We start from the raw sequence: 169,608 nt of genomic DNA on the forward strand, positions 1-169,608 counted from the left end.
TCTTTTAATCTATTAATAGACTCTATTTCTATTAACCCCGCACTAGAATTCCCGTAAGTTAATGGCGGGTTACTTGCATAAACATATTGTTTATCTATAAGTTCTGTATTAAACAAACTAAAACTCCCAACACTATTAACTTGACTATTTTTTATAGGATTAGCTACAGGAACGCCATTTAACACCACTAAAGATCTTGAAGCACTGCTTCCTCTTAGTGCTGGACTGGAATTTTCGTTTACGTTTGTTGATGACGGTAATCCAGTAATAGCTTTTAAGGGGTCACCATTAGACAAAGGATCTAAATAGATGTCTAGTTTTTCTAATTTGTTTACCGAAAATTGCTCAGATATTGGTGATTTATAATTTAATAAAACTTCTTCTAATTTACTTTCTGCCGTATTAATTATAATGGTATTAACCTTATCTGTTACTAATGTTTTTATTTTTTTATAAACTGTTTCGTAGCCTATGGAAGAAATGACTAGAGTATCTTCTTTATTCGATAAAATAGACATAGGCAGGTTAAATTTCCCATCAAAATCTGTAGTTGTTCCAATAGTTGTATCGCTCTTTAAATAGACATTAGCTGCGAAAACTGGAATACGCTCTTCATCTAAAACAACCCCATTAATTCTTGTTTGGGCAAACCCTATAGCGCAGTATAATATAAAACAAATTACAACAATACTATTTTTAATCATTCTTACACTTCCAATCACTTCAATCTATTAGTTTTACTGCTAATGATTTTATAGAATAGTTATCTGGATATAATGCTATCGCTTCTTTAAAGTATTTTTTAGCTTCTGCTATATCGCCTTCTTTAATAAATGCTTCAATAAGCATTACATAGCTTGAATCTTTTCCCCAAGAGGGTAAGTATTTATTTTTAACTGGTTGTTCGGGTAATGCTATTGCTTTTAATAAATGTTTTTTAAGCACTTTACCTCCTCCAAATTCTTTTGGTGTATAAAAATCATTACTTGCAGCTACATAATGTGCTCTAACATTCTTGCTATCTAATTTTAATGCTTTTTCTATATTTTTTTTAGTTTTAACAGAATACACGCCTTTCCTTAAATTTGGCACATATTGTATTGCAAAGCCTTGAAGCATTCCTAAAAGGGCATAGTCTTCTGCATTTTTAGGGCTTAATTCTTCCATAATTTTCACCCCAATGTTTATAGCTTTCTCACTATTTGCCCTATCTTTATTTTGCATATAGTAAACTGATTTATAATAAAATAAATAGGCTTGCCAATATTTAATAATATTTTGCGGGTGCTTTTTAACCAATGCTTCCAACTTATCTTCAATACGCTCTATACTTTCTACATTTTTAGAGGTCACAGCAGTTACAAAGGCTTGGTATATTTTTTCTTGTATATTCTCTAGTATAGTATTATTTACATTAAACTGTAATGTGGTTTCTGCATAAGCAATTTCTGCATTTGTTTTAGAGTTTTCACACCCAGTAGTTAACGTAATGAATAGAATGGCTAATATGTATAATGTTTTCATGTTTATTTAATTAAATGTTAGAAATCTTTGAAATCCAAAAGGACTAAAAAAGAGAAAGATTAAAACCACCCAAAAAATAAAATAGAGTTTTCTTTTCCCTTTAACACTAAAGTTGAACTTACCATAATCGTTAGAATCTACATTTACTAAAAAAATATCTGAGTAAAACGGATTTAACTCTATAATAAGTTCTATTGCAAAAGCATAATACAGCATTTTATAAGATAAAAAACCATTAAACAGGCAAATTAATAAAAGGGTAACCGTCATTGCTATTCCTGAATAAAAAAAGATATACCGGTGTAATTTATTCTCTGTATTCTCTACTTTAACATAAGGATGCGGATATGGAAGCATAGTTATGCCTACACTAAAAATACGCAACTTTAAAAATAGTGCACTAATAACATGCCCTAACTCGTGAAGAACAGTTAATGTTAATAGGCCAGCAAATAAATATAAAATACTCATACTCTATGTAATGCTTTTCTTTTAAATAAATACATAAATAGTAATGCGAAAACTGCAAAAAAGGCAAACATCATTAATAATGCATAACCAATATTTTCTTCTCTATAAAAGTTTAATAAATATGTTAGTGGAAAAAACTTGTTAAGGGTTGATATAAAACTATTTAACTCACTAACTGGATAAAAACAATCACAGAGAAAAATCATTAAAAAGTATACGATATTTCCAATTTCTTTTCCTGCATCTTCTGTGTTTCTAAAATTTCCAGAAAAGCTAATAATTAGCCCCATAAAAGAGAATAATATTAAACCAAAAATAGATCCTGAAACAAGTAATATAAGTTGTGTAAGTGTTACTGTATACCCAAAGAATAAAAACGCTATAAGTGTTAGCATTAAAATACTTGCAATAACAACTAAAGCTCTACAAATAACCATACCTAAAAAGTAGTTAAACACATTCATAGGAAGCCCTTTTAGAAACTTAATAATGTTGTCTTGGTAATATTGTTTTATTACTGCACCTGTAGAATAAATGCCTTGACTTACTACATTCATTGCTACAACTCCAGACAGTAAAAAGTATATATATTCTGGATCAGATATGCCCCAAATACTACCAAAAATAACAAATAGTAACGTAGGAAATATAAAGGTAAAAAACAGGGCTACCTTAATACGGTAATACATTAGCAAATTATATTTAATAGAGGTTATAAGTGATTTCATTAGTTGTTTTTTGAAATTAAATAATGATAAATATCTTCTAGTCCTTTTTCTAACAGAGAATATTTATTAATACTTTGTTGTACAATCCCTAAAGTGTTTTTAAAGTCTTCACTAAAGATATGGTGTTGCTCATCGTAGGTTACCACTGTGGCATTGGATAACTTATCTTTAATATCATTAGTAGCGTCTACTACAATTTTTTTAGTTCCAGCTATATATTTGTCAGACAGATAATTTGCAACGGTGTCGCTTTCTAACAGCTGTTTTCCTTCGCTTATAAAAACTACTTTATCTGCGTACTGCTCTGCTTCTTCCCAAATATGGGTGGTAAATAACACTGTTAAATCTTTTCTGTTAAATAAAATCTTCCAGTATTTACTCCGCATGGAAGGGTCTAAAAAAGAAGTGGGTTCGTCTGCAATAAATAGTGATGGCGAATGTATTAAAGACAATATAATACCTACTTTTTTGCGTTCGCCTTTAGACAAAGCATAAAAAAGACTGTTATTAATTTTCTCTATACCTAAACTTTCTTTTAACTGATTTACAACACTGTTTTCTTCTTTTATTTCATGAATATCTGTTGCAAACGAAATAAGTTCTTTAACTTTTAACGCTGGGAAAAAAGGACTATTATCATATAAAACACCAATGTCTTTTTTACGTTTTTTAAACGTGTTATTATAGACTTTTACTTCTCCAGAGGTTGGCGAAAAATTGTCTGCTATAATATCTATAATCGTACTTTTTCCAGAACCGTTGCTACCTAATAAGGCTACTTTTTCGTTTTCTTGTATACTAAAATTTATTCCACTTAGAATCTCTTTTTTTTCAATAGTATAATGTAAATCTGAAATAGTTATTACATCCATATAGTTATAAAGTCTATTTTATTATTTTGTATCTTTTTGTTTTACTTCTTCTACTTTTTCTTTACCAATTACTAGAATATTCTGAATGGTTTCCCCCACGCCGTTAACTTCTAGTAATTCATTTATTTTATCATCGTAATAAAACCCAACCATACAGGAGGCTAAATTGATATGTTCGCAAACAAGATTAATGTTCTGTGCTACAAAACCCGTTTCCATTAATATAAATCTATAGGCACGCTCACCGTATTTAATCATCTGCCTTTCAAATACAGATGTTGTTAATACTACACAAGATGCATTTTCTATATCTACCCAGGGTTTAGATCCTGAATAGTCTGCTAAATAATCTGTAAAATCACCTTCTTTAATTAAGGATAGTGCATTTTTAATTGGGCTATAATGGTATAGTCCTTTGCGTATATCTCCATTTAGTACTACTACATATAATTCTAGAGGATATAATCCTCCAGCTGAAGGTACATGCCTAAACGACCAATTTACTGTTTCGCTAACTTGACTTGTTTTTGAAATACCATAAGAGTAAAACAGTATTTTATGCAACTCGAATAGCGAGATTTTATAGTCTCCATCAAAGTTTCTTCCACTGTGGCGATTTTCTATCGTTTTATAAAAATCTGATTTTTCGCCCTGTATAGCATAGTCTTCTAAATCATGAGTTTCTATTTGATAATAGTTTTTATAGGGCTGACTTGATTTTGCTACCACATAAGGATTCTCGAACATACTTATTTGAGAAATCTGCTTTCTAGCTATTATCTTGTTTACTTTAGAATTCTCATGGTAAAGCATAGCCATGGTATTTCCTAGAGTGTGCACACTCGTCATTTCCATATCTAAGCGGTCGTATTTTCTTTTTATATTTTCAATATTCATCTAATGTCGTTTTTAGTTTATGGAAAAGGATAAGGATAACGTGAAATTTCTTCGTATGTTCTTGCGGGATAACCTAATGCTGGTGGTACTTCGTACAAACGTTTACCTCCCCAAAAATAGAAAGGGTAACCACCTGCCATTTGTACTAACTGAGGAATATATATTTTTATAGAATAAAAACCTGCTTGATTAACATCTACAGTGGTTACATCTTTAAAGAGTACATTATAGCCTTTCTTTTTAAAGACTTTAAGCATACTTTGTATTTCTTCTATATCTGTAGTTTGCCTTACTTCATTAAAATCGATTTCTTTAGTTGGTTCCTTATCTATCCATTTATCGAATACTTTCATTTCTTCTTTATGGACATTATAATAGAGCGAATGGTCTTCAAAATCTCTTAAATCCATTTTTTCTTTATTCCAATCTGGATTTTTATTAAAAGTATGTCGTAAGTACGAAACGGCTTGTCCGCACTCCATGATTACTTTTTTAATAGCTTCTGCATATGTTCCTCTAGTTGAAGAGCCCACAGTTATAAACTTACCATAATCGCTTTCTCCTACACAAAAACCAAATACTGATGGTTTTTCTAAATCTAGTGTGACGTCTAGTAAATGAAATTTAAAGTTTTTAGGATAATATTGGTCTATGTAGTCTTGCATTTCTTGAGTAATCCTAATCTTAGGCACATCTAAATGGTGAGACCATGTAATTACAAATGAGTCTCGCTCTATACATTCGTACATGCCTCCTAAAACCGCTTTATAGAAATTGGAATGCGCTGCTAACCCTGTAGAGGTGTTAAACATAATATAATACGGGTCTTCAAAGAAGGGCATATACACTAATGTTGCAGGAATACATGCTTCTTCACCATCTGTAAGATCGGTACATTTTACCCAATGCAGCTCTAAATCTTCGGTTAGAGGTTTTATTGGTAATTCATTTTTTTGATATAGAATATGCTGGTTTTCGTGGTATATGGCATATTCTGAAGGATGAATCTTCTTTCCTACATTTAAATCGTTATATGTAGTTTTTATAAATTCGTCTTTTTTGTAAAATACAGGTGCGTAACGTTCTGAAATTTCACCCAATGTGGTAAGCATAGCGCCTTCCCAAGAATATGCACAACCACTTCCTCGTCCAGGAAATGAGGTTGTACCTAGCATAGATGTTTCTGATGGTATAACTCCAAAAGCTATTAGTTTAGGATCTCCATTCTGAATTGGTAATCGAGAAACTCTTTTTAATATGCCTGTTTCATCTGAAATTATACAAGAACACTTATCTAAAGTTTGAGGTGTATACATATATAGAAGTGGTTTTTAATTATTTTAAAGCAATATTGGCTATCCATGGCGATAGGTTGTATTCCAATTCTGGTTTACAAGTGCCACACAGAGGATTCTTTAATAATTTATGCTTCTCTGTTGTTAACGACGGTAAAAAATTTACAATGTTATTGTACGTTTCTGGCACGTCCCACTCTGTTAAAAACTTTAGACCATCGAATATTGCTGCCGATGCTATAATTTCATGAAAACCTGTTGGAGCCCAATCTGGTTGTGCAGATTTATCTTCTTCTTTTAAATGCTTCTCGTATGCTAAGAAATATTGTAAATGTTCTATATTACTTTTTACTCTCGCTGACAAACACTCGTAACAGCCCGTTTCTTTACCGTAAAATAGAGGGCCTATACTTCCATAACCTCTCCACATTCCTCGAACTAGCATCCAAGGTTTATTTTGTATTAATGCTATTTGGTTTACTTTTTCTAAAAAATTAGGGTTCCATCGGTTGTTTTCTACAATAACCAAATCCGACCGTTTAAACGCCTTTTCTAGTAGTGCTTCATTATTTTTATTTCCAATTTTAGTAAAATTAAGAGAACCAAAATCACCTTTATTAGTGATTTTTTTAAAGGCGTCAAAGAGTTCTCCAGAGCCTATTACCTCTAACGTTTTCTCTGTTTTTAATCTAGAAAAATCTTGTTTACCTAGTAATCCTAATGCTAAACCTTTAACATCTTTTTTAGGATTAGTGTAGTAGTCATTGAAAATACCACTTTCCTTTAATTCGTTAATTACAGGCATTACTTTAGATTCTTCAAACTTACTTTTTAAAGCTTTCATTAAATCTTTAAACGAGTAGTTTTTCTCTCTAGTGATTTTTATAATATGAAGGAAAATTTCTTTTTTCTCGTCTCCTTCAAAACGAACTAAAAAGACATCTCCCTTAGTTCTTATTTGATAAACATTATTCTCTTTATCTTCGAAAATATCATAATTACTGAGCATATATTTTTCTTAATTTATAGTTTTAGTGAATAAAAAAGTCTGTGTACATAATTATACACAGACTTAACAATACTTTAGAGTGATGCTTCTGCAGAGAAGATACTAAAGTTACAACAGCAACAACAGTTACAGTTACATCCAGCTGCAACCATAAATTTGTCGCTAGCTCCTAATGTCGATGATAATCTTTCAATTTTCATGATAATGAATATTTAATTAATTATGTCTACTCTATTATAGCTTTTCGACTTACGCTATACTACTCTAAACGAGCAATTAAGTCAAAACTACAGATAAAACTTTCTAACCAAATAACCATTAAGCATATTTAAAGTAAGGGAAAACCTTACTTTAAATTAATTGTAATTAACTACTTTTTAAGGAGTTACAAATCAAGCAAATTCTATTTTTATAAATTATTTAATTGGTTATCGTTACCCTTTTCACTAATAGTCCAAAAGAAACCTACAAAGAAAAACTGGTCTAGTGCTGGACGTAAAGCACGCCTAGAGAAGTTATTATTTACATCGGGTGTGGCTGCATATTGGTATCCATTTATATTTTTAATACCTAATACATTATTTACAGAGAAATACAGTATTTTTTGTTGGGTTAATAAATAGGCCCAGTTTACACTTAAACTATTAAAACTTTTAGTTTTTGCATTTAAAAAACCTACTTGGTTAGGGTCTGTATACGTTCTGCCTGACGCATAAGTATAACTTAGTCCTATTTGGCTTTTCCATTGGTCTACCCAATATTTTCCTACTACAGATAAATTATGTGTATTTGCAAAATTGGGCTGTGCTGCTACTGGGTAATTTCTATAGTCGCGTTCTGTGTCTAGATACGAGTAACTTAACCAATAATCTACATTTTTTATACTCTTACTGTCTCTCCAAAATAGGTCTAATCCTTTAGCAAAAGCACTTCCGTTACTGTTAAAATCACTATCTAATTGTGTAAATTCGGTATCGTACTTCACTAGATTATTATAGTTTTTATAATAGGCTTCTGCTCTAAATATTTTACCATCGTTATTTAACTGGTAATTTAAAATATAGTGTTGTGTTTTTTGCGCTGTTAAGTCTTGATTAAATTTTAAAACGTCGGCATTAGGGTTCTGGTAAAAATCGCCATAAGCAAAAGATAATTGTCCTTTTCCACTTGTTTTGTAGGCCAAGGAAAGCCTTGGAGCTAGTGTTGCTTCTTTAAATAATTCGCTATACTCAGTTCTTAATCCTGCTTTTAAGGCTAGTTTTTTAGAGAAAAACACATCGGCTTCTGCAAAGGCCGCTGTAATGTTATTATTATAACCATAATTTAAAGGTGCAATAGCTGCATTAGTAAAATCTTCATTAAATTTTGTTGCGAAATATTCTACTCCAAAATTAAGTTTAAAACGACTATTAAAACGACGTTTAAATTTAGCTTTTGCGTGTATTGAATTTTCAGTATTATTTATATCTGTATCTGTTACACCAACTTTATTATTTGCATACGTATAGCTTAAACCTCCAAATACACGCCACACCTCGTTTAGTTCTCCAGAATAGGAACCGTTAAAATAGAGGTTCTTATTGTTTAATTTAAATCGAACACCTTCTGAGACATTAATGTCTTCTTGAATTAAATCGAAACGAGAGGCATCGAATGCAGAATATAATTTATAGATACCTTGGTCTGTTTTATGTCTATATACAGCTTCTCCCGAAGCGCCTTCGTAGGGTTTCTTCCATTCGTTTCTATCATTAAATATAGCATTATATGGTGCTAGATTAATATAAGATGCGTTAACACTTAATGAATTTTTACCCCATATTTGAGTATTTCCTAATGTAGCTCCCACGCTCATAATACCAATGTCTGTTTTTTCTTGATCTGGCACATCTATAGTGTTTAGTAGTAAAACACTGGATAATGCTTGCCCATATTCGGCAGAGTAACCTCCTGTAGAAAAAGTGATTCCATCAAAAAGAAAGGGAGAGTAGCGCCCTCTTGTTGGACTGTTATTAGGGCTTGGTGTGTAAGGTGTAAATACACGAATACCATCTATAAAAATCTGCGTTTCTTCGGCCTCGCCACCTCGTACAAATAATCGCCCGTCTTCTGATACGGTTGTGGTTCCTGGTAAGGTTTGTAATGCGCCTACAAAATCGCCTAAAGCACTAGCTGTTGTAACAACATCTAGTGGTTTTAACACCGATATTTTACTATTATCGCCTGCTGCAAATGTTCCTGCAGATAATACTACCGTATCTAATGCATTAACATCTTCTCGTAAGGTTATATTTATATTTTGTAATGTAGAAACATCGCTCTGTATTTGTTCAGTTTCAAAAGACACAAAAGATATAATTAGTGTTTGTGTTTTTGTTGCTTCTGTTTTAAAAGAAAATGCTCCTTTTTCATTTGTTGTACCTCCATCGTATGTGCCTTCTAAATATACATTGGCTCCTTCTATTGGTGTGTTTTTTGCATCCACAACACGACCACTTATAGTGGTTTGTGCAAAAGCGTTAATTGTTATAAATATTATTAATAAAAATGTTAGGCGTTTCATACTGTTCGTTTGTTTACTTTGTTTACTTTGTTTAACAGTACAAAAGTGCATACACCTCACGGTTTTTAAAACTTAGTCTTACCGAACTGTATTTTTTTTAAGATGAATTGAGTATTTTTACTTTTTACCCAAATAATAACAAAATGGCATCCAAACAGCGTACTTTATTTTTTGTAGTTTTCTTTATTTTAGTTTTTATTGAAACCATAATTGCAAATTTTGAAGGTCTACAGGGCTTACACTATGTTTCTAAGCCGTTAATTGTTGGGTCTTTAATTGTTTATTTTTACAAATACAGTAGGCACCTTAATACGCATACTAGAACATTTACTGGTCTGGCTTTACTATTTTCTTTAATTGGAGATATTTTATTACTATTTGTCTATAAGTCTGAATATTTCTTTATTGCTGGTTTAATTGCATTTTTAACGGCACATATTATGTATTGCCTAGTCTTTTTAAAACAGCGAAATCCGGCAATAAAACCTTATGGATTTGTTATAATACTCTTGGCTTATGCTTTAGGGTTATTTAGTATTTTAAAATCTGGATTAGGCGATTTATTAATACCTGTTATTGTTTACATGTCTATTATTTTATTAATGGCTGTTTCTGCTTTTTTAAGACGCGGCAAAGTCAACACTCCTAGTTTTAATCTGGTGTTTATTGGTGCTCTTGCTTTTATGTTGTCTGACAGTTTATTGGCTGTAAACAAATTCTATGAGCCTTTAGCTTTAGCCGATTTTAGTATTATGTTTACTTATGCTCTGGCTCAATTATTAATAGTTTTTGGACTTTTAAAACAGCAGCATTAAAATTAATCCTGCTTATTAAACGGGCGTATTATTAATCTAGCAGCTTTATCAAAGTTTATATAATTATAAGTCCAGTTAAAAAACACGATTACTCTATTACGAAAGCCTACTAAAGACATTAAGTGTATAAACATCCATACAAACCAAGCGAAGAAGCCTGCAAATTTGTAATATTTTAAATCAACAACGGCTTTGTTGCGTCCAATGGTAGCCATAGAGCCTTTATCTTTATAAATAAATGCTTTTAAGGGTTGTCCTTTTATTAATCGTATTATATTTTTCCCTAACAACTTACCTTGTTGTATCGCTGGTTGTGCTACTTGCGGATGGCCTTTAGGAAAAGCTTCGGTTTCCATTAAAGCTATATCTCCAATAGCAAATATGGAGTTGTAACCTTCTATTTGGTTGTAACGGTTTACTTTATAACGATTAGCACGCTCTAATAATGCTTCGGCTTTTAATCCATTAACGGGTGCTCCTGTAACTCCTGCTGCCCAAATTAGGGTTTTAGACACTAAAGTTAAATCTGTATTTGTATGTGCTATTTCGCCATCGTAATCTTGTACAAATGTGTTACAATGTACTTTTACGCCTAGTTTAACAAGAAACTCTTCTGCTTTTTTAGAGGCATGTTCACTCATTGGTGGTAATACTCTGCTGTTACCTTCTAAAAGATGTATTTGCATCATACTAGCATCTAAATCTCTGTAATCTCTAGGTAATATGTTGTTTTTTAATTCTGCTATAGCACCAGCTAATTCTACACCTGTTGGGCCCCCACCTACTATTACAAAGTTTAAAGCGGCTTTGCGCTCTGACTGCGAATCGCTTACTGCAGCTTTCTCAAAGTTTTGTAAAATTAAGCTACGTATGTTTAAGGCTTGTGGTACTTTTTTCATTGGCATACTATGTTGCTCTATAGCTTTATTACCAAAGTAATTTGTTTTGGTCCCTGTTGCTAGTACCAAATAATCGTATTTAAGATTCCCAATATTGGTTTGTATTTCTTTTTGTTCTGGGAGAATTTGCTCAACTTCTGCTAAACGGAAAAAAGAGGTTTTATGTTTTTTTAAAATTTTACGTAATGGATAGGCTATAGAATCGGGTTCTAGTCCTGCTGAAGATACTTGGTATAATAAAGGTTGAAATGTATGGTAATTGTGTTTATCTAAAACAACAACTTGCACATTTTTATTGGCTAAAGTTTTGGCAATGCTAACACCTGCAAAACCACCGCCAACAATAACAATTCTTGGGGATTTTGTATCTGGAATGTTCATATAAAAAATGGAATAATAATAGTTTTCCAAAGATACAAAACAGTGATTTTAATCCCTAGTTTTATATGGCTTTTAAGTAACAATAATTAAGTCGTTTTAAAAAATAATAGAAGGTTATTAATTTTACATGTAAAATATAATCTGTATTCATTTTTATGTCTTTTAAATCTTACCTTTAAGTAATAATTTTACGACAGCTTGCGTTAAGGATTGAAAAGGTTTGTTTGAGCTCTTTTCATGCTTTTGCACTGTTTATTTTGTAATTAAAGTTTGTTTTAAGTTATAAGGTTAATATAATCTAAAACTAAAAAAAGTGAGCCTTGAAAGCCTGACAATCTGTAGCTTAAGCGAAAGATTGTAACGCCCATTTAATTATTTTATAAAAATTGTGTAACATCTTCTATTTTTACACTACTTATATGCATAACCAAACCATTGATACCAAATAATTGAATAAAGAACTTGAACATAATTTTGTTGAATTGCTAGAGAAGCATCAGAATATTGTACACAAGGTATGCCGTTTGTATACTAATAATTATGATGCGCACAATGATTTATTCCAAGAAATTACGATACAGCTATGGAAGGCGTTTCCAAAATTTCGTGGGGATTCAAAATTTAGTACTTGGATGTATCGTGTGGGGTTAAATACAGCTATTACTTTGTACCGAAAATCGAAACGTTCTGTACAAACTCAGGAATTTGATAGTATTCAGTTTAAGATTTCTGCTGAAGATTATGATGATACCGAAGAGCAACAGCTAAAATTATTATATAAGGCTGTGCAACAATTAAACGACATAGAAAAAGCTCTTGTTTTCTTGTATTTAGAAGACAAAAGCTATAAAGAAATAAGTGAAACAATGGGTATTAGTGAAGTTAACGCTCGTGTTAAAATGAACCGAGTAAAAACAAAATTAAGAACCATATTAAATCCGTAACATTATGGATGAATTAGAATTATTAAAAAAACATTGGCAGAAGGATGTTGTAGATGATAAGCAATTAACGTCTCAACAGATTTATCCTATGCTGTTAAAAAAATCATCATCTATTGTAAAAACATTATTTTACATTAGTATTGCCGAACTCTTATTTTGGTTAGGTCTTAGTTTTTTGCCTTTACTATCTTCCAGTTATCAAGAGAAATTTGAACACAGCTCTGTAAATGGGCCTTTAATGACTGCTCTTACTATATTTACCTTTATAGTTATTTCCTTTTTTATCTTTTTGCTATTTAAAGCACACCGAAATATTTCGGTTACAGATAATGCAAAAAAGCTAATGGAAAGTATTATTAAAACTAGGAAAATAATTAAGTACTACGTATTATATAATTTAATTATGGTACCTATTTCTATGGTATTAGCATTATATTATGTTACTAAACAGGATACGGAATTGGCCGAAAAAATCTCTCATTTTACAACGCCACAACTTATGGTTGGTCTTGCCATTTTTATAATCTTTACTATTGTATTTATTGTAATTATCTGGTTATTCTACAGGCTTATTTATGGCATTTTAATGAAGCGTTTAAATAGAAACTATGAAGAACTTAAAAAACTTCATGACTAAACCCCTATAACTACTATGAAAAGTGTTTCCTTTTTTATTGATAATAATACCATAACTTTTACAAATGATTGGGCAGGAAATGAAACTGTTATTTTAAATGATACTGTTGTTTCTGAAAAATTCTCATGGTTTGGAACCTCGCATGTCTTTACTTTAAAACTCAATGGAGTTTTAGAAACTATAACTATTAAATCTGGTATAAGTTTTAGGCATGGTATTACTGTTAAGCTTTACAAAGCAGATAACTTGATTGAGAAACAATATTTAGGGCTTTGCATAGGTAATTCTGAAACAGCAAGAAACACATATTTAGTTATTGGGGCTGTCTATATTATTTTATCTTTTACAATGCTAGGTTACGCTTTTTTACCAATTGGTTTTGTCTTTTTAATACTAGGGTTAAATAGTAACTCTAAAGCAAAAGCGTCTTGTAGAACAAAAAGAGATGCTAATTAGTAATAAGAAAATTCATTTTTAAAAAGATTACTAATCTAGCCACTCACGTTGTTTGTTTAATTCTTCTTGTGCTGCTAATTCTTTTTTAGAGATTACTTTTAAAAAGGATGGGTGCTGCTCTATAGCATACTCTATTTTTTCTACAATTTCTGCAATAGACTCATTATCGTAATCAATGTCTAAAGGTTTCTTTATTTCGAATGTTTGATAAACATTCTTCTTTTTAATACGTAATCCTTTCTTATCAAACGAACGCCTAAAACCATCTATAACAATAGGTACTACAATGGGTTTATATCGTTTTATAATGTGTGCTGTTCCTTTACGAATAGGTTTAAATGGTGTTGTTGTACCTTGTGGAAAGGTAATAACCCAACCATCGTCTAACGCCTTACTTATGTTAGAGATGTCACTCATTTTAACCTGTCTATTAATATCTTTTCCTTCGCTCCTCCATGTACGTTCTATACTTATTGAACCTACATAAGCTAAAATTTTAGGCAAAAGTCCAGATTTCATAGTTTCCTTTGCTGCCACATAATACATATTAAGCTTAGGATTCCATAAATACCCAACATTTTTAATATTATCATCTCTACCACTTAAACTAGCATTAAATACATGAAACATAGCCACTACATCTGCAAAGTATGTTTGATGGTTAGATATAAACAGTACATTGGTATCTGGTAAGTTCTTTATAATTTCTGAGCCTTCTATCTGTAAATCATTAAAACCACGAAAACGACGATGAGACAAGGCTCCAAGGATTCTAATAAGCCATTTTTTTATAAAAAGATTATGCCCGAAAGGATTTTTTGTAAATAATCCCATAAATATTTTAAATGTATTAATAATTATTCTGCTATCTACTTACTATTCTTATAATAGTATACTTTTCTCACTTCATTATTTTACTAACATTTTAGCTGTAGCAGTTTTGCAAATGTAAAAAAACAGAACTATTTAGCAGGCAGATTTTAACAAGTCTTTTATTTCACTAAGCATCATTGCTGTAGCGCCCCATACTAAATGATTGTTTAAATGGTATGCAGGGACTTCTACCTTAACACCATTAGCTACTGTAACTGTTTTAGTTACCACATTGTCGCTATTTAAAAAATCGCTTAGCTTAACCTCTAAAAGTGCCTCTACTTCTGTCTCTTGTTTTATAAATGCTGGTGTTATATTAGAGATTCCTAAATAAGGCTGTACAAAGAAATTACTAGGCGGAATATATACTTGTGTCATTTCTTTTAAAACGGTTACTGTATTTATGTCCACGCCTACTTCTTCATTTGCTTCTCTTAATGCAGCCTCCATTAATGTTTCATTAGCTTCAAGTTTCCCTCCAGGGAATCCTACTTGTGCAGAGTGTACGCCTTTATAAGTTTTACGTAATATTAAAATAAGGCGGGTTTCGTTAACTTTATCTGGATAAAACAATGCTAACACAGCAGATTGTTTTGCTGTTTTTATACGCTCTTTCTGCTTAGCTATAAGTTTCTCTCTGTAAGGTGGAGACATTTTAAATTGTGATGCTTCTGCTGGAAGCGGTGCTTTTTCTATGCCTGCTATTGCTGTTTTAAATGTATTAAAATTCATTATTTAAGCGCTAATCGATATCTAACGTTATATAAATATACAGATAAACTATCTATTTATTTTAATTAAACTATTACTGTGCAAAGTAACGGTTTTTAATACGAATATCTTACCTGTTTATTTATCTCTAGTAAATTGTTAACGGCTCTTTTTCCTTTAGCTCTAAATAATAAACCTTTTTTTAAACTTATATTCTATTATTGTCTTTTTTATCTTTGCAAATACAAATTCTATATTATGCGCCTACTATTAACACTTTGTTTAATACTTATTTTTTTTAGTTGTAATGACACGAAAACAACACCTAAAAAAGCTCCTATTGTTAAGGCTAAAGTAAAAAAGAAAGAAGCTCCACAAGCGATTACTATAGACAGTTCTAAACTAACTTTAGAAGAGCGTTTTCTACCGCTAAATGATAAGAATGCAATGGATTTTTTTCTAGAGTACCAGAAAGAACATAAAGAAAATAAAGTACGTATTTATACCAGTTTTGGTAATATAGACCTTTTGTTATATGATAAAATAAAATTTCATCGCGCAAATTTTATTTTTCTTGTTAAAAATAAAATTTTTGATGGCACACAGTTTCATCGTGTGGTTAAAGATTTTGTAATACAAGGCGGAAGCTCAGACAATAAAAAAGTGGTTAGAAAAAGAAAAAAGTTTGGTAGTTATTTATTACCTCCAGATGCTAAGCGAGGTTACAAACACCACCGTGGTGTTATCTCTATACCTAGTAGCGAAATAGAAAATGCATATAAACTAGCATCTCCTTACGAGTTTTTTATTACTGTAACCAACCAATACCATTTAGATGGTGAATACACTGTTTTTGGAGAAGTAACTAAAGGCATGGATGTAGTAGATAAAATCTCGCAACAAGAAACTGATGCTGGAGATTGGCCAAAGCATAATATTTATATTACTAAGGTTGAAGTTATAGAATAATATGCAGTTTCTTAAATCTTGGTTATTAAGGCTTATAATTAGTGTAATTGTTGGGCAAACAATAGCTAACCAATTTGAACATTTTAATGATCTTATTTTTATTGGAGCTATAATAGGCACTTATCTTCTTTTAACAGAAATGGCAAAAAAGATGTAACGCCTACAGGTCTTCATATTATACTTTGCTCATAATCCATAATTTATGATTTTGTTATTATCCCTAAAATCTTAAATTCACTATCTTTCAACCTCTAAAAAACCATATTAATTATGAAATCAAAACTATTAATAAGTACCACCCTACTATGTGCTATTATTACTTTTACAGGGTGTAATAACGATAAAAAAACATCACCAAAAGCAGATTCAAAATTAATGAGTGAGACTATTTTACTAAAAGAATGGACCGGCCCTTACGGTGGCGTTCCTGCTTTCGACAAAATGAAAGTTGAAGATATAAAAGAAGCCATGGAAACAGGTATGGCCTTAAGTTTAAAAGATATTGAAGCTATTGCCAATAACGCAGAAGCACCTACGTTTGAAAATACTATTGAAGCTATGGAGCGTTCTGGTAAGGAACTAAATAGAGTGTTTAGCTACTACGGTATACTTAGTAGTAACATGAGTACTCCAGAATTTAGAGCAATAGAAAGTGAATTAGCGCCTAAATTATCGGAATACCGTTCTAAAATAAACCAAAATCCTAAGCTATTTAAACGTATTAAAGCCGTTTACGATGGGTCTAAAGTAACACCTTTAGACCCCGACCAACAACGTGTTGTAGATTTAATTTACAAACGTTTTGAAATGAATGGTGCCGAGCTTAATGATGAAAAAAAAGCCCGTTATGCTGCCATAAACAAAGAACTATCCTCATTATATAGTACGTTTTCTAACAATGTATTACATGATGAAGAAAATTATATTACTTATTTAACTAAGGAGCAATTAGATGGATTATCTGATGGGTTTATAAAATCTGCCGCAAAAATAGCTACAGATAATGGGCAAGATGGCAAATATGCTATTACAAACACCCGTTCATCAATGGATCCGTTTTTAACCTACTCTACCAATCGCGAATTACGTAAACAGGTTTGGACAAACTATTATTCTCGTGGTGATAATAATGACGAGTATGACAATAAAAAACTAATTGCAAACATTTTAAAATTGCGTAGAGAACGTGTAGCATTATTAGGCTATAAAAATTATGCAGAATGGCGTTTACAAGATAGAATGGCAAAAACACCAGAAAATGCTATGCATTTAATGGAAGCTGTTTGGCCAGCTGCTATTGGTAGAGTTGCAGAAGAAGTTGCAGATATGCAAGCTATTGCTAACAAAAACGGAGATAATATTACCATAGAACCTTGGGATTATCGTTTTTATGCCGAGAAAGTACGTAAAGCAAAATACGATTTAAACAGTGACGAAGTAAAGCAGTACTTACAGCTAGACAAATTAACACAGGCCTTATTTTATACAGCAGGACGTTTATTTAATTATAATTTTAAACCCGTTCCAGAAGGCAGTGTTCCTGTGTTTCATGAAGATGTAAAGGTTTGGGAAGTTACCAATAAAGATTCTGGAGAACATATAGGGTTATGGTACTTAGATCCTTTTGCTAGAACAGGAAAACGTTCTGGTGCTTGGGCTACAACCTATAGAAGTCACACCACTTTTGATGGTAAACAAACGGTATTAGCCTCTAACAATTCAAACTTTGTAAAACCTGCACCTGGCGAAGCTGTTTTAGTGTCATGGGATGATGCAGAAACGTTTTTTCACGAGTTTGGTCATGCACTGCACTTTTTCTCTTCTAATGTAAAATACCCAACATTAAATGGAGGTGTTAGAGATTATACCGAGTTTCAATCGCAATTACTAGAGCGTTGGTTATCTACAGACGAAGTGATTAATCAATTTTTAGTACACTATAAAACTGGAGAAGCCATTCCAGAAGCTTTAGTTGCCAAAATTAAAAAAGCAGCAACCTTTAATCAAGGATTTGGTACTACAGAGTATTTAGCTTCTGCTTTAATGGATATGAAATTACACCTAACAGATCCTGAGAATATTGATATCGCTAAATTTGAGCGTGAAACTTTAGCAGAATTAAAAATGCCTAAAGAATTACCTATGCGACACAGAACACCTCATTTTGGACATGTTTTCTCTGGCGAAGGTTATGCTACAGCATATTATGGCTACATGTGGGCAGATGTATTAACAAGTGATGCTTCGGAAGCTTTTAAGGAAGCTCCAAATGGCTTTTATGACAAAGCGGTTGCCGATAAATTAGTAAAGTATTTATTTGCTCCAAGAAACTCTATGGATCCTGCTGAAGCTTACAGAAAATTTAGAGGGCGTGATGCTAAAATTGAAGCTTTAATGAAAGACCGTGGGTTTATAAAATAATAGCTCTGTAAAATGCTGAAAAAAAGCGTTTTCTAATATCTATTAGAAAACGCTTTTTGTTTTATATTTCCGTTTGAGTAAGTATTCTAAAATCAACAAGCGTTAGTTTGAGCTCTATTCTTCAAAATAACGAATATTTAATCGTGTTGATTTATCTAAATGTTTCCCTTCTGTATCTATTATATAAGACTTGATTTCTATCGGGTTTTCTAGCGCATCATAAGTATACTCGTACTCTAGGTCTAGATGCTGTAGTGTCTCATAATCATAATCCTTATAGTAGGACGTCCTCATTTTAATGGTAAATCCATTACTAGTATAATCCACTGTATAGAATTCTGCTTCTTTATTATTTTTTTCTAATTGATGCTTTACTATTCTGTCTTGCACATCATACGCATAGCTCCCTTTTACTTCTTCAAAAAAGACATCTATTAATCCATCTGTACCAAATTTCCATGTTTCAGGTTTTGAATAGACATCTATAGTTTCGGCATAATAACGATTATATACTAGTGTGTAATTGTCTAATTGTCCTTCGTTATTATAGGTATAACTATTCTCTTGTACTTCTACAATATCGGGGTTTGGTGCATAATGTCTATAAGTTGCCATTAGCCCTAATTTATTATAAGCTATTTTGGTGTAAGATGCTACTTCAAACTCTGGAAATAGCATATAGTTTTCATCGACATTGCCATCCTGGTCTGCTTCATATAACCCCATTGAAGTATAATGTATTTTCTCTGTAAGCTTTCCTTTTTTGTATTTAAAAGCAATACTATCCATAACGCCATCGTCTACATTCTGTATTTCTTTTACTATTAACAGCCCTTTTTTATAGGTGTATTTAGTATTGCCATTAGATATTACAGTATCTCTTTTTTCGATTTTAAATGTTGGATTAACAACAAAACTCTCTATTGTCATGTCGTCGTATTCTAAATCGCTTCTATAATCGATAACTGTATGGTTTTTATCTAAGGTATAGCTGTAATGATTTGTATATTCTTCTTTAGAATAAGGCGATTTATGCTGTGTAAACGTTCGCATAACAGTATTTACATTTCCATTTAAATGTAACGGATTTGTTACTTTTTTAGCATCGTAAAGTGTATTAAACTGATCTTGAGGCAAAACTATAAAAGAAGTTTCAGCATCTTCATTCTGTCCATATAAACATTGGATAGTAATTATGGATGCAAATAATAAATAGGCTTTTAATTTCATAGAATAGTAGTTAGTAGTACTTTAAACGATGTACTTACATGTTTATTATAAGCTTTAATATGCTATTAAAAAAACAACACTCATTCTCTTTGTTTAATTAATGTATTGTTCTCGATACAAATTTCACTCATTTTCAATCGTAAAATTTACTCGAACCTACATCATGATTCTAACTAAAACAAAACGTTACTTAGGTTTAAACTAAAGAAAACTTCTAATACTAAACAATACTCAATTAAATAAACGATTACTCTTTATATAAACTTGGCAAGCTAATTTTAAATTTCACAGCTATTAATCGTACAGCTATAACAACTACTCCAGATAGGATAAAGACGATATCGCCTTCTACGGGTAATTTTCTAATTAAAAAATAAGAAAACCCACCTAAAATACAAGCCGTAGCATAAACTTCTTTTCTAAAAATAACGGGAATTTCATTACATAAAATATCGCGAATAACACCTCCAAAACAAGCAGACATAGTACCCAAAGCAATGCAAATAATAGGATGTAATCCTGCAGACAATCCTTTTTCTACACCAACTACAGTATACAAACCAATACCAATAGTATCGAAAAGAAATAACGACGTTCTTAAATAATCAATTTTACTTTTAAATATAATAGCAAAAACGGTAGCTCCAGAAATAACATATACATACGTCATATCTTGCATCCAACCTACTGGTGTTTGCCCTATAAGTACATCTCTTAAAGTTCCGCCTCCAATAGAGGTAACAAAGGCAATAATAAGAATCCCGAATGGGTCCATTTTTTTATCTAATGCAACCAAAACACCCGAAATAGCAAATGCTATGGTACCTAAAATATCTATTGTATAAAACATTACATGCTCTGTGTATAGTAGTTATAATCTTTTAAAACAGTATCAATAAATTCGATATCTGTTCCTTTTTGGTTTTTAATCTCTGCAACCTCCATAATTTTAGTCCTTAGTTTTATTAAGGTTGTATAATCTTTTGCTGCTCTGGCATTATTAAAGGTTTCTTTTATAATACGCGCGTCGTTATCTGATAATTTAATAACGCTTGGATACGTTGGCTTATAATCTGCCTTTAAATCTTCCAAAATAGTATGGTTAATATTTACTTTATCTTTTAAAGAAATTACGGCTGTTCCTGCTGCCATATCTCCAAAACGCTGTGCTTTTTTACTAAATGCAATACTAAAAAAGCCTAATCCAAAGATATAAATGTCTACAATTCTAAAAAACCAACGCACCAAATAATCAGATAATGAGGCTTGGTAACCATCTATTTTAACCACTCTAATTTTTAATGCCTTTTTACCTAGTGTTTGCCCTTCTAGTAAAGCCTCTAATACTAAAGTGTAAAATATAACGGGTAAACTAATCAATGAATTTAATCCTATTTTAGACCATTCATCCATACCATCAAAAACACCAAAAAAGATATTCATAACTGTTAAATATGCAATTTTAATAAGTGTATCTATAATAAAAGCTAAAAGTCGCTCACCAACTCCGGCAGCTTCGAACTTTATTTTTACATTTTGTGTAGTGTTAATTTGTAACTCTGACATTTTATATTTTATTTTATCAAATATATGAGAGAAGTAGCATTTATCAAGCAAAATAAGGAAAAATGGTTAAGTTTTGAAAACGCTATTTTTAATAATGATTTTAAAAATCCAGATGAATTAGCATCTCAATACATCCATTTAATAAACGATTTGGCTTACGCGCAGACTTACTATCCTAAAAGTAAGGTTATTGTGTATTTAAATCAATTAGCCGCTAAAGCCTTTCAAAAAATTTATAAAACAAAACGAGAAGATACCAACAGAATTATTGGGTTTTGGAAAACCGAAGTTCCATTAATATGTTTTCAGTACCGTAAATACATTTATATTGCTTTTTTTATTTTCTCATTGTTTACAGCTATTGGTGTTATCTCTGCTGCAAACGATGGTGAGTTTGTGCGTTCTATTTTAGGAGACGATTATGTAAACATGACTTTAGAGAATATTGCAGCTGGAGACCCTGTGGCAGTGTACAAAAGCGGGAGTAATTGGGGAAGTTTTATTGGTATTACTGTTAATAATTTAAGAGTAGGAATCATTTCCTTTGTTATGGGTATTTTTGGAGGGGCTGGAACCGTTTGGGTATTATTTCAAAACTGTATCATGCTTGGGTCTTTTCAATACTTTTTTTATGAAAAAGGCGTGCTATGGGAAAGCGTTCGTGGGATTTGGATACATGGCGCTATGGAAATTTTTGCAATTGTTATAGAAGCCGCCGCTGGTTTAATTATGGGGTTAAGTATTTTATTCCCCGGCACACATTCTAGATATACCTCTTTTAAACAAGGTGCAAAAACAGGTATAAAAATTTTAATAAGTACATTTCCTTTTACATTTTCGGCAGGTTTTTTAGAAGGTTTTATTACACGATATTCTAATATTATGCCTAATTGGTTATCGGTAGGTATTATTTTAGCCACTTTAAGTTTAATTAGCTATTACTATTTAATTTATCCTTTTAAGGTTCAGAAAAAAGTAACACAAATACCCTTGCCATCTCACTAATCTATGAAACGACGTTATCACGCCTTAAAACTCCTATACGTCTTTTTGATGCTGTTATGTTATCAAAACCTTTCGGCTACAATAATATTGCAAGATCCAGAAAAACAACGTGTTTTCGAGGATGATTTTAAAGACCGCTATTCTGGAAGAAAATACAATTATGAAGGCAAAAAAATTGTTAATAAAACCCCAGCTCGTACAGAAGATTATGCCGATTACGAAGCCAAACGCCGTGAAGAAAAACTAAAAGAACAAGAAGAAAAACAAAACTCTAACGATACTATTAGTTTCGATTTAGGGCCGTTTTCATACATATTTTATATTATCCTTATAGTAGCCGTAATTTACCTTGCTTATATTTTAGTAAATGAAGGGAGTTCGGGGTTATTTTCTAGAAGACAACACCAAAAACTAGAAGACCCTGAAGAGATAACAGCAGAAAACATAGAACGAACAGATATTGAGTATTTAATAGAGTCGGCAGAACAAAACACAGATTACAGGTTGGCTATTCGTTATTACTATTTATCTATATTAAAAGCATTGAGTTTAAAAAAACTTATTAAAATTGAAGACGATAAAACCAATTCAGAATATTTAAGCGAAATTTTTAATACACCACATAAAGATCAGTTTCAATACACCTCTTACCTATACGATTATATTTGGTATGGAGAGTTCCCTTTAGATGCAGAAAAGTATAATACTGCAAAACTTCATTTTCAAAAACTTATAAAACAAATCAAGTAAAATGAAGAAAATTGCACCTATACTTATCATTATTGTCGCCGTTATTATTGCTATCGTTTTTTCTTTAAAGCCTAGAAATAATAAAGTGGTAGATTGGGAAGAAACTTTTGATGAACGCAGTAACAAACCGTATGGAGTAAGTGTTTTGTATAAAGAACTCCCAAAGCTATTTAAAGGTAAAAAAGTACGTACCGTTTACCACACACCATCTAGCTATTTATTTGCAAATTCCGAAGGTAATTATGGAGACCACATTGCAAAGGGAAGTTATATTATTATTGGTAATTCCGATTATTTATATGACGCTTCTATTAAGCAACTATTAGCTTTTACCGAAAGTGGTAATGCACTCTTTATTTCAGATTATGGCTACTTAAATAAATTAACAGACACTTTAAACATAGATGTAAATTATATTGCAAATACCAAGGATAGTATCTCTCATTTTTCTTTTAAAAATAGAGCGTTACAATCTAAAAACGCTAAAATAGATAAAAACGAAGGTGATTTCTTTTTTAGTAGTTTCGATAGCACTTACATTAACATTCTTGGCTACACAAAAACAGATAAAAAACGTGTTAATTTTATAAATGTTCCTTTTGGAGAAGGCAACATTTACCTACACCTAGATCCAAAAGCATTTACCAATTATAATATTTTAAAAGAAGACCGTTATAAATATGTAGAAGGTGTTTTATCTTACCTTCCAGACGATAATGTCTATTTTGACTCTTACACAAAGTTTTCTAGCTCTTACAGCTCATACAACAATGGCAATGTAGAAGAAGACTCTAACCTAAGTTGGTTTCTAGAACAAACAGCTTTTAAGTGGGCATGGTACTTTGCGTTGCTATTACTACTAATATTTATTGTTTTTAATGCCAAACGTAAACAGCGTATTATACGTATTATAAAACCTTTGCAAAATACCACTGTGGCTTTTGTAAAAACAATTTCTAACTTATATTTTGAAACGCAGGATCATAAAAATTTAATAGATAAAAAAATAACGTACTTTCTTGCCAAAATACGTAATGATTATAATATAGATACCTCTGTTTTAAATGAAGACTTTATTTCTAGGTTAGCTTCTAAAGCAGGTAAAAAAGAAGACGATATAAAAACAACAATAGAGTATATTAATTGGTTACGAAGTAAAAACGTATTTTACGAAGACAATTTAATTACTTTAAATAAGTACATAGAAGCATTTTATTCTAAATAATTATGGAAGATTATATAAACGACAACGACAATTTAGGGCATGTTTCGGGGACACCTGAAGAACAAACCCCTAAAGAAGTTAATACCAATGAAACACCAAATGCTGAAAGCATTGAAAACACTTCTGAAACTAATAACGATTTACAATTTAAAAGTCGTCTAGATTTATCCGAATTGCAGAACAGTGTACACAAAATAAAGCAAGAAGTTGGTAAAGTAATCGTTGGCCAAAAAGATATGGTAGACATGCTTATAGCCTCGTTACTTGCAAAAGGACATTCGCTAATAGAAGGTGTACCAGGTGTTGCCAAAACGGTTACAGCAAAATTATTAGCAAAATCGTTAAGTGTAGAGTTTAGTCGTATCCAATTTACTCCAGATTTAATGCCTAGTGATATTTTAGGAACCTCTATCTTTAATTTAAAAGCTTCGGAATTTGAATTTAAAAAAGGCCCTATTTTCTCTAATATGGTACTTATAGATGAAATTAATAGAGCGCCTGCAAAAACACAAGCCGCTTTGTTTGAAGTTATGGAAGAACAGCAAATTACTATAGATGGTAACCGTTACAAACTAGAGGCTCCATTTATGGTTTTAGCTACACAAAACCCTGTAGAGCAAGAAGGAACCTATAGATTACCTGAAGCACAGTTAGACCGTTTTCTTTTTAAAATAGATGTAGGCTATCCAAATCTTGAAGAAGAAATAGAAATTTTATCTAGAGAACATGAGCTAAAAGAAAAAACAAAAACCGAAACAATAACATCATTTTTAACAGCCAAACAAATTGTAGATTACCAAAACTTAGTCACACAAATTTTGGTAGAGTCGCATTTACTTAAATACATAGCCGAATTAATTATAGCGACTAGAAATAATCAGTTTTTATATTTAGGCGCATCGCCAAGAGCCTCTATTGCCATATTAAAAGCAAGTAAAGCCTTTGCAGCAATGTCTGGACGCGATTTTGTAATGCCAGAAGATATTAAACGTGCCGCAATACCAGTATTACACCATAGAGTTATTGTAACACCAGAACGCGAAATGGAAGGTATAACTAGTAAAGAAATTATTAAACAGATTATTGAAACTGTAGAAATACCTAGGTAGTTATGATTTTCGATTCTTTAAATTCTCGAATTATCTAAAAAAATAAAACTAAATCCATGAATAACGCCAAACATTGTGTGCTTTGCGATAACAAAATTGTAGACTACAAAACAGGAGTTATTTGTAGCTTAACAAATAAAAAGCCTGATTTTCAAGAAAAATGTAATGTTATAAAATTAAACAATACGTTTAAGTCGAAAATCACAGAAACAAATATTGAATACGAAGCTGTATTAAAAACAAGAACAGATGTTTATGGAATGTTTATTTTTTACCTAATCATTGCTTTAGCAATTTTTGTTGGTGGTTATTTATTAGGTAAATATATTTTTGAAGCTGGCGTTATTTCAACAATTCCATTAATAATAATGGGAGTAGGAATTATACCTTTAGGCATGGCTTTTGGTCCATTAAATTATTATAAATCCTCTTTAAAAATAGCATCAAAAAGAAAAAAAGAGTTAGACAAAATAGCAAGATTATATGGATACAGTTATAATATTAAAATAGCACACCTTAAAGACAGTTTAGGAAATAAATCTTACGAAACAGATTTAAATCTTAGAAGAATAGCCAATAGTAAAAATTAAAAACACATGAAATTTCTTAAACCCTTTTATATCCAACATCGCTTTTTTTATGCAGGCACAGGCATTGTTGTATTGTTTGGCTTAAGCTATTTTGCACCTATACTATTTAATATAGCTCAGCTTTCTCTATTAGTACTACTCTTATTCTTTTTCTTAGATTTTTTAATTGTTTTTCTTGGTAGAAATAGAATTGAAGGTAAACGTATTTTACCCGAAAAATTTTCTAATGGAGACCCTAATACTATAACAATAGAATTAAAAAACAACTACCCTATTCTTATTAATATAGATATTATTGATGAAATCCCTGAGCAATTTCAAGTAAGAGACTTTAAAATACATAAAAAACTAGCACCAAAAAAAACAGAAATATTACAGTATAATTTACGTCCAACCGAAAGAGGAGAATATCATTTTGGATCGCTTAATATTTACGCCAGTTCTATTTTAGGCTTAGTTGCCAAACGCTTTACATTTAATAGCAACGCTATGGTACCTACTTACCCTAGTTTTAAACAATTAAAAAAATTCGAACTCCTAAATATTAATAAAAACGCTTTAGAGTACGGCGTAAAAAAAGTGCGCAGATTAGGGCACACAATGGAGTTTGAGCAAATTAAAGACTATGTAACTGGAGACGATTTACGTACTATAAATTGGAAAGCCACAGCTAAGCGAAACCAATTAATGGTAAACCAATACCAAGACGAGAAATCGCAACCCATATACTCTATAATAGACAAAGGGCGTGTTATGAAAATGCCTTTTGGAGGCTTAAGCCTTTTAGATTATGCTATAAACGCAACATTGGTTATAAGTAATGTTGCCCTAAAAAAGCATGACAAAGCTGGCATGCTATCATTTTCTAAAAAGGTTGAAAACATAGTTGTAGCAGAACGTAGAAGCTCGCAAATGCGCTTAATTCTAGAATCGCTTTACAATGTTAAAACCGATTTTTTTGAAAGCGATTATAGCAGATTATACGGTAATATAAAGCGTAATATTACCCACAGAAGCCTTATTCTATTATATACCAACTTTGAAACTATGGATGCTTTAAACAGGCAACTCCCCTATTTAAAAGCCATAGCAAAAAGCCACTTATTAGTGGTCATCTTCTTTAAAAACACAGAACTAGACACCATTATAAAAGACAAAGCAGAAACTGTACAACAAGTTTACGATAAGGTAATTGCGGAAAAGTTTGATTTCGAAAAACGCTTAATCGTTAACGAGCTAAAAAAGTATGGTATATATTCTATATTAACTACGCCAGAAAACCTAACCATAAATACTATTAATACGTATTTAGAGATTAAGGCGAGAGGGTTGTTGTAATAAGTACATGTCTTAACTTACTTTTAAACAACTCATCCACAAAAAACCACAACTCGGTAACAACGATTAGTATACACTTTGCTTTTATGTGATATTTGAACCATCAATAACAAACAACACATAAACACTATACTCATGACAACTGCAAACACAAACAACAGCAACACATTAAAATTAATAACACTTAGCATCGCTTTTGCTTTTTGTACTTTACTAGGATTCTCGCAAGACACAAAAACTGAAGGGCAAACCATTACTGTAACTGTAGATAATATAAAGAATAACAATGGAAATGTCATGGTAGCTTTACATAGCGAAGATACTTTTATGAAAGGGCCAGGCTTACAAAACTTAGAAAGCGACATTAAAGATGGTAAAATAACAGTAACATTTAAAAATGTAGCATCTGGTAGTTATGCTATTATGGTGTTACACGATGAAAATAAAAATAAAAGAATGGATTTCGATAACGGTATGCCTAAAGAAAGTTACGGCATGTCTAACAACCCAATAAGCTACGGGCCTCCACAATTTAGTGAAGCTAAGTTTGAAGTAGCAAAAGAAAACTTAGAGTTAAATATTAGGTTTTAATCTACTATAAATAAAAATCACTATTCTCGATATTTCGGCTAATGCTTCAACTCGAATGGACGTGATTTTTATTAATCAACATCAATCAAAAAAACAACAAGCCCCAGTTAAAACAAGTGTTTTAACTGGGGTTTTATCTGTCATTCCTGCGTAGGCAGGAATCTACTTGCACTAGATGAGATTCCCGTCTTCACGGGAATGACTACTAGACATTAAATACTCTCCTCTAACCAAGCACTCATCATCCAAACGGTTTTTTCTTGTTCGGTAATAAAATCGCTCATCATAGAGTTTGTACCTTCATCATTAGCTTCTCCAGCTTTTTCAAGTATTGCTCGCTCTATTTTTAATAACTCTGTTAAAGAGTCAACAATTAAGCGTACAGCTTTATCATCTTTAGAAATGTTTTTTCCAACAGGTACTTTTGTAATGGCGCTGTAATCTTCAAACGTATGTAAAGGGGTTTCACCTAAGGTTAAAATACGTTCTGCTAGTAAGTCTACCTTCATGTTAGCATCGGTGTACAACTCTTCAAACTTAACGTGTAAATCGAAAAAGTTTTTTCCTTTTATATTCCAATGAATTCCTCTTAAATTTTGGTAATAGGTCTGAAAATTAGCTAGTAAATTATTTAAATCGCTTGCTAATTCTTTTGTTATTTCTGTTCCTAATCCTAGGCTATTATATTTCATGTTTGTTATTATTGTTTGTTTTTAAAATCTTACACAAAATTAATTCATAATTAAATATTAAAAACTATAAGTTTTATCGATGATTTTTATATTTTTATAGTCTAAAACTATAAACCAACAATGACAATTACACAATTATCTTACGTACTTGCTGTGGCAGAGCATCAAAACTTTACAAAAGCAGCTGCCAAATGTTTTGTAACACAGCCTACTTTAAGTATGCAGATTCAAAAATTAGAAGATCAATTAGATATTTTAATTTTCGATAGAAGTAAAAAACCTATAGAACTAACAGAAGTTGGTAAAAAAATAGTAACTCAGGCTAGAAATATTGTTAACGAGTCTAATAGAATACAGGATATTGTAGACCAACAAAAAGGATTTATTGGTGGAGAGTTTAAACTAGGTATTATACCTACTATTATGCCTACTTTACTCCCTATGTTTTTAAAAACCTTTATAAAAAAGCATCCAAAAGTAAAGCTTATTATAGAAGAGTTAACTACCGAAGAAATTATTTCTAGAATTAACGATGGACATTTAGATGCCGCCATTGCTGCTACACCTCTAGAGAATGAAACTATTAAAGAACGCGTATTGTATTTTGAGCCTTTTGTGGCTTACATTCCAGACAGTCATAGATTAGCCGATAAGAAAAAAATTGATATCGCTGATTTAGATATTGAAGATATGTTATTATTAGAAGATGGGCATTGCTTTAGAGATGGTGTTATTAATTTGTGTAAAGTGTTTAAAGACCATACAGACGATTCGTTTCAATTAGAAAGCGGAAGTATAGAAACGCTTATGAAACTGTCTAATGAAGGGTTAGGTATGACTTTATTGCCTTACCTGCACACTTTAGATGTTAACGATAAAACCAAAGCAAACATTCGCCACTTTAATAGTCCTTCTCCAGCTAGAGAAGTAAGTATTATTTACCATAAAAGTGAGCTAAAAATGCAAATTATCGAAGCCATGCAAGATGTTATCTCTGGAATTATAAGAGGTGCCATTGCTTTTCAAAACGTAGAAATTATTAGTCCTTTGGCTAAATAATACCACTTGTTTTATACCTTATAAAAATGCTATGTAAAATATATTTTACATAGCATTTTAGTTAATAATAATTAGGGAGACTATTTTATTTTATTAGTTATTTGGTATTGGGTGTAATAACACAGCTCCTGCTGCTAATATCGCTGCTGGTCCTCCAGGAAGCGCTGCAACTATTGCCGCCCATTGTAACCATGTTATAGGAAAGTGTACACCATTACCTCGGTTAACAATTTTCATTTGTGCAATTTTAATAGCGAAAATAGCAGCTATACCTCCACCAATTACTGTAGCGGCTCCTCCTGTAATAACACCTGCTCCTCCTAAGGCTGTTGCAACAAATCCTGCTACAACACCACTTCCAGTAGTTCCCGCTATTAAGTCTTGTGTAACTTTTTCATTAAGTATAAAATTAACACCCCACCAATTTGTTTCAATTTTTACTGGGTTTGCCGCACGTCTTGCAGACATTGATGCATTCGAATCTTGCGCTAATGTATTGCCAGTAAGAGCAACTCCCATTTTATTAAGTTCTGGAATAGATTGGTCTAATGTTGCTTTTAATTCTTCAAGCGTTTTTTCGAAATTTACTTGTTCTGTAGTACTCATAATGTTAGTTTAATTAATAAAAAGTTAATAGTGCGATAAACTTACCATACATACTTTATATATTTAAGAGTAGAATTACTTTTAGATGAATACAAGTATAAACCCCTAGTATAAAAAACAGGGTGATACAAATTCAACTAATTATAGGATGAGTACTTTATTAACTAAAAAAAGCGACTCGTAAGTCGCTTTTTGTTTATGATTTTAAATAGATTAGACATTGGTCTAAATCTGGATTTTCCTGTATTAAAGATTCTATATAAATCTTTAACTCTTTTATTTCGTAAGGTAATAACCTTTCGAGTGCTTTTTGCACTTCCTTGCAAAATAAGTTAGCATCAAAACTTACTTTGTTAAGTATTGTTTTGGTGTACTCGAACATTGCTCTAGCCATAATTAAATAATAAGGGTTTAGTTAAAAAAAGTAGTATTTTGCTATAGGCGAATGGTTTATTATTTCGATTAAAGGTAATAAAAAAACAAACTCAAAATACATTAGACTTAATTTTTAACAGTTAAATAAAACTTAATTTTTTAATTTAACTGTTAATTATCTCCATCTAATAAATCGCCTAAACCTCCTAAAATACTACCTTCTCCTTTGCTATTACCGCCTCGTGGTAAACTTGCCAAAACACGACCTGCTAACCTACTAAATGGTAACGATTGTATGTACACGACACCTGGGCCTTGTAGTTTAGCAAAAAAGAGTCCTTCGCCTCCAAATACAGTGTTTTTAATACCGCCTACAAATTCTATATCGTAATCTATATCTTGGGTAAAACCAACAATACAGCCTGTATCTACACGTAAAGTTTCTCCAGCTCTTAGTTCTTTTCTTGCCATGGTACCTCCTGCATGTACAAATGCCATACCATCACCTTCTAATTTTTGCATAATAAAGCCTTCGCCTCCAAACAATCCTCTTCCTAATCGTTTACTAAATTCTATGCCTACACTTACACCTTTGGCTGCACATAAAAAAGCATCTTTTTGGCAAATAAATTTACCACGGTATTCCATTAAATCTATAGGTACAATTTTTCCTGGGTATGGAGATGCAAACGATACGTTACGTTTTCCTGTTAAGTTATTATAAAAAGCGGTCATAAATAAACTCTCTCCTGTAAGGATGCGTTTTCCTGCTCCTAATATTTTACCAAGAAATCCAGAATCTTTTTTAGAACCATCTCCAAAAATGGTTTCCATTTTAATACCATCGTCCATCATCATAAAACTTCCAGATTCTGCAACAACACCTTCTTGAGGGTCTAATTCAATCTCTACATATTGCATTTCTTCTCCGTAAATTCTATAGTCTATTTCGTGTGCTGTCATTTTTATTCGTTTTTTAGATTAATATAGCTGTTAGTATATACTCTTATTAATTTGTTACATACTTTATTATGGTATGTACTATCTTTTAAGCCTTACCGACCATTCAAAATTAAAAGTAGAGACTACTACACCTTCTTTATTTGTACCAACAGCTTTCATCCATACTATTTGTCCTTCGCCAGTTTCAATTGTTCTTTCTAAGGCTTCATCTATTAAATGCCCATCGTTACAAACAAACGTAATTTTTCCTGTTGCTTTTTTAGTAAATGTGGCATTGTTAGTAGTTACTAACATAGAAATAGGTTTTCCTGTTTCTCTAATTTTCATTAATACCAAAGCACCAGTTGCTAATTCTGCGGCCATACCTTGTACTGCCCAAAACATAGACTTAAAAGGGTTTTGATTTATCCATCTGTGTTTTACAGCAACAGAACAACTCGCTTTAGTTATAGATTTTACACGTACGCCTGTAAAGAAAACTGCGGGTAACTTAAAGAGGTTGAAAGTATTAATTTTTCTGGGTGTTAGCTTCATTTTGTTTTTCTATTTACATCAAAAATATTGAAAATAATCGACTTCATTAAATGTTAATATTTTGTTAATTTTTAGTACTATGCGTTACATAATACCTTTTTTTAGACATATATTTGCATAAGAAACTATTATATACTTTTACAAATGACCGAAAATAATCACAATACTATTGCAACATTTATACATTTATCTACTTTTTCAAGGTTTGTTATTCCTTTTGGTAATTTTTTAGGCCCACTTGTTTTATGGTCTGTTAATAAGGATAAATCTCAATTTATAGATGAACACGGTAAAGAGGCTATTAATTTTCAAATTAGCATTTTATTGTACGCATTAATTATTGGTATGTTAACCATTCCGTTTTTTCTATTTAGCTTATTTAATAATTTAGATTTTATGGATTTTAATTTTTTCGATAGCATCCATATTAATATAAATAAACCTTCTCCTCTATTTTACATAGGAGGCTCTTTAGGTTTTCTTGCCTTTATAGGTTTCATTTTAGAAATTGTATTTATAATTACCGCAAGTATAAAAGCAAGAGATGGTATTTTTTATAAATATCCATTAACCATAAGATTTTTAAAATAATTTTAATAAACAGTAAAAATTAAAAGATGTCTCAGAACCTTAAAATAAATTTAAAATATGTTAGCATTAGCATACTAGCTGTGTTTTTATCTTTTGTTTTACACGAAGGTGCTCACTTTTTAATGGGCAAAGCTTTAGGTTACGATATGTGGATGAATTTAAATTCTGCTGGTATAGTTGGAGATGGGAAATTTAATACAGGTTGGGAAAAACAATTGGTTAGCGCAGCTGGTCCAATCTTTACAATTATACAGGGTTTAATTATATTTTTTATAATAAAGAAGTCAAAGAATTTAATGTGGTATCCCTTTTTATTCACTTGTTTTCTTATGCGCTTTTTTGCAGCAGTTATTAGTTATATAGGGCAATCTAACGATGAAGCTAGAATTAGTGAATGGTTAGGCATAGGAAAAATGACACTTCCTTTAATTGTTAGTGCTATACTGCTTTATTTTATTGTAAAAACTACAAAAAACAATAATATATCATGGAAATTTAATCTTATAACATTTATACTAATAGTAATCAATATTTCAGCCTTGGTCTATATAAACCAGGTTTATTTTTAATTTTTTCAATCAATCAATCAATCAATCAATCAATCAATCAATCAATCAATCAATCAATCAAAAAATGAACAGTTTAAAATTTAATCTATTTAAAGTATGAAAATAGAAAACACAAAAGCACAAATGCGAAAAGGTGTTTTAGAGTACTGCATATTATCGGTTTTAAAAGATGACGATGCTTATGTTGCCGAAATATTAGGTACTCTAAAAGACGCAAAACTACTTGTTGTAGAGGGAACAATCTATCCTTTATTAACACGGTTAAAAAATGCAGGACTCCTTAACTACCGTTGGGAAGAGTCTACTTCTGGACCGCCAAGAAAGTATTATGGCTTAACAGAAACAGGAAAATTATTTTTAAAAGAACTAACCACTACTTGGGACGAATTACAAAACGCAGTTAACATAGTAACAAGCTCAAAAACAACAAAAAATGAATAAAACAGTCAACATAAATTTAGCAGGTATATTTTTTCATATAGATGAAGATGCGTACTCAAAATTACAACGCTATCTTGAGGCTATAAAACGTTCATTTACAGATTCGCAAGGGCGTTCGGAAATCATTTCGGATATAGAGGCCAGAATTGCAGAATTATTTACTGAGCGCGTTAAGCATGATAAGCAAGTAATAGGAACAAAAGAAGTAGACGAGGTTATTACCATTATGGGACAACCCGAAGACTATATAGTAGATGATGAAATCTTTGAAGATGAGCCTAGCAAAACACAAAGAAGGACGTCGTCGTCTAAATCAAGAAAGTTATTTAGGGATACAGACAATTCTTATGTTGGAGGTGTATCGTCTGGATTAGCACATTACTTTGGTATAGATGCTCTATGGATTCGTTTAGCATGGTTACTTTTGGTATTTGGAGCTGGAACTGGAATTATTTTGTACATATTATTATGGATTTTAATTCCTGAAGCCGTAACCACTGCCGATAAAATTACTATGACGGGAGACCCTGTGAATATTAGTAATATTGAAAAAAAAATTCGTGACGGGTTTCAAAATGCTTCCGAAAATGTAGGAACACATTTAGATAAAGCTGGTACTAAACTTAAGGAAGGTATTGGTAATGCTAGCGATAGTATTTCTGAAGGTGTAAAAAAAGTAGACCTCAATAAGCAAGGCAATAGAATTAAATCTAGTTCTAAAACATTTTTCGATACAATTGCAGATGTCATGATGTTCTTTTTAAAGCTGTTTGCAAAGTTTATTGGTATCATTTTAATTATTACTGGTGCTAGTGCATTAATCGGGTTATTTATAGGGTTTTTATCTTTAGGTATCGTAGACTCTATTCATTTTCCAGGAGTAGACTGGCTTGATGTAGCAAACTCAACTGGTATACCTATTTGGGGGCTATCTATAATATTCTTTTTCTTTTTTGGAATTATGGCCTTTTTTATACTATACCTAGGCTTAAAAATTCTAATTAACAACTTAAAATCTATAGGTGTATTTGCTAAATCTGCTTTATTAGGTGTATGGCTAATTTGTTTAATAAGTATTATTGTTTTAGTAGCTAAACACAGTATGTCTTACAAAGAAGAAGGTGCTTTTATTACTACAGAGAAATTTGATAACATTAAAGCTAACGATACTTTAGTCCTTACCATGAAAGGGAATGATTATTTCTCTGAAAGAAATAGAAGAAGCTATGGTTATAGTACTGGTTTTAATGAAAATGGAGAACGTGTCGTTTATTCTCAAGATATCCGTATTACTGTAAAATCTACAAGAGACAGCGTTGCAAAAATTAAGGTGCTACGTACTGCAAGAGGTATCGATTATGATACTGCTAAAAACAGAGCAGAAGGTATTAGTTACGATTATGCATTAACAAATAATGTGTTAGAATTAAATAATTACTTTTTAATTGCTAATGACGAGTCTTATAAAGATCAAGAAATAGAAATTACGGTATATCTTCCAAATGACGTTACACTATTTCCAGACAAAAGTGTTCACAGCTACCATATATACAGAGGTTTATTATCTAAGGTAGAAGAAGGTTACCATTATACTATAGAAAATGACACATTAAATTGCGTAGATTGCCCTATAGAAGAAACAGAAGATGATGAGTTTAAAGTAAAAGTAGACTTAAATGGTAATAATTCTAAATTAGAAATTAATGATAATGGTTTAGAAGCCAAAACAGAAAACTTAGGCGTTAAAATAGACGATAACGGTGTAAAGGCTGAAGGGAAAAACGTAGATGTTAAAATAGATGACGATGGTATAGAAATAACATCAAAAAAAGGTAAAAAGAGTGACGAATAGTCACTCTTTAATTTAAAATCAATCAAAATGAAACCAACTCAATCCATTATCTTTTTATTATCTATTTTAACTCTAGGTTTTTCTACTATAGCTTACGGGCAAGTTTCTAAAGCTTCAGAATTATTTAAAGCACTAAAAGCTAACGATAGTTTATTATTTAATGTAGGGTTTAATACCTGCGACATTAGTCAATTTAAAACGTTTATTGCAGACGATTTAGAGTTTTATCATGATAATTCGGGAATCTCTAACTCTAAAGAAGCATTTATACTATCCATGAAAAGTGGTATTTGTTCTCCTAACAACACTGTTACTATACGTAGAACATTAGTAGCTGGAAGTTTAAAGGTATTTCCGTTATACGATAACGGTACATTATATGGTGCTATACAAACAGGAGAACACACATTTAATGAACTTGCTAAAGATGGTAGTCAATCGCAAGGTAGTCTTGCCAAATTTACTCATCTTTGGATAAAGGAAAATGAAAACTGGAAAATTAAACGCGTGTTAAGTTACGACCATAAGGCACAGCCTAATACAGAAGAAACAACGGTTATAATAAAAGATTTAAAACACTATACTGGTATCTACAATTCTAATAAAAAACAGCATGTAACTATTCGTTTAAAAGACGATAAATTAGAAATAGATATTGGTAAAAAACAAGCCATATTACATGCCAAATCTAAAACCGAATTTTTTATAAAGGAAGCTCCTGTAACTTTCGAATTTGTTACGAACGCTGCAGGTAGCATAGAAAAGTTTCTAGTTAAAGAAAATGGTAAAGTTGTAGACGAAGCCATAAAACAGTAAAATAATCATCAATTAAAAAACAACTCTAATGATAGTTCTAGCTAAATTTGTTATCGCACTAATTACAATGATTATATTATAAATCAACCAAAAAACTAATAGTTAAAAAACCATTTTAAGCTTTTAATTAAGTTTGGGATGGTTTTTGTTTATATTTGTTTGTAATATAATAAATCCCAAAAATGAATAAAAAAATAATACTTTTCCTACTTATTATTCTAACAACTTTTAGCGGTTTTTCTCAGAAAAAAGGAAAAATAAAAGGCAGTAGAAATGTTAGTAATGTTATTACAGAAATTGATACTTTCGAGCATATAGTTGTTGGAGAATCTTTTAAAATTAAATTAACACAAGGTTTAACACCTTCTGTAGAGATTAATGCCGATGATAATTTACATGATGTTATTGAATTTGCTGTACAAGATGGTAGTTTAAAATTTAGTACAACGAAACGAATTGCTGCCCACAAAAAACTAGAAATTATTGTTACAGCTCCAGAAACGTTAAACACCATAGAGTTAAAAGACGATGGTGAAATTAGCGACCTCAGCACTATAAAAGCAGATAATATGACTTTAATTACTAAAGGATCGTCTAAAGCCTTTTTAACGTTAAGAGCTAACTTATTTAAACTAGTTAGTGGAGACAAAGCCGACTCTAAACTTAATGTTACAGCAGACAATGCCACTTTAGAATTAAGCGAGAATAGTGATGTTGAAGCTTTAATAAATGCCGATAAAATTGAAATAGATATGTATCAAAATACTTTTGCGAAAATTGAAGGAGATACAGATGAGTTAGAATTAAGGTTAGATAATGGCTCTAAATTTAAAGGGAGTAAGCTAACTGCTAAAAATTGTTTATTAACTATAGAAACCAAAGCTTATGCAGAAATAGAAGTTTCAAAAAAATTAACTATAGAGGCTTCAGGATCTACCGAAACCAATATTTACGGTAGTCCAAAAATAGAATTAAAGACATTTCAAGACAAAGCTATTTTAAAGAAGAAATAGTCTTAAAAAATAGACTAACAATACCATTTAAATACTAGTATTTAAATGGTATTACTTTTTACAGCATTTGCTAATGTAGAGTAAAACTTCTCTATTTCTATAGGTTTCCACAAAATACCATCAAACAAATTTAAACCTTCTTCTTTTTCATTTGCCATGACATCTGCGGTAACTGCAAAAACAGGGGTTTCTTTATTAAGGTTTGGCTCTGTTTTAATTAAGTATGTTGCATCTAAACCATTCATTTCTGGCATATGGATATCCATTAAAATAAAATCGTATGTTTTTTTCTTAGTGTATTCAAAAGCTTCTTTACCATTTACTACATGATCTGTTATTACTCCCCAGTTAGATAATAGTTTTTTAATAAGCATTGAGTTTATTGGCGTATCTTCTGCTAATAAAACCTGTTTACCATCTAATTTATAATAATTATTATTTATATTAATCTTTTTACTTACTGCTGCTTTTTTTAATTTAACACTAAAATAAAACTCAGAACCTTCATGTTCTTTACTTTTTACTTTTATTTGACTTCCGTGTAACTTTACTAGACGCTTAACAATAGCAAGGCCTAAACCTGTTCCTCCTTGTTTACGTGTCATTATAGGTTTTACTTGAGAGAAGCTTTCAAAAATCTCGGTAATATCTTTTTCCAAAATTCCTTCGCCAGTATCCTTAACACTTAATTTAATAACATCGTAAGATTCTTGTTCTTCAATTAATTCGGCACTAATGGTTACTCCTCCTTTATCTGTAAACTTAATAGCATTATTTATTAAATTACTTAGTATTTGAGTCATTTTTGTCTCATCTATAAGGTAATTTTGATTTTCAGAAATATTATTTTCTAATACAATGTCTAAGCCTTTACTTTGGGCCACATTTAAATGGAGGTTTGCTATTTTGTTACATAATTTATATAAGTTAGAATTATCTAGTTCTAATTTAGCTTTTCTGGAGTCTAACTTTGTAAAATCTAAAATATCATTAACAATATTAATTAAGTTATTTGAGGCAAATTGAAGACTATCTAGTAATTCTTTATTTTCTCCTTTAACTTTTTTCTCTAGAATAGATACAATAGTTGTAATGGCGTTAAGTGGCGTTCTTATTTCATGACTCATAATAGATAAAAACTGCTGCTTTAATGCAACAGAGCGCTTTTCTGCTCTATTTTTTTTATCTATATTTTTTTGTTTTACCCTTTGTAATTCTGCTTCATTTTCTAGCTTATTCATCTTATTAATTAAGTCGTAATCTTCCATCACTTTAAGTGTCTGGGTATTAATTACGGCTTCTTTTTCCGACAAATAAATCTCTAAGTATTTTAATGCTTTTTCTGTATTTCCATTTTGCTTGTATATTAAATATAGTATATGATAGTTTTTAATTTTTATCATAGATATATTATACTTTAAGCTTAGTTGTAATGATTCTTCTAAAACATCGATAGCTTCTTCTAAACGTCCCAACTTATAGTAAAGTACTCCTAATTTATGGAGTCCCATTGATGCTCCTAAATTTTCAATAGTGTCTTTATGGATATTTATAGCCGTTAAAAAATCTGCCTTTGCTTTTTCATATTCTTGTATAGCAAAAAAGACTTTACCTCTTCCATAAATAGCGAAGCCTAGCCCTCTTATATCATTTGTTAATTTTTTACTTTTAATAGAATGCTCTATAACCTGCATGGCATATTTAGGCCGCTTCTTTTTTAATAATAATCCGGAAAGATTATTACAAACATTTGTTTCTAAATTAAGGTCTGGAATTTTTCTCGCAATTTTTATAGAGCTTTTATAAGATTTAAATGCATTATCATGGTCTCCCATATATTCGTAGATAGTTCCAATGGCCTTTTCTACTTTAGATTGACTGGGAAAATCATTATATTTTCTATAAATTCTTAAGGATTCTAATAGGTACTTAAGGCCTACATGATAGTTATTGGTTTTATAATGTATACTACCAATACTGTAATTAGCATCTGCTATACCTTGTTCATCGTTTATTGGTGAAAAATATGATATAGCTTCTTTAGAGTAGTTTTTAGATTGTTCAAAATCGCTAATAATCATATGGTATAGCGCTAACTGATTTAAGCTTTTACCAATGTATACGTTATTACCAAGAGCCTTACTCATTTTAAGCGCTCTATTTGCAGTTTTTATACTATTTTCGATATTACTGGTTCGTTCGTAATATGCATCTTCAAGAAGTAATTTTATAGTATCTGTACTTTGCAGATTTTTTATAGTCATAGTCATTAGGGGCTAACTAATTTAAAATGTGCAAAATAGTAATTTATAGGTAATATTTATATTTTTTTATTAAAAACAAAAAAACCGAAGTTTATAACTTCGGTTTTTAATAATAGTGTCTATTTTTTTATGCTTCTACTGGCGCCTCTTTAGCTGCTAAGTAACGTTCTGCATCTAACGCGGCCATACACCCTGTTCCAGCTGCTGTTATTGCTTGGCGGTATACATGGTCTGCTGCATCTCCACTTACAAAAACACCTTCTACATTTGTTTTAGATGTTCCTGGAACATTAATAATGTATCCTGTTTCGTCTAAATCTAAAAATCCTTTAAAAATATCTGTGTTTGGTTTATGTCCTATAGCTACAAACATTCCTGTTGCAGGAATGTCGTGTACTTCTTGCGTTTGGTTATTTTTAACTCTAACACCAGTAACAACTTGTCCGTCTCCTAAAACTTCTTCTGTTTCTGTATTAAAAAGTATTTCTATATTCTCAGTATTCTTTACTCTACTAGCCATTATTTTCGATGCTCTAAACTCGTCGCGTCTTACTAACATTGTTACTTTAGTACATAGTTTAGATAAATAATGAGCTTCTTCGCAAGCACTATCTCCAGCACCAACAATAACAACTTCTTGATTTCTATAGAAGAACCCATCACAAACTGCACATGCCGATACACCTCCTCCAAGTTTTAAATATTTTTGTTCAGACTCTAAACCTAAATATTTTGCAGAAGCTCCAGTAGATATAATTACAGTATCGCAATGAATTTCTTTAGTATCATTAACCCATACCTTATGCACATCTCCCGAAAAATCTACTTTAGTTATCCATCCATCACGCACATCTGTTTCAAAACGTTCCGCTTGCGCTTGTAGTTCCATCATCATTTCTGGGCCAGTAATTCCTTTAGGATATCCAGGGAAATTCTCAACATCGTTAGTGGTTGTTAATTGCCCTCCTGGTTGTGTTCCTTGGTATAATACTGGACTCATATTTGCTCTTGCAGCATATATTGCAGCTGTATATCCAGCTGGTCCAGAACCTATTATTAAGCATTTTACTTTTTCTATTGTATCAGACATGTTTAATTCTTTTTGTATTAAGCAAAAGTAGAATTTTTATAAGAAAACTTACAAGTAAACTATTAAAAGTTATTATTTGCAGATAATTTATTTTTATACAACATATTTAGTCCTAATTTATTTAAACTTAAAAAGAGTAAGCGACACCTCTACTCTATCTTTTTAAATAAACAACAATAGCGTATATGGATTTTTCTTTAAATTAATATGCTTAATTTTATGCTAAATATAGTACTATGAGAAAACTAATCCCATTTATAATCTTGTGTTTATTTGTCTTAACTGGAAATGCACAAGGGAATCATGAAGATGAGCGCTATGTTCCTGAAACGGATACTTTAGTATTACAAAAATTAGAAGAATGGCAAGGTAAAAAATTTGGATTATTAATGCATTGGGGAGCATACAGCCAATGGGGTATTGTTGAGTCATGGTCGCTTTCTCCTGAAGAATATGAATGGTGCGAACGAAAAAAAGGTAGTAATCCTCAAAATTATTTTTTATACAAACAAGAGTACGAAGCATTAAAAAATACTTTTAACCCCATTCTCTTTAATCCAGATAAATGGGCTAAAGCTGCAAGAAAAGCAGGAATGAAATATGTTGTTTTTACTACAAAACATCATGATGGGTTTTCTATGTTCGACTCAAAATATACTAATTATAAAATAACAGATTCTGCAACACCTTTTTCTAATCATCCTAAAGCCAATATTACCAAAGAAATATTTAATTCCTTTAGAAAAGAAGGGTTGTGGACAGGGGCATATTTCTCTAAACCAGACTGGCATTCTGAGCATTACTGGGATCCTTATTATCCTCCAAAAGATAGAAATGTAAATTACTCTCCAGAAGAGCACCCAGAGAAATGGGCAAAATTTGTAGCATTTACGCATAATCAAATAATGGAATTAATGACCGATTATGGCAAAGTAGATATTTTATGGCTAGATGGTGGTTGGGTAGCCAAAACACCTAAAAAAGAAGTAAGCAGTTGGTATGAAAAAACTATTAAAAATAGTGATGCTGGGTATTTAAAACATCGTATTGTAAACCAAGACATACGCATGGATGAATTGGTAGAAAAAGCTAGAAAAAAACAACCAGGTCTTATTGTTGTTGACAGAGCTGTTTATGGTAAAAATCAAAATTACCTAACTCCAGAAAATAGAATTCCAGATAAAACATTGCCTTATCCTTGGGAGTCTTGCATTATATCTGGTGGTGGATGGTCGTACACACCAAATGCAAAATACATGAGTGGTAGGAAAGGAATTCAAACTCTAGTAGATATTGTAGCCAAAGGTGGTAATTTATTATTAAATATTGCTCCTGGTCCAGATGGAACATGGCAACAAGGGGCTTATAAGCTTTTAAAAGAATTTGAGGACTGGATGGCTATTAATAATACTGCTATATATAATACCCAACCAATAGCGCCTTTTAAGGAAAAAAATATATGCATGACTCAAAACAAAGAAGGGCATGTTTTTTTATTTTACTTAGCAAAAGAGGGAGAAAACATAATGCCACAAGAAATTACCATTACATCTATTACGCCAAAAATAGGAGCTAAGGTGCAATTACTAGGCTCTAAAAAACACCTAAAATGGAAAAAAAACGAAAAGGGTTTTACGCTCTACATCCCCGAAAAACTAAGAAAAAATCCGCCTTCTAATTATGTCTGGACTTTTAAAATTTCATCAATATAAAAACCAACAGTTATGAAATACCAAAAACAATTATTATGTTTAACTTTATTCTTCTTTAGTTTAAGCCTTTCATCACAAAACAAAGAGCTACCTAAAGACACTAGGTTAGCATGGTTTAAAGATGCTAAATTGGGGGTTTTTATTCATTGGGGAATTTACGCTGTAAATGGTATAGATGAATCTTGGTCTTTTTACAACAATTATATTCCGTATACTGAATACATGAAACAGGTAAATGGTTTTACGGCCAAGAATTACAATCCAGAATATTGGGCAAAACTTATTAAAGAAAGTGGCGCTAAATATTCTGTAATTACAACAAAACATCATGATGGTGTTGCGCTATGGAACACTAAACAAAGTGATTTAAATGTTGTTAAAAAAACAAAGGCAAGAAAAGATTTAATTACGCCTTTTGTTGAAGCAATTAGAAAAGAACACCTAAAGGTTGGTTTATACTATTCTCTACTAGATTGGTCTCACCCAGATTATCCTAATTTTACTAGAAATAAAAAACGCTATGAAACAGACGATAAACGCTGGGAAAAATTTACAAAATTCAACTTTGGCCAATTAAAAGAATTAACAAGGTTTAATCCAGATTTGTATTGGTTTGATGGAGATTGGGAGCAATCTGCAGCAAAATGGAAGGCTAAAGAAATTCGTGAATTATTATTAGATAAAACGCCTACAACTATTATAAATTCTAGATTACAGGGTTATGGTGATTATGCTACTCCAGAGCAAGGTGTACCCATTGCTAAACCTAAAAACAATTATTGGGAGTTATGTATAACTATGAACGATTCTTGGGGCTATCAACCTCATGATAAAAAGTATAAGTCTGTAAATGAAATTATCCGAATCTTTGTAGACTGTATAAGTATGGGAGGAAATTTGCTTCTAGATATTGCTCCAAAAGCAGATGGAACAATCCCTAAAGAACAAGTAAACATTTTAAAAGGTTTAGGCCGTTGGACTAACAAACATAAGGAAGCTATATATAAAACTAGAGCAGGAATTCCTCATGGTCATTTTAATGGGTATACAGCATTATCAAAAGATAAGAACATTATTTATTTGTATGTAGACAACAAGCCTAATGGTTCTTTATTAATAAAAGGGCTTAAAAATAAAGTTAATAGAATTTGGGTTGTTGGGAATGGCACAAAACTATCGCATAGAGTGGTAGGTAAACAGTATTGGAGTAAAGTCCCTGGTTTATTATATATAGATTTACCTGAAGAAGTTCAAGATAAAGACGTTACCGTAATAGCATTATTATTAGATGGAGAAGTTGATTTATATAGAGAAGAAGGACAAAAAATAGAGAGTAATTAATTATAACATGTTTAAATAAATATTTACCTGCTTCTATAAAACAATTAAAATAAGCCCTATATATTTATTATAATATATGGGCTTTTTTTAATTAACCAATGGTTTTAAGTTTATATAATTATAACTTATGTCTCCAATATGTTGAAAAGAGGTATCTTTTTTGTGAAGTTGCCCCCAACCAAAATTATGCTCTAATTCTTCATCTTTGTATTGTTCTAAAATATTTTCGGAAAACAATATATACTCATCAAAAGGGATTTTATTTTTTAGAAGGCGATGAGCTATTATAACATCTTCTCCCATAAGTTTTATATTTTTTCCTATTTGAACCGCACTAATTTGCTTTCCAAAATGTAATACTATTTTTAATCCTAGTACTTCTGGAATATCAATTCCTTTTGATCTGTATTTATATATTTTATCCAGCAAATCTAATTGCTTATAAAATTCGGTATAAAATAACCTACATTGCTCTATTAGCTCTTTAAATGTTGGTAAATTACCTGTTTTATAAAATAAAATAGCGTCTCCTTCTATTTCAGAAACTTTTAGCCCTATTTTATTGGCATAAATAACTTTATTTAAAAGTGCTGGTATAACTTGAGAGCTTAGCTCTATATCTGCAGAGCTCATAAACTCAGTAAAGCCACTAATATCTGGAATACAAATTAGTGTTGGTGTGGGTGTTTGTTCCATGCTTTTAAATAATTGTGTTAATTATCGTTTTAACGAGAAACAAATGCTTCCCATTCTTTAAACCTTTCTTTGCTCATAACACGCTCCATTTTTACTTGCCCTCCTTTTTTCTTTTGAAGACCATTCCAGTCTGAAAAAGCTTTAGGAGATACAGTAGTCACTTTAACGCCTTTTAAAGCTTTACTTCTAGCAATTTTATAATTTTTATTTGCCTTCTGCAAAGTTTCATCAAGTTTTTTAGCAAGTTTTTTATCTTCTAGACTCGTTTCGGTTCCTAGATACCAATGATGGTAAAAATCGTCTTCTATTCTAACAGCCGATAGGGTAAACTCTGGAATTTCAATACTAAATTGATTTTCCATTTCTAACAAAGCTTCATTCATTTTATTTACAGAAAGTTGCGAACCTACTACATTAAGAAAAAACTTAGTTCGTCCTGTAATTTTAATTTCTGCTCTTTCTATATCTGTAAATTCTATGGTATCGCCTATAACATATCGCCATGCTCCAGCAACTGTACTAATTAATAATACGTAGTCTTGATTTAGTTTTACTTCTGTTAACCCTACTGCTGGCGCATTCTGCTTTAAAGAGCCATCTTCGTTAATATATTCTGGTTGAAATGGAACAAACTCAAAATATATACCGCTGTCTGTAACTAAACGCATGGCATCGGTTTCTGGTCGCTCTTGAAAGGCAATAAATCCTTCTGATGCTAAATAGGTGTCTATAACGGTTATAGGGTGCGCTAATAGTTTATTAAAACTTTTTTCGTAAGGTGCAAAAGCAACGCCTCCAGATGTATAAACTTGTAGGTTAGGCCATATCTCATGGATATTGTCTACTTTATTATAGGCTATAACTTTTTCTAACATTAGTTCTATCCATGATGGAATACCACTAAGGGCTCCTATATCGAAATCTTTTGCTCTTTTGGCTATTTCCAGAACTCTTTCATCCCAATCATCTATTTTAGCAATTTCTTTTCCTGGTTTGTAATAACCTTCAAACCAAAAAGGTATTTTACTTGCACTAATACCACTTATTTCGCCTTCTAAATGTCCGTTACGTTCATTAAGGTCTGTTGAGCTTCCTAGCATCATTACTTCTTTTTCAAAAAAAGAAGCTGGCAAATCAAAATTAGAGAGTGCTTCTACTTGCTTTAACCCTGTTTTTCTTATTGCTTCTATCATTTCATTTGTAACGGGTATTCGCTTACTTTTTTTTCCTGTTGTACCAGAGCTTAAAGCAAAATAATCTGGACTACCTGGCCAGGTAACATTTTCTTCTCCAGCAATTACTCTATCCCACCATTCTGTTTTTAACTTATTATAATCAAAATACGGAATGTGTTTAGAAAAAGCTTCTGCTTTATTATTACTAGACAATATGGCTTCAAAATTATACGCCTTTCCAAACTCAGTGTCTTTTGCTTTATTTAATAAATTTTCTAAAACATCCTGTTGTGCTTCTTCATGATTTACGTTTGGTGTTAAACTATCTTTAAGGTGAATTACACCTTTTATAAGTGATCCTTTTATTGACATATTAATTGTTTTTATTACGTTATTTATGTAAATATCGTTCTTAAACTAGCTTGTTTCTTCATTTACGAACTCCAAAACTTCTTTGGGTGATACGTATAAGCGTTTTATTTTTTCTTTATATCTGTCTGACAATTCTGTATGGTTTAGAATATAGTTTTTTGTCTCAAGGATATAGGCTTTCATATTATGCTTAACGGCATATCTATCTGCTGTTAGCTCCGCTTTACGCACAAATGCGTCTGAAAATATATACCCCAATCCAAAACCTATTAAATTTAAACTAGATCGAGTATGGTAATCCATTATATGCCCCAACTCATGTCCTAGCCAACCTATTAAAACTTCTCTAGGTATGTAACTCGTGTGTAGTTCTCTCTTTTTAATATCGAAATGCCTACTTATTAGAATAACATACTCTCGTTTACTCTTTTTTTTAAATAAACTCCAAAGTTTTGGTTGTGCTTTCATTACAGACGAGCTCATTTTTCTAGTGAGTTTAAATTCTATAGGGACTTCTTTTAACTCAGGGTAAAAAGACAACGCTTCTTCTGTTTCATGTTTTATATATTCTGGAATTATTTTATTTATCATCTGTATGTTCAAAAAAAGCCATTTATACTAATCCAACATAATAGTGTTGAAATCTTACTGTATTGCAAGTTATTTTTTTTTACCCTTAAGCTTTAATTCAAATACATTAAAGATGCGCTCAAACACAAAAAATAAACCTCATTATTTTGTTTTATATAATAAAAAAACCGTGAGACTTCACGGTTTTTTTTATGGCTCTTTTCCATTAATCAATCATAAAAACTAGAACCTTTTTATATTTATATATTATTTATTCTTCTTCTTTAATTTTAGTTTCTTCTTTATCTTCTTTAATTTTAACAGTTTTATCTTCCGTTTCCATCTTTATTTTTGTCTCGTCTCCATCTTTTTTAGTTTTAACTTCTGCTCCATCTTCTTTCATTTCTTCTATAAGTTCTTCTTTCTGTGTTTTCTCATTTCTACAAGAAGTTAAAGTTATTGTCATTAAAGCTATTGCAAATGCAACGTATGTTAGTTTTCTCATTTTTATATTATTTATAAGGTTTATATTATTCTTTTTTTTAAAATCTATTGTACGGATTAGTTTTGTGAAACCATTTCTTCTTTCTCTATACCATTTAAGCTAAGTTTATTATCGAACTGTAGCGTTCTAATAGGGAATGGAATATTAAAGCCTTCTCTTTTATATGCTTTTTTAATTTCAATAATACATTTACTTTTTGCTCTTAGTTTTTCTAAGCTGCTTTCTCCATCTACCCAAAATCTTGTTATATAATTTATTGAGCTAGCACCAAATTCTGTATAGTAAAATTCGACTTCTTTACCTATGTCTTTTTGGTTATAAAATTTCGAAATTGTTTCCTTTGTTACTTGTTCTACTTTTTCTAAGTCTGATTCGTACCCTACACCACACTCTATGGTAACTCGCATTTTGCTAGTTAAGCTATAATTTTTAAAAGGGTTTTCGTGTATTGTTTTATTTGGTAGTATAACAGTATTATTATCTGCTTCTCTTAAAACAAAATAGTTTACATTAATATCTATTACTTCTCCAGAGTAACCATTGGTTTCTATCCAATCTCCAATTCTAATATTTTTTCTAAATGATAATACTATACCAGAAATGGTATTAGATAATGTGCCTTGAAGCGCTAAACCAATAACTAAACCAGATATCCCTGCTCCTGTTAATAAACCTGTTAATGCTTGCCCTAAGTTTAAAGCGCCTAATGCTAAAAATAATCCTGCTAAAACAATAACAATAGAGGCTCCTCTAGCTACTATTTTAGAAACAGAGACTTGTTTTATCTGTCTATTTGTTACTTTAAAGGCTAATCTATATATTAATTTAGAGATGAAATAAGACGTTACTAGCACTATTAGTGCCACCAAGATATTTGGCAAATTAGTTATTAATATATCTAGCCAGCTTTCTAGCTTGTCCATTATCTTTTGAAATGATGTAAGTTCTACTTTATCCATGTGTATTTAAATGTTTATAGCAAAGATAAAGGGAAACAAAGCGCTGCTTTTGCTCTTATAAAATTGATGTTAACTCATATGATTGTAGTAGTGTTTTATTAACTTTTCTTAACAAAATATATCTAAAAACAGAATGTAGGCTACTCTTTATTTTAGTGCTATTTTTTAAAGCTATATGTATTTTCAATAAAAAAAGTATAAGCGGTATTTTATAATAGAGGGCTTAAAAAACGAGCTAATCCTTCAAAAAATTTATCTTGAATAGGGCGTTTTACAAATTGGTCTAGCTCCAACTTCACACTTGCTTCACAATCTTCTGTAAAATGTTGGTGGATGCTTTTAGTAAGCTTACTATCGTAAATAAGGGCGTTGGTTTCAAAATTATGATCAAAGCTTCGGTTATCAAAATTTCCAGAGCCTACAGATAGTATTTCTCCATCTATTAACACTAGTTTGCTGTGTAAAAAAGCATCTTTTTTTAAGTAAATTTCTGCACCTGCTTGCATGATTTCTTCAAAATAAGAACGCATGCTGTATCTAGCTGTTGCAGAATCTGATACTTCTGGCAATAGTATTTGTACTTCAACACCACTTAGTGCTGCTATTTTTAAAGCTGTTAAGACTTGAGAACTAGGAATAAAATAAGGGTTAGCTATGCAAATAAAATCATTAGCTAGGTTTATAAGCATAATATATTGTTGCATAATTGCTGCATAGTCAGAATCTGGTCCACTTGCTACAATTTGAACAATACTATCGCCATTGGCTTCTTGTTTAGGTAGGTATTTACTATCAAGTAATATGTCTTCTTTACTAGCAAAATAATAGTCTTTTATAAAAACCTTATGTAAACTTTCTACTGCTGGCCCTTCAATTTTTAAGTGTGTGTCTTCCCAAATTCCCATCTTAGAAACTGGTTTTATATACTTATCTGTTAAATTAAAGCCTCCAGTAAATCCTACTGTTCCATCCACAACAACTATTTTTCTGTGGTTTCTGTAGTTAAAAGAAAATAAAAAGTTTCCAAAACGCAAAGGCATAGAAGAACATATTGTTACTCCAATACTTTTAAAGCGTTTAATAGATTTTCGTTTCCAATCAAAGCTTCCAATAGCATCATACATAACACGTATTTCAACACCTTCTTCAATTTTTTGTTTAAATAAACTAAACATTTCATCCATTAATTCTCCTTCTTCTAAAATATAGTATTGAATGTGTATAAAATTCTTAGCTTTCTTAATGGCTTCAAAAATTGATGTAAAAGTAGTTTCTCCATCTTGAAGGACCTCTACATGGTTTCCATCATAAGGCAGATACTTATTGTTTTTAGAAATTAAGGTAGCTAATTTCTTTTTTTTGGTTGATGTAAATTTCTTAAAAGGTTTATGGCCACTATAGCCTTGATTATGATTATCGTACAACCTTCTTTTATGGGTGTGTTTTAATTGGAAAAACTTTATTTTTCTTCTATTTATTCCAAAAAGTAAATAGATAACAACTCCTAAATAAGGAATAAAAACTATTGTTAAAAGCCAACTTAAAGACCTACTAGGTCTGGCTCCGTAAAAAATAACCCCTAAAAAGGCTAACCCTGAAATGATTATATAACTAATTATTAAAATACTTACCATAGAAACAAAGTAAATAAAAAAAGAGTAGCACGACTAGGCGTTACTACTCTTTTTCATGATTTATAATACTGTATTATTAATCTACTGCATCCTCAACGTCATCTGCTACCTCTTCAACAGCATCTTCTACTTTTTCTTCTGTTGATTTCTCCTCTCTACATCCTGTAAATATTATTGAGGCTGTAAATAATAATAAAAATATATGTGCTAATTTTTTCATCTTGTTTTGCTTTTTATTTAATTGATTGTTTTTTATTTATCGAAATATATTGGTTTACATTTAGCGTTTTAAACCAACCACTTTAACTTAATTATTTTTTTAACACTCCTTTTAAAAGAGATAGAACGAATAATACTAAAAAGATAAAGAATAATATCTTAGCAATTCCTGCAGATGCTCCTGCAATTCCTCCAAATCCTAATACTCCAGCGATTAATGCTATAACGATAAATGTGATTGTCCAACGTAACATAATATATTGTTTTTAATGGTTAATAAATTAAGCAGTAATAAATATTTACTAATGCTTTCAATACAAAGGTCTTTAAATAGTACACAATCTCTTAACCCTTACGGTTTAAATATTTGCTCATATACAATTTCTCTTCTATTACTCATAAAAAAAACTATCTTTACTACCTATATACTTATATAAGTGAGTAAAAAATTAAATATTAGCGACCTAGAAGCCAGCGATGTTATAAAAGACATGGCAGATATTTTAAACATTAACTACGATGTTAATAATAACGAATATTGTTTAAAAATTCCTAAAAAAATAGGGTCTGGTTATATTAAGGCTACCTGTTTTGATAATGGCATAGGTGTTTTAGAGTCTGATTATATTTTAAAAAAAGAATTACATTTTGAGCTTAAAAAGGGCATAGTACACCCACTTAAAATCATGTTTTGCAGAGAGTCTTATTTTGAACATGAGTTTACTGAGGATAATGATACGCACACTATTAGCAGATTAGAAAGTGTCATGCTATCTAGCACACCAACTAATAACCATATTTTTAAAATACCTGCAAATACTCAAATTTGTATTTTTAGTATAGAAATAAATAGAAAATCATTTGAGGAAAAAATTGAAGCATTTATTGCTAATATGAATGATGAACTTGTTAATGTTTTTAGAGATTTAAATGGTATTAATAAGTTTTATTATAAAGGACACTATAGTTTAGAAATTGCCAAATTTATAGAAGAATTTACAGATTGTGACTTGGAAGAAGATTTTATGAAATCTGTTTTTCTTGAAGGTAAATGTTATGAAATACTTATCCATTATTTACAACAATATCTTGATGATTTAAATACTCCTGGAAAACGAAAAATATTACGACAATCTACCATTGAAAGTATTGAAGAAGCTGTACAAATTATAAAAAATGAAATTGCAACTATTGACAGTATTACAGTGCTTTCTAAACGTGTTGGCTTAAACCAAAATACATTACAAAGCGGATTTAGACACCTTTATAACTCCTCTGTAAAAGAATACATTAGAAACCACCGTATTGAAAAAGCCAAAGAACTTCTAGAAAATTCAGACTTAAATGTTACAGAAATAACCTATAAAATTGGTATTAATTCTAGAAGCTACTTTTCTAAAGTATTTAAAAAACGTTATGGCATTACCCCTAAAGCTTATTTAGATAAATCTAGACATAACAAATCTGCATAAATACCTTTATTTATTTTTTTAAAATCATCCATAAGTGTTAAAAATAATGCCTTAAAGTGTTATTTTAAATTTCATAAGTGTTAATCCATTTTTAGCATTCATAAGTTATTTGTATTCCAAACTTTAAAATTAAAAAGGATTACCTAGGAATGCACCTATTACATATAAAAAACACAAGTACTAAAGATACAATACTACAATTACAACAATACTTTAAAGGCAATTTAACAGAGGCTTATGGTGAGTATACTTTAATATTTAATAATGCACTTGGAACAGGTGTTATAAGGGGTATTGATTTTGACTGGGGCTTATCGCTTATAGATTTTAATATAAACCTTGTAGAGGTTGCTAAAATCACTTTTGAAAATAATGACAGAAAATTGGTTGAGTTTATTTTTATTTCTGAAGGTTATTTAGAGTTTAGCGAAGATGAAAATGCTACAACTTTTATGAATTTTGAGCGTTATCAAAACATTATAATCTCTAGTAAAATAAAATCTAAAAAAGTTTTTGTTTTCCCTAAAGAAACTCAAATTAAAGTTAATATTATTCAGTTAGATACTATTAGTTACAAAGAAAAGAAAAACAACAATTTAAGTTATCTAGACAAAGCACTTAAAACTGTGTTTGAAAGTCAAAACGAAGCCCTTTCATATCACCACCTCGGAAATTATAATCTTAAAATAGCAGATAAAATAAAACAGTTGGATAGTACTTATCATGAAGGTATTATAAAAACATTATCTATAGAAGGGCAATTAAATTTAATTATGGCAATGCAATTGCTTGAACATAAAAACTTTCAATCTACAGACCCCTTAACAGATTCCTTATCGAAAGAACACATTAAAAAAATTCAAGAACTATCTACTTATATAACAGATAATATGTCAGAGCCTTTATCGATAGCCGCCCTCTCTAAACGATCTGGATTGGGAGCAAAGAAACTACAATTAGGTTTTAAGGTGCTTTACTCTAAATCTGTAAATGAATATATAAGAGATTTAAAGCTAGAAATATCTAGAGATCAATTGAAAAATTCCGATTTAACAATCTCAGAAATTGTGTACTCTGTAGGCTATAAAAGTAGGAGTTATTTTAGTAAAATATTCTATGAACGCTATGAGATTTTACCAAAAGACTACAGAAACAAAATTAAAAGAAACTAATTTACATAGCTTTAGGGATATTGTTGTAATTTACTGGATGCAAAGCAGAATCAAAATCTACGCCTAGTTTATGAAACTCTTTAGCAATAGGATGCGCTTTAAAAGCCAATTGAGGAGCAGTATTAACTACTGTAGTAACGATTTCTTCTGTAGCATTAAAATCTAACCACTTTTCTCGATTAAACTTATCGAGTACTACTGGCATTAAAATATTAGAATTATGAATCTTTTTAATAAAAGAATTTGCCTTAGAAACAATTAAAGAGCATGTTATAAAACCATCATCTAACTCGTTAAAAATACCTGCAATAGCAAACGGTTCGTTAGATTCTTGATGCACATAATATGGGTATAAATCTCCATCGTGTAAATAATAAGTAAAAAAACCAGTAACGATAACTATACAACGCCGGTGCATTAAAGCTTTAGCATACTTTTCGTCCTCTTTAATAACATCTAAACTTACATTTAATGTATTTTGTACATTCTGAAAATGTTGCCAATCATCTTGGTATGTTTCTGGCAATATTCCCCAAATAGCTAAAGAAATTTGCTGCTTATTTAGCATTGTAATTATAGCTACAGACGACTCTGTTAAACCATCTATTACCGGTGATTTTTTATGTAGTTTTGGATACTTAAAGGACGCATTAAATGTTTTCTCTATTGCTGTTTTATTGGCAGTATTGGATATTCTGTAACACATCTTCTTGTTTTTTGTGTAAAATTCTAAAATAGATAAGGTATTTTTTAACTATAAACAATTAAATGCTAACGCATATGAAATAATAATACAATCCATAAAACCCGATTATGTTATACTAATTCTTTAAAACGGCAAACGCAATAGAATTGGGCACTTACCTTTAACATATTATAAACAAATTTTAGAGATCTATAGTTTAATATATGTTAACTACTAACCAGCATAATGCAGTAATTTCAAACCTTAATACATTTAAAGATTACTTAGGTGGTGATATTGAAACAATTAACGGTATTAACACTCTAAAATTTAATAATTTAAATGGAAAAGGATGCATTCGTCATTTAGGTTTCGAGAATGGATTAGCATCCATTATTATAAACACATCACTTACAAAACACTTAACTTTTTATTTAAATAATTTAAAGGTTAACACTCTAAATTTTATTTTTTGCTTAAAAGGCAGTTGCTCTCATACTTTTAAAAACTCTACTACAATTAAAAAGCTAGATGGATTACAAACCGCTTTAAGTAAAAGCAATACGTACGCAAAAGGCATGATTATTATAGAGCCAAATGTAAAAACAACAATTAATATTATTACTATTAATGAGGCTATCTATTTTAAAAGCAACTCTAATGCTGAGCACCTACAAAAAACAAAACTTTTAAATTTATTAGATAGCTTAAACTCAAAAAAACACCCTTTTTATCATGGTAATTATAGCTTAAAGATTGGAGAACACGTAAGAGCGCTTCTTAATACCAATACAGATTGTGCACTTACCGAATTAATACGGTTTAAAGGAATTAGCTACTTTATACTAGCCAATCAAATCGAATTAATTTATAATGAATCCATAAAAACAGTAAACAAATCGACACTTACCAGTAGAGAGTTAAAGAGGATAGCCTCTATTAATAACGTAATAAAAGTAAACCCTGAAGAACCATACACTATAGGTATGCTATGCAGCATTACAAGATTATCGCCTGCCAAATTACAAGAAGGTTTTAAAATTTTAAATAATCGTACAGTAGCAGACTATATTCGCCATATTAGACTAGCAAAAGCAGAAAACCTAATTAAAACGACAGATTTAAACATCTCAGAAATTGTATATTCCATTGGTTTTACAAGCCGAAGTTATTTCTGTAAAATATTTAAAACAGAATATGGTTGCAGCCCAAAACAATATAAAAAAAAGGTAAATTATGCTAGAGTTTTAAACTTAAAGCACATAAAAAAAGACCATATTTGAGATCTTTTTTTATTTAATTAAGTTAAAAAAAAAGATTTTTGTATTCAGAAAAAAAATATCTTTGACATTATGACTGAAATAAATATAACTGCCGAAAGTACAGAAGGTACTGTTAAGCAAATTCGAGATGTTATTGGTGGGCATATTGAAGAGCGTTGGGGGGAATATGTTTTAACCGTAGATAGTGATTTAGCTAAAGGAAACATTAGGTTTATTACTTTTGATTGGGGTGTAAATCTATTAGAATACGATATTACATTCTTTGACGACATTACGTTAATTATGGATGCTTCAAACTATAACCCCATCCACTTTACGTATTGTTTAAATGGGTATTGCAGTCATAAATTTGGGTTTCAGAAAGAAGCAAAAACGATAGAGCAATTTCAGTCTGTAATTATTACTAGTAGGGATGGCGGCTACAACTATGGTTATTTCTCTAAAGATGTTAAGTTGGAGATTAATGTTATTCAAATTATAAGAAAAGAATACCTTAGAAAACGCCTTAACAATGTATCCCAACTCAATAAAAAATTATACGAAGTATTCTTAGACAAAGATCATGAAAATGTTTTTTCCTATTTTGGAAGTTATAATTTAAAAATGGCAGATGTTATTGGTAAGCTGCGTAGGGTAAAGCAAAAAGGCATGATACGAATACTAAAAATTGAAGGTATGGTGTATCAAATTCTATCTATGCACATACAGCAGCATGATATTGCCGTTAAAGGAAAGAAAGTAGAAACCAACTTACTTAAAAGCGAACTTAAAATAGTTAGAAAAATTTCTAAAAAAATCCTAAAAAATGTGTCTTACGAATATACTTTAGATCAATTATCTGAAGAATCTGGCTTAACACAGGCAAAACTTCAGGAAGGTTTTAAAATTCTATATGCTAGAACTGTTACAGAATATATAAGACACGTAAGGCTCGAAGCAGCCAGAGATTATATTAACACTACAGAGCTTAATGTTTCTCAAATAGTTTATAGTGTAGGCTTTAGTAGTAGAAGCTATTTTTCTAAAATATTTAAAGCAAAATATAATATTAGCCCAAGTGACTATTTAAAGGCAAAAAGAACAAAAACAGAAATTCCTGTAACATAATAGTTTTCCTGTAATTATTCTTTTTACCAAAAAAAGTTAAATCGTTATATTAAATTAGGCTTGCATTTTAAACGAAATTGCAAAAGCAAGTACCGAAATAACAATACCAGCCATAAATATGGTATAAGTGATTCGTAGTATTCTATATTTAGTGTTTAAAACAACCCCTAAAAAATACAGGTCCTTACTAAGACTACTGTAAATATAATCTTTGTCTTTTAGCATTTCTCCCAAGGCCCACTCAAACTCTCCAAGTTTCATTTTATGAAAATTCCCAAAAAATAAAAGGTTAACTTTTTTATTCTCTACATCCTCTTTAGTAAACTCACCTCTTGTAACATTTGGTCTTGTAGCAATAATGGACATTATAACCGACGCTACACTAAAAATAGTAAATATAATCGTTGGAATAATCATATAATCGTTGGAAGGGTTATCTAATTTAGAGATTAAATTAGATAGTACTAAAGAAATAATTATTGCATTTACAGATAATAATATATTAGCCTTTGTATCTGCGATATCACTTAATTTAATATGATTTCTTAAGGCAACTCTAAACAGTGTTTGTACCCCACGCTCAGAACTTTCACTTTTATATTTAACTTTATACTTAGCTTTTAATTCTTCCTTTTGGTCTTTAGACTGTTGTTTAAGTTTAGACTTCATTAATTTGGCTAAGTTCTTTTTTTTCACTTTACCCCATTTTTTCTTAGCATAATCGGTATAATACCTATGCTTTTTACTCAACATTTTTATATTCTCTTTACGCCATGCTTTGGCAGAATATACTTTAATGTCTTGCAATTCTAATTCAGTCCTTAGTAATTCGCTAACTTCTATAAAATACTTTTTCCCAAAATGCGAAGAATCGGCATCTTTTATAATTTCTTCAAGTTTGTTTTTAGGCTCAACACCTAATTTTGTTACCATAATACATGCATTTACAGCATTTATAGTGTCTTGCTTTACCCCCTGTTCTTTAAGAAATTCAGTGGCTAATTTAACACTCTCTTCTTCATGCCCCACTCTAGTATTAATATAACCTATATCGTGTAATAGTGATGCTAAAAGTAAAATTTCTGACTCTATAGCATTAATCTCTGAATTATCTATAATTTCTTTTGTACTTTCACATACACGTTTTGTATGTTCATAATTATGGTAAGTAAATGTGTTTGATAAATTTTCAGAAAATAAATCAAATACAAATTGGTCAGTAATTTCAATTATTTTAGACATATTTGCGCTATAATTAGTGAATTAATAATAATCACAAAGATATAATATGCTTAGAAACAGACTGACTTTAATCATTTTAATATGTGCTTTTTTCACAAATTGTGCTTCGCATAAGCTTCAATATAAGGATGAAACCTATAGTAAAGCGCAATTACCCTCAAAAGAAATTTACACCACATTTTATCTTATTGGAGACGCAGGGAAATCTCCTAAAAATGATTTATCTACTGGATTAAGAATATTTCAGAAACACATTTCTAAAAAAAGTACAAAAAAAGATTATGCTTTATTTTTAGGCGATAACATATACCCATCTGGGCTACCTAATAAGGATGCTAAAGGACGAGATTATGCCGAGAACCATTTAAATGCTCAAATAAAATCTGTTGAAAATTTTAAAGGTAAAACTGTTTTTTTACCAGGAAATCATGACTGGTATGCCGATGGTGTTAAAGGTGTTAAACGCGAAGAAAAGTATATTGAAGATGCTTTAGGAAAAAATACATTCCAACCAGAAAATGGATGCCCTTTAGAAAGTATAGATGTTGGTGATAAAGTTCAACTCATTGTTATAGATACACAGTGGTACCTAGAAAACTGGAATAAAAACCCTACAATTAATGATGATTGCGAAATAAAAACCAGAGAGCGATTTTTAGAAGAGTTAGAAGGCGAACTAAAAAAAGCACAACACAAAAGAGTTGTTTTTGCAATGCATCACCCTATGTATACTAATGGCTTACACGGTGGGTTTTATTCTGCTAAAAAGCACCTCTACCCTACTCAATCTAAAATCCCATTTCCTATTTTAGGTTCATTAATAACACAAATTAGAACTCAAGGAGGAGTATCTATTCAAGATAGATATAATGAGCGCTATAACGAATTAATGAAACGAATAGAAACCCTAGCACTAGAATACGATAATATTGTATTTGCATCTGGGCACGAACACAACCTACAATACATAGAAAACAATTCTATTAAGCAAATTGTATCTGGTTCTGGCGCAAAAGAAGCTGTTGTTGCATTAAGTAACAATGGATTATTTGCTTACGGAAAACAAGGTTTTGCAGAATTAAATATTTATAAAGACGGTAGTGTATGGGTAAGTTTTTATGGTGAAGACAATAACAACCCCAAATTACTATTTAGAAAAGAAGTACTCCCAAAAACCAGAGAAGTTTTTAATACAGATGTACTTCCCGATACGTTCCCCAATACCATTGAGGCCTCAATATACACCAAAGAAGAAACAGAAAAATCTGGCTTCCACGAAGTACTATTAGGTAATCGTTATCGCGATTTATATAGTACAAAAGTAAAAGTACCAGTAGCAACCTTAGATACGTTATATGGTGGGCTAGAAATTGTGCGTGCTGGTGGTGGACATCAAACCCGATCCTTACGATTAAAAATGAAAGATGGTAGAGAGCTAAACATGAGAGCGCTTCGTAAAAGCGCTACCCAATACTTACAATCTGTTTTGTTTAAAGAAACCTATGTAGACGATGCTTTCGACAAAACTTATATAGAAGACCTTATTTTAGATTTTTATACGGCAGCACACCCATACGCATTTTTTGTAGTTCCAGATTTATCAGATGCCGCAGGCGTATACCACACCAATCCACGATTATTTTATATCCCAAAACATAAACACTTAGGAGATTATAATACCGATTATGGAAACGAATTGTATATGATTGAGGAACGTCCAGAAGAAAACTATTCAGACGAAAGAAACTTTGGATATGCAGATGATTTAGAAAGTACTCATGATATCATTGAAAAAATTAGAAAAGACGAAAAATATAAGATTGATGAAAATGCTTATATACGTGCCAGACTTTTTGATATGTTATTAGGCGACTGGGATAGACACCAAGACCAATGGAGGTGGGCACAATTTAACCAAGAAAATGGAGATAAATTATTTAAACCCATTCCTAGAGACCGAGATCAAGTCTTTTCTAATTTTGATGGTGCTTTATTAGACCTTATGAGAACACTTTCTGGCTCTACAAAACAACTACAAGTTTACGATGCAGAATTAAAAGATGTAAAATGGATGAATAAAGCTGGATTAAAACTAGATAAAGTTCTAATACAACAGTCTGGAAAAGATGTTTGGTTAAAACAAGCAAAATACCTTCAAGACCATGTTACAGATGCCATTATAGCAAAAGCTTTTTCTAAAGTTCCTAAAGAAGTAAGAGGGACTACTCTAGCAGAAATTCAAGAACACTTAAAAGGCCGTAGAGCAAACATTGTAGACATAGCAGAACGCTATTATAATTATTTAAATGAATTAGTAATACTTACAGGAACAGATAAAGACGATTTTATTGAAATTACTAGAATTGGAGACAATGAAACGCATGTTAAAATCTCAAGAATTAAAGATGGAGAAAAAGGAGAAGTTATTGTAGATAGAACCTTTAGCAAAAAAATAACAAAAGAACTTTGGATTTATGGCCTAGATGATGAAGATGTTTTTGAAGTAACAGGAAAAGCAAACAACCCTATATATATTAGGCTAATTGGGGGGCAAAACAATGACACTTACCGTATTAAAAATGGTAGACGTATTAGAATTTACGATCATAAATCTAAGAAAAATACTATTGAAGAAAATAAAGGAGCAAAAGAAGATCTATCAGATACTTACAACAATAATATATTCGATTTTAACAAAAACATTATTAAGTCTGGCTCTATAACGCCTAGATTTGGCTACAATCCAGACGATGGTTTTTTACTAGGAATTAGTAAAATTTCAACTAAAAAAGGGTTTCACCGCAATCCATTTACTACACAACATAAAATTAATGCTGGTTATTATTTTGCAACTGGTGGATTCAGTTTTGATTACAAAGGGGAATTTGCCAATTTATTTGGTGATTGGAACCTTCAAACCTCTGGAAGATTAACAACAGAGAATTTTTCTAATAACTTCTTTGGGTATGGTAACGAAACCATCAATAACGATGATGATTTAGACTTAGATTATAACAGAGTTAAAACCAGTATTTATGCAATAAGTGTTGGACTTACCAAAAAAGGAGATTTTGGTAGCGATTATGGTTATAAAATACTTGCCGAAGGCATTAAAATAGCAGATACTCCAGATAGATTTATAGAAACTTTTGCCCCATCTAATACAGATAATGGTTTTTATAAAAGACGCTTTTTTGTAGGGACAGAAGCTAATTTTAGTTATGAGAGTTTTGATGATAGAATTATTCCAACCCGAGCAATGACGTTTAAAACATCTATTGGTTTAAAAACAGAGCCAAGTGAAACTAAAAACACATTTGCACACTTAAATATGGATTTAGGGTTTTATAATGCCATATCTAAAAACAGAAAACTAGTGTTAAAAACAGACTTAAGATCTCAATTTAGATTTGGTAATGAGCTTGTGTTCTATCAAGCAGCAAATATTGGTGGAAAAAACGGATTAAGAGGCTATAGAACCGAGCGATTTACTGGGCAAAATGCTTTTGTAGGAAGTGCCGATTTAAGATACGCTTTTAATTCTTTTAAAACTAGCACGCTACCACTACAATTTGGTTTATTTATTGGTAGTGATACTGGTAGAGTTTGGGTAAAAAATGACACGTCTAAAAAATGGCATAATGACTATGGAGGAGGTTTTTGGGTTTCAGCAGCAGATTCAATTCAGGGGACTTTTAATTTCTTTAATAGTGATGAAGGGCTTAGGTTCTCGTTTGGGTTTGGTCTAAATTTTTAACCTAAGCATTAAAGGTTAAAACTATAAATGTTTCCTCCTTTAGATTTTCTTCGTTCATCAGTTATGTACAATAAACCATTGTTTTTGAAGCAAACACCTTCTTTTTGTGACTTATGTCCAAATTTTAATGCTTCAATTTTACCTGTAAAAAAATGATCGCCTTCAAAATCTGTTAACCTCCATATTTTATTATGATTAAGCAACACCACCGTTTTACCATCATTACTAATATCTGCCGATGTAACCTTATTTCTACCCCCTTTTAATTTAAATTTTGAAACTAATTTTGCTTCATGATTACCAATTTTGTTAGGCACACTTATTACTATAGATTTTTTATTTTCCTTACTAAAAATATAGAACTTATCGTTTAATAAAAAAAAGGCTTCAAAATCTTTAGATTTCATTTTTTTAGGAAGGGTAAAATCAATAACAGAAGCGGTTGTTGTATTGCTTGCCGTATTGACGCTTGATACTTTTAGTATTGAGAATTTTTTTCGCTTTTTAGAATTATTTCCAAAATCGCCAATATAAATATTCCCTTTAGAATCATGGGTTAAATCTTCCCAATCATTATTTTTAACGCCTTCTATTTTAATAGATTTTATAATATGTCCGTCTTTATCTAAGCCATATATTTTACTGGCATTCCCAGCATCTTCTATAGTCCAAAATAAGGAAGAGCCTTCTATCGTTTCAACAGCAGATACTTCTTTTAATTTATGGTCTATACCAGCAGTAACTTTTATTGTGTTGGTTTGACAAGAAATAAATGTAAAAGATAAAATAAGTATGAAGCTGAAAAAGTATTTCATTATGATTTTTTTTTAAATTAAATGTATTTTTAAAATTGAATACGAGTAGACTCTAAGTCAGGACTAAGCCTCTGAAATAATAGAATATTAGCAGCTGCATTATTTGTCTACTGTAATATTAGCTTAGCTATTAACTAGGCTAAATAATATTTAATACAAAATTAATTAAGAGACGCCCTGTTTATTAACGCATTTAAAGCTTTCATTAGCTCATTTAAAAACGCAACAATGGCATACTAAACAAGAATAAACAAATAAAATTATAATCCCTTCTGTTCTTTTAAAACATCTATTTGAGTCCTATTCTTTAAAGAGCAATCTCTGTAATATTTATAATAAAGACAATAAATTAAAAAACGCTTTTCAACCATTTCTCAATTTGTAAAATCTAAACAAAAATCATCTCAATTAAGATATTGAGATGATTTTTGTTATTCTCCTTATTTTACATTCATTGTCATTTCATGATCGTATTTACAGCACCCTGGCAAACCATTGTAGGCACTTAAATCTCCCATTACATTTTCAGTATCATAACCAGATGCTGCAATTGCTTTTTCAACAGTTTGGGCATTTGTTTTTGTAGCATCAAAAGAGATATCTATTTTCTTTTTCTCCTTATCCCAAGTGGCACTTGCAACACCATCAACATTATTCGCGGCTTTTTCGATGGTTTTTTTACACATTCCGCAATTGCCTCTAACTCCAAAACTAGCATTAGTGATTGCCATTTTAGTCTCTGATTGTTCAACGTTTGTAGTTGTTTTGTTATCAGATTTACATGCCGTAAACACCACAGTAGCAACTATTACTACACTAAACATTACTTTTTTCATCTTTTTAAATTTAATTGTTATTATTCTATTATTTGTTTTACCTCCCCGCAGGTTAGCATTGTTCTCCCAAAATAGGGATTGATTACTTTTGCTTCTTTACTTAACCAATACGCACCATTGTTGTTATCTGCCATTGGACAATATTGATGGTATACTTTTTCATTTATTCCAAATATTTCGATGGCTTTTGCTAAGTGTGATGATAAATGTTTGAAATGATTTCTTTGAGTTTTTAAATCTGAAATTTCAGAAATTGAAGTCACTGAAGATTTTATGTCACGTTCTAATAACATCCAGAGTTCATGAGCCTTAGTATCTGATAATAGTTTCATATCTACTTTGCCTAAATTATTTAGTAAACTTATTGCCCTTTTTGATGTGCTTTTTGAATCTTCTTTTACCAAAGCATCTTTTAAGCTAACATAAGCGTTGAAAACAACTTTTAACTGTTGTTTAAATTGCTCAGACACTTCCAAACGCTTATTAATATTAACTTCATTTCTTTCGTTTTTAGATGTACTATTACCCATTCCTAAATGACCTTCATGCCCCGTCATGGTTTTACCGCCTCCTTTATTCATCATAGACTTTTTACCTTGTAATTGTGCTGCGGCATCTACAGTAAATGTGCCGTTAGTTACAATTTCGTTTCCACTAAACAAGCCTTCTAAAACTTCATATTTATTACCTATTTGATTCCCTAAAGTAATTTCACGCATTTCAAAAATAGGCTGGCTTGGGTTTGTTTTTACATACACCACAGAGCGTTCACCTGTCCATAAAACAGCTGAAGCAGGAACTGTAACAGTTTGTTTATTTTTATTTTCTACACCATTTACTTTTGCAGTAACAAACATGCCTGGCTTAAAAACATTATTTTTATTATTGAGTACCACACGTAAGGTTACTGTTCTAGTTTTGGTATTTAAAACAGGGTCTATAAAATCTACTTTGCCATTAAATGCTTTGTTGGAATAAGCATTGGTTGTTACAACAACTTCTTGGCCTTTTTTAAACACATCAATCTTATTTTCATAGACATCGAAATTTGCCCAAACCGTATTTAAATTTGCTATTTTAAGTAAAGGCTGTCCTTGTTTTATAGCTTGCCCTTGTTCAACTAGCTTCTCTGTAACTGTGCCAGCAACGGTTGCATATACTGGAAAATTTTCTTTTATTTTTCCGGTCTTTTCAATTTGATTGATTTGTTTCTCAGAAAGCTTCCATAGTTTCAGTTTATTACGGACTGCTTTGTATAGTGCTGGTTGCGATTCTTTAAAAGAGGCTGCTGTTATTAATTCTTGCTGTGCTGCGTATAACTCTGGCGAGTATATGGTTGCTAACAGTTGGCCTTTTTTAACCTCTTCTCCAGTAAAACTAACATTTAAGTGTTCTATTCTGCCAGAAAAGTAACTAACTTGTACGGCATTTGCTTCTTCGTTTTCTACTATCTTCCCTGACAACTTTATATTATTGTCTCCAATTGTTCCTTTGCCAACAATTGTTGTTTGAATGTTTGCAAGAGCCATAGCATTTTCAGTGAGTTTAAATTGGTCTACTGCCAATCCTTCTGCATCTGCTTCTGCAGGAATTAAATCCATTCCGCATATAGGACAATCGCCTGGTTCTGGTTGCATAATTTGTGGATGCATGGAGCAGGTCCACATTTTATTGGTTTCTGCAACTTCATCATGTTTATGCGTTGCCTCCTTTTGTGATGAATTTCCAAATAATAACCACCCCAATAATAAACCAACAACTAATATTCCTGTGTAACTTATATATTTTTTCATTGTTTTAAACTTTAATTGTTCGTAATCGTAAGGCATTTGCTATAACCGAAACAGAACTAAAACTCATAGCTAATGCCGCTATCATAGGTGATAATAAAACTCCAAAGAATGGGAATAATACACCTGCTGCAATGGGCACTCCTAAGGTGTTGTAAATGAGCGCAAAAAATAAGTTTTGTTTAATATTCTTCATTACGGCATCACTTAAGTTTCTTGCTTTTACAATACCATGTAAATCGCCTTTTACCAAGGTTATCATGGCACTTTCAATAGCGACATCTGTTCCTGTTCCCATAGCAATGCCGACATCGCTTTTAGCCAATGCTGGCGCATCGTTAATACCATCGCCAGCCATAGCAACCACTTTTCCGTTTTCTTGTAGCTTTTCTACCACTTGTAGTTTATCTTCAGGTAGCATACTCGCTTTAAAATCTGCCAGATTTAGTTCGGAAGCTACTGCTTGTGCTGTATCGTGATTATCGCCTGTAAGCATGATAACACTTATACCTTTATCTTGAAGTGCTTTAATAGCTTTGGCACTAGTTTCTTTTATTTTATCGCCAATAACCACATAACCAATAACACTAGTATCTATTGCTAAATAAGACACCGTTTTACCTTGCTTTTGGTAGGTTCTAGCTTCTTCCTTCATTTTAGATGTTATGTCTGCTTTAACATATTCCATCATTTTAGGGTTTCCTAATCCTATTTTCTTACCATCTATTGTAGCTTCAACACCTTTTCCAGTAACTGCACTAAAATCTTTAGACTGTAAAACTTCTACATTCTGTGCTTTTCCATATTTAACAGTAGCTTCTGCCAGAGGATGCTCGCTATTACTATTTAATGAAACGATGTACTGCAACACTTTCTCTTTACTAAAACCATCATTAAAAGTTCCTACGGTTTCTACAGTTGGTTTACCTTCGGTTATAGTCCCTGTTTTGTCTACAATAAGTGTGTTTATCTTATCCATTTTTTCAAGGGCTTCGGCATTTTTAATTAATACTCCGTTTTGCGCACCTTTACCCACGCCAACCATTACAGACATTGGTGTTGCCAACCCTAATGCACACGGGCATGCAATGATTAAAACGGCAATGGCATTGACCAGCGCATACACGTAAGCGGGTTCTGGTCCCCAAATAGACCATACAATAAAGGTGGCTACAGATATGATAACTACCACTGGTACAAAATATCCCGAAACTTTATCTGCTAATTTCTGAATAGGTGCACGGCTTCTACTAGCATCATTGACCATGTGAATAATTTGAGATAGTAAGGTGTCGCTTCCTACTTTCTCTGCTTTCATTAAAAAGGATTGATTTCCGTTGATGGTTCCGCTACTTACTTTATCATCTTTAGTTTTATTTACTGGAATTGGCTCTCCAGTAATCATGGATTCGTCGATGCTTGTATTACCTTCGGTTATTACACCATCTACAGGAATTTTATCGCCTGGTTTTACTTTAAGGATATCGTTGAGTTTTATCTCGTCTATACTAACTTCAATCTCTTTACCATCTACAATTTTCTGTGCTTTATTTGGTGCTAATTTTAATAATTCTTTTACTGCAGAATTTGTTTTACTATGGGCACGAGCTTCTAATAATTGCCCTAAAAGCACTAATGTTAATATTACCGTTGCTGCTTCAAAATAGACATGTACGGCTCCCGATTGGGTTTTAAATTGATTTGGAAATATCTCTGGAAATACCATTCCAAAAACACTAAATAGCCACGCTACTCCTGCTCCAATACCAATAAGTGTAAACATATTAAGGTTCCATGTTTTAATACTTTTATAAGCCCGTTCAAAGAACATCCAAGTGGCATAAAAAACCACAGGAATGGATAGTACAAACTGTACCCAATTCCAGTATTTCTGCTCCATTATATTGTATAACGGGTTATTATTGAGCATTTCGCTCATTGCTATTAAAAAGATTGGTAAGGTGAATACTGAAGCTATCCAAAACTTTTTTACTAATTTTTTATAGGTCTTTTCTTCTGCTGAAAGGTCGGGTTGCAGGGGTATTAAATCCATCCCACAAATAGGGCACGCCCCTGCTTCGTCTTTAACAATTTCTGGATGCATTGGGCATGTCCATTGCGCCTTTGAGATTACCGATAAGTTTTGCTCTTCTACCAAATCCATTCCACAAACTGGGCAATCGCCAGGTTTGTTATAGGTTTTATCGCCTTCGCAGTGCATAGGGCAATAAAATGTGCCTGTTCCTATTCCTTTAGGTTGTTTTTTCTTTTTATCTTCAGAATGTTGATGATGCTCTCTTTGTTTATGGATACTGTATCTATCTCCATCATTTTTTAACGCTTTCTGAAATGTTTCTATGGGTATATGCGATTCCATTTCAATAGTAGCTTCTGCCTTTTCTAAACTAACTATAGCTTTTGTAACACCTTCTACTTTAGAGAGCGTTTCTTCTACGTGACTACGGCAACCATTGCAAGTCATTCCGTGTATATGATAGGTGTGTTTCATTATTGTTGGGTTAAATAATTAATTATCGTGGTTTCTATATAATAGGTCTTTACCGATTTAATTTGGTTTATTTGAAACTTCAATTGCAGTTCTTGAATATCCAATACATCGTTAAAATTAATAGTTCCAGTTTCATAACTTTTAACTAAAATTTGCTCTGCATCTTTGGCTTGCTTTAAGTTTCTGGTTTGTGTTGTATGGCTTATTCTTGCAGCAATGCGTTCATTAATAGCTTTATCTAATAGTGTCTCTAGAGTATTTATACGTTCTTGTTTTTGGTAATAAATTTCTTGTTGTTTCAACTTATTTTGCTTGGTAATGGATTTATATTTTTTGTTGAAAATTGGTATGGATACCGAAACCATTGGCATTACAATATCTTTTCCGTTATCTAAAAACTTCATATTAGGTCTTTCGGAAACATTGATGTAATCTAATCCAAAACCAATCATTGGGCTACTCTCTTTTTGGTTTAACAATTCTGATTGTTCTATGGATTGGTAGAGTTTATCAAATTTCAACAACTCTGGATGTAATGCTAAATTTTCAGTAGCGATTTCAAAGTCTTCTGAAGGTATCATTAAACGATCTACTACAGTAACTGCAATATCATTTTCCCTGTTTAAAAAATTATTAAGATGAGTTTGTTCTGCTAAATACTGTTGCTTTAAAACGTCTTTTAGTTGCTGTATTTCATTTTGACGCATTTGCAATCGTAATACATCTACTGCTGATGCTTTACCGACTTCTACAGAGGTTAACGCCATAGTTTCATACGTTTTTAACAGCTCGATGTTTTCTCCTAATACTTTTTGTTTTGCTTTGTTAGCATATAGTTTATAATAGGATTGAGATACCGAAGCCATTAATTTTCGTTTGGCAATAACAATGTCTTCATATTTTGCATCTGCTAACGAGCTCACATAATTTTTACGTGATGTTATTGTACCAAACCATGGTAACATTTGTTTGGCAGATACTTTAAAACGTTGTGCTCCCGTTCTCGTTTCTGGTTCGCTTATAAAATACCCGACACCAAATTCGGTATTTGGAAGTGTGTTAACTTCTTCTACTTTTTCTGAAACTCTTTTATATTGTAGTTCAAATTTTTGAATTTCAGGATTGTTCATTAATGCTTCATCAATTAGGGTTTGCAATTGTTGTGCATTTCCTTTAAGAAAAAAGAAACAAAGGCCTAGAGTCAAGACTAATTTTATATTCAATTTTAAATATTTCATTTTGTTCTTTTTTTAAGTTGAATTTCTGCTTTCCAGCTATATAAAACAGGGACTACAAATAGGGTAATTAAAGCGATAAGCATTCCGCCAAAACTTGGTATGGCCATAGGTATCATAATATCGCTTCCTCGACCTGTAGATGTCAACACTGGCAGTAATGCCAATATGGTAGTTGCTGTTGTCATTAGGCAGGGTCTAATTCGTTTTTCTCCTGCTTCAACAACCGATGCTTTCACTTCTTTTATGTTTTGTGGTGTGTTTTTGTTAAACGTTTGTGTTAAATAGGTTGCCATTACAACACCATCATCCGTTGCAATACCAAAAAGAGCAATGAAACCAACCCAAACGGCTACACTTAAGTTAATAGGGTGCATTTGGAACAAGTCTCGAAGGTTTTCGCCAAAGAAATTAATGTTTAAAAACCAGTTTTGGCCATATAACCAAATCATGATAAAACCTCCTGAAAATGCCACAGCTATACCTGTAAACACCATTAAAGATGTGCCCACCGAACGAAATTGAAAATACAGGATTAAAAAGATAATAGCCAATGCTAAAGGCACGACAACAGATAAGGTTTTTTCTGCCCTCAGTTGATTTTCGTACGTTCCTGTAAATTGGTAGTTAATACCTTTTGGCACAGTCAATTCGCCAGAATCTATTTTATTTTGAATGAGGTTCTGTGCATTCTCAACTACGTTAACTTCTGCAAAGCCATCTAATTTATCAAACAATACATAGCCTACTAGAAAAGTGTCTTCACTTTTAATAACTTGCGGGCCTTGCTCGTAACGAATGGTTGCCAATTCACTTAAAGGCACAGGGCTTCCTTTTTCTACGGGTACATAAATCTGTTTTAAATCGGTTGGGTTTGCTCTTAATTCTCTTGGGTAACGTACACGAACGCCGTAACGTTCTCGTCCTTCAACGGTTTGAGTTAACACCATTCCGCCAACAGCAACTTTTAAAACGCTTTGCACATCATCAATAGATATACCATAGCGTGCTATTTTCTCTCTATCTATATCAATTAACAGATAGGGTTTACCAACAATTCGGTCTGCAAAAACAGCTTCTTTTTTAACACCTTCTGCTTGCTTGATGATAGTTTCTAATTGCACTCCAAAGGCTTCAATTTGTTTTAAATCTTGTCCTTTTACTTTAATTCCCATTGGTGCACGCATTCCTGTTTGAAGCATTACCAATCGGGTTTCTATAGGTTGTAGCTTGGGTGCAGAAGTAACGCCAGGTAGTTTTGTTACTTTCACGATTTCTTTCCAGATATCGTCTGGAGATTGTATTTTGGGTCGCCAATTACGATAGAATTCACCGTTGTTATCTTCTATTAATTGAGATTTTTCTATTGTTGTTAATACAGTATTTTCAGTAGTATTAGGGTTTGCAACAGTACTTCCTTCTTTCAACTCAAATAATCCTTCATCATTTACTTTGTAACGTTGGCGTTCTCCTTTTTTATTCAGCATATATTCTGGCTTGTACTGAATGATGTTTTCATACATTGATAATGGTGCGGGGTCTAATGCCGACTCTGTACGCCCAGCTTTACCAACTACGGTTTTAATTTCTGGAATACTAGCAACCGCCATATCTAACTGTTGTAGTACACGTTTATTTTCTTCTACTCCAGCATGCGGCATAGAAGTTGGCATTAATAAAAATGAGCCTTCGTTTAACGATGGCATAAATTCCTTGCCTGTATTTTTCATAATGAAAAACCCAACTATAACTATGGTTGTTGGTATGGATAGGAATAATAACTTGTTATTTAAACACCATCTTAAAATACGTGTGTAGAATTTGATGAATAATGAGAAAATTCCTAGCAAACCAAAGCAAACAATTCCTACAAAAATGAGGTTCCAAAAGATGCTTTTATCTACACCTAATGGTCTCCAATATTCGGCTAAAAGGACAACTATAGCTGATGCTGAAATAGTAATATTAATGAGGTTTGTTTGTTTCTGTGTTATTCTTTTTTGAAGATTAAAAAGTGCCGTACCGCCAAAGGCTATTAATATTAATCCTAACCAGTAACTGTAAGCTATAGCAACAATCCCTAATACTATTAAAACACTATTTAAAACATACTTAAACTGTGATTTAATACTTTTCTTTCTGAATAAATAGGCAGCAAATGGCGGAATTAAAAATAATGCTACGATTATTGATGCTGTTAATGCAAAGGTTTTTGTATAGGCTAATGGCCTAAACAATTTACCTTCTGCACCAATCATTGTAAATACAGGAATGAAACTGATAATTGTTGTCATAACGGCAGTAACTATGGCACCAGATACTTCGGCTGTAGCGTTGTAAACTATTGTATTAATGGATAGTGTTCCATCATCTTCGTCCAAATGCCTAATGATGTTTTCTGATAGTATAACACCGACATCTACCATAGTACCAATAGCAATAGCAATACCTGATAATGCAACAATATTAGCATCGACTCCAAAGAGTTTCATAGCAATAAATACCATTAAAACTGCAACAGGTAATAGTCCAGAAATTAATACTGAAGCGCGAAGGTTAAAGACCATAATGATAATAACCAAAATGGTAATTAGTATTTCTAAAGTCAAGGCTTCATTAAGTGTACCTAATGTTTCTTGAATGAGTTCGGTTCTATCGTAAAAAGGAATTATAGTTACTTGCGAGGTGCTTCCGTTCGCCAATACTTTTGAGGGTAACCCTGCACTTAATTCGTTAATTTTAGCTTTAACATTGTTAATTACTTCCATTGGGTTTGCACCATAACGAGCCACTACAACTCCACCAACTACTTCTGCGCCTTCTTTGTCTAAAACACCTCTTCTGGTTGCTGGCCCCAAAGACACTTTACCAATGTCTTTTATTTTTATTGCTGCAAAATCTTTGGAAGTAACGACTGCATTTTCAAGGTCTGCAATAGATTTTACATACCCCAATCCACGCACTAAATATTCGGCTTGGTTAATTTCTAATGTTTGCGCACCTATATCTTTATTGCTTTCTTTTACTGCTTTTACAACATGGTGCAATCCTATATTATATTGACGCATTAATTCTGGATTTACATCGACTTGATATTCCTGAACATATCCTCCAATTGAAGCGACTTCAGACACACCACTTGCTGAGGATAATGCGTATTTAACGTAATAATCTTGAATGCTTCGCAGTTCGTGTAAATCCCAGCCACCTGTAACCTTGCCTTTTTCGTCACGACCTTCTAGTGTGTACCAAAATATTTGCCCTAAGCCTGTAGCATCTGGCCCCAATGCAGGGTTAACGCCTTCGGGTAATAAACTGCTGGGTAAAGAATTGAGTTTTTCTAGAATACGGCTTCTACTCCAATAGAATTCTACATCTTCTTTAAAAATAATATAGATGCTTGAAAAGCCGAACATAGAGGAACTTCGAATCGTTTTTACTCCCGGAATACCCAAAAGTGATGTGGTTAATGGGTAGGTAATTTGGTCTTCTATGTCTTGTGGTGAACGACCATCCCACTTGGTAAATACTATTTGCTGATTTTCGCCAATATCGGGTATAGCATCTACAGCGACTGGGTTACTTGGTAAAAAGCCTGTCTCCCAATTAAAAGGTGCATTGACTGTTCCCCACCCTATAAAAAGGGCTAGTAATAGTACTGCAACAAGTTTGTTTTCTATTAAAAATTTGATGCTTTTGTTTAGCATTGATTCTGATAATTAAATAATTAGACATTGATGTTAAGAAAACACCGAATACGAGGAAATATCCTAATGGAAATAATCCACTGGATAAAAAAGTCTATTATTTAAAAATCAGATTAAATACGTTTCGTCAATCTTGTAGAGTTGTTTAACGACGAGTGGTGGTTTGTATGCTTCATAAAAACTAACGTTTTTATCTAAGCCTTCAAAAAGGTTACTATATGTGTAAACAAAGGAAGCGATAAAAACTTGCTGCTCGAATGAAATTTTGTCTATTTGCAATTGTAGCTCATCTTGTCCGCTAACAACTAATTGCTCATCATTACAACAGTTTTTCTTGGTTATAGAACATCCTTCGGTTGAAGGTTTTTGCATATCCATACCACAGCCTTTGGCTTTATGAAACAATGCCGTTTCTACTAAAATGTCTCCACAATAATGCATATCTAGAGTAAATGACATTGTAGAAAATAATACTACAAAAGCCATTAACAAGGACATTATTTTATGGAATACTTGTTTCATATAGAATACAAAAGTATAAATTTAAATTCAAATGAAATCAATTTTAACTTTGCTTTAAAGAAAACAACCTATTGTAAGCTTAACAATTTGTGTAAAAAGATGTTGTATTGCATTTTATGTTTTATCTAGAAAGTTGTGTTTAGTTTCAATTGTTTTTGGGTTGGTAATTATTGTTATTATAAGAAATAATTAATAAAACTAATTGTTTAAAATTAAATTCTCTTTCACCCAAAATAATTTCTATAGAATATATTATAAAAGTAGCAAAAACATAAGGTAATCTAGCTCTTTCTACATCATCCTATTTGTATAGTTGTATTGATATTCCAAACTAACTAAATGTATACTACATGTATAGCCAAGTCCCTTTAAAATAGAAGTGACTATTTTCGCTATTGAATATCTGATTTCACATTTATTTTTAACCTGTCTGTTATTGTAATCATTTTATTTTTTTTATGAAGTCTAACCTGTGAAACAGTCCTACCATTAATGTATGGTCATTTTCTATTCTAGTCTTATTTATAATAATATATTGATTCATATAGCCCAAGCTTAACGTAAAGGCACTACTAACAGGGATATCAAAACCACCATAAATTCTATTTTGGCTAAAATTGTTCCCTTTGGCATATTTATCAATATCTAAAAATACTTGATTAGAAAGCGAAAAACCTATTAGCATTTTTCCTTCTTTAGAACGCAAAACTGGAGTTTTTGCTGCAAGTATAAGTCGCAATCTATGCCTTGTTTTATCTTTCATAATACGTTGTTCTAGCAGCATCCCGTAATTAACCGAAACTTTTTTAATTTTATTTTTTATAGTAAAATACTCATAGATTCTATGTTCGGTTCTTTTCTCTGGAACAGGATGTGCACCATAGGGGAATAATACTATCCACTCGTAACCAGCACCAAAACTTAGATTTTTTAAATAGTTGTAGCTTGCTCCAAGTTTAAATTTCGATTGTTGCCACTCTTCAATAAAATCATGTCTACTCCAAGAATATAGTGTTTCAATATTAATTTTTTTGGTCAATCGATATTTTCCTGAATAATACCACCATGAATTAAATTGGTCAGCTTTTTGAGCTTTAGCGTTAAAAACAGTAAAGATAAAAAGGCATATAATTAGTACACTTCTCATTTTTAGTGCGATACTTTTTTACCTACAAATCTGATGACGCTCCCTGTTCCTTTATGAAATTCTCCTTCATTTAAGATTACTTCTTTTTCTTCTAATACCTGTATTTTAAATCCTTTGAAATCTGCTTGTATTTTTTCTAAAGAGAATAGCATATTTATATCACTAGGACCTCCAACTTTAGGGTTTGCTTCTTTATATGCTAAATGTTTTTTGCTGTAAGCTTCAAAAATTATCGTTCCATTTTCCTTTAGAAGTTGAATTAGCTTTTTATGAATAGTTGAAATTTTCCATGATGAAAAATGCGCGTAGATTAAAGCAATAGCATCAAAAGACTCATTTAACAATTCAACTTTTTCTATATCACCTACAACATAATTAATATTTACATTTTGTTCTGATGCTAGTTGTAATGCTTTTTTTTGCCCTTCTTTACTTAAATCTATAGCTGTCACTTTCCATCCTAACTTTGCAGCGAATACGCCATTACGACCTTCTCCATCTGCCGGCAATAATATTGTTCCTGGCTTTAATTGTTGTATCTGCTCTTTAAAGAACATATTGGGTGCTTTGCCATAAGCAAAATTGGAATCTTGATATCTTTCATTCCAAAATTCTTTATATTTTAATTCACCTTGTTTTTCCATAATTGTATTCGATTTATTATCGATGTAAAATTATTACCATACTGAAGTTATTTGCTAGGACAAATTTGAAGTAGTATTGGACAAATGCTAAATTATGAACAGCCTAAATAGCTTTTTTCCGTATAACCAACGAAATAATTACAGCTATGGTTATCAAAATTCCAGCAGCGATAAATGTTATATTCATTCCTCTTGAAATATCTTGTGCTTGAGCTAGATTAAAATTGCTTGTACCTACTGCATACGCAAATAATGCACCCATAACAGATGCGCCTGTAATAAGGCCTAAATTACGTGATAAGTTAAGCACCCCAGAGATAACACCACGTTGATCTTTTTTGGCTCCAACCATAACAGACGTATTATTAGCTGCTTGAAAAAGTTGATATCCTGGTGTTAAAATTGCGAGTGCAATTATATAGCCAACAACACCGTATAGATTGGGTAAAATTGATAATGCAAAAGCACCAAGCGTCATAACCAACAAGCCCATAATTACAATTACTGTTGAACTAAAACGGTCTACAATACGACCAGAGGGAATTCCTGTAAGAGCAGAAACTATTGGCCCAACAGACATAACCAACCCAACATAAGTTTCATTAAGGCCTAATGCTAATGATAGGTAAAATGGTCCAACAACTAATGTTGCCATCATTACAGTAGATACAAAAGAATTTATAGTTAAACTCGCTCTTAAGTTTCTGTTTCTAAATGCAGACAATGGTATTAATGGGGGTTTTACTTTAGCTTGGCAATAAACAAATATGCTTACACCAATAGCAGTGAGTAAAAGCAATAGAGCATTTATCCAATTAAAGTTTCCTTTACCAATGGTCATTGCCAATGTATAAGAAACTAGAGTTATTGTTAATAAGAATATTCCTATCCAACCTATTTTTTTACTTTCAAGTTTAACTTTCGTTTTAGTTATTGGCAGGTACTTATATATTAAAAATATATTTAAAATGCCTAATGGAATCATAAACAAAAAAATAGCTCTCCATCCAAAATTCTCTATCAATACTCCTCCTAGTGTTGGGCCCAACGCTGTGCCTATTGCAGACATTGTACCCAATACGCCCATAGCTCTACCTGTTTTTTTATTTGAAACCGCTTCACGAACAAAAGCCAACGAGAGTGCTATTAAAATAGCAGCTCCTAATCCTTGAAAAATGCGTGCTAAAATTAACACCCATAATTTAGAGGCTATACCACATATAAGAGATGCAAAAGTGTATATAGTAACACCAATCATTAACATACGCCGCAAACCAAAAATGTCCCCCAACCTTCCTAAACTAACAATAGTTACTGTAATAATTAAAAGATATGAAATGACAACCCATTGTACAGATTGAAATGCTGTTGAAAAAACCGCTGTCAAGGTTGGTAATGCAATATTAGCAATACTAACTCCTAAAGAAGCCATGAGCGTAGAAAGTGCAAGACTCGCTAATACCCATTTATTTAAATCTGATTTCATTTTTTATTGATTAAAATATTTAATTCGTTGCAAAGCTTTCGTTGTTAAATACAAGCCAACGGCATAAATGAGATGAATTATAAAAACCTTTAGAAGGTATTGCGAAGCGTTTGGTACTTTTGAAAATGCAATTCCGAAACCAAATAGTGGTTGAATTATAAAAATAGGCGGTAAAAGCGAAATTAAACCAACAATAATTGCGCGTAATAATGTAGGGTTAGAAAACCATTTATAACCGTACACTAATGGTAATAAAAAAGCAAATATTACACCAATACTATAGTGCCCAATTAAACCAAAAAACATTTCGTATTCTACACTTGGCGTTTGTATAATAGTATTATGTAAAAATTGCCCTTTTGATGTATAAACGAGCCATCTACCTAAAAACAACACCCCTCTAGATTTCATTTCGAAAAAGCTTGCAATGAGTTTCCAAAAATCAATACAAAGCGTTGCTCCTAAACCCACCAAAATAGTTTTATAAACGATTTTCATTTAATATACTTATGCTAAAAATTACACTGCAAAAGTAATTTTGATAGGTATTTAAGTATTAGGATAAAAATGAAGTAGAATAGGACTTATTTTAGTTTTTGTCTAAATACCTCTGGAGAATAACCGGTATGTTTTTTAAAAAATCTAATAAAATAAGAAACATCCTCGTACCCTAAATAATAGGCTATTTCGTTTACTTGATTGGATGTTGCCAGAAGGTAGCGTTTAGATTCTAATATAATTTGTTCGTTTATAAGTTCTGATGCTGTTTTACCTAATGTTTGCTTTGTTATAGAATTTAGTTGGTAGTTGGACAAATTCAACATATTGGCATATTGAGACACTTGCTTTTCACTAGTAATATTTGTTTCTAACAATTGTAAAAACTCTTCAAGGCGCTCCTGAACATACAAGTCTTTATTAGCAGAACCTTTGGTATTTGTATTTCTTAACCTCATCAATTCTATAAAAAGAATTTGAAGATTAGATTTTATAACTTCCTTATACTCCTCACTTCTACTTTTATATTCATTAGATATTGACATTAATAACATATCCAATCTTAAAAAGCCCTCCTCTTTTAATTGATAAAAGTTTTTTGTGCTTGCTTTTTGTAATAAAACGTTAGGCTTTTTTTCAATTGGAGAATAAAATTCAGAATTAAATTGAATCATATAACCTATGCTATCACTTCTTAACTCTAATTGATGTACTTGACCTGGACGAACAATGAACACTGAATAATCTGAAAGCTCATAGTTAACAAAGTCTATTTCGTGATTACCTAAGCCCTTTTTTACAATTAAAATAAAATAGAAGTCGTGTCTATGAAGCTCATGAAACATATCTTTCCCATCAAGTAAATCTTGAAGAGTTCTAATCGTAAAATTCCCCAGTAAATTTGGTTCTTTTTGAATAACATTTATATGTCTTACTGGGATGATTTCCATGTAGGCTAAATTGAACTAAATTAATTTTAAACACTTCAAATTTAAATAAAAAAGACGAGTTTTAGTTTGCCTACTTTAAGCTAAAGGTCTTTTATCTAGCTTCAATTTAATGCTATTTACATTATCAATTACTTTTCTTTCCAGTCTAATATTTATACGTTTACTATTGGCTTTAAATTGAGTAATTATTAATAGCTTGTATAGTATTCATCTATAAAGATAAACTGAGTTTTTTTTATAATTAGTATCTTTTAATTGAGTATTTATTCAAGACGAAAATTAAATCACCTTATTCCTTTTAAGTACCTTAACTATCTATTCCATTCTCACGATAGTCTAAAAAACCATAAAACCCTGTAAATCTTACGATTTACAGGGTTTAGTTCTTATTGGTATTCATTTTAGTCGGGGTGGCAGGATGATAACTAACTTGCCACTATGCAGTAAAATCAATACTTTACGAAATAGACTAAAACAGTGTGAACCGAACTGTTGACCTATTGGTTAGTTTGAAATAGTGTTTTTTATCTGAACGTCTTACTACAAATTTACGGTTTTAACTTCATTAAAACCAGTCAATTTGCACCAAATATTATGAAGATTACGTTTATTTATCAAATAAAAGTTCAATCATTAGAGTTCCATATTTACTCATTTTAAATTGAAGTTTTTTAGGTGGTGGCGTTTCCTTCTTACTATAAAAAAAAGTTCTGCCATCTATTCCTATTATTTCAAGTAATCCAACATTAAATAATTGATATTTATCAAATTCCGATATACTTCTAGGGTCTGTACTAAATAATTTTAGCTTGGGAAAGTCTGATAAGAAAATATTATCAATAATCGATGAGAGCCTTAAAAAGGTATTGTAATCAATCCTTTTTTGAATTGCATACTGAAACAGTATGCCAACTAATTTTGATTTGTCATAATCATCGAGCCTATCAATAATAACAATCAATTTCTCTCCAACTTTAGAGCTATACTTTGAGCTGTTATTTATTTTATCAATGAACTTCTTTCTTTTGTCTTCTGGAATTGATTTTATCTCAAATAAAAACTTCATAACTTTCTTAAGAAATATCTTGTCTTTTATTCCAACTCCAATATTTTTAATACCAATTATTGATTTAACTATTGGCAACTCCTTCAATAAACCATCTTCCAAAAAACCGTCTATTCCTATTTCAATGATATCTGAAGTTACTTTTGTTATTTCACTTGAGATAATAGACTTTTCTAAAGAGTTTTTCATTAGTAGATATATTGGTTAATAACCTCTATTTTAATACCTGAATACTCTGCGAACTCTTGCGTGGTAACAAATTGATGAGGTGCTTTGTCAAAGTAGTTTCTAACATCATTTAAAAGCTTACGACCATAGCGCTCACTTCTTCCAGTGATACGCTGAATGTCTTTTGGATATATACAAGCTCTTTTAATATTCATGATACTTTATGTATACTTTATGTATACTTTATCTATGGATTTAAACATACTTAATTAATCTATTATGGTGGTGGTGCGTTGTTAAAATGTTGACAACCCGATAGGGTTATCAATATTTTAATGACGTTTTTGGTTGTATCGGAATGTATGACCAAAAACGGAATCTACTTTTTTACTGTAATTCACAAAGTTACGTGATTTGAAATATTAATCAAAAACGAATTATTATGGCAAAACAAACTGGAATTATTAAACTAAAAGGAACTATTGGTGGTATTTCCTTTTATAAAACTACAGATGGGCATTTAGCTCGTGAAAAAGGTGGCGTAGATGCCAATCGTATTGCGAATGATCCTGCGTTTCAGAGAACGCGTGAAAATGGGTCTGAATTTGGACGTGCTGGTAAAGGTGGTAAAGTATTACGAAATGCTATTCGTGTACTTTTGCAAAATGCAAAAGACAAACGTGTAGTAAGTAGATTAACAAAAGATCTTTTGGCTATTGTTAAGACAGACACCACTAACGAAAGAGGATTGAGAACAATTCAGGATGGAAATTTAAGCTTACTAGAAAGCTTTGAATTCAATTTGAATGGTAAGTTAGGTGCAACTTTATTTGCTGCATTTACAAAAGCTTTTGACCGTGTTTCTGGTGATGCAACTTTAAATATAGCTGCCTTTTCTCCAACTGTTAGAATTGCAGCTCCAACAGGAACAACCCATTTTAAGGTGGTTATGGGTGCTTCTGAATTGGATTTTAAGAATGAAACCTCAACATTTGAAAATGATGAGACAGCAATTCTGCCTTACACTTCTGCAGATACAGCTCCAATAGCTTTGACAGCTTCATTAACTGCAAACTCTACATTACCTGTTGTACAGGTTTTAGGTGTTGAGTTTTACCAAGAGGTAAACGGGCAAATGTACGAGCTTAAAAATGGTGCTTACAATGCTTTAGCCGTTGTTATTGTAGATACTCCATAATTATGGAATTGACACTTTACAGAGCGTATTTCAAAGAGGGTACCAATGGTGCTCTCTTTTGCTCTGATACGTTTCTCTGCCATACCATTGAGTTACCCTGGAAGGATAACAAGCGAAATATCTCTTGTATTCCTGAAGGTGTTTATGATCTTGAACCACGCTTTTCTAAAAGGTTCAAAAATCATTTGATTTTGAAGGATGTAAAAGGTAGAAGTTTTATCCTGATTCATTCGGCTAATGATGCCTTAAAAGAGCTTCAAGGGTGTATTGCTCCAGTAACTTATTTGAGTGGAATTGGTAGAGGTATTTATTCAAGAGATGCTATGCAAAAACTGTTGTCTTTGGTATATCAAGCTAAAGACCGAAAAGAACACATTTTATTAACTATTAAATCACAAAATTATGAACATTGTAGAACGTTATAAAAAACCAACTCCCAAATTTTTCAAGGCCTTAAGAAACATAGGTATTGCATTGGCTACTGCAGGTGGTGCTATCATAGCAGCACCTATTTCGATGCCTGCCATTGTGGTAACCATTGCTACTTACATGACCGTTGCCGGAACTGTGGCCACCGCAGTAAGTCAAGCAGTAGTTACTGATGAAGAAAACACTGAAACTGATGAGAATGACGATGGATTATAACACCAAATCTGCCATTATTGGCGGTACTTTCTTTTCATCAATCGTTAATATTGGGGTTGAGGATTTGATTACTACCATTGTTTTGGCTATTGTTGGTGCTATCGTTAGTTACATAGTTTCCATTTTAATTAAGTGGATTCATCAAAGGATTCGAAAAAGAGGAAAACCATAATCTAAAGTGCTTCAAATGAAGCACTTTTTTAGTATATTTAGATACAAATTATATCAAATATTATTATGGGAAAATTCGAAGTTTATCAAGACGCAAGATCTGAATACCGTTTTAGATTAAAAGCAAGCAATGGTCAAAAAATTTTAGCAAGTGAAGGATATTCTGCAAAAGCAGGTTGTATGAACGGTATAGAATCCGTTAGAACCAACTCACAAGATGATAGTAAATTTGACCGAAAGGTTTCCAGTAACGGTAAGCATTATTTTAATCTAAAAGCAAGTAACGGTCAAGTAATTGGCACAAGCGAAATGTACGAGGGATCTTCCGGAATGGAAAATGGTATAGAATCCGTTAAAACAAACGCTCCTAAAGCTCCAGTTGAAGAAGTTTAAATATACATTGACTACCGCTTTTCTCGGGGCAAAGTGTCGTAGGTGGAAGTGATTATTGATGTTAAGCGGTTGGAAAGATAAATAAAGGGCATTTTCTAAAAAATGCTCTTTTTTTATGCGCGGTGTTGAGGTGGGTAAATGAAAAGAGCGATACCCTGATAAGGGATTGAGAGAATGTAATGCACCTACCGCAGACACAAGGCAAAACATTAATAATTGCTGTAACCTACACCGTTGAAATGGGTGGTGGGGAAAAGTGGCAACCTTGTTTGTTCTAAATTTCAATGCCAGTTCTGAATTGAGTGTGGGGAATGTCAGATATTTTACATAATGGCGTTATAGTACAGAAAGTGAATGAATGCTACTATAACTGCGCATTATGTAACATAGCTTTGGGTAGTTTTTGGTGTGAGCGTTGGAAACAGCTCTTTGCTTTTTTGCTGTACCAAAGATAAAAAATAGTACTTTAAGCAAAACAAGCAATGTACTGTGTGAGGGCTGGCAGCCAAAAACTACAAGCGTGTTGGCGAGCGGAACAAACCAAAAGACAGAGGATTTTGAGGGACGAAAAAACTGGGTTTTGGTTTGTGGGGAATTCTATTCTGTTTTAATAAGTCTTCTCCAAAGAAAAGGGAATGGTAAATCTCTATGATGTAAACTAGATATTGATAAAATAAAATCGAAACCAGACTTAACAACAATAAAATCTTTTTCTGCTGAAAATAGCTCTAACTCTTCTTGAATCTCTTTTTCATAGTCATCAATTGATTCGTAAAGCATTATGGAATGCTTCACTTTTCCCGATTTTAAACTGTAACCCTTATCTAAATAAATATCTTCAGTTTCTTTTTTTGGAAACCAAATTTGAAGATTAAGTTTATTATCAAATAACTCTAAAACCTTATGTAAATCATTATAAGCTTCTTTAGAGTTTAGTATCACTGACCAATCTGCTAAAAACGCTAGCAGCATTGATGATTGTTCTCTTTGCTTTTTTGTGCCTAAATAATACTCAACCATGTTTTCATAATTAGTATTAAATAGTGGAAAAAAGTCTTTAAGAATTTTGGCGTCGTTAATACCTACAATTATCATTCGTAACCATTTTTTACAATCTTCTTTGAAGCCAGATAAGTAAAGAAATCTCATTGCTGGTTCAATATCTATTAAATGTTCATCATATAAAGGATAATGAGAAGGTGGATTAGCTTTTATAAAAGAAATAAGTGCTTGAGCAATAGTTAAAACTGAATCTTCATATATTTTTGCTGAACTTTTGTCTTCAAGATTAAAATGGTATAGGTAGTGTTTTATTTCTGTTAAACCAATACTTCCTAAAACACCTATTTCTTGCCACACCGTTAGTCCATACTCAATTTGATTTTTTGAGTAACGTTGTATGCTATGTTCTACATAATAATGGTCGTTTACTTTATTAAAGTAAGCTATCCCTATTTTTCGTCTTAACACATGAATATTGTAAAACTCTAACTGAATATATTTCTTTTCAAAATGATTTTGGGTATTTAACCAATCAAATGATTTTATTATGGTTTTATCAGCAGCATATAAAGCTGACTTTATGTAACCACTATCTTCAGCCCATTTGAATACAATATTTAAACAAATTTGTAATAACTTTAATCTTTTTAAAAGAGGCTTTTTTGTTTTTATAGGTTTGTCTAGTATTAAGTTTACTAATTTGACGAAGTGGTTTAAATCATAGTCCTTAAGTTCTAAAAATGCTAATGTCTTTTTTAATAACAATCGCATATCGGCATTAAAAAGTCTTTCTGACAACAAATTTTCAGAAACCATTTTAGAAATGTCGTCAATACCCCAAAATTGGTACTCTAATTTTTTGGCCTTATAAGTTTCAGTATATTGCCCCCAGCTTGTCTGCACAGTTTGTTCTAGCTCACCATTTGTTGCTATTACAATTTTCTTGGGAAGTTTTTTTTGACTTCTCGTGAGTGATATATTAATATAAGTTTCTCTTATATCATTTAAAGATTGACGTACACTTGTAGGTCCAGTATCCCATATTTGTCTTGTAATATTTCCTTGTTTAACTGTAATTAAAAATAATTTCTCCTTACCATCTGTGTCTACACCTATTGCAGCAATATCTACACCATATTGTCTCCCTTTTTGAGGTTTAGAAATAGGTGTTATGCCTTTACTAATTAAAATATCAATTAGTAAAGCATCAAGTTCACCATCTTCTTTAAGAAGCGCTATATACTCACTAGTTAGGAAGTTCATTTCTCTTCATATTTTGCCACATTATTCTTGATTTGATTTGACCTATTTCGTCAATATATTGTACTCTTGCTACCTCAACACTACTTCTAAAGTTTTGCATTTCTCTCTCTTCAGTATACTGACCGTTGTATTTTGAAAAGAATGATTTGCCTGCCTTCAAACTAATCTTGGTTGCAAAATCTAAAAATGAGTTTCTTTTATTTTCTGTTGCATCCATAAGCTCTTGCATTTGCTTATTCTGTTGCTTTAAAAAATAAGTCATTCTTTTATCAGAGGGTTCAAACTCATTTACCACTTCCAAAATAGTTACTTGCTTATAGTATTGTTCGGATACCTCAATTATTTGATCTATTATTGAAACTATAATTGGATTGGCTGTTTTTCTTTTTTCCTTTAAAATATCAGTAACGGAATAATAATTAATTATTAAATATTTAGCGTAAAGCGTTGCTATATGATTTCTTATACGCTCATTATTAAAATGTACCTCTAAAATATTATATAGCATTTCTGAAGCGTATTTACGGTCTAATATGTTCCCTACAATCATAAAGACAACATAAAGAGCATCCGTCTCGGTAAATTTTTCTAATTGATCTTTTGGAAGACCAATAGCATCTACATGATTACTTAAATCACTAATAACGAACTGTAAAGCAGCTTTGTAAATACTATTATCTGAATTTAACCATTCTAAAAAAAGACTTTCAATGGTATTGGGGTTTGATGAATACAACTCCTCAATTATTTCTTTTAGAACAGTAATTCCTTTAAGATTCCCTTTATTATTTAAAATCCATTGATTAACAAATTCAGTAACTACCTCTGGATGTTCTTTTATAGTATCTTTCAATCTAAAGTTGATTGTGTTGTAAACACCTATGTATTTTGAATCAGTATGTGTTAATAATTTTAAACAAGTTTTAAAATGTATTGGGTCTTTATCAAAATTAAATTCAGCATTGATTGATCTAGCTACCTCGCTTTGCACCTCTACTTTTTTAGTATTCAGTAACTGAACAACCATTTTTTTTGCATCATTTATGTTATTTAAATGTTTATTATAAAATCTTGCTATAATGCCTAAATCCTCTACATTCTTTTTTTCAATGGTCTCGATGATATTCTGACTAACTTCATTTATGAATTTTAATTCTTCTTGCTTATTGCTAATAACCACTTGATATGCTGCATTAACTCCACTATTTATTTTAGCTTCTTCCTCGCTTTTAATAAGTTTGAGGATTTTATCTTTATAGGCATATTCAGATTTACTCTGGGATAGCCCACCTAACAAAGAAGAAATGAAGTTTAGATATTCATTATTATTTTTTTCTTCTATAAGCTCAATAATTTGAATAGCTTCTGATGGTTTTTCTACAGCAAGTTTTCTTAAACCCTGATATATTGCATATCCAGCTCCATCATTTTTAATCTTTTTGAAGATAATTGGTAGTGAATTGACAAAGTATTCTTTGTCATTAATTTTTATATCCTTACAAAATTCATGGAAGTCTTGCCAAAACTCAAAGTAATCCGGGTTCTCATTTAAGCGTTCTAAAAACGATTTATCACTTATACTCATATCGAACTCTTATTCTTCTTTAAACTTTAATAAACTTAAATTTATGATACTTACTTGTCGTGAAATAGCATCACGATTCTTTGTTTTCAGCTCATGATTAACTTCTGTCAATAACTCTTTGTCTGGAATGTTCAGTAAAAGTATTGGCTTTATCGGTTGGTTTTTAAACTGTTCGAGTTCTATTAATCGGGTAATATCTTTGACTAACTTTCCAAAATGCTTCCGTATTTTACTTTTTAATTTAGCCTTTGAGGTATTGATTTTATACATTTTAGCTTCAACAATAAATATTGATTCTTCTGTTTTAAATAAGCAATCGATTTCTATGTTTTTTAAGAATGTTGGATTCAATTGATACTTTATACTGTGGGTATCTAATTTATTACGTAGGGCATTTAACAACAAACCATCTTTTTCCCTAACAATGTTATAAACATCTTCATGTAATTCATAAGGCACAAAATATGTGAGTTCTTTAGCACAAACTGGACATTTGAGGCTCTTTAACTTTTTTGGGTTTAAGCGCAATTGAAAAACGCCTCTATAAGTTAATGGATCGCAATGTGTGCATTCCATGAAAGCGTCATCTGCACTAGGTGCTAATATTTTAGCGTCATACAGCTTGCCAAATAGTTCAACTCTTGAAGTAAAATTATCTTCGTTATTTAATGTGTTTACCAATATTTGGTTTGTATTGTATAAGTTTTTGTAAGAACTATTTACATAGTATTCTTTAATAAACTTTATGCCTTCAAAAAATGTGCTTATTGTTTTTTCATTAATTAACTCATTTCCTTTTGAGGGAATCAACATCTTTTCAAAACTGGATTCTGCTTCCTTGAAACTATTTATATGTTTGCCAATAAAACCATAGTGTTGCAATAATTTAATCACATTAGTTTCGCGTGAGTCTTCATTAATTAGAATTTTGACCACTTTCATGAAAAGTTTCCAACCTTTTTTTTCTACATCATCTGATAATTTATCCAAAGATTTTTTAAAACGGCTATTAAAGAACTGCTCTAAAATTGGTTTGAAATATTCAATTTTTTCACCAATCGAACTGTCTAAATCAATATTATATATTTCACTTCTTGATTTAACTGTTTCTATTACATCGTCGCTTCCTTCTTGAACGTTTGAAATAATTATTCTATTTGTAGAGAAGGTAAATGTATTTTTACCTGAACCAAAAGTTTTTGTCTCTAACAACTCTTCTTTTGATAGTAGAAATAAATTTTGGCAAGATGGATTGTGCCAAAAATGATGATAAAATTTCTTTTTAATTGTACTCATTTATTAAGATAGGTTTTGTTCTAATCTATTTTTCCATTTTTCCCAATTTGGCATTTTTTGAGATAATAGATTATAGAATTCTTTATTATGATTGAACTGTATTAAATGACACATTTCGTGCAAAATGACATATTCAATACACTTGGTTGGGGCTTTAATAATTTCTGGATTTATACTAATCTTTCCGTTTTTATTACAGCTTCCCCATCGTTTGGCCATACGTCTAATTTCAAGATTAGGTTGTTCTATTTCAAATTCTTTGAATTTTTGAAACACTTCTTCGGCAACATTAAAAAACTTTTTTTCAGCATGTTGATAGTACCATTTCGCTAATAAGTTTTTAGTTATTTGCCGCGATTTATTTCCGTTATATTCTACATTAAAACAACCACCTTTTAATTTTACTTTGTTTTCTGCACCCGGTCTTATTTTCAGCAAATATCCTTTACCTAAATAATAATGTGTTTCGCCTGACACATATTCTCTTTCTGGTGTTTTTGGAAGGAACTGTTCAAAATAATTTTGTTGTTTGATTATCCATCTTGATTTTTTTAGTACTACTTTTTTTATTTCCAATAAGTCGGATTTTAAGGGTGCTAACACCTTTATTGAGTTATCTGGATACACTTCAATAGCTAGTGATTTTCTCTCGGATTGTTTTAATTCAAAAAACAACTCTTTAGTTCCGTAATTGATAGAATGCATTAAAAATTGTTTTTAGCTACTTTTAAACATTTCTCTAATATGTTGTCGATTTCATCAAAGGTTATTTCTAAACCTAAATCTTTACGATGGCTTATTAAATAATCTTCAATATCATTTTCCATTTGTCTTTGCACATCTAGATTACGTTTCCAATCTCTAATGGTTAACTCTTCTACAATTTTTGAAATTGAGACAGATGCACTCGCTAGATCATTTGCTATTCCTTTAACTACATTTTCGCCATGTTTGTTTGACAAAACAGCAGTTAGTGCTCCAAAAAATGCTCTAGCTTCAGGTTTGTGTAATAACACGTCTGGAATACCTTCTTGGTAGCCTTGATTTAAATCTGTTCTAGCTTTTAAAATGGTTTCCAAATATTTTGCTTCATCAATTCTTCCTTCATTGAAATCTCTTATAGTTCTTTCTATTAAATCTGAAAACTTTTTATAAAAAGCTTCATCTTTCTCCATGTTTTCGGTTATTACTTTTTTCATTTGATGCGCAATGAAATCCGCCTTTGAAGCTGGTGATTTACCATAAATTTCTAAAGCTTCTTCTACTTGTTGTTTATCGAAAATATTTAAATCGGATGTTAATACATCTACCTTGTCTGCATCAATATAAGTGTCTAGAAGTTTTTTAATTCTAGGTTCATATTCTTTGTATGATACCACTTCTGCATAGCGGAATTGCACCGAAACTCTTAAGCTTTGATACTTTTTTAGTTCGCTTTTATAATAACCTATTTGCTGTGTTGTAAATTCTTGATAAAACTCATCAGACGCTAACGCAGTTTGTAGTGTTTTAGCAAAGTTGGAAAGTTTTTCATAAAATTCATCGCGTAAATCTTTTTCTGCAAGATGACGCTCTAAAGCTTCTATGTCATTTTTATTATAGACCTGCTTGAAAATATCTGCTACATCGGCATGTTTTACTGGTACTTTACGCACCTCATCTTTGATATCTACCAATGCATTGGTTAAATCATCTTCATCAAAATCTTCTAGTGCGCTATACTCTGTTAATGCTTCATCTAGTTTTCCTAAAATACCAACATAATCAATAATGTGGCCATGTTCTTTTCCTTTAAACAATCTATTTACCCTAGCTATGGCTTGTAATAAATTGTGTGCTACCAAAGGTCTTGCTAAATATAGTACTGTGTTTCTTGGTGCATCAAAACCTGTTAATAATTTTTTAACCACTATTATTAATTCCACTTCGCGTGATGGGTCGCTAAATTTTGCTATGACATCATTTTCATATTCCTCTTGATTACGATGTTTCGCCATCAATTGATTCCAGTAATTTCTGGACTCGTTACTGCTTTCTGACCACACATCGTCATTATCTTGTCTGCTATCTGGTGGCGTAAATACTACTCGCGTACTTATTCTTAAAGTAGGGTCTAATTGCTCTTCAAAATACTTTTGGTATTTAATTGCTGTATCAATTTTAGGTACTGCTAATTGTGCTTTAAACCCATGACCTTGCCAGTTTTGAGTGTAGTGTTTCGAAATATCGTAGGCGATTTCATTGACTACATGTTCTGACTCAAATATTTTACTGATTGAAGAAAATTTCTTCTTTAAATCTTTTTGTGCATCTTCACTTAAATTTTCTGAAAGCCTCTCGAAGCCTTTATCTATCTGTGCCTTATTGATTGATAGTTTTGCGGAACGCCCTTCATATAATAATGGTAATACTGCTCCGTCCTTTACAGCCTGATCTATGGTGTATTTATGGATAAAGCCACCAAATTTTTTAGAGGTGTTCTTTTCCGATTTCATCAATGGTGTGCCCGTAAAACCTATGTATGATGCATTGGGCAATAAGCGTTTCATTTGCGCATGCGCTGTACCATACTGACTACGGTGACTTTCATCTACCAATACAAAGATGTTTTGAGATTTTTCCTTAAAAGTTATTCTACTGGATGCGATATTGAACTTATCGATAATTGTGGTAATGATTTCGCTTCCTTTATCTTGTAATAACTCAATGAGGTTGCTGCCGCTTTTCGCTTTTTTGACACTTTTACCACAGTTTACAAAGGTTTTAAATATTTGTTTGTCTAAACTGATGCGGTCTGTTACAATAATAACCCTAGGGTTTTCAATAGACTCTTCTAATGCCAGAGCCTTTGACAACATTACCATAGTTAATGATTTACCACTACCAGTTGTATGCCAAATAACACCACCCTTTCGGTTTCCATCTTTATTGCGTTGTTTTATTCTAGTGATGGTTTCTTGAACTGCAAAATATTGTTGATAGCGACATATTTTTTTATCTGGACCATCGAATACGACATATTTGTACACCATATCGAGTAATCGATGTGGTTGACATAAGGCAAATATTGCTTTGTCTTGTTCTGTAACTAACCTATCTTCTGCTTGTGTATTATTAACTGTACGCTTTAGTAGTTTTTGAACTTCATTTTCAGTATCCTCTTTCCAAACTGCCCAAAATTTAGCATCTGTACCCGTTACTGCATATTTAGCTGCATTTGGCTGTACTGCCATTAAGATTTGTGCATAATGAAATAGTTTAGGTATGGCTTCCTCTTTTTGATTACCAACACTTTGTGAAATGGCTTCGTCAAGAGATAGGTTTTTATCTCGTCTTTTGTTTTCTATCACTACAAAAGGAATACCATTTACAAACAACACAATATCTGGACGACGCTTCCCTTTTAAGCCCTCTACAACAAATTCTTCGGTTATGTGATATACATTGTTCTCTGGATTCTTCCAATCAATAAAATTCATAGTGTAAGCCTTACGGTCTCCTTTTACGGTTTCGTTAAAGCTTTTACCCAAGGTTAGTAAATCATAAACATGCTCATTAGTTCTTATTACACCTTCATTAGGTACACTTTTTAAGGCATTTATTGCCCCTTGGACACTACCTGTAGAGAATTTATATTTTTCGCGCTTATACTCAAAGTGATTGATTTTGTGTAATTGTTCTGCGAGAATATCATTTAAAATGACATTAGATAGCAATTCGCCTCTTGCTTTAAAGACTTCCTCTGGTGTGATGTATTGCCAGTTGAGTTTTTTAAGCAATTTTATTGCCGGTAATTGTGAATCATGAAACTCGTTATAATTTACTGCCATTATTTTATTCTTTTATTTCCCTTTTTGGGGAATTGTATTTGTTTTTGGGGAACTATTTGGTTTTTTGGGGAATTGAACCTTGTTATAAAAAACACTATTTCTAACCTCAAAACCTTCTAAACCCCTTATAAAACTTACAAAAACACTATTATTATTAGTTATGTCTTTTATTATAGCTTTAACTCTAGTACTTGTTTTTGGGGAAACTATATTCTTTTTTGGGGAAATGATTTTCGCCTTAATTTTCTCTGTTTTGGTATGTTTGTTGCTATATATATTATGTAAATCGAAAAAAAGGTTTATATTTGTACTATCATTTCCCAAAGGGAAAAGGATCTGGTTGACCGCAATACCGTAATTTGCGGTTTTTTTATGCCTGATTTTTAAGGTATGCTTCATATTTTTTTCTGTAATAGTTTCTATTGTAATCATTGTCTATATAAAAACTCGTTATAATGATATAATCAGGGGTTACTTCTTCCATAATCACTAAAAAATCTTCTTCTTCATACCAATAGTAATCTCTTACTGCTCCATTGCCTTCTGTATGCTTAAAACATAAAATCTCTTCTTCGTCACGATTTTGCAGTATACATTTTATCCAATGCACTCTGTTTGCTCTATTTCTATCAAAAACCCTGTGACCGCTTTTACTTTTACGAGTTATGAGATGTACAAACGTTTCTGGGTATTCTTCATAGCCCTCAACTTTAGAATTGTGCAAAATCACTTTTACATTTAAACCATTTATGGTAAATGCATTGTGTACAAAATCGTCTTCAAAAGCTTCACACAATTCTTCCAATTCCTCATCGGTAGGTTCAATGCCTAAACCCAATATCAATTCATCTAGTTCATCCAACTCCATCTACTCACTCTTTTTAGGTTGATGATCGAAGATGTTGAATTTAGTTTCCCATGGTACCGTACCTTCATCTAATGAAAATCCTGAAGCTTCTTCTAAATATTCTATAAACTCCAATCTGCCAGCATGATTCAAATCTGGATTGGATTTCATTCTTGTCTTATAGGTTATAGCACCAATAAAGAAATCTGCTAACTGGATAAACACATTATCATGGGATCTAATGTGTTGTAAATGCGTAAATGGCGATTCTCCCTTGTAATACTGTGTAAAGACCTCGTGTATTTTATTTAGTTTTTCTTTACCACGCGTATCTTTAATATCTAGATATACTCTATACTGTTCTTCTGACGGATTTGTTTTTAGTAAAAAGTAGATGAGCTTGTAATAAAAATTATCGTGAGACCCGCTATTATAATCGCTATGATTAAGGCGGTCTTTGTATTTAACTAAAATGCACCTGAACTCTAAAGGGTTGTTAAAAAAATAATCTACTAGTGCTTTATAGAACGGTAATCTGCTATTAGAAAACTTATTCCATTTTAGCTCTACTGGGGTATGGTATTCTAATTTTAAAGCTTCAAAGTGTTCCTTTAATTGCGTGTATTGATTTTGAGGTACTTTTATATACCCAATACACATAATTGGAATATTATCGTGTTCTAAATGGCAACTTTCGTCTATAAATATATTTTGCATGCTATTACATTTAAGTTCCTAATTTTTGAAATTCTACTCTTGAGCCATCTCCAAATTCTAAAATCATTAGGTTATTGGTGAAATGCCAAATTTTTAGATTTTGATAGGTTAGATTTTCTTCTGTCGATATTAAATGATGTACATTAATATCTGAAATCTGGTCTGGATAATTTATTATTTCCGGCACACCATGCCATTCATAAATAATTTCAGAGCCCTCATCTGTCCATCTAAACACTGTAAACATAGAGATACCTGTATGATGCTGTTCATCATAAACCCTAACATTAAAGTCTGTAATTACACCATTATGCTCGTGCCTCCAAATACCATATAGCTGTTCTAACTGTATATTCATTAGTTTTTATCTTTTGGTGGATTAGGGTCGTTACCATGACTGTCTGGGTTTTGGATACGACCATTGCGTTTATGCGGTATTAATTCTGAACCTTCAGATCTGCTTTTTTGGCGACTCCAGTCCATAGCTTCTTTTTTGGTTTCAAAGTGCTTTGAAGCTCTTTGTGCTTTTTCTCTTTTTGAGTCCCAACCGCCATCTGGATTAGGAACTACATGTCTTTCTTTTCTTGGCATTGTTTTAAAATTTTAGTTTAACAAACTTTTTATATCTATTTCTCTATCCCATTCATCATCAACGTAAATTGGAAATTTTAATGTGATGTTATCAGAATGTGTTCTTTTTATTGTGCATTTCAAATAATGATTTCCTTGATAGCCTGCATGGGCAATACAGTATGTTTTATTCGCGAACTTTCTCTCGAAATCATGATGTTCATCTTTAGCTTTTATGGCTTCTTTTCCATAATTATATGCTTCCCAAGTAATCGTTTCGTAATGTTTTCTATGATATTCCGAACCATTGTACATTAACTGATATTTGATTAATCTTCCTTTTAGTATTGCATAATTATTCTCAAAATATAATGAGCTATTGTATTCCTTTTCTGGTTGATAAACCATTGCTTTTAACGTAAATTGATTATCGAATATTTCGAGTTTACCACTACCATTTTGTTTATAAAATGAAAAACTATTTAAATATTTTTTCCAGTTAAAATCGAACTGTCGATAACTAAAATCTGATGATTGAATAATGTAACGGTCATCTACATATTCGCCATTTTTAATGATTCTTGGTGTAGAAATATAGTCTTCTTTCATTTCAATTGCATCTACCAAATTTTTACCAATTCTGATAGAATTCACAGATGCCTTGTGTTGTAACTTCGCTGCTAAATCTGTATGTAAACTTGTTGTTGTTAATTCATTACAATTAGCAATACCATAGTGTGACCACATTACCTCTTCATCAGAACCATAATCAATACCTACTCTAATTTTAATGGGTCCAAACCATAACTAACGAAGGCAGATGATAAGTCCTCTGAAACAGCTTGACATAAAACACTTGCCGCATTTAACGCATTAATTATGCTATCACTTGGGTTTGAGTCTTTTCTAACAAATTGTACAAAAGCTGCATCACCTTGTAGCCTATGTACATGACCACCAAAATGACTTACAACATTTATGCAAAGCGTCAACAATGTGTCTTTTATTAACCGAACTTCTTCAAGCGAATATTTTAAAGCCAAACGTGTTGAACCCTTAATATCAATAAACATTGATACACAATGATGCTTCAGCATTTGGTTGTCTTCTAAATATTCAAAATCTGGGTGATTACCGATTGTAACTTTATCAAATGAATATTTATTTGGCCCAAAGTACTTTTGTAATTGACTAGAATCAAACTCCAAAATGGTTTTAGAATTAGGTTCAATAGTTGCAGGAACTGAAGAAAAAGTTTTTCTACTTTCGTTCAGTAATATATAAGGTGAATTCAATCCTTTTTGAAACGGTTGCCCTGATCTGCTCAAGACACTTTCAATACCTGATTTATAATTTTTAAATAAACTCATACTACCTTGATTATTATAATTAGTAAAAGCAGAGCCAATTGCACAAACACCAACCTGATCGCCCAACTAATTCTGAAATATTTAGTTTTTAACCCTTTAGATATTGCATAGATTTGTTTAGCCATATCTTTACATGCTTTTTTATCTTTTTGGTTCTTATATTGCTTTAGGAAGTTATCTTCTTCCATATCTGCAATTGAATTAAAAAAGACCAACGAATGGTATTTTTTACTACTTGAATTATTTGTTTTTAAAAAAGGAAATACCGCCGCAATAGTAAAGGCAATACTTACCAAACCCATAATAAGAATTGTTATTAATAACCCAACTGTCCAATCTTTGGCGACTGAATTATTAAATTCCATAATTGTTTTAAAACTGGTTACAATAAAACCAAACAAAAAGGCACTGAAAGCCAAAAGAAAGTTGCCTTTACTATTAGCTCCTTCTATGTAATGGTCGAACCTTGCCAATACATATCTTGAATGTTCTATTTCTTTAATTTCTTCCATACACTAATTTTTTATTCTAATTTTCCCGGTTAATAAATTCTGCATTAACCCTTGTTTTTGTGTTTTTAGTTGTTGCAACTGTTGTTGTAAAGCTGTTATCTCATTATCAGCAGCTGTTAAAACCTCTGCTATTTTTTGTTGCTCTATGAATTCAGGAATTTTGATTTTAACTTTTTTTATAATACCACCACTTAAATTAGGTTGACCACCTTGAGTCATAGCGTGAACAACAGATGGCATTATCATTCTCAATTTTTGAAACAAAAATGTATTGTCTATTTTTTCTGAAGGAATAATTGCTAAAACAGCTTGATTAATCGCTCCTTTGATTTCTGTAATTGCACAAACACCTGCTGTAGCACCATACATTGCTACTAAAAGTGTTTTTGGCTGAACTATTTTAGCTGAAGAGTTTTTTAAACCTAATTCCGTAATAAAATCTTCTGTATCTGTTATAATAACCTGATTTAATTCTCCAGATTTTATCCAATGTATATTACCATTGTAATAATCGTAGTTCTTACTTGAAGGTGTCCCGCCTGAAAATGATTTTGAAATCTCACCCAACCTAACTTCTTCCCACTCATCCCCAAACCCAGCAAACCGTTTTTTACCAGTTAACAATTGTTGCATGAGTGCCTTCTTTTGTTCTTGTTTTTGAGCAATTAATGCCTCTTGATTATTTATGGCTACATCCCAAGTGGCTAGAATTTTGGCTATTTTTTGTTGTTCTGATAGTGGTGGGATTGGGATTTTAACTTTTTTTAGGCTTTTGCCATATATATGAACTACCGAATGTCCTTGACCCAATTTGTGTAATTGAGACCTAACAAAATCATTATTCATTAAAAACCCAAGATATCTTGAGTCTTCATTTTCTTGTCTAAAAATTATTATGTCACCACCTGCGTAGGCTTTATCATTACCTAAATAAGCTATAGCCTTTCCGATATCTCCCAAAGTTTCACCAGATCCTGCAAACAAAATATCACCGAATTTTATTTCATTACTATTATTAGCAGATTCCTCATTTATTCTGGACTCAAATGTATATGCATAATTATGATACTTGGTATATATTTCCGCATAGCGAACGCAAGAAAAACCAGAATCACTTGATTCTAGTATTTCGCTCTTACTAATACCTTTTCCTTTGGTAAAGCTTCCGATTTCATCCAAAGTTTTCAAATTCCAACCATCAGGAATTACTCCTAATTTGGCATCTCTGTGGACTTTTGTCGGTGTTATGTCGGTGTTGTGGGTCATTATAGGCTATGTTTTAATAATTGATACAATGGATACAATTTTTCAAAATCTGACATAATTGTACTCACTATCGTTTTCTCTGAAATGGCTTTGTCATCAGGTTGGTATTCCCTACCTATTCTGAAATAATATCTACTTGGGTTATCCTGTAACGTAAATTCTTTTAAATCTTCCTCATCTTTAAACTCATTAACATGAACGTACTCATTTGCAATAGTTACTGTATATTCTTTATCTAATGCTTTTACCAAGTTGTAATAGTTAGTTACAAAGCTTGGGTTAGTTTTTAATTGGGTTTTGATGTACTCTCTATCTGGATAACTACCGTCTCTCTTACCTACTCGTAACTCTACCCATAAATGGTTTTTAGTAATAAGCACCTCTAAACGCATGTGGTAAAGCGATGTCATGTTATCACCATACGCATTTTGGTAGGCTTCCAATTCTGGTTCGCTACGTCCATAATGCAACCAAATAGCGGTAAGCTCTTTTGATGCGCGCTCATTGTGCATATAGGATGAGGTTACGTGTTGAGACATGTGGTGCTCATACACCTGCCAACCTTCTTTTTGCATTAGCGGGTACAGCTCTTCATGTAGCTCTAACAATTTTTCTTGAACCACTAATCGTTCTTTTCTAGCTTCTGGTGAATCTGTTATAGGTTTTGTTCCTGTAAACGCATTATAATGCTCAAATTGAAAAAACTGACCTGAAAAATTATAGTCCGATAGTTTTCGTCTTCCTTTAGAAACACCTGTTTCGTTTTTAAAGGATTTTATTTTTGCATTTAAATCTGCCTCTAAATCCCGTCTTGCATTAAACATTACTGCATAATCATCTATAAAATCTTGTGTTAGCACTTGTCCATGCTTATCAAAGTAAATACTGAACCATTTTATTAATTCTTCAACCGTTTCTTCATCTTCTACCTTAATTGACATTTCTATATTACGCTCTAAACCACCATGTGTGCAGTTTCCAGAACCTATATAAGCCACCCAGCTATCATCTACTTTGAACATATACACTTTTGGATGAAAAAATTGCCCTTTAATATTATGCACTCTAGCTTCTACCTTATTGTCAAACATTTTTTGTAATGTTGATGGTTGCGTAGGTAAGTCTATACCGACCAAAACCTGAAACAAAGCATCTTGGTTACGCTTATTAAAAAGAGACAAGCCAAAATCTGTTATCATAGCAGAAGCTATGAGAATTTCATCAGCTCTTTTTATGATCCTTTCGAATTCGGTTTTAAGTCGTAATACTTTTTTCATGAGCTATTTACTTATTAAGATTAAACTTCTTACTCATTAATTTTTTCAAGCTATTAAAGTGCTCTTCTAAAACCTCATTATTATTAAGATTTACTTCTGCAACTGTTTCTTCAATAGAAAACAGCACGCCATTTTGGTTTGCTTCACTAAAATGTACTGTGGCTGTATGTTTTTCACTTTCATTATTTAGTTCAAAAAAATAGCGGATATGGTCTATGAACATTGTAGACGGTGTATCTTCCTGGTAGTGTTCAAAAGATTTGAACAAAGGAAAAGGCTCTGTACTACCATAGTAGTCATTATCTTCTATATAATACCCTTTAAACTCACAAGCTAAATCTAATTGGCTTGCAGCATTTACTGCTTGCTTCTTTATAAAATCATCTTTTGATTTTATCCAGTTTTGGAATTCTTTACTCATAACCCTAATTCTTTTAAGTAACTATCCATTTTCGCGCGTACCTCAACCAACTCACTTTCCAGTCTTTCAATTTCTTGTTGTGTTGCCGCTATATCTACAGGTTCTTCTTCCTCGAAGGTGTCTACATAACGTGGAATGTTGAGATTAAAGTCGTTTTCGGCAATTTCCTCTGGATTTGCCAGATGGCTGTATTTTTCTATTTCAGCAAACTGCTTAAAGGTGTCTACAATTTTATTGATATCTTGCTTACGTAGAATGTTTTGCTTTTTACCATCTTGATAGTCTTTACTGGCATCTATAAACAACACCTTATCGGTTGTTTTTGCTTTATTAAAAATTAATATGGCGGCCGGAATACCTGTTCCAAAAAAGAGGTTGGATGGTAAGCCAATTACAGCTTCCAATAGATTTTCTTCAATCAGTTTTTGACGTATTTTACCTTCGGCACTTCCTCTAAACAATACGCCATGTGGCACAATTACACCTACCTTACCTGTTGGTAATGCGGTTTCTATCATGTGCAGAATAAAGGCATAATCGCCTTTAGACTTTGGTGGCACACCTCTTAAAAATCGCTTGTATCTGTCTGTTTCAGCATTTTCATGACCCCATTTATCTAAACTGAATGGTGGGTTTGCGACTACTACATCAAACTTCATTAAGCTATCGTTCTCAATGAGTTTTGGATTATTGATGGTGTCACACCACTCAATTTGAGCCGAATCCATACTATGCAAAAAGCAGTTCATTTTACTTAATGCCCAAGTATCTCCATTAGACTCTTGACCATATAGCGCAAAATTATTGGTTGGATTGCCCTGATTATCTTTTACTTCTTCTGCCACTTTGATTAATAATGATGCGGAACCACAGGTAGGGTCGAAAATACGGTTGCCTTCTTTTGGGTCAACTAATTTTGCTAATAGACTAGATACTTCTTTAGGCGTAAAAAATTCACCGCCTTTTTTACCCGCTCCTGAAGCAAATTTTTCTAATAGGTACATATAAGCATCCCCTAAAATATCTTGCTTGCCATCCCAAAGTGATGGACGGAAATCTAGTTCTGGTTGCGCGAAGTCGTTAATTAAATTTTTTAAACGACGGTTGCGGTCTCTTGTTTGCCCCAACTTGTCTGAGTTGAAACTGATGTTACGAAATACACCATCTAACTTTTCTATGTTTTGTTCTTCAATTTGCCCAAGTACCTTATCTATTATACCACCAATGTCCTGATGGTCTCTGTTTTCATAAATGTATTTAAAGGTGCAGTTTTTTGGTAAAATAAAACGCTCTCTACCTAATTTACGTTGAATAAGTTCTTCATTATCGCCATACATTTCTTTATACTCCTGATAATGATCTTCCCAAACATCACTTAAATATTTAATAAACATAAATACCAGAATGTAGTTTTTATACTCTGATGAATCGAATGCTCCTCTAAAGGTATCGCAAGCATTCCATAACGCTGCGTTGATTTGATCTTGTGATGGTTTTTTATCTATCATTTTAATTGTATTATCTTTTGTTAATATGATTTAATAATTGGTTGTTGATTAATAGCTCTCTTAACTCTAAAATTTGAGTATGTACTAATTTTTCTTTTATTGTTAACTCACCTAAAGCTGCAATTTTAAATTGCTCTTCTAGACTTGGAAGTTGAATTGGAATATTTTCTACTACCTTGCGATTAACTGTTGGTGTGTATGTACCTGTAAGATTTTGCTTGATGTAATTTTGCACAGGCAACTGATTTAAATACCATGCAATATATTTTGGATAAGCTTTTGCACGATTTACTTCAATTACAAACAGCGCAGATGATGCTATATATGTTCCTTTTTTATTATTAGAACTAAAGGCAATAGCATTATTATTCTGGCCTTTAGAAATAAAGAGTATATCTCCATCTTTTAGAATATACTTTTCCTTAATACCTTCTGCGGACACTTTATAACATTCTTCACCAATTGCAGTATAATCATTTATTAAGTCTTTTAATTGTATTACCTTTAGTTTGCCATTGAAATCATCTTCAATCTTACCACGAAACGAATACCCAGAAGAAATTCCTTCTCCTTGTAAAAGCGTTTTTAATGTTGTGTTTTTTATTTGCATAAATTGTTTACATAATTACTATACTGCAAATATATGTAAAATATCAATACACTCAAAAATAATTATACATAATCGTTATACTGCAAAAATAGAAAGTTAATCTACATCCTCTTATCTTTACTTTTTTGATCAAAAGCAATTAAATTGAAAAGTTGTCTCATTCTGGAACGGACTCGACTACCATATCTTTCCTCCAATTCTTGTGCATTTAGGTTGGTTGTTGCATGGGTTTTAATGTTGCGTTTTAGAAATAAATCGTAACGCGATAAGAGAATTTCTCCCATTACATTGCAGTCCTTCCCGAAATGTCTTCCAGTTGTTTCTACTCCTAAATCGTCAAAACAATAGAAATTACTGTTACCATATTCTTCAATGGTTTTAAAACCAATATTATTAAATGAAAATGTAATATTTCTTGCAGGAATTACTTCATACGGTTTGTAATGAGGTACTATGTGTCGAAGTAATTTCATTAAACTTGTTTTACCACAACCCACTGGACCAGATAGCAAAATACCTTTATTTGGGTCTATATTTAATTTTTTGCATGCTTCAAAATCTCTTATAAAATAAATGCATAGCTTGTAAAGAATAATCTCATCTTCTTCATAAATCTTGAAGTTTTTACCAAACAGTAGTTTTCCTTTTGCATCTAGGTAAATTAAAATCTTCTTGAAATCGTATGAAATATTATTGTTTTTAAATTCTCCTAATCGATACTGAACACTTCCTTCCTGAATTATATGTGGTTGTAGATTACTCATAGAGGTTCATTGTAGTTTTTATTTTTCACAGTCTTAAGGTTGTCTTGACCTCTCGACAAGCTCGATACAGAGTTTTGGCTAACTCCTTTTTGTATTTTCTCTGTTTTAATTTCTTCTGCTTTTAGCATCCAATTGCGAGCGGTTGCTTGCCAATTAACAATTTTTGTTTTACCACCAACCTTCCAACCAATACCCTGATAATGATTAAAGAATTTTTGAGCTTCAACTATAGGCCAATTTTCCTTTTTGAAAAAATCAATAATCTCTTTTTCATTTTTTGGCTTGTCTAGTTTATTACTGTTTTTATTTGTTTGTATATGTTTATTAATAGATACCAGTGCTTGTCCATTTTTGGGACTGTATGAGTCCAAAACTTGTTTAGAACTTGTTTCAAAATTGAACATCTTAATTTTACTTCCTTTGAATGGATTGTGTGATGGATAATAGATAATGTATTTCCAATGATTCAAGTCCTTAATACATTTATGATACGTTGATTTAGAGCCTATCTTTGAAAAGCTCATTACCTCTTCACGATTGATATAGAATTCATCTAAAAACCGGTTGTTATTCCAAATTTGAAATAATGCCACATATAGACTTATATGTGTTGGATTTAAACGGTTGTCTTTAGAGAATTGAATAAACACCCCTTTTAGATGTAATATGTAATTCACTTTTTGCATATGGAAAGATTCCCACTTTCGTGGGAACTAGAATTTGTTATGAATGCGATTTTCTTCCATTACTTTCTGGATTTCTTCGTAGTCGTAATAGATAACACCACCTACTTTTGTATAAGGTAAAGTGCCGTTGATACGAAGATTTTGTAAGGTTCCAGGTGAGATACTTAATAAGTCGCGAACTTCTGGTGACTTTAACCATTTTTTTGGTGCGAAACCTGATTGGTGATTAATAATTGCTTTGATGTCTTCTAATAATTCTAATTTGAATTCTCGAAGATCTTCTGTAGTGATAATTGTTGCTGCCATAGTAAACGATTTTGGTTAAAATAGCTACCAAATCAAACTCTCGTTATCAATGGCAGCTATTAATGTGATTTGACTTTCGTTTGGCAAATATGCAGTAGTTTTAAGTGATTTGTTCACAAGATAAACCGAAGTTGTGAGCGATTTTTTTAAACAGATCTAAATCAACGTCCAAATGATTCATCCGTATTGTTCATTCTTTTGGTAAGGTTTTCTTTTAATGAAGTTAGAAATTTAGTTCTATCAGATTTACGAACTCTAATTTCTAGAAAAGCCCTATGATACTGACCCAAATCAATGTCAAATACATGTTCTAAATAAGCAGCTACATCTTTTAAATCTGAAGCACCATTGTTTAATACACCTTCTGAATGTAATGCATATAAAAGTTCGATTAATGCTACTTTAGAACCTGTCCATGCTTGCCTTACCTTCGGACTGACTTGTGATTTTTCTTTTGGTTGCTTATTGTCCATTACTAATAATTTGTCTTCCAAATACACTTGCAATAAATCATGTGCAATAATTTTTGCCACCTTATAGCTATGTGTAGTTGTAAAGCTAGTGTCAGATTCAAAATAAAACGAGTTTAAAGTTAATTTAATATCAAACTTACCTCGAATGAAGTATTTATAATCAAGGTAAGTGCTACCTGTTCTAAAATATCTATAAAACTCTAACTCACTATCGAAAAATAGTTTTAGCTTTTGTAATTCACTCTTATAATACTTTTTTACAATTCTTTGACCACCATGTGGTTTTTTTGTTTCAATTTTATAGATTTTATTATAGTAGATAAGTTTTGAGGTGAATTGAGGCTTAATTTCTTTAAAAAATATAATTTCAGAATCTTGAGATTTGAAATTGTGTTTTTGAATTAGTTTTTTTAATTTTTCAAGTGATTTTAAAGTAATACCAATAGCTTGCTCGCATATTTCTATAGGATCATCAATTTCAATATTAACAAAATTGAGTTGCTCATTTAAATCTATCAGTAGGTTGTTTATTCTTTGGTTCAAACTTTACTAGTAAATTAGTATCTACATTTTATTTTTTCTTCATTGATTTATATTTATCATTTAAGCCAACTCCATTGAGAATTTGAGGTGTGCTTTTTTCTATTCTTGACTTTCGAGTTTTCGATTGTTTAGGTTGAGAAAAATGAAGAATGTATCCTCTTTGCCTTCCTGGTGTTAATGCTTCAAAAGCAGTTTTAAAAACAGGGTCTTCATTCATTTTTTCTTGTAGTTCTTCAGGAATAGGTTCAGGGCTCTTTTTGAATTTTACTTTTAAAACCGCTTTCTCTACCTCAATAGCTTCATAAATATAGGTTTTCAAAATAGTTTCAATTTCGATTATATCTTGAACATTTGTAAATTTTATTAATCGTGCTGATTGTGTACTTTCTCCTGGCTTTTGAAGAATGCCATGTATATCATTTAATAGAACTCCTTTTAAATAACTAATTGAACAGAACTCTTTAAATGCACCTACAATTAAGATGTTTTTTTTCTGAAAAGTATAACATGGAACGCCCCATTTCAATTCTTCAGTCAGACCACAATCGAGTACAAACTTTCTTAATAGCTTCAGCTCCTCTTTCCAAGTATGAACCTTGCAATTTGGTGTGCGGTATAATTCGCATCGTCCACACCCTTCTTCGAGATATAAGTCAATTTTACTATTCATTTTATTCAATTATTTATTAACTAGAGTGAGTTTTCTATTTGCTGGTCTAAAACACCAAGATATTATTGTTAGTATAAGAAGTAAAGCTGGACCAAAAAGTGTTACAATGTGGTCACCATTTGCTAAATGTGAAATTATAGCACCAGACATAGTAAAGAAAAAACCAGCGTAAGCCCATTCTTTTAATAAAGGAAATTTAGGAATGAGAATAACTATAACACCTAAAATCTTCCATATGCCGAGTATAGTCATTAAATAAAGTGGATAGCCTAAATTTGTAAAGTTTGTGACTTCTTCTTCCATTTTAATTAATTGTACGATTCCTGTTGAAAGCATCCCTAATGCTAACCAGATGGTTGCTATCCAATAAATGATTTTGTTTTTTTTCGTAATGTCCATAATGTCTTATTTTAGTTTACTTAAAGTTTTTTCTAATCGATTGTAAGCCATATCGAGACCTATAGCAAAAGGTTTTTTTAATAGTTCATTTCTTATTTCAACCGATTTAAAAATAATGTGCATGGTCAGTTCGCTTGTATTACTGGTTAGGGTTTTGAAATTTAGAAATTCGAGCTGTGCAGGCATCGAGAATACATCCATTTCAAAAGTTCTAACTATCATTGCATTTGGGATAAATCCATGAAATGTACCTTTCCCACTAAAAATTACATTCCCTTTTGGGTCTTTAGTTTCAAAATGGTACTTACCATATTCTTTAAATTCAAAGTGTACTAGATTGGAACCCATCCATTGTTCAAATAAATCTTTATCTTCATAAGCTTTAAAAAGCAATTCTAATGGTAAATCAAATTCACGGGTTATTATTAATTCTTGCTTATCGTTTTCAGCATTTATTTTTGTCTTTTGTTGCATAGAATTTTATTTATTTGATTGGTGGTTTTTCATTATTACTTCTAGTTTATTAAATTTATCGTCCCAAAATTTTCGAAAGGGTTCAATAAATGCTGCAATTTCTTTCATTTTTTCAGGATTTAAATGATAGTATATTTCTCTTCCATTTTGTTCTTGTTCTAAAATTTCACATTCCGTTAGGATTTGTATATGCTTTGAAATTGTTTGTCTAGATGAATCAAAATTTTCTGCTATTGCAGAAGGTGTCATCGCATTAAGAGCAACTAGAGTTATTATTGTTCTTCTAGTTGGATCTGCTATGGCTTGAAATATATCTCGTCTTGCTTTCATATTTTACGCAGTTATTTGACTGCAAATATATGCGCAACTACTTAACTGCGCAAATATTTTGATATATTTTAGCGTAAATTATGTCAAAAAGTATCTAAAACTATTAACCTACTTTATTCTCTCTCTGTTTAGAATTAAATTTTTCTTTAAGTAATTTCATATCATCACTTACTTTTCTTTCAATAACTTTAGCATAAATTTGGGTAGTAGCAATTTTTGTATGACCCAATAATTTTGAAACAGTTTCTATTGGAACACCATTACTTAATGTTATTGTTGTAGCAAAAGTATGTCGAGCAATATGGAAGGTAAGATTCTTTTTAATATTACATAAATCAGCAATTTCTTTTAAATAAGAATTCAATTTTTGATTTGATATATTAGGAAATAAGGTCTTTGTTTTCTTGATCTTAATATGGCCTTTGTATTTTTTAATTAACTCTTCAGCAATTGGTAAAAGTGGAATTTTAACTTTATTATGTGTTTTTTGTCTGTTAGTGATAATCCACCTTCCACCATCTATACCAATAGCGATATTCTCTTCGTTGAGGTTCATTACATCTATATAAGATAAGCCAGTATAACAACTGAAAATGAATAAATCTTTGACAAAATTTAATCTTTCAATTTCAAATTCTTTTTTAATAATATTTTGTAATTCATCATCTCTTAAAAATTGGCGCTCATTCTTAATATATGTTGGCTTGAATTTTATGAAGGGATCTTTATCTATCCATTCCATTTTATAAGCTAATGTTACCATTTTGCGAAGTCGTTGAATATGCTTCATTACTGTGTTATTTTCCATTTTCTTTTGATGGTCCTCTGGAACATATAAACGTAGAAACTTTTCAAAATCAACCAAAAAACGAAATGTTAGTTGTGATAAATACACATCTTGAGTTTTTCTTTTTTTAGTTAGGAATAACTTGATGTACTTTTGAGTAGTGAAGTAGTTCTTTAAAGTGCCATAGGTTAATGATTCACTCATTTGTGTATTATGATAATCTACTAATGTTAATAAAGAATACTCTTCGTTGTCTTCGCCTAAAAAGCGAGCTTTAATAGATTGAGCACAGATAAAGACTTTTTCTTTTACTAGTTCATCATGAGCTTCGTAAATTCTGTTTTTAACCAGGTCTAAATATCTGTTGAGTAATCGAGATTCTTGTTTATTACCTCTTGCTTTACCTTTATTAGAATCCCATTCGGATAAAACTACTTTTCGTTTTAAACTGATATTTGCTCGTTTGCCATTTACAGTTACTCTTGCGAAAACTGAAACTAAATTATTTTTTACTCGTGTGGCATTAACCCAAAATGATAGGGTAAAGGTAGTTTGTGATTGCATAGTTGTCGTCTTTTAGTTAAACATTTTGTCAAGACGAAAGTCAAATCAACTATTTCAATTACAGTATTTTAAGTGTCTATTCGGTTCACACTTTTTGTATTTTAAAACTGTGAACCGAATTGTGAACCGAATTAAACCATATTAATTCAATTCTTATGATAACCCAAAAACCATAAAACCTTGTAAATCATACGATTTACAAGGTTTTAATTTTCTTTGGTATTAATTTTAGTCGGGGTGGCAGGATTCGAACCTGCGACCTCCGCGTCCCAAACGCGGCGCGATAACCGGGCTACGCTACACCCCGAGTAGGTTATCTTTTTCCAAAAGCCAAACTATGTTTTTTTGATTTTGGAAGTGCAAATATACACTATTATTTAAATTTGAAACTATTTTTTATTGTAAATTGTAAAAACTTTTTTTCTTACTTATGATCTCTAAAATCTCTACTTGCCTATTAATCCTTTCTCTAAGTTTTACAGGTTGTGCTCAAAATAAAAAAGAAGAAACTAAAACAAATAAAAAAGCAACCTACGAAGTTATTGTACCTCAACTCAATAACCCTTGGGGATTTACTTTTTTACCAGATCAATCTATATTAATTACAGAAAAAGAAGGCACACTAATTCACTTTAAGGATAACGTTAAAACTGAAATTTCGGGTTTACCAGAAATCTATGTTAGAGGTCAAGGAGGCTTTCTAGATATAGCTTTACATCCAAATTATAAAAATAATGGCTGGATTTATTTTTCTTACGCTTCACCAAAAGGAGACCGTAGAGGCGGTAACACTGCTATAATGCGAGCCAGAATTAAAAATAATGCTTTAATAGATAAACAACTATTATATAAAGCAGAACCCAACACCTCTAGAGGGCAGCATTTTGGGTCTAGAATTGTTTTTGACACCAATGGTTATTTATTCTTTACTATTGGAGAACGAGGTAATAGAGATGTTAATCCGCAAGACATTACCAAAGATGGAGGAAAAGTATATCGCCTAAATGATGATGGTTCTATTCCAGAAGATAACCCTTTTGTAAAAGATATAAATGCAAAAAGGGCGATCTACTCTTATGGGCATAGAAATCCACAAGGTATGGAGTTACACCCAGTAACAAAAGCGATATGGACTCATGAACATGGCCCAAGAGGTGGTGATGAAATTAACATTATTAAACCAGGTTTAAATTATGGTTGGCCAGTAATTACCTATGGTAAAAACTATAGCGGTACTAAAATAACCGATATAACTAAAAAAGAAGGTATGGAGCAACCCCTACACTATTGGACTCCATCTATAGCACCTAGTGGTATGGCATTTATAGCATCAGATAAATATGGAGACTGGAAAGGGAACCTTCTAGTAGGCTCTTTAAAGTTTAACTATTTACAACATTGCTTTTTAAAGGATAATAAAGTTATAAAAGAAGAACGTTTATTAGAAAACATAGGAAGGGTACGTTCTGTAGAAGCTGGACCAGATGGTTATATCTATGTGGGAGTAGAAAATTTAGGAATTATAAAACTATTAAGATAAATAAATCATGAAATTAAGCGGTTTAATTACCATACTGTGTATAACGTTATTAACAACCTGTAATTCAGAAAAAAAAGAGACAAACAACAACAAAAACACTCTTCAAACCTTCACTGCGGGGAAACAAGTTTATAATGATTTTTGTGTTACCTGCCACATGCCAAATGGTAAAGGTATAACTAATACATTCCCTCCTTTAGATAACTCAGATTATCTGAAAGAAAAACGTATAGCAAGTATTAAAGCTATTAAATATGGTTTAAAAGGCACTATTACTGTTAACGGAGAAACATATAATGGCGTTATGACTAAACAAGGCTTAACAAACAAAGAAATAGCAGATGTAATGAACTACATAACAAATAGTTGGAGTAACGAAAACAAATTATTAATTACAGAAGATGAAGTCTCTAAAATTTATCCGTAAATAAGTGTGACCTCATTTTAAACTTTTTCGATTACAAATTCCTAAATTTGTACCGTAAAAATAATATATAATATGCTAATAATAGGAATTGCAGGAGGAACAGGCTGCGGTAAAACAACAGTTGTAAATCAGATATTAAATGAGCTTCCTGAAGGAGAAGTTGGCATAATATCTCAAGATTCTTATTATCAAGATACCACTCATTTATCATTTGAAGAACGTAAAAAAATAAACTTCGATCACCCAAGATCAATAGATTTTAATTTGTTAAGTGAACATCTTAAAACTTTAAAAAGTGGGCAACCAATAAACCAACCTGTATATTCGTTTGTAAAACATAATAGAACTGGAGATACTATTACTACAAACCCAAGAAAAGTAATGATTGTTGAAGGTATTTTAATTCTTACCAATAAAGAATTAAGAGATATGTTCGATATAAAAATATTTGTACATGCCGATAGCGATGAGCGTTTAATTAGGCGTTTAAAACGAGATATAGCAGAACGAGGTAGAGACATCAACGAAGTTTTAACACGTTATCAAAACACGTTAAAACCTATGCACCAACAATTTATTGAGCCTACAAAAGAATATGCCGACATTATTATACCTAACAATAAATACAATACTGTAGCGGTTAACATTGTACGTACCATTATAAATGAAAAACTTAATTAATGCCTAAGCTTCTTAAAAATAAATTCTTAATAATTACTATAATATTTGCCATTTGGATGATATTTATAGATGATAATTCTTTGTTACTTCATCGAGAATTAAATAAAGAGAAGGAAGCAAAGCTGAATGAAATTGAGCATTATAAAGAAGAATATAAAAAAGACAAAAAAGCCATAAAAGAGCTAAGCAAACAAGACGGATTGGAAAAATTTGCACGAGAAGAATATTATATGAAGCGTGATAATGAAGACATATATATAATAGAATACCAAGACAGTCTAAAAACCGAAAATAATGAGTAATAATTTATTTGATGGCTTTACACCAGTAAATGCAAAAGCTTGGAAGCAAAAAATACAAGCAGACTTAAAAGGAGCCGACTATAATGAGACTTTAATTTGGAATACAAATGAAGATATAAATGTTAAACCATTTTATCATAGTGATCATTTTAAAGAAAAAAAATTATACCACATACCTACTTCCAACTGGTTTGTAGGGCAATATATTTTTGTTACTACTGTAGAAATTGCTAATAAAAAAGCTATTAATGCTATACAAAGAGGAGCAGAAAGCATTATCTTCATTATTTCCCAACCAACAACCTCTATAGAAGAACTTTTACAAAATATAGACCTCTCCTCTACCCCTATACATTTAAAACTCCTATTTTTAGACTCTAAATTTATTAATAATCTAAATGCACATCCTTATGCCTCAGCAATAACGGTACATACAGATATTATTGGCAATTTGGCTAAGTCTGGAAATTGGTATACAGACATATCTAAAGATCATGAGCAATTAAATAACATTGTAACAACAAACACACAATTAAAAAGCACCCTAAGTGTAGATGTTAGTTTATATCAAAACGCAGGAGCAACAATAGTACAGCAATTAGCATACGCTACAGCTCATGCAAATGAGTACTTAAATCACTTCAATAATAATTTAAAACAAGACATTACCTTTAATGTTTCAGTAGGAACCAATTATTTTTTTGAAATAGCTAAATTGAGAGCCTTACGCCTATTATGGAGTACACTAGCAACAGAATACAACGTATCACAAGATTGTAATATTGTTGCTTTTCCTACAAAACGTAATAAAACCATATACGACTACAATACTAATATGCTTCGTACTTCTACAGAATGTATGAGTGCTATTCTAGGAGGTGCAGATACCATATACAACTTACCTTACGATGCCTTATACCATAAAGACAATGAGTTTGGTGAGCGCATTTCTAGAAATCAATTATTAATTCTAAAAAAAGAAAGCTATTTCGGTGAAGTAACAAACGCTTCAGATGGTAGTTATTATATTGAAACTATTACCCAACAACTTGCTGAAAAAGCTTTAGACATTTTCAAATCTATTGAAAATGGAGGCGGTTTTTTACAGCAATTAAAAGAAGGTACTATTCAGAAAAAAATAAAAGCTTCAGCTGAAAAAGAACAAGAACAATTTAATACTGGAGAATTAGTTCTATTAGGAACAAACAAGCACCCAAATGAGAATGATAGAATGAAAGACAATCTAGAACTTTATCCTTTCTTAAAAACAAATGCCAGAAAAACACTAATAGAACCTATTTTACCAAAGCGTTTGGCTGAAACTTCAGAACAAAATCGATTAAAAACAGAATAACTAATTTTTTAAATATTAAAGCTATGAAAACAACCTTTTTTAAACTTTTTGCAATTGCAATATTAATAACTTCTGTTAGCTGTAAAAAAGAAGCGCCTTTAGAATTTAAGCATGCAGATAAACCTAATGTTTTAGCTTGCGAATTTCCAAAAGGAGACCTATATAAAGAAGCTGTTTTTTCTTTTGAAGAAGATATTATAAACCTTTTTAAAGGAACAGGAACAAACTATACGCCATCTAGATCCTACATAACATTTATTACAAATGCGATGAATGATAAAATAAAGGTAGAAGATATAGCGTCTAAACATAGTTATGACATTGCACAACTATTAAAAAACGACCCCGATATTTGGAATAGATCGGGTAAAACAACTACACTTGATTATTCTGCACCATTTATGGATTGCATTGCTAATAATATAAAAATAACAGATATTAAAACAACTTTTAATGCATTACTATCTACTAATAGTATGCGCCCTAAATTAATCTTAACACCATTAAGAGGAGTTGCTAGGCAAATACAAGGAGATGGAAGTTTAAAAACATTTGTAGCTTTCGAATATTTCTACTCTAAGCTTATGGACGTTAAGGATCCCTCTTTATTAAAAAACCCTACACCAATTGATAATACAATTAAAAAGACAAATCAAGATAACACCACAAAAGACAGACCGGTTATAGGAACAGATTCTAAACCATTAAAAGACCCTCATGCAGGACATAATCATTAATAATTTTGAAAAGATTATTTTTTAAATACTACCTAATTCTATCTACTTTTATAGTACTAAGTTCTTGTATACAGAATACAGCAAAAGAAATAAAAAACTGGATAGAAAACCAAGAGACTACAGGAAACATACCTGGTGAATACACTTTTTTATCAGAAGACGGTATTAAAGTGTATTTACCAAGTGTATTTAAAAAACACTCTTTATTAGACTACCAAAAGGAGCTGAAATTATTAGTTTCAGATGAAGCATACAAAGACGAGAGTAAGCGTTTAACATTGCTTAGAAAAATGAAAGGCCATTTTTATGTGTTTTACGATAAAGTAACAGGTTCTACTTACTCTATGAATACTATGCCCTATACTCCATTAACTAAAAGAGACGCGCAATATCTTTTAGGAATGATTAGAATAAATAATGAAACTTATGCTGAAAGCTCAGATTTAGAATTTACCAAAATAACAGCAAAATACGATGATAAATCTGGACCTCAAATATTTAAAGTTATACATCGTATAGATAATAAAAAAACAAATGCTACAACATATAACTCAACTTATATAGTGTCGCATAACAAGAAAACGGTTTACATACAATTAGCTACAGGGTACGAAGTAAATTTTGATCCTTATCTAAAAAAAATGATACTGTAATGCAAAGAAAAAACATACAAAACATACAATTAAAGTCCTCGATTAACAAAGATAAGTTAGCCCCAACTAAAATGTTTAAAACGGCCGAAGACATTACAGTAAAATCTAAATACTCTAAAGAAGATATTACAGATTTAAAACACCTAGATTTTGTTGCCGGAATAGCACCTAACCTTAGAGGACCATACAGCACCATGTATGTTAGAAGGCCTTGGACTATACGTCAATATGCAGGGTTTAGTACTGCCGAAGACAGTAATGCCTTTTATAGACGTAACCTAGCCGCTGGGCAAAAAGGGCTCTCTGTAGCATTCGATTTAGCAACACACAGAGGTTACGACAGTGATCATGAACGTGTTGTAGGAGATGTTGGAAAAGCTGGTGTGGCTATAGATAGTGTTGAAGATATGAAAATATTATTCGACCAAATACCGCTAGATAAAATGTCGGTTTCTATGACTATGAATGGTGCCGTACTCCCTATCTTGGCATTCTACATTGTTGCCGCTGAAGAACAAGGCGTAAAACCAGAACAACTAGCTGGAACCATACAAAATGATATATTAAAAGAGTTTATGGTTAGAAACACATACATCTACCCACCAACGCCTTCTATGAAAATCATTTCAGATATTTTTGAGTATACCAGTAATAATATGCCTAAATTTAATAGCATTAGTATTTCTGGATACCATATGCAAGAAGCAGGTGCTACTTGCGATATTGAATTGGCATATACCCTAGCAGATGGTTTAGAATACATTAGAAAAGGATTAGCCGCAGGTATGGATATAGATACCTTTGCACCACGTTTATCGTTTTTCTGGGCCATTGGAATGAATCATTTTATGGAAATCGCAAAAATGCGAGCTGCCAGAATGTTATGGGCAAAATTGGTAAAACAATTCAATCCAAAAAATCCAAAATCGCTAGCCTTAAGAACACACTGTCAAACCAGTGGTTGGAGTTTAACAGAACAAGACCCATTTAATAATGTTGCTAGGACTACTATTGAAGCAGCAGCAGCAGCATTTGGAGGAACACAAAGTTTACATACCAATGCCTTAGATGAAGCCATTGCATTACCCACAGATTTCTCAGCTAGAATAGCACGTAATACTCAAATATTTTTACAAGAAGAAACGCATATTACCAAAACCGTAGACCCCTGGGCAGGTAGTTATTATGTAGAATCTTTAACAAATGATATTGCAGAAAAAGCATGGTCTTTAATTGAAGAAGTAGAAGAACTTGGCGGCATGACGAAAGCTATTGAAGCTGGAATACCAAAACTTCGTATTGAGGAAGCTGCTGCAAGAAAGCAAGCAAGAATAGATTCTGGACAAGACATTATTGTAGGTGTTAATAAGTATGTTTTAGACGAAGAAGATCCACTACATATTTTAGAGGTTGACAACCAAACAGTTAGAAACCAACAAATAGATCGTTTAAACAGCATAAGAGACAAACGCGATTCCCAAAAAGTGCAACAAGCATTAGATAATTTAACAAAAGCAGCAAAGACTGGTAAAGATAATTTATTAGCTTTAGCAGTAATAGCAGCAAGAGAGCGTGCTAGTTTAGGAGAAATTAGTGATGCTTTAGAAGTAGAATTTGGACGTTATAAAGCACAAATCAAATCATTTTCTGGTGTGTATAGTAAAGAAATAAAAAACGATAAAAGCTTTAAAAAAGCACAAGATTTAGCCAATGCATTTGCAGAGCAAGACGGACGTAGACCACGTATTATGATTGCTAAAATGGGGCAAGATGGTCACGACCGTGGCGCTAAAGTAGTTGCTACTGGTTATGCAGATGTTGGTTTCGATGTCGATATAGGCCCATTATTTCAAACTCCAGAAGAAGCAGCCAAACAAGCCGTAGAAAACGATGTGCATATTTTAGGTGTTTCCTCGTTAGCCGCTGGACACAAAACTTTAGTTCCGCAAGTAATAGAAGCTTTAAAAAATTATGGTAGAGAAGATATTATGGTTATTGTTGGTGGTGTAATCCCTAAACAAGATTATCAATATTTATTCGATGCGGGAGCTGTAGCCGTTTTTGGCCCTGGAACAAAAATTAGCGATGCGGCGATTAAGATATTAGAGGTTTTAATTGATTAAATCGTCTATTTTCACCTATCAATAATCAAATGGATAACGCTTCAATAATAGGAATTTCAAGTTTTGTAATAGTTGTCTTATTTGTACTTTTTTCTATATTTCTATTAACAGTAAAAACAACTAAAAAGTTAAGTAATCAGTTACTCGCAGGTTTTTTAATAATCACTGCTATAGATATAACTGTCTTTTTTTATATTAATTATATAACGTTACCTCCTATTGTAGAAATGCTAAGGATACAGGTGTCTTGTTTTAAAGATCCTCTATTATTTCTGTATATTCTTTCTGTTATCTATTCAGATTTCAAACTTAAAGCAAAACATAGTATTCACTTACTACCTTGGGTAATAAATATTTTAGTACTATTCCCTAATTTCTTTATGGCTTCTGAAGCTATTCAAATTGATTTTTTATCAAATTATTTTGAAACATCAGAATACAAATGGTCTAGTGCTATTGGCAAATTTATTGAAGTTCTATACATTATTGCTGAAATATATTACGTTATAAGGTACCGAAAGTTACTTTTAGAAAACTATACTAATAAAGATGCTTTCTATAATTACCATTGGGTAAAGCAACTTATTATATTTATACTAGTTGGCCAAGCACTAACTTTTATTAAAGGTAGTATTAGGGACTCTGGAAATTTTGATCAAGATTTTACAAACATTTTTAGAATTATCCTCTTATTATTTGGTTTACTCTTTAGTTTTTGGTTAGTATTTAAAGCGCTTTTATCTCCTAAATTATTTAGAGGAATTGCTGTTAATCTTCTCTTATCTAAGGAAATGGTATCAGATGAAACGACAACTTCTAACAAACAAATACAGAGTATTAAAGATTATATGGTTAAAGAAAAACCTTTTTTAGACCCCTCTTTAACTGTAAAAAGTCTTTCTGAAAAAACAGATATTCCGCATCGCGAATTATCCATTTTAATAAATCAAGAATTGGGTCAGCATTTTTTCGATTTTATAAATAGTTATCGTATTGAAAAAGCTATGTCTATTTTAAAAGATCCCTTAAAAAAGAAACAAACTGTACTAGAAATATTATATGAAGTAGGGTTTAATTCAAAATCTTCATTTAATACAGCTTTTAAAAAACATACAGGACAAACACCTACTGCATACCGAAAATCACAGCAATAACAAGGCTTTGTAAAAAGTCGTACGTTTCAATATAAAAAGTCGAACGCATTTCTACAGTAAAAATGCGTTCGACTTTTAACAATCGGTCGTGTAAGATTTCATTCTAAAAGATATTTGCTTCAAGTAAAACAAATATCACTTTTAAAACACATGAATCTTATGAAACACCTAATTACATTAATCCTTTTTATAGTACCAAGTGTATTACTTTCTCAAATTAGCATTACAGGAAAAGTTACAGACCAATCGCAACCTATAATATGGGCAAATGTTGCTTTAATAGATTTAGATGGAACTATTATTACTGGAGGAATAACGGACGATAATGGCACTTTTAAACTCAAAACAAAAGCTTCTGGAACTTACAAATTGATTATTAGTTTTATAGGCTATATTAATTTTGAAAAAGAAATAACAATAAATAATGATTTAGATATTGGTACTATATTACTAGAAACAGATAATACCTTGGATGAAGTTGTTATAACCTATCAAAAAAAAATAATAGATCAGAAACCTGATCGCATTATTTTAAATGTTGAAAATAATGTTACAGCAATTGGCGGAGATGCTATAGATGCCTTGCGTATTGCCCCTGGTTTAAGGATACAAAATAACAGTATTAATTTACTTGGCAGAGGTGAATCTAGAGTTATGATTAATGGTCGTTTATTACAATTGTCTCAAGAAGATTTAACGCTTTATTTAAAAGCTATAGCAGCTAGCGATATTAAAAAAATTGAAGTTATAACTACGCCACCTGCAAAATATGAAGCGTCTGGAAATGGTGGACTTATAAATATAATTTTAAAGAAAGGCCAATTAAATTCTTGGAAAAACACAATCTCTGTTGCTGATAATATTAATACTTATAATTTTTTAACCTTTAGAAATAGCCTGTTATATAATAAAAACAAACTAAGTGCTTCCTTAAACATTAATGGGACTAAAGGTCATTCTAGAAATACTGAAAATTTTCAAGTATACTACCCAAATAGCACATGGGATATTGATATTGATTCTAAGGATGGAGAAGATAATCTTTCATCCCAACTATTATTAGATTACGATGTTAACGAAAAAACAACTATAGGTCTTCAATATTTAGGAAATATTAAAACTCCAAGTCTTGACGATACTAGTGTTTCGAAAATTTTCAATACTTCTAACACATTAGATTCTTTGCTTATAAATAATGGAAATAATAAGGTAAAAATAAACAGTCATCTCATCAATTTACATTCTAATACTAAATTAGATAGTTTAGGAAAAAGCCTCTCTGTAGATTTAGATTACTTTACATACAATTCTAATCAGAATCGAAATTTTATAACCAATAGTTTTGCTTCAAATAATTCTTTTTTAGGAATAAATGCAGCAGCTAATACTCTTGCAGAACAGAACATTAAAAACTTTAGTGTAAAAACAGACATAGAACACCCTAACCAATTTATCAATCTATCTTACGGAGCAAAAGTTAGCACTATAAAAAATAGTAGTGATATTACTCTTTTTAACACTATAAGCGGAACTCCTGTTTTTGATGCTAACATATCTAATAGTTTTAAATATGAAGAAAATAATCAAGCAGTTTATGTTAGTGGATTAAAAAATATAAATGAAAAATGGAACATACAATTAGGCTTAAGGTTAGAGAATACACAAACCAAAGGTTTCTCGGTAGAATTAAATGAAACAAATACTAATAATTACACAAAACTATTTCCATCTTTTTATGCAAGCTATGAAAATAATGAGAATAATAGTTTTTCGTTAAACTATGGTAAACGTATTGAGAGACCTCGCTTTAGAGATTTAAACCCTTTTAGAGTAATTATTAGTAGTAATACATCTAGCATTGGGAATCCTTTTTTAAGACCTTCATTTGTAGATAATTTTGAATTGAAACATACTTATAAAAATAAATATACAACCAGTGCCTTTTTTAATATTAAAAGTGATGGGGCGAGTATTATCTTCACTTCAGATACTGATAATAGTATACAAATTGTAACACGTTCTAATTTCTTTAAACAATACTCTTATGGTATTGAAGAAAGTTTTACATTCAATACTGTAAAATGGTGGCAAAGTCAAAATAGTTTAAACGTTACAGGTTCAAAAACAGTATTTACTAAAAATATTGGTGCAAGACCACAAAACGGAATCCAATTTGGTATAAACTCTAGCAATAAAATTGCAATAAATGAATCTACTAAATTACAAATAGACGCTTTTTATAATTCTTCTTCTAAATTAGGTTTATTCAGTTTAGGTGAAACTTACGGTTTAGACTTAGGAATTAGTAAACAGTTTTTAGATAAAAACTTACAAGTCGCTGTATTAATTAAAGATATTTTTAATACCTCTAGTTTAAACAATCTCGAATCTACAGTAAATAATGTAAAACAAGTCTATGAACAAAACGACAACAATCGTTTTATTAGACTATCTGCTAGTTATAATTTTGGAAATAAAAAGATTAATGAAAGAAAAAGAAATTTTGGAAATGAAGAAGAAACAAGAAGAGCTAACTAAAAAAACAATTGATTTAAAAACGTTTATTTGTTAATTGAGATTATGTTAACAAGTTCCGTTTTTATTAGTCATAAATAATTGTATTTTTACACATATTAAAACCAAATTATTTAATGGGTAAAATCATTGCAATTGCCAATCAAAAAGGAGGAGTCGGTAAAACAACTACTTCAGTCAACTTAGCAGCGTCTTTAGGTGTTCTAGAGAAAAAGGTATTATTAATAGATGCCGATCCACAAGCCAATTCAACTTCTGGTTTAGGTATCGATGTTGAAGCCGTAGAAATAGGTTCTTATCAGCTATTAGAACATACTGTTTCTGCACAAGAGGCAACAGTTGAGACTAGCACACCCAACTTAGATGTTATTCCTGCTCATATTGATCTTGTTGCTATAGAAATAGAATTAGTAGACAAGGATCAGCGTGAATACATGCTAAAAAAAGCATTAGTAGATGTTAAAGATGAATACGATTATATACTTATAGATTGTGCGCCATCATTAGGGCTATTAACGTTGAATGCTTTAACAGCTTCAGATGCTGTTATAATTCCTATTCAATGTGAATACTTTGCCTTAGAAGGCCTTGGTAAATTATTAAACACTATAAAAAGTGTTCAAAAAGTGCATAACCCAGAATTAGATATAGAAGGGTTATTACTTACTATGTACGATGCTCGTTTACGCTTATCAAATCAAGTTGTAGAAGAAGTACAAAAGCACTTTAACGATATGGTATTTAAAACCATTATACAACGTAATGTACGCTTAAGCGAAGCACCAAGTTATGGTGAAAGTATTATTAGTTACGATGCTTCTAGTAAAGGTGCAAGTAATTATTTAAGCTTAGCAAAAGAAATAATAAATAAAAACTCCTAAAAAATGGCGAAGGCTACAAAGAAACAGGCTTTAGGTAGAGGATTATCTGCATTATTAAAAGACCCAAGTAACGACATAAAATCTGTACAGGATAAAAATGCAGATAAAGTAATAGGGAACATTGTTGAGTTAGAATTAGACAGTATTGAAATGAATCCATTTCAACCACGTACTAATTTCAACGAAGAATCATTACGAGAATTAGCATCATCCATAAAAGAATTGGGTGTTATCCAACCTATTACAGTAAGAAAATTAGAATTTGACAAATACCAATTAGTCTCTGGAGAACGTCGTTTTCGAGCGTCTAAATCTATAGGTTTAAAAACGATTCCTGCATACATTCGTATAGCTAACGATCAAGAAAGTCTAGAGATGGCATTAGTTGAAAATATTCAACGCCAAGATTTAGACCCAATAGAAATTGCATTATCATACCAGCGTTTAATAGACGAAATTCAATTAACGCAAGAACAAATGAGTGAACGTGTAGGGAAAAAACGTTCTACTATTGCTAATTACCTTCGTTTATTAAAATTAGACCCAATCATTCAAACAGGAATGAGAGATGGCTTTTTGTCTATGGGGCATGGTCGTGCTATGATAAATATTGAAGACCAAACAATACAATTAGAAATCTACGAAACTATTTTAGCTAAAAAACTATCGGTAAGAGATACTGAGGCTTTAGTTAAAAACTACAATGAAACTAAAGAAGTAAAAGTACCTGCTAAAAAAGCACCAACTACAGAATTGCCAAAATATGTTAAAAAAGGTATGACCGCATTTTCTGAATACTTTGGGCATAAAATAGACGTTAAAGCTTCTAGTAACGGGAAAGGAAAAATAATAATTCCGTTCCATTCTGAAGAAGATTTTAACCGAATTAAAAAATTAGTTGAAGGTGATTCTAAATAGAAACAGCATACTATCTATAGTATTTTTATGTTTTAGTGTTTTTGTTTTTGCTCAAAAGAGTAAAGATAAGACTGTAGAAAAAAAAGAAATTTCTTCAACAGATGAAATTACAGTAGTATTAGATAGCACACAATTACGTAAACCCATAGACCCTTTGTCGCCTTCTCGTGCCGCTTTTTATTCTGCAGTACTACCAGGATTGGGGCAAGCCTACAATAAGAAGTATTGGAAAATCCCTATTGTATACGCTGCATTAGGTACAGGTATCTATTTCTACACTAAAAATAATAAAGACTATAATCGTGTAAGAGATGCTTACAAAAGACGTTTAGCTGGTTTTCAAGATGATGAATTCCAAGGGCGTTTAACAGATGATGGTTTAAGAAATGCACAAAAAACATTACGTCGAAATAAAGAATTATCATTATTAATAACTGTAGGCTTATATGCTTTAAATATTATTGATGCTAATGTCGATGCACATTTGCTTCAATATAATATTGATGATAATTTAACATTAAAGCCGCATTATATTATTAACGAACAAGATAATAAAGGCCGTGTTGGATTAACCTTAAATTTCGGATTTTAAAATTATAAATTCCTTTAAAAAAGGAAAAACACATTTTCTTATGAAAATAGCTTTACTAGGATATGGTAAAATGGGAAAAACCATTGAAACAATAGCTGTAAAAAGAGGACATACTATTGTTATTAAAGCGAATGCTGATACAATCTACGATATTACCCAAGCAGATATAGCTATAGATTTTAGTCTTCCAAAAGTTGCTTTTAGTAACATATCTAATTGTATTAATAATAACATCCCAGTTATTTCTGGAACTACAGGTTGGCTTGACGATTATGATAAGATAGAAACGCTTTGTAAAGCAAAAAATGGAGCTTTTATATACGCTTCAAATTTTAGTTTAGGGGTTACTATTTTTTTTGAACTCAATAAAACATTAGCAAAAATGATGTCTTCTCTAAAGGAGTATAATATAAGTATGGAAGAAATACACCATACTCAAAAGCTAGATGCACCAAGTGGTACAGCAATATCTTTAGCCAACGACATCATAGAAGTTAATGACCAATATAATACATGGGGATTAGACCAATCTGCAAACGGCAGCCTTCCTATAACTGCTAAACGAATTGAAAATGTTCCTGGAACACATACAATTACTTATAAAAGTGAAGTAGATACTATAGATATTACCCATACCGCTCATAATAGAGAAGGTTTTGCTTTAGGAGCTGTAATAGCCGCAGAATGGCTACTTGGAAAAACCGGAGTATTTACAATGAAAGATGTGTTAAATATTGGTTAACTAAAAAATAAAATGTAACATTTGTATAGGATAGAAATACCTATAGCAATAATATAAAAAACAACAAATTATGTCTGGAAACGAATGGTTAATCTTTTTCTTAGTAATACAAGTTATACATGGCTTGGCAACCTGGAAACTATATATTAAAGCAGGAAGACAAGCTTGGGAAGCTTTTGTTCCTGTTTATAATGCTGTTATTTTAATGAAAATTATAAATAGAGAATGGTGGTGGACTATTCTTTTATTTTTACCAATAGTTAACCTTATACTATTTCCTGTTATTTGGGTGGAAACGGCTAGAAGTTTTGGTAGAAACTCTAATGCAGATACTTTTTTAGCTATAGCCTCTTTAGGTTTCTTTAATTTTTATTTAAACTATGTTGCAGATGTTAATTATATTGAAAATAGAAGCCTAAAACCAAGAACTGGACTTGGCGATTGGGTAAGTTCTATTGCTTTTGCAGTAGTTGCTGCAACAATAGTACACACTTATTTTATTCAACCTTTTGTTATACCTTCATCCTCTTTAGAAAAATCCCTATTAATAGGCGACTTCCTATTTGTAAGTAAATTTCATTATGGAGCCAGATTACCTATGACAACTGTGGCCTTACCAATGGTACATGATTCTATCCCGTTAACTAAACAAAAATCGTATCTATTTAGTGATGACTATGAGGCTCGTAAAACCTCTTGGTTAAATAAATTGCAGTTACCGTATATGAGGTTGCCAGCTTTCGAAAAAATAGACAGAAACGAAATTGTAGTTTTCAATCAGCCAGCAGATACCTTATTAGATATGAACGATTTTAGGCCAGATAGAAACTACTATAAGCCTATAGATAAAAAAACAAATTTAGTAAAACGTTGTGTAGGCGCTCCAGGAGACTCTTTAGAGATTAGAAATGGTTATGTATACATTAATGGTAAGCAAAACGAATTACCAGATCGTGCAAAATTACAGTTTTTCCATACAGTTGAGACAACATCTAACCCTCAAGCACTTTATAACAAATATGGTATTACAGAAAAACAAGAACGTCAAATTTTTGCCATAGAAAATAGATTTTGGGATAGACCAGACTTACAAGCTTATTTAAGAAATGAAAATATTATTTTAAATGTAGAATCTAGAGATTCTCTAAATACTTTGGTTACAGGAGGAATGACCCAAAAGTTATTTGACCGTTTAAAAGTTAAAATAGTTGGCTCTACAATAAATGTAAACATGACAGAAGAGCTTGCTGCACAAATGGAAAAAGAAAGCAGTGTTACTTCCATAACAAAAGTTAATTCTAAAGCTCCTAACCCTTCTTTATTTCCTCAAGACCCAAGTTACAGAAATACTGTAGACAACTTTGGACCTATATACATTCCTAAAAAAGGAGCTACAATAGATTTAAATGTAGATGTTTTACCATTATACAAACGTATTATTACAGAGTACGAAGGCAACACGCTTTCTGTTAATGGAAACCAGATAAAAATAAATAACGAAATAGTAACCAATTATACTTTTAAACAAGATTATTATTGGATGATGGGAGACAATAGACAAAACTCTATAGATTCTAGATTTTGGGGATATGTACCACATAATCACGTGGTAGGAAAGCCTGTTTTAATTTGGATGAGTTGGGATAGTAATGCTTCTGGTTTTAACAAAATACGTTGGAATAGATTATTTACTACAGTACATGGTAGTGGTTCTCCTGTATCTTACTTTATCCCTGTTTTAGTTTTAATAGGCGGTCTTATTGGCTTTAATAAATGGAGAAAACGTAAAAAAGCGGCATAATTAAGTGAACAAAATAACTGATTAAAAACTATATTTTATAAGCAGCTGCTATTTTTAGTAGCTGCTTACCGTTTAAGACAATAATAATTTTAAGTGTATAAATGCATATTTTAATTCATCCAACATCTTTTCCAAGTATTGCCACTTTTGTAGCTATTACAAAAGCCCAATCTGTTACTTTTGAAATGATGGATAATTTTCAAAAACAAACCTACAGAAATAGGAGTTATATTTATGCAGCAAATGGTAAATTACAGTTAAGCATTCCTGTTATTTATACCCAAAAAAACAGACAATATTATAAAGATGTCAAAATAGCTAATGATTATAATTGGCAAGACATTCATTGGAAATCTCTAGAATCTGCTTATAGAACTTCTCCTTTTTTTGAATTTTACGCAGACGAATTACAGCCGCTTTTTAAGACATCTTTTGATTATATTTTAGAGTTTAATTTAAAATGTTTTGAAGTCGTTTGCGATTGTCTTCAGTTAGACCTAACAACAAGCAAAACATCGATTTACAATAAAGAACCTTTAAATGTAATAGATTACAGGCATTTAGTGCAAGCAAAGAAAGAGCCTGCATACAATTTAGAACATTATACTCAAGTCTTTACAGACAAGCATGGGTTTATTTCTAACTTAAGTATTTTAGATTTACTGTTTAATGAGGGTCCAAATGCTTTATCTTATTTAGAATCCCAGCAGTTACCATAATGTTACAACCTACATTACATTACGGCATTCATTTTATTTTACCTTTGGTAGTTGCTTTTGTATTCTTTAAAAACAGGTGGATAAAAGCATATTGTATTATGATTTTAGGGATGCTTATAGATTTAGACCATTTATTGGCTACCCCTATTTTTGATAGTAATAGGTGCAGCATTAACTTTCACCCGCTACACTCCTACTATGCAATTGCTTTATATATAATTTTATTGTTCCCAAAACAAACTAGACTTATTGGGTTAGGTTTAACAATACATATTATTGCAGACACAGTAGACTGTGCATTAATGTAGAGGCAAAAATATGTTTTTAATCTAGGCTAACCTTAGCCATTATAGGGTAATGATCGGAATACTCAACATCATAGGTTTTAAAGCTATTTATATTAAATGCTTTATCGGTTAAAATATAATCAATTCGCATTGGAAAAAACTTAAAGTTATACGTTCTTCCAAAACCATTACCACCTTCTTTAAACGTATCGTTTAAATCGGCTCTAATGGCTTTATAGACATAAGAGAATGCTGTGTTATTAAAATCTCCACAAATAATCATTTTATACTTGCATTTAGCTTTGTGTTTTAGAAACAATTCAGCTTGAGAATGCTGCATTTTAAAGGTTTTACCTACGCCTTTAAATAGTTTTTCAGACTCTTCTCTTGTTAAATTTTCTACCTTAGGATCAATATGTAAAGATTCTAAATGAATATTATAAATACGAATAGTGTCTGCGCCTTTTAAAACATCTGCATATATAGCATTGTTAGATGTATTACTAGGAAACTCGACAGAGCCAGAGTTAATAATAGGATACTTAGAAAAAATGGCTTGCCCATACTTTGTTTTTTTACCAGCCAATTTTTCATACTTATACTTAAAAAAAGAAAGGTCTATATTTTTATGAGGATGATATTCTTGTAGAGATAATATGTCTGGAGCTTCCGTCTTTATAAAATCAACAAGCTTGGTTTCAATATGGTCTTTTTCAATCCAGTTATATAAATTAAATAGTCTTACATTATAGTTCATTACAGATAGATTAGAATCACTTTCTATCGTTTTAGATTCAGAGAACTTATATAATGAGCCAAAGGTTATATAACCAATAGTTAAAACAATTAAAGATAATAATAGCTGTTTCTTTATTTTAACAAGCCAGTATAATAAAAACACACCATTTAATACAATTAAAAAAGGCACTCCTAGACCTAATACTGATAAGGCAGAGAACGTTTTTGGAGGTAAGAAAGGAAGAATATAAGACAGCAATAGTATGAATGCTCCAACAGAATTGAAGAAAAACACTATTTTCTCAAAAAACTTTAATCCTTTCATATTCATTTTCCGCTAATGCGGAAATCTTATAAGTTATTTTTAAATGCTTAACGAGTACTGTCAACACCTATTCTTTATCTATGATTTTAAATACAAAGACCACTTCTTTTATTTCAAAACTATGTTTACTTACCAGCTTTAAATAAAAACTCTTTTTCTTCTGCTGTTAAGCTTTCATATCCACTCTTGCTAATTTTATCTAAAATAATATCTACTTTTTTCTGGTTATTAAACTGATTAAATTCGCCTTTAGTATAGCCACCAACCTTAGTTTTATCTTTATATACTGTTTTCATATTAGAGGACTTAGAAACACGAAACCAACTTGTTACCCAATCCATCATTTTTTCGAAACCAGCACCAATATCATTGCCTTTTAATAACTGTTTAGCATAAATATACCCTAATACAACACCACCTAAATGCGCTAAATACCCACCTTGATTGTCTTGTCCGAAAATATTAATAACATCTACAGCAACAAAAAAAGCTCCTAGATACCACAGCTTTAACTTAAAGGCCAATAGTTCCACCTCTTTATTGGGCATATAAGCGCACAAGAAGATAAATAAAGCTCTAACACCAGCCGAAGCGCCTATTAAATAACCGCTTCCTTTAAAAAAGTCTGGAGCAATTGTGTAGCCTAATTGAAAAAACAGACCGCCAACTATAGCGCCTAAAAAATAGATATTTAAAGCAGTTTTAGGTCTAAAAAGAGTTAATAAAATTCGACCTACAAAATATAACCATAACATATTAAACAACAGGTGGATAAAACTATAATGCAAAAATGCATAACTTAATATGGTCCATGGTTTAATGATATAGCTATTGAAATCGCTAGGCAGTTCTAACCACTTTAGAACAGATCCTAAAATAGGGCTTAAAATAGATACTATTAAAAAAATAATAACATTAAGCACTATTATTTTTTCAAGAATGTTCAATTTTCTTAATCTATATTTTACATCATCAGTAAAACTCATTAATCTACTCTGTATTTATTAAACGAATTCTTTTTCCAATACCACATAATTAAGAATCCAACTATTGCCCCTCCAACGTGAGCCATATATGCCGTATTACTAGGGCTAAAGAATGATCTCCCTGAAATTGCTGAAATAATGTCTAAAATAATAATACCTGGAATAAAATACTTAGCCTTTATAGGAATTGGTAAAAAAATCATCATCAATTTTGCATTAGGATTCATAACTCCAAATGCAGCCATTATTCCCATAATACAACCGGAAGCTCCCACCATAGAACTTCTCGCTATTACATTCATATTAAATAAAGAAGAAAATGCATTATTATCTATTAATCTAGGATCGAAATTAAAGTCTTTAAGTATAGGCATCATCTTTCTTTCTAAAATTTCACCTTTTATAAAATCTCCATCTCCTGCATTAATAGAAACAATTTTATTTAGTAGTTCGTTACTCATATTTAAGTCAGCAATGCCTTGATATGCTGAATAAAAATCATAGTAATGGTAACCTAATTGAAATAAAACAGCTCCTAGACCTGCAGATATGTATAAAAAAAGAAACTTTTTAGTCCCCAAATTATACTCTACCGGTACGCCAAACATGAAAAGGGCAAACATATTAAAAAACAAATGCATAAAATTACCATGCATAAACATATGAGTAAAAATCTGCCATGGCTGAAATGCTTCATTTTTAGGAAAATATAATGCAAACCATTCATAAAATAATTTACCATCTCCTACCATCGCCGTTCCTATAAACATTATAACATTAATGATTATTAAATGCTTAACGGTATCTGTTAATCTATTCATCATAATTTACACAAATTTTCTATCTAATTCGTCAACCGTCATGGTAATAAAGGTTGTTCTATTTGTTGGTGACACATTAGGTTCTTTACAAGCAAACAAACTATTTACTAAATGCTCTTGCTCTACTCTATTTAAACTTTGTCCAGTTTTTATTGCTAAACTCTTCGCCATAGACTTTGCTAATAAATCTGTAGCACTAAAATTACTATCTGGAACTTCGTTTTCCACATCGCTAATAAGCTGCTCCAAAATAATAGAAACTTCACTTTCTGGTACGCTTACTGGTACACCTGTAATTTCTACTTTTTCATCACTTACTGCTTTAAATATAAATCCTGTATGCTCTAAATCGCTTTTTAATTGATTTATAATTTCTATCTCTTGAGGAGAAAAATGCAACTCTAATGGAAATAGTAATTGCTGACTCATCGCCTCTTGTACTGTTATATTCTGTAAAAACTGTTCGTAAAGCACACGTTGATGCGCTTTATTCTGGTCTATTACCAACATTCCAGATTTTATTTTACTTATAATATATTTATTATGTATTTGATAGGTTGTTTGTTTTTGTTCTACTTGATTAGTTTCATCAAAAATAGACGTCTCTGTAGGTGCACTTTCAAACTGGACTTCGCTAAAATCTTGTTGTGTTTGGGTGCCTTTAGATTCTAAGCCTACATATAAACTTTCCCAACTTGGGCCTTTTTCTTTTTTGTATGAAGGTATAGATCCAGAGTTTCCCGAACTTAAGCTAGAAAATGAAGTAGCCTCGCTTGAGCTAGTTCTTATTGGTTTATCCTCTTGAAATGGGTTAAAGCTTCTATCTACTTCTACACTTGGCATTTTTGCTTGTGTCTTATTATATGGCGTATCTAAATTAGCATCACGCTCAAAATCTAAAACAGGTGCTATATTAAATTGCCCCAAGCTATGCTTTACAGCCGAACGTATTATAGCATATAACGTATGCTCATCATCGAACTTAATTTCTGTTTTTGTGGGATGTATATTAATATCTATTGTTTGTGGATCTACTGTTAAATTTAAAAAATAACTAGCATGAGTTCCTTCTTTTAACAATCCTTCGTACGCAGAACCTATGGCATGATTTAAATACGCGCTTTTTATGTAGCGGTTATTTACAAAAAAGAATTGTTCTCCTCTCGTTTTCTTAGCAAACTCTGGTTTACCAATAAATCCCGAAACGGTTAATACTTCTGTTTCTTCATCTACAGGCACTAACTTTTCATTTGTTTTTGCGCCAAAGACATTTACTATACGTTGTCTATAATTGCTTTCTGGTAGGTTAAACGATTCGCTCCCATTATGAAACATTACAAAGCTAATGTTTGGATGTGCTAAAACCACACGATGAAACTCGTCTATAATATGTCGTGTTTCTACTGGGTTCGATTTTAAAAAATTTCGTCTAGCTGGAATATTAAAAAATAAGTTTTTTACACCTATAGAAGTACCCTTGGGTGTTACAACAACCTCTTGAGAGACTACATTACTCCCTTCTATCTCAATACAAGTCCCTACATCGTCTCCTTCCTGCTTTGTTTTTAATTCTACATGGGCAATAGCAGCAATACTAGCTAATGCTTCTCCTCTAAACCCTTTTGTATTTAATTGAAATAAATCGTCTGCCGATTTTATTTTTGAAGTTGCATGGCGCTCAAAACTTAAGCGCGCATCGGTTTCACTCATTCCTTTTCCGTTATCTATAACCTGAATAAGTGTTTTCCCGGCATCTTTTATTATTAGTTTTATTTTACTTGCTCCAGCGTCTATTGCATTCTCTAGTAGTTCTTTTACTACAGAAGCTGGTCTTTGTACTACTTCTCCTGCTGCTATTTGGTTAGCAACATGATCGGGTAATAATTGAATAATGTCTGCCATGTATTAACTCTTGAAAAAGGCACTTAAATTAAAATCCATAAACCATAAAAATAAAAACACTAATATTAAAGCAATGTACAATACACGTCTGTTAACTTGCTTGTCTGGAGAGTTCATAAACTCATCCCATGCAGAATTAAACTTTTGCTTTATATTTTTATTACCACCTACTGTAGAACGATAATCATCAAATTTATGCTTTATTTCAAATGGGCTTCCTTCTCCATCGCTTTTATAGTAACGTGGTGTATAATTGTAGCGCTTATTTTTTCTTTGTTTTATTAATCCCATAACGTCTCTATTTTAATGCATTTTGGTTTCTAAATAGTACATGAATGCAACTATTAATACCAAAACAACAATTAGTATTGGTAATGTTGATGTTTTACGTTTGCGTTTGCTCTCGAAAAAATTTGAGGACGATTTTCTATTAGAGTTGTTCTCCTCTGTATTAGAATATCGTGGTTTGTAATTAAAACTTCTATTTTTCCGATTTTTGAACATGAATGCTATTGAATAGTTTATGTTAACGCAAAAAACATTCCAAAAAAAATGTATTCGTTACAACACTCAAAAATACTTAAAATACTGTAGAGTATGGAAAGACTATTGCTAAAAATTGTTAACAAAAAAGCATTAGAGACCTGTAAAGTTGCTTTTAAAAAGCAGCTTTACATTAATAAAACAAAGTGTATTATAAAATTAAGCGTTTTTTCTAAGGGTTGCCATTTTAATTGCGGCTACTGCAGCTTCAGTTCCTTTATTTCCATGTTTACCACCAGAACGTTCTATAGCTTGTTGCAAATTATTATCTGTTAGCACACAAAATATAACTGGGGTATCATGTAAAACATTTAAGTCTTTTATACCTTGAGCAACGCCTTCGCATACAAAATCGAAATGTTTAGTTTCTCCTTGTATAACGCTACCTATAGCTATAACTGCATCTACATTTTGTTCTTGCATTTTTTTACTTCCATAGATAAGCTCGTAGCTTCCTGGTACATTCCAACGTATAATGTTTTTAGTTTCTACATTATGCTCTACAAGTGTATTATATGCGCCGTTGTATAACCCTTCTGTTATCTTGTCATTCCATTCTGAAACAACAATCCCAAACCGAAAGTCTTTCGCGTTTGGGATTGATGCTTTATCATATTCTGATAAATTATTGTTTTCTGTTGCCATATTTAACTTCTGTTTATAACAGAAATGCTATTAGTTAGACATTGCTTGCGCCTTACCTATAAACACGTCTACTGTAGAAGCTTCTGTTGCGTCTGGGTAATTTTCTTTTATTTTATTAAAAAACGCTAATGCTTCACTAGGCTTATTTAATTCTAAAGCAGCAATTCCAGCTTTCTTTAAATAAATAGGTGCTGTATAATCATTAGTTCTCATTTCTGCTGCTGTTTTATAATACTTTAAAGCCTCATCTACCTGCTCTAATTGCATGAAAGCATCACCAATTAAACCTTTAGCTTTTGCAGCATGTACTTCATCATCTATAGAAAATGCATCTAAATACGTTACTGCATTTTTATAATCTTTTAAGTTTAAATACGCTAATCCAGCATAATAGTTTGCTAAGTTTGCAGCTGGTGTTCCTTTATATTCCTTAATAATATCTAACATACCATATTTTCCTCCACTACCATTTAAGGATAATGTATAAAGAGAATCTGAAGCTATTCCACTAACAGCATCATTAAAATGCTTTTGAGCAGGATACATATCATTCATTGCTTTTTCCTGAGCTGGTTTGCTTACAAACTCATTGTAACCAAGATACCCTAAAACTAATGCAGCGACTACACCAATAATTATGAATATGTATTTTTGGTTTTTTGCAACAAAATCTTCTGTTTTAGAAGCAGTTTCATCTAATGTATTAAAGACCTCAGCAGTTGTTGATTGTTCTTCAGTTTCTACTATTACTTCTTCTTTCGTTTTTGGTTTATAACCTCTTTTCTTATAAGTTGCCATGAATTGTATATTTATGCGTCGCAAAAATAAAATTTTTATCCATATATAAAAGGTAATTTATTTGTTATTTTGCAAGACTTATTCTTTAAGAATAAAACTTGGATCACTTTTGTGCTAATTCTATATGATTTTAAAATCTCTTTCTTTATTAAATTATAAAAATTTCGATAGTAAAACATTCTCTTTTAATGATACTATTAATTGTTTTGTAGGCAACAATGGTGTCGGTAAAACGAATATATTGGATGCCATCTACCATTTATCTTTTGGCAAAAGCTATTTCAACCCTATTGCTTCTCAAAATATAAAACATAATGAAGATTTTTTTGTTATAAATGGAGACTACGAAAAAGAAAACAAACCAGAAAAAATAGTAGTTAGCCTAAAACGCGGACAAAAAAAAGTAATAAAGCGCAACAGTAAGGCTTACGATAAATTTAGCGAACATATTGGTTTTTTACCTTTAGTTATTATTTCTCCTGCCGATCGTGATTTAATTATAGAAGGTAGTGATACACGCCGAAAATTTATAGATAATGTTATTTCGCAAAGTGACAAATTGTATTTAAGTGATTTAATTAAGTACAATAAAATTCTTGCGCAACGTAATTCGTTACTAAAATATTTTGCATTAAATAACACTTTTAATAACGATACGTTAGAAGTTTACAACAGTCAATTAACCGATTTTGGTACTCGTATTTTTGAAAAAAGAGATGCCTTTTTAAAAGAATTTGTGCCTATTTTTAAAGAACGTTATAATGCTATTAGTAACAAAAAAGAAGCTGTAAACTTAACTTATAAAAGCGATTTATTTTCTGTAGACTTACATACTCTATTAAAACAAGTTATTAATAAAGATAAAAGTCTACAATATACAAGTGTAGGAATCCATAAAGACGATTTACAATTTAATATAGAAGATTATCCTATTAAAAAATTTGGAAGTCAAGGCCAACAAAAATCATTTCTTGTTGCTTTAAAATTGGCTCAATTCGATTTTATAAAACAACAAAGTGGTGTTAACCCCATTTTATTATTAGATGATATTTTTGATAAGCTAGACGAACAACGTGTTTCGCAGATTATTAAATTGGTTAATGATGAAAATTTTGGTCAGCTTTTTATTAGCGATACTCATGCTGAAAGAACAGAACAAGCCGTTATGCAAGTACATCTATCCTACGAGATTTTCAATTTATAAAACTAAAAATCGGTATCATTAACACCATATAACAAAATAGTTTAAACACATGAAACGTTTATTAACTCTTCTATTATTTGTATTTATCTTTAACAGTTGTACAAACAACCCTGAAACATTTATTCCAAACCTTGAAGGGTATTGGGAAATTGAAAACGTTACCATGGCAGATGGCACAAAGCGAGATTATAAAATAAATACCACGATAGATTATATTATGGTAAATGATAATTTAAAAGGGTTTAGAAAAAAAATGAAACCTCTTTTTAATGGTACTTATGAAACTTCTAAAGCAGTAGAATACTTTACTCTAAAGTTAGAAAACGATAGTTTAAACATTTATTATAATACAGCTTATGCTTCATGGAAAGAAACTATTTTATTTGCATCTAAAGAGCAATTAAAAGTTGTTAACCAAAATAACCACGTATATTTGTATAAACGGTTCTCCCCAATTAATATTAATGAATAATGGCTAAACGCACTAAAGATTTATTGAACATATCGGATGTTTTAAAAGATTTTGTTGAAACAAATAATTTAGAAAAAGGTTTAGACAAAGTTAATGTTAAAGATGCATGGACTTCTTTAATGGGTAATGGTATAAATAATTATACAGAAGCTGTAGAATTAAAAAACGGAACGCTTTATGTTAGACTTAGTTCTAGCGTTTTAAGAGAGGAATTAAGCTACGGGAAAGATAAAATTATAAGTAATCTTAACGAAGAACTTGGTAAAGTTCTTATAAAGAAACTAATATTACAATAAGCTAATCTTTTTTAATAGAACGTATTAAAGCAAACATTCTTCTGAAAATAAAAAAATAAAAAAAGATATTGTTAGAATAATATGCTATATTTGAAATCAAATAAATTTAAATTTTTTAAAAATGGCTCAAGGTACAGTAAAATTTTTCAATGATTCTAAAGGATTCGGTTTTATAACAGAAGAAGGATCAGACAAAGACCATTTCGTACACATCTCTGGTTTAATCGACGAAGTTCGTGAAGGAGACACAGTAGAATTCGACCTTCAAGAAGGAAGAAAAGGTATGAATGCAGTAAACGTAAAAGTAGTATAATTATATATATATTCTATTTAACAATTTACAAGATTAGCCTATCATTAATTTGATGGGCTTTTTTTATTTTTCAAATTAATTCACATAAATGCATTTTTTGTTAATTATTGGCTCTACCTTTGCCGCATTAAATAATTAATAAATTTATTACAATGAACAAAGGCACAGTAAAATTCTTCAATGACACTAAAGGATTTGGTTTCATCACAGAAGAAGGTGTAAGTAAAGACCATTTTGTACACATCTCGGGTTTAATCGACGAAATTCGTGAAGGTGATGAAGTAGAATTCGATTTACAAGAAGGTAAAAAAGGATTAAACGCAGTAAATGTAAAAGTAGTATAAGTATATATATTTCTATTAAACTTTTTTAAGCAAAGACCTACGCATAATGTGTAGGTCTTTCTTTTTATAACAATAGCTCTTAATTCTTTTATAAAAAGTATTCTATAAAAAAAGAGTAACATTCCTGTTACTCTTTTTAATTAATATAAATTATTTTATTCTTATCTAATTATATTATTGCTTAATTAGTTTTACTACTCCTTTAGAATTTCCTGAAGTAATTGTCATAAAATACATTCCTGAAGCAGCGCCAGATAAGTCTATAGCTTTTGTAGTACTCATATTAGATAAATCTACTGTTCTAATAATACGACCATTAATATCGTGTATTTCTGCTTTAACTAAATTTATAGTACTTGTTTTTTCTATATTAAAGATTCCATTAGATGGATTTGGATATACTTTTACCAAATTAGCTATACCGTTAAATTCTGCTACAGATAATGAATATTGGCAGTTATATAACATAACTTCATCTACATACCAACCATCTCTACCATTACAACCATCTGTACCTAACTCAAATCTAAACTGAATTGTAGAATTAGCTGTAACACCAAGACTTGATAAATCTATAACACTAGTACCCCAACTACTTGTAAGAGAACCTTCGTCTGCACCATGGAAAGCAACTTCTCCTCTTAATGGGTTATCGTTACCATTTAACATTAATGCTCCATTATACGGGTTGGCTGTAAAAGCAGCACTACCAAGTAATTGCCACGCACCCCCATCTAACTTATATTTTATATTACCTCCATCGTAATCAGTTTCTGTTGCTATATAATGGTTAAATGCTAGCTCATAAGTACCTTCTGTAAAATTTGGTATTGTAATTTCTGGACTTGTTAAAGTAATCTTACCATTTTCTAAATCTCCTGCACAGTCTCCAATAATAGGATCTGTACCAAAAGCAGCACTTCCTGCTCTTCCTTTAGGTAATGTATTGTCTACAACCCAATCTCTATCTTCCCAAGTTGCTGCATTTATAGGTGCTTGCTCAACAAGCCATCCATCCATTCCAGTCTCCCAATCTTCAAAAAAGATAGCATCATTTGTTGCATTATCACATAAATCTGGAATTGGTGCTAAAATTGTATCAAACCCACATGCATCTGGGTTTATTCTCATTTCTACTGCTAATACAGCAGCAATAACAGCATCTACATCTGCAGCAGTAATCATTTCTCCAGAAGGTCCCGCAGGAACATCTGTTGTAGATAAGCCTTCTAAATTTATTCCTATTAAGTCTGTTGCAGAAGCTTCTAAAGCATCTGCCATAGATGCAAAATCGCTAGTAGCTGTTAAGTATTGTGATTGTGCTCTCCAAAATATATGAGCCGCTTTTGTAAAACCTATGCCATTTACTACTTGTCCGTTAAAATTACCTCCATCTACTAATAAGGCATAAGCATGGTTTGGTATTCCTGAATTTATATGAACTCCACCAGAGTCTCCTGTAGAACACCAGTATTGTCCATCTGTAACTTTTCCTGGATGGTTTCTACATGTAGGATCCCACATATCTCTAATAGCTCCTCCAAATGCTGTTGCATCTTCTCCAATCATCCAACGATCTGAGCTACCACAACCAGTTCTTAAAGAGTTATCATCATCTGCATCTTCATAAGCATTTAAAATATCTACTGTTTCTCCCCATATATCTGAGAACGATTCGTTTAATGCTCCAGATTGCCATTGGTATATTAAACCACTTGTAGAACCTGTATAAGCATGTCCCCATTCATGTGCAATAACATCATCTGTTGCTGTTCCATTACAGTAATTTGCTGTAGCTCCATTCCAGTTTGCATTTGGGCATGAAATATTAGGATCGTTATTTATTGTTCTCATTTGGGCATCAGCTCCATCATAAGAGGTGTATCCAAATGCATTTTCAAAAAAGTAATATGTATGTCCAGACGCAACAACTTCGTTTTGTTGCCATATTGTTAAAGATCCAGGAAAAGCATCTCCTTCTTCCCAAACAGTATTACCTGTATTCCCTTCATAAACAACACGATCTAAAGCATGTGCCATGCCTGTAAATTGCTCAACTATTGTCCCATTATGAGCATTTACAAATACAAATTCTCTTACATCTTTATCATTTCTAACTTCTACTTCATAAACTAAATATTTACTCCCTAAAAAGCCTTGAGCTAAACCTTTAGCAAACACATAAAGTGTACTTTTGTTTACAAATAATGCTGTACCAGAATAATTTATATTTTGGCTAGCAATAGCTTCCATTGCTAATGCATTAGCTTCTCCTTCACTTAAAGTAGGCGTTGCGTCTAATTTGATATTAGGAATATAATTTCCGTTTACAGATGTTAAACGTTCTTGCGCATTAAAATGAAAACGTAATTTACCATCGTATACTGGCACTCCATTATACTCTTGCTGTACAAGTACGTTTTTTAATCCATAAGTATCTGTTTCTTCTTTGTTAAGAACTAGCTTATTTTTTGAAGCATCTATGTTATAGATAGACTTATTGGTTTCTAAAAAATTAAGTGCTTTTTCGTAAGGGGTTCCGCCTTTAACTTTTAATGAATTGTTTAAGGGGAATTTTACAAATTCTGGTGTACCGAAATTCTCATTTACGGTAATTGTAGCCTGAGTTTTCTTTTGAAAATCGGCAATGGATTTTTGTGTATTTTGAGCAAACAAGGTCCCACTCGCTAACATTGCACAAAAAACCAAATAATTGTATTTTTTCATCATTATGTAGTTTAAGTTGTGCTAAAGTAGGTTTTTATTGGGCATAAAAAAAACCTAAATTTGTTAAATTCAGGTTTTTACTATAAGTATTTGAGTCTATTTTAGTTCTAGAACATCTCTCTTCCAGAAAAATGAAAAGCACCTTCTATAGCAGCATTCTCATCACTATCACTACCATGTACAGCATTCTCTCCTATAGATGCAGCATATAATTTACGAATAGTTCCTTCTGCTGCTTCTGCTGGATTAGTTGCTCCAATTAAAGTTCTAAAATCTTCAACTGCATTGTCTTTTTCTAATATTGCTGCAACAATAGGACCACGAGTCATGTATTCTACTAATTCTCCAAAAAATGGTCTCTCTTTATGTACTGCATAGAAAGTTTGCGCATCTGCTGTTGTCATTTGCGTTAATTTCATTGCTACAATTCTAAACCCTGAAGCATTAATTTTTTCTAAGATTGCGCCAATGTGCCCTTTTTCAACTGAATCAGGCTTAAGCATTGTAAATGTTCTATTTGTTGCCATTTTATTCTATTCTAAAATATTAATATGTTTTCTATTCTAACTTTAAAAATCACAAAATATCCATACGTAAAAAATACTTCCGTTTTTTAAAGTTGGCGCAAAAGTAATGTTTTTCTTTAAATTACTCATATAATCCAATATTAAAAAATTGTATCTTCGTCGCCTATGAATTCACAAGATATATTAGAGATAAAAGAGTTACTCGCTTCTCCAAAGAAAATAGTTGTAATTCCTCATAAAAACCCAGACGGTGATGCTATTGGATCTACTTTAGGATTATTACATTATTTGTTAAAGTTAAACCATAAAGCAGTTGTAATAGCTCCTAATGATTTTCCTGATTTTTTAAAATGGATTCCTAAACAGGATACTATTTTAAAATACGAAACGCAACAAACTGAATGTGATGAGCTTATTAATGATGCAGATATAATGTTTACATTAGATTTTAATGCCTTCCATAGAACTGGTAATATGGAAACTGTTTTAACAAATAGTAATGCTATTAAAATTATGATAGATCATCATCAACAACCAGATGATTATGCTAAGTATATGTTTAGCGATGTCTCTATGAGTTCTACCTGCGAGATGATATATCATTTTTTAGAAAAATTAGAAGATTTAGATTACATAGATAAAGACCTAGCGACTTGTTTGTATGTTGGTATAATGACAGATACTGGATCTTTTAGGTTTCGTTCTACAACAAGTACTACCCATAGAATTATTTCTAAATTAATAGATAAAGGTGCAGATAATACACAAATACATAATAATGTATATGATACCAATAGTTATAACAGATTACAATTACTAGGCTGTGCTTTAAATAATTTAAAAATTATTCCAGAATCTCGTACTGCTTACATTACCTTATCTCAAAATGAACTTCAAAAATTAGATTATAAAAAAGGGGATACAGAAGGTTTTGTTAATTATGCTTTATCATTAAACAATATTGTATTAGCTGCGATTTTTATTGAAGATAAACAAAACAAAATTATAAAAATATCGTTACGTTCTAAGGGTGATTTTTCTGTTAATGAATTATCAAGAGCTCATTTTGATGGCGGAGGCCATACTAATGCCGCAGGAGGTAAAAGTGATTTACCTTTAGGCTCCACTGTTGATAAATTTATTAGTATATTACCACAATATAATAAAGCATTAAATAATGTATAGATTAATTTTAGTTTGCATAATAGCTGGACTAACTATAGGTTGTAAGTCTCCAGAACCACGCAAACCTATATCTGTAAAATCTGGATCTTTTTTTAACGAATCTATAGAACGTAACAAGAAACTATACGAAAAAGAGAAAGCTCAAATTCTTGCAATTATTGCAAAAACGCCTGAAGATAATTATATAGCCTCAGAAAACGGGTTTTGGTATGCTTATCAAAACAAAATTGAGGCTGACAGTTTAAAAACGCCTAGTTTTGGAGACATTGTAAATTTTAACTATAGTATTTCTAGTTTAAACGGAACTATTATTTATTCTACCGAAGAACTAAAAACACGCAATTACGCAATGGATAAAGAAGAACTATTTTCTGGTTTAAGAGAAGGTTTAAAACTTATGAAAGCTGGTGAAACCGCAACCTTTATCTTTCCTTCTCAAAAAGCCTATGGATATTACGGAGACGAAAATAAAATTGGAACAAATATGCCAATAATTAGTAAAGTTACTGTAAATTCGATAACCCAAAAGTAACAATTAATACAATGAACAAATTAAAACACTCAATGAAAATTTTTATGATTGCATTATTGGTAACGCTAACCTCAGCCTCTTGCCAAGATAAATACCCAGATTTAGAAGACGGATTATATGCTGAATTTATTACCAATAAAGGTGTAATGGTTGCTAAACTTAATTATGATAAAGCACCAGTAACCGTTGCTAATTTTGTTTCACTTGCTGAAGGAACTAATACTAAAGTAGATAGTGCTTATGCAGGTAAAAAATTCTATAACGGAACAACTTTTCATAGAGTTATCGATAAGTTTATGATTCAAGGAGGTGATCCTACAGGAACAGGGTCTGGTAATCCTGGTTATAGATTTAAAGATGAAATTAACGAGGCTAAACATGATAAGCCAGGAATTTTATCTATGGCTAATTCTGGTCCTGCTACTAATGGCTCTCAATTTTTTATTACAGAAGTACCAACTCCTAATTTAGACCCTAAACATACTGTTTTTGGTGAATTAGTTACGGGGTTAGAAGTACAAGATGTTATTTCTAATGTAAAAACAGGAGAAAGAAACAAACCTGTTGATGATGTTGTTATTGAATCTTTAAATATTATTAGAAAAGGTAGCGAAGCTAAAAAGTTTGATGCTGCTAAAGTATTTGACAGCTATTTTATTGAGTTAGAAGCAGAGAAAAAGAAAGCCTTAGAACAACTTGAAAAAGCAAAGAACAAGTTTGTTAAAGATAATGAAAACTTAAAAGGTGAAGTTAATAGATTATCTTCTGGAGTTGTTATGATTATGACTAAAGAAGGTTCTGCAATTACACCTACATCTCAAGATAAAGTTTTAGTAAACTATGCTGGCTTTTTAGAAGATGGAACTTTATTTGACACGAATATAATGGATGTTGCTAAGCAATTTGGCAAATACGATGAAAGAGCTGAAAAGCAAGGAAAATATAAACCTTACCCTATGCTTTACAGCCCAAAAGCTAGATTAGCACCAGGATTTAGAGAAGCATTATTAAATATGAATGTTGGAGATAAATCTCGTATTTTTATTCCTTCATTTTTAGGCTATGGAAACAGAGATTACGGTCCAATTCCTGCAAATTCTAACCTTATTTTTGACATAGAAATTATTGATATTCAAAAATAATTGAAAGACATAAATATAAACTTAAAAGAGCCTTCATTTCTGAAGGCTCTTTTTTAATTTAGAGAAATCTTAACTTTTAAATACTATAATTTTATGGGTAGAGTTATTAATTGGGGAATTATTGGGTTAGGAAATATTGCAAATACTTTCGCTAAAGATTTACTACTTTCTAATAAAAGTAAATTATATGCTGTAGCTTCTAGACATAGAGATAAAGCTAAGGCATTTAGTGAAAAATTTAATACAACCCTTTATTATAATTCATACAAAGCATTAGCTGAAGACTCAAATATAGATGTTGTATATATTGCTACGCCACATACACTTCATTACGAAAACACCTTATTATGCCTAAGCAAAGGGAAAGCAGTTCTCTGCGAAAAACCTTTTAGCATAAATACAAGTCAGGTAGAAGCTATGATTAAAACTGCAAAGTCCAAAAATTTATTTTTAATGGAAGGTTTATGGACTCGTTTTATTCCTGCTACAGAAAAGCTATTAGAACTTATAGAATTAAATACTATAGGAGACATTATATCTATAAAAGCAGATTTTGGATTTAAAGCCGAAATAGATTTAAAGAGCAGGCTTTATAATAAGGTATTGGGAGGCGGTGCTTTATTAGATATTGGTATTTATCCTATTTATTTAAGTCTTCTTTTACTTGGCTCTCCAAAAGCTATAAAAGCCACTGCGAGAATGACAGAAACGGGTGTAGATAGTTATTGTGCTATGGTTTTTAGTTATGATAATAATGTATCTGCAAATTTAGAATGCACTATAGAAACAGATACACCTACGGAAGCTATTATTTATGGCACAAAAGGCAGTATTAAATTGCATCGTGATTTTTTTGCTTCAAAACAATTAACGTTAACACAAAATAATGTTGAGACAGTTTATGATATAGATAAAAAAGGAATGGGGTATCTACACGAAATTGAAGCTGTTAATTTGTGTTTAATTAATGGTTATAAAGAAAGTTCTAAAGTGCCTTTAAAAACAAGTTTAGAGTTAATAAAAATTATAGACCGAGTAAAAGCATCTATAGGCTTAAATTATAATATTTAACAATTATAAAAGCCTTTTTGTGTAAAACAAAAAGGCTTTTATTTCTAGTATAGAAAATTATTTTTTATTACTTCTCTTCTGCCTTTATATTATCTACAAACGCTTGTAACTTTTTACCATATAAAGACGATTTTATCTTCGGTGTTAAAGAGCTATTTATAGTATCAAGAAGTTTTATATTGGCATTGTAAAGCTCTGTAAGTGCTAAATATGGTGCTACTTCACTATCCTTATTATTAATTGCAAAATTTACAGTATATAAATACTTACGCTTTTCTAGGCCTTCATGCATTTTTTTAGTCTTATCTGCTAAAGCGCTATCGTTAGCTCTATGTGCTTCAAAATTTTCTTTAATTAATTCTAAATTCTTATTATTAAACTTAGACATCATTTTTAAGTAATCTTCTAGCACCTCTTGTTGCTTAGAGCCTTTTATTTTTGCTCCAAAAGCAAAATTATCTAATGTTGTATTTATTTCGGTAATACCTTTGTCTGCAAAAAAAGAAATACGTTCGTCTTCATTATCATTTTTATCTAAATAAATAAAATATAACTCAGGTGTATCGATAGCACTTTCTAATTGAAACTTAGAGTCTCCATTAATAACTGTAGAATCAATAGCTACTAAAACAGAGTCTTTCGCTTTTTTTAAATAAAGTGTTCCTTTCTTTAACCCTTTTACATTTCCTTTTACAATTAACTTGTCTTTATCATTTCCACAAGAAAAGATAAATAATAAGCTAAAAAATACTACTAGTTTTTGCATTTGTAATCTTAAAATTTATTTCCGCAAATATGCTATAAATTATCATTAAAAACTAGCTTACCGAAGCTAATTGCATCAAAATTGTACAACCTATCGCTGCAATAGTTCCTATTGCATATCCAAACACTGCTAACAAAACACCAACTGTTGCTAATGACGGGTGGAATGCAGATGCAACAATAGGTGCAGAAGCGGCCCCTCCAACGTTTGCTTGACTACCAACTGCTAAAAAGAAGTATGGTGCTTTAATTATTTTTGCTACACCTATTAATAATAATGCATGAATACTCATCCAAACGATACCTATAGCTATTAAGCCCACATTATCAAAAATAAGCATTAAGTCCATTTTCATTCCAATAGAGGCTACAAGTATGTATATAAAGACGCTTCCAAATTTACTAGCGCCCGCGCCTTCATAGTTTTTAGCTTTAGTATATGATAAGGCTATAGCTATTAATGTAGAAATACTTATCATCCAGAAAAATTTAGATCCTAAGAACGTAAATATATTTCTTGTTGTTTGCGATTGGATGCCTGAGACAACTTCTTCAAAAAATGGGGCTAAAAAATTAGAACATAAATGTGCAAAACTTACTGCTCCAAACGCTATTGCTCCCATTATCATAATATCTGTTAATGATGGATTACGTTTTACTCCTTCAGAGAACGTAGACATTTTCTCTTTTAAATTCTCTATAGAAGTGGTATCTGCTTTTAACCAAGAATTAATTTTTTTACGTTTACCAATTCCAATAAGTAATAGCGCCATCCAGATATTAGCAACTACAATATCTACAAACACCATTCCTCCGTATAATTTTTGGTTATATCCATAAATCTCTAACATTGCTGTCTGGTTTGCTCCTCCACCTATCCAGCTACCTGCTAGTGTAGATAACCCTCTCCATACAGCATCTGGCCCTATTCCTCCTACAGTTTCTGGTGAGACCATAGAAATTAATAAAATAGCAATTGGCCCTCCTATAACAATACCTATTGTTCCTGTTAAAAACATAATAAGTGCACGCCACCCTAAATTAAACACTCCTTTTAAATCTATACTCAGGGTCATTAAAACAAGTGCTGCTGGTAATAAATACCTGCTAGATACGTAGTAGAGATTAGATTTATGTTTAATTACTTCACCAGCTTTATCTATAGTTTCCCATTCTGGTGCTATAATTCCTGTTGTTGTTAATACAGCAGGAATCATATATGCCATGAATAATCCTGGTACAATTTTATAAAATTGTGGCCAAAAACCAGTTTTAATAGATTCTGTATAAAATACAGCTCCTAAGGCAAGCATTAGTAATCCAAATACAATAGTATCGTCTGTAAATAGTGGTGCGTTTTCCATTTAGTTAGTTTTTTTATCCTTGCAAAGTAGCAAAATTAACGGCATAAAAAAAGCGACTCGATTAAGAGTCGCTATCATTTTTGTTTATGTGCTTAGGTTTAGGGTCTCGCTTGGCTTCTTTTAAACCTTTCATTAATATCCATTCTATTTGCCCATTAGTACTACGAAACTCATCGGAAGCCCATTTTTCTATAGCTTTAAGCATCTCTTCATTTATTCGCAACGCGAAAGCTTTTTTCTTCGCCATTTTATTGAGTTTCTTTTCTTTTTAAGTTTATTAATTAGCCAAATATAATACAAACTACTGCATCGTGTAAATTCATTAATCTCTCAATTAATGATTTAAAGTTCCTGTATTTAATACTGGAGACGCATCTTTATCGCCACATAGAATAACCATTAAATTACTTACCATTGCCGCTTTACGTTCTTCATCTAAGTCTACAATATTTTTTTTACCTAACTCCTCTAAAGCCATTTCTACCATACTAACTGCTCCTTCAACAATTTTATGTCTTGCTGCCACTATAGCTGTAGCTTGTTGACGCTTAAGCATAGCATTTGCTATTTCTTGGGCATAAGCTAAATATCCTATTCTTGCTTCAAGTACCTCTATTCCTGCTATAGACAAACGCTCGTCTATTTCCTTTTCTAACGCTTCACTAACTTCATTAACACTAGATCTCAAGGTTATATCTTCTACATGTCCTTCATCTGCAAAGTTATCATAAGGATACATACTTGCTAACTTTCTTACGGCTGCATCTGTTTGTACTCTAACAAAATTCTCATAATTATCTACATCGAATGCTGCTTTGTAAGTGTTATTTACTTTCCATACCAATATAGTACTTATCATAACTGGGTTGCCCAATTTATCATTTACTTTTAAACGTTCGCTATCAAAATTACTTGCTCTTAATGAAATTTTCTTTTTAGAATAAAAAGGGTTTACCCAATAAAATCCATTTTTTTTAATTGTACCTACATACTTACCAAATAATAGTAATACTCTAGAACCATTTGGTTGCACCATTAAAAATCCAGGCATAATAAATAAGCCAATTATTAAAAGTAAGGCATATTCTATTTCTTCTGTAGCAATAGCCGCAAATATACTTCCAACCACAATTGCTAAAAATACAAACAACATAAGATAACCGTTTGCGGGTGTAATGATTTTTTCTTCTTTCATAAGGATAAAGTTTAAATTGATATTAAAATGATATCATAAAGATATATTTTTATTTTCATATTCCAAAATTTTAACTCAAAATAAACTGTGGCACGGAGATTGTATATTTAAAAACATAATTACTTATGAAGATTTTTTTTAGAGTGTGGTTACTTTAAATTAAAATAGTAATTACCATATTTTTGATTGGTTAGTTAAAAAAAGCATCTGTGTTAACAGATGCTTTCTTTGTACTATTTATTTACAAAACTTAAATCATGTTATTTTTAACATGCATTTATAATAGTTCAGGTACGTATAATTATATTTTGGCACAGTCATTGCTTTATTCTTTTTATAATTACATACATTGATTATTTTAGAGTGTGGTTACTTTAAACTAGGAGTAGTAATTATCATATTTTTGGTTGGTTAGTATGAAAAAGCACCTGTTAAAGCAGGTGCTTTTTCTATTTTTTAAGGTTTTGTTACTTAATAAGCTTCTTTTTTATTTTTAACATGTATTTATGATTTCTCACCTTATAACAATATTACTTTGGCACAATGATTGCTTTATAGTTAATGTAATTATTTACGATGATTATTTTAAGGTGTGGTTACTTTAAATTAGGAGTAGTAATTACCATATTTTTGGTTGGTTAGTATGAAAAAGCACTTGTTAAGCAGGTGCTTTTTCTATTTTTCAAGGTTTTATTACTTAGTAAACTTCCTTTTTTATTTTTAACATGTATTTATGATTTCGCACCTCATAGCAATATTACTTTGGCACAATGATTGCTTTATAGTTAACGTAATTATTTACGATGATTATTTTAAGGTGTGGTTACTTTAAATTAGGAGTAATAATTACCATATTTTTGGTTGGTTAGTTGAAAAAGCATCTGTTAACACAGATGCTTTTTCCATTATTAATATTACCTACATCGTTTATTCTATTTTTTTTGTAATAAAAACATTCTATCTTCGACATAATTTCTAAACTAAATAACATGGTTTCTATTAATAAAGGAAGCTATAAATTAACTTAAATATGAAAAACTATCTTATTGTCGCTACTTTATTTTTAGCGTTAGCATCTTGTAAAAAGGATGTAAAAACTAAAAATGTAGAACAAGAAAACACAACAGAAACAACTACAGATTATGCTAAAGAGACTTTAGATGTTAGCACTACTGTTTACCCAGAGAACATTACTAAAGTTTTTAATGCTCATGGAGGCATAGATAAGTGGAATAAACTAGGTGCTTTAGTTTTCGAAATTGAAAAACCAGATGGTAACGAAAAAACAACTACTGCTTTAAAGAGTAGAAAATCTTTAATTGAAACTAAAGATTATACTTTAGGTTATAACGGAAAATATGCTTGGTTGGATGAGCATAAAGACAAAGCTTTTAAAAATGACCCTAAGTTTTATTATAACTTAATGTTTTATTTCTATGCCATGCCTTTTGTATTAGGTGATGATGGTATTACATACCAAGATGTAGAACCTTTAGTTTACGAAGGTAAATCGTACCCTGGTATTAAAGTTTCTTACGAGAAAGGCATAGGCGAATCTCCAGATGACGAATATATTCTATATTATGACCAAGAGACCAACAAAATGGCTTGGCTTGGCTATACGGTAACTTACTTTTCTAAAGAAAAAAGTAGTGAATTTCATTTTATAAGATATTCTAATTGGCAAACTGTTAATGGTTTTGTTTTACCTGCAAAATTAGAATGGCATAAAGCTGAAGGGTTTAAAATAGGAGAAAAACGAAACGAAATGAATTTTGTAAATATTTCAGTTTTAAAAACTGCTCCTAACGATAGTCTTTTTGAAAAAACTGAAAATGGTGTCATTTCAGAGTAGAACGCTTCAAAAAAAATTGATAAAAAAAAGCGATTCCAATTGGAATCGCTTTTTTTTATCAATAATAAGTTAATTATTGATTCTTATATTTATTAGAATAACGTTTATACAATTCTGTTTGGTGAGATTCTAAACTAATATCTCTACCTTCTATATATGCTTTAGTTAATTTATTTGTTCGCATATCTAAAGCATCGCCTTCGCTAATAAAGAGAGTGGCGTCTTTACCCACTTCTAGAGAGCCTACTCTACTGTCTATTCCTAAAATTTTAGCTGTGTTTAAGGTAATTAAACTTAAAGCTTCTTCTTTGGTTAATCCATAAGCGGCACATGTTCCAGCCAAAAAAGGAAGGTTACGTGTATTCATACGTTCCATATCTCCTGCATTTTCTAATCCTACTAAAACGCCAGCTTTAACTAAATCATTAGCCATTTTAAATGGGGCATCATAGTCTCCATCATCTGTATTTGGTCGAGAGTGTACGCGTTGTAATAATACTGGTATATTATTCTGCTTTAATAAATTTGTTACTAGATTAGCTTCGTACCCACCAACGATAACCATTTTTTTAATACCATTTTCTTTAGAAAACGTTATGGCATCTGTTATTCCTTTCTCATTACTTACATGTACATATAATGTTTTAGAACCATCCATGAGTCCTTGCAAGGCTTCAAAAGGTAAATGTTTTGGTTTTTTATTTCCTGTTATGTACGCTTTACTTTCTACAAAATAATTAGCTAATGCTTCTACTTGCTTTTTATAATTTTTATTTGCTTTTAACGTTGCTGGCTCCCCTAACCACCATCGTCCTCTAGAAAAAGGATTAGGCCAATTTAAATGGATTCCATCATCTTTTTTAATAGCTGCGTCTTCCCAATTCCAAGCATCCAATTGCACTATAGAAGAGGTTCCCGAAATACGTCCGCCTCGTGGTGTAATTTGAGCCATTAACACACCATTAGGCCTCATAGATTCTACAACCTTAGATTCTGTATTATATGCAATTAAGCTACGAATATGTGGATTCATTAAACCTACTTCATCATTATCTTGAGTTGCTCTTACTGCATCTATTTCTACTAAACCAAGCGTAGAATTAGGCGCTATAAATCCTGGATAAACATGCTTTCCTTTTGCATCAATTATTTTTCCTAATCTAGCTATACGAGAATTAGCACTCCCTACAAAAGTAAGTTTACCATTTTCGAACATTATTAATGCATTCTCTATAACTTGACCGTTACCTAGATGAGCTGTTGCTCCTTCTATAGATACGCCTTGTTTTTGTTTTGTGGCTGGTGTTTGTTGTGCTACTACTATTGATGAAAATAGTAAAGCGACAGCCAGTATATGTAATTTAAAATAATTCATTTTAATAGTTGTTTTAGTTGTGATACTTCATTATTGTGTAAATTAAAAATCTGTATCACAGTGAAAATGTGCTTTAACTTTCTTTTCAATAGGTTTTGTTTTCAACCCTTTATTTTTAGCTTGTAGCATTAATGTTGTTAACTCATTTTTTTCTTGCTTAATCGCTTTTCTAAGTTTAGCATCCCTATCTATGTCAAAATAGGTAACTCCATCAATAACTGTGCGTTCTGCTTTTGCATAAATAGATAATGGGTTATCGCTCCATAATACTACGTCTGCATCTTTACCTGTTTTAATACTTCCTACACGATCATCTATGTGTAATAATTTTGCAGGGTTAAGGGTTACAAATTTCCATGCTTCTTCTTCGCTAATGTTTCCATATTTTACAGATTTTGCAGCTTCTTGATTTAAACGTCTTGACATTTCTGCATCATCACTATTAATAGCTACAGTTACTCCTGCATTATGCATAATTGCTGCATTATATGGTATAGCATCATTAACCTCATACTTATAAGCCCACCAATCGCTAAATGTGGAACCGCCAACACCATGTTTCTTCATTTTATCTGCTACTTTGTAGCCTTCTAGAATATGTGTAAACGTATTAATGTTAAAGTTAAATTGTTCTGCAACTTTCATTAACATATTAATTTCACTTTGTACATAAGAGTGACAGCTAATAAAGCGTTCTTTATTTATAATTTCTGCTAATGTCTCTAATTCTGCATCTTTACGATAAGGCTTTCCGCTTTTCTTTAATGCATCATACTCTTTTGCTCGTTGAAAGTAATCTATATATACTTGCTCTACTCCCATTCTAGTTTGTGGAAAACGAACTCTATTATTATCTCCCCAGTTACTTTGTTTTACATTTTCTCCTAAAGCAAATTTTATAAACTTAGGTGAATTTTTGTAAAGTAAATTCTCGGCAGATTCTCCCCACTTTAATTTAATTATTGCAGAGCGCCCTCCAATTGGATTTGCTGAGCCGTGTAAAATTTGAATAGAAGTTACACCTCCTGCTAAATTACGGTAGATATTAATATCCTCAGGGTTAATTACATCTTCTATTGTTACCTCAGCTGTAGAGTTATGTCCAGATTCGTTAACAGAAGAAGTTGCAATATGCGCATGCTCGTCTATTATACCAGAGGTTAAATGTTTTCCCGTTCCATCAATAACAGTAGCTCCAGAGCTACTTAAATTAGTTCCTATTTTAGAGATCTTTCCGTTTTTAATTAAAACATCTGTATTTTTAAGAATCCCTTCTTTTTCATTTGTCCAGACAGTTACATTTTTAAATAATAATGTTTCTTGTTTTGGCAACACATCAAAACCGTATGCCATATTAGGGAAAGTTACAGGAAACTCTTTTTCAGTATCTGTAGCTTTATCGGTTCCTTTTTTAGATTCTCCATTTTTCTTTTTATCGTCCTTCTCCTTCTCTTCTTTAGCTTTCTTTTTAGCATAAAATGCCATTTCGTTGCCATTAGGGAAATAGGCTTTTCCATTAAAGTTATTGGTTTCTGTAATATTAGACACTAGTCTTATAAACTCTTGTTTTGTTGTATCTAATGATGAAAATGTTAAATTCATCCAATCTTCCTTAAAGCTTATTTTGGTTCCTAATGCTATACTATCGCTTGTTACTTTTGCTTTTAGTTTTTCGGTTGTACCAGAAATGGACAAATCGTAATTATTATTACCTAATTTAAAAGTATAATCTCCTCTAATGTCTTTTACGTGCATTGGAGAAAATTCATTTTTAACACCGGTTACCCAATTTTGATGAATCTTAGTTCCTTTTTCAAAAAGGTCTCCAGAAGTAATTAAAAAATTAGCATAAGCTCCAGTTTTTAAAGTTCCTATACTATTACTTTTTCCTAGAATTTGTGCAGGAATAGTTGTTAAGGCTGCTAAAGCGTTTTCCTTACTTAAACCCGCTTTTATAGCTTTTAAAAGATTAGGCATTAATTCTTTTGCAGACTTTAATTTATAAGTAGACAACGCAAACGTTACGCCATTATCTGCTAATATTTTTGGGTTAGAGGGTCTTTGTTTCCATTCTCTTAAATCTGCTAAGCTTACTGCTCTTGCCAAAAATGGATCTTCCATATCATAGGCATCAGGAAAATTTAAAGGGATTATAAACTTAGCATTTGTAGCCTTAATCTCTTTAATGTTTTCATATTCGTCTCCGCCTCCTACAAATACATATTGTGTGTTAAATTCATCACCAATTTTATCAAATCGTAAAGCATTAATTTTACTTCCTGCTTCCATAATTTGCACTAAATTTTTATTAGCTAAAAATGCTTCAAGTGCTCTATCTTTTTCTTTTATATTTCCTTTTGCATACCAATCTGCATCATAATTTACTTGACGTAATAGAGCCATTGTTCCCATTAAAGATGTTGGGTATGCTTGTCTAGAAGTATTACTTTTACTAGTACCTGTATACTGTGCAGAACGTTGCGACAAAATACGGTTAGCATTAGTTCCTTCTGTATTTAAAGCTATTAAAGCTCCTGTACCTCGAATAATACCATCATCTATGTGCGTGTTTACAACACCAAAACCAGCTTGTTGTAGCTCTTTTGCTTTTTTAGAATCAAAGCTATACATATCTATAGCATTTTTATCTGGCCTAATGTGGTCATTCCAATAATACCCTTCTCTACTAGCATCGTATTGTGGCAAACGAGAGCCTCCCGTTTTTCTACTAGGTTTAGTTACACCAAACGTAGAGTAAATATCTATAAACGACGGATAAATACTTTTACCAGAAACATCTACAGTAATGCAATTTTTAGGAATTGCAACATTAACCCCTGTAGAAACAACTTTACCATCTTTAATTAATAAAGTCCCATTCTCAATAACCTCGGTTGGTGAAACATAAATTTTTGCATTAGTAAATGCAGTGTAATTAGAATTACTTGTCTTTACACCATTGTTTTTAGGAACATTCTCTTGAGCGTGAAGTATAAAACCACACAATAAAAGCATGTACATTAAATAGTTTTTAATCATACGTTAGTTAATAAATAATTAGAGGTTTAAATATAATGATAAGCAGTAATTTAAAATAAATTAATGCTTTTTTTAACATTATAAATTCCTAAATTATAAAGTTTTATCTTTAAAATAGTTTACTAATAAAGCAACAACATAGCTGTAGCTCTTCATTCCATCTTGCTGACTATTAGCTTGTAAGTATGTATTATACGTTTCTTTAAAAATGGGTTCCATTGGGTTTTGGTAACGATCCCAAAATGCTCTTACTTCTTTATAATTTTCCAAAACCCCGTAATTTATAGTCGCTAATAACGTTTCGTATAATTCTGGGTTTCGTCTATAAACTTCATGCAAACAGTGACGTAAACCAAAAGTGTAACCAGAATACCTAAAATAAATATTGTTATGATTTGTGGTTACTAGGCAGCCTATAAAATTTGCCTCATTCTCTGCTGCATAACCTAATTGATGAGCTACCTCATGAGAAGCCGTTGTAGGGTATTTAAACTTTGGTATTAAAGCATCTACATGTGCTTCATTTGTTAATGGGTTTAAGTACCCACTAAACCCCATATAAGTTAAAGGTAAACTAAATAAAGACGATTTTATACTTACTGGGCTATAATTTAAGTGTGGAAATTTTTCTTTTAAAAGCGCATATCCTTCAGGCACAAGGTTTACTATTTCTTGCTTAGAATATGGCAAACTTACTTTTACAGCACTATCTTTAGTAATTTCGGTATGTATGCTATTCGATTTTGCTATTAATTTTTTAGTCACGGCAACTAATGCCTCGGTAGAATAATCAGCCTCTAAATTTAAATTCTCATGTAAAGGCAATCTATAATAATTAAACCCCCATAATATATGAAACGCTATATATAATACACTTACAGCTGCAAATACATCTATAAGCCACTCCTTAAAATCCTTTAATACTCGCCTTCTATTAATAACCAGCCAACGTAATACAAAAATAATACCCAAACCATAAACAATATCTCCAAAAGAAAATGGCAACCAACCTAAAGTAAACCTAAATACTTTTGATATGTATTGATACAATGCACCACTATAATACGTTTCTACAAACTCTGGAAAAAAAGCTAATAATTTAACACAAATTATAGCAGGAATTAAGGATAAAGCGAGGCTTCGTTTTTTATTTTTAAACATACCTTCAAATGTAATTAAAAAATATAAAAGCTATGTACCCAATCTGTTCGTTAACTTAAAAAGGATTCTACCTGCTTTCCGCTATATCTTTTACAGCTTTTTAATGAGCTGTAAAAGGATGCCGCATCAATCAGGGGTATGGACTAAGTTCTTTTTCAATCTATTAAAATAGGGGGCTCTTTTTTTAATTGCAATTCGTACTTTTGTACTTCAATTAAATATTAAACAATGAATTCAGAAATAAGAGCATTACAACCACAACAACTTTGGAATAAATTCGCCGATTTAAACGCTGTACCTCGCCCTTCAAAAAAAGAAGAACGTGTTATTGCATTTATGAAAGATTTTGGTGCAAAACTAGGACTTGAAACTATAGAAGACGAAGTTGGTAATGTCATTATAAAGAAACCTGCAACTTCTGGTATGGAAGATAGAGTAACTATCGTTATGCAATCGCATTTAGATATGGTACACCAAAAAAATGCAGATACCGATTTTGATTTCGATACGCAAGGCATAGAAATGTATGTAGATGGCGATTGGGTAAGAGCTAAAGGGACTACACTTGGTGCAGATAATGGCTTAGGTGTTGCAACTATAATGGCTATTTTAGAAAGTACAGACATTCCTCATCCAGCTATAGAAGCCCTATTTACTATAGATGAAGAAACTGGTATGACGGGAGCCATGGGATTAAAAGGAGGTTTACTAGATGGTGGTATTCTTTTAAACCTAGACACAGAAGAAGATGACGAAATAGGTGTAGGCTGTGCAGGAGGAATAGATGTAACAGCAACACGTACTCATAAAGAAGAGGAAACACCAGAATTTAAAGTAGGTTATGCTATTACTGTAAAAGGTTTACAAGGCGGACATTCTGGAATGGACATCCATAAAGGGTTAGGGAACGCAAATAAAATAATGAATCGTTTATTATTTGATGGTTTCGAAAACTTTGGTTTACGCATCTCTGAAATAGATGGTGGTAGCCTAAGAAATGCTATACCTAGAGAAAGCAAAGCTATTGTTGCTATAGATGCAGTACACGAAGCTGCATTTAATAACGAAATGCAAACGCTTGTAAATACAATACAAAAAGAGCTTAAAACCATGGAGCCCGACTTAGAAGTAATTATCGAGGCAACAGAAACGCCTAAAAACATTATGGATTTAGGTGTACAAGAAGGTGTAACTCGCGCTCTATATGCAGCCTTAAATGGCGTATATAGAATGAGTGCAGATATTACAGACTTGGTAGAAACCTCTAACAACATTGCCCGTGTAATTATTAAAGACGGGAATATAAAAATTGGATGCTTAACAAGATCTTCTGTAGAAAGCTCAAAAACAGACTTAGCCAATACATTACGTGCTACCTTTGAGTTAACAGGATGCGAAGTAGAGTGTTCTGGAGATTACCCTGGATGGACACCAAACATGGACTCGTCTATACTAAAAGTATTAAGTAGTACTTATGAAGAATTAAATGGCGAAAAAGCACATGTCGCTGCTTGCCATGCAGGACTAGAATGTGGTATTTTAGGAACTAATTACCCAGACATGGAAATGATTAGTTTTGGACCAACTATTAAAGGCGCACACTCTCCAGATGAGCGTGCAAGTATCTCTTCTGCTCAAAAATATTGGGACTTTGTTTTAGAAATTTTAAAACGTATTCCTAAAAAATAATAAAATACAAATTTATTAATACAAAAGCCCTGTTGAAAGAAATTTCAACAGGGTTATTTTTTTAATGAACATCCGTAATCAATCATAAAGCCTACCGCAACCTGAACTTATTTCAGGTTCTCACTATGAAGCATCTATGTTTTTAGAGGTTATGTAATATTGAAGCAAGTTCAGCATGTCATCACAAGTATAATAATACAAAACGGATAATCAGATTTTTTTTAATATAAAAGCTTCGCTCATTTAAAAATACGTAGATCTACGTATTTTTTTAACCAAGTATAAATCCTAACTTTAAAATTCTTAGAAGCATAAGAGTTTTAACACAAATTTATTACCACCTATGGAAATAAATTAACAATAATAAAGTTATTAAATACATCACTTATTAATCAGTAATTTATATATGGAAGAACAACACATCCCTATGGAAAAAAGAGCAAAAGGCAAATCTAATGTCTTTAAATTTGTAACTATACGTAATCCGCAATCAGCTTCACCAGCAAGCAAACAGGTAAAATTTATTTATCACCCAGATATAGCAAAGAGCCAATTTACAAAAACAGTTAATGTAGGTAGTGGCAATCCAAGAAGAAAAGCTTTAGCTACAGATAATAACCAAAAAACATCTGCTGATTTTAAGCCCTTATCTTCTGTAGAAGCTGTAAGCCTAATAAATCCAAATTTATCTACATTTTCAGATTGGTTATTTAGAAATAGAAATACTCTCGATGTAAAGACTATAAAAGTTACTGCAACACCTCTAAATGATGAGCAATTATTAATAGTTTGGGATAACTTATTTTATTACGCTATAGAGAATACATCTGGTTATATACGAGAAGCCTTACTAATGCTATTAGTAGCAGATAACTTTGTTAAAAAACATAAAGACACTAAATTAATTACTAATAATGAGTTATTAAGGCAATTAGCTTCGGCAAAAATTGTTATACCAAAAACAATTTTATCGAAACCTGAAAGAGTTAGTGATTCTACAATTCCAAAACAAGGAAATTATACTACAATAGATAGTGAGACAATTAAAGAAACTTTAAATCAATATGAAGTTGCTATAAAAGAACTACAAGAAGTAAATAAACTTCATGTAAAAAACATTAACAATGTAAAATATGAAGACATTAAGAGTACGGTAATTAACCCACCTACAGATGGTGAATTTGTTTCTGTTTCAAGTGTTTCTATTGAAGATATTACGGCTGTAACAGATAATTTGCTGGGGTTAAGAGAATTAGGTAAGTACGTTTCAGAAACCACTCTAGATGTTGTTAGAGCTTTAGATTTGTCCAAATTACAAGACCCTATTATCGCAATTAATGTTATTGAAGAAGATGCTAGAAAACTTAATCAAGAATTGTCTTCTATTATCTCATTAACAAAAAAACAAGTTATAGCTGGTGGTAGTATTCTGGAATTGAAAATACCAAATATACCATCACCGTTTACAGGATGTAAACCTGTATTAGTAGATATGGTAAATAGTATTGAAGAGACAGATTATATTCAATCAACGGCATCTGGATTTGGTAATTCTGGTGGTGCTTCTCAAAATAGTATTTTAGATTATGGTTCAATAAGTTTTACAGTTGATAATTTACCTACTCGATTAGGCTATCATATTGGTTTATCTCCACAAAACTCAGATGCTAATTTTAATACTATAAAGTATGCCATTGGAATCCATAGACAAAAAGTGCGTATCGGTCTCGTTTCTGTGGTAAAAACAAGAGCTATTGCATATATTAATGGCCTCTCTGTAAATTCACATGTAGACGTTAGACAAGGAGATCATATTAGAATATCTAGAACAGATACTTTTACAGGTGCAAAGATTGTGTGGGAATTATTTAGGCCAACCACAGGACAATTATTAACAATTCATGAAGCTGATGATGCATCACCATCTTCTGGAATAGAACCTTTAAGCTTAGATTTTTCTTTTGCTCAGAGTGGATTAAGAATACGAAATATTTTAATAGATCCATGTAAAGGAGACGATAACGGTTCGGATGATAATGATGATGTAAAATGTTCTGGAGTAACAAATTTGGGGATTTCAGATTATATGAGAGTAGAGCAAGAAGTGTGTTGTTATTCTGCTGGAGAAGTCTCTCATATAGAGAACATCATGCAAGGCGAATATAAAGAGCGATCTACTAGACGTTTACGCCGACAAGAAACAACCACGACTTTTGAGACAGAAACAACTACAGAAAAACTTAGAGATACAACGACAACAGACCGTTACGAAATGGAACAAGAAAGTGCTCAAGTTATTCAGCAAGATTCTGCTTTTGATATTGGTGTTACTGTATCTGCAAAATATGGTCCTGTAAGGCTAACTTCAGATGCTGGTTTTGCAACAGCAACTTCTTCTACCGAAGCAAATTCTCAAGCCGTTAATTATGCAAAAGAAGTAAGTAGTCGTGCTTTAGATAGAGTAACTAATAGAGTAAGAGAAGAACGTGTTAATAAGGTTATAGAAGAGTTTGAAGAAAATAACTTACATGGTCTAGATAATACGAATAATACAAACGGGCATGCCACTGGCTTATACCGTTGGGTAGATAAAATATATAAGAACCAAATTGTTAATTATGGTAAGCGTTTAACCTTTGAGTTTATGATACCAGAGCCTGCTAAATTTCATTTATGGGCAATGGCAAATGGAGAAGTTGGTGCAGATATTGAAGAGCCATTAGACCCTAGAGAAAACGGATTGCCTAATCATTCTGCTTTAACGACAACTAATTACGCTACTTGGCTTGCTAATTACGAGTCAACAGCTTCAGCACCACCTCCATTATCTAAGTCTATAGCTAAATCATATAGTGAAACTAACGATCACGAAGCATCTTACTCACAATCTAATAATGATTTAACTATTCCTGAAGGTTATACTGCATTACATGGTCATGCAATAGTACAAGGCCTAGGAAAAGGAGGTTGGCAACTTAAAGTATCTTTAGGCTCAGTAACAAAAGTAGCATGGGATGGCGGTAGCGGTAGCGCATGGAATTCTCTATATGATTTTACAGCAATAACAGAAGGTACTGTACCTTTTTCATTTACAACAGTTAAGATGTTTACTATGAATCTTAATGTAACTGTATATTGTGTTCGAAAACCAGAAACATTTACCACTTGGCAAATTGAGACTTTCAATAAAATAATTAATGCTTATAAAGAGAAAAAAGCAGCTTATGATAATGCAATAGCAGAAGCTAAAGCTCAATCGTCTTTAGGCATACAAATACAAGGAAACAATCCGCTTTACAATAGAAATATTGAGGAACAAGAACTAAAAAAGAACTGTTTAAAATGGTTAGAAGTAGAAGTTGGGAATAGCCATTATAATGAGCTAAATGTTTGTGATACAGCAGAAGACATGCCAAACATGCAAGCAGGTGAAGCACTTGCTTGTTATTCACAAAAGGCTAAATTCTTTGAGCAAGCCTTCGATTGGGATATTATGTCATATTTATTCTATCCTTATTTTTGGGGTAAGCAATGTAGTTGGAAAGAAATTTACAAGTTAGATGATAACGACCCAGTATTCAGAGGCTTTTTACAAGCAGGAATGGCACGTGTTGTTGTACCAATAAAACCAAATTATGAAACTGCCATAATGTATTATTTAGAAACTGGAAAAGTTTGGAATGGCGGTGAAGTACCATTACCAGAAGACCCATTATACGTTTCCATTGTAGATGAATTAATAGAGCAAGACCCAACACCAGTTGGAGAGCCTTGGGAAACAAGAGTACCAACGTCCCTAAATGTATTACAAAAAAACTCTGGTGCTATAGATGGTGATGGTTTACCTTGTGAATGTACAGAATACGAAGGGGATGGCACAGGCGGTAGTACGTTAAGCGGAAGCCCAGAGGGAGGTGTTGGTAAATTTAAAGTTTCTTAAATCATAATTTATGATAGATGCTAAAAGCCCTAATCAGGGTAAAAATATAAATTCAAAGAATATAGAATATTTATGTTTTGAAGGAGGAGGAGGTAAAGGAGCAGCATATTTAGGTGTAATAAAAGCACTAGAAGAAAAATTACAAATATCTCCTTTAATAGATTATGTAAATCATCCAGTTCCTACCAATCGAAAAATAAAAGGCATTTCTGGAGCTTCAGCAGGTGCTATAACAGCTTTTTTATTAGCTATGGGTATGACTGCTTCAGATATAGCTAATGAATTGAAACGATATTCTTCGGAAGAAGTGGAACTCGGTTTTAAATATGAGAAAGATTATTTTCCTCCGCCAGTAACATTAAAAAGAGTTCCTAAAAAACAGCGTGTAGGAATATTTGAAACATTTTTTGAAACTATGCATTTAAATGTATTAAATAAGTATAGAATAGTAAAAAAAGATAAAAGAGAATTAAATTATATAAAAGAAAAGCCTTCATGGTTAAGTTTTGCAGCCGAATTAATAGAATCATTTGCTATAAGAGGGGAAACGGCTAAGCTTTTTATTATAAAAAAGATATTTGGAACACCAACATCTCCATCCAGCAATGGTACAGATGCTGATGTGTATTTACATAGTTTAATGGCTTATAGAGGTGCTTTTTCAGGAATTGCAGTACGTAAATATTTTAAGAAGATTTTAGAGAAGAGAGTAAAAGAAAGACTTAAAAGTGTTTCTAATAATGCTATCAAAAAAAGTGTCAAAACGAATGGAATGGACATAACTTTTGAAGATTTTTTTAATTATTTTGGTTGCGATTTAGTAATCACAGGAACAAATGTATCACAGCATGTTCCTAGATATTTTTCTGTTCATACAACCCCTAGTTTCCCTGTCATAGATGCAGTTTGTCTTTCCATGAATCTACCTCTCATATTCAAACCAATATATGTAGACCTCGCCGTCCATAAATATAGAGGGAATAAAGATAGCGAGTATAATTTAAAGTATAAAGGTTTGTGGGTAGATGGAGGTATGCTTAATAATTATCCTGTACATGCATTTAATCGCTTTGAGAATTTTAGTTATAACGGAGCTACAGGAGGATTTAATTTTTTAACAGATGTTAATCATATAGGCTGGGGTGTTGCAGCCAATGATGTTGCCTCTGATTTAGATATTAATGATAAGGTCATAGGTTTTAGATTAGTAGATTTTTCAGAAACAAAAAAAGTCGATGAAAATGAGATTTTTAATAAGACTGATTATTTTAACGTATTTCCCTATATGTTAGATTTATTGGGCACATTTATGTATTCAGGAAGTCAAGGACAAATCAGGAATGACAAGGAGCAAAAAAGAACAATATACATTAATTCAGAAGGATTAAGTGTTGTTGATTTTTCTCCTTTGCGACAAGGATTTGCTTTTGGAAAAGGAAATAAGAGAAGTGTTAATAAGGAAATAGTTAAAGAAGGAAGAATAGAAGAAGCATATAATGAAACATCAAAACGTATTTTTTAGCATAATATTTTTATTAATAATAAGTTCATGTAAAACCATACAAGAGAAAAATATTATACCCATTTCCTTAGAAAGATGTGAGGATTGTATTTATTTTTTAGATTATCACAAATATGAACTAAATTTAGGTTCTACTCCTATATCCTTTAAAAACTATAGTCATTATAAACCATTAATTATAAAGTGGAATACAGCAGAGGGTATAAGTAACAGCTGGAATACAAAACGCCATTTCTATTTAAGAAACAATGAAAATGACAGCTTGAATATGCTAGTTGGCTATATATCTCAAAAGCGAGTTCCGAGTTGGGATTCTATAAATAAAGAGGAGCATATTATTGAAAAAGAAATATATAAAATATTTACGGAAGATACTTACTTAGACAAATTGAAATTACCATATGTAAAAAAAGGAAATTATGAAATTTTAAAACAATATTTTGAAGGGTTAGTATATAATATTCCAGACTCTTTAATGAAGAGACCTAAAAATTATCATGAGATAGATAAAAGAGAGGTGCTATTTAAAGATGATATTAGGTCCTATTGTACCCCATTTACATCAACAACTGATTCTAATTGTTATACAATGACTTTAAATAGAGAATCTTCTGATAAAGATAAAGCATTTAATAAAGGAGAAAAAATATATAGGTTAAGAGATATGGCTATTTATGTTAGTTTTTCTAGTAATGTTCCAAATTATATTTTACAAAGAGACTCTACATATACGCTACAAAATATTAAAGAATTGTCTTCATGGGAGAACTCTACGTTAAATCAATATGAAGAGTTCAGTATTGAATTAAAAGAAAAAATAGATGTTATAAGAAAAAATAGAGGAAGAGTTCCTTTTTCAGTTCTTCTTGACAGTGTTGAAGCTTATAAAAGACAATTTAAAAAGTACTAATGAAACAAACACGCGATATATTAGAGACCTATTTTGAAACAGGAGATTATCCTACAGAGGCACAGTTTGCAGAACTTATAGATAGTTATGCACAAAATGAACTTACCATTGCTTCTTAAACCAATTTTTGTGACTGCAACTGTAAACAAACAAGAAATGCAAGAATATAATAATGAGTATAAGGGCTTGTGGGTAGATGGAGGAATGTTAAACAATTTTCCTTTAAACGCATTTAATAAATTAGAAAAAAAATCGTTAAATATTTTTGGCCAAGAACAATTATTAGATGTAGCGGCTAATACTTTTAACTCTGATGCTGATTTTACAAAAAAAACACTTGGGTTTAGGCTAGAACCAGAGCCATTAGGAGACAAGATATTTAATGATAATGAAAAATTAAAAGAGAAACTATTTAAAGAAAATAATGGACAAGTCCTTTCAGGGCTATTAGGAGATCTTTTTAAAACCTTTATGTTTCCGGGTAGTAAGGGACAAATAAGGAACAAAGAGGAAGAAGCTTATAGTATTGTAGTCAATGATGCAGCTTCTATTGGAAAACGAGAACCAAAACCCTATTATGAGTGGCAATTAACAGATTTTTCATCTCCAAAATTAACAGCGTTGAGAAAACCTAAGGGAGATAAAGAAGCTGAGTATAAACTGTTTTTAATTAATAAAGCTAAAACAGATGTGTTACGTATTTTAAATGCAAAAAACTAAAAGATGTATAGAAAATTATTTAACTTAATTATAATCATTATTAGTGCTTTAGTTTTTTTTAATTGTAAAACACAGGAAAACAAGCAGCAATTAATAAGAGACAAAATTCCTGAGTATTGTGATACATCCTTGTTTTTAAAAGACTCAATGTTTTATACAAAAGAATACTGCAGAGACTTAGAAAAAAAAAGAGGAGCCATAGAAGTTAAAATACCTTATGAAGACTCTCATTTTTCAAAAATATTTGGAGATCGTCTTTTTGGAGGAGTATCAGAAGATGATTTAAAAGAAAAACTATTTTTTCTTAGAGAAGATAAAGAAACAGGTTTACATGATATCAGCTATTATAATTTCTATGAACCTTTTGACTCTCAAATGAAAATAAAAAGCGAAGCCGATAAGTATGTGTTTTCTCAAATGGTACGGAAATATTTTTATTATGATGAAACTATAGAAACGCTTTTTGGTGTAAAAATGAAGGATTCTATAGATTTCAAAAGCTACCAAGATTTAATATTATGCACTAAAGCTAAATTAGAAAAAGAACATGGTAATTCTAGGCATCTAAAAAAAGACTCATTAACCTTGTATGGATTTAAAGGAGATATTCCACATCAAGACCTTTTACAATATAATGAATATACATACAATGATTCATTAACGAACAATAAAGCCATTACAGAGCGTTTTATTGTAGATTATGGACTTACAAAAAAGCAGAAGAAGCAATATGCGAGATTAGATAGAGAAGGAAATATTCATTGGGATTACTATCATGTAAAATTTTATGAAAAACAAATTTCAGTCTATTACTCTCTAATTCCTTTTAATGAGGTAGAATATTATAAAAAATATATTAGAAAAGACAGTTTATATTAGAGTGATAAAAGTTATAAAATAATGAAACAAACACGTGATATATTAAAGACCTATTTTGAAACAGGAGATTATCCTACAGAGGCACAGTTTGCAGAGCTTATAGATAGTTATGCGCATTTAAATGAATTTAATTTTGGAATTAATATAAAACCATCAGCAGATTATAAAGGTAGTTTTTATCATTTTTATAAGGCAAATAGTGGAACACATAGCGAAGCCGCACATAAAATTATAGAAGCTCAAGCAGGAAGTACAGCAGCTGTAATTAATGGATATAATAATGTTTTGAGTAGAAGTGTTTTACATAAAACATTAGAAGTGTCATTAGTAGGTACTATTGATATAGAAAAACATAAACCTAAAATTATAGTTGAACGCTATAAGCAAAGAAAGAAGTTAAGTAGCGGCTATAAAAAGCCAGCAGGGTATTATAAAGAGAAACCAGAAGATGCGGCTTTATGGAATAGAAAATCGGAGTACGATGTAACATCCAATACGATGGAATTAGATTTAAAACCTATTCATTATTTTAGACCGCATTCAAATTTATATAAAGATTTTGTACCATCGGGTAGTGTTTACAGACGAAATTCTTATAAATATTCTAGACATGCTAAACCTTTTGTTCCGATTAGATTAAAATTACAAATAACAATAGATACTATTAATTATGAATCTAAACCTGTTGATGTTAAAATAGCTTTAGGAAGTTCTGGAATTAATGATGCTATTAATTATTTAATTTAAATAAAAAATAGTACATTTAAAAACCTTAATAAGGTAAGATACTCTTTCGTGAGAAACCTTGCTCTGTGCGTAGGATTCTCTTTTGTGAGTGACTTTAATTTTTAACTTAGTTAACTATTGTAAGACACTCTTTATGTGAGTAACTTTCTTATTAAGGTTTTTGTTTAAATTAAAATACACTGTAGTATAATCTATCTCAGGTTGAGAGCAGTCAAAACTTATTATCTTTTATAATGGTTCAGCCAATTCTCTTTTAAAACAATAGTAAAAAATGACTCTTCATTAATATATTAACACCAATTTAAAAAACAAAAAACCACTCTAAAAAGAGTGGTTTTAAACTTTGAGCCGATGGAGGGACTCGAACCCACGACCTGCTGATTACAAATCAGCTGCTCTAGCCAGCTGAGCTACATCGGCAAAGCGAGTGCAAATATAATATTGATATTAATATCTGCAAACTTTTTTTAAAAAAAATTAACCTAATTTGTTAATTTTCTCAATAAGGGCGCGACCTTTAGACTCTAGCTCATCCTTAATTGCCTTAAAATGAGACTTTTTATTCTCTACATCTTTTGCATTTACTTTAGCAATTAATTCATCAAAAGTTTCAATAGCTTCGTCAATTATTGCTTCGCTCTCTTTTGTATCCTTTCCTGTGTTTGAATATTCCCAAACGTAAACTGCTTCAATAATGTCACCTAAAACATAATTAATGTCTTTTTTAAGGTCTCTTTTATTTGCCATAATATTTATTTTTTATTGTTTGCAAAATTACACATAAACTTCTAATAGTTCTGCTTTTTTTGCTGTAATTTCAAATGTTTTAATACTTGCTGGTAATAACAAGGTTTCTCCTTTCTTTAGTATTTCAGAATGGTTTTTTGTTTTTACAATTACTTCTCCCTCAACACACATATATATTATAAAAGAATCAAAGGTGTTAGTTTTATTAAGTGTCTCATTAGTAACAGGAAGGTAATTTGTTGTAAAGTAAGGACAGCTTACCATTTTGTTAGAAATGTTTTCTGTTTTAGAATAATTTATTCTAAAATTATCTTCCATTTCAAAGTCTATAGCATCAATAGCTAAATCGTTATGTAATTCTCTACTATTCCCTTTATCGTCCACTCTATCCCAATCGTAAACACGATAGGTTATATCGCTAGTTTGCTGTATTTCTGCCAACATAACACCAGCACCTATAGCATGTACACGACCAACTTCTATAAAATAAGTATCTCCTTTAGAAACCTCATCGAAATTTAAAATTTCTGGTAAAGTCTTTTCTTCTAAATGTTTTAAATAACTTTCTGAAGTTACTTTTTGATTAAAGCCAACTATTAAATTAGAATTCTCATCGGCTTGCATAACATACCACATTTCTGTTTTCCCAAAAGAGTTATGGCGTTTTGCTGCTAATTCATCATTAGGATGTAATTGAATAGACAAGTGTGATTTAGCGTCTATAAACTTGATTAATAGAGGAAACTTATTCCCAAAAACCTCATAGTTTTTCTTTCCAATTAAATCACTTTTATGGGTTTCTAATAGTTGTTTTAAACTTTGCCCTTTTAAAGTGCCATTTTTAACTATAGAAGTATCGCCTTCTACATCGCTAATTTCCCAACTCTCTCCTACATTATTAAGATTCGTTGTTTTATTTAGTTCGATTTTTAACTTTTGCCCTCCCCATATTTTATCTTTTAAAATAGGCGTAAATAGTATTGGGTATAACATATTGGGTATCTATTAATTGCCAGAATAACTCACGAAGTTTCTAGGTGTTTCGTAAAGGGTTACTTGCAAATCTAATTTGGTGTCTAGTTTAGCTTTAATTTTATTGTAAATAACTACAACTATATTTTCTGCAGTAGGATTTAAATCTTTAAACTCAGGAACATCTAAATTTAAGTTTTTATGGTCAAAAGCATCTTCTACTTCAGATTTGATAATGTCTTTTAATATTTTAACATCTATAACATAACCTGTCTCTGGGTTTATTTCTCCTGTAACACTTGCTATAAGTTCATAATTATGTCCATGATAATTTGGGTTATTACATTTCCCAAAAATGGCATCATTTTTCTCAAAAGACCAATCCTTTCTATACAGTCTATGAGCTGCATTAAAATGTGCTTTTCTATTAACAGTTACTCTCATCCGTTATATTTATAAATTCGTAAAACTTATCGAAAATAATTTTAAACCAGGCTGTATATACTTCTGGGTTTTCTGCTATATCTGTTTTTACATCTTCTAAAGGCATCCATTTCCAAGATTCTACTTCTTCCTTATTAATCTCAGGAATACCATTGTAATGACCTACCATAATATGATCTAATTCATGTTCTGTTAATCCATTATCAAAAGGAGCTTTATATATAAAAGATGTTTTTTCTTCTAACTCGGCAACAAACCCCATCTCTTCTTGTAGACGTCTTTTTCCTGCCTCTAAATTACTTTCTCCATCTCGTTGATGACTACAACAGGTATTTGTCCAAAGCCCTGGCGAATGGTATTTACTTAATGCTCTTTGTTGCAGCATTAATTCATTTTTATTATTAAAAACAAAAACCGAAAAAGCGCGATGTAATACTGCTTTTTCATGAGCTTCCATTTTGGGCATTAACCCTATTTTTTCATCTTTTTCGTTAACGAGTATTACGTTTTCTTCTATCATTTCTTAAATTCACTTCTCACAAATTTACAAAATAGCTTATTGTTTTTATCTGTTTTAATTTATTTTTAAGCATACAGCCTTTCTATAATTATATAGAAGTAGAAATGCCCTCAAATAGAGGGCACTTCCTTAGTTGCTATTAAAAAAATATAAAATATTTTCTCCCGAAATATGAATATTAATTAGCAACTATAATAAATTCGCTTCTTCTGTTTAATTGATGTTCGTACTCTGCACAAGGAACTCCATTACTACATCTATTTAATAATTGTGTTTCTCCATATCCTTTTCCTGTTAGCCTTGAACGCTCTATTCCACCAATTTTTACTATATAATCTATTGTAGACTTCGCTCTTCTTTCAGATAAATCTATATTATAATTATCTTTTGCACGACTATCTGTATGCGATCTAACATCTATCTTTATTTTTGGATACAATTTCATTACAGCAATAACTTTTCGTAATTCTATTTCTGCATCGGCACGAATATAATCTTTATCTAGATCAAAATAAATACTATTTAACCCTAATATTTTAACTAAATCCGCTCCAAGAGCAGCAGATGTTTCTCCTAAATCATTTCCTTCTTTCATATACAAGGTACGTTCAACTGTCCCTTTTGTTTTTCCTGTTGCAAAAGGCTTCTCTGTTGTAGTATAACCTTTCTTTTTTGAGCGTACTGCATATTGTGTACTACAAGATAAGTCTTTAAACTCAAAAGAGCCATCGTACTCAGATATTTTTTCAGCTATAACTTTACCATCTGTATTTAATAAATAAACCTTTGCATTTGCTATTGGGTCTTCGCTTCTATCATCTTTAATAATTCCAATCATGTTTTGCTTACATTGTCTTGTTGTTATTAAAGGTTTTATACTTTTAAAGCTATAAATATCATCATCACCAACCCCTCCATCTCTATTAGAAGCAAAATAACCTAGTCCGTTTTTTTTAATAATAAATGTAAAATCATCTTGAGGGCTATTTATTGGTCTCCCTAAATTAAAGACTTCTCCATAATTATTTGGTCCATTTATGTTTACAACAAACATATCTAATCCTCCTAATCCTATGTGCCCATTAGATGCAAAATATAATTTATTATCTTCACTTATAAAAGGGAAGGTTTCTCTCCCCTCGGTATTTATAGTATCTCCTAAACTTACTACATTACCAAAACCTTCCCCTTCTATTGCTATTTTATATAAATCTGATAGGCCTCTTCCTCCTGGCATATCACTAGCAAAATATAACGTTTTTTCATCCTTACTTAATGCAGGATGTGCTACTGAGTATTCATTACTATTAAAAGGTAACTCTTCTACCTCCCAACCACTTCCATCTTCTGTTCTTTTAGCTCTATACAATTTTAAACGGTTAATACCTTCTTCATCTTCTCTATAATCTTTATTGGTATAATTGTTTCTTGTAAAATACATGGTCATACCATCTTTAGTAAAAACAGCTGTAGATTCATGATACTTTGAGTTAATCTTTTTACTAAACTTTTGTGCACCTCTTTTAGAGTCATCATCACTAATAGAAATACCATAAATATCTAAAAATGGCTGTTCATTCCAATCATGTATTCTTTTTATGGCTGATCGTTTTGTTCTATTTGAAGCAAAAACTAAGCGTCCTTGATAAAAAGCTGGCGCAAAATCTGAAAGCTTAGAATTAAATCCAATATTAGAGAGTTCAAATCGTCCAGACTGTTCCTCTATTTCTTCTAAATAATTGCGTTCGTTTAAAAATAATTTGGCACGATAATCTTCTCCTTTTACTGTTAAAAACTCTTCCATGATTAAATCGGAAGCTACATAAGATTTATCGCTTTTAAGAGACAAAGCATATTTATATAAATAATCTGCGTCTCTGTTTCCCGAATCGTACAATACGCCATACCATTTAGCTGCTTGTTTATAATCTGCAGTAAAATAATAGGAATCTGCTAATTTTTTCAATAAGTCTTCAGATTGATACCCTTCTTCTGCAACTTTTAAATAAGCCTCTCTAGCATCTATATAGGCAAATTGTTCAAATTCTTTATCTCCTTTATTTACAATTTTCTCTTGCGCCCACACTTGTGAACTACTTAGGAGCACTAAAGCTATTATGATATATATATGTTGTCTCATGTTTTAAGTAATTTTAAGTTGGTTAAAAGAATCTTGGTGAAATCATACGATTATTACGTTTCAAAAATTCGAAGCGTAAAAAGAATTCGAATGAACCATCGTTATATTGTCTTAATTCTGTTGTTTCTCTATCGTAAGCAAATCCTAGCATTAACTTATCAGACAATTGAAAACCTACCATACCACTAAATGCTGCACTCCACCTATAAGCGGCTCCTAGTGTTAATTTTTCTTTTATTAAAAAGTTTGCTGAAAGATCTACTTGTAATGGGGAACCATCTACTGCTTTTAATAATCCTGCTGGTTTAAATTTTAGATCATCGTTTAAATCGAATGTTTTACCCGCCATTAAATAAAGGTTTATACGTTCTTTTGCAGTTGCAAACGAATTATTATTGGCTGCATTTAAATCAAAATGTTTTGTTTCTAACATATTAGGAATACTCAAACCTAAATACCATTTACTTGTATAATAATAAATACCTACTCCAAATTGAGGTGAAAATTTATTATCTATATTTATTTCTGCTTCTGCATCTCCAGGGTTAAATGCTCCTGTATTTAACCTATTAGTATCTATATTTAAAAAATGACCTCCAGCCTTTAACCCTAAAGCTAGTTTTCTTTCATCTGAAAGATTTAAAGTATAACTAAACGCTATATCTACATAGGTTTCTTGAGTAATAAAAATTTCATCATTGGTTATGTTTAAACCTAGTCCTACTTTTTCTCCTAATGGAGAATGTAAAGAGGCAGTAAATGTATCTGGTGCTCCATCTAAACCAACCCATTGCGTTCGATATAAACCAACAAAGCTTAAAACATCTCTTGAACCAGCATAAGCTGGGTTTATACTTAATGTATTATACATGTATTGTGTGTACTGAGCATCTTGTTGACCATAACTAAATGTAGAGCAAAAAGCTAGTAGTGTTATGATTAGTATTGTTAAGAATTTGTTTTTCATAAGTGCGAGTATTAAACCTAGCAGATAAAATCTGCTAGGTATTTAATTATGATTTATCTTCTATTAATATATAATGGACCTGCTTTTGTAACTGTATTTCCAGAACTATTCACATACTCTAATGCATAGTAATATGTTCCTACTGGTAATTTATCTTCTTTCTTAATTGTTACACGACCTTCTGAAATTCCTCTGAAATAATTTCCATTCTGTCCATAGCCATCAACATCGTAAACTTTTACACCCCAACGGTTGTATATTTTTACTGAGTTATTAGGATATTGCTCTATACCTTGTATAACAAATACGTCGTTTAAACCATCTCCATTTGGTGTTAGGATATCAAAAATATTAATACCATCTGGGGCATCTGGATCTCCATTATTTACTTCTATGTAATCTGGGATATTGTTATCATTTTCATCTCCTAGCTCCTCTCCATTTTCAAAACCGTCTCCGTCGCAATCTAATGCTAACCATTCATCTGATACATCTGATAAATCTTGACTCATGAAGTCGAAATCACATGGTTCTATTGGATCTGTTTCATCATCAATTTCTTGTTCATTAGTAACACTATCTCCATCACAATCTGAAGTGTTCCATTCTTCTGAAGGTGTTTCTGTTTGACTTGTGATATCAAAACTACATAAGTCTAATGGATCTGTTCCATCAATAGTCTCTTGCTCATTAGTTACGCCATCACCATCACAATCTAGGGCTCCAAATGCTCCTGAAACTGGCTCTGTCTGATTTGCTGGAACAAAATCACATGCATCCTGTGGATCTGTACCATCATTAAGTTCTGTTCCATTAATTACACCATCTCCATCACAATCTATTGCTTCCCATTCTGGTGTTACAATAACAACATCTTGACTCTGCATTTCATAACTACACGGGTCTAATGGATCTGTCCCATCTGCTATTTCATCTCCATTAGTTACACCGTCTCCATCACAATCTAACATATCATATTCGCTAGTTGTCATTGAACCATCTTGGCTATTAGGGTTAAAACTACATGGATCTAAAGGATCTGTCATGTCATCAATCTCTTGCCCATTTGGCACACCATCTCCATCACAATCTGCTGCTTCCCATTCTGTAGAGACGTTAGTAATATCTTGGTTAGCGACATCGTAATCACAAGTATCTAATGGATCTGTCATGTCTAATACTTCTTGTCCGTTTAACACGCCATCTCCATCACAATCTGCAGCATCCCAATTAGCTTCTACCATTGTTATATCTTGATTTGCATCATCGTAATCACAAACATCATTAGGATCTGTCATGTCTATTGTTTCTTGACCATCGTTTACTCCATCTCCATCGGTATCTTCATCTAATGGATCTGTGGTCGTTCCGTTTGGATCTGCTGTTGTATCTGGGTCATCTATTCCTGTTGTTTCTTCCCCATTTGTTAGTCCATCATTATCACAATCGATATTATTCCATTCGGAATCTGGTGTCTCTGTTTGACTCGTTAACTCTAAATCACATGAATCATTAGGATCTGTCATATCTATCGCTTCTTGCCCATCGGTTACACCATCTCCATCTGTATCTATATCTAGAGGATCTGTTGTATTACCATTTGGATCTGCTGTTGTATTTGGATCATCTATTCCTGTTACTTCTTCTTCATTTGTTAAACCATCATTATCACAATCTGCATCATTCCAAGTATCCTCAACTGTTGTAATGTCTTGATTAGTTACATCATAATCACAAACATCATTAGGATCTGTCATATCAAGCGCTTCTTGTCCATCGGTTACGCCATCTCCATCGGTATCTTCATCTTGTGGATCTGTTGTATTACCATTTGGATCTGCTGTTGTATCTGGATCATCTACTCCTGTTGTTTCTTCTCCATTTGTTAAACCATCATTATCACAATCTGCATCTAACCATTCTTGAGTAACTGTACTTAAATCTTGACTTGAAGCTTGATAATCACAAGGGTTGTTTGGATCTGTCATATCTATAACCTCTTGTCCATTTTGTACACCATCTCCATCACAATCAGCAGTATTCCATGAAGCTTCGACCATCGTAAGGTCTTGATTTACCGGATCATAATCACAAGGATTATTTGGATCTGTCATATCGTCTGCTTCTTGTCCATCATTTACACCATCACCATCGGTATCTGGATCTAATGGGTCTGTAGTATTACCATTTGGATTACTAGTTGTAGCTGGGTCATCTACTCCTGTTGTTTCTTCTCCATTTGTTAAACCATCATTATCACAATCTAATGCATTCCATGAAGCTTCGACCATTGTGATATCTTGATTCGCTGGGTCATAAATACAAGGATCGTTTGGATCTGGATCTGTAATGTCTAGTTCTCCATCTCCATCATCATCATCATCACATCCTCCTATTACCCCATCTCCATCGATATCTACTCCTGCTGTAGTAACATCTGTATTAGTTCCAGTTGTATAATCTGCTCCAATGACTAAACCATTAGAGTCAACAGCTAATTGAGGTTCACCTGTTCCATAAGAACCGCCATCTCCTCCATCGGCATTAGAATTATTATAGGCTTCATTGGCATCAGAACATCCATCATCATCAGAATCTAAATCTAAGAAATCTGGAAGGTTTTCTCCTACGTTACCATCGGTATCTATTGGAGTTCCTACTCCTGTTCCGGCTGTAGCTGGAATACCAGTTACTGGGTCTATTGGTCCATCTGCAATACCATCATTATCATTATCAACACCACCAGTTTCTAAGACGTCATAAATTCCATCGTTATCAGCATCTAAATCTAAATGATTACTTATTCCATCACCGTCATTATCGTATGCTACTTCCACAGTTCCATTAACATCTCCTATCAGTGGATCCATTGGATCGTCATCTAAATAGTTTGGTACACCATCATTATCATCATCTGCACTTGGATCTCCTGGGCCTTCGGCTACGTCTAAAATGCCATCGTTATCGTCATCTTGATCTACTACATCTGGAATACCATCCATATCTGCATCTGGTCCTGTACTTACATCAATAGTTACTGTTGCTGTATCACAGATATCATCTGGACTTGGGCCATCTCCTGTAAGGTCATTACAAACTGTATAGTCTACTGTAACTGTCATTCCACTTTCACTTCCTGCAGCTATGTAAATCAATTCTCCTGTATTTTCATCGAAAGTTATAATACCTACTCCTGAACCTGTTCCTGCATTAGTAATATAAATATCACTTCCTGCTGTCATTGTGTTATCTGGTAAGTAATCGTCATTTCCTAAAATATCTATTGTTTCTGGAACGCCTATTATAGCTGTAGCATTATCATCTTCAGCTGTTGGTGTTTGTGGATTTGGATCCGTTACATCTGGATTACCATCATTATCATCATCTTCATCACAAGCATTTGCTCCTCCATCTCCATCTGGATCAGGAAGCGGCGTTCCTGCAGAACCTTCTACATAATCTGCAACACCATTAGCATCTGAATCTGCTATAGTTGAAGCATCTCCATAAGTTGCGGCAACTACTGTACCGTTAGGATTTACTGGAGCAGGATCTGTTCCATACTGTCCGCCATCACCACCATCGGCATTAGCATCATTATAAGCTTCATTAGCATCACTACATCCATCATCATCTGAATCCGAATCTAAAAAATCGGGTAAATTTTCTCCAACATTACCATCTGTATCAATTGGATTGGCTACACCTGTTCCTGCACCACTTGGGATTCCTGTGATTGGATTAATTGTTCCATCTGCAATACCATCTCCATCTGTATCTGTTGTTCCTGTTTCTACAGTGTCATAGATGCCATCGTTGTCGGCGTCTAGGTCTAAGTGATTACTTACGCCATCGCCATCATTATCGTACGCTGGTTCTACAGTTCCGTTGACGTCTCCTACTAATGGATCGGCTGGGTCGTCGTCTAAATAGTTTGGTACGCCATCGTTATCGTCATCGGCACTTGGATCGCCTGGGCCTTCGGCTACGTCTAGAATCCCATCGTTATCGTCATCTTGGTCTACTACATCTGGGATGCCATCCATGTCGGCATCTGGTCCCATGTCTACGGTTATGGTTACCGTTGCGGTATCACAAACATCGTCTGGTGTTGGTCCATCGCCTGTTAAATCGTTACATACCGTGTAGTCTACG

Annotated in this window: 162 protein-coding genes and 2 tRNA genes (1 of these 164 cut by a window edge); 66 read left to right on the top strand and 98 right to left on the bottom strand. The window is 31.6% G+C overall.

Annotated elements, in window-relative coordinates; translation table 11 throughout:
* The 9 genes from ACVC08_RS13555 to ACVC08_RS13595 all read right to left on the bottom strand — a co-directional run.
* Positions 1–722, bottom strand: the beginning of a protein-coding gene (locus ACVC08_RS13555) for a TonB-dependent receptor (RefSeq protein ID WP_452602422.1). 1,453 nt of this gene lie to the left of the window's left edge; 722 of the gene's 2,175 nt are visible here — the first part of the coding sequence; the start codon lies at positions 720–722; its stop codon lies off the left edge, out of view.
* Position 723: 1 nt separating this feature from the next.
* The gene (locus ACVC08_RS13560) at positions 724–1,524 is read right to left on the bottom strand and encodes a tetratricopeptide repeat protein (RefSeq protein ID WP_452602423.1); all 801 of its coding nucleotides are present in this window, start codon (positions 1,522–1,524) and stop codon (positions 724–726) included.
* Positions 1,525–1,530: 6 nt separating this feature from the next.
* Positions 1,531–1,995: a hypothetical protein gene (locus ACVC08_RS13565; RefSeq protein ID WP_452602424.1), complete on the bottom strand. Its 465-nt coding sequence runs from the start codon at positions 1,993–1,995 to the stop codon at positions 1,531–1,533.
* Positions 1,992–2,723 (bottom strand): ABC transporter permease, encoded by a 732-nt coding sequence (locus tag ACVC08_RS13570; RefSeq protein WP_452602425.1) that lies wholly within the window; start codon positions 2,721–2,723, stop codon positions 1,992–1,994. The genes ACVC08_RS13565 and ACVC08_RS13570 overlap by 4 nt, the downstream gene beginning before the upstream one ends.
* Positions 2,723–3,595, bottom strand: a complete 873-nt coding sequence (locus ACVC08_RS13575) for an ABC transporter ATP-binding protein (RefSeq protein ID WP_452602426.1) — start codon at positions 3,593–3,595, stop codon at positions 2,723–2,725. Before ACVC08_RS13575 ends, ACVC08_RS13570 begins: the two co-directional genes overlap by 1 nt.
* 21 nt (positions 3,596–3,616) lie before the next feature.
* A complete protein-coding gene (locus tag ACVC08_RS13580) occupies positions 3,617–4,492 on the bottom strand; it encodes a SagB/ThcOx family dehydrogenase (RefSeq protein ID WP_452602427.1) in 876 nt (291 codons plus the stop codon).
* A gap of 17 nt (positions 4,493–4,509) precedes the next feature.
* Complete coding sequence (locus ACVC08_RS13585) at positions 4,510–5,808, bottom strand: YcaO-like family protein (RefSeq protein ID WP_452602428.1); 1,299 nt, start codon at positions 5,806–5,808, stop codon at positions 4,510–4,512.
* A gap of 19 nt (positions 5,809–5,827) precedes the next feature.
* Positions 5,828–6,796 (bottom strand): TOMM precursor leader peptide-binding protein, encoded by a 969-nt coding sequence (locus ACVC08_RS13590; RefSeq protein ID WP_452598089.1) that lies wholly within the window; start codon positions 6,794–6,796, stop codon positions 5,828–5,830.
* A gap of 409 nt (positions 6,797–7,205) precedes the next feature.
* Positions 7,206–9,359: a TonB-dependent receptor gene (locus ACVC08_RS13595; RefSeq protein WP_452602429.1), complete on the bottom strand. Its 2,154-nt coding sequence runs from the start codon at positions 9,357–9,359 to the stop codon at positions 7,206–7,208.
* Positions 9,360–9,502: 143 nt separating this feature from the next.
* Between ACVC08_RS13595 and ACVC08_RS13600 the strand changes: the two genes are divergently transcribed.
* The gene (locus ACVC08_RS13600; RefSeq protein WP_452602430.1) at positions 9,503–10,174 is read left to right on the top strand and encodes a lysoplasmalogenase; all 672 of its coding nucleotides are present in this window, start codon (positions 9,503–9,505) and stop codon (positions 10,172–10,174) included.
* Positions 10,175–10,176: 2 nt separating this feature from the next.
* Here the strand turns inward: ACVC08_RS13600 and ACVC08_RS13605 are convergent, their stop codons facing one another.
* Positions 10,177–11,454 carry an NAD(P)/FAD-dependent oxidoreductase gene (locus ACVC08_RS13605; protein WP_452602431.1) on the bottom strand — a complete coding sequence of 426 codons (1,278 nt, stop codon included), beginning with the start codon at positions 11,452–11,454 and terminating at the stop codon, positions 10,177–10,179.
* Between the two features lie 449 nt (positions 11,455–11,903).
* Here ACVC08_RS13605 and ACVC08_RS13610 point away from each other — a divergent pair, with 449 nt between their 5' ends.
* From ACVC08_RS13610 to ACVC08_RS13620, 3 genes are read left to right on the top strand one after another with little or no spacing between them, the layout of a single operon-like run.
* Positions 11,904–12,398: an RNA polymerase sigma factor gene (locus tag ACVC08_RS13610; RefSeq protein ID WP_452598576.1), complete on the top strand. Its 495-nt coding sequence runs from the start codon at positions 11,904–11,906 to the stop codon at positions 12,396–12,398.
* Positions 12,399–12,402: 4 nt separating this feature from the next.
* Positions 12,403–13,035 carry a hypothetical protein gene (locus ACVC08_RS13615; RefSeq protein WP_452598577.1) on the top strand — a complete coding sequence of 211 codons (633 nt, stop codon included), beginning with the start codon at positions 12,403–12,405 and terminating at the stop codon, positions 13,033–13,035.
* A 15-nt stretch (positions 13,036–13,050) separates the two neighbouring features.
* Positions 13,051–13,491, top strand: coding sequence for a hypothetical protein (locus tag ACVC08_RS13620; RefSeq protein ID WP_452602432.1), 441 nt, complete (start codon positions 13,051–13,053; stop codon positions 13,489–13,491).
* 30 nt (positions 13,492–13,521) lie between these two features.
* Here the strand turns inward: ACVC08_RS13620 and ACVC08_RS13625 are convergent, their stop codons facing one another.
* The gene (locus ACVC08_RS13625) at positions 13,522–14,325 is read right to left on the bottom strand and encodes a lysophospholipid acyltransferase family protein (RefSeq protein ID WP_452598579.1); all 804 of its coding nucleotides are present in this window, start codon (positions 14,323–14,325) and stop codon (positions 13,522–13,524) included.
* A gap of 132 nt (positions 14,326–14,457) precedes the next feature.
* Complete coding sequence (locus tag ACVC08_RS13630; protein ID WP_452602433.1) at positions 14,458–15,096, bottom strand: NUDIX hydrolase; 639 nt, start codon at positions 15,094–15,096, stop codon at positions 14,458–14,460.
* Between the two features lie 237 nt (positions 15,097–15,333).
* Between ACVC08_RS13630 and ACVC08_RS13635 the strand changes: the two genes are divergently transcribed.
* A complete protein-coding gene (locus ACVC08_RS13635; protein WP_452602434.1) occupies positions 15,334–16,044 on the top strand; it encodes a peptidylprolyl isomerase in 711 nt (236 codons plus the stop codon).
* 270 nt (positions 16,045–16,314) lie between these two features.
* A complete protein-coding gene (locus ACVC08_RS13640; protein WP_452602435.1) occupies positions 16,315–18,465 on the top strand; it encodes a M3 family metallopeptidase in 2,151 nt (716 codons plus the stop codon).
* Positions 18,466–18,579: 114 nt separating this feature from the next.
* On the opposite strand, the gene ACVC08_RS13645 is transcribed toward ACVC08_RS13640, so the two are convergent.
* From ACVC08_RS13645 to ACVC08_RS13655, 3 genes are all read right to left on the bottom strand, one after another.
* Entirely contained in the window at positions 18,580–19,695 is a 1,116-nt protein-coding gene (locus ACVC08_RS13645) for a hypothetical protein (protein WP_452602436.1), read from the bottom strand.
* Between the two features lie 247 nt (positions 19,696–19,942).
* On the bottom strand, positions 19,943–20,545 hold the full coding sequence (locus ACVC08_RS13650) for a trimeric intracellular cation channel family protein (protein ID WP_452597545.1): 603 nt from the start codon (positions 20,543–20,545) through the stop codon (positions 19,943–19,945).
* Positions 20,545–21,261, bottom strand: a complete 717-nt coding sequence (locus ACVC08_RS13655; protein WP_452597544.1) for an RDD family protein — start codon at positions 21,259–21,261, stop codon at positions 20,545–20,547. The genes ACVC08_RS13650 and ACVC08_RS13655 overlap by 1 nt, the downstream gene beginning before the upstream one ends.
* 24 nt (positions 21,262–21,285) lie before the next feature.
* Between ACVC08_RS13655 and ACVC08_RS13660 the strand changes: the two genes are divergently transcribed.
* The 7 genes from ACVC08_RS13660 (at position 21,286) to ACVC08_RS13690 (ending at position 27,869) form a co-directional block, all read left to right on the top strand.
* A complete protein-coding gene (locus ACVC08_RS13660; RefSeq protein WP_452602437.1) occupies positions 21,286–22,266 on the top strand; it encodes a stage II sporulation protein M in 981 nt (326 codons plus the stop codon).
* A gap of 3 nt (positions 22,267–22,269) precedes the next feature.
* A complete protein-coding gene (locus tag ACVC08_RS13665; RefSeq protein ID WP_452602438.1) occupies positions 22,270–23,016 on the top strand; it encodes a hypothetical protein in 747 nt (248 codons plus the stop codon).
* Between the two features lies 1 nt (position 23,017).
* Entirely contained in the window at positions 23,018–24,241 is a 1,224-nt protein-coding gene (locus ACVC08_RS13670) for a DUF4350 domain-containing protein (RefSeq protein ID WP_452602439.1), read from the top strand.
* A gap of 2 nt (positions 24,242–24,243) precedes the next feature.
* Entirely contained in the window at positions 24,244–25,350 is a 1,107-nt protein-coding gene (locus tag ACVC08_RS13675) for an AAA family ATPase (RefSeq protein ID WP_452602440.1), read from the top strand.
* 56 nt (positions 25,351–25,406) lie between these two features.
* Positions 25,407–25,940 (top strand): hypothetical protein, encoded by a 534-nt coding sequence (locus ACVC08_RS13680; RefSeq protein ID WP_452597539.1) that lies wholly within the window; start codon positions 25,407–25,409, stop codon positions 25,938–25,940.
* A 6-nt stretch (positions 25,941–25,946) separates the two neighbouring features.
* Positions 25,947–27,278: a DUF58 domain-containing protein gene (locus ACVC08_RS13685; RefSeq protein ID WP_452602441.1), complete on the top strand. Its 1,332-nt coding sequence runs from the start codon at positions 25,947–25,949 to the stop codon at positions 27,276–27,278.
* A gap of 135 nt (positions 27,279–27,413) precedes the next feature.
* Positions 27,414–27,869: a DUF2141 domain-containing protein gene (locus ACVC08_RS13690; protein WP_452602442.1), complete on the top strand. Its 456-nt coding sequence runs from the start codon at positions 27,414–27,416 to the stop codon at positions 27,867–27,869.
* 212 nt (positions 27,870–28,081) lie between these two features.
* Here ACVC08_RS13690 and ACVC08_RS13695 read toward each other — a convergent pair whose 3' ends face one another.
* Complete coding sequence (locus ACVC08_RS13695; RefSeq protein ID WP_452602443.1) at positions 28,082–28,561, bottom strand: Dps family protein; 480 nt, start codon at positions 28,559–28,561, stop codon at positions 28,082–28,084.
* 120 nt (positions 28,562–28,681) lie between these two features.
* Between ACVC08_RS13695 and ACVC08_RS13700 the strand changes: the two genes are divergently transcribed.
* Positions 28,682–29,620 (top strand): LysR substrate-binding domain-containing protein, encoded by a 939-nt coding sequence (locus ACVC08_RS13700; RefSeq protein ID WP_452602444.1) that lies wholly within the window; start codon positions 28,682–28,684, stop codon positions 29,618–29,620.
* 93 nt (positions 29,621–29,713) lie between these two features.
* Here ACVC08_RS13700 and ACVC08_RS13705 read toward each other — a convergent pair whose 3' ends face one another.
* The 4 genes from ACVC08_RS13705 to ACVC08_RS13720 all read right to left on the bottom strand — a co-directional run bounded on the left by ACVC08_RS13705 (position 29,714) and on the right by ACVC08_RS13720 (position 32,098).
* Positions 29,714–30,226 carry a hypothetical protein gene (locus tag ACVC08_RS13705; RefSeq protein WP_452597534.1) on the bottom strand — a complete coding sequence of 171 codons (513 nt, stop codon included), beginning with the start codon at positions 30,224–30,226 and terminating at the stop codon, positions 29,714–29,716.
* Positions 30,227–30,422: 196 nt separating this feature from the next.
* The gene (locus ACVC08_RS13710) at positions 30,423–30,620 is read right to left on the bottom strand and encodes a hypothetical protein (RefSeq protein WP_452597533.1); all 198 of its coding nucleotides are present in this window, start codon (positions 30,618–30,620) and stop codon (positions 30,423–30,425) included.
* Between the two features lie 152 nt (positions 30,621–30,772).
* Positions 30,773–31,564 carry a TIGR00266 family protein gene (locus ACVC08_RS13715; RefSeq protein ID WP_452602445.1) on the bottom strand — a complete coding sequence of 264 codons (792 nt, stop codon included), beginning with the start codon at positions 31,562–31,564 and terminating at the stop codon, positions 30,773–30,775.
* Between the two features lie 78 nt (positions 31,565–31,642).
* Positions 31,643–32,098 (bottom strand): DUF4442 domain-containing protein, encoded by a 456-nt coding sequence (locus ACVC08_RS13720; RefSeq protein WP_452602446.1) that lies wholly within the window; start codon positions 32,096–32,098, stop codon positions 31,643–31,645.
* A 144-nt stretch (positions 32,099–32,242) separates the two neighbouring features.
* On the opposite strand from ACVC08_RS13720, the gene ACVC08_RS13725 reads away from it, so the two are divergent.
* The 6 genes from ACVC08_RS13725 (at position 32,243) to ACVC08_RS13750 (ending at position 37,380) form a co-directional block, all read left to right on the top strand.
* Positions 32,243–32,689, top strand: a complete 447-nt coding sequence (locus ACVC08_RS13725) for a DUF4870 domain-containing protein (RefSeq protein ID WP_452597164.1) — start codon at positions 32,243–32,245, stop codon at positions 32,687–32,689.
* A 26-nt stretch (positions 32,690–32,715) separates the two neighbouring features.
* On the top strand, positions 32,716–33,258 hold the full coding sequence (locus ACVC08_RS13730; protein ID WP_452597165.1) for a hypothetical protein: 543 nt from the start codon (positions 32,716–32,718) through the stop codon (positions 33,256–33,258).
* Between the two features lie 96 nt (positions 33,259–33,354).
* The gene (locus ACVC08_RS13735; RefSeq protein ID WP_452597166.1) at positions 33,355–33,699 is read left to right on the top strand and encodes a PadR family transcriptional regulator; all 345 of its coding nucleotides are present in this window, start codon (positions 33,355–33,357) and stop codon (positions 33,697–33,699) included.
* Entirely contained in the window at positions 33,692–35,551 is a 1,860-nt protein-coding gene (locus ACVC08_RS13740; RefSeq protein WP_452602447.1) for a PspC domain-containing protein, read from the top strand. The genes ACVC08_RS13735 and ACVC08_RS13740 overlap by 8 nt, the downstream gene beginning before the upstream one ends.
* 27 nt (positions 35,552–35,578) lie before the next feature.
* On the top strand, positions 35,579–36,367 hold the full coding sequence (locus tag ACVC08_RS13745; RefSeq protein ID WP_452602448.1) for a nuclear transport factor 2 family protein: 789 nt from the start codon (positions 35,579–35,581) through the stop codon (positions 36,365–36,367).
* A 182-nt stretch (positions 36,368–36,549) separates the two neighbouring features.
* Positions 36,550–37,380 (top strand): GIN domain-containing protein, encoded by an 831-nt coding sequence (locus ACVC08_RS13750; RefSeq protein ID WP_452597169.1) that lies wholly within the window; start codon positions 36,550–36,552, stop codon positions 37,378–37,380.
* Between the two features lie 41 nt (positions 37,381–37,421).
* Here ACVC08_RS13750 and ACVC08_RS13755 read toward each other — a convergent pair whose 3' ends face one another.
* Together ACVC08_RS13755 and trxB are read right to left on the bottom strand one after the other, a co-directional pair.
* Positions 37,422–39,644: an ATP-binding protein gene (locus tag ACVC08_RS13755; protein ID WP_452602449.1), complete on the bottom strand. Its 2,223-nt coding sequence runs from the start codon at positions 39,642–39,644 to the stop codon at positions 37,422–37,424.
* A gap of 127 nt (positions 39,645–39,771) precedes the next feature.
* Positions 39,772–40,734 (bottom strand): thioredoxin-disulfide reductase, encoded by a 963-nt coding sequence (trxB, locus tag ACVC08_RS13760; protein WP_452598384.1) that lies wholly within the window; start codon positions 40,732–40,734, stop codon positions 39,772–39,774.
* 236 nt (positions 40,735–40,970) lie between these two features.
* On the opposite strand from trxB, the gene ACVC08_RS13765 reads away from it, so the two are divergent.
* Together ACVC08_RS13765 and ACVC08_RS13770 are read left to right on the top strand one after the other, a co-directional pair.
* Complete coding sequence (locus ACVC08_RS13765; RefSeq protein WP_452602450.1) at positions 40,971–42,446, top strand: alpha-L-fucosidase; 1,476 nt, start codon at positions 40,971–40,973, stop codon at positions 42,444–42,446.
* A 12-nt stretch (positions 42,447–42,458) separates the two neighbouring features.
* Positions 42,459–43,787 (top strand): alpha-L-fucosidase, encoded by a 1,329-nt coding sequence (locus ACVC08_RS13770; protein WP_452602451.1) that lies wholly within the window; start codon positions 42,459–42,461, stop codon positions 43,785–43,787.
* 87 nt (positions 43,788–43,874) lie between these two features.
* On the opposite strand, the gene ACVC08_RS13775 is transcribed toward ACVC08_RS13770, so the two are convergent.
* The 8 genes from ACVC08_RS13775 to ACVC08_RS13810 all read right to left on the bottom strand — a co-directional run bounded on the left by ACVC08_RS13775 (position 43,875) and on the right by ACVC08_RS13810 (position 50,171).
* Positions 43,875–44,483: a DUF2652 domain-containing protein gene (locus ACVC08_RS13775; RefSeq protein ID WP_452598381.1), complete on the bottom strand. Its 609-nt coding sequence runs from the start codon at positions 44,481–44,483 to the stop codon at positions 43,875–43,877.
* Between the two features lie 29 nt (positions 44,484–44,512).
* Positions 44,513–46,030, bottom strand: coding sequence for a GH3 family domain-containing protein (locus ACVC08_RS13780; RefSeq protein ID WP_452602452.1), 1,518 nt, complete (start codon positions 46,028–46,030; stop codon positions 44,513–44,515).
* A gap of 45 nt (positions 46,031–46,075) precedes the next feature.
* Positions 46,076–46,621 (bottom strand): hypothetical protein, encoded by a 546-nt coding sequence (locus ACVC08_RS13785; protein ID WP_452602453.1) that lies wholly within the window; start codon positions 46,619–46,621, stop codon positions 46,076–46,078.
* Between the two features lie 250 nt (positions 46,622–46,871).
* Positions 46,872–47,105 (bottom strand): hypothetical protein, encoded by a 234-nt coding sequence (locus ACVC08_RS13790; RefSeq protein ID WP_452602454.1) that lies wholly within the window; start codon positions 47,103–47,105, stop codon positions 46,872–46,874.
* A gap of 56 nt (positions 47,106–47,161) precedes the next feature.
* On the bottom strand, positions 47,162–48,064 hold the full coding sequence (locus ACVC08_RS13795) for a mechanosensitive ion channel family protein (protein WP_452598377.1): 903 nt from the start codon (positions 48,062–48,064) through the stop codon (positions 47,162–47,164).
* A 209-nt stretch (positions 48,065–48,273) separates the two neighbouring features.
* Positions 48,274–49,698, bottom strand: coding sequence for a cardiolipin synthase (cls, locus tag ACVC08_RS13800; protein ID WP_452602455.1), 1,425 nt, complete (start codon positions 49,696–49,698; stop codon positions 48,274–48,276).
* A gap of 76 nt (positions 49,699–49,774) precedes the next feature.
* Positions 49,775–49,918: a hypothetical protein gene (locus ACVC08_RS13805; RefSeq protein ID WP_452598375.1), complete on the bottom strand. Its 144-nt coding sequence runs from the start codon at positions 49,916–49,918 to the stop codon at positions 49,775–49,777.
* A 91-nt stretch (positions 49,919–50,009) separates the two neighbouring features.
* On the bottom strand, positions 50,010–50,171 hold the full coding sequence (locus tag ACVC08_RS13810; protein ID WP_452598374.1) for a DUF1328 domain-containing protein: 162 nt from the start codon (positions 50,169–50,171) through the stop codon (positions 50,010–50,012).
* Positions 50,172–50,354: 183 nt separating this feature from the next.
* On the opposite strand from ACVC08_RS13810, the gene ACVC08_RS13815 reads away from it, so the two are divergent.
* The gene (locus ACVC08_RS13815; protein ID WP_452598373.1) at positions 50,355–51,389 is read left to right on the top strand and encodes a helix-turn-helix domain-containing protein; all 1,035 of its coding nucleotides are present in this window, start codon (positions 50,355–50,357) and stop codon (positions 51,387–51,389) included.
* 149 nt (positions 51,390–51,538) lie between these two features.
* Complete coding sequence (locus ACVC08_RS13820; RefSeq protein ID WP_452602456.1) at positions 51,539–52,561, top strand: helix-turn-helix domain-containing protein; 1,023 nt, start codon at positions 51,539–51,541, stop codon at positions 52,559–52,561.
* Between the two features lies 1 nt (position 52,562).
* On the opposite strand, the gene ACVC08_RS13825 is transcribed toward ACVC08_RS13820, so the two are convergent.
* A complete protein-coding gene (locus tag ACVC08_RS13825; RefSeq protein WP_452598371.1) occupies positions 52,563–53,267 on the bottom strand; it encodes an SOS response-associated peptidase in 705 nt (234 codons plus the stop codon).
* A gap of 203 nt (positions 53,268–53,470) precedes the next feature.
* Between ACVC08_RS13825 and ACVC08_RS13830 the strand changes: the two genes are divergently transcribed.
* Together ACVC08_RS13830 and ACVC08_RS13835 are read left to right on the top strand one after the other, a co-directional pair.
* Positions 53,471–54,529, top strand: coding sequence for a helix-turn-helix transcriptional regulator (locus tag ACVC08_RS13830; protein WP_452602457.1), 1,059 nt, complete (start codon positions 53,471–53,473; stop codon positions 54,527–54,529).
* Positions 54,530–54,598: 69 nt separating this feature from the next.
* Positions 54,599–55,636 (top strand): helix-turn-helix domain-containing protein, encoded by a 1,038-nt coding sequence (locus tag ACVC08_RS13835; RefSeq protein WP_452602458.1) that lies wholly within the window; start codon positions 54,599–54,601, stop codon positions 55,634–55,636.
* Between the two features lie 54 nt (positions 55,637–55,690).
* Here the strand turns inward: ACVC08_RS13835 and ACVC08_RS13840 are convergent, their stop codons facing one another.
* A complete protein-coding gene (locus ACVC08_RS13840) occupies positions 55,691–56,878 on the bottom strand; it encodes a Pycsar system effector family protein (protein WP_452602459.1) in 1,188 nt (395 codons plus the stop codon).
* A 46-nt stretch (positions 56,879–56,924) separates the two neighbouring features.
* Between ACVC08_RS13840 and ACVC08_RS13845 the strand changes: the two genes are divergently transcribed.
* Positions 56,925–60,635, top strand: coding sequence for a metallophosphoesterase (locus ACVC08_RS13845; RefSeq protein ID WP_452602460.1), 3,711 nt, complete (start codon positions 56,925–56,927; stop codon positions 60,633–60,635).
* An 8-nt stretch (positions 60,636–60,643) separates the two neighbouring features.
* On the opposite strand, the gene ACVC08_RS13850 is transcribed toward ACVC08_RS13845, so the two are convergent.
* The 14 genes from ACVC08_RS13850 to ACVC08_RS13915 form a co-directional block, all read right to left on the bottom strand.
* On the bottom strand, positions 60,644–61,450 hold the full coding sequence (locus tag ACVC08_RS13850) for an SdiA-regulated domain-containing protein (protein ID WP_452602461.1): 807 nt from the start codon (positions 61,448–61,450) through the stop codon (positions 60,644–60,646).
* 440 nt (positions 61,451–61,890) lie between these two features.
* On the bottom strand, positions 61,891–62,286 hold the full coding sequence (locus ACVC08_RS13855; protein ID WP_452602462.1) for a heavy-metal-associated domain-containing protein: 396 nt from the start codon (positions 62,284–62,286) through the stop codon (positions 61,891–61,893).
* Positions 62,287–62,306: 20 nt separating this feature from the next.
* Positions 62,307–64,079: an efflux RND transporter periplasmic adaptor subunit gene (locus tag ACVC08_RS13860; protein WP_452602463.1), complete on the bottom strand. Its 1,773-nt coding sequence runs from the start codon at positions 64,077–64,079 to the stop codon at positions 62,307–62,309.
* Between the two features lie 4 nt (positions 64,080–64,083).
* Entirely contained in the window at positions 64,084–66,585 is a 2,502-nt protein-coding gene (locus ACVC08_RS13865) for a heavy metal translocating P-type ATPase (RefSeq protein WP_452602464.1), read from the bottom strand.
* Entirely contained in the window at positions 66,585–67,823 is a 1,239-nt protein-coding gene (locus ACVC08_RS13870) for a TolC family protein (protein ID WP_452602465.1), read from the bottom strand. Before ACVC08_RS13870 ends, ACVC08_RS13865 begins: the two co-directional genes overlap by 1 nt.
* Positions 67,820–71,527 (bottom strand): efflux RND transporter permease subunit, encoded by a 3,708-nt coding sequence (locus ACVC08_RS13875; RefSeq protein ID WP_452602466.1) that lies wholly within the window; start codon positions 71,525–71,527, stop codon positions 67,820–67,822. The genes ACVC08_RS13870 and ACVC08_RS13875 overlap by 4 nt, the downstream gene beginning before the upstream one ends.
* Before the next feature lie 108 nt (positions 71,528–71,635).
* On the bottom strand, positions 71,636–72,049 hold the full coding sequence (locus ACVC08_RS13880) for an HYC_CC_PP family protein (protein WP_452602467.1): 414 nt from the start codon (positions 72,047–72,049) through the stop codon (positions 71,636–71,638).
* 442 nt (positions 72,050–72,491) lie between these two features.
* Complete coding sequence (locus ACVC08_RS13885; RefSeq protein WP_452602468.1) at positions 72,492–73,196, bottom strand: DUF2490 domain-containing protein; 705 nt, start codon at positions 73,194–73,196, stop codon at positions 72,492–72,494.
* A gap of 2 nt (positions 73,197–73,198) precedes the next feature.
* The gene (locus tag ACVC08_RS13890) at positions 73,199–73,840 is read right to left on the bottom strand and encodes a class I SAM-dependent methyltransferase (RefSeq protein WP_452599729.1); all 642 of its coding nucleotides are present in this window, start codon (positions 73,838–73,840) and stop codon (positions 73,199–73,201) included.
* Positions 73,841–73,943: 103 nt separating this feature from the next.
* Positions 73,944–75,326 (bottom strand): MFS transporter, encoded by a 1,383-nt coding sequence (locus ACVC08_RS13895; protein ID WP_452602469.1) that lies wholly within the window; start codon positions 75,324–75,326, stop codon positions 73,944–73,946.
* A 3-nt stretch (positions 75,327–75,329) separates the two neighbouring features.
* Positions 75,330–75,824 (bottom strand): DUF2938 family protein, encoded by a 495-nt coding sequence (locus ACVC08_RS13900; RefSeq protein ID WP_452602470.1) that lies wholly within the window; start codon positions 75,822–75,824, stop codon positions 75,330–75,332.
* 86 nt (positions 75,825–75,910) lie between these two features.
* Positions 75,911–76,774 (bottom strand): AraC family transcriptional regulator, encoded by an 864-nt coding sequence (locus ACVC08_RS13905; RefSeq protein ID WP_452602471.1) that lies wholly within the window; start codon positions 76,772–76,774, stop codon positions 75,911–75,913.
* Between the two features lie 607 nt (positions 76,775–77,381).
* Complete coding sequence (locus ACVC08_RS13910; protein ID WP_452602472.1) at positions 77,382–78,029, bottom strand: hypothetical protein; 648 nt, start codon at positions 78,027–78,029, stop codon at positions 77,382–77,384.
* Positions 78,029–78,223 (bottom strand): hypothetical protein, encoded by a 195-nt coding sequence (locus ACVC08_RS13915; protein WP_452602473.1) that lies wholly within the window; start codon positions 78,221–78,223, stop codon positions 78,029–78,031. Before ACVC08_RS13915 ends, ACVC08_RS13910 begins: the two co-directional genes overlap by 1 nt.
* A gap of 227 nt (positions 78,224–78,450) precedes the next feature.
* On the opposite strand from ACVC08_RS13915, the gene ACVC08_RS13920 reads away from it, so the two are divergent.
* From ACVC08_RS13920 to ACVC08_RS13935, 4 genes are all read left to right on the top strand, one after another.
* A complete protein-coding gene (locus ACVC08_RS13920; protein ID WP_452602474.1) occupies positions 78,451–79,206 on the top strand; it encodes a hypothetical protein in 756 nt (251 codons plus the stop codon).
* A 2-nt stretch (positions 79,207–79,208) separates the two neighbouring features.
* On the top strand, positions 79,209–79,631 hold the full coding sequence (locus tag ACVC08_RS13925) for a DUF5675 family protein (protein WP_452602475.1): 423 nt from the start codon (positions 79,209–79,211) through the stop codon (positions 79,629–79,631).
* On the top strand, positions 79,609–79,851 hold the full coding sequence (locus ACVC08_RS13930; protein WP_452602476.1) for a hypothetical protein: 243 nt from the start codon (positions 79,609–79,611) through the stop codon (positions 79,849–79,851). Before ACVC08_RS13925 ends, ACVC08_RS13930 begins: the two co-directional genes overlap by 23 nt.
* Before the next feature lie 237 nt (positions 79,852–80,088).
* Positions 80,089–80,415: a YegP family protein gene (locus tag ACVC08_RS13935; protein WP_452602477.1), complete on the top strand. Its 327-nt coding sequence runs from the start codon at positions 80,089–80,091 to the stop codon at positions 80,413–80,415.
* A gap of 597 nt (positions 80,416–81,012) precedes the next feature.
* Here ACVC08_RS13935 and ACVC08_RS13940 read toward each other — a convergent pair.
* From ACVC08_RS13940 to ACVC08_RS14075, 28 genes are all read right to left on the bottom strand, one after another.
* Positions 81,013–82,680, bottom strand: coding sequence for a hypothetical protein (locus ACVC08_RS13940; RefSeq protein ID WP_452602478.1), 1,668 nt, complete (start codon positions 82,678–82,680; stop codon positions 81,013–81,015).
* Positions 82,664–84,265: a hypothetical protein gene (locus ACVC08_RS13945; protein ID WP_452602479.1), complete on the bottom strand. Its 1,602-nt coding sequence runs from the start codon at positions 84,263–84,265 to the stop codon at positions 82,664–82,666. Before ACVC08_RS13945 ends, ACVC08_RS13940 begins: the two co-directional genes overlap by 17 nt.
* 9 nt (positions 84,266–84,274) lie before the next feature.
* The gene (locus tag ACVC08_RS13950) at positions 84,275–85,561 is read right to left on the bottom strand and encodes a hypothetical protein (protein ID WP_452602480.1); all 1,287 of its coding nucleotides are present in this window, start codon (positions 85,559–85,561) and stop codon (positions 84,275–84,277) included.
* Between the two features lie 3 nt (positions 85,562–85,564).
* On the bottom strand, positions 85,565–86,266 hold the full coding sequence (locus tag ACVC08_RS13955; RefSeq protein WP_452602481.1) for a M48 family metallopeptidase: 702 nt from the start codon (positions 86,264–86,266) through the stop codon (positions 85,565–85,567).
* A complete protein-coding gene (locus ACVC08_RS13960; protein ID WP_452602482.1) occupies positions 86,266–89,391 on the bottom strand; it encodes a type I restriction endonuclease subunit R in 3,126 nt (1,041 codons plus the stop codon). Before ACVC08_RS13960 ends, ACVC08_RS13955 begins: the two co-directional genes overlap by 1 nt.
* Positions 89,392–89,403: 12 nt before the next feature.
* The gene (locus ACVC08_RS13965; protein WP_452602483.1) at positions 89,404–89,790 is read right to left on the bottom strand and encodes a hypothetical protein; all 387 of its coding nucleotides are present in this window, start codon (positions 89,788–89,790) and stop codon (positions 89,404–89,406) included.
* On the bottom strand, positions 89,762–90,259 hold the full coding sequence (locus ACVC08_RS13970; RefSeq protein WP_452602484.1) for a hypothetical protein: 498 nt from the start codon (positions 90,257–90,259) through the stop codon (positions 89,762–89,764). Before ACVC08_RS13970 ends, ACVC08_RS13965 begins: the two co-directional genes overlap by 29 nt.
* Positions 90,260–90,955 carry a DUF3800 domain-containing protein gene (locus tag ACVC08_RS13975; RefSeq protein ID WP_452602485.1) on the bottom strand — a complete coding sequence of 232 codons (696 nt, stop codon included), beginning with the start codon at positions 90,953–90,955 and terminating at the stop codon, positions 90,260–90,262.
* Positions 90,956–90,965: 10 nt separating this feature from the next.
* Complete coding sequence (locus ACVC08_RS13980; RefSeq protein WP_452602486.1) at positions 90,966–91,313, bottom strand: hypothetical protein; 348 nt, start codon at positions 91,311–91,313, stop codon at positions 90,966–90,968.
* Positions 91,313–91,546: a DUF2188 domain-containing protein gene (locus tag ACVC08_RS13985; RefSeq protein WP_452602487.1), complete on the bottom strand. Its 234-nt coding sequence runs from the start codon at positions 91,544–91,546 to the stop codon at positions 91,313–91,315. Before ACVC08_RS13985 ends, ACVC08_RS13980 begins: the two co-directional genes overlap by 1 nt.
* Before the next feature lie 12 nt (positions 91,547–91,558).
* A complete protein-coding gene (locus tag ACVC08_RS13990) occupies positions 91,559–92,272 on the bottom strand; it encodes a nucleotide-binding domain-containing protein (RefSeq protein WP_452602488.1) in 714 nt (237 codons plus the stop codon).
* Between the two features lie 29 nt (positions 92,273–92,301).
* Positions 92,302–92,895 carry a hypothetical protein gene (locus ACVC08_RS13995; RefSeq protein ID WP_452602489.1) on the bottom strand — a complete coding sequence of 198 codons (594 nt, stop codon included), beginning with the start codon at positions 92,893–92,895 and terminating at the stop codon, positions 92,302–92,304.
* Complete coding sequence (locus tag ACVC08_RS14000; protein WP_452602490.1) at positions 92,892–93,407, bottom strand: Pycsar system effector family protein; 516 nt, start codon at positions 93,405–93,407, stop codon at positions 92,892–92,894. Before ACVC08_RS14000 ends, ACVC08_RS13995 begins: the two co-directional genes overlap by 4 nt.
* 3 nt (positions 93,408–93,410) lie before the next feature.
* Positions 93,411–94,673, bottom strand: a complete 1,263-nt coding sequence (locus ACVC08_RS14005) for a restriction endonuclease subunit S (RefSeq protein WP_452602491.1) — start codon at positions 94,671–94,673, stop codon at positions 93,411–93,413.
* Entirely contained in the window at positions 94,673–95,950 is a 1,278-nt protein-coding gene (locus ACVC08_RS14010) for a phospholipase D-like domain-containing protein (RefSeq protein ID WP_452602492.1), read from the bottom strand. The genes ACVC08_RS14005 and ACVC08_RS14010 overlap by 1 nt, the downstream gene beginning before the upstream one ends.
* Before the next feature lie 7 nt (positions 95,951–95,957).
* Positions 95,958–96,371 carry a hypothetical protein gene (locus tag ACVC08_RS14015; protein WP_452602493.1) on the bottom strand — a complete coding sequence of 138 codons (414 nt, stop codon included), beginning with the start codon at positions 96,369–96,371 and terminating at the stop codon, positions 95,958–95,960.
* Positions 96,368–97,879, bottom strand: a complete 1,512-nt coding sequence (locus ACVC08_RS14020) for a type I restriction-modification system subunit M (protein ID WP_452602494.1) — start codon at positions 97,877–97,879, stop codon at positions 96,368–96,370. The genes ACVC08_RS14015 and ACVC08_RS14020 overlap by 4 nt, the downstream gene beginning before the upstream one ends.
* Before the next feature lie 10 nt (positions 97,880–97,889).
* Positions 97,890–98,489 (bottom strand): restriction endonuclease subunit S, encoded by a 600-nt coding sequence (locus tag ACVC08_RS14025; RefSeq protein WP_452602495.1) that lies wholly within the window; start codon positions 98,487–98,489, stop codon positions 97,890–97,892.
* 101 nt (positions 98,490–98,590) lie between these two features.
* Positions 98,591–99,253, bottom strand: a complete 663-nt coding sequence (locus tag ACVC08_RS14030) for an ATPase (protein WP_452602496.1) — start codon at positions 99,251–99,253, stop codon at positions 98,591–98,593.
* Entirely contained in the window at positions 99,250–99,939 is a 690-nt protein-coding gene (locus tag ACVC08_RS14035; protein WP_452602497.1) for a hypothetical protein, read from the bottom strand. Before ACVC08_RS14035 ends, ACVC08_RS14030 begins: the two co-directional genes overlap by 4 nt.
* A 27-nt stretch (positions 99,940–99,966) precedes the next feature.
* A complete protein-coding gene (locus ACVC08_RS14040) occupies positions 99,967–100,245 on the bottom strand; it encodes a helix-turn-helix domain-containing protein (RefSeq protein ID WP_452602498.1) in 279 nt (92 codons plus the stop codon).
* A 161-nt stretch (positions 100,246–100,406) separates the two neighbouring features.
* Positions 100,407–101,261, bottom strand: coding sequence for an RteC domain-containing protein (locus ACVC08_RS14045; protein WP_452602499.1), 855 nt, complete (start codon positions 101,259–101,261; stop codon positions 100,407–100,409).
* Positions 101,262–101,289: 28 nt separating this feature from the next.
* Positions 101,290–101,931, bottom strand: coding sequence for a YdeI/OmpD-associated family protein (locus ACVC08_RS14050; protein WP_452602500.1), 642 nt, complete (start codon positions 101,929–101,931; stop codon positions 101,290–101,292).
* Between the two features lie 9 nt (positions 101,932–101,940).
* The gene (locus tag ACVC08_RS14055; protein ID WP_452602544.1) at positions 101,941–102,324 is read right to left on the bottom strand and encodes a DoxX family protein; all 384 of its coding nucleotides are present in this window, start codon (positions 102,322–102,324) and stop codon (positions 101,941–101,943) included.
* A gap of 12 nt (positions 102,325–102,336) precedes the next feature.
* Complete coding sequence (locus ACVC08_RS14060; protein ID WP_452602501.1) at positions 102,337–102,804, bottom strand: SRPBCC domain-containing protein; 468 nt, start codon at positions 102,802–102,804, stop codon at positions 102,337–102,339.
* Positions 102,805–102,810: 6 nt separating this feature from the next.
* Positions 102,811–103,134 (bottom strand): ArsR/SmtB family transcription factor, encoded by a 324-nt coding sequence (locus tag ACVC08_RS14065; protein ID WP_452602502.1) that lies wholly within the window; start codon positions 103,132–103,134, stop codon positions 102,811–102,813.
* A 103-nt stretch (positions 103,135–103,237) separates the two neighbouring features.
* Positions 103,238–104,485, bottom strand: coding sequence for a site-specific integrase (locus ACVC08_RS14070; protein ID WP_452602503.1), 1,248 nt, complete (start codon positions 104,483–104,485; stop codon positions 103,238–103,240).
* Between the two features lie 232 nt (positions 104,486–104,717).
* A tRNA-Pro gene (locus ACVC08_RS14075) sits at positions 104,718–104,792 on the bottom strand.
* 123 nt (positions 104,793–104,915) lie between these two features.
* Here ACVC08_RS14075 and ACVC08_RS14080 point away from each other — a divergent pair.
* From ACVC08_RS14080 to ACVC08_RS14160, 17 genes are all read left to right on the top strand, one after another.
* Positions 104,916–106,025 carry a PQQ-dependent sugar dehydrogenase gene (locus tag ACVC08_RS14080; RefSeq protein WP_452602504.1) on the top strand — a complete coding sequence of 370 codons (1,110 nt, stop codon included), beginning with the start codon at positions 104,916–104,918 and terminating at the stop codon, positions 106,023–106,025.
* 7 nt (positions 106,026–106,032) lie between these two features.
* Entirely contained in the window at positions 106,033–106,452 is a 420-nt protein-coding gene (locus tag ACVC08_RS14085; protein ID WP_452602505.1) for a c-type cytochrome, read from the top strand.
* Between the two features lie 72 nt (positions 106,453–106,524).
* Positions 106,525–107,133 (top strand): uridine kinase, encoded by a 609-nt coding sequence (gene udk / locus ACVC08_RS14090; protein ID WP_452597842.1) that lies wholly within the window; start codon positions 106,525–106,527, stop codon positions 107,131–107,133.
* Entirely contained in the window at positions 107,133–107,435 is a 303-nt protein-coding gene (locus tag ACVC08_RS14095; RefSeq protein ID WP_452597843.1) for an FtsB family cell division protein, read from the top strand. Before udk ends, ACVC08_RS14095 begins: the two co-directional genes overlap by 1 nt.
* A complete protein-coding gene (locus ACVC08_RS14100) occupies positions 107,428–108,789 on the top strand; it encodes a methylmalonyl-CoA mutase subunit beta (RefSeq protein WP_452602506.1) in 1,362 nt (453 codons plus the stop codon). The genes ACVC08_RS14095 and ACVC08_RS14100 overlap by 8 nt, the downstream gene beginning before the upstream one ends.
* Before the next feature lie 23 nt (positions 108,790–108,812).
* Complete coding sequence (locus tag ACVC08_RS14105) at positions 108,813–109,526, top strand: hypothetical protein (RefSeq protein WP_452602507.1); 714 nt, start codon at positions 108,813–108,815, stop codon at positions 109,524–109,526.
* Positions 109,527–109,531: 5 nt separating this feature from the next.
* Positions 109,532–110,179 carry a hypothetical protein gene (locus ACVC08_RS14110; protein WP_452602508.1) on the top strand — a complete coding sequence of 216 codons (648 nt, stop codon included), beginning with the start codon at positions 109,532–109,534 and terminating at the stop codon, positions 110,177–110,179.
* Complete coding sequence (gene scpA, locus ACVC08_RS14115; protein ID WP_452602509.1) at positions 110,179–112,302, top strand: methylmalonyl-CoA mutase; 2,124 nt, start codon at positions 110,179–110,181, stop codon at positions 112,300–112,302. Before ACVC08_RS14110 ends, scpA begins: the two co-directional genes overlap by 1 nt.
* Before the next feature lie 29 nt (positions 112,303–112,331).
* Positions 112,332–113,456, top strand: coding sequence for a helix-turn-helix domain-containing protein (locus ACVC08_RS14120; RefSeq protein ID WP_452602510.1), 1,125 nt, complete (start codon positions 112,332–112,334; stop codon positions 113,454–113,456).
* 159 nt (positions 113,457–113,615) lie between these two features.
* Positions 113,616–115,994: a TonB-dependent receptor domain-containing protein gene (locus ACVC08_RS14125; RefSeq protein ID WP_452602511.1), complete on the top strand. Its 2,379-nt coding sequence runs from the start codon at positions 113,616–113,618 to the stop codon at positions 115,992–115,994.
* A gap of 113 nt (positions 115,995–116,107) precedes the next feature.
* Entirely contained in the window at positions 116,108–116,872 is a 765-nt protein-coding gene (locus tag ACVC08_RS14130) for a ParA family protein (RefSeq protein WP_452602512.1), read from the top strand.
* A 3-nt stretch (positions 116,873–116,875) separates the two neighbouring features.
* On the top strand, positions 116,876–117,790 hold the full coding sequence (locus ACVC08_RS14135; RefSeq protein ID WP_452602513.1) for a ParB/RepB/Spo0J family partition protein: 915 nt from the start codon (positions 116,876–116,878) through the stop codon (positions 117,788–117,790).
* Entirely contained in the window at positions 117,780–118,382 is a 603-nt protein-coding gene (locus ACVC08_RS14140) for a DUF5683 domain-containing protein (protein ID WP_452602545.1), read from the top strand. The genes ACVC08_RS14135 and ACVC08_RS14140 overlap by 11 nt, the downstream gene beginning before the upstream one ends.
* A gap of 40 nt (positions 118,383–118,422) precedes the next feature.
* Entirely contained in the window at positions 118,423–119,124 is a 702-nt protein-coding gene (gene dapB, locus ACVC08_RS14145) for a 4-hydroxy-tetrahydrodipicolinate reductase (RefSeq protein WP_452602514.1), read from the top strand.
* Positions 119,125–119,194: 70 nt separating this feature from the next.
* On the top strand, positions 119,195–120,925 hold the full coding sequence (lepB, locus tag ACVC08_RS14150) for a signal peptidase I (RefSeq protein ID WP_452602515.1): 1,731 nt from the start codon (positions 119,195–119,197) through the stop codon (positions 120,923–120,925).
* 101 nt (positions 120,926–121,026) lie between these two features.
* Positions 121,027–121,644, top strand: a complete 618-nt coding sequence (locus ACVC08_RS14155) for a WbqC family protein (protein ID WP_452602516.1) — start codon at positions 121,027–121,029, stop codon at positions 121,642–121,644.
* Positions 121,644–121,952, top strand: coding sequence for a DUF6122 family protein (locus tag ACVC08_RS14160; protein ID WP_452597857.1), 309 nt, complete (start codon positions 121,644–121,646; stop codon positions 121,950–121,952). The genes ACVC08_RS14155 and ACVC08_RS14160 overlap by 1 nt, the downstream gene beginning before the upstream one ends.
* A 16-nt stretch (positions 121,953–121,968) precedes the next feature.
* Here ACVC08_RS14160 and ACVC08_RS14165 read toward each other — a convergent pair whose 3' ends face one another.
* The 5 genes from ACVC08_RS14165 to ACVC08_RS14185 all read right to left on the bottom strand — a co-directional run bounded on the left by ACVC08_RS14165 (position 121,969) and on the right by ACVC08_RS14185 (position 126,994).
* Positions 121,969–122,994, bottom strand: coding sequence for an endonuclease/exonuclease/phosphatase family protein (locus ACVC08_RS14165; RefSeq protein WP_452602517.1), 1,026 nt, complete (start codon positions 122,992–122,994; stop codon positions 121,969–121,971).
* 125 nt (positions 122,995–123,119) lie between these two features.
* Positions 123,120–123,980 carry a rhomboid family intramembrane serine protease gene (locus ACVC08_RS14170; protein WP_452602518.1) on the bottom strand — a complete coding sequence of 287 codons (861 nt, stop codon included), beginning with the start codon at positions 123,978–123,980 and terminating at the stop codon, positions 123,120–123,122.
* On the bottom strand, positions 123,980–124,801 hold the full coding sequence (locus ACVC08_RS14175; RefSeq protein WP_452602546.1) for a rhomboid family intramembrane serine protease: 822 nt from the start codon (positions 124,799–124,801) through the stop codon (positions 123,980–123,982). Before ACVC08_RS14175 ends, ACVC08_RS14170 begins: the two co-directional genes overlap by 1 nt.
* 6 nt (positions 124,802–124,807) lie before the next feature.
* Complete coding sequence (gene mutL / locus ACVC08_RS14180) at positions 124,808–126,703, bottom strand: DNA mismatch repair endonuclease MutL (protein WP_452602519.1); 1,896 nt, start codon at positions 126,701–126,703, stop codon at positions 124,808–124,810.
* 3 nt (positions 126,704–126,706) lie between these two features.
* Positions 126,707–126,994, bottom strand: coding sequence for a riboflavin synthase subunit beta (locus ACVC08_RS14185; RefSeq protein WP_452599842.1), 288 nt, complete (start codon positions 126,992–126,994; stop codon positions 126,707–126,709).
* Between the two features lie 40 nt (positions 126,995–127,034).
* On the opposite strand from ACVC08_RS14185, the gene ACVC08_RS14190 reads away from it, so the two are divergent.
* A complete protein-coding gene (locus ACVC08_RS14190; protein ID WP_452599843.1) occupies positions 127,035–127,175 on the top strand; it encodes a hypothetical protein in 141 nt (46 codons plus the stop codon).
* 230 nt (positions 127,176–127,405) lie between these two features.
* Here ACVC08_RS14190 and ribH read toward each other — a convergent pair whose 3' ends face one another.
* Together ribH and ACVC08_RS14200 are read right to left on the bottom strand one after the other, a co-directional pair.
* On the bottom strand, positions 127,406–127,891 hold the full coding sequence (gene ribH / locus ACVC08_RS14195) for a 6,7-dimethyl-8-ribityllumazine synthase (RefSeq protein ID WP_452599844.1): 486 nt from the start codon (positions 127,889–127,891) through the stop codon (positions 127,406–127,408).
* Positions 127,892–127,921: 30 nt separating this feature from the next.
* Positions 127,922–128,689, bottom strand: coding sequence for a tetratricopeptide repeat protein (locus tag ACVC08_RS14200; protein WP_452599845.1), 768 nt, complete (start codon positions 128,687–128,689; stop codon positions 127,922–127,924).
* Positions 128,690–128,813: 124 nt separating this feature from the next.
* Between ACVC08_RS14200 and recF the strand changes: the two genes are divergently transcribed.
* From recF to ACVC08_RS14225, 5 genes are all read left to right on the top strand, one after another.
* On the top strand, positions 128,814–129,893 hold the full coding sequence (recF, locus tag ACVC08_RS14205; RefSeq protein ID WP_452602520.1) for a DNA replication/repair protein RecF: 1,080 nt from the start codon (positions 128,814–128,816) through the stop codon (positions 129,891–129,893).
* Between the two features lie 49 nt (positions 129,894–129,942).
* Positions 129,943–130,365 (top strand): lipocalin family protein, encoded by a 423-nt coding sequence (locus tag ACVC08_RS14210; RefSeq protein WP_452602521.1) that lies wholly within the window; start codon positions 129,943–129,945, stop codon positions 130,363–130,365.
* The gene (locus ACVC08_RS14215; RefSeq protein WP_452599848.1) at positions 130,365–130,661 is read left to right on the top strand and encodes a DUF721 domain-containing protein; all 297 of its coding nucleotides are present in this window, start codon (positions 130,365–130,367) and stop codon (positions 130,659–130,661) included. The genes ACVC08_RS14210 and ACVC08_RS14215 overlap by 1 nt, the downstream gene beginning before the upstream one ends.
* 121 nt (positions 130,662–130,782) lie before the next feature.
* On the top strand, positions 130,783–130,974 hold the full coding sequence (locus tag ACVC08_RS14220) for a cold-shock protein (protein ID WP_111658912.1): 192 nt from the start codon (positions 130,783–130,785) through the stop codon (positions 130,972–130,974).
* Positions 130,975–131,126: 152 nt separating this feature from the next.
* Positions 131,127–131,318 carry a cold-shock protein gene (locus tag ACVC08_RS14225; RefSeq protein WP_452599849.1) on the top strand — a complete coding sequence of 64 codons (192 nt, stop codon included), beginning with the start codon at positions 131,127–131,129 and terminating at the stop codon, positions 131,316–131,318.
* A gap of 174 nt (positions 131,319–131,492) precedes the next feature.
* On the opposite strand, the gene ACVC08_RS14230 is transcribed toward ACVC08_RS14225, so the two are convergent.
* Positions 131,493–134,048, bottom strand: coding sequence for a M4 family metallopeptidase (locus tag ACVC08_RS14230; protein ID WP_452602522.1), 2,556 nt, complete (start codon positions 134,046–134,048; stop codon positions 131,493–131,495).
* 104 nt (positions 134,049–134,152) lie between these two features.
* On the bottom strand, positions 134,153–134,572 hold the full coding sequence (locus tag ACVC08_RS14235) for a nucleoside-diphosphate kinase (protein ID WP_452599851.1): 420 nt from the start codon (positions 134,570–134,572) through the stop codon (positions 134,153–134,155).
* A gap of 165 nt (positions 134,573–134,737) precedes the next feature.
* Between ACVC08_RS14235 and ACVC08_RS14240 the strand changes: the two genes are divergently transcribed.
* From ACVC08_RS14240 to ACVC08_RS14255, 4 genes are all read left to right on the top strand, one after another.
* On the top strand, positions 134,738–135,757 hold the full coding sequence (locus ACVC08_RS14240; protein ID WP_452602523.1) for a DHH family phosphoesterase: 1,020 nt from the start codon (positions 134,738–134,740) through the stop codon (positions 135,755–135,757).
* Positions 135,750–136,289 carry a gliding motility-associated peptidyl-prolyl isomerase GldI gene (gene gldI / locus ACVC08_RS14245; RefSeq protein ID WP_452602524.1) on the top strand — a complete coding sequence of 180 codons (540 nt, stop codon included), beginning with the start codon at positions 135,750–135,752 and terminating at the stop codon, positions 136,287–136,289. The genes ACVC08_RS14240 and gldI overlap by 8 nt, the downstream gene beginning before the upstream one ends.
* 11 nt (positions 136,290–136,300) lie before the next feature.
* Complete coding sequence (locus ACVC08_RS14250; RefSeq protein ID WP_452602525.1) at positions 136,301–137,431, top strand: peptidylprolyl isomerase; 1,131 nt, start codon at positions 136,301–136,303, stop codon at positions 137,429–137,431.
* Between the two features lie 93 nt (positions 137,432–137,524).
* Positions 137,525–138,502 carry a Gfo/Idh/MocA family protein gene (locus ACVC08_RS14255; protein ID WP_452598118.1) on the top strand — a complete coding sequence of 326 codons (978 nt, stop codon included), beginning with the start codon at positions 137,525–137,527 and terminating at the stop codon, positions 138,500–138,502.
* A gap of 67 nt (positions 138,503–138,569) precedes the next feature.
* On the opposite strand, the gene ACVC08_RS14260 is transcribed toward ACVC08_RS14255, so the two are convergent.
* The 4 genes from ACVC08_RS14260 to ACVC08_RS14275 all read right to left on the bottom strand — a co-directional run bounded on the left by ACVC08_RS14260 (position 138,570) and on the right by ACVC08_RS14275 (position 141,826).
* Positions 138,570–139,268 carry a DUF4369 domain-containing protein gene (locus tag ACVC08_RS14260; protein WP_452602526.1) on the bottom strand — a complete coding sequence of 233 codons (699 nt, stop codon included), beginning with the start codon at positions 139,266–139,268 and terminating at the stop codon, positions 138,570–138,572.
* 52 nt (positions 139,269–139,320) lie between these two features.
* Positions 139,321–140,631 carry a DUF819 family protein gene (locus ACVC08_RS14265; RefSeq protein ID WP_452598116.1) on the bottom strand — a complete coding sequence of 437 codons (1,311 nt, stop codon included), beginning with the start codon at positions 140,629–140,631 and terminating at the stop codon, positions 139,321–139,323.
* A 61-nt stretch (positions 140,632–140,692) separates the two neighbouring features.
* Complete coding sequence (locus tag ACVC08_RS14270) at positions 140,693–140,878, bottom strand: Arc family DNA-binding protein (protein ID WP_452598115.1); 186 nt, start codon at positions 140,876–140,878, stop codon at positions 140,693–140,695.
* Positions 140,879–140,965: 87 nt separating this feature from the next.
* Positions 140,966–141,826: an SPFH domain-containing protein gene (locus ACVC08_RS14275; RefSeq protein WP_452598114.1), complete on the bottom strand. Its 861-nt coding sequence runs from the start codon at positions 141,824–141,826 to the stop codon at positions 140,966–140,968.
* Between the two features lie 1,030 nt (positions 141,827–142,856).
* On the opposite strand from ACVC08_RS14275, the gene ACVC08_RS14280 reads away from it, so the two are divergent.
* Positions 142,857–143,681: a DUF6503 family protein gene (locus ACVC08_RS14280; protein ID WP_452602527.1), complete on the top strand. Its 825-nt coding sequence runs from the start codon at positions 142,857–142,859 to the stop codon at positions 143,679–143,681.
* Between the two features lie 73 nt (positions 143,682–143,754).
* Here the strand turns inward: ACVC08_RS14280 and ACVC08_RS14285 are convergent, their stop codons facing one another.
* The 3 genes from ACVC08_RS14285 to ACVC08_RS14295 form a co-directional block, all read right to left on the bottom strand.
* The gene (locus ACVC08_RS14285; protein WP_452602528.1) at positions 143,755–145,056 is read right to left on the bottom strand and encodes an amidohydrolase family protein; all 1,302 of its coding nucleotides are present in this window, start codon (positions 145,054–145,056) and stop codon (positions 143,755–143,757) included.
* A 42-nt stretch (positions 145,057–145,098) separates the two neighbouring features.
* Entirely contained in the window at positions 145,099–148,095 is a 2,997-nt protein-coding gene (locus tag ACVC08_RS14290; RefSeq protein ID WP_452602529.1) for an amidohydrolase family protein, read from the bottom strand.
* A gap of 93 nt (positions 148,096–148,188) precedes the next feature.
* Positions 148,189–149,256 (bottom strand): DUF3810 domain-containing protein, encoded by a 1,068-nt coding sequence (locus ACVC08_RS14295; protein ID WP_452602530.1) that lies wholly within the window; start codon positions 149,254–149,256, stop codon positions 148,189–148,191.
* A 228-nt stretch (positions 149,257–149,484) separates the two neighbouring features.
* Here ACVC08_RS14295 and ACVC08_RS14300 point away from each other — a divergent pair, with 228 nt between their 5' ends.
* The 7 genes from ACVC08_RS14300 to ACVC08_RS14330 all read left to right on the top strand — a co-directional run bounded on the left by ACVC08_RS14300 (position 149,485) and on the right by ACVC08_RS14330 (position 159,663).
* A complete protein-coding gene (locus tag ACVC08_RS14300) occupies positions 149,485–150,945 on the top strand; it encodes an aminoacyl-histidine dipeptidase (protein ID WP_452602531.1) in 1,461 nt (486 codons plus the stop codon).
* Between the two features lie 406 nt (positions 150,946–151,351).
* Positions 151,352–154,885, top strand: coding sequence for a hypothetical protein (locus tag ACVC08_RS14305; RefSeq protein WP_452602532.1), 3,534 nt, complete (start codon positions 151,352–151,354; stop codon positions 154,883–154,885).
* Between the two features lie 10 nt (positions 154,886–154,895).
* Positions 154,896–156,407, top strand: a complete 1,512-nt coding sequence (locus tag ACVC08_RS14310; RefSeq protein WP_452602533.1) for a patatin-like phospholipase family protein — start codon at positions 154,896–154,898, stop codon at positions 156,405–156,407.
* Complete coding sequence (locus tag ACVC08_RS14315) at positions 156,382–157,317, top strand: hypothetical protein (RefSeq protein WP_452602534.1); 936 nt, start codon at positions 156,382–156,384, stop codon at positions 157,315–157,317. The genes ACVC08_RS14310 and ACVC08_RS14315 overlap by 26 nt, the downstream gene beginning before the upstream one ends.
* 129 nt (positions 157,318–157,446) lie before the next feature.
* Positions 157,447–158,037, top strand: a complete 591-nt coding sequence (locus tag ACVC08_RS14320; RefSeq protein WP_452602535.1) for a hypothetical protein — start codon at positions 157,447–157,449, stop codon at positions 158,035–158,037.
* Between the two features lie 3 nt (positions 158,038–158,040).
* Positions 158,041–158,916: a hypothetical protein gene (locus ACVC08_RS14325; RefSeq protein ID WP_452602536.1), complete on the top strand. Its 876-nt coding sequence runs from the start codon at positions 158,041–158,043 to the stop codon at positions 158,914–158,916.
* A gap of 21 nt (positions 158,917–158,937) precedes the next feature.
* On the top strand, positions 158,938–159,663 hold the full coding sequence (locus ACVC08_RS14330) for a hypothetical protein (RefSeq protein WP_452602537.1): 726 nt from the start codon (positions 158,938–158,940) through the stop codon (positions 159,661–159,663).
* A 346-nt stretch (positions 159,664–160,009) separates the two neighbouring features.
* Here the strand turns inward: ACVC08_RS14330 and ACVC08_RS14335 are convergent.
* The 8 genes from ACVC08_RS14335 to ACVC08_RS14370 all read right to left on the bottom strand — a co-directional run.
* Positions 160,010–160,083 (bottom strand) — tRNA-Thr (locus tag ACVC08_RS14335).
* A 57-nt stretch (positions 160,084–160,140) separates the two neighbouring features.
* Positions 160,141–160,410 (bottom strand): hypothetical protein, encoded by a 270-nt coding sequence (locus ACVC08_RS14340; RefSeq protein WP_452596887.1) that lies wholly within the window; start codon positions 160,408–160,410, stop codon positions 160,141–160,143.
* A gap of 27 nt (positions 160,411–160,437) precedes the next feature.
* Positions 160,438–161,403 carry a type I phosphomannose isomerase catalytic subunit gene (locus tag ACVC08_RS14345; RefSeq protein ID WP_452602538.1) on the bottom strand — a complete coding sequence of 322 codons (966 nt, stop codon included), beginning with the start codon at positions 161,401–161,403 and terminating at the stop codon, positions 160,438–160,440.
* A 12-nt stretch (positions 161,404–161,415) separates the two neighbouring features.
* Positions 161,416–161,826, bottom strand: a complete 411-nt coding sequence (locus ACVC08_RS14350; RefSeq protein WP_452602539.1) for a 6-pyruvoyl trahydropterin synthase family protein — start codon at positions 161,824–161,826, stop codon at positions 161,416–161,418.
* Complete coding sequence (gene idi, locus ACVC08_RS14355; protein WP_452602540.1) at positions 161,810–162,346, bottom strand: isopentenyl-diphosphate Delta-isomerase; 537 nt, start codon at positions 162,344–162,346, stop codon at positions 161,810–161,812. The genes ACVC08_RS14350 and idi overlap by 17 nt, the downstream gene beginning before the upstream one ends.
* Positions 162,347–162,524: 178 nt before the next feature.
* Positions 162,525–164,486, bottom strand: coding sequence for an OmpA family protein (locus tag ACVC08_RS14360; protein WP_452602541.1), 1,962 nt, complete (start codon positions 164,484–164,486; stop codon positions 162,525–162,527).
* Between the two features lie 22 nt (positions 164,487–164,508).
* Positions 164,509–165,453 carry a PorP/SprF family type IX secretion system membrane protein gene (locus ACVC08_RS14365; RefSeq protein WP_452596892.1) on the bottom strand — a complete coding sequence of 315 codons (945 nt, stop codon included), beginning with the start codon at positions 165,451–165,453 and terminating at the stop codon, positions 164,509–164,511.
* A 53-nt stretch (positions 165,454–165,506) separates the two neighbouring features.
* On the bottom strand, positions 165,507–169,608 hold a 4,102-nt coding region (locus ACVC08_RS14370), incomplete at its 5' end, for a T9SS type B sorting domain-containing protein (protein ID WP_452602542.1).

Source organism: Pontimicrobium sp. MEBiC06410 (assembly GCF_053601615.1).

What these genes read in the sequence shown, in the direction of transcription:
- ACVC08_RS13560 (WP_452602423.1), bottom strand. Translation starts at nt 1,524, where the DNA reads ATGAAAACATTATACATATTAGCCATTCTATTCATTACGTTAACTACT.
- ACVC08_RS13565 (WP_452602424.1), bottom strand. Translation starts at nt 1,995, where the DNA reads ATGAGTATTTTATATTTATTTGCTGGCCTATTAACATTAACTGTTCTT.
- ACVC08_RS13570 (WP_452602425.1), bottom strand. Translation starts at nt 2,723, where the DNA reads ATGAAATCACTTATAACCTCTATTAAATATAATTTGCTAATGTATTAC.
- ACVC08_RS13575 (WP_452602426.1), bottom strand. Translation starts at nt 3,595, where the DNA reads ATGGATGTAATAACTATTTCAGATTTACATTATACTATTGAAAAAAAA.
- ACVC08_RS13580 (WP_452602427.1), bottom strand. Translation starts at nt 4,492, where the DNA reads ATGAATATTGAAAATATAAAAAGAAAATACGACCGCTTAGATATGGAA.
- ACVC08_RS13585 (WP_452602428.1), bottom strand. Translation starts at nt 5,808, where the DNA reads ATGTATACACCTCAAACTTTAGATAAGTGTTCTTGTATAATTTCAGAT.
- ACVC08_RS13590 (WP_452598089.1), bottom strand. Translation starts at nt 6,796, where the DNA reads ATGCTCAGTAATTATGATATTTTCGAAGATAAAGAGAATAATGTTTAT.
- ACVC08_RS13595 (WP_452602429.1), bottom strand. Translation starts at nt 9,359, where the DNA reads ATGAAACGCCTAACATTTTTATTAATAATATTTATAACAATTAACGCT.
- ACVC08_RS13600 (WP_452602430.1), top strand. Translation starts at nt 9,503, where the DNA reads ATGGCATCCAAACAGCGTACTTTATTTTTTGTAGTTTTCTTTATTTTA.
- ACVC08_RS13605 (WP_452602431.1), bottom strand. Translation starts at nt 11,454, where the DNA reads ATGAACATTCCAGATACAAAATCCCCAAGAATTGTTATTGTTGGCGGT.
- ACVC08_RS13615 (WP_452598577.1), top strand. Translation starts at nt 12,403, where the DNA reads ATGGATGAATTAGAATTATTAAAAAAACATTGGCAGAAGGATGTTGTA.
- ACVC08_RS13620 (WP_452602432.1), top strand. Translation starts at nt 13,051, where the DNA reads ATGAAAAGTGTTTCCTTTTTTATTGATAATAATACCATAACTTTTACA.
- ACVC08_RS13625 (WP_452598579.1), bottom strand. Translation starts at nt 14,325, where the DNA reads ATGGGATTATTTACAAAAAATCCTTTCGGGCATAATCTTTTTATAAAA.
- ACVC08_RS13630 (WP_452602433.1), bottom strand. Translation starts at nt 15,096, where the DNA reads ATGAATTTTAATACATTTAAAACAGCAATAGCAGGCATAGAAAAAGCA.
- ACVC08_RS13635 (WP_452602434.1), top strand. Translation starts at nt 15,334, where the DNA reads ATGCGCCTACTATTAACACTTTGTTTAATACTTATTTTTTTTAGTTGT.
- ACVC08_RS13640 (WP_452602435.1), top strand. Translation starts at nt 16,315, where the DNA reads ATGAAATCAAAACTATTAATAAGTACCACCCTACTATGTGCTATTATT.
- ACVC08_RS13645 (WP_452602436.1), bottom strand. Translation starts at nt 19,695, where the DNA reads ATGAAATTAAAAGCCTATTTATTATTTGCATCCATAATTACTATCCAA.
- ACVC08_RS13650 (WP_452597545.1), bottom strand. Translation starts at nt 20,545, where the DNA reads ATGTTTTATACAATAGATATTTTAGGTACCATAGCATTTGCTATTTCG.
- ACVC08_RS13655 (WP_452597544.1), bottom strand. Translation starts at nt 21,261, where the DNA reads ATGTCAGAGTTACAAATTAACACTACACAAAATGTAAAAATAAAGTTC.
- ACVC08_RS13660 (WP_452602437.1), top strand. Translation starts at nt 21,286, where the DNA reads ATGAGAGAAGTAGCATTTATCAAGCAAAATAAGGAAAAATGGTTAAGT.
- ACVC08_RS13665 (WP_452602438.1), top strand. Translation starts at nt 22,270, where the DNA reads ATGAAACGACGTTATCACGCCTTAAAACTCCTATACGTCTTTTTGATG.
- ACVC08_RS13670 (WP_452602439.1), top strand. Translation starts at nt 23,018, where the DNA reads ATGAAGAAAATTGCACCTATACTTATCATTATTGTCGCCGTTATTATT.
- ACVC08_RS13675 (WP_452602440.1), top strand. Translation starts at nt 24,244, where the DNA reads ATGGAAGATTATATAAACGACAACGACAATTTAGGGCATGTTTCGGGG.
- ACVC08_RS13680 (WP_452597539.1), top strand. Translation starts at nt 25,407, where the DNA reads ATGAATAACGCCAAACATTGTGTGCTTTGCGATAACAAAATTGTAGAC.
- ACVC08_RS13685 (WP_452602441.1), top strand. Translation starts at nt 25,947, where the DNA reads ATGAAATTTCTTAAACCCTTTTATATCCAACATCGCTTTTTTTATGCA.
- ACVC08_RS13690 (WP_452602442.1), top strand. Translation starts at nt 27,414, where the DNA reads ATGACAACTGCAAACACAAACAACAGCAACACATTAAAATTAATAACA.
- ACVC08_RS13695 (WP_452602443.1), bottom strand. Translation starts at nt 28,561, where the DNA reads ATGAAATATAATAGCCTAGGATTAGGAACAGAAATAACAAAAGAATTA.
- ACVC08_RS13700 (WP_452602444.1), top strand. Translation starts at nt 28,682, where the DNA reads ATGACAATTACACAATTATCTTACGTACTTGCTGTGGCAGAGCATCAA.
- ACVC08_RS13705 (WP_452597534.1), bottom strand. Translation starts at nt 30,226, where the DNA reads ATGAGTACTACAGAACAAGTAAATTTCGAAAAAACGCTTGAAGAATTA.
- ACVC08_RS13710 (WP_452597533.1), bottom strand. Translation starts at nt 30,620, where the DNA reads ATGGCTAGAGCAATGTTCGAGTACACCAAAACAATACTTAACAAAGTA.
- ACVC08_RS13715 (WP_452602445.1), bottom strand. Translation starts at nt 31,564, where the DNA reads ATGACAGCACACGAAATAGACTATAGAATTTACGGAGAAGAAATGCAA.
- ACVC08_RS13720 (WP_452602446.1), bottom strand. Translation starts at nt 32,098, where the DNA reads ATGAAGCTAACACCCAGAAAAATTAATACTTTCAACCTCTTTAAGTTA.
- ACVC08_RS13725 (WP_452597164.1), top strand. Translation starts at nt 32,243, where the DNA reads ATGACCGAAAATAATCACAATACTATTGCAACATTTATACATTTATCT.
- ACVC08_RS13730 (WP_452597165.1), top strand. Translation starts at nt 32,716, where the DNA reads ATGTCTCAGAACCTTAAAATAAATTTAAAATATGTTAGCATTAGCATA.
- ACVC08_RS13735 (WP_452597166.1), top strand. Translation starts at nt 33,355, where the DNA reads ATGAAAATAGAAAACACAAAAGCACAAATGCGAAAAGGTGTTTTAGAG.
- ACVC08_RS13740 (WP_452602447.1), top strand. Translation starts at nt 33,692, where the DNA reads ATGAATAAAACAGTCAACATAAATTTAGCAGGTATATTTTTTCATATA.
- ACVC08_RS13745 (WP_452602448.1), top strand. Translation starts at nt 35,579, where the DNA reads ATGAAACCAACTCAATCCATTATCTTTTTATTATCTATTTTAACTCTA.
- ACVC08_RS13750 (WP_452597169.1), top strand. Translation starts at nt 36,550, where the DNA reads ATGAATAAAAAAATAATACTTTTCCTACTTATTATTCTAACAACTTTT.
- ACVC08_RS13755 (WP_452602449.1), bottom strand. Translation starts at nt 39,644, where the DNA reads ATGACTATAAAAAATCTGCAAAGTACAGATACTATAAAATTACTTCTT.
- trxB (WP_452598384.1), bottom strand. Translation starts at nt 40,734, where the DNA reads ATGTCTGATACAATAGAAAAAGTAAAATGCTTAATAATAGGTTCTGGA.
- ACVC08_RS13765 (WP_452602450.1), top strand. Translation starts at nt 40,971, where the DNA reads ATGAGAAAACTAATCCCATTTATAATCTTGTGTTTATTTGTCTTAACT.
- ACVC08_RS13770 (WP_452602451.1), top strand. Translation starts at nt 42,459, where the DNA reads ATGAAATACCAAAAACAATTATTATGTTTAACTTTATTCTTCTTTAGT.
- ACVC08_RS13775 (WP_452598381.1), bottom strand. Translation starts at nt 44,483, where the DNA reads ATGGAACAAACACCCACACCAACACTAATTTGTATTCCAGATATTAGT.
- ACVC08_RS13780 (WP_452602452.1), bottom strand. Translation starts at nt 46,030, where the DNA reads ATGTCAATAAAAGGATCACTTATAAAAGGTGTAATTCACCTTAAAGAT.
- ACVC08_RS13785 (WP_452602453.1), bottom strand. Translation starts at nt 46,621, where the DNA reads ATGATAAATAAAATAATTCCAGAATATATAAAACATGAAACAGAAGAA.
- ACVC08_RS13790 (WP_452602454.1), bottom strand. Translation starts at nt 47,105, where the DNA reads ATGAGAAAACTAACATACGTTGCATTTGCAATAGCTTTAATGACAATA.
- ACVC08_RS13795 (WP_452598377.1), bottom strand. Translation starts at nt 48,064, where the DNA reads ATGGATAAAGTAGAACTTACATCATTTCAAAAGATAATGGACAAGCTA.
- cls (WP_452602455.1), bottom strand. Translation starts at nt 49,698, where the DNA reads ATGGTAAGTATTTTAATAATTAGTTATATAATCATTTCAGGGTTAGCC.
- ACVC08_RS13805 (WP_452598375.1), bottom strand. Translation starts at nt 49,918, where the DNA reads ATGAAAAAATTAGCACATATATTTTTATTATTATTTACAGCCTCAATA.
- ACVC08_RS13810 (WP_452598374.1), bottom strand. Translation starts at nt 50,171, where the DNA reads ATGTTACGTTGGACAATCACATTTATCGTTATAGCATTAATCGCTGGA.
- ACVC08_RS13820 (WP_452602456.1), top strand. Translation starts at nt 51,539, where the DNA reads ATGCACCTATTACATATAAAAAACACAAGTACTAAAGATACAATACTA.
- ACVC08_RS13825 (WP_452598371.1), bottom strand. Translation starts at nt 53,267, where the DNA reads ATGTGTTACAGAATATCCAATACTGCCAATAAAACAGCAATAGAGAAA.
- ACVC08_RS13830 (WP_452602457.1), top strand. Translation starts at nt 53,471, where the DNA reads ATGTTAACTACTAACCAGCATAATGCAGTAATTTCAAACCTTAATACA.
- ACVC08_RS13835 (WP_452602458.1), top strand. Translation starts at nt 54,599, where the DNA reads ATGACTGAAATAAATATAACTGCCGAAAGTACAGAAGGTACTGTTAAG.
- ACVC08_RS13840 (WP_452602459.1), bottom strand. Translation starts at nt 56,878, where the DNA reads ATGTCTAAAATAATTGAAATTACTGACCAATTTGTATTTGATTTATTT.
- ACVC08_RS13845 (WP_452602460.1), top strand. Translation starts at nt 56,925, where the DNA reads ATGCTTAGAAACAGACTGACTTTAATCATTTTAATATGTGCTTTTTTC.
- ACVC08_RS13850 (WP_452602461.1), bottom strand. Translation starts at nt 61,450, where the DNA reads ATGAAATACTTTTTCAGCTTCATACTTATTTTATCTTTTACATTTATT.
- ACVC08_RS13855 (WP_452602462.1), bottom strand. Translation starts at nt 62,286, where the DNA reads ATGAAAAAAGTAATGTTTAGTGTAGTAATAGTTGCTACTGTGGTGTTT.
- ACVC08_RS13860 (WP_452602463.1), bottom strand. Translation starts at nt 64,079, where the DNA reads ATGAAAAAATATATAAGTTACACAGGAATATTAGTTGTTGGTTTATTA.
- ACVC08_RS13865 (WP_452602464.1), bottom strand. Translation starts at nt 66,585, where the DNA reads ATGAAACACACCTATCATATACACGGAATGACTTGCAATGGTTGCCGT.
- ACVC08_RS13870 (WP_452602465.1), bottom strand. Translation starts at nt 67,823, where the DNA reads ATGAAATATTTAAAATTGAATATAAAATTAGTCTTGACTCTAGGCCTT.
- ACVC08_RS13875 (WP_452602466.1), bottom strand. Translation starts at nt 71,527, where the DNA reads ATGCTAAACAAAAGCATCAAATTTTTAATAGAAAACAAACTTGTTGCA.
- ACVC08_RS13880 (WP_452602467.1), bottom strand. Translation starts at nt 72,049, where the DNA reads ATGAAACAAGTATTCCATAAAATAATGTCCTTGTTAATGGCTTTTGTA.
- ACVC08_RS13885 (WP_452602468.1), bottom strand. Translation starts at nt 73,196, where the DNA reads ATGAGAAGTGTACTAATTATATGCCTTTTTATCTTTACTGTTTTTAAC.
- ACVC08_RS13890 (WP_452599729.1), bottom strand. Translation starts at nt 73,840, where the DNA reads ATGGAAAAACAAGGTGAATTAAAATATAAAGAATTTTGGAATGAAAGA.
- ACVC08_RS13895 (WP_452602469.1), bottom strand. Translation starts at nt 75,326, where the DNA reads ATGAAATCAGATTTAAATAAATGGGTATTAGCGAGTCTTGCACTTTCT.
- ACVC08_RS13900 (WP_452602470.1), bottom strand. Translation starts at nt 75,824, where the DNA reads ATGAAAATCGTTTATAAAACTATTTTGGTGGGTTTAGGAGCAACGCTT.
- ACVC08_RS13905 (WP_452602471.1), bottom strand. Translation starts at nt 76,774, where the DNA reads ATGGAAATCATCCCAGTAAGACATATAAATGTTATTCAAAAAGAACCA.
- ACVC08_RS13910 (WP_452602472.1), bottom strand. Translation starts at nt 78,029, where the DNA reads ATGAAAAACTCTTTAGAAAAGTCTATTATCTCAAGTGAAATAACAAAA.
- ACVC08_RS13915 (WP_452602473.1), bottom strand. Translation starts at nt 78,223, where the DNA reads ATGAATATTAAAAGAGCTTGTATATATCCAAAAGACATTCAGCGTATC.
- ACVC08_RS13920 (WP_452602474.1), top strand. Translation starts at nt 78,451, where the DNA reads ATGGCAAAACAAACTGGAATTATTAAACTAAAAGGAACTATTGGTGGT.
- ACVC08_RS13925 (WP_452602475.1), top strand. Translation starts at nt 79,209, where the DNA reads ATGGAATTGACACTTTACAGAGCGTATTTCAAAGAGGGTACCAATGGT.
- ACVC08_RS13930 (WP_452602476.1), top strand. Translation starts at nt 79,609, where the DNA reads ATGAACATTGTAGAACGTTATAAAAAACCAACTCCCAAATTTTTCAAG.
- ACVC08_RS13935 (WP_452602477.1), top strand. Translation starts at nt 80,089, where the DNA reads ATGGGAAAATTCGAAGTTTATCAAGACGCAAGATCTGAATACCGTTTT.
- ACVC08_RS13940 (WP_452602478.1), bottom strand. Translation starts at nt 82,680, where the DNA reads ATGAACTTCCTAACTAGTGAGTATATAGCGCTTCTTAAAGAAGATGGT.
- ACVC08_RS13945 (WP_452602479.1), bottom strand. Translation starts at nt 84,265, where the DNA reads ATGAGTATAAGTGATAAATCGTTTTTAGAACGCTTAAATGAGAACCCG.
- ACVC08_RS13950 (WP_452602480.1), bottom strand. Translation starts at nt 85,561, where the DNA reads ATGAGTACAATTAAAAAGAAATTTTATCATCATTTTTGGCACAATCCA.
- ACVC08_RS13955 (WP_452602481.1), bottom strand. Translation starts at nt 86,266, where the DNA reads ATGCATTCTATCAATTACGGAACTAAAGAGTTGTTTTTTGAATTAAAA.
- ACVC08_RS13960 (WP_452602482.1), bottom strand. Translation starts at nt 89,391, where the DNA reads ATGGCAGTAAATTATAACGAGTTTCATGATTCACAATTACCGGCAATA.
- ACVC08_RS13965 (WP_452602483.1), bottom strand. Translation starts at nt 89,790, where the DNA reads ATGAAGCATACCTTAAAAATCAGGCATAAAAAAACCGCAAATTACGGT.
- ACVC08_RS13970 (WP_452602484.1), bottom strand. Translation starts at nt 90,259, where the DNA reads ATGGAGTTGGATGAACTAGATGAATTGATATTGGGTTTAGGCATTGAA.
- ACVC08_RS13975 (WP_452602485.1), bottom strand. Translation starts at nt 90,955, where the DNA reads ATGCAAAATATATTTATAGACGAAAGTTGCCATTTAGAACACGATAAT.
- ACVC08_RS13980 (WP_452602486.1), bottom strand. Translation starts at nt 91,313, where the DNA reads ATGAATATACAGTTAGAACAGCTATATGGTATTTGGAGGCACGAGCAT.
- ACVC08_RS13985 (WP_452602487.1), bottom strand. Translation starts at nt 91,546, where the DNA reads ATGCCAAGAAAAGAAAGACATGTAGTTCCTAATCCAGATGGCGGTTGG.
- ACVC08_RS13990 (WP_452602488.1), bottom strand. Translation starts at nt 92,272, where the DNA reads ATGTGGTCACACTATGGTATTGCTAATTGTAATGAATTAACAACAACA.
- ACVC08_RS13995 (WP_452602489.1), bottom strand. Translation starts at nt 92,895, where the DNA reads ATGAGTTTATTTAAAAATTATAAATCAGGTATTGAAAGTGTCTTGAGC.
- ACVC08_RS14000 (WP_452602490.1), bottom strand. Translation starts at nt 93,407, where the DNA reads ATGGAAGAAATTAAAGAAATAGAACATTCAAGATATGTATTGGCAAGG.
- ACVC08_RS14005 (WP_452602491.1), bottom strand. Translation starts at nt 94,673, where the DNA reads ATGACCCACAACACCGACATAACACCGACAAAAGTCCACAGAGATGCC.
- ACVC08_RS14010 (WP_452602492.1), bottom strand. Translation starts at nt 95,950, where the DNA reads ATGAAAAAAGTATTACGACTTAAAACCGAATTCGAAAGGATCATAAAA.
- ACVC08_RS14015 (WP_452602493.1), bottom strand. Translation starts at nt 96,371, where the DNA reads ATGAGTAAAGAATTCCAAAACTGGATAAAATCAAAAGATGATTTTATA.
- ACVC08_RS14020 (WP_452602494.1), bottom strand. Translation starts at nt 97,879, where the DNA reads ATGATAGATAAAAAACCATCACAAGATCAAATCAACGCAGCGTTATGG.
- ACVC08_RS14025 (WP_452602495.1), bottom strand. Translation starts at nt 98,489, where the DNA reads ATGCAAATAAAAAACACAACATTAAAAACGCTTTTACAAGGAGAAGGA.
- ACVC08_RS14030 (WP_452602496.1), bottom strand. Translation starts at nt 99,253, where the DNA reads ATGAGTAATCTACAACCACATATAATTCAGGAAGGAAGTGTTCAGTAT.
- ACVC08_RS14035 (WP_452602497.1), bottom strand. Translation starts at nt 99,939, where the DNA reads ATGCAAAAAGTGAATTACATATTACATCTAAAAGGGGTGTTTATTCAA.
- ACVC08_RS14040 (WP_452602498.1), bottom strand. Translation starts at nt 100,245, where the DNA reads ATGGCAGCAACAATTATCACTACAGAAGATCTTCGAGAATTCAAATTA.
- ACVC08_RS14050 (WP_452602500.1), bottom strand. Translation starts at nt 101,931, where the DNA reads ATGAATAGTAAAATTGACTTATATCTCGAAGAAGGGTGTGGACGATGC.
- ACVC08_RS14060 (WP_452602501.1), bottom strand. Translation starts at nt 102,804, where the DNA reads ATGCAACAAAAGACAAAAATAAATGCTGAAAACGATAAGCAAGAATTA.
- ACVC08_RS14065 (WP_452602502.1), bottom strand. Translation starts at nt 103,134, where the DNA reads ATGAAAGCAAGACGAGATATATTTCAAGCCATAGCAGATCCAACTAGA.
- ACVC08_RS14070 (WP_452602503.1), bottom strand. Translation starts at nt 104,485, where the DNA reads ATGCAATCACAAACTACCTTTACCCTATCATTTTGGGTTAATGCCACA.
- ACVC08_RS14080 (WP_452602504.1), top strand. Translation starts at nt 104,916, where the DNA reads ATGATCTCTAAAATCTCTACTTGCCTATTAATCCTTTCTCTAAGTTTT.
- ACVC08_RS14085 (WP_452602505.1), top strand. Translation starts at nt 106,033, where the DNA reads ATGAAATTAAGCGGTTTAATTACCATACTGTGTATAACGTTATTAACA.
- udk (WP_452597842.1), top strand. Translation starts at nt 106,525, where the DNA reads ATGCTAATAATAGGAATTGCAGGAGGAACAGGCTGCGGTAAAACAACA.
- ACVC08_RS14095 (WP_452597843.1), top strand. Translation starts at nt 107,133, where the DNA reads ATGCCTAAGCTTCTTAAAAATAAATTCTTAATAATTACTATAATATTT.
- ACVC08_RS14100 (WP_452602506.1), top strand. Translation starts at nt 107,428, where the DNA reads ATGAGTAATAATTTATTTGATGGCTTTACACCAGTAAATGCAAAAGCT.
- ACVC08_RS14105 (WP_452602507.1), top strand. Translation starts at nt 108,813, where the DNA reads ATGAAAACAACCTTTTTTAAACTTTTTGCAATTGCAATATTAATAACT.
- scpA (WP_452602509.1), top strand. Translation starts at nt 110,179, where the DNA reads ATGCAAAGAAAAAACATACAAAACATACAATTAAAGTCCTCGATTAAC.
- ACVC08_RS14120 (WP_452602510.1), top strand. Translation starts at nt 112,332, where the DNA reads ATGGATAACGCTTCAATAATAGGAATTTCAAGTTTTGTAATAGTTGTC.
- ACVC08_RS14125 (WP_452602511.1), top strand. Translation starts at nt 113,616, where the DNA reads ATGAAACACCTAATTACATTAATCCTTTTTATAGTACCAAGTGTATTA.
- ACVC08_RS14130 (WP_452602512.1), top strand. Translation starts at nt 116,108, where the DNA reads ATGGGTAAAATCATTGCAATTGCCAATCAAAAAGGAGGAGTCGGTAAA.
- ACVC08_RS14135 (WP_452602513.1), top strand. Translation starts at nt 116,876, where the DNA reads ATGGCGAAGGCTACAAAGAAACAGGCTTTAGGTAGAGGATTATCTGCA.
- dapB (WP_452602514.1), top strand. Translation starts at nt 118,423, where the DNA reads ATGAAAATAGCTTTACTAGGATATGGTAAAATGGGAAAAACCATTGAA.
- lepB (WP_452602515.1), top strand. Translation starts at nt 119,195, where the DNA reads ATGTCTGGAAACGAATGGTTAATCTTTTTCTTAGTAATACAAGTTATA.
- ACVC08_RS14155 (WP_452602516.1), top strand. Translation starts at nt 121,027, where the DNA reads ATGCATATTTTAATTCATCCAACATCTTTTCCAAGTATTGCCACTTTT.
- ACVC08_RS14160 (WP_452597857.1), top strand. Translation starts at nt 121,644, where the DNA reads ATGTTACAACCTACATTACATTACGGCATTCATTTTATTTTACCTTTG.
- ACVC08_RS14165 (WP_452602517.1), bottom strand. Translation starts at nt 122,994, where the DNA reads ATGAAAGGATTAAAGTTTTTTGAGAAAATAGTGTTTTTCTTCAATTCT.
- ACVC08_RS14170 (WP_452602518.1), bottom strand. Translation starts at nt 123,980, where the DNA reads ATGAGTTTTACTGATGATGTAAAATATAGATTAAGAAAATTGAACATT.
- ACVC08_RS14175 (WP_452602546.1), bottom strand. Translation starts at nt 124,801, where the DNA reads ATGAATAGATTAACAGATACCGTTAAGCATTTAATAATCATTAATGTT.
- mutL (WP_452602519.1), bottom strand. Translation starts at nt 126,703, where the DNA reads ATGGCAGACATTATTCAATTATTACCCGATCATGTTGCTAACCAAATA.
- ACVC08_RS14185 (WP_452599842.1), bottom strand. Translation starts at nt 126,994, where the DNA reads ATGGGATTAATAAAACAAAGAAAAAATAAGCGCTACAATTATACACCA.
- ACVC08_RS14190 (WP_452599843.1), top strand. Translation starts at nt 127,035, where the DNA reads ATGAATGCAACTATTAATACCAAAACAACAATTAGTATTGGTAATGTT.
- ribH (WP_452599844.1), bottom strand. Translation starts at nt 127,891, where the DNA reads ATGGCAACAGAAAACAATAATTTATCAGAATATGATAAAGCATCAATC.
- ACVC08_RS14200 (WP_452599845.1), bottom strand. Translation starts at nt 128,689, where the DNA reads ATGGCAACTTATAAGAAAAGAGGTTATAAACCAAAAACGAAAGAAGAA.
- recF (WP_452602520.1), top strand. Translation starts at nt 128,814, where the DNA reads ATGATTTTAAAATCTCTTTCTTTATTAAATTATAAAAATTTCGATAGT.
- ACVC08_RS14210 (WP_452602521.1), top strand. Translation starts at nt 129,943, where the DNA reads ATGAAACGTTTATTAACTCTTCTATTATTTGTATTTATCTTTAACAGT.
- ACVC08_RS14215 (WP_452599848.1), top strand. Translation starts at nt 130,365, where the DNA reads ATGGCTAAACGCACTAAAGATTTATTGAACATATCGGATGTTTTAAAA.
- ACVC08_RS14220 (WP_111658912.1), top strand. Translation starts at nt 130,783, where the DNA reads ATGGCTCAAGGTACAGTAAAATTTTTCAATGATTCTAAAGGATTCGGT.
- ACVC08_RS14225 (WP_452599849.1), top strand. Translation starts at nt 131,127, where the DNA reads ATGAACAAAGGCACAGTAAAATTCTTCAATGACACTAAAGGATTTGGT.
- ACVC08_RS14230 (WP_452602522.1), bottom strand. Translation starts at nt 134,048, where the DNA reads ATGATGAAAAAATACAATTATTTGGTTTTTTGTGCAATGTTAGCGAGT.
- ACVC08_RS14235 (WP_452599851.1), bottom strand. Translation starts at nt 134,572, where the DNA reads ATGGCAACAAATAGAACATTTACAATGCTTAAGCCTGATTCAGTTGAA.
- ACVC08_RS14240 (WP_452602523.1), top strand. Translation starts at nt 134,738, where the DNA reads ATGAATTCACAAGATATATTAGAGATAAAAGAGTTACTCGCTTCTCCA.
- gldI (WP_452602524.1), top strand. Translation starts at nt 135,750, where the DNA reads ATGTATAGATTAATTTTAGTTTGCATAATAGCTGGACTAACTATAGGT.
- ACVC08_RS14250 (WP_452602525.1), top strand. Translation starts at nt 136,301, where the DNA reads ATGAACAAATTAAAACACTCAATGAAAATTTTTATGATTGCATTATTG.
- ACVC08_RS14255 (WP_452598118.1), top strand. Translation starts at nt 137,525, where the DNA reads ATGGGTAGAGTTATTAATTGGGGAATTATTGGGTTAGGAAATATTGCA.
- ACVC08_RS14260 (WP_452602526.1), bottom strand. Translation starts at nt 139,268, where the DNA reads ATGCAAAAACTAGTAGTATTTTTTAGCTTATTATTTATCTTTTCTTGT.
- ACVC08_RS14265 (WP_452598116.1), bottom strand. Translation starts at nt 140,631, where the DNA reads ATGGAAAACGCACCACTATTTACAGACGATACTATTGTATTTGGATTA.
- ACVC08_RS14270 (WP_452598115.1), bottom strand. Translation starts at nt 140,878, where the DNA reads ATGGCGAAGAAAAAAGCTTTCGCGTTGCGAATAAATGAAGAGATGCTT.
- ACVC08_RS14275 (WP_452598114.1), bottom strand. Translation starts at nt 141,826, where the DNA reads ATGAAAGAAGAAAAAATCATTACACCCGCAAACGGTTATCTTATGTTG.
- ACVC08_RS14280 (WP_452602527.1), top strand. Translation starts at nt 142,857, where the DNA reads ATGAAAAACTATCTTATTGTCGCTACTTTATTTTTAGCGTTAGCATCT.
- ACVC08_RS14285 (WP_452602528.1), bottom strand. Translation starts at nt 145,056, where the DNA reads ATGAATTATTTTAAATTACATATACTGGCTGTCGCTTTACTATTTTCA.
- ACVC08_RS14290 (WP_452602529.1), bottom strand. Translation starts at nt 148,095, where the DNA reads ATGATTAAAAACTATTTAATGTACATGCTTTTATTGTGTGGTTTTATA.
- ACVC08_RS14295 (WP_452602530.1), bottom strand. Translation starts at nt 149,256, where the DNA reads ATGTTTAAAAATAAAAAACGAAGCCTCGCTTTATCCTTAATTCCTGCT.
- ACVC08_RS14300 (WP_452602531.1), top strand. Translation starts at nt 149,485, where the DNA reads ATGAATTCAGAAATAAGAGCATTACAACCACAACAACTTTGGAATAAA.
- ACVC08_RS14305 (WP_452602532.1), top strand. Translation starts at nt 151,352, where the DNA reads ATGGAAGAACAACACATCCCTATGGAAAAAAGAGCAAAAGGCAAATCT.
- ACVC08_RS14310 (WP_452602533.1), top strand. Translation starts at nt 154,896, where the DNA reads ATGATAGATGCTAAAAGCCCTAATCAGGGTAAAAATATAAATTCAAAG.
- ACVC08_RS14315 (WP_452602534.1), top strand. Translation starts at nt 156,382, where the DNA reads ATGAAACATCAAAACGTATTTTTTAGCATAATATTTTTATTAATAATA.
- ACVC08_RS14325 (WP_452602536.1), top strand. Translation starts at nt 158,041, where the DNA reads ATGTATAGAAAATTATTTAACTTAATTATAATCATTATTAGTGCTTTA.
- ACVC08_RS14330 (WP_452602537.1), top strand. Translation starts at nt 158,938, where the DNA reads ATGAAACAAACACGTGATATATTAAAGACCTATTTTGAAACAGGAGAT.
- ACVC08_RS14340 (WP_452596887.1), bottom strand. Translation starts at nt 160,410, where the DNA reads ATGGCAAATAAAAGAGACCTTAAAAAAGACATTAATTATGTTTTAGGT.
- ACVC08_RS14345 (WP_452602538.1), bottom strand. Translation starts at nt 161,403, where the DNA reads ATGTTATACCCAATACTATTTACGCCTATTTTAAAAGATAAAATATGG.
- ACVC08_RS14350 (WP_452602539.1), bottom strand. Translation starts at nt 161,826, where the DNA reads ATGAGAGTAACTGTTAATAGAAAAGCACATTTTAATGCAGCTCATAGA.
- idi (WP_452602540.1), bottom strand. Translation starts at nt 162,346, where the DNA reads ATGATAGAAGAAAACGTAATACTCGTTAACGAAAAAGATGAAAAAATA.
- ACVC08_RS14360 (WP_452602541.1), bottom strand. Translation starts at nt 164,486, where the DNA reads ATGAGACAACATATATATATCATAATAGCTTTAGTGCTCCTAAGTAGT.
- ACVC08_RS14365 (WP_452596892.1), bottom strand. Translation starts at nt 165,453, where the DNA reads ATGAAAAACAAATTCTTAACAATACTAATCATAACACTACTAGCTTTT.